Origin of the sequence: Corynebacterium evansiae (assembly GCF_027570065.1) — a bacterium.
GTDB lineage: Bacteria > Actinomycetota > Actinomycetes > Mycobacteriales > Mycobacteriaceae > Corynebacterium > Corynebacterium evansiae.
Map to the genome: position 1 here is coordinate 1 of NZ_JAKMUT010000001.1, position 230,686 is coordinate 230,686.

Consider the following 230,686-nt stretch of genomic DNA (forward strand, 5'->3'; position numbering starts at 1 on the left):
CCCCTCATTCGGGAGGCGCCTAGAAATTGGCTATTTGGCTGCCTGGCTAGGAGGGGAATGTCCCAAATCTTCCACTCTGTTTCTATAACTATCTATCTCCGCAGGTCAGAGCCTTGCAATTTTTTGCTGCAGATCTGCTTTTCTTTGAAAGTGGAAGATTTGGGACATTGGGTCTTTTTCAAGCGCTCCAGTGGCGGCGGGGAAGGCTCGGTGGGGCGGAAATCGGCCTGGCGAGCGAAGGGAAATGGTGTGGCGGGCAGGGGCAGTGGCCAGCCGAGGCGAGAAAACAGCTCGGCGGGGCGGGGAACTTAGAAGAAGCTTACAGGGGGCTTGCAAATGGGCAGCAGGAAATCTTAAGAATCGGGGATTAAAAAGACAATCGTTCCGCATAGCGGACGCACTTTGAACTCGAGTACAGAGTTTGAGAACTCAACAGCAGACTCAATTGGGGAACTGGACCCAAGTTGTCGACTCGAGAATTGAAACTGAGAACTGAAAAGGAGACAGCCGGGTGGTTAAAACACCTACTTCTAGGAGCTCCGCGACAACCCGCGGAGACCAAGCCCTCACCAGCGCAAACAGCGCTGAAACGGCAGCCGACGGAACGGCAAATGCAAAGCGCCCGCGCATCCTCGGGCTCGACATCGCCCGCGGACTCGCAATACTCGGGATGATCTACCTGCACCTCGGCCACCCGCTATGGCAAACGAAGGTGATCCTGTCGGGGCTCCCGGCTGCACTGTTCGCGGTGATCGCGGGCGTGACCATGATGCTCATCTGGACCAACGCCAGCGCACGCGCCGACGCGCACAAGGCGCCTACCACGCAGACCATCGCGAAGCTCGCAGCCCGCGGGGCGCTCATCACCCTCATCGGCCTGGTGCTCCTGCCCGCTGGCGGGGAGATCCAGGTCGTGCTGGTCGTCCTCGGCGCAACAATGCTCGCCACCGCCTGGGTACCTCCACTGCCAACGGCCGCGAAAGTCGCGCTCCTGCTGATTGCTACAGCCGCCGCCACGTGGCGCTACGCCCCGCTGGAACTCCCGCTCCCGTACCCACACCTCGCGTGGGTCGCGTACATCCTGGCTGGGATGATCCTCTTCGACGTGTACGTGGGAAAGGACGGCACGGGGGCTGGTGGCGTCATAAAGATAACAACCGCAATCGCCTGCCTCGCCGCAGCAATAGGCTTCTACCTGCGCTTTCAGACCGACCTGCCCGGCTGGGCGCGCGCGACCGGGCACACGGGTGTGCTGGGCGAGATCGTGCTCTCCATCGCCGTCGCCGCCATCGTGCTGCACCTGAGCCTGATCGTCGGGCGGCGTGTAAAGGCCACGAATCCGCTGGTCGCGCTGGGTTCGATGGCGCTGACGGTATACATCCTGCACGTGCTTACGGCTCTGTGGTGGCAGACACACGTGGCGCTGCACTCGGACCTGTGGGCGGCGGCGTTTATCGCGGCGTTCCTGGCGTTCGCGTGGGCGTGGAAGAAGCTGGCCGCCGGGCCGGCGCGGAAGTTGTTTGCAGGGCAGGGGCCGGCGGAGCGATGCGTCGCGCAGGTGGTCCGCCTGATCACGGGAGAACGAGGAGCACGAGCATGAAGAAACTGACACTACGAACGGCAGCCATCGCGGCTGCAGCAGCCCTGGCCGGCACGTGCGCGACCCCCGCCAGCGCGCTGGAATACGGCGAGCACGCGCCGGACAACGCGGAATCGCGGACGGTCGCATCCCTGCGCATCGGGCGCGTTGGCAACTTCGGCGACTGCACGGGCACGCTCGTCGCCCCGCAGTGGGTGTTGACGGCGCGCCACTGCCTGGAATCCGTCTCCAACGAGGGCACGCAGGCGCGCATCGCGGGTGCTGTCTACGACGCGGATTCGTGGTCGCTGTCGCCTGTTATGGACGCCGGGCTCTTGCGCCTCACCAAGCCCGTCGAGGGAGTTACTCCGGCGGAGCTGGCCGATAGCATGCCGGGCGTGGGCGACGAGGGGAATCTCTACGGCTGGAGCAGCAGCTCGCTGATGGCGCGCAAGGGTGAACTGCCGGTGGCGCGGATGCGAGTGCGGGAAGTTCTCGCTGGGCCGGGCGCTGGCGGCGGGGCCGGGGTGCCGGGCGCGCCGAGTGGCGGCGAGGCTCCGGGCGTCGACGGGCCGCAGTCTCCTGGAAACTCCGAGGCGCCAGCCGACTCGCAGGTGCCGGGCGCGCCGCATGTTGAGGGCGGCGTGGATTCTATCCCCGCGCCCGGCGCCGGCGCGCCGAAGTCCTCCGCTTCTGCGGAAGCCGCAAGCCCCGAAGGTGTGGAGTCCGTCCCCGCCGAGATCGCCATGGGCGGTGGGGAGGTTTCCGCAGGTGAGGCGGGTGACGTCATGCCAAAAATCGTCGGCGGCATCCTCGAGGCAGAGTCCCTCTCGCGCGCTGCGATGCAGGGCGGCGACTCGGGAGCGCCGTTCTTCGTCGGCGGCAAACTCGCAGGTCTCGCGACTGCGGGTACGGCCAACGGAGACCCGGACCTGCCCTCGCCGACGGCGGCCATCACCACGCTTTCGGACGCCGCGTCCTGGATCGAGGACGTCACCAGCGGGCGCGACACGTCCAGCGTGCTGACAGCGGACACCACTCCTGCTCCGCCGAAAACGCCGCAGACCAGCGGAGATTACGTCGGGCGGTATCTTGCGGTGGCTGCGGCCGGGCTGGTGCTGGCGCTCGCGCTGGGCTGGTTCGGCGGACGGAAGATGTCGAAGTAGGGGCAGCTGCCGGGCAGGGGTGCCCGGCCTAGCTGGCGGGTAGGAGGCGTTCGCGCCGGGCCTGACCGGCGCCTGACGCCGTGCCGAGCCTGACCCTGCGGGCGCACGCTTCGCGCCGGGTTTTGCCCGTGTTTACGTCCCACGGCACCTCTGGTGCGGGCAGTTTCGGAGGGCAATGTCCCAAATTCCACGTCTTAAAATATAACTATTTTGTTTCCGCAGGTCAGAGGCTTGCAAAATTTTGCTTCAAACCCGCTACTTTCAATAACTCGAAGATTTGGGACATTGCTTCTCCGGAGTCGTGCCCGCAGCGCGTTTGTGGCATGTCTGATGGTGCGTCTGCGTCAGGTCTGCAGGCAGATGCGGTGGGGGTTGGTTTCAGGTCGAAGCGCTGTAAGCGCCATAGACGGCCGAAACCGGGGCAGGGGATACCTGGGTAGGGGTGTGAAGTTGCGCCTCTCATTCGGGAATTGCCCAAAATCGGGCCTTTTGGAGGCCTGGCGCGAAGGGGGATGTCCCAAATCTTCCACTCTATTTTTATAACTATCTGTTTGTGCAGGTCAGGGGCGTGTAAAATTTTGCTGCAAATCTGCTTTTTGTCGAAAGTGGAAGATTTGGGACATCTGGGCTTTCGCAAGTACTCCCGACGGGGCTGAAGGAGGCCCAAGCGGGCTCAAATGACAGGGTGTGGGCGGCTTTGGGGCGAAGCTGGGGAGGTCTATGGCGAGTTTTGCCACTGGAGAAGTAAGCGTGTCGTCGTTGGGGGGGCTAAGAGTTCTGCCGCAGGGGGTTAAGAGTATTGCCGGAGGGAGTTAAGAGTCTCGGTAATGGGAGTGTGCGGGGCACGAGCGTGGGGATTCCTGGCTAGACTGAACGCGATCGCTCTCGGAATCGTCAAGCGGTGGAGGTTGCGCCGCTGAGGTGGAAGAGCACAAGGAAATGGCTGGTCAAGGAGGGAAGATGGCGAGCAATGAGCGCCCCGATGGCGCTCCGCGTCGCTCTCAGGGCTGGCGTGGGATGTACACGGGGGAGCCGGAATCGCAGGCGGGCGCGCAGCAGGGAGCTACCGCCGGAGCGCAAGCTGCTGATGAGCAGTGGCAGGGGACTGCTGCCACGCAAGCCGACGGGGCGCAAGCTGCCGGGAAGTTCGACTTGCCCGCCGGTCAGTACGACGAGCCCGAAGGGCAGCCGCGGAGCGGCGGTGCCGGCGGCCGCGGCGCCCGCGGCGGCGTCGTCGCAGGCCTCGCAGTGGGAGCCGCCGTCCTCGCCATCACGGTCGGTTTGGTGATGGGGTTAAGTGGCGGGGAAGGGGGCGTCGAGAAGAAGGGCGAAGAGAGCGCACCCGCCGCCAACACCGCCGCCGCACCCTACAACGACGGCACCGACGGCGCAGACGCCACCCCGCCGACCGACGAGGAACAGCAGGCGAAGCTGGACAAGCTGGCGGCGGACATCGCCAAGAAGAACAACGTGCAGGTCGGAGTGGCGATCCTCGGGGAGAATGGCCCTCTGCACGCGGGCAAGCTCAACGAGGAGGGCGCCTGGTCGACGATCAAGGTGCCGATCGCAGGCGCGGTCGAGGAAAAGCTGCGCCACGTGGAAGCTCACGGCCAGCCCGCCCCTCGCGCTGCGATGGAAGCCGACATGGACGCGGCGATCCACTATTCGGATAATGACGCCGCGTTTCGGCTCTGGATGTATGTCGGCGACGGCTCGGACCGTACCGCCGCCTACAAAGTGCGCGATTACATGCACCGCGTAGGCGACCCGACGAACGCGGCGAAGCAGTTTGAAGATGGGGTCTACATCGGGTTCGGCGCGATTAAGTGGAAGCTGACGAACCAGGTGAAATTCATGAACGGGTTCCGGTGCATGAATGGCTCCGACAAGGTGCTGACGCGCATGGAGCACATCATCCCGGAGCACAGCTATGGGCTGGCGAAGATCAAGGGCGCGCAGTTTAAGGGCGGCTGGGGGCCGGAGCCGGACGGGCGGTTTATCTACCGACAGCTGGGGTTGGTGCCTGGCCCGAACGGGGAAATGACGCCCGTGGCAATTATGGCGATTCCCAACGATGGGCTGGAACCTACTGCGTGGGCGGGCGCGGATTCCCTGGCGAAGAAGCTGCCCGACGTGCTGGAAGGCGCCCCGCCGGCGAAGACAAAGGACGACTGCTAGCGGGGCGCGGCGGCGGCAGCGCGCGGCACCCCCGGCGCTAGAAAATGCCGATCTGCGCGCCCATGGACTCCGCCGAGCGAAGCTGATCCAGCCACCCCGGCGCCCCCGGCCGCACGCGGATAATCGGCCGGTTGGAAGCATCGCCCTTGTTGCGGCCTGCCCGCGCTTCGAAGCGCCCGCGTGCGGCGTGGCCATCCTCGGCAAGGGTTTTCAGGGACCGATCCGGGTGGGAGATATCCTCCCGCGCGCTCTGCAGCAGTTCAATGGTCTGGTTCAGGGCCTCCAGCACGGCAGGGCGGTTGTTCTCCACCATCGCGCGCACCAGGTCCGGGTCCGTGCCAGCCACGCGCGTGCCGTCGCGGAAACTTGACGCCGCCAGGCTCAGCGCCAATGGACCTCCACTATCGCCCGCGACTGCCAGTGCCTCGGCGAGGATGTGCGGTAGGTGGCTGACACGCCCCACGGCGCTGTCATGTCGGCGCGCGATGGCGGGGATTACCGACGCGCCGACCTCCTCGGCCAGCCCAACCACGCGCACCCACGTATCCAGCCAGCGCTTGCTGATCGCGTCGGCGTCGGCGTTGGCAGCTGCGCCCGCTGCTCCCGCTGCGCTAGAACCTGCGCCCGCGTCGCTGCCTGCCACGCCCGCGGCTCTCGAAATCGCGCCGCTGCCGCCTGCCGCGCCCGCGCCGCTGGTGCCTGCCGCGCTCGCGTCCCCATCCCCCGCTAGCTCCCGCGCGTTGTCATACGTCACGACCCACACGGCACCCCGGAACAGCCCGTGCATCGTCGCCTGCCAGCCCGAGTTCGCGGTGCCAGCCATCGGATGTCCACCCACGAAGCGATCGGACATGCCCTTCGCCTCCACGAGGTCGTGCACCTCCTGCTTCACGCTGGTCACGTCAGTAAAGCCGCAGGTCGGGGCGTGCTGAGATATGGCGTCAAGAAGAAAAGATAGCGCGGGCATCGGCACGCCAAGGATCAAGAGCGCATCGGCCTCCTCGGCGCGGCGGAGCGTTGCCTCGAGGTCGGCCGAGACGTCGTAGCCATCGCGGCGCGCGCGGGTGACGGTTTTCTCCGACCGATTCCAGCCGAACACGGGCCAGCCGGCGGCCTGCGCATCGCGCATCAGCGAGCCGCCGATCAGCCCCAGCCCCAGGATGCACAGCGGACGGCGGTCCTCGGGGAGGGTGCTTAGGCGGTAGTCGGAAGAAATTTCGTAGCTCACGCTACCCAGTGTTCCACAAAGCCGACTAGCGTTGGAAGGCATGAGCACCGACAGCTTCGATAACGGCAGCAGCGACGGCGCCGGCCGTGACAGCAGCGACGGCGGCGACCTGACCTTCGCCGTCTCCGCCATCCGCACCGACGGCCACTGGCACCTGCGCGAACTCCCCACCCGCGCAACAGAAAGCCTGCCCGACCTCATCGCGGAGTTGCGAGCCTCGCGCGCGGAGGGCCCGGTCGTGGGGCTGCTGTGCATCGAGGACGACTGGTCCGTTGTGCTCCGCCCGGTGCCGAGCGGCGTGCGGATCTTACTTAGTGACGCCACCGCCGCGTTGGACTACGACATTGCCAGCGAGGTGCTGGACACCCTGGACATTGACGAGCCTTCGGAAGAGGAGGCCGACGCTTCGGACGATCCCTGGCCCGAGGGCGACTTCGACCTGCTGGAGGATCTAGGTGCCAGCGAGCAGATAATGTCCATCATCTTCTACGACGATGACCTGTACGGGGCGGAGCAGGTTCTGCGCGTGGCGGACGAGCTGGGCTTCGCCGACGAGCTGGCGGACCTGGTGGGCGTGGAGCTGGAGTTCTAGCCGGTGGGGGTGGAAGGTGCGCCGGGGGCGTGCAGCGGGGCTGGCGCGCGGGGCGTGCCGGGGGCGCGGGGCGCCGCCGAGCCAGCTGAGATGTGCGATGGGGCTGAAGTGCGTGACGCAGCTGAGTTGCGCGGCGGGTTGCCGGGCGCGTGCAGCGGGGCTGGCGTACGCGGTGATGCTGAGGTTCAGGCGTGCGTGGGCGGCGGGTTGCCGCAGGCCGGCGGGGATGCGCGCGCGGAAGCGCTGATGCGCCGCGCCCTGGACATCGCTGCGGAGACTCCCGCCGGGGACGTTCCCGTCGGAGCTGTGATTCTCGGCCCGGACGGGCGCGAACTGGGGCGGGGCGTGAACCGGCGCGAAGCCGACAATGATCCCACCGCACACGCGGAGATCCTCGCCATCCGGGAAGCCGTGCAGGAGCTCGGGGACGCCTGGCGGCTGGAAAACTGCACACTGGTCGTCACCCTGGAACCCTGCGCCATGTGTGCGGGGGCGCTGGTCGGGGCGCGAATTGGCAGTATCATCTTCGGAGCCTACGAGCCCCGGACCGGGGCGTGTGGCAGCGTCTGGGACGTGCCGCGGGAGTCTCCGCTGCACTGGGCGGAGGTCCGCGGAGGCGTGCTGGCCGGGCAGTGCGAAGAACTGCTGCGGCAGTTCTTCGCCCGCCTGCGCTAGGCGCGCGCGAGCCCGCGCTTGCCCGCCCGCGCCGGATACACTTGCCCGCCCGCACGTTCACGCCATCGCCGGCCGGTGGTGCTCGATCGCTGAAATGCACCGCGACCGGTACATCCCCCGGGCATCCCCGCCCACTCAAGCCGCGAGGCCCAAAAGAAGAGTGAGGATGCGGGGGATGAGGGGGCGTCAATAAGTGTTATAGAAAATTAATGAGCGGTGCTGAACAGTGCTTTTGCGAGTGGAATGGGCGTCTGAGGGCTGGGGAGGCGGCTCGGCGGTGGCGAGGAATCCAGAACGAACCTACGTTGGAAATTGAGCGTCCTGGTCGTGCGAATGCTGCGGCTGGGGCGCACAAGTTAGAACAAAGTTAGCGACTAGAAGACACAAGGAGAGATCAATGGATCTGAACAAGGCAAAGGATCTGGCAGGCGAGCACCGCGACAAGATTCAGGACGGTGCCGACAAGGCCATCGACAGCAAGCTGGACGGCGACAAGGCCGACAAGGCCAAGGACGGCCTGAACAAGGGCATGGACAAGGTCCTCGGCGACAAGTAAGTCCTCTGAGACTTCTGGCGCGCTGATGCGCTGAATTGTAAGCCCGCTGCGAACTGGTTGAGGTTCGTGGCGGGCTTTCGCGTGTGTAGGGCGGGGTTTTGTTGCGAAAATGTGGGGGTGTTACGCTAGTACGAGTCTGCAATCGCTGACTATGGTGGCGTGTCCGAGCGGCCGAAGGTGCTCGCCTCGAAAGCGAGTGTTGTTAGTAGCAACCGAGGGTTCAAATCCCTCCGCCACCGCCAAAATTTTTTACAGCGTGCTGTTTTCCGGTTGAACACTGGGAGGCGGCGCGCGGTTTTTGCGTGCGCGGGGGCTTGGGTTCTGGTGCGCGGGGTGGGCGGCCGGGTGCGTGGGGCTGGGAGTGCTTCCGCGGAGAGTGCGGCCGGGGTGCCTGGGGCTGGGAGTTGCGTGCGCGAGGTGCGCGACCGGGTGCGTAGGGCCGGGAATGAGGGCCGTTGGGGCGGGGATGTCCCAAATTCCACGTATTAGAATATAACTATTCTGTTTACGCAGGTCAGAGGGGCGCAAATTTTGGCTTCAGATATGCTACTTTCAATAACTCGAAGATTTGGGACATTGAGTCTCGGAGGCAAGGGGTTCGCGGCGAAAAATGGGCAGGTTTTGGCGAAATTAGGGCGCTCTATTGGGGAGGTAAGAGAGGGCGAAGCGCTGTAAGCGCCGTAGACGGCCTGAAAGTGGCTGGGGGATACCTCAATAAGGGTGCAAAACTGCGTCCCGCATTTGGGAAATGCACCGAAAAGGGCACTTGGGAGGTGTGGTGAGCGGTTGTGGACATGGGAAAGTGTCCCAAATCTTCCACTCTGTTTTTATAACTTTCTGTTTCCGCAGGTCAGAAGGTTGCGAAAATTTGCCGCAAACCTGCTACCCGCCGAAAGTGGAAGATTTGGGACATTTGCCCTTGGGGCCTGCGGTAGGGGAGCTGGAAGCGCGCCTAGAAGGAGGGGGCGAAAGGTCCGCCCGGAAGCTTTAGCAACACACGTCACACCTGTCACAACTCACCTGGGATTTTGGCTACTGTAGGATATATTTCGAGAACTGTCTGCGGCGTGGGAAGCCGCAACCACGAACGCAAACGCAAGGTCCTACACACACTCAAAAGCCGGCGGAAGGTCAACCAGTGGCGAAAATCCTGTTTAACCTCGGACGATGGTCCTACCTGCACAAGAAGCGGGTGATCGCCGCCTGGCTGCTGCTGTTCGTCGGCATCGCGGCGGCCGCGCTGGGATTCCAAAAGGGCTTCAACGACGTCTTCGAAATTAAAGACGTGCCCTCCACGCACGCCACGGAAATGCTCCAAGAGAAATTCCCGGGCACCAAAAACCCCGCCGAATCCACCGACGTCAACATAGTCTTCGGAGCCCCCGAGGGGAAGAAACTCGAAGACCCAGAGTTGATGGCGGCAATGGATGAGACGGTGGCGTCATTAAGAAATAACGTGCCCGACTTCAAAGAGGGCATGCAGTTCGGCAACCCCGTAGAGCTCAACGACAAGCTGGGCAAGATGCTCGTCGACCAGATGACGAAGCAGGGCATGCCCGAAGCCACCGCGAAATCCGACGCGGAGAACCTGCGGATGTACTCCGCCGACGGGCGCTACGGCACCATGACCTTCAGCTACGACGTGCCGCTGCCCGCCGACGTGACCGACGAGGATCGGCAGGCGGTGTACGACGCGATCCAGATCTCGCGCGACGCGGGCATGGACGTGGAGGTCGGCGGCCCCGGCTTCGGCGACCCCATCGCCGTCGAGCCGATCTCGGAGATCGCGGGCGTGGTGGTCGCGCTGATCATCCTGTTCTTCACGTTCGGTTCGCTGCTGGCGGCGGGGCTGCCGCTGGCTACCGCGATCGTGGGCGTGGGTATTGGCGCTCTGGTGACGGTGGGTGCGACGGCGGTGCTGCCGCTGAACTCCATCACGCCGACGCTGGGCCTAATGATCGGCCTGGCGGTCGGCATCGACTACGCGCTGTTCATCATGTCGCGCTACCGCGATGAGCTGCGGCAGGGGCGGTCGCGCCCGGATGCGATTGGCCTGGCCGCGGGAACTGCGGGTTCGGCGGTGGTGTTCGCGGGCCTGACGGTGACGATCGCGCTGGTCGGCCTGCGCCTGGCAGACATTCCGTTCCTGTCGTACATGGGTTACTTCGCGGCGATCAGCGTGATGGTCGCGGTGGCTGTGGCGCTGACGTTCTTGCCCGCGCTGCTGGGGGCGTGTGGCTCGCGGGTCTTTCGTAAGGACGCCACGTTTGGGCAGCAGTACGCCTCCGCCCTCGTGGGGGAGGATGCGGCGCACGGGTATTTCACGGGCGGTCCGGCGGGGCGCGGGCGTGCGGTTCGCGTTGGCGGGGATGACGGGGAGCGCCAGCGCGCGGGCGACGGCCAGCACAAGCAAGGCCTGGCGAGCCGCTGGATCAAGCTGGTGTACAGCTTCCCTGGAATTTCCATTGCAGTGGTGATGCTGGTGCTGGCCGCGCTGACTCTCCCGGCGCTGAACCTGCAGCTTTCGCTGCCGAATGATAAGACGGCGAACGTGGACTCCACGCAGCGGAAGGCCGCCGAGATGCTCGAGGAAGGCTTCGGCCCAGGCCGCAACGCTCCGTTCCTGGTGGTCGTCAACGGCGAGAACGCAAACCCGGATTCGCCGGCGCTCGCCACCTACATTCAGGGCCAGGCGGACGCGCAGGGCGGCGGCGGAGATACGCAGGGCGCTGAGGGCCAGGCGGACGCGCAGGGTGAAACTGCCCAGGGCGGAAATGCGCAGGGCGCTGGCGACAAGACCAAGGCCGCGGCGCAGGCGTCATTTATCTATGCGATGGAGAACCTCGGCAGCAACATTCATGTCAAGCACGCGCAGCTCATCGGCCAGAGCGAGGATGGGCTCGCCGCGCAGCTGCTGATCACGCCTGAAGGCGGGCCGACCGAAGAGGGCACCGCCACGCTCATCCACGCGCTGCGCGGACAGCAGAACGTGATCGAGAAGGAAACCGGCGTGGACATGGGCATCACCGGCCTGATCCCCATCCAGCAGGACGTTACCGACCAACTGTCGGACGCCATGCCGATATACCTCCTGCTGGTCGTCGGGCTGGCGCTCGTGCTGCTGCTGATGATCTTCCGCAGCATCACCGTGCCGATCATGGCGGCACTCGGATTCCTGCTCTCCGTCGGCGGTGCCTTCGGACTGACCGTGCTGGTCTGGCAGGAAGGCTGGGCCGGGCTGTGGAACTCGCCGGGGCCGCTGATCAGCTTCATGCCGATCTTCCTCATCGGCGTGACCTTCGGACTGGCGATGGATTACCAAATGTTCATCGTGTCGCGCATGCGAGAACGCTTCAAGCACGAATCCTTCGAGGCCGCGAAGACCTCCAAGTACACGCCCGTTGAAGACTCCGTGATCTTCGGCTTCGGCATGGGTGCGAAGGTCGTGACCGTGGCGGCGCTGATCATGATCGGCGTGTTCGCCAGCTTCATCTTCCAGCCTCTGCCGTTCGTGCAGATCTTCGGCTTCGCGCTAGGCGCCGCCGTGCTGTTCGACGCCTTCCTCGTGCGCATGACCTTCATCCCCGCCATGATGGTGCTACTTGGAAAGGCCACCTGGTACATGCCCAAGTGGCTGGACCGCATACTGCCGACCTTCGACGTGGAAGGCTCGCAGCTGGAGCGCGACTTCCGCTCCGGCGAAATTCAGCGCTTCGACGACGAAGGGCGTGCGCTGGAGCCGGCGGAGGCGCCGAGGCCGGCGCGCTAGAGGCGGCAGCCGCCGCCCGCCAGCCCACGGAACCCCCGCAAACGCTAGCCCAGCCGCTCCCGCCAGGCTGGGCCGTAGTAGCGCCCCATGAACTCCTCCCGGAACTCATAGAAACGCCCCTGCTCCATGGACTCGCGAATCCGGTCCACCAACCCCACCATGAAATGCAGATTATGCAGGGTGCACAACGTCCCGGCCAGATACTCCTTCGCCTTTAGCAGGTGGTGAATATAAGCGCGCGAATAATTCTCCGAGACATAACCGCCTACTGCGGCGTCAATAGGAGAGAAATCCCTCTTAAACCGCGCACCCATAAGATTCAGCCGACCGTCCAGCGTGTACACGCCACCGCGGCGGCCCAGGCGAGTCGGCGCGACGCAATCGAACGTATCCGCGCCGGCCTCAATCGCCGTGAACAGGTCATCCGGCTCCGAAATGCCGAGCAAGTGGCGGGGCTTATCCTCCGGCAGCTCCTCGGCGACCCAGCGGACGATCGTGCCGAGGTTCTCCTTCTCCAGCGCGCCGCCGATGCCGAAGCCGCCGAAACCGCGGTTGCCCTGCGCCTCCGCCTCCTCGGACAGCTGCACCAGCCCGCGGGCGGCCTGCCTGCGCAGATCCTCGTACTGCGCGCCCTGCACCACGCCCCACAGCGACTGCGGCGGGCGGTGCGTGCGCAAGTCCGTGAGCCGCTGGTGCTCCGCCAGGCAACGGCGCGCCCAGCGATGCGTGCGTGCGACGGATTGCTCCTGGTAGGGGCGGGTATTCACCAGCGTGGTGAGCTCGTCGAACGCGAACATAATGTCCGCGCCCAGTTGGTGCTGGATCTGCATCGACACCTCCGGCGTGAAGCGGTGCTTGCTGCCGTCGATGACGCTGCGGAAATCCACGCCGTCCTCGTCCACCACGGCCATGCGCTTCTTCTGCTGCTGGATGATGTCCGCCTCGCTGCGGCCTTTCGTGTCCATGGCCAGGACTTTCTTGTAGCCCACGCCGAGGCTCATGACTTGGAAGCCGCCGGAGTCCGTGTACGTCGGCCCGTGCCAGTTCTCGAAGGTCGCGAGCCCGCCGGCCTCGTCCACGATGTCCGGGCCCGGCTGCAGGTACAGGTGGTACGCGTTGGAGAGCATCGCCTGCGCGCCCGTCGACCGCACCTGCTCGGGCGTGAGGGTCTTGACCGTTGCTTTTGTCGCCACCGGGATGAACGCTGGGGTGTGGATGTTCCCATGCGGAGTCTTTATGACGCCCGTACGCCCCAGCCCGCCTGCGCCTCCGTTAAGGCGCGCGCTTGCGCCCGCGTCCGCGCTTGCGCCCGCGCTTCCAGCTGCGCCTGCGTTTCCGGCCGCGCCCGCGTCTGCACTGTCGCTATCGCGCAGCCGGGTGCGCACCTCGAAGGATAGGTCTGCGGCGCCCGCGCCCGCGTCCGCGCTGGTGTTTTCCTGATTGTCGGCCATAGCGCCCTATTTTATCCTCCGCTTCCACCGGCGCCCCTTTCCGCGCCGCCGATTCCCCATCCCACACCGCCGATTTCCCCTCCAACACCACCGATTCCCGCACTCCCGGATGCCGCGCCGTCACATGGGCCCCACTGGCCCCACCCTCCGTTCGGGCCCGCCAGCTAAGCGCTTCCCCCTCCTCGGTTGATGCCTAGCTGACGTCACATCAGCCCCACTGGCCCCACGGCTGCCTTGCGCCAGGGTGGGCTAAAACGCGAATGTCCCAAATCTTCGAGTTAACGAAAGTAGCACATCTGAAGTGCAAATCTGCAACGCTCTGACCTGCGCAAACAGAATAGTTATGTTTTAAGACGTGGAATTTGGGACATTTGGCCCCCGAAGTGTCGGAAATCTTGCAAAACGGCAATCGCTCGTCAGGCTGATCGGCGCACCCTGAACCCTCTCGGCGCGAAGAAAACCGCTTAAACGGGCTTAGAATCGCCCTGCCGGGTTTGGCATCTTCCAAGCCGACTCGATGTATTCCTTACCGGCGAACTTACTCCCGCGCCGACGCTATTCTTCCCTCATAGAAAGCCATTACCGCCAGCCGGGAGCTGCTATTCCCACGCCGGAACACCTCCCCGGTAGTTGGTGGCGGGGAACTCGAGCCCTTGTCGTGTCATTTGCTGATGGATTCTGCAGATGTCCGCCACGGCGCTTCCGTCACGGAAGTTATTGCGATCCACACGGTAGATGCGCAAGCCTAGGTTCTGCAGCTTCCGCTCGCGTTCGCGCTCGCTAAGGATCTGCCGAGCGGCGAAAACGTCTTCGTTGATCACGCTGCTCGTGCCCAGTGTAAAGCTGGCGCCCGCGTCAGTCAGGCTGGGCTGGTACTTGCCTTGACCGTCGTACTCGATCACCAGCCCGCAGGGATAGAAAAAGTCCACGCGACCTGCGAAGTAACCCTCGTAGTGCAGCTCCACCTGCTGAAGAGGTGCAGGCAGCCCAGTTTCCCACAGTTTCACTTTCAACTCGGATTCCCGCGGGCTCTCGGAGGCGCCGTTGATCAATCGCAGAGCCTCCCTCGCCTTCGCGATGCCTCGGAGCCTCCGCAGTTTGGCCGCATCAGCGCGCAGAGTTGTAATGAATTCCGAAATCTCCATGTCGTCGATACCGGCTCGTGCTGCGAACTCCGCAGCCACGACAGCATCAGCAACACTGTGCCACCGGGCAAGGTCGATGATTGTGTCCGTTACGCAGGTGAGTCGTACTTCGCGCACCCCATTCCCGGTTGCTATTCGTAGGATTTCTAGGCGGCGCGCGGCAGTCGCATGCAACGGTCTCGACGTTCGGAGGGGGAGCGGCACGTTAGTACCACCCGGCGGGTAGTACCCGATCTCCGCGTTCGGCTCGGCCCGCCCCGCGATCGGCAGCCCGTGCAGCAGCGCCGCAGAACGCCCGCACAGCACGCCGTTTGTGCAGCTCAGGCCGTGTGCGATCGCATGGAGACGCACCTTTTCGTCACGCGGCAGCGCATCCCAGTGCACCCGCTCGGCGTAGATCCCCGGCGCAACCTTATAGTGACGCCGCCCGCGCGCCAGCCCTCGCCGCGTACCGCTCGGAAGCTCTTTCGCCTCGATGAGCAGCGTTGTTGTTGTCTTTTCTTTCTGACGCCCCCACGCCAACGGATCCACATTTCCCCCACACATTGAGCTTTCCCCTTGGCTTCAAAGTATCGCAGAAAAGTATTGCAGAAAAGTAGTGCAGATCCACGGGTAGCCTTGCCAGGGATACCGGAAGTAGGAGGCGACGGCATGGTGCGAGCAGCGGAGCAGGCGGGGGAGACGGCGCAAGCGCAGAAAGCGGAGAGCCGAGGGGCGGGGCGGTACGCGCCCAGCCCCTCGGGGGATCTTCACCTGGGGAATTTCCGGACCGCCGTGCTGGCATGGCTGTTCGCTAAGCACGAAGGGCGCGAGTTCCGGATGCGGATCGACGACATTGATGCTCAACGCTCGTCAGAAGAAAGTGCAGAACAGCAACTACTGGATCTTGCGACTATGGGGATTGGGTACGAGGGGAGGCTGTGGCGTCAACAAGAGTGCTGGTCAGAGTATGAAAAAGCGCTACAGGACCTGCGAGAAAAGGGGCTTGTGTACGAGTGCTACTGCTCGCGGAAGGACATCGCCGAGGCGGTCCGCGCGCCGCACGCCGCGCCGGGAGCGTACCCGGGAACGTGCCGCGACCTGGGAGAATCGGAGCGGGCGGCCAAGCGCGCGGAGTTGGCGGCGCGGGGGCGAGTGCCGGCGTTGCGGCTGCGCGCGGGCGTGGACGAGTGGGAAGTGCGCGAGCGGTTCGCCGTGTCAGGCGGGGTGTACCGCGGGGCGGTGGATGACATGGTGCTGCGGCGCGGCGGAAACGCGCCGAAGGCGTCGGGAGCACCGGGCGGCGGAGGTGCGGAGGTGCCGAGCAGCGGAGATGCGGGGGTGCCGGGCGGCAGAGCTGCGGGTGCGGACGGAGGTGCGGGGGCCGGCGCGCCGGGCGGGCCGGTGAACAGGGATTATGCCTACAACCTGGCCGTGGTCGTCGACGACGCGCTGGCCGGGGTGGGGCAGGTTGTGCGCGGGGACGACCTGCTGAGTTCCGCTCCGAGGCAGGCGTATCTGGCTCACCTGCTGGGGTTGCCGCCGGTGGAGTACGTGCACGTTCCGCTGGTGCTGGGCCCCGACGGGAAGCGACTGGCGAAGCGGGACGGGGCCGTCACGCTGCGGGACTTCCCCGGCGGGGCGGAGGGGATGTTGCGGTGGATCGCGGAATCGCTCGGCGAGGCGGTCGACGTCTCGGCCGCAGAGGTGATGGCAGCGGAGGTGTTGACCGCGGAGACCGGCGTAGCCGATGCGAATGCGGTGGGTGCGAGCTCGGTAGAGATGGCAGGCACTGAGGCAGAATCGGCCGGAGCAGCCGGAGGCATCACGCCCGCCGCACTGCTGCCAACCTTCCGGCCCGAACTACTTCCTCGCGGGCCCGTCACCTGGCGCCCGGAGGACACTCCAGCAGACTAGCTCCTCTAGCGCACCGCGCGCGGGCGGAACTTCGGCGGGATCTTCTTCTGTGCTGCCTTCCGCGCGATCTCGGCGTTCTTGCTCACCAGCAGGCGCGCCTGGCGCAGGCGCTCGCGGGCGAAAGTCCGCCGCTCGCCGGACTCCCACGTCTCGTCAACCAGCTTCTTTGCCAGCGCCATCGAATCCGGCGAGCGTTCAATGATCTGCCGTGCCAGCTCCTCCGCGGCCGCCAACGGATCCTCCACGGCTCTGGCCAGGCCTAGCTCCGCGGCACGCTCCCCGGAGAAGATTTCCCCGGTCATGGCCAGCCGCTTCACCTCGTCAATCGGCAGCAACTGCTTTAGGGACATGATCCCCGACATGTCCGGCACCAGACCCCATTTCGCTTCCAACACTGACCAGTGGGCGTCATTGCTCGTAAACCTAAAGTCCGCCCCACAAGCGATCTGCACGCCACCGCCAAAGCAATAGCCTTCCACCGCGGCAATCACCGGGAAGGGGAGGCGACGCCACGTCCACGGCGCCTCTTGGAATGTGTTCGTGCCTCGCAGGGGACGTGGGATGAAATGCGAAAGCATGCGCGGTGGGCTTTTCAGGGTATCTGCGAAGTCGAGGCCGGCGGAGAAGTTGCCCTCCGTGCCGGAGAGGATGACCACGCGGACGGAGCGGTCGCGGCGGAGCGCGTGCGCCGTGGAGATCAGCTGTTGGAGCAGGTCGATCGTCAGCGAATTCAGCTTGCGGGGACGGTTCAGGCGGACGTGGACGAGGCCGGGGATGGACTCGGAGTATTCCGTGGTGACGAGCTGGTCGGTGCCGGGGGCACTCGAGGTGCTGGGCGCGGTGGGGGCGCTGGTATCAGTCATGCTCTTCAACCTAAAACACGTCGGACGATGAGGGGTGAGATTTGGGAAACCCAGCAGCGCCCGCGGGTTCGCCGGGGATAGGCAGGGAAAGCCGGGGATAGGCAGGGGAAAGCAGTGGAAACGCAAAACCGGCGCTGGGATCGTTTCCAGATCACCGAGCGCCGGTTTCTCATTATGTGAGATTTGGCGGAGGATGTGGGATTTGAACCCACGAGGGATGTGACTCCCGCACGCGTTCCAGGCGTGTGACATAGGCCGCTAGTCGAATCCTCCATGTCGAACGGCAAAACACACGGAAAAGCCGTGGCTTCGACGTACTCATGAAAGGGTACACAACGCTGCCTTTAGATTCCAAATCCGGTGCTGGGGGTTGGAAAGAGGGCGTCGATAGATAAGAAGGAACGAGCCTTTGGAACAACGAGCGCGCGTGGGCTAGTATGGGCAACGGATTCCGCGCGGCGTGTATCTTGTGAACTCCCCCAGGGCAGGAATGCAGCAAGGGTCAACGAGCTCTGACGGGTGCGCGGGGTCCCCTTTTTTATGCCCAAACGCGCGGGGCCGGGCGCCGGGCTACAGCCAGTTCTTGCGCTTAAACCACCACCACATCAGCAGGATCACCGCCAGGTTCAACAGTAGGCAGTAGTAATAGCCATACTCCCAGTGCAACTCCGGCATGTTGTCGAAGTTCATGCCGTACACGCCCGCGATCATCGTCGGCGGCGCGGCCATTCCGATGATGGACGAGATCGTGCGCATGTCCTGGTTCTGACGCAGCGAAATGATCGCCGAGCTGGCCTGAATAAGGGAGCTCAGGCGCTCGTCGAAAGAGTCGATCTTGTCCTTGGCCAGCATGGCGTGGTCCAAAACATCGCGGAAGAAAGCCCTGACGTGCTTGGTCGTCAGATCCTTGTGGTTATCGATCAGCGCGCGCAGCGCCGGGATCAGCGGGCCGATAGCGTGGCGCATCTCCAGGATCTCGCGCTTCAGGGTGTAGATATTCTCAATGTTCGTCTCGGCGCGGAGGGTGAAGACCTCCTCCTCCAGGCTGTCCACGCGGTCTTCCAGCGCCTCGGAGATGCGGGTGTACTCGTCGACCAGGTAGTCCGTGATGGCCCACGCGATGGACATCGGACCTGCACTGCGCAGCTCGGGCGCCTGGTGCAGGCGGGCTTCCGGGTCGGGCAGCTCCGTATCGTGGGCAATCACGATGATGAACTTCTGGCTGATGACCATCTGCACCTCGCCGGTTTGGATGAGGTCACGCCGGTCGATGAGGTCCTTATTGCCCGCGTACTGCACGGAGCGGACGACCTTGAACAGCTGGTTCTCGTAGCGCTCCAGCTTGGCGCGCTGGTGGGCGGTCACGGCATCCTCGACGATGAGCTCGTCGACGTCGTAGCACTGCGCCACCTTCAGCATCTGCTCTTCCGAGGGTTCCTCTAGGGTGACCAGCACAAAGCTGCCCCTGCTGGGCGTGGCTAGCTCCTCGATCTCTTTCAGCGCGGTGGCATAGTTCGCCTGGCCGGGGGTCTGCTTGCCCTCGACGTAAAGGCGGCACTCGCGGATGGCGCGTTCGACGGGGACCCGGACTCGGTTGGGTTCGGTTTTTGCCATAGTGGATCCTTTCCAACTATTTCAACTACATCCGGCGAGAACTGACGCACGGTAACTTTTTACAAGCTCTATGCACCTTAGCCCGTCGATATCCTATCGCCTGCAAGGTAGTCCCGCAGGCGCTGAATTTCGCCGGGGCTGTGGCGCCGGGCGGTGCCACGGTGCCGGGGTGCCGGGTGCAGCCGGGCGGCGCCGGGGCACGCTTTCCGGGGGCGGTGTCCGGCGCGTCCGTTAGACTGGCAAAGGTAAGCCACACCGAGGGTAAACCCCAGCACGCCACAAGCGGGAGAGAATTTACATGAAGATCGAAAACGTAAACGCAGAGCTCCTCCTCAGCATGAAGGAGGACGTCCGCCAGGCCTACGAAGAGCTGCACTCCAAGGGGCTCAACCTGGACCTCACGCGCGGCAAGCCCTCGGCAGAGCAGCTGGATTTCTCCGTGGATCTGCTGAGCCTTCCAGGCGAGAACTTCACCTCGCCCTCTGGAGTGGATGTACGCAACTACGGCGGTGGGGTCGGCCTGACGGAGATCCGTCAGCTGTGGGCGGACGTCCTGGGCCTGCCGGTGGATAACGTCATCGCCGGCGATGCCTCCAGCCTGAACATCATGTTCGACCTGATCAGCTGGGCCTACACTTTCGGCACCAACGATTCCGAGCGCCCCTGGTCGGCGGAGGAAAAGCTGAAGTGGATCTGCCCCGTGCCGGGCTACGACCGCCACCACTCCATCACCGAGCTATTCGGCTTCGAGATGCTGACCGTCGATATGACCGACGAAGGCCCGGACATGGACCAGGTGCGCGAGCTGGCGAAGGACCCGGCCGTGAAGGGCATGTGGGCCGTGCCGATGTTCGCCAACCCGACGGGCGTTACCTACTCGCAGCAGACCGCCGAGGCCCTGGCTGCCATGGAAACCGGCGCGCCGGACTTCCGCATTGTGTGGGATAACGCCTACGCCGTCCACACCCTGACCGACGAGTTCCCGGAGATCATCAACATCCTGGACGTTGCCGAGAAGGCGGGCAACCCGAACCGCTTCTGGGCGATGTCCTCTACCTCCAAGATCACTTTCGCGGGCGCTGGCCTGGCCTTCTTCGCCTCCTCCACGGAGAACCTGGAGTGGTACAAGAAGATCGCCAACGTGCGCGGCATTGGTCCGAATAAGGTCAACCAGCTGGCTCACCTGCAGTACCTGAAGGATGCCGAGGGTGTGCGCGACCTCATGCGCAAGCACGCGGGCTCCCTGGGTCCGAAGTTCACCCGCGTGGTGGAGATCCTGCAGCGCCGTCTGGGCGACCTCAACGTCGCCGAGTGGACCGTCCCGGAGGGCGGCTACTTCATCTCCGTGAACCTGCTGGACGGCACCGCTGGCCGCGTGGTGGAGCTGGCGAAGAAGGCCGGCGTGGCCCTGACCGCCGCGGGCTCGACCTACCCGCTGAAGCAGGATCCGAACGACCGCAACCTGCGCCTGGCGCCTTCCATGCCGACGATCGAGCAGCTGGAGGTCGCCATGGACGGCTTCGCCACCTGCGTGCTCTACGCCGCGATCGAGATGGTCGAGCACGACGCGGGCCAGCGCTAACCCACACCGCCAGACAGCAAGCAGGAGGCCACCATCAACACCGACGAAACACTGGTCTGGGTCCAGGGGCTCCTCCCCGGCGAGCCGACCGTCGCACACCGCAAGGTCGCCGATTCCTTCCCTGAGTTCGCTGTCGCCGAGGTGTTTCTTGGTGACGCCCCTTCGTCCCAGAACGGCACATCCCAGGAGGGCGACGAAGAGCCCGTGCTGGCCGAGACGGTTGCAATGACCATCGACGCGGGGCGCATGGAAACCGGCCTGGAGACGGAAGACGGCTCCGACCTGCGCGTGGAGCTGTTGACAGTAGTCAGTGGGCACGACGATACCGCCGCCGACCTGCTGGCCCACGCTGCGACGATGATCTCCCAGGACCCCGGTCACTGGCCCCCGCAGCCCGGCACGATGCTGCCGAACGTGGTGCAGCAGATGGATGCAGATTCGGAGCGGAAGATCACCGCCCGCAACGGCCTGCTGGTGGTTCCCTACGTGTGGGACGAAGGTGTACCGCACGTCCACGAGGTCACCTCCGGCGGTGCGGGCCGCCACTCGAAGGAAGGCGAGACCGACGTGGAATTCACCCACCCAGGCCGGCTGACCATCGTCGCGCAGCTGGTGATGCTGACGGACGAGGAGCTTGAGCTCGCGCAGACGGAAGGTGTGGCCGCGGTGCAGGAGCGGTTGGTGCGTGAGGGCGTCAATATCAACGACATATGGCGCTAGGCGACCGCAACGGGTCGTCTTAGGCGGAATGTAGGCTAGGTTCGTGGCACTTTATAGGAAATATCGTCCGGCGACGTTTGCCGAGGTCGTGGGGCAATCCCACGTGACCGAGCCGTTGTCGGTGGCGCTGGATAGCGGGCGGATCAACCACGCATACCTGTTTTCCGGGCCGCGCGGCTGCGGCAAGACGTCGTCGGCGCGCATCCTGGCTCGCTCGCTGAACTGCGTGGAAGGGCCAACGTCCACGCCCTGCGGAAAGTGCGAATCCTGTGTATCGCTGGCGCCCGGCGGGCCGGGGAACCTAGATGTGACGGAGCTGGACGCCGCCACGCACAACGGTGTGGACGACATGCGCGAGCTGCGCGAACGCGCCTTTTATGCGCCTGCGGAATCTCGCTACCGGGTGTTCATTATTGACGAGGCGCACATGATCTCCACGGCGGGTTTCAACGCCCTGCTGAAGATCGTGGAGGAGCCGCCGGAGCACCTGATCTTCATCTTCGCCACGACGGAGCCGGAGAAGCTGCTGCAGACGATTCGCTCCCGAACCCACAACTACCCGTTCCGCCTGCTGGCGCCGCCGGATATGCGCGGACTGTTGGAGTCGGTGGTGTCCGGCGAGGGCGTGCCTGTGGAGGATGCGGTGTATCCGCTGGTCATCCGCGCGGGTGGCGGTTCGCCGCGTGACTCGCTGTCGATTATGGACCAGCTGCTGGCCGGTGCCGGGCCGGAGGGCGTGACGTACAACCGCGCGCTGGCCCTGCTGGGCGTGACGGATTCCACCCTGATCGACCGTGCTGTGGATGCGCTGGCGGAGCACGATTCCGCCGCGCTGTTCGCAGTGGTCGACGATGTGATTGATGCGGGGTACGACCCGCGCCGATTCAGTGAGGATCTGCTGGACCGCTTCCGCGACCTGCTGGTGGTACAGGCCGTGCCGGATGCGTTCGAACGCGGACTGGTGAACGCGCCGGAGGAGTCCCGTGACGTGCTGCGCGAGCAGGCGGAGAAGATGGGGCAGGCGACGCTGACGCGCTGTGCATCCCTGGTGAACGAGGGGCTGGCGCAGATGCGCGGCGCCACGGCTCCGCGGCTGTTGCTGGAGATTCTGTGCGCCCGCATGGCGCTGCCCGCCGCCGGCATGACTGTGGAGGCGCTGGCGCAGCGCGTGGAGGCCCTGGAGAAGGGGCACGGCGGGACTGTCGGTAGCGGTGCCGGTGGCGGCGCGGGACGAAGTGGTGCTGGCGCGGGCCGGGCGGCAGGAATAGGCGCCGGTGCTGGCTCGAGCGCGGACACGGGCGCTGGTGCTGGAGCCGGTTCGGGTACTGGGACAGGAGCTGGTGCGGGAGCCGGCACGGGCGTGCGCGGCAGCCGGGCGGAGATGTTCGCCCGGCGCAGGAAGGCTGCGCAGGATGCAGCGCAGCAGTCTGCATCGGCGCAGCCTGAACCTGTGCAGCCTGAATCGGCTCAGTCGGAACCTGCGCAGCCTGCAGAGAAGGCACCGGAGCAAACGCCGCCAGCAGACCAGGTGTCAGCTGCGGAGCAGTCTCCGGTTCAGCCCGCCGAGTCCCCCGAGGCAGCGGAAGCTTCTCGAGCACCTGAGACCTCGCCAGCGACTGAGCCGGAAGCTGCGCAGGAGTCCCCGGCCATCGCCGAGGCGCGCCGGGCGCGCGACATCATGCAGCGCCATCGCCAGGCCAGCGCTGCGGAAGCCGAGTCCCCGACTCAGAACGCAGCAAATGCGGAGGCATCACCGGCACCGACAGATTCTGAACCGGCGGAGACTTCGGCAGAGGCCCCGGCGGAAGCTTCGGCGGACGCGGCCGCGCCTGCTGCGATCGATTCGGACTCCTGGGCGCGCATCATGGATGCCGTCCACGACCTGGACCTCAGCGCTTGGATCGCCCTCCGAGGCGCCGCACCGCGTGCATCCCAGCCGACTCCGGGCGAGGTCCACGTTGACCACCACACCGGCTCACTAGCAAGGCTGGTCAGCGGGGCGAAGAACGCGGAAGTGTACTCGCAGGCTATCCAGAGTGTCACGGGAAGTTCCGCCCGCATCGTCGTCTACGTCGGCGACGAAGTTGTCGGCGACGGAGCCGCCGGAAGTGACGGAGTTACTGGAACTGCCGAGCCTGCAGGAGGCGATGAGCAGGGAAAATCTGAACCGGCGGCGGCACAGCCCTCCGCCGGTGAGGGACAAACGCCAGCCTCCACACCGGTGAACCCTGTGCCAGCGGAAACCCCGATGGACGCAGCGGCCTCGCGCAGCGCAGCCAGCAGCGCCCTGGAGCGCGCCCGCGCGATGGAAGAAGCGATGCGCAAGGCCTCGCACTCCCACCGGAACGCAGGCGCAGCGGGTGCGGGCGCAGCTGGCGCCGCTACTGGCAGCCGGGGAGTGGCAGGCACAGGCGCTGGAACTGCAGCCAATTCGGGTGAAGCAGCCGCCGCGCAGGAAGACCCGAACTCCGGCTGGCGCGCCCGCGCCGAACGAGCCAAGGCCCGCAAGAAATACAACATGGAAAACGGCTTCAACGGCGTCCCACTGCCCGACGAGCCGCCAGTTGATGCCTACGGAGACGCCCCCGTCGACAACTGGGGCGGCGGGGCGGCCGCTAACGCTGCAGCCGACCCAGCCGCCGACGCGCCGCTGCCGCCCGAACCCTCGGGCCCCTCTGATCCGTCCGATTCTTCCGTTCTCTCCGGCCCGCCTGGATCTTCTGCGCCGTCGGGCCCATCTGCACAGTCAGCGTCATCTGGGCCTTCCGCACGGACGGCAGAACCCCCGTCCCGAGCCGCTAACCGCCAGCCCCACGCTGGGGTGGGCGGTGCTGGGGCCGAGGGGGCGTCACAAAGAACAGAACAAAAAGAACGCGACGAACTACTCGCCGACCTCGAGCGCGCACCCGGCCAGCGTGACCACCGCACGCCGCTGGAAATCGCAGGTGAACTGATCGAAAAGAGTCTCGGCGCGGAGAGAGTTCGCTAAGCGTGAACACAACCATCCGCACACGCGAAGGTGCCTGACACGCCTGTCCGGGCCGACCGGTACAGTTGTGGAAGAACTAAAACCCAAGCACGAAAAAACCGACGAAAGGTAAACAGAATGAGCCAGCCAGACATGAACCAGCTGATGCAGCAGGCCCAGCAGATGCAGGCACAGCTGCAGGAAGCACAGCGCGAAATCGCCGCCTCCACCGTCAAGGGCGAGGCAGGCAATGGCCTGGTCACCATTTCCGTCGCAGGCTCCGGCGAGGTCACCGACATGGAGATCGACCCGAAGATCGTCGACCCCGAGGACATCGACACCCTGAAGGACCTGCTGCTCGGCGCGTTCAAGGACGCAAACCAGAAGCTGCAGACCCTCGCCGAGGAGAAGATGGGCCCGCTGTCCCAGGGCATGAGCGGCCTGGGCTTCTAAGCCTTCTAAGACTCCAAAGCGAGATCTAGTTGTTCGAAGGACCACTACAGGACGTCATTGACGAATTCTCCCGGCTGCCCGGCATCGGGCCGAAAAGCGCGCAACGCATCGCGCTGCATCTGCTGAACGAAGAGCCGGAGGACATCGAACGCTTCCAAAGCGCACTCGGCCGCCTGCAGCGCGGCGTGACGTTCTGCCGTATCTGCCACAACATCTCCCAAGAAGATGTGTGCCGGATCTGCGCGGACTCCAACCGCGATAAAAGCATCATCTGCGTGGTTGAGGAATCCAAAGACATCCAGGTGATCGAACGCACCGCGGAATACCGCGGGCGCTACCACGTGCTCGGCGGGGCGCTCGACCCGCTGAACGGCATCGGGCCGAAGGAGCTGAACGTCACGCCCCTGGTGCAGCGCATCGGCGGGGCGCTCCCAGACGTCGCGCTCGGCGCGAAGGGCGGCGGGGCTTCTCTTGGTGACGCCGACACGCCAGCCGGTGGCGATCCCAACGGCGCGGACGCAGCTGAAACGGGCAATGCCGAAACGGCTGCCGTCGAGACCGACGTCAAGACCGACGTCGAGTACGACGAAGCCCCCGAGATCACCGAGGTCATCATCGCCACCGACCCGAACACGGAAGGCGAGGCGACGGCTTCCTACCTCGGCCGCCTGCTGCGCGACTTCCCCGGTCTGACGGTCACCCGCCTGGCCTCGGGGATCCCGATGGGCGGGGACCTGGAGTTCGTCGACGAGCTCACCCTGTCCCGCGCGTTTGCGGGGCGCACCGCGCTGTAGTTTCTGTAGCCGCTGGAGCCTCTTTAGCCGTGGTACCGACGGCGCGGGGCGCCGGTGTCGCACGGCAGGACTACAGTGGCGCCCATGAGTAAAAACCCTTTGCACAACGCTCTCCGTCCGCACCGCCTGTCCCGCGCGGCCGGAATTCGCTCCGCCGTATGGGGAACCGTCTTCGGCACCGCAGGCGTGCTGCACTTTGTTAAGCCGGAGGGCTTCGACAGAATCGTTCCGGAGGAACTCCCCGGCACCCCGCGCGCCTGGACGCTCGGCTCCGGAGCCATGGAAATCGCCCTGGGCACCAGCATCGCGGCATGCAGCCTGAAGCCCGAATGGCGCGGCGCGCTGCGAAGTACAATCGCCCCTGCCGCCGCGCTCTTCCTAGTCGGCGTGCTCCCTGGCAACATCAAGATGGCCTGGGACTGGCGTGCCAAACCTCAGCCCGCACGCGCCATCGCCTTTGCGCGCGTCCCACTTCAGCTGCCGATGATCCTTAGCGTGGCCAAGCTCGGCGCTTAGAGGCGTTCCTTTCTTAGCGACGCCACCTCGCGCTCCAACTGCTTCGCCAGCTCACCCTGGAACTCGGGGAGCTCATTCAAGCTAACCCCCATTGCGCGGGCGAGCAGCCAGTCCGCCAACTGGGGATTCCTGGCGAGCACGGGGCCGTGCATGTACGTCGCCACGACGGAGCCCTGCACGGCGCCTTCGGCGCGCGTCTGCCGGTGAGCATCCTCGCCGGAAAGCCCAGCGGCCTCCGCTCCGTGGCTATCGGTGTTGCCCGTGCCGCGGGTCAGGCGTCCCAGCGGCTCCGCATCCTCGCCCAGGATCGTCGCACCCATGTGGTTAGCGAATCCCGTCAGCGGTTCGGTCAGGCCTGCCCCGCCGGTCACAGCGGAGGCTGCCGGGGTGGAAGCGATCTCGCCGATCATGCGCTCGGCGAGTTGGGATGTGGTGGCGTCAATAAGACCCAACCCCTCGATCGTGCGACCATGGCTGGTGAAGGACCGGCCAAACACCTGCAGACCTGCGCAAATAGCCAGAACCGGGCGGCCGGCGGCGACCGCGCGGGAAATGCCGCCATCGCTGATCAGGTGCTCCGCCGCCAGAACCTGCGCGGTATCCTCGCCGCCGCCGACGGTGTAAACGTCCAGGGACTCCGGGACGGGCTCGCCCAGGTGGATAGGGTGAATCTCCGCGGAAATGCCGCGCATGCGGGCGCGCTGGCGCAGCACCAGGGCGTTGCCATCGTCGCCATACGTGCCCAGCACGTCTGGCAGAATCAGGCCGATGTTCAGCTCAGCGTTCATTTACGCTTCCCCTTCCTTGTCCAGCACCCGCTTCAGATCGCGGAACGCCGTGTAGTTCGCCAGGACCTCCACGCGGCCCGGCGGGCAGGAACGGATCGCCGCCACCGTATCCTTGATCAGATTGTGCTCGACCGCGGCGTAGCCCAGGCGGACGGCCAGATCCGTGCCGCGCTCGCCGGCGGCCACCACGTGCACACCCTCGAAGTTTTCGAAGCGCACATCCCACAGCCACGACAGGTCCTGGCCGTCGGCGACCTGCCCATTAACGCTGATCACGAGGCTATCGGCGGTGCGATCCACCATCGAGAGAGCCTCCTGCCAGCCGGCGGGATTCTTCGCTAGCATCAGGCGCACCTCGTGGTTGCCGAAGTGCACCACGGAGTAGCGGCCCGCGACGTTATCCACCTTCTCCGCGGCGGAGATCGCCTGTTCGGTGGAGATGCGCTCGGGGAGCAGCTCGCTCAAAGCCACGGCGGCAGCCACGGCCTGGGTAGCGTTTCCGCGGTTCGCATTGCCCGGGAGCGTGAGGTTCATCGGGTGGAGCTCGCCCTCGCGGTCGATCAGGCCATCTTCGGTGATGCGCCAATCGGGCTCGGGCCTGCGGAATTCGCGGCCGTCCGGGAGCTTCTTCGCTGCGAACCAGTCCACCACGCCATCCTCGCCAGTGCGGTGGATGATCGCGCCTTCCGTGCGCGGGCAGCTAGTGGAATCGCCCGTCCAGCCGAAACCAGCGCTGACCCACTGGACGTTCGGGGAATCCCAGGCGACGGAGGTGATGGAAACGTCGTCGCAGTTGGCGATGACCTGCATGTTCGGGCGCGCTTCCACGCACGCGCGCAGGGCACGCTCGATTTTGTTGATCTCGCCCACGCGGTCCAGCTGGTCGCGCGAGAGGTTCAGCAGCACCAGTACGTCCGCGTCGAGTTTCTCGGCGATCTTGGGGACGTGCAGCTCGTCGACTTCCAGCACGACTGTGTCTGCGTCGCGGCCGGCGAGCAGCGCGCTGATCACGCCTGCGTCCATGTTGTCGCCGCCCTCGTTGGTGCAGACGGTCGCGGCTGTGCGGACGGCGCCGGCCAGCATGCGGGTGGTTGTGGACTTGCCGTTTGTGCCTGTGACCAGCACCGTTGGACGCTTCTTGCCATCCTTGCCGGCGCCGAGGCTCGCCAGCAGCTGTGGGTCGATTGCCCCACCGACCAGGCCGCCGATCATGCCGCCGGCCCCTCGCCCTGCCTTTCTTGACGCCCACGTCGCCAGCTGCGCCATGCGAATCGCAACGGAACTGCGGAACCGCTGCAGCGCGGAGCGACGTGCGCCGGTTCGATCAGAGTTATCCATGGGGATTAAGTGTACCCGCCGGCATGTGTCGGAAATTGGAGGCTGGCGCGCCGAGCCTGATGAACATTAGTCCATCTGGAGGATCGTGCGGAGTTCGGCAAAAAGTTGGGGCTGTACCTGGTGCATGACTGTGCGACCGGTTCGTATCTTGCGGAGCAGGCCTGCCTGGGTAAGCCGTTTTAGATGGTGGGAGACCGTAGGCTGGCTAAGCCCAGTAATATCTGCCAGCCGGTTTACACTGATAGGCTCGCAGCCCTTGGCTGCCAAGTGAGAGAGTATTTGCAGGCGGGCCTGGTCGGCCAGGACTTTGAATAAAGCGGCATACCGGGTGGCCTCGAGGTCCGACAATGGCCCGCTACTTAGTGAACAGCATGTTGAGGGGTCAGAAAGCGGGAAAATCTCTGGATTGGCCATGTCAACAATCGTATATTGACAGGCATCAATACGACACTTAGTTTAATATTGATACTAGTCAATACTTAGAGAAGGTTACATGACAGCTCCTTCGCGCTCCGGTATGTCATTTTTGGATCGGTTCTTGCCCGTTTGGATTATCCTCGCAATGGTTGCAGGGCTGTTGGTGAACCGTGTGGCTCCGGGGGTTGGAGCAAAGCTTAGGGATCTGGAAGTCGGAAGCATTTCGCTTCCTATCGCACTCGGCTTATTGGTAATGATGTACCCGCCCCTGGCAAAGGTTCAGTATGACAAGACTCGCCGGATCGCTTCTGATAGACGCTTGATGGCGGTTTCCATTGTCTTGAACTGGATTGTGGGGCCGGCATTCATGTTTGCCTTGGCGTGGCTGTGTTTGCCTGATGAGCCTGAACTGCGCACCGGTTTGATTGTCGTTGGCCTAGCTCGGTGCATTGCAATGGTTCTGGTCTGGTCGGACCTCTCTTGCGGCGATAAAGAATTAACTGCGGTACTGGTGGCAGTTAATTCAGTATTCCAGGTGCTTATGTTTGGCGTGTTGGGGTGGTTCTATCTGCAAGTACTTCCCGGTTGGTTGGGGTTGCCTACAACCTCGGCAGACTTCTCGTTCTGGTCGATCGTGATTTCTGTCTTAGTATTCCTGGGTATCCCACTGGCAGCTGGTCTCGCCTCTCGGGTGTTTGGTGAAAAGATTAAGGGGCGGGAGTGGTACGAAACTAGGTTTTTGCCAGCAATTTCTCCACTTGCATTGGTGGGGCTGTTGTACACGATCGTGCTCTTGTTTTCACTGCAAGGGGAGCAGATCTCCGAGCACCCTTGGGCGGTGGCGCGTACGGCTGTTCCGCTGGTTGCATACTTCGCTGGCATGTTTGCGATTAGCTTGGTCGTTTCAAAGGCAACGGGATTGAACTACGCTCAGTCTGCATCGGTTTCTTTTACTGCTGCGGGAAATAACTTTGAGCTTGCTATCGCTGTGTCAATCGGGACTTTTGGAGCGACTTCTGCGCAGGCATTGGCCGGAACTATTGGCCCGCTTATTGAGATTCCGGTGCTCGTTGGACTGGTTTACGTCATGCTCTGGATAGGGCCAAAACTTTTCGCCGGGGATCCGACGCTGCCTACTCGGTCGGGTAGCCCCAAACGATTCGGTTAATGAGGGAGCGAATCAAAATGAGCACGAAACCTAAAGTTCTCTTTGTTTGTGTAGGTAACGGCGGGAAGTCGCAGATGGCTGCTGCTCTAGCCGAAAAGCATGCTGGTGAGATGATTGAGATATATTCCGCTGGCACCAAACCAGCCGAAAAGCTAAACGCTGAGTCGGTGGAAGCTATAAGTGAAGTCGGCGCTGATATGGCCGGCGGCCACCCGAAGGATGTTGATTCAACTTTGCTGCGGGATGTTGATCGCGTGATCATTCTCGGAAAGGATGCGCAGCTCGAGCTTCCAGATGAAGCGCGAGGCAATCTTCAGCGGTGGGTTACTGACGAGCCCTCCGCGCGTGGGGTAGAGGGCATGGAGCGCATGCGGCTGATCCGTGATGATATCGACGCCCGCGTGCAGTCGCTCGTTGCCGAGTTGCTTGACGATTGAGAGCGGACAGTCTCCGAGCCCGTTTGAGCGTTTTTATTGGCGCCCGCGGGCTCGGGTGGGTGCAAATCAGCCTGACGGACGTCGTAGGTTTGCCGCGAGTTTGCAACATTTCCGACACTAAAAGGGATCAATGTCCCAAATCTTCCACTCTGTTTTTATAGCTTTCTATTTGCGCAGGTCAGAGTGGGTGCATATTTTTGCTTCACACTTGCTAGCTGCTGAAAGTGGAAGATTTGGGACATCCGTAACTTTGCAAGCCAGCTGGGAGGTTCCGGCGTGGTATTGGTGGGGCTAGTGATCTCAATGGGGCTAGTGGGAATTGCTCTTGCCGCCACGGTTGCCGCCACCGTTATTCTTGCCACCGGATCCACCGGAGCCATTCTTGCCGCGGGAGCTATCCGATCCGCCGGACCCGCCGGATGCGCCGGAGCCCTTGCGGCGCCGACGCCTGCGACGATTTCGTTTGTTGCTAGGCCCGGGGATCTTCCCCTTCTGGCCTCCTGAGCTGTGGCTTCCTCGGCTTTTGCCCTGGTCGTGGCCTTGGGAGTTGCTTGAGTCGCCGGAGTTACCGGAGTGATTGGATTTGTTGGCGCCGGAACCGGAACCGCCGGGCCCGTTGGAGTTGGAGCCACCGGAGTTGGACCTGCCGCCCGAGCCGCCGGAACCGTCGCGCGGGCCGGCGAGCCCGCTGGTCCGCGGGCGCGCGTCCGCACCAGGCTTCGCCGGAACGTCCTCCCTCTCGCCGGGCTGCACGTTATCCAGCAGAGCCAGGAAGTCTTCGTCCCGGATCAGGGGAATGTTCTTCCGGTCGGCGTGCATCGCCTTGCCCCGCAGCTCGTAGTTTTCGTTGCAAACCACCAGCGAGCTGCGACGATTCAGCTTCTCGCTATACGACAGCCCCGCGGCAACACCCTGCCCGATCAGCACGTCCGGGTCGATCGCCACATCCGGGCTGACCACAAACTCCATACCTTCAACCAGCGGCTCCCCGCGCTTCCACGCCCCGGGGTTTACGTATGGGCGGGGAGAGTTGGCGGCGTCAATACGAAGGCCACTACGCCGCAGCCCAAATTGATCGGCCGCGAGGTCCTCAGGGTCCAGCACGGTCAGCTCGCCGTTGCGCTGCTGCGCGAGGGCGAGGGCGGCGGTGAGGCGCGCGTCCGCCTCGAGGAGCTCGTCGGGGTCGATGTCTTTTTTACTTAGTGACGCCACCGCGCCCACCTCTGGCAGTGCCGTCGCAGGGGCCAGCACGGCGGACCAGCTCGCGTTTGCAGGGGCATTTGCGCTGGTAGAGAGGTCGGCGGTGGAGTCAAGGTTGGTGGCGGAGCTTGGAGTGGGAGCCGTAGCGGTGGAGTCGGCGGTGGCGGCAGTGCCGGCGGCGCGGTTGTAGCTGGAGACGACGGCGCGCAGGCGGGGGTCAGTGGAGTCGATGGCCTGGCGGCGTGCGGTGGCGAGTGTGTCGATGATGGAGACCGGTGCGGGTGTTGGCTGACGCCGACCACCGCGACCGCGGCCGCGGCTGCGACGGCCGCGGTTCGCTGAGCGCTGCGACAGTTTGAACTCGTGGGTGATGAAGCCCCACACGTAGTCGGACTCATGCATGATGAGCGTACGCCCGTCCAACGCCTGGTGGATCAGCTGCGCGCTGGAGTTGAAGCCCAGCGCCTGGGAGAGCTCGTTGACCTGGTAGCCGTGGAGGTGCCAGGGGCCGGCGTCTTCGCCGGGGTTGAGGTGGCGCGTCAGCGCGCCGATTTCCTGGCCGATGTTAATGGTCGGCAGTTCGTCGGGGTGTGCAGCGTCGCCGGGGGCTTCCGCGCCGGGGCCGAAGAAGACCACGGAAAGTGCCACCAGCCGGGAGGTTTTCGGGTGAATGCCGGAGGTGGAGATGCTCACGGCCGCAAAGGGGGCCTCCTCCTTGGAGGGGAGGTCATGCAGAGCGGACTCGAGCTCCTCTCGGGGGCTCGAGTGGTCGTTGTCCTCGCTGGAGTTCCCGACGGAAGCGCTTGCGCTCCCGTCGCCGCCGTGGGAATCCGTGGCAGCTTGGAACTCGGGGGTTGCTACCGGCTCGGAGCGCCCCTCGGCTCCTGCGGGGGAGTGGTTCTGGGCGGGGGAGTGGGCGTCCGAAGTACTAGCGTCAGAAGTACTACCGTCAGAAAAAGAAACAGCGAGAGAACCTGCAGGGCGAGTTACCCTGCGGCGCGGGCGCCTTGGGCGGCGCGCGCCGGTGTGCTCGGGGCCGGGGGCGGCCGAGTGATCGTTCTCGTTCATGGACTACATACTACCCAGCGGGGAACCGTGCCCCGCTGGCAGGCTGCGTGGTTCCGGCCCCTAGACCCCCTGGGAAACCCCAGCGGCGGCATCCTGCGAACGGTTCACCGCGGAAGTAATGGCCTTCAGCGAAGCGTAGGTAATGGAGCTGGCGATGCCCACGCCCCAGAACTTCGCACCGTTGATCTCAGCCAGGACGTAGGCGGCGGCCTCAGCGTCGTCGCCCGAGGTGCGGGCGTGCTGACTGTACTCCTGCACCTCCACGTCGTAGCCCAGCTCCTCCAGCGCGTTGCAGTATGCGTTGATCGGACCATTGCCGCGACCCTGCACAGTCTTACCCTCGCCGTTGAACTCGATCTGGCCGGTGACCTTGGCTTCTTCGCCTTCGTTCTGGCCGCCGTCGACGGTCAGGGAGATGGTCTCGATCGGGGCGACGCGGTCCAGGTACTCGCCGGAGAAGATGTCCCACATGGCCTTCGGGTTCACCTCGCCGCCCTCGGCATCGGTGACGGCCTGCACAACGGAGGAGAACTCCACCTGCATCGGGCGCGGCAGCTGCAGGTTGTGGTCGGTCTTCATGATGTAGGCCACGCCGCCCTTGCCGGACTGGGAGTTCACGCGAATCACGGCCTCGTAGGAACGGCCGACGTCCTTCGGGTCGATCGGCAGGTAGGGGACCTCCCAAGTCTTCTCGACCATGGCCTCCTGGGTGACTTCCTCGGCGGTGGCGTCCGGATCGATCTTCTCCGCAATGGCGTCCAGGCCCTTGTTGATCGCATCCTGGTGGGAGCCGGAGAATGCGGTGAATACCAGGTCGCCGCCGTAGGGGTGGCGCTCCGGCACACGCAGCTGGTTGCAGTACTCCACGGTGCGGCGCACCTGGTCGATGTCGGAGAAATCGATCTGCGGGTCCACGCCCTGGGTCAGCATGTTCAGACCCAAGGTGACCAGGCAGACGTTGCCGGTGCGCTCGCCGTTGCCGAACAGGCAGCCTTCGATGCGGTCGGCGCCGGCCATGTAGCCCAGCTCGGCAGCGGCCACGCCGGTGCCGCGGTCGTTGTGCGGGTGCAGCGACAGGATGATGGAGTCGCGGCGGTTCAGGTTGCGGTGCATCCACTCGATGGAGTCCGCGTACACGTTCGGGGTGATCATCTCGACGGTGGAGGGCAGGTTCAGGATGATCGGGTTCTCCGGCGTCGGGTCCATTACTTCGACGACTGCGTCGCAGACTTCCTTGGCGTAGGCGACCTCGGTGCCGGTGAAGGACTCGGGGGAGTACTCCCAGCGCCAGTTGGTGTCCGGGTAGTCCTTGGCGATGGTCTTGATCAGCTCGGCTGCGTCGGTGGCCAGCTTCTTGATGGCTTCCTTGTCCTTGCGGAACACGACCTTGCGCTGCAGCTTCGAGGTGGAGTTGTAGAAGTGGACGATGACATTCTTCGCGCCCTCACAGGCTTCGAAGGTGCGGCGGATCAGGTGCTCGCGCGCCTGGACCAGCACCTGGATGGTGACGTCGTCGGGGATCTTGTTGTTCTCGATGATCTCGCGGACGAAGTTGAAGTCGGTCTGGGAGGCCGAGGGGAAGCCGACCTCGATCTCCTTGTAGCCCATGTCGACCAGCAGCTGGAACATGCGGCGCTTACGCTCTGGGCTCATCGGGTCGATCAGTGCCTGGTTGCCGTCGCGCAGATCCACGGCGCACCACTGCGGCGCGCGGTCGATGACCTTGTCCGGCCAGGTGCGGTCCGGCAGGGTGATTTCCTCTACCTCTTCGAAGAACGGCTGGTAGCGCGCGTGCGGCATGGTGGAGTTGCGCTGCTTGTTCCAGGTGGGCTGGCCTTCGGGGATTTCGCCGTTCGGGGTGTTGATGCGGGCGGGTGCGGAGATGAAAGTGTCGTTAGACATGGGTGGGGGCTCCTGAGAAGAATTGTTTGTTCTTGGTTGTTATTCCCGACCGGCAACGCCAAATTCCGCGACGGGGTGCCGGTCGGTCGTTGAGCTGTAAACTCAAATCTCTTAGAACCTTTGAGCCCCGCCGCGTCGCAGAAGCAGGTTGCGCGCTGGCGTAGTCATAGCCACCACTATAGCCCGAGTATTAGGTGCGTCACAGGGAGAGCTCCCAAAACCGCCCAAAAACGCACTAAATCCCACATTGTGGGAAATCTGTCCCTCAATGTGGGGTGCTTGTTGCGGTTTTTCTTTGTGGTTCTTTCTTTATGACGCCGCCGTCTCGGCACCCATTAGGGCGCTAGCGACCTGATAGGGCACTAGCGGCCCAAGGGGGACGCTAGCGATTGAAGAAGTGCATCGCGGCTGCGATGATCGCGCTGATGATTCCGAGGGAGCCAAGCGTGATCAGAATGGTGCGTAGGGTCGAATTCTCCGAAGAGCCCTGGGAAGATCCCTGGGAAGAGCCCTTACCAGGCTCGTTATCTCCGGGGTTTCCGTTATCCGGGTTTTCATTTCCGTTGCCGTCATTGCCACCGTCATTGCCTGTGCCCGTATCCTCGACCACAATTTCGTGAGCCTTTACCTCCACGGTCAGCTCCTCGGAGGTGGAGGGCTCCAGCAGCGCTGTGACTGCGCCATCGGCATTGACGACTTCCTGGCCGTTGAAGACTGCCCGCATCTGGTGTTCACCGCGGGTCGGGAAACGGTACTCGAAACGTGCCTCGCCGGTGTTGGGATCAACCGGTGCGGTACCGAGGAACTGCTCGCCGTTGAAGAAGGAAACGGTTGCTCCTTCTGTGATCTTCTCATCCCCTTGGACGGTCACCTTCGCAGTGAAGGCCACAGTATCGCCCGTAAGCGTCTGGGCGTCCAGATCGACATTCACCTCATCGCGGCTCAGGGTGGTTCCGGTCTCCACCTTCCCCGGGCTGAGCACTTCAAACTTCACCGGCTCGGCCACTGCCTTGGCGAACGTGCGTCCAGATACCTCACGCTCGCGAACCTCCGCGGTGATCGTTTGCAGACCAGCCTGGTCGAAGGTGTGCTCCACGCTCGCGTTGCCCTCGGCATCGGTCTGCGCGGTGCCGATACGGATGCCGTTGGCGCGGAAGATCACCTCGGCCCCTTCTGGGGAGCCGGGGGTTGCAGTGTACTGAGCGCTCAGCTTTCGCTTTTCGCCCACCAGCGCCGGTTCAACCTCGTCCAACTTCAGGGTGGTCTTCGCGACCGGAGCCACCTTCAGCTCAAGCGTGTCCTCGGCGCCGGAGACCTCCTGGGTGTCGTTCTCGAAGTCCTCGACGACGGCGCGCAGCTGCAGCGTGGCTGGCTCATCCGGCACGGTGGCCTGCAGTTCCGCCACGCCGTTCGCGGTCTTCGCGCGACCGATCTCCTCGTCGCCGTTGAAGAACACTACTTCCACGCCGTCCTCGAGGGCGGCATCAGCATCGGGATCTGCTTCCGGATTAGCCAGCTCAGCGCCAACCGTCGCCTGCAGAGTCAGCGGCAGCTTGCCCTCCGCGGGGGCTGTCGCGTCGACCTCGCCCTTGAGGTCAATGGTGGCCTTCAAGGCAGTGCGCGGCACGGGGTTGACCGTCACGGTCGTGGTTGCCTCGGAGGCGCTCGTGCGTCCCTCGACGCCCAGGTAGCGGGCCACAACCTTGTGCTTTACGGACTCGCGGTCCTCCAGCTCGGCGTAGGTGTAGCGCAGCTCCGCGACGCCATCGCGGACATCCACTGTGCGGCGCTCGCCATCGCCCAGGTCGAACTCGACCTTGCCTTCGGTGATGGGCTGGCCGTTCGTGTCCTTGACGAGGGCCTTCAGGGTGACATCGCCTGCGCCGCTGAAGACCTCAAGGTCGGTGGAGGTTTCGGCGAATTCGGTCTGTGTATCGCGCAGGGCCACCGTGGTGCTGGTGAGAGTCTTGCCGGCGGCATCCGCGGTGCAGTACACCGCATCTGTGGCGTTTGCCTTGGCAAGCATCGACAGGGTGTTATCCCTGTTCTCCTTGCTGGTGGGGCCAACACCGCTGCCGGCCGCGCGTAGGCCGGTTACGATCTTTGCACCCACCTCGGTCGGGGCGGTGACGTCGAAGGCGATGCGTGGCAGGCGGAAGGGCTTGTTCCTGTCCACCGCTAGGCCAGCGCGACCGGTCCGCCATCCCCAGTTGTCGTTTTCCTGGCCGCCGTTATTCACCGAGTGAGCGCCGTCCCAAATGCGAGCAAAAGCGCCGTTGGCATTCGGCTTGCCTGCAGCATCAACGCGCTGCACCACTGCAGCTGGGTTGGCATTGAGGCCGGACGCGCCACCGTCGAGGCGTAGGTTGCTGATCTTCACCCCCTGCGGCAGCGCGATGTCGTACTTCATCCGCCCCGTATCCTTTCCACCGGTGCGCATCTCGCCCGGCTGGATCTTCACGGTGAAAGTCTGCCCCGGAAGAACAGTTTCCGGGTATTCGACGGCGACATCGTCGGGCGAAAGCGTCAGGTCGGAGCCATTGGAGAGCCACCCCTTGTGCTCGACGCACAGGTGATTCACCAGCACCGACTTGCTCGTCGGAGCTGCAGCGGCAAGGGGGTTGGCAAAGCTGGAGGGAGCCGCTGAAATGAGTGTGAAGCTAAGGGATAGGGAAGTGATCGCGCCCAGAGCGATACGGCCCAAGCGGCGGGAGGGCATTAGGGTCATGGAACAGTCCTTGTGGGAGTAAGAGGTGGGAAGGAATTAGTTGCGGGGCGCGGTGGAGCTACCAGTAGAGGAGCCACCACCGGAGAACAGTGAAGTCAGCCACTCCCACAACATGCGGAAGAACTCGACCAGCGGAGCGAAGGGCTTAGTCGCCGTGGCGTTGGAGCCGCTCGGCGCAACACTGTTGGAGCTGCCGTTAGAGCTACCGCTGGAATTGCCAGTCTTGTCCGGAGTGTCCTCGTCAGGCTTGTCATTGTCGCCCGGCTTATCGGTCTCACCTGGCTTGTCGGCGCCGCCCGCCACAGTCACGGTTGTTGCGGTGCGGGAGACTTCCTTGCCTTCGGTGTTGTGGAACACCGCGGTGAGTTCTTGGGCGCCGGCGCGATTCCACAGCACGTCAAACTCTGCGATGCCTTCAACGACTGGGATACGGATCGGCTCGCCGTCCTTGGTGACCTTCTTGCCATCGATAAGGACCTCGAGGAAGCCCGTCACGCCGTGACGGTCACCTGCATCTGGAGTGAGAGTCGCAGTGTAGTTCGTCTTCTCGCCCTTTTCGGCGGTATTGGGGCCGGTGAGAGCGATATCGACGCTACTTACTGCAGGCGCAGCGACCTTGACGTTGATTGTGGTTTCCGCGCGCTGCGCGTCAGCCGGGTTCGCAGGGGCGAAGGTGACAGGGACTTCGAAGTCTCCCTCGCGGGGGAACACCAGTGGCAGAGTGACGGTTCCTGCGCCTTCCTGAACCTCTGCGGAAGTACGGCGTCCGTCAATCACGGCAGTCACGGTGCCAGCCGCAGCCGGGTCAACGGTTACGGTGGTTGGCACCTCAACCAGCGGCTGGACGTCCGTCGGCGCGTTGACCTCAAGCTGGGTCTCTGGGGCGCCCTGCACCTGTACAGTCAACACATCCTCGGCCGGGGTTTGGGTCTCATCCGCCGGAATGAACTTGGCCTCCACCCGGAACTCGCCAGCACGGTCTGGGGTGAACTCCACGGTCGCGCGGTGCTCTTCCAGCGTGCGGGTGATCCGCTCGCCATCGATGAGGAACTCAACCTTGCCTTCGGCCTGCTCCGTGTTCTCTGCAGGGGTGACGGTGGCGTTAATGCTTACCGGCTGCCCGGGGCGAACCGGGCCGGTGTGGTCCGCGCCAAGCTCGATCGTCGTGCCGGTGACGGCATCGATCGTGATCGGTGCGCTCGCCGTACCCGCTGCGAATGCACTGCGCGGGGCGGGGGTGAACTCCGCGGTGATCTGCTGTTCCCCAGGGGTCGAACCGGTGGGCAGCTCAGCGGTGGCGGCCCCAGCGTCTACCTTCGTCGTCGCCGTCGCATCACCCAAACGGAAGCGAACCGAACCCTCGGCGCTCTCCGCCACGGTGGCCTTCACCTCTACGCGCGAACGTGCCGGAGCATTTTCAGGAGCCTCGACGCTCAGGCCAGCGTCCTGGCCTTCGACTGTCACGGTAGTGGTGGCCGAAGCCTCCTTGAACTCGCCGGCATTCTTCGGCTGGAAGCGTGCCATGACCTCGTGCTCGCCCGTGGTTGGGAACGTCAGCTCTGCGGTGGCCTTGCCATCAACCACCGGAGCGCTTGCCTTCAGGCCGCCGGAGGTGAACTCCACGGTTCCCTCAGCGGCTGGCTCGAGGCTTGCGGTCAGTTCGGTGGGCTTACCAGCTACCGGAGTGCCGCTGGCCTCGAGGTTCAGAGCCACCTCGGAAGCCTCAGCGACGTTGACGCTCGCCAGCTTGGAGGCCCGAGGGTCCAGCGGAGCCTTACTGTTCGCGCGGGGCGAGCACTGCACCGGAGCCCAGATGGTGCCGACCAGCGGAGCGGATACCTTGCCCAGCATCGTCAGGAAGTTCTCGTCCCTAGCGAAGGTGCCCGCCGCGCCCTGGGCGCGCACTCCCAGCGACTTTTCCCCAGCGGTCTTCGCCTTGAGGCGAAGTGTGATCTCAGGGAAGCGTAGATCGATCTTGGAGCCATTCATCGTGTACTTGATTCCGCCCTCGCGGTTGCGGGCAGAGTTCGGGCCATTGCCGATGGTGGCATTGTCTGCACTGGTTACGCGGAGGAACTGGCCGGTGGCGCTGGGGCGACCCGCATCATCCACCTGGATGACCTTCATGCCCTTCAAGTTGGACTTCGAGTCGTCGATATCCGCGCCGAGGAACTCCACGCCTGCCGGCAGAGCGAGATCCAGCTTCAACCGGCTCGCGCTCTCCATCTTTGCGCCCATCGGAAGTGCCGGCAGTTCGACCTCTACCGGGTCGATGGAGAATGCGGTGCGGAACTCCTCGCCGATCCGGACACTCTTTGGGGCATCAATGTTGACGGTGACATTTTCTGTGCTGAATTCCTGTGGCCCCGCCAGGCTTGTGGAAGGGGTTGCTTGGCAGCTGAGTGAGATACCGGCGCTGGTGGTCTCGGCAGTGGATGCGGCAGAGGTTAAGAGCAGACCGCCCGTGACTAGTCCAAGCACGGCGGTCGTGGAGATGATCTTTTTCATCCCACTCCTTATGAGTTCTAGAAAGGTGAGTAGAGGCTTTCTGCAGGGTGCTGAAAACTTAGAGGGTAGTTAAGCAGAGCTAACTGAAAACTGTCAATAGGATGAGATTTGATCAGTTGATTTGATGCTTGGATACGCCCGCGCCTGCGGCTGGGGCTGTCTCAGTGGGTGCCTCAGCGCTGCCGCCTTCGTCGATCGACTTGCGGCTCAGAATCACCGTCGAGATCGTCATCACTGCAATGGCGGTTGCCATGTAGGCGTACTCCCAGCCGTCAATCTGGAACTTCTCGCCCAGTACGATGTAGCCCAGAACGAACGCCACAAGTGGCTCCACCACTGTCATCGCGGGCAAGGAGTTCTTCAGTGGCCCGGCGTTAAATGAGGCCTGCTGCACCGCCGTGCCGATCGCCGCGAAGGCGATCAAAGTCCACAGCTCCCAGGAGGCCAGCAGCGCGGCCATCCCGAAATCGCGGAAAATATCCACCACGGCTTTCGAAAGCACGGCGACATATCCCATGATCGCGCCGGTGATGGACCCCAGCACCAACGCGCGCAGCGCGGCTGCCTGCTCCAGCGCATACACAAAGAACGCCAGCAGGATCACTGCGCCGATGCTCAGGCACACTAGCCACACGCTCAGGTCTGGCTCGCGGTGCCCAGGCGCCGGATTGCCACGCACAACGAGGATGGCCACTGCGGCCGTCAAAAGCCCTGCCCATGCTGTTTCGGACGCCGATATTCGCCGCCCGTCGTATTTCGCCGACAGTGGCAGTGTGAACATCAGGGAGAGTACGAGGATCGGCTGCACCACCAGCAGCGTTCCGAATGCCAGTGCCACGATCTGCAGGAGGTATCCGAACAGGGCGCTGGCCACGCCGACCCACCACATTGGCTGCTTGATGGCATCCCAGATGGCGCCGCTGCGGTTCTCTCCGGAGGCGACGGCGATGCGGTGGCGCACCACCGTCCCCCAGGCGATGGTGAGCGCGGATCCTAGCGCGAAAACAACTGCGAGAGCGTTGTTTTCGAGCATCGTGCCCCCTCACCTCTTTGGCGTCTTGTTGGTTCGTCTACTTCTTGGCTAGTCACACTGTGCCGCGCCGGGTGGGCGCGCTGACCGCTTACGTTGATGCGTCATTTTGTGCGCTTCGTACCCTGGGTACTTTATCGGACGCCGGAGGCTGCACCGGGTATTAGTCCGCGACGCGCGTGTTACGTATGTGACGCATGTGGTTTGCTGAAGAGGTGGCGTCATAAAGTAAAAAAGAGTTACGCGAACCCTAGCCCCAGGGAAACAGACAAAGTAGTCTAAAGTTTGATTAAGACTAGACCCGGAAGGTGGCAACAACCAGTGGCGCTCATCGTTCAGAAATACGGCGGCTCCTCGCTGGAAAGCGCGGAGAGGATCCGGCGCGTAGCCGAGCGAATCGTGGAAACCAAAAAGCAGGGCAACGACGTGGTCGTCGTCTGCTCCGCAATGGGAGACACCACCGATGACCTGCTGGAACTCGCTGAGCAGGTAAACCCCGTGCCGCCCGCGCGCGAGATGGATATGCTGCTGACCGCCGGTGAGCGCATCTCCAACGCACTGGTGGCCATGGCTATCGCCTCCTTCGGCGCGGAGGCGCAGTCCTTCACCGGATCGCAGGCAGGCGTGCTGACTACCGAACGGCACGGCAATGCGCGCATCGTGGATGTCACCCCCGGCCGCGTGCAGGAAGCTCTGGACGAAGGGAAAATCTGCCTCGTCGCAGGCTTCCAAGGCGTGAACCGCGAAACGCGCGACGTGACCACACTTGGACGCGGCGGCTCAGATGCTACCGCAGTCGCCCTGGCTGCGGCGCTTAACGCCGACGTGTGCGAGATCTATTCTGACGTCGACGGCGTGTACACCGCGGACCCGCGCATCGTGCCGGACGCTCAAAAGCTCGACACGATCTCTTTCGAAGAAATGCTGGAGATGGCAGCCGTCGGCGCGAAGGTGCTGATGCTGCGCAGCGTGGAATACGCCCGCGCGTTCGACGTGCCCCTGCGTGTCCGCTCCTCGTATAGCACCGACATCGGCACCCTCGTCTCTGGATCAATGGAGGATATTCCCATGGAAGAAGCAGTACTCACCGGCGTGGCACACGACCGCTCCGAGGCCAAGATCGCCGTTCTCGGCATCCCGGACTCTCCCGGGGAGGCAGCGAAGGTCTTCCGCGCCGTCGCCGACGCTGAGATCAACATCGACATGGTTGTGCAGAACATCAGCAAGATCGACAACAACCGCACCGACATCACCTTCACCTGCCCGCGTACCGACGCCACCCGCGCAATGCAACTGCTGAAGGGGATTAAGGAACAGAACGACTGGCAGGACCTTATCTTCGACGACCACGTGGGCAAGGTCTCCCTGGTCGGCGCGGGCATGAAGTCCCACCCCGGCGTGACCGCCGACTTCTGCGAGGCGCTACGTGACGCGGGCGTGAACATCGAACTGATCAGTACCTCCGAGATCCGCATCTCCGTACTGATCCGCGACACCGACGTGGATAAGGCCGTGCGCGCCATCCACGACCGCTTCCAGCTGGGCGGCGACGAAGAAGCCACCGTGTACGCTGGGACGGGACGCTAAAACAGCAGCTTAAGCAGATAGAAGAGGTAGATCCCCGAATGACCACCATCGCTGTCGTCGGAGCCACCGGCCAAGTCGGTCGCGTTATGCGCGACATCCTCGTCGAGCGGAACTTCCCGGCGGACAAGGTACGATTCTTCGCCTCCTCCCGCTCCGCGGGTAAGGAGCTGGAATTCCGCGGCGAGCAGATCGTCATCGAGGACGTCGCAGCCACCGCCACCGAGGACCTACGCGGCATCGACATCGCGCTGTTCTCCGCAGGCGGCGGAACCTCCCGCGAGCACTCCCCGCGCTTCGCCGAGGCCGGCGCGATCGTCGTGGACAACTCCTCGGCCTTCCGTAAGGACCCGGAAGTCCCGCTGGTCGTCTCCGAGGTGAACCCGCAGGACGTCAAGAACCCGCCCAAGGGCATCATCGCCAACCCGAACTGCACCACCATGGCCGCCATGCCTGTCATGGGTGCACTGCACAAGGCGGCGGGCCTGAAGCAGATGCACGTCAGCTCCTACCAGGCCGTTTCCGGCTCCGGGCTGGCCGGCGTGGACGCGCTGGTGCGCCAGGTGCTGGACAACCTGGTCGCCACCGAGAACACCATTGACGACGAGGGGCTGCGCAAGCTGGTGCACGACGGCTCCGCCCTCAAGGCCGGAGACCTGGGTCCCTACGTGGAGCCCATCGCCTTCAACGCCCTGCCGCTGGCCGGCAACCTGGTGGACGACGGCTCCGAGGAGACCGACGAAGAGCAGAAGCTGCGCAACGAATCCCGCAAGATCCTGGGAATCCCCGAGCTGCGCGTTGCCGGCACCTGCGTGCGTGTGCCTGTCTTCACCGGCCACACCATGACCATCCACGCGGAATTCGACCGCGAAATCACCCCGGACACCGCCCGCAAGCTGCTGGCCGAAACCCCGGGCGTGAAGGTCGTGGACGTGCCCACCCCGCTGGCTGCCACGGGCATCGACGAGAGCCTGGTCGGCCGCATCCGCCAGGATCAGACCGTCGACGGAAACCGCGGCCTGGTGCTGGTCGTCGCGGGCGATAACCTGCGCAAGGGTGCCGCTCTGAACACCATCCAGATCGCGGAGCTGCTGGTCTAACCGCACCCTGCTGCACCGCGCCCGAGCCAAACGGCGGTCGCGGTGTCTAGCGCTGCGCCGCGGTACGCCAGCGCCCCGTGCGACCGACCGGGCCGCCAGCCCCAGCTCTCCGCCGCTAGGCCTCGCTACCGCAGCACCCCGGCGCACACGGCTTGCCGTTGAACGTGCGGCCGAAGTCCGGAACCGTCGCCAGCTCGCCGACCACCTTCGCCGCCAAATCGCGCGCGGCCTGCTGATCTTCAGAGAGGTTGGCGCTGGGGGCGTCACTACCAACAACAAGATCAACCACCATCCCCGCGAAACCGGCGGTCAAACCCGGGGTGGCAACGCGCACGAAGGGGATGCCCGCCTTTGCTGCGGCATCGCGGGCCTCCGTATCCAGATCCCACTTGACCTCCATGTGGTCGGTGATGAAGCCGACCGGGCACAGCACAATTGCGCGCTTATTGCCGGACTCCGCACGTGCCTCGATGTGGTCGCACACGTCCGGCTCCAGCCACGGCACATGCGGCGAACCCGAGCGCGACTGCCACACCAGCTCGACGTCCAGGTCGGTGCCGGTACCCACATCCACACCCACAGTCTCACCCGTGTGCGCAGGCCCATCCCCACGGCCTCCCACGTTTTCGTGGCGGGAAAGCCGGCCAGTCCAGCCGTAATCCGCGCCACTACCAGGGGTGTTAGCGAAGCTACTGGCCTGCTGGATCAAACGCGAGGCATCCAGCACCTGCTGGGAGTACAGATTCCCGCCGAACTTGTGCGGGCCCGCAGCCTTATCCGCCACCGTCGGCACCGAATGCGCCGTGAAAACCAGGTCGGCCTGCGCGGCGGTCTCCTCGCCGTGCGCGGCGCGCAGCTGCTCGCGTGCCGTATCCACGGCTCGGGCGAACTCCGCGATGAACGTTGGGTGGCGGTGGAACTGCGGCAGGCGCTCCACCTTCGGGGCCTCCAGGCCGGTCTCCTCGCAGGCAGCGATGGCACGGCGCAGATCCTCCTGATACTGCGAGCAACCCGAGTAACCGCCCCACGCGCTGGTGGCGAAGACGTACACATGGCGGATGCCGTCGCGGGACATCTGCTGCAGCGCATCCTCGACGTAGGGCTCCCAGTTGCGGTTGCCGAAGTACACGGGCAGGTCGATGTCGCGCCGGGCAAGCTCAGCCTCGATATTGCGGATCAGCTGCTTGTTTTGGTCGTTGATGGGGGAGCGGCCGCCGAGCGCAAAGTAATGCTCGCCGACCTTCTCCAAACGTTCGCGGGGGATACCGCGGCCGCGCGTGACGTTCTCCAGGAAGGGGACCACGTCCTCGGCCTTCTCCGGGCCGCCGAAAGACAGCAACAGGAGGGCGGAATCGGGGGCAATGGAGGGAGTGTTAGCGCTCGTGCTCATGTTTATCAGCCTAGCCCGTTGGCCCTGTGGTTCCTTAAACGCGCCGCGGCGCGTGGCTGTACCCGGGTTAGGCTACGCCGAAGCGGCGCTTGTTGTTCTTCTTTGTGACGCCACCTCGTCCCTCGCCAGCCATCTCAACCAGGTCGGCGCGGGCGCGGGCAACGCGGGAGCGGATCGTGCCCACGCGGACGTTGGCGATCTTCGCGGCCTCGGCGTAGGTGTAGCCCAGCACCTGCGTGAGGATCAGAGCCTCGCGGCGTTCCGCCTCCAGCTGGTCGATGAGAGCGCGAGTGTCCACCCACTCGGCCCAGCTCTGCCCGCCAGTGGTTTCGGCAGCGGGGGTGGCGCTGGTGGCGTCCTCAATCTCCGTGGCGGAACTGCGGGGGCGGGCCATATCGTGGCGTACGCTATCGACCCACACGCGGCGGGCGAGGGAGAGGATCCAAGTGCGGGCCGTGGAGCGGGCGGCGAAGCGCGGCAGGGCGCTCAAAACGCGCAGGTAGGTCTCCTGCGTGAGGTCGTCCGCGCGGTCAGTATCGGCCAGGTGAGCCAGCAGGCGCCACACGTCGTCGTGCGTGGCGGAAATGAATTCTGTCAACGCCTGGCGGTCGCCGCTGGCGGCGCGCAGGGCGAGGTCGGTCACAGCGGCATCGTGCGCCTGACTGCTGGTCACCTGGCTGGTCATGGACAAAGCCTAGCACGCGGGTGCGGAAATTCTGGCAAGGTGGATTGCATAGCCAAAGCTATTAGGTATCTGGAGGTACCCATGACTGCTACGAATAACGACGGCACCAATAACGACCCAATCACCACGGCCAAGGACGTCGCCTCCCGCGGCGTGTGCCCCTACTCCGGGGCGTCGACGAACGTGAACGGTTCCCCGGTCAGCACCGAGGAGCACTCCGCGACCGTGGGTCAGCAGGGGCCGCTGCTGCTTTCCGATGTGCACCTGGTGGAAAAGCACGCACACTTCAACCGCGAGCGCATCCCGGAGCGCAACGTGCACGCTAAGGGCTCCGGCGCCTTCGGTGAGCTGACCATCACCGAGGACGTTTCCAAGTACACCAAGGCGGATCTGTTCCAGCCGGGGCGCGTGACTCCGATGCTGGCCCGCTTCTCCACCGTCGCGGGCGAGCAGGGCTTCCCCGATGCGGTGCGCGACGTGCGCGGATTCTCGCTGAAGTTCTACACTCAGCAGGGCAACTACGACATCGTGGGCAACAACACCCCGGTGTTCTTCCTGCGCGACGGCATTAAGTTCCCGGACTTCATCCGTTCTCAGAAGCGCCTGGCGGATTCCGGCCTGCGTTCCGCGGACATGCAGTGGGATTTCTGGACCCGCTCCCCGGAGACCGCGCACCAGGTGACCTACCTGATGGGCGACCGCGGCATCCCGACGGACTTCCGCCACATGGACGGCTTCGGCTCCCACACCTACCAGTGGATCAACGCCGCCGGCGAGCGTTTCTGGGTGAAGTACCACTTCAAGACCCGCCAGGGCTGGGACTTCTACACCGACGAGGAAGCCGCCAAGGTCGTTGCTTCCGGCAACTTCGATTCCTCCCGCCAGGATCTTTATGACGCCATCGAACGCGGCGATTACCCGACGTGGGATGTGAAGGTGCAGATCATGCCTGTCGCCGAGGCGGAAGATTACCGCTGGAACCCGTTTGACCTGACGAAGACCTGGTCGCAGAAGGATTACCCGCTGATTCCGGTCGGCCACTTCACGCTGAACGAGAACCCGCAGAACTTCTTTGCCCAGATCGAGCAGGCCGCCTTCGCACCATCGAACCTGGTGCCGGGCATTGGGCTGTCTCCGGACAAGATGCTGTTGGCTCGTGCCTTCGCCTACGCCGATACGCAGCGTTACCGCCTGGGCGTGAATTTCCACCAGCTGCCTTCCAACCGTTCCGTCGTGGCGGAGAAAAACTACTACACCGCCAAGGACGGCGCGGGTAACCAGGAGTTCCCGCCGGCCGGCACCCCGGTGTACTCCCCGAATCGCTTCGAGCGCGGCGAGGGCACAAACGACGTCAACGACGGCTCCGGTGCCGTCGAGCAGGGCGTGGCCGCCGGTGAGTCCCAGTACGGCTTCGGCCGTGGCCAGGAATCCGCCGTGACCGCCGCTGAGGAGCTGGGTCTGTTCGACGATCTGCACGGCACCGACCTGACCCGTGGAGCTTATGTCCGCCACCCGGAGGACGACGACTTCATCCAGGCGGGTCAGCTGGTGCGCGAGGTTCTGGATGACGCCGCCCGGGAGCGCCTGGCAAACAACATCGCAGGCGCGATGGACGGTGTGTCTGACCAGGTGGCTGAGCAGTGCTGGACCTACTGGGGCAAGGTCGACGAGAACCTGCGCGACCGGGTGAAGGAAATCTTCACCGGCAAGTAGCCGCCACTGGCCGCAGCGCGGCGCCCACCGGTTCGCGTAGGCTGGGCGCCGCAACGAATCAAACAGCAACTAACGACGACCAACGACAGTTTTGGCGAAAGGATTGGTTCACTCATGAGCGACGCACTGTACACAGCAAAGGCACTTTCTACCGGTGGCGGCCGCGATGGCCACGTCGCCACCGACGACCGCCAGATCGACCTGGACGTTCGCCCGCCGCAGGCACTGGGAGGCTCCGGCGAGGGCACGAACCCGGAGCAGCTGGTCTCTGCAGGCTGGGCCGCCTGCTTCAACGGCGCCCTGCAGAAGACCATCAAGGAGGCTGGCGTGGACATGAGCCAGTCCCCGGAGGTCGCCGTCGAGACCACCCTGAACAAGGTTCCGGAGGGCTTCCACCTGTCCGCGAAGATCACCGCCACCGTCTTCGGCGTGGATCAGGCCAAGGCCGACGAGCTGGTTGCGGATGCTCACGCATTCTGCCCCTATTCCAAGGCAATGCGCGGCGAGATCGACGTTGAGGCCGTCGCCGTCGTCGGCTAGTTCCGCTGCTAAAGCAGAAACGAGTCCGCCCCCACCAAGGAAGTGGGGGCGGACTCGTTTTCTATTGGCGCTACTTGGGCTCCTTCGCCTTCTGACCACCGGACAACGGCACGGTGTGATCCCAGTGCGTCGCATGCAGCGCGCGGCCCATCACGTATGAACCGACGGCGCCGATCACCAGCAGCGCAGTGATGGCGACGATCGCGCGGATCAACTCGCCCAGCACAAACCCTTCCGTCGACCAGGAGTAAACCAGGTTGGCGCTGATCAGCAGGGGAAGCCCCACGCCGACAGCTGGACCGACCATGTTGACCTGACTGAGGGCGTCCGGAGCAAGGTACATCGCGCGGGCAGAAACAAAGATGAAGATCGCCCCGAGAATGGCGAGCACACCCGCGGTAATCGCGCCGAGCCAACCCGGCTCGCTGAACTCGACCATTTCGCCGGCGGCGGCGAGGATTGTTGTGGACATTTAGCGCCTCCCTCGAGAAATGATGCGGGCATAAGCGATCGTCGACAGCGCGCCGAACAGGCCGGCGAACAGTGCGACCTCATAGGTGATCGCCGTGCGGTGGAAGATCGAATAACACAAAAACAGGCCGGCCATCGCCATAAACACCATGTCGGAAAGGACGGCGCGGCGGGCGTCATTATGCGTAGAAACAGCGCGCCACAGCACCGTAAACAGCGCGACAACAACAATGGCGGCGGCGATGCCCACCAGGATATTTAGTAGGTCCCTGGGCTCCATCTACTTGCCTTCCTTCGGGTTGTTCTTCGGATACAACGGGTCGTACAAGGTCTCTCCCGGTTTGGTGCGGCCTTCCTGGTCGGGTTTGGACGCCCCCAGGTTGTCCCCGCGGAAAGTATCAATATCGGGGGTTGCATTGGAGATCCGAGCCTTGGCGCGCTCGGCGTTTCGGCGGGCGATCTCGTAGCGCTCCTTGCGATCCATGTCGCGCACGTCGGAGGGGTTCTTCTCCTCCTCGTCGGACTGCAGGATCGCGGCGACGAAAGCGGCGGCGTGCGGGGTGGAATCCACCTTCTCCACGTCGAAGACCGTCTCGTCGGATGCGCGGCCACCGCGCGAACCGCGGAAGCCACGCGGGCCTGGGCGGCCCTTCTCCACCAGGTACTGCACGTCGAAGTGCAGCGGCTTATCCTTCACCGACGGGGCGAGGTGCTCCTCCATGTCCGCCAGGCTGGCCAGGAGTTCTTCCGGGTCCGCGCCGTACATGGCGTGTACCGCGAGGAAGCGCTGGACGTGGTCCAGGCCGTGGGTGTTGAACTCCGAGCGGGCCACGGCGAAGGCATCCTTAGAGCTGCGCTCGCCGGCGGCTGCGTCGTAGTCGACCTCCTTCGGGCCGGTCACGCCCAGGGACAGCGTGCCGGGGGTCATGGTGATCGAGGCGATGAGGGCCGCGATGTCCCGCTCGCTGGTCACGCGCAGCGGGTAGTAGATCACCACCGGCGCGATGTTGCGGCCGGTGCCGAGGGTATCGGTCGCCATGACGACCGACTCCTTGATGATCTGCCCGACCAGCCAGGCGGCGTACTTCAGCGCGTGGCCGGTGGACTTCACTGCTTGGACAATACTGAACTTTGCCATGGCTTAGTGGCCCTTCCCGTCCTGAGCCTGCTGCTCCTTGTCGGTGTTTACGTTGGCTTTGGCGCTGGCGGCGGCGTTGGCTTCGGTGTCGACGTTATCCAATCCGCTCGGCCCGGGCGGCAGGACCGTGCCGACGGCCTCATCCGGATCGCCGAGGACTGCCTCGACATAAGCGGTCGTGTCGGTCAGGTTATCGGCGGCCTTGTTGACCTGCTGGAAGACCGGCCCGGCGCCGATGAACATGCCCACGGAAATCAGCATCATGACTGCGGACGGCCACACGTAGCGGCGCGGTACGCGCAGCTCCGGGTCGGCCTCGTTGGCGTTCATCTGACGGCCCCAGAACACCTCGCGCCACACGTAGATCATGGAGACCAGAGCGCCGATGGAAGAAACGATGATCGCGCCGATGGCCAACCAGGTCTTCCACGTGCCGTCCTGGGCCACGCCGAAGACCAGCGCCAGCTTGCCCCACAGGCCGGAGAACGGCGGCAGGCCAACGATCGCCAGCGCACCCGCCGCGAAGACGACAGCGACGAAGCGGTCGCGGCGCATCAGCCCGGAGAGCTTGCGCACGCGGCCCGAACCGTAGGTCTCCTCGATCGCGCCGGAGGCCATGATGAGGGATCCGGCGACGATCATGTGGTGCAGCATGTAGAACAGTGCTGCGCTGAGCATGAGACGGGCATCGTTGCTGAGGAAAGCCAGTCCAATCAGCATGAATGGGATGCCGTTGACCATCTGGTAGGCGATCACGCTGCGCATCGTGGTTTCGCCCAGGCCGGCGAAGCCGCCGATCAGCATGCCCAGCACTACGATCACCAGGATTGCCCAGGACCAGGCGGGGTCGCCCTCGAAGATGGTCAGGTACACACGGAAGATCGCGTAGATGCCGACCTTGGTGTGCAGGCCGGAGAACAGCGCCATCACGGCCGGGGAAGTAGACGGGTAGGCACGCGGCAGCCAGGTGTGGACCGGCGCCACGCCCGCCTTCACGGCCAGCGCCAGCAGAACCACGCCCAGCGGGACCACTAGCTGCCACTGGTTGCCGAAGACTCCTTCGGCAAACTCGGTGCCGCGGGGTCCGGCTGCACCCGCCAGGGCGGCGAGGTTGGTGGTGCCCACCACGCCGTAGACCAGCACCACGCCGCTCAGCAGCACCAGGGAGGTCACCAGGTTCACGATGATGAACATCCTGCCCGCCGCCAGGCGAGCCCACGTGCCGGTCATCGCCAGCAGGCCGAAGGAGGGCATCAGCATGACCTCGATGAACACGAACAGGTTGAACAAGTCCGCGGTCAGCAGCGCACCCCACACGCCGCCGATCAGCATGAGCGTGAGGGCGGGGTAGAAGCGGGTGCGCGTCTCGCCGACAACGTCGGCGAACCAGTTGGCGATCAGGGCGACGACGGAGGTCGTCAGGATCATAATGCCCGCCAGGTTGTCGGCGACCAGCGGGATGGAAATGCCGCCGACGAATCCACCGACGTTATCGACCAGCACAGTGTTCGGCTCGTTGACCTGCACCAGCACCCAGATGCCGCCGACGATGCCGAATGCCGGCACCAGCAGGCCCAGAGCGCGGCGGAGGCTCATCCACGGAGCCATCGCGGCAACGGCCGCAGCCAGCAGCGGGACGGCGATAAACAGACTGAGGAGGGAACCTTCGGTCATTACTTTTGCGCTCCCTTCTGATCGTTAGCACGTGCCTTGTTGGTGGGGCTGGCCGAGCCGGCAGACTTCGCTGCATCGGCTGACTGTGCGGTGGCTTCGTCCGGGCCGTCCTCGTCGGTGGTGGAGTGGACTTCCGTGTAGTCGTTCGCGCCGAGTTTCTTCTCCTCGTGCTCCTTGACCACACCGCCGTGGGCCTTGGCTTCTTCGTAGTTCTTCCAGCCCATCGTCTGCAGGGTGCGCAGGCGGCGGGAGGCGGTCTCCACGTCGTCGCTGCCGAATGTGTCGTCGTCGCGGCCCAGTGCGGCCATGGCCAGCATCACTGCGGTGGAGGCCATGGAGATCACGATTGCCGTCAGCACGAACGCCTGGGGTAGCGGGTCGGCTGCCTGCTCGGGGGTGGCGCGGTCCATCAGCGGATCCATGCGCCACGCGCCGATGCCAGCAGCGAGGATCAGGAGGTTAACCGCGTGGCTCATCAGCGTGATTCCCATGATGATGCGCAGCATTCCGCGCTGCATCACCAGGTACACGCCGCCGCCCATCAGGATGGCGATGATAGCTGCGATGATCACTGGTTCTCTCCCTTCTCCTCGTGCTGTTCTTGCTGTTCGGTGTTTTTCTTAGCGACGCCATCAGGCTCCGCAGCCTTAGCCTCAGCCCCATCCTTGACGTTCTTCACCGGCGCGCGGGCCGCTTCGCGCTCAGCTCGGTGGGCCTCTTCCTCCGCCTTCGCAGCAGCGGAGACCTGGGAGGGGTTGAGCGGGATGTTGCTGCCGCCGACAGTCACAGCCACAGGCGAGGGCTTCTTGGCGGGATCCGCCTTGCCCTCGATGGGCGTGGGGCGCTTGCCCTTGGAGTTCGGACCCATCTTCTGCGTGGCAGTCTGAGCGCGGAACTTAGACTTCAGCGTTGCCGGGTCAGTACCCGGGCGCTCGCGGCCGCCCATCTGGTTGATGACGATGACCACCAGGCCGAGCACTGCCAGGTACACGCCGCCGTCGAAGATCAGCGAGGTGGACACGTGCTGGCCCAAAATATCGGCGTGGATCGGCGCCAGGAAGCCGCCATGCAAGTAGCCGATCAGGCCAGTGATCAGCGCCATCGCTATGCCCGCGCCGACGAAGGTGTAGGCCACCTGGTCGGTGAACATCTTCTTGGCCCGGGCCTGAGCCAGGTAGTACATGAAGATGCCGCAGGCCGCGATCAGGGCGGCGACGAAGCCGCCGCCGGGGGACTGGTGGCCGCGCCAGAACGTGGCGGCGGACAGCAGCGCCAGAATCGGGATCAGCGGGTACATCGTCATCCGCGAGTTAATGGAGTTCAGGTGCGTGGAGCGCAGGTACTTGGAGTAGAACGGCGCCAGCTCCGGAACCTTGTGCACATCCGGGAAGCGGGTGGAACCCGGAGCGCGGAACAGCTCCGCGGTGGAACCCGGACCGTAACCCGGAACCGGGGAACGGGGGATGGACTTGATCAGTGCGGCGATGACGATGCCCGCCATGCCCAGCACCGTCAGCTCGCCCAAGGTATCGAAGGCACGGAACTCCACCAGGATGACGGCGACTACGTTATTGCCGCCGGAGATCTCCGGGGTGTTCTCCAAGTACCACTGCGCGATCGCAGGCTTCTCGTGGCGGCCGATGAGCAGCCACACGCCCAGGAAGGTAACCACGCCGACCAGCACCGCCAGAACTGTGGCGAAGCGGGTACGGTTTGCGCCCTCGCGCAGGTACAGGCGCGGCTGGTGGCGGATCACCAGCATCATGATGACGACCACGCAGAACTCGACCAACAACTGGGTGGTGGCCACGTCCGGTGCGCCTAGTGTCAGCATGACCCAGGAAACGCCCACGCCGACCACACCGACCAGCACCACGGAAGCCAGGCGCGAGCGAGTACCAATCATCACGAGCACACTCAAGCCGATAATCACCAGGCCAACGAGGTCCACGATGCTGTCGATCCCCTCGACACGCGGCGGCAGATCCGCCAGCCCCTCCAGGCGACCCGGCCCCAGCAGGGAGAAGCCCGCCAGCACAATCAGCGAGGCGAAGATCCACACCACGTGCCGGTTGGGGTTCACAGAGTTCGCCAGGCGGCCAAACGCACGGCCCACCTTGGTCGAGCGTTCGATGAATGCGGAGATCATCTCCGCGCCCGTTGCCACCCCGAGACGCTTGCCCTCGAGCGGCTGGAGCAGAGGGCGTCGATAAATAACAACAATGACGCCCGCGATCAGCACCGCGAGAGAGATCCAGAGCGCCACCGTCAGGCCGTGCCAGAGCGCCAGATGAGTGTGCGCGTCGCCCAGACCCGTGGCGTAAACCACGTGATCGAGAGTCTCGTCGAACACGCCCAGGAACGCGACACCCGGCAGGGAAAGCACGCCCGGCAGCACCGCCGGAATCCACAGGTTCGCCGGAGCCTCCTTGACGTGCGAGACATCCTTCGGTCCATCGACGAACGCACCCAGAACGTAGCGCGCGGAGTACACGAAAGTGGCCAGCGCGCCGATGCCAGCCGCGATCAGCAGGGCGATCACGCCGGTGTTGTTAAACGGCGCCTCCTCAAACGCGGTGAGCATGCCCTCCTTCGACACAAAGCCGAAGGTCGGGGGAATAGCAGCCATTGACGCCGCCGCGATCACAGCGGACACAAAAGTAAAGGGCATCTGGCGCCACAGCGGACCCAGGCGACGAATGTCACGCGACCCGGCCTGGTGATCCACCACGCCGGCGATCATGAACAGCGAGGACTTGAACAGCGCGTGGGCGGCCGTGTGAACCAGCGCGGCGCTGATGGCGAAAGGAGTACCCACGCCGATGGTGGCGACGATCCAGCCCAGCTGGGAGACCGTGGAGTAGGCCGTGAGCTTCTTCAGGTCCGTTTTCTGGATGGCGAACACGGCGCCCATGATGGCGGTGGTCATGCCGATGACGATCAGCAGGACGTGCCAGGCCATCACGCCCTCGAACAGGCCGGAGAAGCGTAGCAGCAAGTACACGCCAGCCTTGACCACGGCGGCGGCGTGCAGGAAGGCGGAAACCGGGGTGTCCGCGGCCATTGCCTCCGGCAGCCAGAAGTGGAAGGGGATCTGCGCAGCCTTCGAGAACGCCGCCAGGGCGATGAGGACTGCGACGATGGCCAGGCGGACATCTTGGCCCTCCCAGGCGGGGGAGTGCAGCATCGCCGTGAGGTTCGTCGTTCCCGTGGTGATTACGCCGATGGCCAGGGCCGCCAGCAGGAACAGGCCGCCGACGAAGGTTAGGAGGAGGGTGCGGATGGAACCGGCCTCGCCGCCGGAGCCCGAGCGGGCGATGAGGAAGAACGAGGCCAGGGAGACCAGCTCCCAGCCGATGAACAGCAGGGCAACGTCGTCGGCCAGAACCAGCAGGAGGACTGCCAGCATGAAGGAGGTCATGAGCACGTAGAAGCTCATGATCTTGTCGCCCTTGTGCAGGTAAGCGGCGGAGTAGATGAACACGACGGCGCCGATGAGCAGCGCCAGGAGGGTGAAGAACAGGCCCAGGGAGTCCATCTTCAGGGCCAGCTCTAGCCCTCCTTCGCCCGCAGCGCCCGTGCCTGCTGCACCGCCTGCCACACCTGCACCGCTGCCGGCTGCGCCCGCACCGCTGCCTGCCGTGCCCGCTGCTCCGCCGGCGCCGGTGAAGAAGCCTTTGATCCAGGTGATGGACCAGGTGGCTGTCTCGCCGTTGAGTATCGGGTCGGCGTGCTTGATCACATATCCTGCGAGTCCCAGGAAGGTCAGGCCTAAGGGCCAACCGGCGTTTCGATCAAGTGTTTTGACCAGCAAGGGAACGAGGATGAGCGCCACCGCGACGGTGACGGGGATGGCAAGGAGAGCCACGTTGGTTCAACACCCCAATGTTTCTATAGTTGTTCGATCACCTTGAATATTCACTGAATAACCACGTACGGCATCACGGTGCCGTCGCAAAGCGACGACCTCGCGGAGCCGTGCTGAGCTCCGACATCAGAAGGTCGTGCTGAGCCGAACTAGATCGCGGGCCCAATGAGGCCTGAAGGTGTCAAAGTTATTCAAGTGATCCACTGGGGTGCCGGCAAAATAATTCCGGTCCATCACGACGCGACGTGATCGGAATAGTTATACGACGGTCACAGTTTATCAGGCGCCCCTTAGGACTGTTCAGGGTGCTTGGCCTGGCGCCCGAATGAGCAGGGGATTTGTCGGGGAGGCGCCGGGTGGGGTGCTGGCTGCGATTCTGGCTGCAGTTCTGGGTGCGGTTCTGGGTGCGGTTCTGGGTGCGGCGCGCAAAACGAGGGGGCGCTAAATGAGGAGCGCGCTGGGTGGTGCTGGGTGGTGCTGGGTAGGGCGCTGGGTGGTACTGGGTGATGCTGGGTAGGGCGCTGGGTGAGACTCTGGAGCTCTGAGTGAGGTGAAATGTCGTTAGAACGGGAATACGTGGTCTGCGGTGGTTCAAATAGGGTCGCACCGGGCTCAAAAGGCTCTCGATGGCGGTGAAATGTCGTTAGAACGGGAATGCGCGCAAGAGGTTGATGGGCATCAAAAAATGAAAACGCTCTGACCTGTACTTTTGCAAACTTGCAAATCAATGTCATTAACGTATTCCCGTTCTAGCGACATTTAGGCCCAGCGGAGGGGTATGGGCGGCAGCGCCCAGCGGAAGGGGTTGGCTGAGGCGCGCTAAACGAGGCGCGCTAAATGAGGGGTGCGCGCTGGGCGGGGTGCTGGCTGCAGCCCGCCGGGGTTCCCAGGTTCCCGGCAACGACGAAACCCGCTAGCACCTTTCGGTGCCAGCGGGTTCTAGTTGGTCGGGATAACAGGATTTGAACCTGCGACCCCCTCGTCCCGAACGAGGTGCGCTACCAAGCTGCGCCATATCCCGGTCTGGAGCGGCACGTTAGTTTTGCAAACTGTGCAAAGCCAACGGCTGCAACTCGAATTACTATAGCCCGCACAGGGGGCATTTTTCAAAATGACAGCGTATCGAGCCTTTTGGGCTACTCCGCCGGCTTCTCCACGATGTGGATCAACGTCGCCGACGGGCGGCAGAAGATGCGGAAAGGCACGTACTTAGAGCTGCCTAGCCCGTTGGTCACGTGCAGCCACATGCGCTCGGTCCAGCGGGAAAGCCCGCGCGCCCGGCTCCTGTCGATGCCGCAGTTCGTCACAATGGCGCGCCCACCCGGCAGGCACAGCTGCCCGCCGTGCGTGTGACCGCTCAGCACCAGCTGGTATCCATCGGCGGCGAAGCGGTCCAGAACGTGCGGTTCGGGGGAGTGGCTCAGCCCGATGGTCAGGTCGGCGTCACTATTAGGGCGCCCCGCGATCCGCGAGTAATCGTCTAGATCGTGGTGAGGGTCGTCCACGCCCGCGATAGCCAGCTTGATCTTCGACGGGCTGGTCAGCGAACCAGTCGCGGCGGGGTCGATGGCGAACTCGACGGTGGCGTTCGAGGCGTCGTGCCAGCCGCGCTCGATGAAGGCCGCGCGCATGCCCTGCCATGGCAGCTGCACCTGGGAGGGCTTGCGCTTCTTGCCCAGCAGGTAGATGAAGGGGTTCACGGGGCGCGGCGCGAAGTAGTCGTTGCTGCCGAACACGAACACGCCGGGGCGTTCCAGCAGCGGCCCGAGCGCGCGGAGTACTCCCGGCACGCCGTCTTCTTCGCCGAGGTTGTCGCCCGTGTTGACCACCAGGTCCGGGTCCAGGCGGTCCAGCGCGGCGACCCATTCCTGCTTCTGCTTCTGCTTGTCCAGCATGTGCAGGTCGCTGACGTGCAGCAGCCGGAAGCTATCCCAATCGTCGGGTAGCGTGCCGGGCTCAAGCAGCGGCACGGTTACCTCGTGTAGTTGGAACTTTAGGGTTTCTTTATATGACGCCGCAGCGACCGCCGCGCCGGCCGCCCCAATTCCGAGCGCGCTTTTCAGCACGTTGGCGGGAGTGAGCAGACGTTTGCGGGCCTGGGCTGGGGAGTTCGCTGGGGAGTTCCGACGATTGTTCTTCACGTTCCCCAGGGTATCGCTTCGCCCGCGGGTTAGCGGAGCTGATTCAGGAAGTCATCGAGGTCGGCGAGGCCGCGGCGGATCTCCGGCGGGAGGTCCAGCTCTCCTTGGCCCTGTGGGGCCTGCGGGGCGGGCGCGGAGTTGCCGCCACTCGGGGCACCACCTCCCGATCCGCCGGTGGACGCGGGTGCGCCCCACTTGCCGGGGTTGGTGCCTGCGTCGTACTTCTTGTCGTAGGAGGGCAGCTTGCCGCCACCGTACTTCTTGATCATTGGCTTCGAGGCCTCGAAGAAAATCTGTGCGGGCTCATTACCGCCGTAGAGGTTGCCGTTGCCGCATTGGCGCACGGGCGCGGTGCACAGGTTCTTGGCGGTGCCACCGTCGTTAAAGATGTAGGAGGATCCGGCCCAGCCGGAGGTGAAGCCCAGGAACGCGGCGGAGAAGCTGGTTTCCGTCGTACCCGTCTTGGCGGACAGCGGTCCGCTCCAACCCGCCGCGCGGGCAGAAGCGGAGGCCGTGCCCTGCTGCACGTCGCTGCCCAGGCCGTTGGCCAGTGCGTCGGCGATCTTCTTGTCGATGGCCTGCTCGCAGTCCACCTTCTCCATCTCCACGTCCTCGCCGTTGCGGTCCTTCACGGACAGCACGGGCGTGGGTTCGCACCAGCGCCCGTGGTCGGCCAGGCTGGCGGCGACGTTGGAAAGCTCTAGCGGGTCGACGGCCGTGGGGCCCAGCACGAAGGAGCCGAGGTTGTTGTCCTTGACGTACTCCTCCACGGAGTTCTCGCCGTCGAAGCTGCCCTCGTTCTTGTAGGAACGCAGACCCAGCTTGATGGCAATGTCCGTGATGCGTTCCATGCCCAGCTTCTCCGCCATCTCGATGAAGGGAGTATTCGGGCTGGTCGCCAGCGCTTCCTTCAACGTCATGTTGGGCTTGTAGGAGCCCGCGTTTTCCACGCAGTACTTGTTCGGCGGGCAGCCGGGTGCGCCGCCTGCACCCATGCCTTCCACCTCGGCGCGGGTGGGCACGGCGAGGTTGGTGTTGAGCCCCATGCCGTCCTCCAGCGCCGCCGCAGCTGCAAAGATCTTGAACACGGAGCCGGCGCCGTGCCCCTGCAGCGAGTGGGGCAGCGGCAGCACGGATTCCCGCTCGTCCTGGCTCAGGCCGTACTTGCGCGAGGAGGCCATGGCCAACACCTGGTGCTTGCCCCCCTTGGGCGTGATGTAGTTCGTCGCGGCGGATACGCCCTCCTGGTCCGGGGAGACCTTGCTGCGGGCGGCCGTCTCCGCATGCTTCTGCGCCTGCGCATCCAGCGTGGTGCGGATGGTGTAGCCGCCCTTGGCCACCTCGTCCTTGGAGATTCCCTTCTTGTCTAGGTACTCCATCACGTAATCGCAGAAGAACCCGGAGCCACCGGCGCCGATGCAGCCGTTGGCGGGAACCTTCGGCTCCTCCAGCACGCCCAGCGGCTTGCTCGCCAGCTCATCCGCCTTGGCCTGCGAAAGGCTATCCGCGTTCACGCGCGCCTGCAGCACGGCATCGCGCCGCTGCTTCGCACCCTCCGGGTTGGTGTACGGGTCCAGCGCACTGGTGGATTGCACGATTCCGGCCAGGAAGGCCGCCTGATTGTCGTTCAGGTCCGCCGCGTTCACGCCGAAGTAGGTCTGCGCCGCGGCTTGCACGCCGAAGGCGCTATTGCCGAAGGAGACCAGGTTCAGGTAGCGCGTCAGTATCTCGTCCTTAGTCAGCTTTTCGTCCAGGTCGCCGGCCATCTTCATCTCGCGCAGCTTGCGGGGCAGTGAAGTTTCGATGGCCTGGGCGGCCTCGTCCTCGTTCTCCGCTTCGATCAGCCACAGGTAGTTCTTCACGTACTGCTGGTTGATCGTCGACGCGCCCTCCGAGACCCCGCCGCTAGAGACGTTCGCCGCCGCCGCGCGCAGGGTGCCGCGGATATCTACGCCTTTGTGCTGGTAGAAGCGCCGGTCCTCGATGGCGACGATGCTGTCCTTCATTGCCTGGGAGATCTTGTCCGAGGGCACTTCAGTGCGGTTCTGGTTGTACACCCAGGCGATTGTCTTGCCGTCCCGGTCGGTGATCCGCGAGCGCAGCGGCACCGAGTTGTTCTCGGAAATGTCCTGCACATTGGAGTTCATCGCGTCCGTGCTGGCGTTTACCACCCAACCGCCCGCGCCCGCGAAAGGCAGGATGGCGGCGGCCAGTAGCACGCCACCGGCCAGGATGGCGAGGAAAAGTTTCAGAAATGCCTTCGGTGCGTCCACGGCTATCACCATAACCCACGCCCCGGACAACCCTTTAGCCTTTTTGCCCTTTCTTTGTGACGCCCACACGCCAGCCAGCGGGGGTGATCACCCCCTTTGCAGACCTGTGCACCTTTAGTGGAAAAGATTTGCTCTGGCGTTGGTTTGGGAAAAGTTCCGGCTGTGACGCGCAACACGATTTGCTGATGGGCTGACCAGCGGGATCGTGAGGGCGTCAAAAAGAAAAGGTCGTGGGGCGGGTAGCAGATCTACAGTTTTCGCTGGTCAGTTGAATCCATACTTAATAAATGTCGCGTGGCTATCAGTTACCCCCAAAATGTGACCTATTCGACACTTCTAAAAACGTGTGAATAAAATTACTACTACAGCAAGCCTCTACGGCAGTTGGCGGTACCAAACGACAACCGACGCACAAGGCGCGAGGGCCGCCCCTGCTGGAGGCACGTTTCGGAGGAAGACAATGACTGCATCGCTTGCCCGCACGAAGGTGACCGGCGGCTCCAAGCCGACCTGCCAGCCTGCTGAACAGATCACGACCCGCGAGTCCTTTAGCAATCGTGGCGAGTGGATCACTCAGGCACACTGCCGCAACGTGGATCCGGACGAGCTCTTTGTAAAGGGTGCCGCCCAGCGCAAGGCCGTGGCCATTTGCCGCCACTGCCCCGTCGTGCTGCAGTGCCGCGCCGACGCCCTGGATAACAAGGTGGAGTTCGGCGTGTGGGGCGGCATGACCGAGCGCCAGCGCCGCGCGCTGCTGCGCAAGCACCCCGAGATCACCAGCTGGGCGGACTTCTTCGCTGGCCAGCTCGAGGCTGCCAGCGCGGCAAAGAAGTAACCATTACAGTAGTTCCCATGACTAACTGGGAATACGTAACCGTACCGCTGCTCACTCACGCTACTAAGCAGATCCTGGATAACTGGGGACAGGATGGCTGGGAGCTCGTCTCCGTGCTGCCCGGCCCGACTGGTGAGCAGCACGTTGCCTACATGAAGCGCCCGCTGGAGCAGTAGGGCAAAAGAGGCAACAGAAGTAATAAATATGGCACAGCAGAACTTTCGCCAAAAACTAGAAGAACTCGGCCTGCAGCTGCCGCCGGTAGCAGCACCCGTCGCCGCCTACGTGCCGGCCGTGCGCAGTGGCAACATCGTCTACACCTCCGGTCAGCTGCCCTTCGTGGACGGCAAGCTGCCCGTCACGGGGCTGGTCGGCGCTGAGGTGACCGAGGAGCAGGCTTATGACGCCGCCCGTACCGCCGCGCTGAACGCCATTGCCGCGATCGACGACCTGGTGGGGATCGATAACATCGAGCGGATCGTGAAGGTCAATGGATTCGTTGCCTCCACCGCAGACTTCGGTGGGCAGCCAGGCGTGATCAACGGCGCCTCCGAACTATTGGGAGAAATCTTCGGCGAAGCCGGGGTGCATGCCCGCGCCGCAGTCGGTGTGGCCGCGCTGCCGCTGAATGCCCCCGTAGAGGTAGAGATCGTCGCGCAGATCAGCGCATAATTTCGCGGTTCGATCTACACTGGGAGGCATGAAGCACCCCGCTTATAGTCAACTACGTCCAGTAACCCCGAACGTCGGCGTCGTTCTCGCGCCGAACCCCAGCTACGCTGCCCTTGAGGGCACGAACTCCTGGGTGATTAGGGGAGAAAACGACAAAGTATCCGTTGTGGTGGATCCGGGTCCGCAGGACGAGGGCCACCTGAATGTGCTGAACACCAAGGCTACCGAGGGTGGTGCGGAGATCGGCGTTGTGCTGCTGACCCACCGCCACGCTGACCACGCCAACGGTGCTCAGCGTTTCCGCCAGATCTCTGGCGCGCCGGTGCGCGCCTTCGATAAGCAGTACTGCATCGCAGCCGACGAGCTGGAGGACGGGGAGATCATCTCCTTCGAGGGGCTCACCCCCACCATCGAGGTCGTCCACTGCCCGGGCCACACCTCCGACTGTGTGTCCTTCTTTATCCACTCCAACGGCGGCACCGACGATTCCGACGTGGAAGGCATCATCACCGGCGATACTCTCGCCGGCCGCCACACCACCATGATCTCCGAGACAGATGGTGACCTGGGGGCTTACCTGGAGACCCTCGCCAAGCTGCGCGAGCGCGGGCAGGACAAGCCGCTGCTGCCCGGCCACGGCCCGGACCAGCCGAACCTGGCGGAGGTTGCACAGAAGTACATCGATCGCCGCGAGCAGCGCCTGGAGCAGGTTAAGGAAGCCCTGAAGAAGCTGGGCGATGACGCTTCGGTGAACGAGATCGTCGATGAGATCTACACGGATGTGGATCCGGTGCTGCGTAACGCCGCGGCACAGTCCACCCGCGTGACGCTGCGCTTCCTGCGCGGAGACAAGGATTAGTGCAGACTAGCGGAGAGGCTACAGCCGACTGAAAAAGCCCGCACCAGCTGGTGCGGGCTTTTTGTGTGCCCTCTATATCTCTACCCGGAGCGTGCAGTTCTAGCGCTGCCCAAAGTGGCGCGCCGCTCTAGCGGGCGCGCTTGGCCAGGCGCTCGGTATCGGAGATAAGCACGGACTTGCCCTCCAGGCGGATCCAGCCGCGGTGGGCGAACTCTGCCAACGCCTTGTTCACGGTCTCGCGGGAGGCGCCGACCAGCTGGGCGATTTCCTCCTGAGTCAGGTCGTGGTGCACGCGCAGAGCGGTGCCCTCCTGGGTGCCGAAACGGTTTGCCAGCTGCAGCAGGGCCTTGGCAACGCGGCCGGGAACGTCCGTGAAGATCAGGTCTGCCAGGGAATTATTGGTGCGGCGCAGGCGGCGGGCGAGCACGCGCAGCAGCTGCTCGGCGATCTCCGGGTGCTCGCTGATCCAGTTGTGCAGCATGGTGGAGTCCATCGTCGCCGCGTGCAGCTCCGTCACGCAGATGGCAGACGAGGTGCGCGGGCCCGGGTCGAAGATGGACAGCTCGCCGAACATATCGGAGGGGCCCATGACGGTCAGCAGGTTCTCGCGCCCATCCACCGAGTGGCGGGCGAGCTTCACCTTGCCGCTGATGATGATGTACAGCCGATCACCTGGCTCGCCCTCGTCGAAGATGGTGGTGCCACGAGGAAATTTAACGGTATCCAGTTGCTCAATGAGGGTGCGCACTGCGGTGGGTTCAACACCCTGGAAGATGCCTGCCCTCGATAGTATTTCGGATACTTCTGCCATCCTTAGTTTCACTTCCGTTTCTGGCATCGCGGTGGCGCGGGTGACCACCTCACCTGTGTAGCGTGCATCACGCTAAATATGTATGGTTCGTCTCTTTTGTTAGATCATACCCAACTATGTCACAGCACAATTCGGGGTGAAGGTACATTTGAAAATATTATTAGCTGCCGCTTTTGCTCGCAGAACTTCTTTTTCGTCGAAGTGGAAGGTTCTATGACTCGCCAACCAACCCTGCCGCGCATCGGCGCTCACATCGCCGCGAAGGGCAAAGAAACTCCGCTGGGCCGCAAACGCCGCGCCCGCAAGATCAATCGCATGCTCGCCGAGGCCTACCCAGACGCACACTGCGAGCTGGATTTTAACAATCCCCTCGAGCTGCTGGTGGCTACCGTCCTGTCCGCACAGTGCACCGATAAGCGCGTCAATGCCGTAACCCCGGCACTGTTTCGCCGCTATCCCACCGCCGCCGACTATGCGGAGGCGAACCTCGAGGACGTCGAGCAGCTCATCAAGTCCACCGGCTTCTACCGTTCGAAGGCCAAGAGCATCGTGGGCCTCGGCCAGGCCATCGTGGAGAAGCACGGTGGCGAGGTCCCCGGCACGCTCGAGGAGCTGGTGAAGCTCCCCGGCGTGGGGCGCAAGACCGCAAACGTGGTGCTGGGAAACGCTTTCGGCGTGCCGGGCATCACCGTGGATACGCACTTGGGCCGCCTGGCCCGCCGCTGGAAGCTCACGGAGCACGAAGACCCAGTACAGGTCGAGCGCGACCTCATGGAGCTCATCGAGCGCAAGGAATGGACCCTCTATTCCCACCGGGCGATCTTCCACGGTCGCCGAATCTGCCATTCGCGCCGGGCGGCCTGTGGAGCCTGTTTTTTGGCGCGGCAGTGCCCTAGCTTCGGGATGGCGGGGCCGGCTGACCCTGAGGTGGCGTCAACAATGATTAAGTCGGACGACCGCGACCACCTGTTAGATATGGCGGGGTTTGGGGAAGCAGGCCAGGTAGACTGATTTCCTGTTATGTCTGCACCTGTCGAACACTCCGCCCGCACGCGCGCGATCATCATCGCGGTCACGCTGGTTGTTGGCATTGCGATTCTGTGCGTGCCGCTGATTGCCGCGCTGCGCGATGATTCTGCGGACGATGTAGGTGCGCCTACTTCTTCTGTGGAGGATGGCACCCCTTCGGCCCCAGCGGACGACGGGCCTATCGAGGTAGCGAACGAGGTCCGCTGCCCAGAAGGTGCAGGCGCGGGCGCGAGTGAAGGTGAGGGCGAAGTCACTGTGAGCCCCGAGGCGGAGCTGAAAGACGTGCACCTTCCCTGCCTGACAGAGGGCGGTACAGGCAGTGCAGGCAGCGCAGGCGCGTCGCAGACCTCCCTGGCCGAACGCCTGGCGGGCAAGCCTGCGGTCGTGAACGTCTGGGCCTGGTGGTGCGCCCCCTGCCGTGAGGAACTGCCGGTGGTACAGCAACTCGCCGAGCAGAACCCCGAGTGGAATGTCGTGGGAGTGCACCTGGATGCCAAGGGCCAAGCCGGAGCGGACATGCTGCGCGACCTGGAGGTGGATAAACTGCCCAGCTTCCAGGATTCCAACCACACTTTCGACTCCGCGGCGAACCTGCCGAAGGTGGTGCCGCTGACCGTGGTCTACAACCCGGACGGCACCCGCGCGCACCTGTATGCGCAGACCTTCCACAGCGCCGAGGAAATGGAAAAGGCGGTGCAGGAGGTTCTATGACCAGCTCGAGTTCGCAGCCGAACACCCACCTAGACCGGTGGCTCGCACGCATGCAAAAGCAGCCAGAACTGCCTTCCAACCTGCCCGAATGGCTGCACGACTTCGCCCGCGACTGCCGTGAGGTGGACATCCACCAGTACCTCAACGACTCCGCCCGGATCGTGCCGGAGGTCGACGAGCACGGCCGCCCGCCCCGCTACTCGGCGGTGCTGATTCTTCTTTCTGGTGACGCCACCTTCTCCCGCCCCGCCGGAACCACAGGCAGGCAGTCCATCCCCACCGACGCAACCATGCTTCTAACCCACCGGGCGCCGACCATGCGCAACCACAGCGGACAGGTGGCCTTCCCCGGCGGGCGTTTGGAGGCAGCCGACGCTGGGCCGGTGGAGACCGCCCTGCGGGAGGCCGAGGAGGAAACGGGGCTGAACCCGGACACTGTGGAGCCGTTTGCAGTGCTGCAGCCGATCTACATTGATCGCTCAAATTTCGCAGTGGTGCCCGTGGTGGCGTGGTGGCGTCAACCCCATGCGGTAAGCTGCCCTACAACCGAAAACGACTGGGTCGAGCCCTACCCCCTGGGCGAGCTGGTAAACCCGGAACGGCGCTTTGAGGTGGGCTTCGCCGGCTGGCGCGGACCGGCCTGGAACCTGCACATCGGCGAGGAAAACCCGCTGGTTCTGTGGGGCTTCACCGGCGGGGTGATCAGCGCCCTGCTGCGCCGCGCGGGCTGGGAGGAACCGTGGTCCAGCGGCGGCGATAGCGGTGCCGAGGGGCCGTGGAACCTTTTCGAAACGCTGGCTGGCTCCGCCAATGGCGAGGCGCTCGGCGAGATGCGGGAAGGGTTCGACAGGGCCAACAAGATGGGCAGGAACGGAGGCGCACCATGAGCGGAGCTACGGGGTCGATGATCCTCGACATTGTGCTGGTGTTCATCTGCCTTGGCGCGGCGATCTCCGGATTCCGGCAGGGCGGGTTTAGCGCCACGCTGAGCTTCGTCGGGGTGGCTCTGGGCGGCTACTTGGGTCTGAAGCTAATTCCGCTCGCCGTGCACTTTGCCGAGGACAAAGTGCCTGATAGCGCCAGCGCACGCTTCTTCGCAGCACTGCTCACCGTGACGGTCGTCGTGGTGATCTGCTACGCCATCGGCTCCGGCTTTGGCGCGAAACTGCGGGATAATATCCGCACGCGGGAGGCTCTAAGGGCGGATTCCGTCGTCGGTTCCATTGTGCAGGTTTTTACAACGCTGCTGATCGTGTGGTTGATCCTCGTGCTGATCGCCACCGGGAACGTCGGCGGCTTCGGGAAGACGATCAAGGGAAGCAAGATCCTCGGTGCGGTGGGCAACGCCGCCCCGGTGTGGTTTAAGCAGCTGCCCGCGCAGACCTCGCAGCTGATCAACGACTCGGGTTTCCCGATGATCGCCGACCCGATGGAGAACCTGCCCACCGCGGAGGTCGATCCGCCGGACAACGCCCTGATGCGTTCCCCGGCGGTGCAGAACACCCGCGACAGCGTGCTGCGCGTGGTTGGCCAGGCGGAACAGTGCAGCCGCATGCTGCAGGGCACCGGCTGGGTGGTTGCCGAGGATACGGTGATGACCAACGCGCACGTGGTGGCCGGAACTAACGAGGTCACGCTGATGACGAAGGACGGCCCGCGCGAGGCACGGGTGGTGTACTACAACCCGCAGGTGGACATCGCCCTGCTCCGCAGCGAGAACCTGCCCTTTGTGCCGATGAAGTGGGCAGAAGGCGAGGGGCAGCAGGGCCAGGATGCGATCGTTATGGGCTATCCCAACGGCGGGCCGTTTAAGGCCACCCCTGCGCGCATCCGCGAGAAATTCGTGGTCAGCGGACCAAACATCTACGCGGATGAGCGGGTGGAGCGCGAGGCGTACTCGCTGCGCGGCTCCGTGGTGCAGGGCAACTCCGGCGGCCCGCTGATCGACAAGGACGGCCACGTGCTGGGAGTCGTGTTCGGTGCCGACATCAATGAGAAGGACACTGGCTACGCCCTAACCAGGGAAGAAGTCATGAAGCACGTCGGGGACATAACTTCGCACCAAGGCAGCCCGGCGACGGGCGCCTGCGTGGCGGAGTAGCGCTGCTTTAAGTGCGCAGGTGTTCGCGGAGCAGCTCCGCGACGCAGGGCGGATCTTCCACGTGCGGGTAGTGCCCCACGCCGAAAAGCACCTTGTGCTCGGCGGTATCGGCCTTCTGGGCGGACTTTTGCGCCAGGGATTCGTCGTAGATGGGATCCATGCTGCCATCCACCGCCAGCAGCGGCACCGGCGTGGTCGCAGGGAAGGTCCGCTCGAAGCGCATTGCCTCGGGTCGGAAGCGGCTGCGGAAAGGCCAGCGCAGGTACTCGCAGGAAAGATGCGCCACCTTATCTACCTGCATCGCTTCGCGACGGAGTGCGGCGCTGCGGAAGTAGGCGTCCGTATCCCTAAAACCCGGGGCCACGCCTGCCCTAAAGATCTTCTCTGCCGCCGCGGCGTTATCGGCCAATAGCTTGCGCTCCGGAAGGCGCGGCAGCTGAGCGGACAGCAGACGGTGAGCGAAGTGTGGCTGCGAGAACGGTTGGATCAGGATCCGGCGGAAACGCAGCAGCGGATTGATGGCGGAAAGGGTTACGAAGCTGCGGACGCGCTCCGGGTTGTGAGCCACCAAAGTCCAGGCGACCATGCCGCCGTAGCCGTGGCCAACGACGGTGGCGGTGGTGTGCCCCAGCCCGCGGATCACCCCAGCCATGTCGCTGGCGGCGGTGGTGAGGTCGTAGCCACGCGGGGTCTTATCCGAGCGGCCATAGCCGCGCAGATCCACGGCGGCCAGGCGCAGATGCTCACCCGCGAGTTGCTGCATCAGCGGGCGCCAGTCGAAAGCGCCGCCTCCGAAACCGTGGATCAGCAGCACCAATGGGGCGTTGCGGGGGCCTTGAACGTCGACGCGAAGACGCACACCCCGCGAATGCACGAAAGTGGCATGCGGGGTGTGCGGATCTACAGCGTGAGAATCTTCGGATGTCATCTCAGGCGCGCGAGGAATTTAGGTGTACATTCCCGGGCGACGCGCGGCGGAAGAGTTCTTACCCTTCTGCGGGATCACGGTCTTTAGCTCGCCGACGGACTCGATGGTCTTCTCCGGCTTCTTCGCACCCTTGACCTGCTTCAGGCCAACCAGAGCCAGAATGGCAACCAGAACCAGCATGAACAGGAAGACGACCAGGAAGGCCGCCCAACGCCACATGAAGGTATCCAGCGCCTCGGCGATGGTGAAGAAGAGGAAGAAGGAGCTGTAGGCCAGGATGATGGCGGCAGCGCCGAACAGGCCCACGCCGATGCCGGCCTTCTTTGCGGACGTAGCGATCTCGGTCTTTGCCAGCTCGACCTCGGAACGAACCAGAGAGGAAACCTGCGCAGAGGCATCCTTCACCAGATCACTAATGCTGGCCTGACCCTTGGCATGGGTATCTACATCCGACAGCGGGATAGCGTTAACCTTCGGGTTAAAGCTATCGCGATCGGTGAACATGCCATCGTGATCGTTCTTGCTCACTGTTAAAACTCCTGGGGGTTACACCTAATTGACTCCCCCTAGTTTGCCAGACCACGGGGAAGATTGCGCGCGCGGGTGCATTATTGTCTTAAATATGTCTGACAATTCTGTGCAAGACCCACTTGCTGGACTGGCCGAACTGCCCGGAGTGCCGGACGCTGTGGCCCAAGCCAACGACCACCTGGCGCGCCTGCACCGCCACCCCGCCAACCTGCGTGGCTGGGATGTCACGGGTGCGGAATCGGTGTTGCGCGGGGCGCGTGCCTCGGCGCAGCTGGACGGTGGTTCCCCGCGTTTGCCGGAGGACGGCCAGGTGGAGGATCCGATCCTAGCCGGTGCCCTGCGCGCCGCGGAGCTGCTGGCGCCGGACGGTGTGACGGAGACGGTGACTACCTGGCGGCGCGCCCCACTGCAGATCATGGCGCGCATCAACGCGGTTGCCAGCCCGCAGATGTCCGACCCTGCATTTCGCCAGAAGGCCGCGGGGGATGCGGAGTTCCTGGTGCCGGGTCGGCCGCGCCGCTCCACGGATGCGCGCCTGCAGCTGCTGGGCAAGTTCATCACCGGTGGCACCAAGGTGAACGCGACGGTGCTGTCTGCGGTGATCCACGGCGAGCTGCTGACGTTGCAGCCTTTTGCGGACGCCACCGGCGTGACCGCCCGCGCCTGCTCCCGCCTGGCCACTATCGCCACCGGCCTGGATCCGCGCGGCCTGGGTGTGCCGGAGGTCTGGTGGAACCGTCGGCGCGACGAGTACCAGGCAAAGGCTGAGGGATTCGCCAGCGGCACCCCGGAAGGCGTGGCCGAGTGGATTGTTTTCCACGCCACGGGCCTGTCCGAGGGCTCGCTGGAGGGCAAGTCGATCGCGGACGCGAAGTAGAAGTAGCCGCTAGGCCTCGTCTGAACCTTCCTCGCGCCCGCGCCACCACATCGCCAGACCAGTCGCGGCAATGCCGAGCAGCGCCAGGGTGGCGCCCGCCCCGGCGATCACCGCTGCCTGCGGGAACAGTGGTTCCGGGCGGACGAACTGGCGGATCGGCCACTCGGCCTCCGTCGCCTGCTTCTTCAGGGGACGGTCCGGGTTCACGGCAACCGGGTTGCCCACCAGCTTCAGCATGGGGATGTCTGTGGCGGCGTCAGAATAAGCGTAGCTTTTCCCTAGGTCATAGCCGTGTTTGCGGGCGAGCTCTAGGATGCGCTCGACCTTCGCATGCCCCTTGTTGAAGTGCGTGACGGCACCGGTGAAGCGCCCATCCTTTTCCTCCAGTTCGGTGGCGAACAGGTGGTCCACGCCGAGTTCCTTGGCGATGGGCTGCACCATGACGGAGGCCGAGGCGGTCACGATGGCGATACGGTGGCCCATTTTGCGGTGCCATTCGATCAGTTCGCGCGCCTCGGCGTAGATGAACGGGGTGATGACTTCCTGCAGGGCGTCTTGGGCGACCTGGCGCAGGGGCTCGGATTCGCGATCCTTGATGATCCTGGTCAGGGCCTCTTTTGTGGATTCCAGGCCCTCCTCAGAGTGGGTGGAGAGCATGTAGTTGCCCAGCATCGCCATCATCTTCAGCACCTCACCGGTGTTGAGCAGGCCGCGTTCGGCCATCGGGCGGCGGTAGGCCAGGGATGCCGACGTGTCGATGATGGTCTTATCGAGGTCGAAGATGGCCAAAACTCGCTCTGCGCCCGGTGTGCGCGGTGGGTCCTGGTGCTGAGTCACATGCGTCATTCTAGTCAAATTGCACCACTTATGTCACTCTAATCTTGTTGCGTTTCGGGTTATTCACAGGGTCTAGACCCTTTTTTATGACGCCAACCCGACTTTTCCACAGCCAAAAAATCAGGGGTACTTTTACCAGCGTGCAGCTGGGAGCCTTTGGTTCATGGGCGCAGGGAAGTCAGCGAAGCAGAGCAAAGCAGTAGCCAAGAAGGCAAAAGCGGCAGCACGGAAGAAGGGGCGGGAGCGAACTGAACAGCTTCGGCCGGTGATCGTGGACATCGCGGATCCGCTGTGGAACAACGAGGCGCGCATGGTCGTGGCGGTGACCCGCCGGCCGATGATCATTCACGATGGTACGGAGGAGTTTGAGGCGAACCTCCTCCGCGAGCTAGATCGGAAAGACGGGTTTACCTGCCAGAACTCGGCGATCGTGCTGAGTGATAGGGAGAGCGAGCTGACCCGCCACCGGCTGGTGCGGGCGATCCGCGTGGATCAGCTGGAGCCTACCTTGGATGCCGGCGGGGCGATGGTGTTGGCGGAGATGATTGGTTCGAACGACGCCGTGCGCATCGCGGTGAGCTCCGCCGTAGGTGGTGCGGGATCCAGCCTGTTTGCAGCGCAGCTGGCCTACTACATGTCCTGCGAGGGAAGGCCTGCGGTGTTGCTGGACGCCGACCCGCATTCCTGCGGCCTGGACCTGGTGCTGGGCAAAGAGCGGCGGCCGGGGCTGACCCGCAACCAGATCCCCGCCGACTGCGACTTCGACCAGCTGCGCAGCCACCTGCTGATGCTCGGCTTCGACAGCGCGGGCGGCAAGAAGATCAGCGCGGATGGCGGAGCCGTTCCCGTGATCTACGCCGACCGCTACCCGACTTTCGGGGCGCACAGCGGCGGTAGGGGATTGGACGTGGGCCAGCTAGCCGGGTTGATGCATGCGGATGACCTGGTGGTGGACTGTGGCCGCAGCCTGCCAGTGGCCGATAGCGCGAGCGCCGGATGGCAGGAGCAGTGGGGTGAAGGGGAGCCCGACGTGCACATCCTGGTGGCACCCCTAACCATCCAGGGAGCGACCGCCGCCAGCGCGCTGCGGAACAGAATGCTGGAAAACGACCGAACCAAGCCGCTGATCGTGTTGCGGGAAGTTCCCGGTGCTTCCACCTCTGTGGCTGTCGCCGCGATGATGATGGACGAGGTTCCGGTGGCAGTGATTCGCCACGACGACCAGTGCACTCCCGCCCTGGACCGGGGCGAGGCCGAGTATTGGATCGAAAGTTCGCTGAAGCACGACCGCGCTCGCGGGCCGGTGCGCGAGGTATGGGAGAAAATCCAGCACATCGTCGGCAACTGTGCGCTGTCAATCGCGAGCTAGGGGATAACAGGGACGGGGGGAGATGCAGGTGGCGTCACTAAGGAAAAAGAACAAGAACAGCCAGCCGGAACCGGAGCGCGGGCTGCTGGCGATCGTGCGCGACGACCTAGCTGAACAGGGGATTAGTAGGCCGGACGAGCGCGACCTTTCGCGCAGCCTGCACCTGATCGGGAAGGCGAGCGTGGAGAACGTGCGGACTCTGCAGCGAGAGTTCAGTGGGCTGGGGCCGCTGGCGGGGCCGCTGCAGGATGCGCAGGTGACGGACGTGGTGCTCAACGGCGATGGCAGCGTATGGGCCGATCGCGGCGAGGGTATGCAGCCTATAGACGGGGTGCAGATCGGCGTGGAAGCTGCACGCGACCTAGCGGTGCGGATGGCGACGATGTGCGGGGAGCGGTTGGACGAAGCCCGGCCCTTCGCCGATGGGGTGCTGCGCGAGCTGCCTCCGGACGTGCCGGCGCAGGCAATTCGAGTGCATACGTTGCTGGCTCCGCCGGCGGCGGGCGGCAGTTGTATTAGCTTGCGCGCGATTAAAGGGCAGCAGAACTCTCTGGATGCGCTGGTGCAAGGTGGCCTGGCAAGTCAAGAGATGGCGGGCGTGCTGCGGCGGATCGTTCGCGCGCGGCGGAACATCCTCATTAGCGGCGGAACGGGCGCAGGGAAGACCACCCTGCTGGCCGCACTGTTGGCGGAGGTGGCCTACGACCAGCGGCTGCTTGTAGTGGAGGACACCCCGGAGCTGCTGATTGACCATCCTCACGTGGTGGCGCTGGCGACCCGCGAGGGCAATGCGGAAGGGGCAGGCGCGATCTCCATGACTGTACTGGTGAAGCAGAGTCTGCGCATGCGCCCTGACCGCATCGTCGTGGGAGAGATCCGCGGCCCTGAAGTGGCGGACCTGCTGGTTGCCCTGAACACCGGGCATGCGGGCAGTGCGGGGACTATCCATGCGAATGATCCCGCAAGCGTGCCTGGGCGGCTCGAGGCGCTGGGAGCGATGGCCGGGCTGGATCGGATCGCGCTGACCCGCCAGGTGATTGACGGCATAGACGTGGTGTTGCACGTCTCCCGCACGGAGCAGGGGCGACGGCTGACGCACATCGGGCGGCTGGTCGGCGACGAGCGGGCGCGCATCGAGGTGCTGTGGCACTGGCGCGATGGTGCCCGCGGGGGATTCGAGGAGTTCTGCGATGAGCTGGGCTGAAGGGAGGAGAGAAATATGATTCCGGTACTGGCGGTGGTGGCGGCCGCGTTGATGGTGGCCTTCACCCTCAAGATCGTGGTGGGGCGGATGATGAAAACCCGTCGGCAGATGAAAACCCTGGCCGAGGTGCGCGATGTAGTGGATGCCATCTCCCGCGAAGTGGCCGCAGGTGCCCGACCATTGGAGGCTGTCGAACACGCGGCTGAGGGGTTGAAATCCGAGGCGCTGCGTCACGAGCTGGACGTCGCCTGCGTGAAGGTGCGTCTGGGCGCAGCGCCGGGTGCAGGGTCTGCTGGCGCCGCGCCGGGTGCAGGGTCTGCTGGCGCCGCGCCGGGCAGTGGCACCCCTAGCTTCCTTGCCCACCTATTCCACATCTGGGGCATTTCCCACCGCCACGGCGTGGGGTTGGCGGCGCTGGCCCGGGCGCACGTGACGGACATTGATGCGCAGCTGGCGCACATCTCGAAGTCCACCTCCGCGACGGCGGGCGCGCGGCTGACGGTCACGGTGCTGCTGGCACTGCCGATCGGCGCGGTGGCGTTGGGGCAGAGCAGCGGGCTGGGCACGCTGACTTTCCTGCTGACGAATGTGCTGGGAGTGCTGCTTTTCTTGGCCGGGGTGGGGCTGGTGTGCGCAGGCACCCTGTGGACGGAGCATCTGAGCGAATCGCTGACCACATCACCGCTGGGCGGAGTGGGTGTGCGGGCCGGACCCGCCGGCTCCACACCCTTGGGTCCGCTGGACGCGGCCCGCGCCCTCGACGTTTCCGCGGCTGCGCTGCGTGCCGGAAAGGCATTGTTGCCAGCCTGGGACGTGGGGGTGGGGCAGTTAATCCACGATGGTGAACACGATGGGGAAGGGGAACTCGGCCGCGCCATGGCGCTGCTGAACCTCGGTGGGGGAAAAGACGCCTGGCTTACGCTAGCCGAGCATGCCCTCTTTGGCCCTATCGCCCGCCAAGCGGCGCAGCAAACCCGCGCCGGAACATCGCTCGCCGATGGAATGCATCAACAGGCCGAACACCTTCGCCGCGTTGCCGCCGACAAGGCAACCGCCGGAGCTGAGAAGGTCTTGATCGCCTTGGCGGCACCACTGACCCTTTGCTTCCTCCCGGCCTTCGTCTTCGTCGGCTTGATACCGCTGGCCATCGGGATGGCCTCGCTCTAGGAGCTATGGGCACCGACGTGAGGTGAGGGCCACTCCCGGGGGAAAGCAGCCCACACCGACATCCGACGTCTACCAAACACAACTCACTCAACACGGCGGCGCGCCTCTCGTGCCGCCGGGGAAGGACACTGACCATGACCACTCCAACCATCACCGCTCCAACCACTCTCACTCCAGCTACACCCACCTCAACCGCTTTCACACCGACTGCGGCGCCAGAGCAATTCCAGGCTGCGCCGATCAAGACGGACCCGAGCACTGGAATCGCGGAAGAAACATATTCTGACCTGCACCCAATCACTCGTTGGTGGAACCAGATTATCGGCGCTGTCTATAGTCGTTACGCAGATGATAAGGGAATGTCCACAGTGGAATACGCTTTGGGTTGCGTGGCGGCAGCCGCCCTCGGGGCGCTGCTGTACACCGTCGTTACCTCGGACACCGTGGAGCAGGCACTCAGCGGAATCTTCGATAGGGCACTGAACACAAAGTAGCCCGGAAGGCTCCTGGTTAGCCGCCGGGGCCACACCACGCCCCGCGCTCCTGAGCTCTTCAAGGCTCGGGCGCGTGGGGGCGTCAATAAAAACACACACCACGAAACACACATCACGAATTACGCACAAGAATCTTTAACCAGGAACGAACATGAACACAGTCGAAGGCGCCATCGTCCTGTCCGCCATAACGCTCGTCGCCGGTGGATCCGCCGCGGGATTGGTCACCATGTCGCAGGCAGCCTCGGCGCAATCGCTGGCGCGGACCGTCGCCCGGGTCGAAGCGCGTGGCGGCGATGGGGTTGCGCTCGCCAGGCAGATTGACGCCACCGCTGAAGTCGCCACATCCCGCGAAGGCGGTGCGGAATCGCCACTTGTGCGGGTGAAAGTCACCAAGGACGGGGCGCTGTTCGACGTTCACGGCGAGGCTGTCACGTTGGTGGAGCCGGACGGGGAATAGAGGGGATCGAGTTAGATGACGAGGGGTGAAAGATGAGCACCGTCTATGGGGCGATGATCACGCTCGGCGTCCTGTCGGTGGTTTCCCTGTTGGCTATCGGCAGCGCCATGCTGGGTCACAAGGAGCAGGCCAGCACGGCCGCGGACCTGGCCGCGCTCTCGGCGGCGATGGTGGTGCAGACGGGCGAGGGTGAGCCGTGCAATACGGCGCGAAGCATCGCCGGCGCCAACGGCGCCGACGTGGAAAGCTGCGAGGTCAAAGGCGAGTTCGTGACGGTGGACGTCACCACCCGCATGGGATCGAACTCCCGCATCCTCCCGCAGAAAGCGCAGGCCATCGCCGGGCCTGCAGAGTAGCCGGGCGCACTGCTAAGGGGGTGCGAAACGTGGGCGCGAAGGCGTGCTTGCGCGGGCTAAGCGTTGCGGAACAAGTTCGCCAGGAACGGGGTGGAGTGTACCTGCGAAGCGGGGACAGTCCCGCCGTGGTCGGTGGGATACCAGTGCACCTCCACCCGCTGGTTACGGCTGCGCATATCCCCGACGAATTGGTTGATCCACATGTCCGTGTTCAAGATGATGCCGATAGGAGTGGGTACGTCCATATCCTTCAAGCCGTGGCCCAGGAAAACCGGCTTGTCGTAGCCCGTCGCAGGAGTTTGCATGAACTCTCGCAGCGCCGGTTCCAGCCCCGGCACCTCGCGGAGCGGCTTGGAAAACGCCCGTGCGACATTGGTGCCCTTCAGGGCTTCGGAAAGCTCCGGATAACAAGAATCCTCGGCAGCCTTCACCATGCGCTTGCCCTCGTCGGTCAAAGCGGAATCAACATCCACGTTCGGGTTCGCCTCCCGGAACGCCGCGACAATATACATCGCGTAGGTGTTCAAACCAGCTGGCAGGGGCACCGGCGGGAAGGTCGGGCTGCCCGCCAACACGATTTCCTCCACATAGGCCGGGGCGCCCGTGGCCACCGTGCCCAGGAAGTTCAGGTTCGCCTGCTGGCTCCGCTCCGTTGCTCGCAGCCCGACGTGCAGGGCAGCGCCGCCACCCTGGGACTGGCCAATCACCGCCCAGTTGCGGGAAATCTTCTGGCCACCCTGCTTCACCGCAGGCAGATCCTGCGCGGCGATCACGGAATCCACCACGTTAGCGGCAGTGGACTTGCCGTTGAGGTAGCTCATCAGTCCCTCGGTGCCCATCCCCGCATAGTCGCTGGCGACGATCGCATAGCCCTGGTTGAGCCAATGGTTTAGATAGTCCTGGTCACGCTGCGAACGCGGATTCATCGACGGAGTGCACTGATCCGCCAAGCCCACCGTTCCATGTGCCCACGCCAGCACCGGCCAGCCCCCAGCCGGAGGTTTGCCCTTCGGGAAGAACACCGCACCGGTGGAAGGCGAGACCGTCCCGTGCTGGTTGGTCGTCGAGTAGCTAAAGCGGAACTGCTGGCCAGCCGCAGACAAACCGACCGCCGGATCAAGCGGAACAGTGTTCATCAGCGCCCCCGCCTTAGCTGGAACCGCGCCGATCTTCAGCCCACTATCCACCGGGCTGCCCGCGAAGGGAGCTGGGGTGCGCATCGGCTCGCCCTTGTTGACCAGCGCGGAAGCGCTCGACTGCGGCCCAGACGGCGCTGGTGCAGAGGAAGCTACGCCAGATGGCGCCGACCCAGACGGCGCCGCGGACTGCGCGGTGGCCACCCCGCCCATCCCGGACAACGCAACCAAGGACATCGTGGCGGCGATACTCGCCTTAAAACCTCGTCGGAAACCAGTGTGATTTTTCCCAGAAAAAGACTTCATGCAGGAAAGTATATTCTCGGGCGGGTTGAGATGTGGGCGTCCTCAAGAAAAAGCAGTGAACTAACCCGCCGCCCCGGCCAGTGCCCGCAACAACAACACCGCACCCGCCTTGAACAGCGGATCGTTGCCGTTGCCGCACTTCGGCGACTGCACACAAGACGGGCAGCCGGACTCGCACTCGCAGGTCTCCACGGTCTCGGCGGTGGCGGCCATCCACTCGGCAAAGCGCGCAAAGCCCTGTTCGGCGAAGCCCGCGCCACCCGCATAGCCGTCGTACACGAACACCGTCGGCAGACCCGTATCCGAATGCAAAGCGGTAGAAACGCCACCAATATCCCAGCGGTCGCACGTCGCAATCAGCGGCAACAGGCCAATCGCCGCATGCTCCGCGGCATGCAACGTCCCCGGCCACGTCGGCTCCGGCAGCCCCAGATCCAGCAGCACATCCGGATCCACGGTGTAAGCCACCGCGCGGGTGCGCAGCGATTCCGGCGGCACGTCTAGCGGCACGGTCTCCAAGATCTCACCACCCGGCAGGCGCTTCCGATAACCGTTGACGGCGTGCGAAACCTCCACGTCCACATCCGCCAGCCACACCCCGTCGCAGACCTTGCGCGTCCCCCGGGTGCGGCGCACCGCAATGTCGGTATCGCGGATCACCTGGGTGGTGTACTCCGGGAACTCCGGCCGCACCCACGCCACGGATTCCTCCAGGTCCAGCAGCTGCACCACGAACGTCTCGCCCTGGTGCATGTACACCGCCCCGGTGTGCACGTCCGACGTCGCGCGCGACTGATCCACCGTGCCCAGCAACCGGCCGGAGTCGGCCTCCACGATCGCCACCTGAGCCGCCGCCCCGCCGCGGATCGACACCCGCGAATGCACCTGCTCCGCCACCTTCAGGTCTGCGAAAATACCCCGCGGCCTGCGCTTCAGCGCTCCTTGGCGCAGCAGGTGCTCCACCACCCGCTCCGCACCCCAGTGCGCCACCTCCGCATCGGACAGGGGCTTCTCCGCCGCCGCGCACACCACATGGTCGGCCAGTACGTAGGGGTTCGTCGGGTCGAAAACAGTGTTCTCCACCGGCCGGTCCAGCAAAGCCTCCGGGTGGTGCAGCAGGTACGTATCCATCGGATCGTCAGCGCCGACCAGCACCACCAGCGCACCCTGCCCGCGCCTGCCCGCGCGCCCGGCCTGCTGCCGGAAGCTGGCGATAGTGCCGGGGAAGCCGCTGGTTACCACTACGTCCAGCCCGCCGACGTCGATGCCCAGCTCCAGCGCGTTCGTCGAGGAAATACCCAGCAGCTCGCCATTGTCGAAGCGACGCTCGAGCTCGCGGCGATCCTCCGGGGTGTAGCCCGCGCGATATGCCGCCACCCGCACCGCATCCGCGCTGCGCCCCAGCGCCGACAGCTTCTCCGCGGCGGCGACGGACACCACCTCCGCGCCGCGCCGGGAGCGCACGAAGGTCAGCGTCCGCGCGCCCTGGGCGATCGCCAACCCCATCACGTCCGCGGCCTCGGAGTTCGCCGCCCGCCGCACCGGCGCGCCATTTTCGCCCTCCACGTCCGGCAGGAACCCGGGCTCCCACAGCGCGACGGTCCGCTCGCCCGCGGGCGCCCCGTCGTGGGTCACCGCCACCACTTCAGGCCGTCCCGTCAGCCGACGCGCGTGCGCGGCCGGATCCACGCTGGTCGCGGATGCGAGCACGATCGTCGGAGCTGTCCCGCACAGCCGCAGCAGCCGCCGCAGCACCATCGCCACGTGCGCGCCGAACACCCCGCGGTACACGTGGCACTCGTCGATCACCACATAGCGCAGCGTGCGCAGCAGCCGACTCCACGACTGCGGATTCCCCAGGATCGAGGCGTGCAGCATGTCCGGGTTCGTCACAATCACCCGCGCCTGGTCGCGGATCACCCGCCGCGTCTCGGGCGGAGTGTCGCCATCGTAGGTGGCCACCATGATGTCATTCAGGTTCGCCGCGCCCGCGCACATTCGCGCCAGCGCCGCCCGCTGGTCCTGCGCCAGGGCCTTCGTCGGCGCAATATAAAGGGCCGTCGCGGTGCTCGCCGTAGCCAGGTCGCTTAAGGCCGCGAGTTGGTAGCCGAGGCTCTTTCCGGACGCCGTGCCGGTGGCAACCACCACATCCCGCCCCGCGTGCGCGTGGTTCGCGGTCTCCACCTGATGCGACCACGGGGTAGAAATCCCCTGCTCGTGCAGGTATTCCACCAGAGTCTCGTCCGCCCAGTCCGGCCACTGCGCCGTCTGCGATGGGCGGGCGGGGATGGTGCGCGTATGGGTGACGGTGGAGCGCGGAAACTCGGGCGTCAGATCGGCCAGAAGTTCCTCGCCGAACGACGGCGCCGCGCTACTCGCCGCGCTGCTCGCTGGGCTGCTTGCCGGGCTGCCTGCCGTGCCGCTTGCGGGATCGTCGGGCGCTGAGTCTGGGGTAGGGGGCGTGGGGTCGGACATTAACAGTAGTTCTAGACCCATTAGGGGGTGGATACAAGTTATTGTCCTGCGGAATCCAAACTCGCCCGAATGTTTAACCCGCAACGTGGCAGACTGTCGTGTGGTTATTAAAATCCTCGGAACTTTTCCGCTCGCCTCGGCGTGAGGTGGGGTCTCGTTGGGTTTTGGGCCGATTGGGTTGGAAACGAAGTATCTTCCGACCTCGGCGTTTGGTGGTCGCAGAAGACTTGCGCCGGACAGATTCAACAAGATAGGTAGAAATTCATGGCACAGGGAACCGTCAAGTGGTTCAACGCGGAGAAGGGCTTTGGCTTCATCGCCCCGGACGACGGATCTTCCGACGTCTTCGTCCACTACTCTGAGATCCAGGGCAGCGGCTTCCGCACCCTCGAGGAGAACCAGAAGGTCGAGTTCGAGATCGGCGAGGGCGCCAAGGGCCCGCAGGCTCAGAACGTCACGGCTCTTTAAAACCCGTAGGGTTTTAGCAAGCCCCCTCCGCGGTGCACCTCGCGCCCCGGCGGGGGCTTCGCCGGTTAAGGCCGCGCCCACCCCGGTTGCAAATAAATTGCGTAAACCGCGTACTGTCGCTTAGAAATGCGTAAGTGGCCCCCGGAAAGAACCATTGCAAAAAACCTGTATAAACAATGGCACCCGGCAAACTTTAAATTTTGAAGGATGTGTGAAATCAACCGATGGCAAACGATGACGTCAAGCGTCTAGTGATCGTTGAGTCGGCGACGAAGGCCAAGAAGATCGCCCCGATCCTGGGGCCGAACTACATCGTCGAGGCTTCCGTCGGGCACATCCGTGACCTTCCCCGGGGCGCGGCGGACGTACCGGCCAAGTATAAGAAGGAGCCGTGGGCGCGTCTGGGCGTCAACGTCGATAAAGATTTCGAGGCGCTCTACGTCGTCAGCCCGGACAAGAAAAAGAAGGTCTCCGACTTAAAGGCCAAGCTCAAGCAGGTCGACGAGCTGTACCTGGCGACGGACCCCGACCGTGAGGGTGAGGCTATCGCGTGGCACCTGCTCGAGGTGCTGAAGCCGAAGGTGCCGGTGCGCCGTATGGTGTTCCACGAGATCACGAAGAACGCCATCCTCGAGGCCGCGCAGAACACTCGCGAGCTCGATTACGACCTGGTCGATGCGCAGGAATCCCGCCGCGTGCTGGATCGCCTGTACGGCTACGAGGTTTCCCCGGTGCTGTGGAAGAAGGTCATGCCGCGCCTGTCCGCCGGTCGCGTGCAGTCCGTCGCTACCCGCGTGATCGTGGAGCGCGAGCGCGAGCGAATGAAGTTCGTCGCCGCGGAGTACTGGGACCTGAGCGCCACGTTCGGCGTGGTAGATGCTGTTTCTTCTTCTCTTGATGACGCCGCCCCGGACTCCTTTGAAGCACGGCTGGCAACGGTCGCTGGCAAGCGCGTGGCCCAGGGCCGTGACTTTGGCGACGACGGCAAGCTGAAAGCCGGTGCCAAGGAAACATTTGTGCTGGATGGGGCGAAGGCGAAGTCCCTGGCCGACGGGCTGCAGGGCCAGGAGTTCGCCGTGACGGCGGTGGAGGAAAAGCCCTACACCCGCCGCCCGTACCCGCCGTTTATGACCTCCACCCTGCAGCAGGAGGCTGGCCGCAAGCTCCGCTTCACCTCGGAACGCACGATGCGCATTGCGCAGCGGCTGTACGAAAACGGCCACATTACTTATATGCGTACCGACTCGACCACCCTGTCGACCGCCGGTATCGAGGCCGCCCGCAGGCAGGCCAAGGAGCTTTATGGTGCGAAGTTCGTGGCCGATGGCCCGCGCCAGTACTCCCGTAAGGTGAAGAACTCGCAGGAGGCTCACGAGGCGATCCGCCCGGCGGGCGAGACCTTCCAGACCCCCGGCCAGCTGAGCAATCAGCTGGATGCCGAGGAGTTCAAGCTCTACGAGCTGATCTGGCAGCGCACCGTGGCCTCCCAGATGGCCGACGCGAAGGGCCAGTCCATGAAGGTCACCGTCGCCGGCGACGCGAAGTCGGGCGAGACCTGCGAGTTCACCGCAACCGGCCGCACCCTGACCTTCCCGGGCTTCCTGAAGGCCTACGTGGAGGTCAGCCGCACCGCCGATGGCCGCGACGTGGCCGATAACGCGGAGAAGCGTCTGCCGCAGCTGACCAAGGGCGACGAGCTGAACGCGCGCGACGTGGCCGCCGACGGCCACTCGACGAACCCGCCGGCCCGCTACACGGAGGCCTCGCTGGTGAAGAAGATGGAGGAGATGGGCATTGGCCGCCCGTCGACCTACGCTTCCATCATCCGCACCATCCAGGACCGCGGCTATGTGCTGCCGCGCGGCAACGCACTGGTGCCCTCGTGGGTGGCCTTCGCCGTCGTCGGCCTGCTGGAGCAGAACTTCGGCGCGCTGGTGGACTACGACTTCACCTCCGCGATGGAGGACGAGCTGGACGCCATCGCGGCGGGCGATCAGGACCGTGTGAACTGGCTGAAGGGCTTCTACTTCGGCGATAGCTCCCGCCCGGATGCCCCGGGTGCGGTCGTGCCCCGACTGGGTGGCTTGAAGCACATCGTGGGCGACAACCTGGAGCAGATCGACGCCCGCCGGGTGAACTCCCTGCACATCTTCGATGATGAGAACGGCGTGCCGATCGTCGTCCGCGTGGGCCGCTACGGCCCCTACCTGGAGCGCATCAAGCCGGTGCCGGAAGGGGCACCGGAGGGCACCGAGCCGGAGGTACAGCGCGCCAACCTGCCGGAATCCATGACCCCGGACGGGCTGACCCTGGAGGTTGCCGAGAAGCTTTTCGCCACCCCGCAGGGCGGCCGAGAGCTGGGCACCAACCCGGCCAACGGGCGCACCATCGTCGCCCGCGAGGGACGCTACGGCCCTTACGTCACCGAGGTGCTCGGCGAGGACGAGGAATCCCGCGTGGCCGAGGAGGCCGTAAAGGTCTGGGAGGCCGAGCGCGATGAGCAGGATCGCGAGCGCGAGGCAGAGGGCAAGAAGCCGCTGAGCCGCGAGACCAAGACCGCGCAGGCGCAGAAGGAAAAGCGCGTCAAGCAGATCGTCGAGGAGACGCTGAAGCCCAAGACCGCCAGCCTGTTCAGCGGCATGGAGCCAGCCAGCGTGACGCTGGAAGAGGCCCTGAAGCTCATGAGCCTGCCGCGTGAGGTGGGCGTCGACCCGAGCGACAACGAAGTGATCACCGCCCAGAACGGCCGCTACGGCCCCTACCTCAAGAAGGGCAAGGACTCCCGTTCGCTGGCCAACGAGGAGCAGATTTTCACGATCACCCTCGACGAGGCCCGGCGCATCTACGCCGAGCCGAAGCGCCGTGGTCGCGCGGCCGCGCAGCCGCCACTGAAGCAGCTGGGTGATAACGACGTGTCCGGCAAGCCGATGTCCGTCAAGGACGGTCGCTTCGGTGCTTATGTCACGGATGGCACCACCAATGCCTCCCTGCGCAAGGGCGATACCCCGGAGACGATGACGGACGCCCGCGCGAATGAGCTGCTGTCGGAGCGGCGCGCCAAGCAGGCAGCCGAAGGCTCGGCACCTGCGAAGTCGAGCCGCAAGGCCGCGAAGAAGTCGGCCAAGAAAACGACGAAGAAGACGACCAAGAAGTCGGCGAAGAAGACCGCCAAGAAGCCGCCGACACTCACCAAGCGCACGGTGAAGAAGTCTCGCTAAATCGCCCTTACTTTTGGGCGGGAACTGATACGTTCATAAGTATGAACCAGCTCCCGAACTTCACCGTCGTCACCCTGGCCCCGAACCTGCCGGGCCCCGTCGCCGCCAAGCGTCTGCACGAGCTCGGAGGCACCGTCATCAAGGTCGAAGGCCCCGGCAAGGCCGCCGACCCTATGCGCCTGTACTGCGAGCCCTACTACCAGCACCTGGTGGAGGGGCAGGAGGTGCGCAGCATCGACCTGAAGCAGGAATCTGGCCTGCAGGAACTACACGAACTGCTGGCAGAGGCGGACCTGCTGCTCACCAGCTCCCGCCCCGCCTCGCTGCAGCGACTGGGGCTCGGCTGGGAAGACCTCCACGCACGCTACCCGTCCCTGGCGCAGGTGGCGATCGTCGGCCACTCCGGCGAGCACGTCGACGTTGCCGGCCACGACCTGACCTATGAAGCTCACGCAGGCACCCTCTCCTTCAACGGCGATGAGCCCGTCATGCCCGTAGTTCCCATCGCCGACCTGGCGGGCGCGGAACGCGCCGTCTCGCAGGCGCTGGCAGCCCTGTGGCAGGCTAGCGCCACCGGCCAGGGCAGCTACCACGAGGTCGCCCTGGCGGACATGGCCACGGAGTTCGCCACGCCCGCCCGCTTCCGCCTGACCGGCCCGGACACCCTGCTGGGTGGCCTGCTGCCGGGCTACGGCCTCTACCAGGCCGAGTGTGGGGGCTGGGTGGCTATCGCCGCGCTGGAACCGCACTTCTTCGTCGGCCTCATCGAGGCGCTGCACGCCGAAGGCCTGCTGCCGGAGGGCACCACGGCCGAGCAGCTGCAATCCAAGGGGATCACCGCCGAGCAGCTGGCCGCGGCAGTGGGGCAGAAGACGGCGGCGTGGTGGGACGAGGTGGCGTCGAAAAGAAACCTCCCCATCGCCGCAGTACGGCGCGGGGCCTAAGCCTCCGAACGGTCGGCCAAGGTCGCGCGGATGGGGCGGGCGATCTGCGTCATCTCGCGGCGGCCGCGCAGCTCCACAGACTTCATCATGGTCCAGCGGGCCTGCTCAGCCTCGTTGGCCGCGCGCAGGGTCGCGGCACTGGTCAGTACCTGCCCGGGGGTCTTCTTCGCCAGATCCGTCAGGCGAGCGGCCTGGTTTACGGCGTCACCGATGACGGTGTACTCGAAGCGATCCTTCGCGCCGATGTGGCCCGCGACGACGGACCCGGCGGCCACGCCGACTCCCGCGGCGAACTCCAGCCCCTGCAGCTTCGCCTTCAGCTCGCGGGCGGCGGCCAGGGCGTGGCCGGCCACATCGTCCAGTGGCAGAGGCGCACCGAACACGGCCAGCGCGGCATCGCCCTCGAACTTGTTGATGATGCCCTTGTTGGCGTGCACGACCTCCACCACGCGGTCGAAGAATTCGTTGAGGGCCTTCACCACGTGCTGCGGTTCCTTCTCCGTGGCGAACCCGGTGGAGCCGATCACGTCCACGAAGAGCACGGCCACGTGCCGAGTTTCGCCGCCTAGCTCTGGCTTTTCCTCCAGCGCACGGCGGGCGACCTCGGTGCCGACGTAACGGCCGAAGAGGTCCGAGACCCGCTGGCGCTCCTGCAAACCGCGCATCATCTCGTTGAAGCCGGCCTGCAGCACTCCGATCTCCGAGGAGTCGTAGATCCGCACGTCCGTGTTCACCTTGCCGCGGCGCACGCGGTTGATGGCGTATTGCAGTTCGCGGATCGGGTCAGCCACGGCCATGGAGAACAGTGTGGTGCCCATGAACCCGGTCAGCAGGGTGGTCAGCGCCAGCGCCAGCATTGCCGGGATGATGCCGCCGGAGTCTTCTGGATAGAACTCGGTGGCCGCAGCGAAGAGCAGCAGCACCATGCCCAGCACGGGCACGGCGGAGGTCAGCGCCCACGTAGTCATCAGGCGATGCGACAGCGGGGAGAGCCGCGAGTGATCCGGCGCGCCCTTGGCCAGCGCCTTCGCGGCGACCGGGCGCACCAGGCGCTCGGCCTCCATGTACGTCATCAGGCTCACCATCATTCCGCCGAGCGTGGCCGTCACTCCGACGGTTATGCCCCACTCGGTGCTATGCCGCCAGGCCACGACGGTGAACAGCACCACCCCGATGCCCCACAGCACAATGCCCGTGACGGTCTGCAGCAACGGAATGCGCAGTACCAGGTCGCGCACCATGTTTGGGTCGTAGGCCTGGGGCGTGCGCTGCCAGCGCAGCACGGGGGCGAAGAAGTACAACGTCATCGCGATGCCGGCGACCACGGCCACCCCGAAGTAGATCAGGTACAGCGAGGCGATGGTGGTATCCGGGCTCGTCAATTCGCGCGCGGCGGGCAGGGGGATGAAGAAGCGCAGGAATGTCGCCACGGCGGTCGCGCCGATGACGTTCGTGGCCAGAACGGTTGCTGCGTACAAGGGCCAGGAGGTTCCCCAGGCCCACGAGAGGTAGCGCAGCAGTTGTTTCATGCCCTTCAGATTAACGCACGTCGTCCCGCGCCGGGTGCGTCTGCCCTGTCCTTGTCTGTCCTTGTCGGTAGCTACACTGAGTAACCATGACGGAAACCACGCCGGCCACTACCGCGGCCACTACCCGGGCCACCGCCGCCGAAGAGGCGCCGGGGGTTTTCGGGCGCATCACCGCGGAGTCCGTCCGCCGCCCGCTGCAGAGGGCCGTGGAGGATCCGCAGGCGATGACCCACTCGTGGCTGTTTACCGGCCCGCCCGGCTCGGGGCGATCCATCGCGGCGAAGGTCTTCGCCACCGCGTTGGTGTGCCCGCACGGTGGCTGCGGCGAGTGCGACCAGTGCCGGAGCGCGGCCGCGGGCACGCACCCGGACATCCTGTGGGTCTCCACCACGGGAGTGGTGCTGACGGTCGACGAGATCCGCGGCGCCATCCACGAGGCCGCAAACATGCCCACCGTCGCCCGCTGGCGCGTGGTGGTTGTGGAAGATGCCGACCGCCTGAACGATGCCGCCGCCAACGCTTTGCTGAAGTCCGTCGAGGAGCCGCCCGCCCGCACCGTCTTCCTGCTGTGCGCGCCCTCGACCGACCCTTCGGATATTGCGATCACCCTACGGTCGCGCTGCCGCCACGTGTACGTGCCCACTCCCTCGCCGGCGGCGGTCAAGGGGGTTTTGCTTAGTGACGCCACCTTAGGCCTCAATGAAACCCAAGCCCAATGGGCCGCCGACGTCTCGGCCGGACACATTGGAAGGGCTCGCCACCTGGCCAGCGACGAGGCCGCCCGCACCAAACGCGCCACCGCGCTGAAGCTGCCGCAGCTGGTGTACGAACCCAACGCGCTGTACCGCTTCACCTCCGAGCTGGTGAAGAAAGCCGAGGAAGAGGCCGCCAGCGAGCTGGAAAAGCTGGATCAGCGGGAGCGTGAGGAACTGGAGAGCAGCCTCGGCGTGGGCGCGAAAGGCAAGGGTGCTGCAAAGGCTCAGCGGGGGGCGTCCGGAAGAATGAAAGAGCTAGAAAAAGAACAGAAGAACCGGCGCACCAGAAGAACCCGCGACTCGCTTGACCTGGCGCTGATCGACATTGCCGGGCTGTACCGCGATGCGATGCTGCAGGCCGCGGGCGCGGTGGAAGGCGATGGCGTGCCGGTGGGCGGCCACCAGCACCCGGACATGGCGGCGACGTCGAAGGAACTGGCGCGGCGTAATAGTGCGTCGGCGCTGGTGAGCTGCATCGATGCGGTGATGGAATGCCGCGAGGTGCTGGGGTACAACGTGCGGCCTGAGGTGGCGCTGGATGCGATGGCGGGGCGCCTGCAGCAGTGCTGTGGGGTGGCCTAGCGGGTATCCGGGCTAACCCCAGGTGGCGTTTTGGTGCTCAGGGTTTGCGTCGGCTAGGATAACGCTTCGTACTTAATGTACGCGCCGCTTTAGCTCAGTCGGCAGAGCGTTTCACTCGTAATGAAAAGGTCGCGAGTTCGATTCTCGCAAGCGGCTCCATGTGATGTCCCATAGCATTATTGACAGTTTGCTGTGGGACATTTTGATTGCTAGCGACTGCTAACGTTTCGCCGCTTATAAGCGTTTGGGTAGACAAAGCACTTCCAAGCTCACGAGTCTGCGTCCAATAATTCATAGAGCCGCACTCCGGGGCAAAGAAGGTTTTTGCACATCTCTACCCGAACTCCTTCAGAAAGGATTCTTCCCCAATGAAGATTCGCAAGTCGCTCATCGCCGGCGTTACCGCTGTAACTGTCACCGCAGGTCTCGCCGCACCTGCCCAGGCCGAAAACCACACCCCCACCACCCAAGTACAGGCTGCAGAAACTCCGAACACCAAGTCCCCGATTGGCTCACTGAACACAATCTTCGAAAACACCCCGGCGTGGCTGCGCTTCCCCCTCTTTGCACCGCTGGGACTTATCTGGGCCGTTATTTACAACCTAGTTGGCCTTCAGAACTCCGAAGGGCCATCCGGCAGTCTTTCTTAACCCGGTGTCGGAAGTTCGATTCTCGTAAGCCACTCCACTAAAAACCGTCCAACCTGCGGGAATGCCAGCAGGCGGAGGTCGGGTTTTGTGTTGGATGCTACAGCTTCTTGGCTACCAGGTCGTCCAGAGGCTCCGCAGAAAGCAGGTAAGGTGCTACCTCGAAGACCGTGCGGGCGCCCGTCTCGCCAGCCTGGCGCATGCGCCAGGCGGCGCGGCCGTAGGCCACCTGCACCGCAGCGGTGAAGTCGGGATTGCGCTCCAGCTTTAAGCCGAACTCAATCACGTGACCGGAAGTGCCCGCCTGGCCGCGGGTAATCACTTGCCCGCCGTGTGGCATGCCCTGGTGGTCGCGCTCGAAATCAGCTTCGGAGATGAACTCCACGATCGTCTCGTAGGGCGCGAAGTAGTCCGGCATCGTCACGATTGCCTCGCGGATCTGCTCCTTCAACTTCTCATCCGCCGCCGCATCGCCGGTCTCCTCAGCCACCACGAAGCAGTGGCGCAGGTGGCACTCGTTGGCTTTCAGATCCGCGCCCTCGCCTCGCTTCACGGCCTCGATAGCCTCCGGATTTGGCTTGGTGTACTGCACACCTTTGGCCACGCCGGTTACGCGACGCACTGCATCGGAGTGCCCCTGCGAGAGTCCAGGCCCCCAGAACGTCATCTGGTCGGCTCCCGGCAGCACCGCTCCGCCGAGTACACGGTTCAAGGAAAAGATGCCCGGATCCCAACCGGTGGAAATCATCGCAATGTTCTCGCCTTCTTGCGCGGACTTATCCATTACCGTCCGGTAGTTCGGGATCTCGCCGTGGTTGTCGTAAGTATCGACTGTGGTGAAGTGCTTGGCCAATTCGGGGGCCTGCGCTGGTACATCGGTGGCGCTGCCCAGGCAGACGAAGAGCACGTCCACCTCATCCTTGTGCTTTTCCACGTCCGCAGCTGGCAGAACACGGACCTGCGTATCGAGGGAATCGCGGCGGGAGAACACACCGACGAGTTCCATGTCGGGCTGGTCGGCAATAACCTTCTCAACGCTGCGACCCAGGTTTCCATAGCCAATGATGGCGGTGCGAATCATGCGGGGGAGTCCTTTCTAGATGTCCCTGTGCGGGCGCGACGCTCGTCCGACAGGAAGACGGGGAACCGTAATTGGATACCGTATTTAGATCCAGCCTATCCTCCTTTCGCTACCTGTCACTACCTGCCCCTTTAGCCGTGCTGTTGGTGCATCCGCGGCGAGCTCTATTGGAAGGAGGAGGGCAGGGCCAGTTTCTCGAAGGGGCTCAACCCACGGATGGCGGAGTTGGCGAAGCTGGCCACGACCAAGATCGCAAACATCGTCGCTGCAGAAAACAGCTGCACCCGGGAACCCGGGTCCGTTAGCATTAGAACCGCCAGCCCCGCCAGCACAACCAGCGTGGCGATGGTCAGCCAGGGGAAGCCCCACATGCGGATCGGCAATGCGCCGCCCGCGTGCTGTTCCAGGCGGTGGCGCAGACGCAGCTGGGAGACGACGATGAACGTCCAAACGATCAGCAGGGAGGCACCCGCGGAGTTCAGCATAAACGTCAGTAGCCAACCGGTATCCAGGTAGTTCAGAACCACCATCACGATGGACAAACACACCGAGAGAATGATCGCGGCGACGGGAACGCCTCGACGGTCTACACGGGTGAAAATTTGGGGTGCCTCATGACGATTGGCCAGGGAGAACATCATGCGGCTGGAGGCATAGATCTGCGCATTGAAGGCAGACAGTAGCGCCAGAACAATAATGGCTTCCATGAAGCCGACCACGCCCGGAATCCCGGCCAGATTCAGCACCCTAGTGAAGGGGCTATCGGCTGCGCTTTCCGCCTGTCCTAGGGAGGAGTGGGGGAGCAGGAAGGTAATCACCAGCACCGAACCCAAGTAAAACAGCGAGATTCGAGTGATGGTGGAGCGCACCGCGTTGATCAGCGAGCGCTGGGGATTCTCGGATTCCGCAGAGGCGATGGCCACCACCTCGATGCCCCCGAAGGCAAATGCCACAGCCAGAATTGCCGTGGCCACACCGCCCACACCATTGGGCATAAAGCCATCGGCGGTAAACACCTCAGTGCCGATGAAGGTATGCCCGGGCAGGAGACCAAAGACCAGGAGGAACCCAATGACCAGGAAAGCTACTAGCACCGCCACCTTGATGAACGCGAACCAGAACTCGAACTCGCCGAAGGCACGGATCTGCAGGAGGTTCACCACTCCGAAGAAAATTACGCATACGGCGGCGGGGATCCAGGCGTCAATACCGAACCATGCCCCCATAAAACTCGCCGCACCAGTGATTTCGGCGCCGAGCACCGCCACCGTGGCGAGCCAGTAAATCCACCCCTGAGTGAAGCCAGCCCAGCGTCCGATGCCGTGTTCTGCATATTCGGAGAACGAGCCGGAGGCGGGGATGACGGTGCCCATCTCGCCCAGCATTTGCATCACGAGGATCGCGATGAAACCCGCCACAATGTAGGCCAGCAGCACGGCTGGTCCGGCGGCTTCGATGCCTACTCCGGTGCCTAGGAACAACCCAGCGCCGATGGTGGAGCCCAGGCCCATCATCGTGAGGTGGCGGACCTTCAGCCCATTGCTTAGCTTGTCATCGCCTAGCTTGTCACTGCCTAGCTTGTCATCGCCGGTGCGCGAGTTCGCGTGTGAACTGGCGGTATCTGAGGAGGTGGAGGGGGTAGAGCTCATTCCTTAAGAATACGGTGTGGCCAAATGCGCCTCCGCCTTGGACTAGTCTTGGACCGGCCTTGAACCAGACTCGGATCAGACTAGGCGCCACGGAACACCGGTCTTCATACCCCGCGTAAGAGTTTTAGGCTAGTACCCCGCGCGGATTGCGCTGATCGCGAGCCGCAGGCGCGAGTCCACCCCGAAGCGCTTCATCAGCGAAGACACGTGCTTCTTCACGGTCGATTCCGCGTAGAGCGCCTCCTTCGCGATCTCCGCGTTGGAGTGCCCTTGGACTAGAAGCTGGAGGGTGGTGCGCTCGCCTTCCGGGATGCTTTCCGGGTCTGGCGCCGCGCCGGGTTGCTCTTGTTTATTTGGTGACGCCGACTTCCCCGCCTGCACAGCTGCCCCGCCAACAGAGCGTTCGGGGATGAAGTCCACGAGGCGTGAAAGGCACTCGGGAGAGACGGCGGTGCCGCCGTTCATCGCGTCCCGGACGGCTTGGATGAATTGCACGGGGCGGGCGCTTTTGATGATGTATCCCGCGCCGCCGCTGGTGAGGATCTCCAGCATCGTTTCGTCGGTGTCCATGGAAGTCATGGCGACGAACACAGGGGGATTGTCCTGAGATTGCAGGGTGCGGAGTAGCTCGATTCCGCCGACCTCTGGCATGTGGATGTCCGCCAACACGAGGTCGAGGTCTCCCCCTAGTCGCTCGATCTGTTCGAGGGCGACGGCGCCGTTCTCGGCTTCGGCTACGATCTCGATGTCTTTGGCGACAGAGAAGTAGTGCTTTAATGCCGTGAGTACACATGCGTCGTCATCGACTACGAGGATTCGTGTGGGGGAGCTACTTTCCATGATGGGTTATTTGCACCAAACCATTTCTGGGCTCTTGTCGCAGTTAAAGACGTCATACAGCGCGTAGGGGGTAGTCACAGGAGCTTCAATCCTTGGCGCTGGGATGCTCGCAGTGGCATTTGCAGAGGGGGCAAAGGCTGCGACACTTCCACTTACGGCAGTGATGAGAGCGAGTTTAAGGGCCTTGTTCTTACGCATATCTCTTCCAGTGGTGTTTCGTGGTTGGTTGTGGTGATCAGGGTGTCGCGAGTGTTGCGCGACTGTTTCCGACTTTAGGGAAAAAACTCACTGGGTGCGTTGAGAACGGCTGGGTGGCCAGAGAAAGTAGACTTTCGTACCTCCTTTGCTTAGCGAAAGCTAGCGCTTAGGCACCACACGCTATGGGAACCACATTTCTTCTGCCCTGTTTCGATTGTTCCTCGCGCTCTAGACGCCCAACGGCGAAGACTGACAAGGCCGAGCCTTGAGGACATTAGGGATGATTGACCTTCGGATTCTCCGGTGCCTTCCTTGGCCAGGTTCCAAATTCCAACAGTGTGAGGCTTCGTTTCCTTATCGATGGAGACAATGATGGGGGAACCTGGCTCAGCGTATTTGATGATGTTGGTTGCCCCCTCCAGGAGCAGCCGGTGGATGAGCATGCGCTGGCGCGTTCCCTGGGGAAGGTTTTCTGCGCATTCTTTCTGAGAGATTCCATTGGGAATGCCGTCAGCGTCTGCTGGTGAAAGTGCCAGTGAGGGTGAAGTAGAGGGGGCATGTAGGTGGGAAAGTAATGCATCCGAAGGGGCGCCCAGAGTAAAGAACACCCGAAAGCCGTGCTGAACGACTCTCTCGCGGAACTCCTCCAAGGAATCGGCAACAGCGGGTGCTTCACCGCTGGAGAGCGCCCAGTCTGTCGACCGGAGCAGATCGAGTAGCTTTCGGCTCTGCACCATGGCTTCTCGGCTGCTGTCCGCAATCGTTTCGAGATTATTGCGGAGTGATTCTTTGTCCAGGAGTTCGTTGCTTGTGTCTTCGTCTGCCTCCACGTCGAGTTGGAGACGCATGGTTTCGGAGCGCAATACAACGGAAGTTAGGGGGCCAGTCACAGAATCGTGGAGAGTGGTAGCGAGCTCCTGGCGGCGTTGCTTTAGTTCTCTCTGCCAGTCCGCGGCCAATTGGTGCCGCCTGCGTTCCTGGAATCCGAAAGCCCAACCAGAAAAGGAGCCAATGAGAAGGAGGATAGACCACATCAGAAGCGCAGAGGGGTCGATGTTGGTAATCAATTCTCCCGGTGATTCGACGTCTGGATCAAGTAGCCCCAGAGCCAATGTTCCAAGAGTCACTGCAATGGTGAGCAGGAGTTCACCCGCAAAGGCGATGACGCCACAGAATACGGGTGCCAAGAAGATAAAGGCGGGGAAGTCATCCACTCCAGAGAGGATCGCCAGAGTAAAGGTAACCAGGAAGAGCAGAGTCGCTAGACGTGGAAAACGTAGGCCGAGGGCAACGAACACGCAGAGGCTAAGCGAGATCAGAATTAGCTCGGTGGAGTAGGCATCAGGGGCGAGAGCAAGGTTCAGCCCGATAGCTACTGCGCATAAGAGAAACACCAGCAAGGGAGCTCTGACGTCGCGGTTGCGGGGCCCTTGTCGAGTAGAAGAAGCCGCAGGGCCAGTGGCCGTGCGGCTAGAAAAAGGGGATTTTCCAGGTGTTTTTCCGTTTTTAAGCACAGGTACCTTCGGGTGCCAAGAACTGGACTTCGCAATCTACTTTGGGCTACATCAAGTCTACTTTCGTACCGGAACCCCCGTTTGGCCTTTTCTGGAATTGCCTGCGATGCAACTATGGGAATCGAGGAACAACGGCATGGGAAACATGACGTTAGTGAGAATTCGAAGCTTGTTAAGTACGTCGAAAACCGCGGATACTTCGGCTTTCTTGAGGAGACAGAAAACTCGCATCCTCAGCACCACCGATGCGTGGCCAACCGGTTACGCAAGAACACAACACTCTCGGAGGAGAAACACCAATGGCTCTTGGAACGCATGAGCGCACCACTGCAATTGTCGAGGACCGAGCCCTGCTGGAGCTGGACCTGGAGCTCGATGCTCAGATCCTGACTGACCGCTCCCTGCAGATGGGCATCAGCGACGCTCTGGGCAATGAGGGCAAGTACTGCACCCTGTCCGTCGAGTGCCTGCCTTCCTGCAACTAGGTCTTCCTTCCTAACCTCACCCAAATTCCACTGTTCAGCGCTACAGCGTCAACACAACCATTGAGAGAATACCACCTAGCTGTAGCTACACCAATCTCAGTAAAGGAGAAACACCATGTCCAACTTCGTCAACCACTACAACAACGACGAGATCCGCAACATGATCAACGATGACCAGGACGTTGACGGCGGTATCGCACCGGCGATCATCGCAGCAACGATCGGCGCTTCTGTTGCACTGTGCCCCACCACTAAGTGCTCCAGCGCTTGCTAAAGCTCACTAAACCGACGAGAAAAGCTAGCTGGCCTTGGATCGGATAAGCACCCTTCTTGAGGCTAGTGGAAAGGATTCGAAGAATGTCTAAATACACTACTGAAGAATGGGCTTACCCGTTTGTCGGGATGGTGTTCGGTATCGCTGCCGGAGTCACTATGGACAACATGCTCGTTGGAGCCGCGCTTGCCATAATCTTCTCCTTCGTTGGTTATGCGATCGCCCACCGGTCTAAGGACGATTAGTAAAAACTCTCTGGGCATCGTGGTTGTTAGCGAACTATAGCTTCAACCATGATGTCTTTTTTAATACTCATTAGTTTTATTTATTCGCCTTCTGCTGACGCCATAATTCACCACTTTTACTGAACTTTCATATTCACCACATTTACTGCACTGCAAAGGTAGGGGACTAATGTCTGAATCTCCATGTTCGCAATCTGACTTTTCTACTTATCTGAACCCCTTTATAAAAAACTTCCGTGCTCAGCTCTTAGAAGACACTGTCGGAGGTGATGCGCCCCTTTTTAAGAGTTATGCGAACGCAGCCCCGGTTGTTGATTCCGCCTGCGAGTGGTTGGACAAACGAGTGCGCTGGGCCAGCCAGCGCTGCCTTATCGCGGCGTTTCATATGTGGCGCGAGGGCACTGATTATGTTGCGACCCCAGACTCTTCCGAAGCGCTGGAGAAGTTCTGCAGCCTTCTGCGCGCCCCCCGGCAACGTAAGGCACTTGTGGATGCTCAGTTTCCACTGCTCGCAGAGCGTCTGGAGCATATTGTCCGTTCCGCTCTGCGCTCGATCCTAGAATGCCTGCACCGCTTTGAACAGGATCGTAACCGCATCCCAGAGTATTTGAATCTGGAAGTGGATTCGTCGGTAGTGGGCATAGAACTGCACGATGAAGAGACCCATAACGAAGGGCGTTCGGTCACGTTCCTCACGCTGGCGGGAAGGAACTCGTCTGAATACGCAGACACCAGAAAGCTTGTATACAAACCCCGCAGTGGACAGGGGGAATTAGCCATCGACCGTGTGTGCCAGATGCTTGGCGCAGGCCGGTTCGAACATGTCCCACCCACCTGGGATCGCGGTGATTACTGCTGGCAGGAGTTTGTAGATGAGTGCGATGCCGATCAGTTCGACCCGCAGCACTTCTTTAAGAGTGCTGGGAGGCTGGTAACTGCCACTCACATCCTGGGAACGACGGATCTACATAATGACAACGTGCGGTGCAGCGCCAGCAGCACGCCAATGATCATCGACGGGGAAACCGCAGTGCAGTTGCGCGCCCCGGAGGGCGTGGAGGTTGATGCAACCGACATCCTTTCTTCCGGACTGATCCCAAGCGCACAGCAAGGGCTAACGGGGTGGAGGAACTTCGCCGGGCTGGGATTGAGCACAGATGAGAAGCCAACCCACATCGTTTTCGAGACTGTCAATGCTGGAACGGATGCAATTGCCTTTGAACGCAGTGAAGAGCTCTTGCCGGAGTCGACGGTTCTGCCGCGCAAGATCGTGACTGCTGAAGAGAAGACGCAGGCGTTCGAGTTCCTCATCGCCGAAGTGGAAAGCATACGAGATCGGTTGCTGTACACAGAGGGGCGCGAAGCTGTGGAGCTGCACCAGGTACTAGAGGAGATTCAGAAAACCTTGAGGTGGCGTCAGGTCATCCGTGCGACCAGTGGGTATCAGGCGATCTTAGATGCCACGCTGATGCCTGAGGCGACTACCGGGAAGGACGATCCGGCGGAGATGCTCAGGTCGGGGCCCAGTCGTTTTAACAGCCCGCGCTTGATTGGGGGAGTAGAGGTTCAGCAGATTGCTGATCTAGACATTCCATATTTCCAAGCGGACATCGAAGGGCGGCTGTGGGCGCGCAAATCCAGTGCCAACTTCGCTGACAATGCCGACGGCACGGTGACTCCCGACGATCCATGGGTGTACATTGCCGACCAAGGTTTTTCGAAAAGGCTTTCCCGCCCGACCGATAGGCTCGCTGACTTCCTGTCGGCGGACGGAGAAAGACAGATCGACGTGCTACGGACCAATGCAGAGATGATCGTCGGGCAGGTGTGGAGTGATCATCAGGCACTCGCCAGCAGTTGGTTTACTTCTTCCACATTTTCTACGACAAACGCCTGGGGAGACCCGGAAGAAAGGACATGCCGACCCGAGCAAAAGCTCCTCGCGTATCTGCAGAGTCAGGAAACCGGGATGCTGGAAACACGGCGCTGGCTATGCCACACCATCGGCGATAACGGTGTGCGGTACATGCTGGAAAGCCCTTCCATGTTCTACTCTGACGGAACCGCATGGGCACTGGGCCTTGAACGATGCTACGGACAGCCTTTAGAGCACACCCTGCTGGAGATGCTTACGAAGCATCAGGCTAACCCCCACGTGTGGGCCGCCTTCGGGCAAGGAACCACCCTCTTGGCTACTGGGCTCATCGAAAAGCTCAACCACGATGAGAAACGCCAGGTTTTTGACTCCCTAGGGGCGTCACTAGAAAAGACGCTGGAGGATAGCAACGAAGACCAACTGGGTGACTTCTTCGGCGGCTGGCTCGCTCCATTGGTGTTTCTTTCGAAGCAGTCCTCGAGTACCCGCAATATTGCGTTGCGTGACCTTCGGCTCGTACGCACTCTGGACGAGACAGAGTTGCGCTTGCTGCATCGAATTGAGACGGAAAGCGATTCGGCGGAACTAGGACTCGCTCACGGCTTGGCCGGCACGCTCCTCGCAGTTAGTAGCATGCGACGCCTCACGGGATCCGCAGCGGACAGTGCCGCAACTGTGCGCGTGCAAACGGAACACGAGCTCGCCCGGCGTATTGCTTCCCAAGCCGCTTTGATTTTGGGCGATGGTGGCGTCGATAAGCCCTTGGCGTTGTGCAATGGGGCCAGCGGAATGATGCTGAGCCTCCTGCACGGCGGATTCGGAGACATTGGGGAAGATCTCTGGCCTGAATACCAGAAAAGTATGGAGCAGCGCATCGCTCAGCTCGGTACCAGCGAAACCAAAGCACACGATATCTCCCTGTGCCACGGACTTGCTGGCGAGCTATTCACCCTGCGCCACGCTGAGCGCTACTTGGGCGATGCGGGGAACAGGGGTGCCGCGCGCGAATTGCTCGAAGAGCTGTCACGCCTCACTGAGAACGTTGTTTTCACAGGTCGAGGATATTGCGGTTACCCCAATAACACGCGGGACATGGGATTTCTCAACGGTTACGGTGGCCTATTCCATGCCCTGTACCCCGGGTACACGCCAGAACGTTTACACCACACAGAAACACCACCGGTTCCGGCATTCGTCGGGGGGAGGACCTCATGAGGTACAGGATCTATCAGCAATCTCGAAGCGCAGAATGCGGGTTGGCTTGCTGTGCCATGCTGCTTCGCCGCTGTGGGGTTGACGCGACACTCAACGAGTTGCGCGAAAAGTATGTTGTTTCCCGCGATGGCCTTAGCAGCAAGGAAGTCCGCCTTATCCTGATGGATTTCGAGGTGCCCAGCATCCAGTGCACCGGCGGCATCGAGGAGATGCGGGAGAACCTAAACTCCGGAGCGCAAATACTAACCCACCTCGACGGGGATCATTTTTGCCTCGTAGAGAAGATCACCCAGGGCACAGTTCGGTTGGCCGACCCGGGCGCAGGGCGCCATGACATTCCGCTTAGCGAGTTCTTGGAAAGGCAGGGTGCGTTCTACTGGACTATCCCAGACGCGACTGGGATCAAGGCTTCACTGACACGTGCTCGCCTCGGTGTCAGCGAATTGCGGCGTTCCCCCTCGCTCGGCGTGATCGGGAAGGCCGTGAGTGCCAATAAAGCACTCCTCGGTGCAGCTCTGCTGCTCAGTGCTGTCCTCATGGGGATGGCTTCGAGCGCACCTATGATCACCAGCAAGATCATCGATTCGTTGAGTGGTAACGATGGCGGGATCTCTCCGGGAACAGAGGCCTTTCTGCTCGTCGGTGTAGTAGCTACTGCCTACCTCGCAGTGTCCATTGCTCGCACCTGGATGGAATCCCGCCTGGTCAAGGCAATCGATTCCAGGTTGTCAGCCGAGTCGTATCAGAAGCTTCTTACGGCTCGGCTTGAGTACCTCAGTTCTCACTCACCCGGAGAAATGCTCTATAGCCTTAACTCGGCGCCGATCATCACCATGACTCTGGCCTCGCATGGCACCACGGTGGTTTTTAATGGCCTGCTCGTCGTGACGATGCTAGTGATCGTGACCTACATGTGGATGGTCATTGGCTTGATGTTCATGGCGGTTGCAGCTGTCTTGCTGGCCATCTTCGCAGTGACATTCTCGCGAACTTCGCAGTACAGCCGGGACGCTGTGCTGACGGGAGCGAAGGGTTCGGCCAAGCAATTGGAATCTATCGTTTCTATGACGCCCATCCGTATCAGCGCCGCTGAGGGGCACTTCTATGACGAGTGGAGTACAACCAACGGGCAGCGCCTTGAAGCGAGCTATCGCCGCAGCCTTTGGTCGGGATATACCACAGCGCTCACTGGCGCTTTGACCGTGTTTGGACCGCTGCTGCCGATTGTTATCGCGCTATCGGTGGGATCGGAGGCGACGACCATCGGTACCGTAGTTGCCTCCAGCGGACTGTTCTCCATTCTCATCAGTAACCTCACGCAGGCATTCACTGCGCTATCCGGGCTATCGGAACTGCGGGCGTCTATCACTCGAGTCGACGATGTGCTTTCCGCACCTCAGGAGACCTTCGGCGATCAAGAGGCGACGGACGGGAATACGATCGCCGCACGCGACTTGAGCTACCGTTACCCCGGTGCTCGGGAAGATGTATTCACCGGCCTCAACTTTGAGATTCGCTCCGGCGCAAACACTGCCTTGGTCGGCCCTTCCGGTTGCGGCAAGTCCACCCTGGCCAGGATGCTGTGTGGCTTGACCTCACCGTCGACGGGATCACTCACGATCGGCGGAGTGCCGGCGAACGAGATGGAGCCGAAGCAACGCGCCCGCATCATCGGCTTCGTACCGCAAGAGACGCATATGGTCTCCGGGTCGATTAGGGAAAACGTGGCCTTTGGCCGGGACATTGCTGATGACACTATCGTCGAAGCACTCCGCGATACGGAGATGCTGGAGACCGTCCGCGCCCTACCCCTGGGGCTGAGCACCCCGGTAGGGGAGATGGGCTCCGCCTTTTCGGGTGGCCAGCGCCAGCGGTTGGCCCTCGCCCGTGCACTCGCTGCAGCACCGCGAATTCTCATTCTTGACGAAGCGACGAGCGCCATCGACGTGCAAACCGAAAAGAAAGTCATGGGCGCCATCCGTCGCAGAGGCATCACCGTCATCAGTATCGCGCACCGGCCGACTGCCATGGAGGAATCCGATCAGGTCTTCAGGCTTCATCCGAACCGGCTAGAGGTCGAAAAGATCACCCCTCAAGACACACTCCACACAACGAGGAGCTTGGTTAATTCATGACCACCAACGCAGTAATCCAGAATCCCTCCACCACCAACCACAACGAAGACTCAGCTTGCCCAGCAGATGCGGTTATCGAGGTATCAAACCTCAGCCTCAAATTGGGTTCCAAGCGGGTGCTGAATAACCTCACCTTCCACGTGCCGCGGGGCAGAGTTACCCTCCTGGCCGGCCCTAACGGCGCCGGCAAATCCAGCGCCCTACAGACCATCTGCGGCTTGTACCAACCCACCAGCGGCGAGGCTGAAATTAACGGCCGTGTTTACGCCGAATTACCGGAACCCTCTCAAACGGTAGGGGCGTTGTTGGACGCAGAGTGGCTGGACCCGGCCTTGAGCGCCCGGGCGAACCTCCGCATTCTCAGCCAGCTTGCGGGGTTGCCGGACTCGAGGGTCGACGAGAGCCTTAGTAAGTGCGGAATCTTCAGTGTCGCTGACCAAAAGGTCGGGGAGTTCTCTCTCGGCATGCGTCAACGTTGCGGCATCGCCGCAGCAATGCTTCACGATCCTGAGGTGTTGATTCTCGACGAGCCGGTAAACGGCCTGGATCCGAACGGAATGACATGGTTGCGCGGATTTATCCGCGAGCACACCGAAAACGGTGGCACCACCCTGCTGTCCAGCCACTTCCTTTCTGATTCTGAGCGACTCGCAGAGCACCTCGTCATCATGGGTAAAGGGGAAACCCTCTGGGAGGGGGAGCTCGATGAACTAACGCATCGGGGTACAGCGTGCACGCTGTTTCGCTCCACCGATGATGAGGCGGTTGTCGCTGAGCTGTGGCGTCACCATCAAGAACAAAAAAACAAACAATCGCAGCAGTGGCGAGACCCCGTCACCGTCTACCGCGCCATTCGTGTAGCGGCGACACCGCTGGAGGTATCGGCCGCAGCCCGCTCGGTAGGAGTCGACCTGCTGCATCTCGAGGAAAACAGTGGTTCTCTCGAAGAAGAGTTCCACCGCATCACAGAAGGAGCTGTGGAATTCAAATGAGCACCCCAACGATTGATCGCACAAAACAGCAAACCAGTGGAACGAAGGCGGGAGCACCGCGCCAAACCCAACAACCAAGCCTCGTTACACGCTTTAAGCGGGCACTGCGCGCCGAACTTACCCAACTCAAGGAAGGGCGAACTGGCCATACGATCATGGCGCTCGTGGCCGTTGCTTCCGTAGCCTGGTCGTGTTTCTTTACTTTCCTGATTCTGAAGTACGGCGATGGCGGGCAAACGGTGCCTTCCGCTCGGATGCCCGTAGCAGGAATTTTCCAGGTGGGTGTCTACGGACTCCTGGTGTGGACCTGCTGGCAGTTTCTGCGGGAGGAATCCACTCGACAGTCCAAACTCAAGGCTCTGATGATGCCCACGAGGGGCTTGACCTGGGGTGCGAAGCTGTGTTGGACGATGCTCACAGCCGTGGTCGCTTTCCTAGTTACCGGAGTTTTATCGACTGTCGTCACCCTGGCCGTAACAAAGCTGATGGGGCTTGAGATTTCCGAAGTCATCGGTACGCCCGTCGAATATGTAGCGTTGGCCGCTCAGATTGTTTTGCTGGCTGTAGGGACAGTCTTCTTCGCCGCAGCGCTGTCCATTGCGATCCGCGCCATGGGCTACGCCATTGCCGTCACCCTGGGATGGCTCATGCTTTTCGAGGGAATGATTGATGGCTCTGATCCCGCCCAGCGCGTGATGCACTCGCTGCTTCCCTTCGCCAATGGCACCCGTTCCTACGAACAGGTCGACCCCAGCCAGTTCCTATGGAGCCCTGCGTTTAGCGTGGTGTACTTCCTCGGGGTAACAGCAGGGTTGTTTATCCTGACGCTCGCTTATGCCGCCCGGAGGCCGGGTGCAGGTGCGCATTCTAAGGAGGCGACCGCATGAGTATCGCCTTAACCAAGTCCGTAGCTATTCGGGACAAGCTCCGCAAACGCATTGTCGAGCACAGTTGGATTAGCGAAGGCGAAGTGAACGCGGCTGTGCAGGCGGCGCACCGCTCGCTTCTTAATCGCTACCCGCGGGAGCTGGTGCTGGAGCTCTCGCAGAATATCTGTGATGCTGTTGCTGACCTGCAGGATCTTCGATCTTCCGGGGAGGCCGTAGACGTCACTCAATTCTCGCAGTACATCTTCCCGGCGCTCCGCCGACTGGTTGTGCCGTCCTCCGAAAACAGCTGGCCGCGCGTAGAACCTTTCCAAGACGCGGTAGTCGAACAATGGACCCAGGAGGCTGCACGGATCGCTGGCCGCTGGTTGCAGGAACAGCTCATCAGCGGTGAACGGTTGAAAGCCAACCCTGAATCCGCCGTGGCGATTCGCCTAGCCTGGGCGCTTGAGCGCTCCGCGATTGCATTCGCTGAGGCGGAGCAACACCTGCTTGAAGACGAACTTAAGCTTCTGGATGCTGGAGTTGTGCGTGCAAGTCAGACCATAAACCCCAGCACCGAGCGGTTGTCGGAAGCAGTGACACAGGTGATAGGTGGCCTTGGCGATCCCCACTGCGGGCACCACACGGTGTTGCGCATCGACTTCACAGAAGGCCGCAGCGTAATCTACCGACCTCGCGCCATGGATAGCGATGCTGCGATGATGCAGATCACTGACCTGCTGGGGTTCCCTCGTGCGCCACGGTGCATAACCTCTGCAGATCACGGCTGGTCGGAGTACATCACGGACGCGGAAGAAAGCGAACGTCCGGCAGTAGCGTACTGGCACGCGGCTGGCCAGTGGCTAGCCCTTGGGCATGTCCTGGCCGGTACGGACTTCCATTTCGGTAACTTCCTGGCTGCTGAAGGGCTGCCCACTCTGATCGATATGGAAACGCTGTTTCAGCCTGAATTTGGTCTGTGGGAAACGGAGAACGAACAGCGCTTCAACCAGACAGTCCTGCGCGTCGGGCTCCTGCCGCACCGCATCGGAAAGGGGGCGGACTCGGTTGAGACCGGGTTGATCCGCCAACGCACGGCTGAAGGAGCGAAGTTCCCCTTCCCGGTTCCCCGCGTAACCGTGGGAGAGGACGGCGAGCGACGCTTTGAAATGATCTCCACGATGCCTGAAGAGGATCCGGCGGGGGTGTACATGGATCGCGATGATGCCACGGTCGACGAGGTGAGGTTGGCTGTTCGCCAGGGTTTTGACGCCGGCATTCGAGCCCTCGCAGACTCCAGCGACACTGTGGAGAGGATTGTGGCCGAGCACTCCCAAATCCGGAGCCGTGTGATTCTCACTCCGACTTACCGTTACGCACACGTGCGTAACGTGGCAGTGAACCCGCACATTGTTGATGATCCGGAACTGGTTGCGTGGGCGAATGCCCAAATCCTTCTATGGGGAGATAAGCAGCTGTGGGAAGCAGAGATGAGCGCATTGGCGGAAGACGATTACCCAGCCTTTAGCGTTGCCCGCGATTCCAGGGAGATCAGGAGCCTGGATGGCAGAGCCCTGGAGAGTGGCCCCCCGGGCGTCGGGGACAAGGCGGAAGACGATTCGGCGCATGCCAAAATCGTGCGCAGTCCTGCTGCGGTGGTCCAGTGCAACCTGCGAGCTTTGCGAGCCAAGAGCGAAGGAGAACTAGAGCAGGCCGTGGCCGACCAGCTGAAGTGGATCGATGCTAGCTTTATCGGCCGTTACCAGCAGAATCGTTTCAACGCACCGGAGGAATACGCAACCACAATCGGAACTCCACTCGAGTTGCTTGAGCAGGTCACCGATTTCCTTGTGCAGCGGGCAGGTCACAATCCGGAGTCGATTTTCGGCACCGACTTTCTCGCTTCGACAGTTGGGGAGGACTTCGACCGCAATTGGCAGCCAGGTGCCAGCTCTGACCAGTTTTATGGCGGGACAGCGGGCAGCCTTTACTTCCTTGCTTGCCTGGTCAGCGCTGCGGATCAGGGAAGAATTCCTGCCGAGACGAGCGACGTTACAGCGGTTCGAGAACTTCTGGAGCGCGCTGTGTCCAGCCTTGGTGACCAACTTGGTGGAACCGGAGGCATGCCTTTGGTCGTACCCTGGGAGCACACGCCTTCCGGATGGAGCTCAGGGACTATGGGGCAGTTGCTGGCTCTGGCGCAGTGCCGTGCCAGTGCCACGCCGCCCAGCGACGAAGCTATTCCCAATCTCATCTCCCAAGCAACAAGAGACCTGCGAGTCTACTGGGCGGGGTTGAGTGAAGAGGAGATCGCCGGGCTTGCTGTGAGCGACCTGGAAGTTATCAACGGGCTGGCAGGCAACATTCGCGTCCTCAGTTATCTTGGTGAGGTGGAAGGCAAAGAGGCCTACCTCAACATCAGTTCGGGAGTAGCCGCTGGCGCGCAAGTGCTGGAAACGTGGTTGAGCCTCCAACCTTGGAATGACGAGGACTTCTGTGGCTATGCTCACGGGCTCGCAGGGATCGTGGATACTTACCTGGGAATCGGCGGTAACCCCCATACCGCCCGCCTCGCTGTACAGCACATCGTGGATTTCTTGCAGCGGAGCGAACCCGATAGCATCGCCGCCGGTTGGTGCCATGGAGCGGCGGGTTATGGGCTGCTCGCCGTAACTCTCATGCGCTCCGTGGATGCTGACTTGCGCGACCGCGCCCAACAGGTGTTGCAGCTTATTGCCCCGCAGTTGTTGAAGGAGCGCGACCACGTGGGGCTATCCGCATGCCACGGCAGCATTGGTGTGCTCGAAGTAGTTGCAGTGCTGGAGGAAGCCTCAGCAGGCACCAGAGTGGAATTACCCTGGGAGCCCGGCTGGCTAACGGCTGCGCAGCGGGACCTGGTGGAGAGAACTATGCCTGCAGACATGGCAGGCGCCAACACCAAGGAGACGTTCTCCGGCTCTTTAATGTGCGGAATGGCCGGGATCGGCCAATACCTCTTGGGGCTGAGCACGGACGGCTTTGCTGAGGCGCACGGCGAAGAGGCAACTAGTGGCGTCACAAATGTCCTGGGCAGGGCACCGCGCCTCGTCGCCGCACCGTGGCACGGGTAGCCGAACCCAGCTAACCCGCCTGCCCCGCGGCCGGGTCCGACTCGTACTTGGGAACCATCGCCTCGTAGCCCTCCATCAGCTTCAGGTCCGTGATGTGGTCCGGAATGCCGAAAGCGTCCACCAGCGTCTGCGACCAGGGCCCCAGGGAATCCACCAGGTCGTTCAGCGCTGCGCGGGCGGCCTTGGTGCGGGTACCCGTCAGCAGGTTTTGCTCCAGGTACCAGCTGGCGTTGTCCACAATGCAGCTGAGGAAGTACACCAGGCGCACCTGCTCCAGCACGCGCTGCGCGTCTTCCGAATCCAACTTGGACTCCGCCTCCACGAAGGCCTCGAAGATAATGCGATCCACGTGCGCCCAGCCGACGGCCAGCAGGTGATCCTGCGCGCCATCGACTACCTTCGCCGCTTCGTCCACATCCATCTTGCGGGCGGGGCGCAGGCGGCGGGCGAGGGAGCGCATCAGGCGATCCTCCCGCTCGCTCAGCAGGTTGATCTGGTAGGCCGGGTCGAACAGCGAAGTCTCTTCGGAGTCGCTGAAAGTATCCACCAGGTTCTGGATCAGCGCGTCTGCGGCGGTGCGGCGGCGCAGCAGGTTGCCGAAGCTATCCAGGCCGAAGCGCACCATCTCCATCGGGTTCAGGCCGCCGAGCTCCTTGGCGAAGCCTGTCATCAGTTCCTTCCCTGCCAGCTGCATCATCACTACGTTGTCGCCCTCGAAAGTGGTGAATACATCCGAGTCGGCCTTCAGCGTGGTCAGCAGGTTCTCCGCCATGTAGCCTGCGCCGCCGCAGGCCTCGCGGGCCTCCTGGATCGTGTCGGTGGCGTGCGCGGTGTTGGCGGCCTTCAGCGCTGCGGCGTGTGCCTCAACTTCTCGCTGGTCGGCCTGCTGTTCCTTGGTGTATTCGGTCGGTTCCACGCCCCGCTGGTCCAGCTCGTGCACGCGCGCGATCAGCTTGTTCGTGGCGAACTGCAGGCCGTAGGCGCGGGCCACGCGCGGGATGAGGCGCAGGCGGTGCCAACGGTGCTCGATCAGGCGGTTTTCGGGTAGCGAATCGTCGGGAGCGAATTGACGCCGCAGGTTCGCGTACGTCACAGCAATGTCTAGCGCGGTGCGGGCGGCCGCGCCTGCGGCAGCTCCCACGGTCACGCGCCCGCGCACCAGGGCTCCGAGCATCGTGAAGAAGCGGCGGTTCGGGTTTTCAATGGGGGAGGTGTAGTTGCCGGCCTCGTCCACGTCGGCGAAGCGGTTCAGCAGCGCCTCGCGGGGTACGCGGTGATTATCGAAGCTGATGGTGCCGTTGTCCACGCCCTTCAGTCCGCCCTTGTGGCCGTGGTCGCCAATGCGCACGCCGTCGATGGGGGAGCCGTCGTCTTCGCGGATGCGCACCAGCAGGCAGTGCACGCCCTGCGATTCAGCCTGTGCGTCGTCGCCTGCCTCGGTCGCGTTCTTAGCGTCGGGGACAATGAGCTGCGCAAACACTGCCGCCCAGCGGCCATCGCGCGCCGCATTGCCGATAAACCACTTCTCGGCAGAGGCGGTGGGGGAGTTGATGATGAACTCCTGCGTCTCCGCGTCATAGGTCGCCGTGGTCTCCAGCTGCTGTACGTCGGAGCCGTGGCCGCGTTCGGTCATGGCGAAGCAGCCGAGGGCCTCGAGGTTCATCAGCTTCCCCACCATCTCCTGGTGGCGCTCGGTTCCCAGGTTGCCGACGGCGCCGCCGAACAGGCCCCACTGCACTCCGGACTTCACCATGAGCGACAGGTCGGCATGCCCCAGCATCTCGATGGAGGTCAGGCAGCGGCCGGTTTCTCCCGTGCCGCCCTGGTCGGCGCGAAAGGCGTGGTTCGGCATGCCGGATTCGAGCACACGCTGCAGGTGCTCGGTGGTGCGGGCACGAGACTGCTCGAGGTCCAGGTCGGTGCGCGGCAGGATGTCCGGATCCGCCAGCAGACTACGGGTTTCCTCGCGTGCTTCCGGGAAGTCGCCGTCGAGGACGGTCTGCAGAGCCTTTGCTATTGACGCCTGCGTCTCAGCGGTTGGAGCTGTGGACAAGGTCTTGGGCGCCGAGGTGGAGCGGTGGAGTTTGTTTCCAGACTTGTCAGCAATTCCATCGGCTGGGCTCGATGTGACCGAGCTATCAGTCGTTGCGGTGTTTTCGGTCGTGTTTTCGGAATTGTTTGGTGACATGAAATTAAGGATACGCAAGAGTGTGATCCGCAACTCGAAAATTTGCTAATAAATCTATGACTAAATCATCGGACAAAGCGTGGTAGCTGCAGCGTTGCGTTGGTGGTCTCCTATCGGGTGACTAGGCTTGCCCTTATGGCCGAGGACACATTTGACGAGAATCACCGGGAAGTGGATACGCCCGAGCGGAGCAAGCAGAGCAACGCCGTACGCAGCCGCAAGGTAGCGCCTTCCACTCGCGGGGCGAAGGCTCGCGCGGAGAAGAAGTACTGGATGTTGGTTGCTTTCGCCGTGTTGGCGGTTGCCTACGCGGGCAACGAGTTCACCCCAATGATGGTCTTCTACCGGGGTGAAAACGTCTTTGGGTCTGTCTTCGTCGATGCCCTCCTGGCCTGCTACGCCGCCGGCATCGCAGCGGGCCTGCTGCTGTGCGGCCCGCTTTCGGACCGCTACGGTCGCCGCGTCGTCATGCTTCCCGCCCCGATCATCAGCCTTGTCGGCAGTGTCCTCATCGCCGCCGGTGAAATGAACGAGCCACTGATCTTCACCGGTCGTCTGCTCAGCGGCTTTGCTGTCGGCATTGTGATGACCGCAGGCGGCGCGTGGATCAAGGAGCTTTCCACCCCGACGTTTGACCCCAGCGCGCAGGAGGGTTCCGGTGCCCGCCGCGCAACCATGTCCCTGACCTTGGGATTCGCCGTCGGTGCTGCCCTGGCGGGCGTGCTGGCGGAGTGGGGTCCCGCACCGGGCCAGACCCCCTACATCCTCAGCATCCTGCTGTGCGCCGTGTCCATGATCGGCATCCTCGGCGTGCCGGAGACCCGCCAGAACGCGCACCTCAAGATGGAGGGCTCCTTCTGGTCGGACCTCAAGGTGCCCTCCCTGCGGCACCCGCGCTTCCTCACCGCAGTGATTCCGATCGCCCCGTGGGTCTTCGGTTGCGCGGGCGTGGCCTATGCGATCATGCCGAGCCTGGCGCAGGATCAGGTTCCCTATCCCATCGCCTTCTCGGCTGGCATCACCGCCATCGCGCTGGCCTGTGGCTTTGGCATCCAGCAGGTTTCCGCCAAATACATCAACCCGAATAACTCGCAGGCCCAGCAGATCGGCCTGGTGCTGGTGATTATCGGCATGGTCGTTGCTGCCTGGACCGCTCACGTCGGCTCGCTGGCCGGAACGGTCGCCGTCGGCCTCATCCTGGGCACCGGCTATGGTGTATGCCTGATCACCGGCCTGACGGAGGTGCAGCGCATCGCCAGCGCCGACGACCTCGGCGGGCTCACTGCCTTCTTCTACACGATCACCTACATCGGATTCTTCTTCCCGATGATCTTGTCGCGCCTGAAGGATTGGTTCACCTACACCGAGATGTTGGGCTTCGGTGCGGTGGTTGCCTTCATCGGTCTTATTGTGGTGACGCTGACTTCCAAGAAGTTCATTCCCACCCCGGAGCAGCAGCGGAACTAGGCTTCGGTTTTCTTTGCTCGGCCGGGAGCTCGGGTAGTGCTCTGGGCGGCAAGCGCGAGCACGCCCAGCTGCACTGCAGCACCCACACTCGGGCCGACTGCCAGCGCCCAGATGGCGCGCGTATCGGGGGAGTAGTCCAGCATGAGCACCGCCGTCGACAGGGCAATCGCAATCAGCCACCCGGCGGTGTAGAGGTTGTGTCGATCCGCCGCGAGCGCTGCCGAGCCGCTAATCATCAGGATGGCCGTAGCCCCGGATACGAGTGTGAGCCAGCCGAGGGTGGCGGGGGAGGAGATCACGGCGGCGTCAAAAAATAGCCCCATCAGTGGCGCGGCGAGGAAGTAGGCGGCAATACCTCCGATGGCCGCGACGGCTCCCACCGCGGCGATGGGCAGCGCGGCGGCGCGCAGGACGCGCTCGCGGTGTTTCGTGAAGTGCACGATCAGCGCAGGCTGGAAGCGCTGGAGGGGCACCAGGATCGGCGCGCGCGTGAGCGTGATGGCGGTGATGGTGGCGGCGAGCGCACCGGGGCCGACGTCTGCACCCGAGGTGTAGCGCAGCAGCACGCTGAAGCCGGTGATCATCACGGCGTTCGCACCCGAGGCGACCATCGCTTTGACCGTGCGCGAGAGGAATGGGCGGGTGGGCACGTCCGCCCGGTCGCGCAGGGTGGCTCTAGCAGCGGGGGAGCAGGCGAGGATCAGTAGCCAGGTGGCCGCGCCGATCACCGTGACGAAAAGAAAGGCCAGCAGCTGCCAGCCCAGAGCCCACGCGACGACGGCCAGCGCCAGCCTCACTCCGGAATCGATGGCCATCAACCAGGCGAAAATCGGCCACGAGTGGTTGGCAGACAGCAGGCCGCAGACCGTCGCTTGGAACGCATAGCAGGCCAGGCCGACGGCTATGAGAACCAGCCCCCACCCGGTCAGGTCGGGCACGAGCTGGCCGATCCACAGCGGTCCAGTGACGAGCGCTATCAGACCGATAGCCAGGGCGATGTAGCTCGTCAGGGCGAACGGGCGCGGGGTGCCTGCCCGCGCAGTGTTCGCCAGCGCAGTGTCAGCCCGCAACGTGCCAGCCTGCGCAGTGTCAGTCTGCGGGGCGCCCACCACTGCGCGCCGGGTGGAGACGGCCCGGGCTGTCTCCTGCATCAGCCCGTCCAGCACTCCCGTCATCGCGAAGAACAGCGACCAGTAGACCATGAAGTCTTCGTACCCGGCGGTGGTCAGCCCCTTGCTGGCAACCCAAATCACCAGGTAACCGGCGATGGCCACGAAGATTGTGGCGAGCGATATGGCGCGCATTAGTTAACCCGTCCGACGGCCCAGGAAGGGCTAGTCTTGCAGCCTCTCGCCGAGCTCGCCGAGCCGCTGCCCAACGCGCTTCAGCGCATCCACGGCACGCGCCGGCCCGGAAGCATCGACCATTTCCGCAGCGGGGCCCGCGGGAAGATCGCGTAGCTGCTCCTCGCTGAGCTCGATGCCCTCGTCGCCTGGGAAGTCGGGCAGTTCTTGGTGACGCAACCAGCGGTCGAACAGCCCCTGCACCTCACTTCGGGCCACACCGTTTTCCTCGGCGACGGTGCTTGCTAGGTTCTCCAGGTCGCGCGTTTCCACCAACCCCATGCGGTGCTGCGTGGTCCAGCGCTTAACCATGTCGAAGAACGCCTCGTCACCCAGTAGCACGCGCAGGGCGTGGACGGTCACACCTCCGCGCTTGTACAGCCGGTCGTCGAACATATCTTCCGCACCGGGGTCGATCAGCAGGATGTCCTGTGGCTTCTCCGCGAGCGCCTGATGGTGCGCCCATGCATGGTGGGAGGCGGGGATGCCTTGTGACTTTTCGAACCACAGCCACTCGGAATAGCAGGCGAAGCCCTCGTTGAGCCAAATATCCCGCCACTCGACCAGGCCGACGGAGTTGCCGAACCACTGGTGGGATAGCTCGTGGGCGATCAGGCGCTCCCAGGTGTGCTTGCCATCGGCATGATTGCAGCCAAACATGCTCATGCCCTGGGCTTCCAGGGGAATCTCCATCTCCTCGTCCGTGACCACCACGGAGTATTCCGGAAAGGGGTAAGAGCCGAAGAGCTCCGAGTAGACTTCGACCATCTCCGTCTGCTGGCCGAAATCCTCGTTGACCAGCTCACGGACCCGCTTGGCGTGCTCCGTGCCTTCGGGGAGCCAGCCGAATACCGGGACGGTCTTGCGGCCGAGCTCAGCGCTGCGGAAATCGACCCGCCTAAAGGGACCGACGTACACTGCGGCCAGGTAGGTGGCCATCGGATAGTTGGTTTCAAACACCCGGGTGGTGTTGTTGCCCTTGCTGTACTGCTCCACCAGGGTGCCGTGGGCGATGGCGGTGACGTCCCGGTGGGCGGTGATGGCCACGCGGAACATCGCCTTTTCGTCCGGCGTATCGTCGCAGGGGAACCAGCTGGGGGCGCCATTGGGCTGGCCTGCCACCAGGGCTCCGTCATCGGTTTCCTCCCAGCCGACCTCGCCCCACTTGGAGCGCAGCGGGCGCGGGTAGCCGCCGTATTTGATGGTCAGGTCGAAGGACTGATCCTCGGCAATCTCCTCTGCGAAAGTGATCGAAAGCTTGTTGCCGTTGTGCCGGAAGCGACGGATCTTCATCGCGTCGTTGTTGGCAGCCGCCCCGTGGCCGGTGACCTCCACGCGGTTGACAGCGAGATTGTTGGCCAGGTCTAACGTCATGGTTTTCAACGGACGGTAGTTCTCGACCGCCAGGCGGGCCACGCCGCGCAGGTGGTTGGGTTCAACGTCGTAGTCCAGCTGCAGGTCGTAGCGCAGTACGTGGAACCCGAGGTTGAAGTCCACGCCCGTGTAGGCATCCCGAGCTCCGGCGATGGGGGAGCTGCGAAAAGGACGAGGCTGCTGTTGGGATTGCTTCATGTAAGGCACACTACTATCTGCATAGGACAACCCCCGCCACGGAGGTGGTCTGTGGCGGGGGAAGTGTTGTTTTATCTGGTTGTGTTGTTATCTGGCGCTGCGTGAGAGCGCCTGAGAACTAGCGGGAGCCCGCGGTGGAACCCTCCCAGAAGTCCTCCGGGGAGATCGGCTTGGTTGGCTCCAGCGGCGGGCGCTTGACGTCGGTGCCCAGACCGGCAACCAGGTCGCCCCAGTAGCCGCGCAGGTCATCCTGCCAGTAGCCCCACTGGTGGGTGCCTGCCGGGCGGAAGTTGTAGTTCACCGGGATGTTCAGCGCCCTGGTCTTGCGCTCCAGGTCGCGGGTGCAGGCGTTAGTGGCGCCCTCGATGACAGCGCCCTCGAAGATCACCTGAGCTGCGGAGGACAGCTGGCCGTTCACTCGCTCGGACCACGGCATATCGTGCTCGCCGGGGAACCCGGAGCTGGTGGAGACGTAGATGTTCTTCTGTCCACGCAGCTTCTCAGCGTTGATCAGAGCATCGTTGTTGCGAGCAACCTCACCGTTGACAGGACCCCACATCTCCTTGAAGTCCGAGCCGCCGCGGTTCAGAACCAGGTTGATGAACTGCGGGGTCAGGCCCGTGGTGGTTGCGGCACAGCCGGAGAAGGAACCGACGGAGTCGTAGAAGCCCGGGTGGTGCTGCGCGTACAGCAGGGAGGTGGTGCCGGTCATGGACATGCCAGCGATGGCACGCTTGTCGTTAGCCTTCAGAGCGGGCTCGATGGCCTGCGGCAGCTCGCGAGTCAGGAAGGTCTCCCACTTCTGCGGCCCCTTAATCGCTGGAGTGTTCGGCTCGGTGATCCAGTCGGTGTAGTAGGAGTATGCACCGCTCATGGGGATCACGATGTTGGCGCCGATGCCGGGGCTGACGGTGCCGAGGTTAGCGTCATCGTTGCCGCCGTAGTAGGTAATGATGTCGGTCTGGCGAATCCAGTTGGCAATGCCCTCGCCACCATCCGCTCCGTTCAGCATGTACAGGGTCGGAGCGTTGTCGCGCTTTGCCTTATCCTTCGGCTGGATGACGATCAGCGGGATGTGGCGCTTCATCGACGGGGAGTACGCGGAGACTTCCTGCACGTTGTCGAAGCCCTGGTTGTTCCAGTACTTGATGTTCTTACGCCACGTGGTGGAATCCTCCGGCTGGTTCGGAGTCGTGGAGTTCATTTTCAGCGTTGCCGGCGCGATGCCGTCTGCCTTCTCGGCGGCGGAGACGCTAGCGGCCTGGGTGGCCGGTGCGGTGACCGCGACGGTTGCGAAAGGGGCGATCGCAGCCGTGACAGCGGCGAGAGTGCGGACGATGCTTCGCTTCATAGAGTTGATCCTTCTGTGGTGCCACGATGCGGAAACGTCAGTATTCCTTGCCCGGGGCGTGGGGTCAGTCGAATGAGTGAGGATTTGAGGCCTGCAGGGCTTTCTCGGCGGATATTCGGAGAATATTCAAGAAATCCACAGCAAACCTCTAAGGACATAGGGGACTTTACCCAATCTGCGGGATTTTTGGGAACCCAAAGGAGGAAAAACTTTCTCCATTAAACCCAAAAGCGGGTACAAAGTGGGGACGTGCGCCTAAGGGGAGGCGGGTGGCGTCAATAAGAAAGAGAAAGGGCGGGACCAAGAGCAAGGCGAGCCCGACAAACACGAGAGACAAACATTAAGTACCCTTGGGACTTGTGGCTAAAGAACATTTTGACGTAGTAGTACTCGGAGCAGGCCCTGGCGGATACGTGGCGGCGATTCGTGCCGCTCAGTTGGGTCTGAAGACCGCCGTTATCGAAAAGCAGTACTGGGGCGGCGTATGCCTCAACGTGGGCTGCATCCCCTCGAAGGCGCTGATCCGCAACGCCGAACTTGCGCACACCATCACCAAGGAAGCCAAGACCTACGGCATTACCGGCGACAACATCTCGATGGACTTCAAGGTCGCGCACCAGCGCTCCCGCAAGGTCTCGGGCAACATCGTCAAGGGCGTGCACTACCTGATGAAGAAGAACAAGATTCAGGAGATCCACGGCCGCGGCAACTTTGTTGACGACAAGACCATCGAGGTCTCCGACGGCGACGACGCAGGCAAGACCATCACCTTCGACAACTGCATCATCGCCACCGGTTCCGTTGTGAAGTCCCTGCCGGGCGTAGAGCTGGGCGGCAACATCGTCTCCTACGAAGAGCAGATCCTGGACGAGAACAAGCCGGACTCCATGGTCATCATCGGCGCTGGCGCCATCGGCATGGAATTCGCTTACGTACTGTCCAACTTCGGCGTTGACATCACCGTCGTTGAGTTCATGGACCGCGTCCTGCCGAACGAGGACAAGGACGTTTCCAAGGAAATCGCCAAGCAGTACAAGAAGCTGGGCGTGACCCTGAAGACCGGTCACAAGACCACCGCCGTCCGCGACCTGGGCGAAGGCAAGGGCGTGGAGGTGGACATCGAGTCCGCCGACGGCTCTAAGAACGAAACGCTGAAGGCAGACCGCGTGATGGTCTCCATCGGCTTCGCACCCCGCGTGGAGGGCTTCGGCCTGGAGAACACCGGCGTGAAGCTGACCGAGCGCGGTGCAATCGACATCGACGACGAGATGCGCACCAGCGTTCCGCACATTTACGCCATCGGTGACGTCACCGCCAAGCTGCAGCTGGCACACGTTGCCGAAGCACAGGGCGTGGTTGCCGCCGAGGTTATCGCGGGCGAAGAGACCGAGCTGCTCGGCGATTACCAGATGATGCCGCGCGCTACCTTCTGCTCTCCGCAGGTCGCATCCTTCGGCTACACCGAGGAAGCAGCCAAGAAGCAGGCAGAGGAGGAAGGCCGCGAGGTAAAGGTCGCCACCTTCCCCTACACCGCCAACGGCAAGGCACAGGGCCTGGGCCACGCGGTGGGCTTTGTGAAGCTGGTGGCAGACGCTGAATACGGCGAGCTGCTGGGCGCCCACATGGTCGGCCCGGATGTCTCCGAACTGCTGCCGGAGCTGACCCTGGCGCAGCGCTTCGACCTGACGGCCGAGGAGATCTCCCGCAACGTTCACACGCACCCGACCCTGTCGGAGGCCATGAAGGAGGCCGCCCACGGCATCGCCGGCGGCCACATGATCAACCTCTAAGAAGGTTTATCGGCTTACTGGCCGGCCCGCGCCTGTACCGGAAGCTTCCCCGGAAGCTCCCCCTGGAAGGCGCGGGCCGGTCTTGCGTTTAACGGCCAGCATTTCCCTGTTAAGGCGCAGGTAGAGTAGGATTTCGAGCAAATCCCTCCGAATCCCTCCCCCTGCCACGATTGGTGCCCAGACTTGCCAGAGAAGATTGGCTTGCTGGCAGACCGAGGACTGCCAGCGGTGCGCGTACGCGCCATGCTCCAACATCTAGCTAAGGCCTCGGAGAATCACGTCTCCGGGACCAAACCCATCCTCGAATTCCGCACCGGAACGCTGCCGATGGACGAGTTCGGCAACGTCCGCCTCGCCGACACTGCCCCCGGAATCCTGCGCGACTACGGCTGGGATCGGTTGGTGTACGTCACTGACCTGCCGCTGACTACCCGCAGGCCGGTAATCAGCCAGACCGTCGAGCAGGGCAAGGCCACCATGTTGTGCCTGCCCGCCTTCGGCCTGCTGCGCGCCAAGGAGGGGCTGCGGCAGGAGCTGTCGCGCTTGGTCTGCGGCAAGCACGCCGGAGCCGGCCAGCGCGAAAAGGGCGTAGACGAGATCGAGGGCGGCGACGTAGAGGCCGATACCACCCGCGTGCTTGAAGGCCGCGGACGAACCCTGCGCTTGCTGCTGGGGATGATCCGCGGCAACCGCCCCGGCCAGTTGATCAAGGTGCTCTCTAGCTGCCTGGCCACAGGAGTGGCCACCGGCGGCTTCGGCATCTTCTACGGTTCGGTGTGGGAGATGTCCTACCTGATCAGCTCGTGGCGGCAGATTATGATTACCGTCTTGTCCATCACCCTGCTGACCTTCTGGTTGATCTACAAAAACGGCCTGTGGAACGGGGGCTATAGCCGCAAGCCGGAACCGTCCGTGTTGAGCGTCGGCGCCGATGCGACCTCCACACAGGCTTCCTCCGACAGCGTGGAGTGGTGGCGCGCCCGGATGGATAACCTGGCCACCACCGGCACGGTACTGATCTCCGCGACAGGCGTGTATGCCCTGATCTACCTAACGATGCTGCTGGTCAGCGCTGCGGTTGTGCCGGTGCCCTTCTTTGAAAACAAGGTGAACTCCACTATCACGCCGCTGGATTATTTGACGCTGGCATGGTTTGCGGCGTCACTAGGTACCCTCGGCGGAGCACTCGGCTCGAGCTTCGATACCGACGAATCGGTGCGCGAGGCCACATACAACCGCCGCGAACTGCAGCGCAGGCAGATCGTCGGGCTTTTCGACGGCGACTAGCGCTAGTAGGGCGAACTAGTAGGGCGACACACTCGAACGGTGCGGGTCGATCTCCAACGAGCGGTGGATCGGCGGGAACGCACGCTGCGGGCAGTTATCGCGCGGGCACAGTCGGCATCCGGAGCCGATCGGCACTGCCGCGGACGTGTCCTCTAAGTCCAGACCGTCCGAATACACCGTCCGGTCGGCGTGCCGCAGCTCGCAGCCCAAACCGATGGCGAACATCTTCCCCGGCTGGCCCCATGCCGCGCGGTGGTGGTTCACGGTGCGCGCGATCCACAGGTAGGTTCTCCCGTCTGGCATTTGCGCGATCTGCCGCATGATCTTGCCGGGATAGCTAAACGTTTCGTACACATTCCACAGCGGGCACGTGCCGCCGGAGTTGGAAAGGTGCAGCCCCGTCGCCGACTGGCGCTTGGACATGTTGCCCGCACGGTCCACGCGCACGAAGGTCCAGGGAACGCCGCGCAGGCTGGGGCGCTGCAGACTGGAGAGGCGGTGGCAGACCGTCTCGTAGCCCACGCCGTATTCGCGCATGAGGAACTCCAGGTCGTAGCGCGATTCCTCCGCGGAGCTGTGGAACTGTTGGTAGGGCAGTAGCAGCGCGGCGGCATAGTAGCTGGCCAGGCCGCGCCGGGCGAGCGCGCGGGATTCTTCGGACTGGAAGTGCCCCAGCTCCACCAGCGAGTCGATGGTCGTTCCGGCCTCTAGGAATGCCAGTTCGGTGGCCAGCCGGAATGCGATCTGCCCGGGGCGCATCTTCGACGACACGTGGAGCGTCTTTCGCTTTGGGTCGAACTTGTGCTGTGTATCACCCAGGTCGCGCGAGTAGATCACCTGCACTTGGTGCACCTGTTGTAGCCGTTCGGCGATGATTTGTTCTGTGTGGTGTATTTGGTTCGCCCCGATGTTTATTTTGGACGCCAACTTCTCCGCCGCTACATCCAGAACATCGATGTAGTTCTGTCGTGCGTAGAAGAAGTCGCGGACTTCATCGTGTGGCATTGAGAACGCCTCTGGCCCGGAGGCCCGGCCGAAGAGCTCACCCTTGGGCGTGATGGAGAGGATGGCGGAGCCCTGCACGCGCTCCTCGGTGAGCAGCGAGAGGGTATCCGAGACGTTCCGGTAGCGGGAGTGGAGGTCCACGAAGGCGCGGGCCAGGTCCGGGTGGTTCTTCACCAGTGCTGCGAGCTCGGTGACGTCCGCCGGGGTGGGGCTGATCTCCGGGTCCAGGGTGACGTCCTGGACTTCCGCCAGCAGGCGAGTGGAGTCTTGGTCGGCGAAGAAGGTTGGGTCGACGCCGAAGGCGGCGGTAATGCGCTCCAACACGGCGGCGGTCAGCGGGCGCCCGTCGTGCTCGATCTGGTTCACGTAGCTGGCGGAGAGGTCCAGGATCTCGGCGAGGCGGGCTTGGGAGATTCCGCGTTCCTTGCGTAGCTGGCGAAGGCGGGAGCCGACGAAGGGGCGCTCGGTATCGCGCTCTGGGTCGCGTGCAGGGGTGCGTGCAGATCTGCGTTCAGTCGGTTTTCCCATGGTGTTCACCAGTATATTCGGAGGCTTTGGGGCATGAGTGAAGTTGCCATCGGCTCCATTCGTAGTAACTGCTTGTTAGAAAAGAGAAAGAGCCCGGCCAGCACTTTCGTGCTGACCGGGTTCTAGCAGTGTGCAGGCTATAAAGCCCGCGCAGCTAGCTCCTAGCGCTTGGAATCAAGCGGCTTAGTGGAACTGGCCCTCCTCGGTGGAGCCCTTCAGGGCGGTGGTGGAGGAGTTCGGGTCAACGGTGGTGGCGATCTGGTCGAAGTAGCCAGCACCGACCTCACGCTGGTGCTTCACAGCGGTGAAGCCGCGCTCCTTGGCGGAAGCGAACTCGCGGTTCTGCAGCTCCACGAAAGCGGTCATCTGGTTGCGGGCGTAGCCGTAAGCCAGGTCGAACATGGAGTGGTTCAGAGCGTGGAAGCCTGCCAGGGTGATGAACTGGAACTTGAAGCCCATTGCGCCCAGCTCGTTCTGGAACTTGGCGATGGTGTCGTCGTCCAGGTGTGCGGACCAGTTGAAGGACGGGGAGCAGTTGTAAGCCAGCAGCTGGTCCGGGTACTCTTCGCGGACTGCCTCAGCGAACTTCTTAGCCAGCTCCAGGTCCGGGGTGCCGGTCTCCATCCAGATCAGGTCAGCGTACGGAGCGTAAGCCTTGGCACGGGCGATGCAGGGCTCGATGCCGTTCTGCACGTTGTAGAAGCCCTCAGCGGTGCGGCCGCCGGTCAGGAACGGCTTGTCGCGGTCGTCAACGTCGGAGGTTAGCAGGGTAGCAGCCTCAGCGTCAGTACGAGCAACAACCAGGGTCGGGGTGTTGGCAACGTCAGCTGCCAGACGTGCGGAGTTCAGGGTACGGATGTGCTGCTGGGTCGGGATCAGAACCTTGCCGCCCAGGTGGCCACACTTCTTCTCGGAGGCCAGCTGGTCCTCCCAGTGGGTACCTGCAGCGCCGGCCTTGATCATGGCCTTCTGCAGCTCGTAAACGTTCAGTGCGCCACCGAAGCCAGCCTCGCCGTCGGCAACGATCGGAACCAGCCAGTTGTCAACGGAGTCGTCGCCCTCAACGCGAGCGATCTCGTCTGCGCGGGACAGCGCGTTGTTGATGCGCTGAACGACGGACGGAACGGAGTTCGCCGGGTACAGGGACTGGTCGGGGTAGGTGTGGCCGGACAGGTTAGCGTCACCAGCGACCTGCCAACCGGACAGGTAAACAGCCTTCAGGCCTGCGCGGACCTGCTGAACGGCCTGGTTACCGGTCAGGGCGCCCAGAGCGTTGATGTAGGAGTCGTCGTCCTTGTTGACTGCTTCCCACAGGATCTCAGCGCCGCGGCGTGCCAGGGTGTGCTCTTCAACAACGGTGCCCTGCAGCTCAGCGACCTGTTCTGCGGTGTAATCGCGCTCGACGTTAGCCCAGCGGGGGTTCTCGTCCCAGTCCTTCTGGATTTCTTCAGCGGTACGTGCCTTGCCGACGTTCGACATGTAGGGGTCACTTCCTTACTAATTAAGGGGAGAGTTATGTCTTGGTCCCTGCCCGGGGGTTCCTGGCGGGGGGACACTGAGTCGCATATTCGAATCCCTGACAGCGCTTTCCAGTGCAGCCAGGTGAAGTCTGCGTTCTGTGTCTCTACCTATGAGAGTACCAACCGAAATAACCACGTCAATGCCGGTCAGGGGGATATTTCTGTGTGGGGGTGGCTCCTCTTTTTGTGAATCTTGTAAAGATTTTCTCCACACTATTTCTAAGTGAGGCCTTAACGTGTGAACGTGATGTGGCTCTCTTGCTGCGCTTATAGGTGTGGTGCGCCACGGGATCGTTCGTGGTGTCACAAAGAAAAAGAGGAACAACCTTGCCCGATATTCCCCGTCGGTGGGGGTGGGAAAAATGCGATCTATGACCAACTTCATACCGATCGTGAGGGAACTCACCTAGTCTTTGAGGATAGAGACCTTTAAATAGGTAAATCGATTGATATGTGAGGAGCCACGTCACTATGACCCAGACCGAGCGCGTAACTGCCGGCGGCCTTCAGGTTGCCAAGACTCTCTACGACTTTGTTAACACTGAGGTACTTCCCGCCATCGGCAAGGATTCCGCCGAGGAGCAGGAGAAGTTCTGGGATGGCTTCGGCAAGATCGTCGAGGAGTACACCCCGCGCAACCGCGAGCTGCTGAACACTCGCGACGAGCTGCAGAAGAAGATGGATGCCTGGTACGAAGACCACAAGGGTGCTCAGGATCCGGAGGAGTACAAGGCTTTCCTGAAGGAGATCGGCTACCTGGTCGACGAGCCAGGCGACTTCGAGATTACGACCCAGAACATCGACCCGGAGGTCGGCACGACCGGCGGCCCGCAGCTGGTGGTGCCGATCCTGAACGCCCGCTTCGCGCTGAACGCGGCGAACGCCCGCTGGGGTTCCCTGTACGATGCCCTCTACGGCACCGACGCCATCTCTGAGGACAACGGCCAGGAGAAGGGCACCGGCTACAACAAGGTTCGCGGCGACAAGGTCATCGAGTGGGGTCGCGAGTTCCTGGACCGCGTTGTACCGCTGGAGTCCGGCTCCCACAAGGACGTCACCAAGTACGCCGTTGAGTCCGGCCAGCTGACCGCCACCATCGACGGCAACGACGTGCACCTGCGCAACCCGGAGGTCTACGCAGGCTTCGGCGGCGACAAGGCCAACCCGACCGACATTCTGCTGTACAACAATGGGCTGTACATCGACATTCAGATCGACCCGGAGTCCCCGATCGGCAAGACCGACAAGGCTGGCGTGAAGGACCTGAACCTCGAGTCCGCAATCTCCACCATCATGGACTTCGAGGACTCCGTCGCCGCTGTCGACGCAACCGACAAGACCCTGGGCTACCGCAACTGGCTGGGTCTGAACACCGGCAACCTCACCGAGGAAGTGGAGAAGGGCGGCAAGACCTTCACTCGTAAGCTCAACGAGGATCGTGTGTTTACCTCCCGTGATGGTCAGGAGCTGCGTTTGCACGGCCGTTCTCTGCTGTTCGTGCGTAACGTTGGCCACCTGATGCAGAACCCGGCGATCCTGGATCAGAATGGTGAGGAGATCTTCGAGGGCATCATGGATGCCGTTATTACTTCGGCTGCTGCGATCCCGGGTCTGGATGAGAACAACCCGCTGCGTAACTCCCGTAATGGTTCGATCTACATTGTGAAGCCGAAGCAGCACGGCCCGGAGGAGGTTGCGTTCACCAACGATCTGTTCGGTGCTGTGGAGGATCTGCTGGGTCTGGAGCGTTTCACCCTGAAGGTTGGTGTGATGGACGAGGAGCGTCGCACCACCGCCAACCTGGATGCTTGCATCGCGCAGGTTAAGGAGCGTCTGGCGTTTATTAACACTGGCTTCCTGGACCGTACTGGTGATGAGATCCACACCTCCATGCTGGCTGGTCCGATGGTGCGTAAGGCGGATTTGCAGACCGCGCCGTGGAAGCTGGCTTACGAGGACAACAATGTGGATGCTGGTCTGGCACACGGTCTGCCGGGTAAGTCGCAGATCGGTAAGGGCATGTGGGCCAAGACTGAGCTGATGGCGGACATGCTGGAGCAGAAGATTGGCCAGCCGAAGGAGGGTGCGTCTACCGCGTGGGTTCCGTCGCCGACGGGTGCGACGCTGCACGCAACCCACTACCACGAGGTGGATGTTTTCGAGGTGCAGGACAAGCTGCGTACTGAGGGTCGTCGTGAGACGCTGGGTGACATTCTGACCGTTCCGGTGGCGGAGTCTGCTGATTGGTCTGCTGAGGAGATCGCCGAGGAGATTGATAACAACTCCCAGTCCATCCTGGGTTATGTGGTCCGCTGGGTGGAGCAGGGTGTTGGTTGCTCCAAGATCCCGGATATCCACGACATTGACCTGATGGAGGATCGCGCTACCTGCCGTATTAACTCCCAGCACCTGGCTAACTGGTTGAAGCACGGTGTGGTGACCGAGGAGCAGGTTCTGGAGTCTCTGCAGCGTATGGCTGCGAAGGTGGATGAGCAGAACGCTGGTGATGCGAACTACCGCAACATGGCGCCGAACTTTGATGAGTCTGTGGCTTTCCAGGCTGCGAAGGATCTGGTGTTTAAGGGTCTGGAGCAGCCGGCTGGTTACACTGAGCCGATTCTGCACGCCCGTCGTTTGGAGTTCAAGGCTAAGAACGGTATTGCCTAAGGCCTTGCGTACAGCTAGCGCCGCTTAGCGCGATACGGATCTAACCGCCGGTGTGAGCCCGCCTCACCCGGCGGTTTTCCTATGCCCAATTCCGCGCAACTTCCTTGCACGGACAGTTGTCCGACCCCCTGGTTAGACTGGTGGACGCACATGTATATGCACCTAGGCGCCCCGGAAGGAGCCCGATTTGTCCGTCACCACCTTTGGCAACCCGCCCGCTCGCTCTCTTTTTGATTTTGACGCCGTACTTTTCGACCTCGACGGTGTGATCACCCCGACCGCAGAGCTCCACCGCCAGGCGTGGGCACGGATGTTCAGTGCGTTCCTGGAGGCCAAGGATGCTAAGCCCTACACCGAACAGGATTACTTCGACTACCTGGACGGCCGCCGCCGCGACGAGGGCGTGGCTGCCCTGCTGGCCAGCCGTGACATTGAGGTTCCAGAGGGCAACGCGGACGATAACGCGGATCAGGATACGATCCACGGCCTGGGAGCCCGCAAGAACGCGGACTTCCTGAAGCTGGTGGAAGAAGGCGTGCAGGCCTATGAGGGCTCCGTGCAGCTGCTGGATTCCATCCGGGATCGCGCCGCGGCGGGGGAGAAGGCTCCGCAGATCGCGATCGTCTCCTCCTCGAAGAACGCCCGCCCGGTGCTTAAGGCGGCGGGGCTGCTCGATCGGTTTGAGGTTGTTGTGGATGGGAAGGTGGCGTCCGAAAAGAACCTGCCAGGTAAGCCCGCACCAGATACGTACCTGTATGGCGCAAAGAAGCTCGGCGCCAGTGCGGAAAACGCAGTGGTGGTGGAGGATGCCACTAGTGGCGTGGCCAGCGGTAAGGCGGGCAAGTTCGGGCTGGTCATCGGCGTGGATCGTGGGGCGGGTGCGGAGGCGTTGCACGAACACGGTGCGGACATCGTGGTCAACGACCTGGCGGACCTGCTGGGTTAGAGCACGTGGTCGGGGGCTAGCGCGCAGAACTTTTACACGCTGAGCCTTTAGACGAACAACCGGCACAGAACTGCAAAGACTTACGCAGGCCTATAAAGAAGTAGACGGAACTAGACAGAACTAGACGGAGAAACCAGAAGCACTATGGGAATCAACGCGCAACGACAGACCAAGCGCAGCCCGGAAGACCAGCGGCTGAAGGACTTCCTAGCAACCCGCCGAGAGGGAGCGGAGCCGGGGTACAAGCGCCCGGTTGACGGCGGTGACTTGCGTGCGGAGGGATTCCGTGCCGACATGAAGCACACCGCGGTGAATCCGCTGGAGTCCGTGGATCGTGACAACAACCCGGTCGATGAGTGGGCGCTGATTGAGACCCGCCCGAACTACATGGATCTGGGCGTTTCCGAAACTCTCTTCGCGCTGTCCAATGGCTATCTGGGGCTGCGTGGCAACCCGGAAGAGGGGCGCGATTCCAAGACTCACGGAACGTTTATCAATGGCGTGCACGAGACCTGGGACATCGAGCACGCAGAGGATGCCTATGGCCTGGCGCGGACCGGCCAAAGTATCGTCTCGGTACCAGATGCGAAGGCCATGCGACTGTACATCGACGACGAGCCGCTACGCCTGGGCAATGCAGAGGTCATGGAATACAACCGCAGCCTGGACTTCCGCGAGGGCGTGCTGCGCCGCAGCCTGGTCTGGCGCACTCCGGGCGGCAAGCACGTGCGCGTGACCTCCGAGCGCATGGTGAGCTTCCAGGAACGCCACCTGGCGCTGCAGTCCCTAGAGGTCGAGCTGCTGGACGCGCCGGCGGCCGTCGTGGTCTCCTCCCAGCTACTGAACCGCGAGGACGGCCAGGGAGAGTTCCCAGATAACAACGCCCGCGTGGCCGGCGAGGAGGGTTTCGACCCGCGCAAGGGCGAGCAGTTCCAGGATCGCGTGTTCATCCCGAAGTATCAGTCCAGCACGGAGCCGGAGCGCGCCACGCTGGGCTACCAGATCAATCACTCGGGCATGACCGTGACGGTCTCCATGGACCACATCCTGGACATCGACAACCCCTCGGATGAGACGGACACGGGCGTGGATACCGGTGTGGAGGTCTCCACGGAGGTGGAGGAGGACGTCGCCCGCGTGACGTACCACCTGAACGGTAAGAAGGGGATGAAGATGCGCCTGGAGAAGTTCACGGCGTATCACTCCTCCCGCCACGTGGCCCCGCAGGAGCTCGCATTCCGCTGCGCCCGCACCATCAACCGCGCGAAGTCGGTGGGCTTTAGCAATCTGATGGATAACCAGGCCGAGTGGCTGGCCCGCTTCTGGGAGCGTTCCGACGTGCGCATTGCCGGCCAGCCCGCGCTGCAGCAGGCGGTGCGCTGGAACATCTTCCAGTTGATCCAGGCCTCCGCCCGCGCGGAGACCAACGGCGTGCCAGCAAAGGGTATGACCGGCTCCGGCTACGGCGGCCACTACTTCTGGGACACGGAAATCTACGTGATGCCGTTCCTCTGCTACACCAACCCCAACCTGGCGCGCAACGCCCTGCGCTTCCGCTACGACATGCTGCCTGCGGCCAAGAAGCGCGCACTGGAGCTATCCCACGATGGCGCCCTGTTCCCGTGGCGCACTATCAACGGCCAGGAATCCTCGGCCTACTACGCGGCGGGTACAGCGCAGTATCATATCGATGCCGACATCGCGTTTGCGCTGATGAAGTACGTTTATGCCACCGGTGACACGGAGTTTTTGCTGCAGCAGGGCATTAGCCTGCTGGTGGAGACCGCCCGGTTCTGGATGTCCATCGGCTTCTTCAACAGCAAGCAGGACAAGTTCGAGATCCACTCTGTGACCGGCCCGGACGAGTACACGACCGTGGTGAACAACAACCTGTACACAAACGTGATGGCTCAGTACAACCTGGAGGTCGCGGCTGCGGTGGTAAGCCAGACGGAAAAGGAGCGTCCGGAGGAATACCGCAACCTGCAGGACCTCAAGCACATCACGCAGGCCGAGGTTGAACTCTGGCGCAAGGCCGCCGAGTGCATGTACATCCCGTACAACGAGGAGCTGAAGGTCAACCCCCAGGACGACCAGTTCCTGCACCGCCGCATCTGGGACCTGGACGATCCGGAGGTCGGCCCGAAGCGCCCGCTGCTACTGCACTACCACCCGCTGACGATCTACCGCTATCAGATCTTGAAGCAGGCCGACGTCGTGCTGGCTCTGTTCCTGCAAGGGCAGCGCTTTTCCACCGAGGTCAAGCGCGCGGACTACGACTACTACGACATCCTGACCACGGGAGACTCCACCCTGTCAGCCGTCGTGCAGTCCATCATCGCCGCGGAGCTGGGCTACAAGGAGAAGGCCGAGGAGTTCTTCTACCGCGGTCTGTTCGTGGACATGGGCGACCTGCACCACAACGCCTCCGACGGTGTGCACATCGCCTCGTGCGGTGGTGCGTGGACGGCGCTGACCAATGGCTTCGGCGGTTTCCGCGATTTCTATGGGCAGTTCACCATCGACCCGCGACTGCCGGACGAGTGGGAGTCCCTGACCTACCACATCACCCTGCACGGCGAGCGCCTGCGCGTGGAGGTTCGCCCCGGCGAGGTCGAGCTGGTGCTGGAGGAAGGCGACCGCAAGGTCGGCCCAATCTGGGTTATGGGCGAGGAGGTCGTCGTCGGCCACGAGCCCATCGTTGTGAAGGGAGCGACGCTGCTCAGCGAACATCGCGCCGACGGAGCCGATGGGGTCGAAGCTGCCCGGGATGCAGATGGCGTTTCTAAGCATGGTTCCCCAGATCACTGGGTAAAGCTATAAAAATATATATTTTCTGACGCCCACCGCCAGCGCGCGCCGACACCCCCGCATTCTCTGTGAGGTGGGTGGTGGGCGTGAAGGGGTTGGGGCGTGGCGTCAATAAGAAAGAAACAGGGTAACCCCCGAAAGCCGTGTGACCAGTGTGACGCCGCGCGGCGACGACCTCTTAGGGGGAATCTAACAGTACAGTCGTACCGTTACGGGCATTTTTGCAAGGTTTGTATTGCGGAAATGCGATACCCCATAACGGGGTGTAAGACCGGGAATATGCAGGTACACAAGTAGTCCGACGGGGGCTTAAGCACATACAGTGTCTATGACACTGGAGGTGCCATGACTGTTAAATATGACGACCGTGAGGCAATCGCTCACGGAAAACTGAGAACTTCGAGCCTGCGCGAGAAGCCAGGCTTCCCTTCGTGGGCGATGAAGCTGACGATGGCCATCACGGGCATCATCTTCGCACTGTTCGTCCTGGTTCACATGGTTGGAAACCTGAAGGTTTACATGGGGGCCGAATCCTTCAACACCTACGCCGACTTCCTTCGTGAGTTCGGTTACCCGCTGCTGCCGCACGAGTCCTTCCTGTGGGTTGCTCGTATCGTGCTGCTGGTGTCCCTGATCCTGCACGTATGGTGCGCCTTTGCGCTGACCGGCCGTGCCCACCAGTCCCGCGGCCGCTACCGCCGCAAGGGCATGGTTAGCAGCTGGAACACCTTTACCGCCCGCAGCATGATCGTCACCGGCATCGTGCTGCTGCTGTTCATCATCTTCCACATCCTGGACCTGACGATGGGTGTAAAGCCGGTCGCCTCCGAGGACTTCCAGGGCCCGACCGACGGCGCACACGCTGCCTACCAGAACCTGATTGCATCCTTCGACCGCCCGGCTGTAGCCATCTTCTACATCCTGGCGATGCTGATCCTGTTCATGCACCTGTCCCACGGCATCTGGACTGCCACCTCGGACCTGGGCATCACCGGCCACCGCACCCGCAAGGTCATGCTGTGGATCGCTTACCTGCTGCCCGCGATCGTGATGATCGGCAACATCTCCATCCCGCTGGCTGTGATGTTTGGGCTGGTTGATCAGGTCCCGTTCGTCCCGGCTGGGCAATAACGGCGAGTCTGGTTACAAGGAGAAGAGAGTTAAATGAGCGAAGTAACTAACCACCCGCACAATCAGACCGCGGACTTCGACTACGACAAGGCCGTCGCCGCGTTCACAGCGCCGGAATCCGTCGTTGAGGGCGTGACCGTCGGAAAGGTTCTGAAGGACAACGCACCCCACGTAGTCGGCCAGGACAAGCAGTGGCAGTACGCCAAGGAGCACTTCGGAATGGTGTCTCCGCTGAACCGCAACAAGTTCCGCATCCTCATCGTCGGCACCGGCCTGGCCGGTGGCGCTGCAGCCGCCGCACTTGGCGAGCTGGGATACGACGTCAAGGTGTTCACATACCACGACTCCCCGCGCCGCGCGCACTCCATTGCTGCGCAGGGTGGTGTGAACTCCTCCCGCGGTAAGAAGCTGGATAACGACTCCACCTACCTGCACGCCAAGGACACGGTCAAGGGTGGCGACTACCGCTGCCGCGAGAACGACTGCTGGCGCCTGGCTATGGAGTCCCCGAAGGTCATCGACCACATGAACGCTGTCGGCGCACCGTTCTCCCGCGAGTACGGTGGCACCCTGGCAACCCGTTCCTTCGGTGGCGTTCAGGTCTCCCGTACCTACTACACCCGTGGTCAAACGGGCCAGCAGCTGCAGCTGGCCACCACCTCTGCGCTGTACCGCCAGATCGGTGCCGGCCACGTGGAGATCTTCACCCACAACGACCTAGTTGACCTGATCGTCAACGACGGTCGCTGTGAGGGCGTGATCATGCGCAACCTGCTGACCGGCGAGCTAAAGGCTCACACTGGCCACGCAACCGTGCTGGCCACCGGCGGTTACGGCAACGTGTACCACATGTCCACGCTGGCCAAGAACTCCAACGCCTCGGCCATCATGCGTGCCTACGAGCTGGGTGCATACATGGCGTCCCCGTCCTTCGTGCAGTTCCACCCGACGGGCCTGCCGGTGAACTCCACCTGGCAGTCCAAGACGATCCTGATGTCCGAGTCGCTGCGTAACGACGGCCGCATCTGGACCCCGAAGAAGAAGGGCGACGACCGCAAGCCGAACGACATCCCGGAGGACGAGCGCGACTACTTCCTGGAGCGCCGCTACCCGGCCTTCGGCAACCTGGTTCCGCGTGATATCGCTTCCCGTGCCAACGCTCAGCAGATTAACGCTGGCTACGGCGTGGGCCCGATGAAGAACTCCGTGTACCTGGATCTGGGCGACGCTATCCAGCGCCTGGGCAAGGACACGATCCGCGAGCGCTACTCCAACCTGATCCAGATGTACGAAGAGGCCATCGGCGAGTCCGCTTACGAGACTCCGATGCGCATCGCCCCAACCTGCCACTACACCATGGGTGGCCTGTGGACCGACTTCAACGAGATGACGTCCATCGACGGTCTGTTCTGCTCCGGTGAGTCCTCCTGGATGTACCACGGCGCGAACCGCTTGGGTGCTAACTCCCTGCTGTCCTCCTCCGTGGAGGGCTGGTTCACTCTGCCGTTCACCATCCCGAACTACCTGGCGCCGCACCTGGGCGAGGAAATCCCGGCCGCCGATTCTCCGGCTGCTCAGGAAGCCCTGCAGCGCGCCAAGGATCGCATCGAGCGTCTGACCACCATCAAGGGCGACAACCCGCACGGCCCGGAGTACTACCACCGCCAGCTGGGCGAGATCCTGTACTTCTCCTGTGGCGTGTCCCGCAACGTGAAGGATATGAAGGACGGCATCGAGAAGATCCGCGCCCTGCGCAAGGACTTCTGGGCCAACGTCCACATCCCGGGCGGTACCGAGGAAATGAACCAGACCCTGGAGTACGCAACCCGCGTTGCCGACTACCTGGATCTGGGCGAGCTGATGTGCGTGGACGCACTGGACCGCGACGAGTCCTGTGGTGCCCACTACCGCGATGACCACCTGTCCGAAGACGGCGAGGCAGAGCGTGACGATGACAACTGGTGCTTCGTCTCCGCCTGGGAGCCGAATGGCGAGAACAAGTTCATCCGCCACTCTGAGCCCCTGTACTTCGACCGTATCCCGCTGATGACAAGGAATTACAAGTAATGAAACTGCATCTTGAAATCTGGCGTCAGGCGGGCCCGAATGCCGAAGGCCACTTCGAGTCTGTTGACGTTGACGACGCTGCAGAGCAGATGTCCATCTTGGAGCTGCTCGACCACGTAAACAACAAGTTCGTTGAAGAGGGCAAGGAGCCCTTTGCCTTCGCCTCGGACTGCCGCGAGGGTATTTGCGGTACCTGTGGCCTGATGGTTAACGACCGTCCCCACGGACCGGATCAGAACAAGCCGGCCTGCCAGCAGCGCTTGGTCTCCTTCAACGATGGCGACACCATCAAGCTGGAGCCGCTGCGTTCCGCTGCTTACCCGGTTATCAAGGACATGGTCGTCGACCGTTCCGCACTGGACCGCGTGATGGAAAAGGGTGGCTTCGTGTCCGTCATGGCCGGCACCGCCCCGGATGCCGACTCCCTGCTGGTGAACCACTCCGACGCCGAGAAGGCACTGGACCACGCAGCCTGCATCGGCTGTGGCGCCTGTGTCGCGGCTTGCCCGAACGGTGCAGCTCACCTGTTCACCGGCGCAAAGCTGGTGCACCTGACGCTGTCCCCGCTGGGGCGTGAGGAGCGCGGCAAGCGCGCCCGCAAGATGGTTGATGAGGTCGAGGGTACTTTCGGTCCTTGCTCGCTGTACGGCGAGTGTGCTGACGTTTGCCCGGCGGGTATCCCGCTGACGGCTGTGGCAGCTATCACAAAGGAACGCACCCGTGCCGCTTTCCGCGGCAAGGATGACTAAGATCAACTCCAAGACAAGTATCAGAAAGTAGGAGAGAACCATGGCACTCAGTGAGAACCTGCACATGGAGCGTTACTACGTTGATGGCTACCAGCCGTCCAGCTTTGATGCGCCGCACTCTTCGCTGCAGCGCTCCCTCACTTGGATCGGCATGGGCTTTTGGCTGCTGCTGATGCCGGGTCTGGGTACCATCGTGTTCGGTCTGGCTACCAACATGTCCGGCACTCAGGAAAACGGCATGACGTACCTGATTATCGGCGTTGTAATGGCCGTTGTTGCAGTTGTAGCTGGCTCTGCGTGCATCCACGCAGGTCGCAAGAACTACCGCGACTACAAGAGCCGTTCCGGCCGCATCATCTAGCTAGCGGTTAGTCATAGCTTCAGCTGAGGCTAGGGCTAACGGCAGGGCTTGAGCTTGAGTCAGAGCTTGGGCTTGAGCCGAAGCTGAAGCCAGAGCTAAAGCACCTCCAATTGCGCAGACCGCGCCACCACTTCCGGTGGCGCGGTTTGCTTTGTCTGCACGTGCTTTGTCTGCACGTGGTTTGCCTGCATAGTGCTTTGTCTGCACAGTAAAGCGCCGAAGATTCCTCTTGGAGAGTGGGGATGGGGGCAAAATGTCGGAAAAGTTGCATTTCTTTCTACTCGACTGTTTGCGGCTAGGGTTGAAAACCTCCTGACCAGCGCTTTTATGTTAGTGCAAATAATCCCCAATAACGTTTTGCAACTTTTCCGACATTTAGCTTGTTGGATAGCTGTTGGACAGCTTGTTGGACTTAGTTGAACGCTCGCTCACCCCAATCGAACCCCGCAAGCGCCTGATCGAAACTCTCTTGATGCCTCACCGGTGCCATAATTGAATAATGACTGCTAATGAGACCTCCGCCGCACGAGGCCGCTCTGCACACCAGCAGACCGGGCGACCCCAGCAGCACCACCAGGCTCCGGAGGCCGCCCCGGCACCGCTGTCCCAGGTCCCGGGGCCCGACCCGGCCACCGAGGCCACCCGCCGGGCGGAACTGCGCAAACACAAGGCCATAGCCACCGGCCTGCTGGTCATCGCGACCCTCATCTACGTGGCCATGCGCTGGCTCGAATACCAGGGCAACCCAGGCGCCTGGATCGGCTACATCCGCGCGGCCAGCGAAGCCGGCATGGTCGGCGCCCTCGCCGACTGGTTCGCCGTCACCGCCCTGTTCCGCCATCCGCTGCACATTCCCATCCCGCACACGGCCATCATCAAGCGGAAGAAGGACCAGGTCGGCCACGCGCTCAGCGAGTTCGTGGGAGAGAACTTCCTCAATGCCGCCCTCATCAGCGACAAGCTCCGCAAGGCGCGAATCCCGGAGCGCGCCAGCGATTGGGTCGTCAACGACGGCGGCGCCAACCGAGTCTCGCAAGAGGTCGGCAAGATCATCGACCTCACAGTCAACGGCATCAACCCCCAGGAAGCAGAGCAAGTCCTCCGCGCCCTGGTCATCGACAAGCTCAGTGAACCCACCTGGGGCCCGCCACTGGGCCGCGGCCTGGAGCAACTCATCGAGGAAGGCCGCACTGAACCCGCAGTCGACGCAATCGTCATCTGGATGGACGACAAGGCCCGTACTTCCGAAGACTTCGTCGTCCGACTCATCGACGAGCGCACCCCGGCCTGGGCGCCCCGCTTTGTCCGCGAGCTCGTGGGCTCCCGCGTGTACCGCGAGCTGGTGGAATTCACAGGCGACGTTCGCCGCGACCCCAACCACGATGCCCGCCGCCAGCTGCGCTCGTTCATCTACCAGCTTTCGCAGGACCTCCAGCACGATGAAAAGATGATCACCCGGGTGGAGGGCTTCAAGAACGACGTGATGACCTCCGGGCCTGTCACCGCGATGCCCGGCCGCTTGTGGGAGTCCACCCGCGCAACACTCACCTCCTGGTCCCGTGACCCAGATTCCCTGCTGCGCCGACAGATTGCGCAATGGGTGGAGGCGTATGGGCGTCGTATCCAAGAAGAGCCAGAACTGCGCGAAGAGCTTGAACGGCGCATCGTCGGGGCGGCCAGCTACCTTGCCGATAACTATGCGGGCGAGGTCACCGGCATCATCGGCGAGACAGTCGAGCGGTGGGACGCGCAGGAGGCTTCCGACAAGATCGAGCTGATGGTGGGCAAGGACCTGCAGTTCATCCGCGTGAATGGCACGATTGTGGGCGCGTTGGCTGGCCTGGCGATTTACTCCCTGACTGAGCTGATCTTTGCGTTAGGCTGAGTGGCATGTACATGGTCTTTACGACGTTGGCTAACGTATATATGGGTATCAATTTGGCGCTGGCGGTCGCTATTTTCGTGCTGGCGGCCGTCGGCCTGGCACAGCTGGCTAGTACGCGCGACGACGCTTTTATGGTGATCGATCGTGAAAAGCAGAATTGGTTGATGCTGATGGGCGGTGCGGTGGCGCTGTCCATCCTGAGTTTCTTCATCGCCATCGAATTGCTGTGGATCATCGCGGCGGTCATCGTCGGTATTTACTGGCAGGACGTGCGCCCCGCGATCCGCGACGTGCTGGATAACTCGGGTGGTTCCTGGTGACTTCCTTCGACCGTTCTAAGGTCTCCCGCGAGGCCGTTGCCGCCATCCTGGATGCCACACTGCTGAAGCCCGAAGCGTCGCGCGATGACGTGGCGGCTCTGGTTCGCGAGGCCACCCAGTTGGGGTGCGGCGCGGTGTGCGTGTCGCCCTCGATGCTGCCTTTGGGTTCGGTGCCGCCTTCGGGTTCTTTGGGTACTGACGCCACGCTGCGCATCGCCACCGTCGCCGGGTTCCCTAGCGGCAAGCACGCCTCCTTGGTGAAGGCCACCGAGGCGCGTTATGCCGCGCAGTTGGGCGCCGAAGAGATCGATGTGGTGATCGACGTGGCGGCGGCCCTGGCGAAGGATCAGAATGCGCTTCTGGCGGAGCTGATCACCGTGCGGGAGGCCGTGCCGCACCCGCTGGTGCTGAAGGTGATCGTGGAGTCCGCACTGCTGGACGAGGAGCAGCTGCGCACTGCCGTGCGCGCATGTGTGCAGGCGGGGGCCGACTACGTAAAAACCTCCACGGGCTTCCACCCGGCGGGTGGGGCGAGCGTGGAGGCTGTGAGCATCATGGCCGACGAGCTGCGCAAGCTGGGGAAGCTGGCGCCGTTCGGCATGGGGGAGGATGAGCGCATTGCCGCGGGCCTGGTGGGGATCAAGGCCTCGGGTGGCATCCGCGATTGGGAGGCGGCCCTGGCGATGATTGAGGCGGGAGCTACCCGCCTGGGGGTTTCCGCGGCAGCGAAGGTGCTGGGCGCCTAGAGCCGGTTTGCGGCCTGCGCCCTGCGGCCCGCGTCGAGCCGCCGTACTGGCGGGCTAGGTGGCCGGAGCCGGGGGAGCGGCTAGGCGGCCATTTCGGAGGAACCGACCGGGCCGTCTTCCTTCCAGGGGCGGGTGAGGTCCGCGTCCTCGGTATTGCCCGACCCACTACCGCCGGAACCACCGGATCCGCTGCCACCGTCAGAGCCACTGCCGCCGCTGGAGCTGCCGGTGGCGGAGCCCGTGTCCAGCTCGGCGAAGTTAACGTCCGTGCCGTGCATGTTTACTTCCAGCCCCTCGTCGGTGACGTTGATGGATTCGAAGTCCATGCCGCCCTGAACATCAGCGGGGATGGAATCCTCCAACTGCGACTCCATCTCCTGGGTGAAGGACTCCGGAAGATCCATACCCAGCAGGGAGACGTTCTCCATCTCCATCTTCATTTGCCCGTCCTGGATAACTGGCTTGACCTCGAAGGTCGCCAGACCGCCAGTGAGGTCGAAGCTTAGGGTCTGCTTGTCCGGGTTGGGGCGGACGTCAGTAATCTGCAGTAACCCAGCCAGCGGGTTGTCCTCATCCCCACCGCCGTCGCTGGCGCTTTCGGAGGCCTGAGCCAGCAGCATCTCCTTGGTAATGACCGTCCGTAGTCGCAGGTCGCCCACCACTGAGTCATCAGGATTGTCGGTATCCATCTTCATGTCACGAAGCTCCAGGTGAACCGCGGGCTCGCCGGAGATTTTGGGCTTGGACTTGTCCTGCCCCTCGTAGGTGATGTCCAACGTGGAGGGAATATCGACGGTCATTTGGGGGATCTTGCCTTGCACAATTCCCAGCAGCACTGGGGAAGCGCCCAGGGAAATATCCGGATCCACGGGTTCGGACACGCCGGATTCCTGCTGTTGCTCCCTAAACGCGCTCTGAATCTGGTCCTTCATGAACCAGCGGAGGCCGAACTCGGCGAGGAGCAGCAGCAAAACAATGACAAGCAGAAATCCGATAAGGACCTTCAGCCAAAGCTTGCTCTTCTTTGGCTGCTGCTGGAACATGTTCTGGTTCGGCTGACCATACGCGCCCGCCTGGCCGTAGGCGCTCTGCTGCCCCGGCTGACCGAACTGCAGCTGCTGGTTCGGCTGGCCCAGCTGCCCCTGCGGAGCGCCGTACCCAGAGCCGTACTGGTTCGGGCTGTTGTTGCCGCCATTGTTGCCGCTGGTGTTCCAGACAGCCGTCTGATCCTCGTTGCCGCCGGCATTCGAGGACGGGTTCTGTGATGGGTTTTGTGGGTTAGTCACCCGTATCAGTGTTCCTTATCGTCGGAGCTGTGCCAACCCGTATCTTAGCCCCAGCCCACTTTAGAGCCCATAGTTGAGCCAAGACTTGGCAGCGAACAGATAGCTAATGCACAGGCTCGCACACCAATGACCATGGCAAGGTGATTGAATTATCCGCCAAGCGGCGGCGCGGGTTGAGCCGCGCCGCGGGAGCGTGGGCGTCACCAAGAGAACCCAAGAATTCCTGCTTCGCCGAGCGCCACCGTACCCGTGGCCCAAAGACGGCCAGGGGTGCGGCGCGTTCCCAGCAGCGGTCGAGCTCCGCGAGGACGTCGTAGATGAGGTGGCCGGGGGTGTTGCGGTGAATCAGGATCTTCGGCAGCCGTTCGGCCAGGTCGGAGGGTTTTTCGATGTCCTGCGGGTCCCACGCGAGCGTCAGTGACTGCGGGCCAGCCTCATCCAGGAGTACCCAGCAGGAGCGGCGGCCGACCTCGTCGCAGGTGCCCTCGATGATCACGCCACCGGGGCGCAGGTTCGCACGCATCGTGTCCCACGCGGCCTGCACCTGATCCACGTCGTATTGGCGCAGCACGTTAAAGGCGCGCACAACGTCCGCCTGCAGCCCCGCCAGCTCGAAGCCGCCGAGGGCGAAGTGCACACCCTCGCGGTCGGGGAGCACGCGGGAAGGCTCGATCTCCAGGCCGGTGACCTCCACCGTGGGAGCAATAGTTCGCAGCCACCGAGCCCACTCGCAGGTGGTGGTGTGGGAGGCTCCGTAGCCGACGTCGACGGCCACGGGGTTGCGGTGTTCGTGCAGCACGGCTCCTCGTAGCTGCGCTTGCACCCGCGGCTGCGCCACCAGCCAGCGGTCGGACTTGCGCAGACGGTTGTAGCCAGTCGTTCCGCGGGTAGGGACGCCAACAGGCCCGTCCGTATTCCACGAACGGGCCTTGAGATTGTGGGCGTGGTCAGCCACGCGGGTTAACCGAGCCTTTCAGGTGAGTGAGTTTGTTTTCGTTAAAGGTCCAGGCGGAGCCTATGCCGGGCTTTAGGCGTTGTCGCTGATCCACTTCTGGATCAGGGCGGCCTCGCGGGTCAGGAACTCCTCCACCCACTCGGCAACCTTCGGCTCCAGGACGGCGCCCATCATCGGGATCTTCACGTCCACGGCGCAGTCGGCCTTCAGCTCGGTGGAGTCACCGGAGCCGGTCAGGGTGACATCCGCGGAGAAGGAAACCGGTGCGCCCTTGACCTCTGCGTTGACCTTACCGGTGGTGGTGCCGTCAGCCAGCGGGCCGAACTCGACGACACGCTTGAGCTTCAGGTCCTGGGAAACCATGCCACGCACGGCCTCCGGCAGAGCGGACTTCGGCAGCAGCTCGAATAGGACGGCCTCGATGGGCTCGGGGGTGAAAGAGTTTACCTCGCCAGGCTCGTCGCCGATGTTCTCGACCTCGTAGGCCCAGTAATTTGCGGAGGAGAGTGCCTCGTAGACCTTTTCAATGGGGAAGTTAATCGTTGCAGTGTTCTCGCTGTGAGTAGTCATGCCAACAGACTACCTTTAGTGATGTGACTGATTCGACTAATAACGCACATTTCACGTCCGAGGAACGCGCACACCACCTTCTGGAGCGCCTCAGCGGCACTGGCGCCGACCCAGTTTCTATCCCCGACACCCGTGTGACCAGCCGTTCCTTCGCCGAAATGACCACCCTGCGCATCGGCGCCGCACCCGCCGGGGTTGTCGAATGCTCTTCGGCGGAGGCTGTTGCCCAGGTCGTTTCTTTTTTGGACGCCCACACGCAGCCACTGCTTGTCGTCGGCGGCGGGTCGAACCTCGTGGTGGGCGAGGGGGATGAGGTATCCCAGCTGGTTGTGGTGCTGTTGCGCACGGGCGAAGGTGACGTAGGCGATAGCGAAGACGTTGACGGTGACGCGACAGGCGAGACAGGGATGACGATCGACCGCGAGACTGGCGTGGTGCGGGCCTTTGCCGGGGTCGAGTGGGACCAGCTGGTGGCCGCGACGGTGGAGGCCGGGCTCGGCGGGCTAGAGTGCCTGAGCGGGATCCCTGGCTCCGTGGGTGCCACGCCTGTGCAGAACGTTGGCGCGTATGGCGCGGAGGTTGCGCAGGTGCTGCGGCGGGTGCAGTTGTACGACCGCGCAAGCGGGGAGCTCGAGTGGGTTGAACCTTCCGCCCTGGACCTGGGGTATCGCTACTCGAACCTGAAATTCACCTCGCGGGCTGTGGTGACGGCAGTGGAGTTCCAGCTGACCACCGACGGGTTGAGCGTGCCGCTGCGCTTCGGCGAGCTGGCGCGACGCTTGGGCGTGGATGCGGACGAGGCTGCCGCCGGGGAGATCCGCCGACCCGCTGCAGACGTGCGCCAGGCCGTGCTGGAGCTGCGCGCGGGCAAGGGCATGGTTCTGGATGCGGCGGACCACGATACGTGGTCGGCGGGATCCTTCTTCACGAATCCGATTGTCACCGGCGAAGAGGCGCGCGACGCAGTGGTGGCCGCCGTGCGGGAGAAGTGCGGCGATGCCGAGGCGGAGTCGATGCCCCTGTACCCGGTGAAGGCCAATGGTGGCGCCGCTGCGGGCGCGGCTGCTGGCACGGATGCCGGTACGGGCGTGGGCGAGCCACAGTTCAAGTTCTCTGCAGCGTGGCTGATCGAGCGCGCCGGGTTTGCAAAGGGCTGGCACGTACCGGGGAACGACCGCGCCTCCCTGTCCACCAAGCACACCCTGGCCCTGACCAATCGCGGTTCCGCGACCAGTGCGGATGTGGTGGAACTGGCACGCGCCGTGCGGGCCGGCGTGCAGGAAGCGTTCGGAGTAGTGCTGGAGCCGGAGCCGATCTGGGTCGGCGTGAGCATCGACTAGCTCGAGGTAGTTGAGACCAGCCGACCGGCTGAGGCTAGGCGACCGGCTCGAAATCCACTTTGTCGCGGACGCCGCAGTCCGGGCAGAACCAGTCATCCGGCACCTCGGACCACGGGGTGCCGGGGTTGAAGCCCTCGGCGGGATCGCCTACGGCCTCATCGAATCGATAGTCACAGACAGGGCATTGGAAAACGGACATGGGGGACTCCTTCGCTTGGACTGAAGTGGTTGGGGTTGGGGCTAGGGGCGTCACTTAGAAGCAGCCTTGGCCGCGCGGTTCTTGTCGGTGAACTTGCGCTGCTTCGGACGGGGGATCTCATACGTCGAGGGCTGGCCGGGGCCGCGCCACAAGCCGGCGATCCCGGGGATCAGGAAGAAAAGGCTGATCAACAGAGGCCATGGAACGACGTTGCTCAAAGCGGGAACGCCGAACAAGCCCAAGACCGCGAGCAGTAGGAAGAAAGCACCGACCGCCGTGCCAGCGCCACTGAGCAGGTAGTGAGTGGTTGGGTTGGGTGGGTTGATGGTGCTTCCGGTTGGGGCGGTCGTGCTCATCGCTGCCACCTCGCAGCCAGCTTCTCTTCCTTGCCAGGCAGGACGTTCGCCTTGGAGACGTCGTAGTTGTAGTGCTTCATCAGGCGGCTATCCATGACCTTGAACCACAGCGGCGGAATCGAAGCCATGGCGATCATCGTCGCGTAGCCGGCTGGCAGCTCCGGAGCTTTCACGTCCGAGCGCAGCGACTGGTAGCGGCGCGTCGGATTCGCGTGGTGATCCGAGTGGCGCTGAAGCTGGTAGAGGAAAATATTGGTGGTCAGATTGTCGGAGTTCCAGGAGTGCTCCGGGGTGCAGCGCTCGTAGCGGCCATCCGGCTGCATCTGCCGCAACAGGCCGTAGTGCTCTAGGTAGTTCACGAACTCCAGCAAGGCGATGCCCAGCACGGCCTGGATTAGCATCCACGGCAGAATGTAGATGCCGAAGGCGATGAACAGCCCGCCCCAGACCAGCACGGTGACCAGCCAAGCGTTCAGCACCTCATTGCTGAGGTGGAATTGGGACTTGCCCTTGCGCGCCAGACGCTTCTTCTCGATGTTCCAGGCGCGTGGGATCTGGTGAGGGATGGATCGGACCAGGTAGGTGTAGACGTTCTCGCCCATGCGGGAGCTCACCGGATCCTCCGGGGTGGCGACCTTAACGTGGTGACCCTTGTTGTGCTCGATGTAGAAGTGCCCGTAGGCGGGGACAGCCAGGGTGATCTTGCCCATCCAACGCTCGAAGCTGCCCTTCTTGTGGCCTAGTTCGTGGGCAGCGACGATACCGATGCCGGAGCTCATGCCCATAGACCAGGCAAGGCCCAGGCGGTCGATCATCAACAGGTCCGAGCTGGTCCATAGGTAGCAGCAGGCAATGAGGCTGGCCAGCATGATGGGGAAGTAGAGGTACGTCACCACTCGGTAGTACTTGGTTTCTTCCAGCCAGGGGACGAACTCTTCCGGCACGTTCTCGCCATCGCGGCCGAGGATCACGTCCGCCAGTGGGATCAGGATAAACACGGCAATGGGGCCGGCCCACCAGGTGACATGGATCAGCAGGTCGGGGCCGTTGATGGCTTTGAGCCAGGAGGCAACGCCCCACACGATCAGTGGAATGGCCGCCGGAACGAGGCTGAAAGTCCAGGCGTACTTCTTGGAGTCTTTCCAACCGGGTGGGCGCTTGGCTGGAGCCGTACCGGGAGAGGTGCTAGCGCCGTTGGCTGTGTGCGCTGGGTTTTGCGTGGTTGTCATCGTCGACTCACCTGCATTCCTGTGCATATCGATGGTGTGGGGTTGGTATTCAGTTGGTATCTAGTTGGCGTGCGAGTCGTGCACGTATGGCCCACGAATGGTGCGTGGATGGGCCCGGATGGCGCCCGGATGGCGGAGCGCTCTGCCTCGCACATGTGACACAGAATACCATATGGTTTTCACAACAATATGAAATTAGGGCTTTGGAGGTAGTTGGAGGAGGGGTTCCGGGAGGGGTGGAATGTGGAAATGTCGTTAGAACGGGAATCTGTATTTGGAAACGCAGGATTCCAAAAGTGCGCAACGCTCTGACCTGCACTTTTGTGTAGGTGGAAATAATTTCCCTTAACGTATTCCCGTTCTAGCGACATTCGGCGCTTAGGGAGCTAAGAAAGCCGAAACCCGAGCCCGGCGCATTCGCCGAACTCGGGAAGGGCTAGAAGAAAGAGTTAGAAGATTAGAAGAGGGGAAATCTTCGCCTACAGCATCGTCATGATCAGATCCTTAACCTCACGGCGGCGGATCTTGCCGATCAGGTCAGCCGGCATCTCGTCGATGACGAAGTAGCGGCGCGGCACCTTGTAACGGGTCAGGCCCTCGCGAGCCCACTCACGGATGGCCTCCTTGTCGAAGTCGGCCTCGCTCACGCCGTCCGCCAGAACAACTGCGGCGACAACCTCTTCAGAGCCGTCGTCCTGCGGCAGGCCGACCACGCCGGCCTTCTGGATCTGCTCGTGCTCCTCCAGGAACTCCTCGACCTCGGCGGGGTAAACGTTAAACCCGCCGGTGATGATCATTTCCTTAATGCGGGAGACGATCTTGATGAAGCCGTCCGGCTCCATCACAGCCATGTCACCAGTGCAGAACCAGTCTTCGTAGAACGGCTGATCCTCGTCCGGGATGTTGATGTAGCCGTGGAACACCTGGCGGCCGCGGGCCAGCAGCTCGCCCGGTTCGCCGTCCGGCATGGTCTTGCTGAAGTCGTCCGGGTCGGCCACGCGAAGTTCGGTATCCGGGAACGGGATGCCGATGTAGCCCGCGCGGCGCTCCGGGGTGACGGGGTTGGCCGTGAGGATCGGGCCGGACTCGGTTAGGCCGTAGCCCTCCACGATCTTGCCGCCGGTCTTCTTCTCCCACTCCAGGGTGGTGTGTACCGGCAGCGGTGCTGCGCCGGATAGGGCGTTGGCAATTCCGCGCAGGTCAAGGTTGTGCTCATCCGCGGCAGCCAGAATCTTGTCGTACAGGGTCGGCACGCCCGGCATGTAGGTGGGGGTCTCGCGCTTCAGCTGATCCACAATCAGCGGAATCTCCGGCTTCGGCAGTAGCAGCAGCTTGCCGCCGGTGGATACGGCTAGTGCGGCGGTCAGTGTCAGGCCGTAGATGTGGAACAAGGGGAGGGCAGCGAGGAACTTCTCCTGGCCACGCTCGCCGATGCCACTGATCCAGGACTGGCCCTGGGCAACGTTGGACATGACGTTGCCGTGCGTTAGCTGCGCGCCCTTCGGCTTGCCGGTGGTGCCGGAGGTGAACAGGATGAACGCAGGGGAGTCCTGGTTCGTCTCCGGGCAGTTTTCGATGTCGGATCCATCGCCGCCGAACTTGGCACTCAGCAGCTGAGAAAACGGGATGGTGCCCGGCGCCTCGCCGTGTAGCTGGTCGCGCTTCTCCTTGATGGACTTGATCGGCAGCTTCAGAGCCAGGCGCTTCACCAGCGGCATCGCGTCGATCATGTTCACGCTCACGATCTTCTCCAGCGGCGTGGTGCGCGAAAGCTCCTGGAACATGGGGGCGATCTTGTCCCAGACCACCGCCACCTTCGCGCCGTGGTCCTTGCAGGGGCCTTGCAGCTCGCGGGCGGTGTACAGCGGGTTGTGCTCTGCTACCACGCCGCCCAGCTTGTGGACTGCGAAAATCGTGATCAGGTGCTGCGGGCAGTTCGGTAGGGTTACGGCCACGCGGTCGCCCGGGCGCACGCCCAGCTCGCGCAAGCCGGCGGCCACGCTCTTGACCTGCTTGAGGAAATCTCCGTAGGTCATCGTCTGACCAAAGAAGTCCAGGATGTCGGCGCTCGAGTGTTCGGCGACAGTACGGTCGAGAAGCTTAGCCATGGTGTCGTCTTGGTACTCCAGGCTGTGCGGGGTCCACTCCGCGTAGTACTTCAGGTAAGGCTTGTCCTTCCAGGCCGTTCCCTCTGGGCGCTCGGTGTCAGTCATGTAGATCCCTTAGGTCTTTAGAAACAGTCTTCAAAACGTGATGCACGTTACTTTGGCACCCTATCTAATTTTGTCGTTTTCTTTGGTGGAATTAAGCAAATTTCTGTGGACGCCACCTACCCCCAGCCCCGCTCTAATCTGGCTAAGCTTGGGCGGTATGCGCGTCGCTATGATCTCCATGCACACTTCTCCCCTCGAGCAGCCCGGCACGGGGGATGCCGGCGGGATGAACGTGTACGTGAAAAATATCGCTGAGCAGCTGGAACGTAAGGGCGTCACCGTCGATGTATTTACCCGAGCGACCCGGCCTTTACAGGGCGAGGTAGTCAACGTTCGCCCGGGGCTAAGGGTGATCAACTGCGTGGCTGGGCCGTACGAGGGGCTGTCGAAGGAGGAACTGCCCACGCAGCTGGCGGCGTTTACGGGCTCGATCCTGGCTTTTTGCCGCGAGGAGGGGGTGAGCTACGACCTGATCCACTCGCACTATTGGCTCTCTGGGCAGGTCGGGTGGCTGTTGCGCGACCTCTGGCAGGTTCCTTGGGTGCACACGGCGCACACGCTGGCGGCGGTGAAGAACAACTCCCTGGCCGATGGCGATTCGCGCGAGCCGGAATCGCGCCGCATCTGTGAACAGCAGATCGTGGACAATGCGGATCTGCTGATCGTAAACACGGACCAGGAGGTGCAGGATCTTATTGAGGGTTATGACGCCACCACGTGCGCGATCAGAGTCGTCCCACCGGGGGCAGACGTCGATCGCTTCACGCCTGGATCGGATCGTGCGACCGAGCGTTCGCGCCGCGAACTGGGCATTCCCTTCCGTACGAAGGTCATTGGTTTCGTCGGCCGGTTGCAGCGATTGAAGGGGCCACAGGTGCTGCTGCGAGCAGTGGCGGAGCTTTTGGGCCGGCACCCTCAGCAGCAGCTGGCCGTGGTGATCTGCGGTGGATCCTCCGGGGCGGGCGGCAACGAGCTGGAGCGACTACAGCTGCTGGCCGAGGAGCTGGGGATTAGCCGCTGCGTGCGCTTCTTGGCTCCGCGCCCGCCCGAGGAGCTGGTGGGCGTGTACCGGGCGGCGGACATCGTGGCCGTGCCCAGTTACAACGAGTCCTTTGGGTTAGTGGCGCTGGAGGCACAGGCGTGTGGCACGCCTGTCGTGGCTACGCGCACCGGCGGCCTGCCGATCGCGGTGGAGGATGAGAAATCCGGCCTGCTGGTGGACGGCCACGATGCGGGCGACTGGGCCGATGCACTGGGCAAGCTGGTGTTGGACGACGATCTGCGCATCTCGATGGGAGAGTATGCCCCCAGCCACGCCGCTAAGTTCTCCTGGCAGGCATCCGCGGAAGCTCTGTACAAGCTGTACGAAGAGTTGCCGCCCGCCGGCCACCGTGGGGAGCGTCAGCCCGCCGGGTAGAACCGGGGAAAATCCAAGGTGACTGCGCCGGGGCAGGCGGAAATGTAGTTTGGGGCTTATGGATCGCACACGGATTTGTGAACTTCTGGACGAAGCGGAAGTCGAGTACACCCTTCCCGAGGGGCCGGCCGGGAAAGACGGCAACGTCGTAGTCGTGCTGCCGGGCGAGAAGCGCCTGAAGACGAACTGCATTTTCATCCCGCAGGACGGCATGTTCCGCGTGGAGGCCTTTGTCTGCCGCGCGGTGGAGGAGGGCCAGGAAGAGGTCTACAAGCTGCTGCTGCACGCCAACCGCCGTAGCTTTGGAGTGCACTACACGCTGGACCGGAACAACGACATCTACCTGGTGGGCCAGTTCTCGGATAACACCAGCAGCGAGGACATTCAACGGATCCTGGGGCAGGTCTTGGAGCGGGCGGATGCGGACTTCAACCGCATCCTGGAGCGCGGCTTTGCCTCCTCCATCCGCCACGAGTGGGCATGGCGCCTGTCTCGTGGCGAGCCGACTATGAACCTCGCGGCCTTCGCACACCTCAAGCCCTCCGAGCAGGAGGTCCAGTTGCTGGCGCCGCCACCGGGTTCCAAGTTGGCGTCCGAAGCAAAGAGCCCGAGCACCCCCGACCTAGACGGCAACAGCGACGGCACGGAGCGCGGTGGTGCTGACGACAGTGAGCAAGGCGAAGCGGCAGAATAAGCGGCGCCGCCGAATCCAGGGGCGCGCGGGCGCACATCATGGCAGAATTGGGAGTATGAGCGAGCAAAACAACACCCACGGAAATCTGATCCTGCTGCGTCACGGCCAGAGTGAATGGAACGCCTCCAACCAGTTCACCGGCTGGGTAGACGTGCGCCTGACCGACAAGGGCCGCGAGGAGGCAGTTCGCGGCGGTGAGATGATCAAGGAGGCCGGTCTGGAGCCGACCATCCTGTACACCTCCCTGCTGCGCCGCGCCATCACCACCGCCAACATCGCCCTCGACGCGGCGGACCGTCACTGGATCCCCGTCGTACGCGACTGGCGCCTGAACGAGCGCCACTACGGCGCGCTGCAGGGCCTGAACAAGGCGGAGACTAAGGACAAGTACGGCGAAGAGCAGTTCATGGCTTGGCGCCGTTCCTACGACACCCCGCCGCCGGCCATCGACGCTGACAACGAGTACGCCCAGACCAACGACCCGCGCTACGCTGACCTGCCCGAGATTCCGGCCACCGAGTGCCTGCTGGATGTCGTCAAGCGCTTCATCCCGTACTACGAGGAAGAGATCGAGCCGCGCGTGAAGAACGGCGAGACCGTCCTGGTTGCCGCGCACGGCAACTCCCTGCGTGCGCTGGTTAAGCACCTGGATAAGATCTCCGACGAGGACATCGCTGGACTGAACATCCCGACCGGCATCCCGCTGGTTTACAACATTGACGCGGATGGCAAGGTTCTGAACCCGGGTGGCGACTACCTGGATCCGGAGGCAGCTGCCGCTGGCGCCGCAGCCGTCGCCGCACAGGGCCAGGCTAAGTAAGAGCCGGGCTAAGTTATAGCCTTGGATTTTTGGCCTTGGGATTTCTAACCTCAGGGGTTGCCCTTGGGCTGCTCTTTGGGCTGATCGTCGGCGTGTGCCTGGGCGCACTCGGCATGTGGGGATACCGCAAGCGAGTGAAGGCTCAGCGCAATACCCACACCCAAAGGGAGCTCGAGGGCAATCGTGTTTCCACGGTGGCGCAGGTTTTGCACTTCGCCATCCAGTCCTCGCCCGACGCGGTGGCGGTGGTGGATCGCAAGCGCAACGTTGTGCTTTCCAACCCGCGTGCCCACGAGCTGGGCCTGGTGCATGAGCGGAACCTGAACGCCGAAGCGTGGAAGATGGTGGAGCGGGTCTTCGCCGACCAGGAGCCCCGCGAGCTAAACTTCCTACCCCCACCGCGCCGCAGCAACCGACCCGTCATTGCCGTGGCCGGGCAGGTTCAGCTGCTTTCCCTCGTGGATGACCGCTTCGCGGTGGTGTACGCCACCGACGATTCCGAATCCGTGCGCATGGAATCCGCCCGCCGCGACTTCGTGGCCAACGTCTCCCACGAGCTCAAGACTCCGGTGGGGGCGATCTCGCTGTTGGTGGAGACCCTCATGTCGGTGCGCGACGACGAAGAGGCCGTGGAGTACTTCGGCTCAAAGCTGATCGTCGAAGTGCGCCGCATGAACCAGATGATCACCGAGCTGATCAGCCTGTCGAAGCTGCAGGGTGCGGAATCGTTGCCAGACCTGGAGGTCTTAAGCATCGACAAGATCGTCGAGGACGCGATTGATCGCTGCCGACTGGCAGCCGAAGCACGCAACATCGACCTGGTCAAGGATGGGCGCTCCGGAGCGATGGTGAAGGGCGACAAGGGGCTCCTCGTTACGAGCGTCGCCAACCTTCTGACCAACGCCATCAACTATTCGCCGGAGGGCTCGCCCGTTTCTATTTCCCGCGAAGCACAGGGCGATACCGTGACCATCCGCGTGACGGACCGGGGCATCGGCATTTCCAAGGACGACCAGAAGCGAGTGTTCGAGAGGTTCTTCCGCGTGGACAAGGCGCGCTCGCGCGACACGGGCGGCACGGGGCTGGGGTTGGCCATCGTAAAGCACGTGATGGCCAACCACGGCGGCAGCGTTTCCCTGTGGTCCCGGCTGGGGACGGGCTCGACGTTCACCTTGGAGCTCCCGCGTTTCCAGGAGGGCAAGGCCAAGGAGCTGCCGAGCGGAGAGATTCCGGTCATTCCGGACGCGCGGCGCCTGGACGATGCGAAGGGCACGGGCGCGGATCCAGAAACACCAGAAACAGAGGACAAAGAATGACCTTCGGGTTATCTTTTGGTGATCCCTTAGTGAACTGGGTGTCTTGAGGGTTGCTACTCCCTAAAGCCTGTGGGCACGTTACGATAGTTATGGATAGTTTCTGTAGCTTTAAAAATTTTTCTTTGAAAGGTTATTGAGCGGCTGTGACGAGCGTTTTGATTGTCGAAGACGAGGAGTCTTTGGCGGAACCTCTTGCGTTTTTGCTGAAAAAGGAAGGTTTCGAGGTCTTCATGGCCCCGGACGGTCCCACTGCGCTGGATACCTTCGCTGCGGAAGACATCGACATCATTCTGTTGGATCTGATGCTGCCCGGCATGTCCGGCACCGAGGTGTGCCGCCAGCTGCGCCAGACCTCCAGCGTGCCGGTGATTATGGTGACGGCTCGCGACAGTGAGATCGATAAGGTCGTGGGGCTCGAGCTCGGCGCCGACGATTACGTGACCAAGCCCTACTTCGCCCGCGAGCTGATCGCCCGCATCCGCGCTGTTCTACGCCGCGGCGGCGAGGTCGAGGTCGAGGCTCCCGCCGACGACGGCCTGGTACTGCAGGAGGATCGCGTGATGATGGATGTGGAGCGCCACATCGTCACCGTCGACGGGCAGAAGGTTCCTATGCCGCTGAAGGAGTTCGATCTGCTCGAGTACCTCATGCGCAACAGCGGCCGCGTGCTGACCCGTGGCCAGCTGATCGACCGCGTATGGGGTGCCGATTACGTCGGCGATACCAAGACCCTGGACGTGCACATCAAGCGCCTGCGCTCCAAGATCGAGCGCAACCCCTCCCGCCCGGAGATTCTGGTGACCGTCCGCGGCCTGGGCTACAAGTTCGAGGCCTAACCCGCCTGGGGTGTGCTTAACCCCGGCTAAATCCCGCGCCGCCGTGCCTCGGCCGTCGCCGGGTGAATCGACAGCAACGGAAACCCGCTAGGCGATACCTGCGCCAGCTTTTCCCGCTCCTCGCAGTGCGCGGCCAGCACCTCGTAGGCCTCCTCGCCGATCAGCTCGGTCAGCTCTTCACGCCCGGTGCGCCACAACGCTTCGCCACCTGCGTGGCAGTTCGGGTCTGAGGAGCAGTACCAGTCAAAGTCCTCGCCGCCGTCGCCCCATCCGCGGCGGTTGTATTCGGTGACGGTTGTCCGCAGCATCTCTACCCCGTCGGGGCGGGTTTCCCAGTCCTCAAGTCGCCGCAGCGGCACCTGCCAGCACACTTCGGGCTTCGCTGCGGTCAGCTCGACGTCGTTGCGCAACGCCCAGGCGTGCAGCGCGCAGCCGCGGCCTCCGGGGAACCCTTCGCGGTTGGCGAAGATGCACGCTCCGTTGCTGGTCACGGTCTTCAACGCGGGTTTCATCTCGCCCTCGTCGTTTTCTAGCTCGTCCCATTCGAGCCATGGTTCGATGTCGTCGCCGCTTTTTTCTTGTGGACGCCCCTTCGCCTCCCATTCATCCATCTCCGCGGGGCGGTTCTGCCACTCTTCCGCTGTGAGCTTTTCCGCGACATTTCGCAGGGTCGCGCGGTCGTCTTCGTCTGTGAGAAATGCACCGTGGGTGCAACAGCCGACGTCCGGATTTTCGGCGTCAATACCTAAACAGGCTTCGGTACCAAACCGGCAACGGTACGTGGACAGCAACCACGTGAGATCCACCTGGATGATGTGCTCGGAATCGGCGGGGTCAATGAACTCCAACCATTCGCGAGGGTGGTCAGCGGGCATTTCGCGGCCCGCGCGGATGGATAGGTCAGCGGGTGTGCCCTCCGGATAGCCGGTGGCTAGCTCGTTGTTCGAGGTGCCCGATTCAATCTCCGCAGACGTTTCATTCACGTGTTCCACCGTAGACCCATTAGGCTGGGGTGCGTGCGATTAGGTGTGCTTGACGTAGGAAGCAATACGGTTCATCTGGTGGTCGTCGATGCACAGCGCGGCGGGCCGCCGACTCCAATGAGCAATTGGAAGACTCCCATGCGCTTGGTGGAATACCTGGACAAGAAGGGTGCCATCAACGAAAAGGGGCAGGAGAAGCTGCTCAACGGGGTGGCGCTGGCCAAGGAGATGTCAGACCAGTTCCGCTGTGAGGAAATGCTGCCTTTTGCCACCTCCGCAATCCGTTCGGCTGAGAATGCCGAGGAAGTGCTGGACAGGGTAGAGAATGAAACCGGCGTGCGCCTGCGGATTCTGTCGGGGGACGAGGAAGCGCGGCTGACGTTCCTGGCGGTGCGGCGCTGGTACGGCTGGTCTGCAGGGCGTATCTGCGACCTGGACATCGGTGGCGGCTCCCTGGAGATGTCCATTGGCATGGACGAGGACCCGGACGTCGCCTGCAGTGTGAATCTGGGTGCGGGGCGCTTGACCCGCGAATGGTTCGACACCGACCCGCCATCTAAAAAGAAAGTCGCGGAGCTGGGGGAGTTCATCGATGAAGAGTTGAATGATCCGGTGGAAAAGCTGCTGGATTCCGGCGATATTGACCTGGCGGTGGGTACTTCCAAGACCTTTAGGATGCTGGCGCGCCTGACGGGTGCGGCGCCATCTTCGGCAGGTCCGCGAGTCAAGCGCACCTTGACCCAGGCCGGCCTGCGCCAGCTGATCGCCTTTATTTCCCGCATGACCGCCGCCGACCGAGCGGAATTGGAAGGCGTGAGCGCGGAGCGTTCGCACCAGGTCGTTGCCGGTGCGCTGGTGGCCGAGGCGGCGATGCGCAAGCTGGACATCGAGGTTTTGCACATGTGTCCGTGGGCGCTGCGCGAGGGCGTGATCTTCCGTCAGCTCGACCATAATCCGGATCTGACGTAAATAACGCCAGTTGCTTCCGCCTATATGTAGGCGAGTAAAGTAGTGTGTTTGAAGACATATGTTTAAAGTGACGCTTGAGGGCAGTTGAGACTGCGCTGTAAGTGATCAAGTGATGGGATCAATGGATGAGTGAGAAGCTGACAGTCGCCGAACTTCTCGCCCGTAACGGGCGCGAACCAAGTTCTGCTGACACTGGCCGGCGTCGACGCCGTCACCGCAACTTGGAGAAGGGCGGCGTTTCCGTTGCCGAGCTGACGGGTTCCATTCCAGTAGTCCAGACCGAGGACGATGCCGCTGCGGATAAGTCTGCAGTCAAGCCTGCTGATAAGGCCGCTCCGAAGGATGCCGCTAAGGACGCTGCGACGGCGCAGCCCGAGAAGCGGGAGAAGCAGGAGAAGCAGGACCAGAAGTCCCAGCCGGATCAGCGTTCCGTAAGTCGTACCCCGGAGCGCCCGGAGGAGAAGACTGGCCAGCTTGCAGCTGCCAAGGACGCAAAGGAAGGCAAGGACTCCAAGGATGCCCAGGGCTCCCAGGGTGTAGAGGCTGAAAAGCCGACCTTCGGCGAGGTCGCGCGTGGCAAGGTGGCCGAAAAGCCGGAGGCTGAGAAACCCGAGGTCGAGAAGCCTGAAGTAAAGAAGCCGGAGGCCAAGAAGGCAACCAAGGAAGTTAAGCCGATCAAGCCTGCCGAAACGGGCAAGGCTGACAAGCCCGGCGCCGCCGACAAACCTGGTGACGCCGACAAGTCTGGTAAGACTGACAAGTCTCACAAGTCTGACAAGCCCGGCAAGTCTGGCAAGGCCGGAGTCGCAGCGGCAGCGGCAGCGGGCGGAGCTGGAGCAGTCGGCGCCGCTGGGGTTGCTAAGTCGACTGAGGCGGACGCTGCTGACAAGGTGGGCGTCAAGTCGGGGGTGCAGGCCACCAGTGACGAGCAGGCACAGTTCGCGCAGCTCGAAGAATCCCTCGAGGACGGCGAGGTCGTCGAGTACGAAGACGACACGATCTCCTGGCCCATGATGATCCTGCAGGCGATCCTGGCGATCGCCGTGGGTGTGGGCGTGTTCTTCGGCTTTAGCCTGATCTGGGCCAAGGCTCCGGCGGTTCTGGCGTTGGTGCTGGCCATCGCCGTGACGCTGCTGTTGGTCGGGTTGGTGCACGCGCTGCTGCGCCACCGCGACAAGCTGCTGATGATTCTCGCCGCCGTCGTCGGTTTGGTGCTGACGATCGGGCCGCGACTGATCCAGGGGCTGTAAGAAGTCTCCTGTGATGTGAGCGGGGCGCTGGTTGGGGAACCAGCGCCCTTTTTGGGTTTTGTGGGGAACTAGCGAACATTGGGGGAACTAGAACCTGGGGGCTAAGAATGGGCGGGTAGCAGGAAGCCGCCAATCCTGGCACGCTGGTTTATATGACTCAAATTGGAATTATTGGCGGAGGAAACATCGGCGAAGCCCTGCTCGCCGGAATCGTTGCGGACACCGAAGGTGCCGCAGACGCAAAGAAGATTATCGTCGCGGATCCGTCGCAGGAGCGGCTGGACGAGCTGAAGGATAAGTACGGCATGGTCACCGCCCGCGAGGGACGCGAGGCCGCCGAAGGCACCGACATCCTGTTCATCTGCGTGAAGCCCAACATCGTCCCCATCGTGCTGGACGAGGTGGCCGAGGTGCTGGACAGCAACTCTCAGGACACGATCGTGGTTTCCCTGGCGGCGGGCGTGACCATCAACACCATGGAGTCCGCGCTGCCCGCAGGCACCACCGTCGTCCGCACCATGCCGAACACCCCGATGCTGGTTGGCAAGGGTGCAATCGGCATCGCTGGTGGCCGCTTTGCCGAAGAGGATCAGCTGAACACGGTGCAGGACATCATGTCCAAGGTCGGCGAGGCCGTCATCGTTAAGGAAAAGGAGCTGGACGCAGTCACGGCCGTTTCCGGTTCCGGCCCGGCATACATCTTCCTGGTCGTGGAAGCCATGATCGAGTCTGCCGTACAGCTGGGGCTCGCCCGTCCGCTGGCGGAGAAGCTGGCCATCGCCAACGTGCAAGGCGCGGCCACCATGATGTCCCGAAACCTAGCAGAGGGCGGGGATACGCCGTCCGTTCTGCGTACCAAGGTGACCAGTCCCGGAGGAACCACTGCGGCGGCTCTGCGCGAACTGGAGGAGTCCGGCATTCGCGGAGCGTTCTTCCGTGCCATGGAGGCATGTAAGGACCGCTCCGAGGAACTGGGTGCGCCGAAGCCTGGTGCGAACGGAGCTAACGGCGATAACTAAGCGCGCCTGCGCCCGGCACGTGGGCGCGCGCTCCGCCCAAATGGGGTTAATTTCTGCCCCTCTCTGAGCGACCACAGTGATCTTTTTAGACACAACGGTTTAACACAAATCACGCCTGTTCAATCCGGTCACGCTCGGTAACGGGCGTGGGCTTGTGGCACCTCGAGTTGCGTAGGCCACAAGTAGCAATCTGCCCTCAATGGTCACCCTTGTTGCACATTATTCACATGGTTCACGTTATGATGGTTCGCGAGCGATCACGTGTGAAGTCCTGCAGGAGGGGAAGCCTGCAGCGCATGAGAGCGCAAAGAAAGTGATGATCTATGGCTAACACCGAAAATGGAACATTTCTGACCGTCGCAGAGGTCGCCGATCTGATGCGCGTGTCGAAGATGACTGTTTACCGTCTCATCCACTCGGAGGAGCTGCCCGCCGTACAGGTCGGCCGCAACTTCCGCGTTCGTGGATCCGCTGTTGAGGCGTACCTCGGAGCTTCCGAGTACAACCCCGGCCAGACCGGCTAATCAGCGAGACGCAACAGTCCCCCATTTTCGGAGTCAGGTGGCCTGAGCCACCCGCCCGGTGATGGGGGATTTTTGTTTCTGCAGGGTGCTGGGGGCTAAACTGTGGAACATTCGTGTCTACGGATGTGAAGCAACTCTTGCGCGGCAGCCCATAACGGCAGCCCCTTGTGGCAGGCAGCGTGCATCCGAGGACACATCTTCTCTACCGCCGTATAAGGTCCGGCGGTGGGGGAGCAGACCTTTAACCTGAAGAGATAACTAACCGAGAGAAACGAGGCTTACCCCATGGGTTCTGTCATCAAGAAGCGCCGCAAGCGCATGTCCAAGAAGAAGCACCGCAAGATGCTGCGCCGGACCCGCGTTCAGCGTAGGAAGCTCGGTAAGTAGCCTTCCGCTGCCGCATATAGAAAGAAACCCACCGCAGGCGCCCTTCAAAAAGGGGCGTGGCCACGGTGGGTTTTTGCGTTCCCGGGTGAGCTTTAGCGCCGCTTCCGCGCCCACATTCCCGCGCCGCCGGCCAGGCCCAGCAGGGCAGCCCCTGCTGCCAGCCGCGCCCCGCCGATGCGCCGGAGCGCGCGGCGCACCCGCCGGTAATCGCGGATCTCCCAGCCGCGTTCCAGTGCCGCCTTGCGCAGCTTGGAATCCGGGTTGATCGCCACGGCCGTGCCCACGGTGGAAAGCATCGGTAGGTCGTTCACGGAATCCGAGTATGCGGTGCAGCGCTGCAGATCCAGTCCCTCGTAGTTGGCCAGGGCGATAACGGCGTGCTTCTTCTCCTCACCGTGCAGCATGTGGCCGACCATCCGCCCGGTGAAGCGCCCATCCTTCACCTCCGCCACGGTGCCGAGCGCGCCGGTGAAACCCAGCTCCTTGGCGATGATCTGCGCCAGCTGCACCGGCGAGGCAGTCACCAGCCACACCTGCTGGCCCGCCTGAATGTGCATGTCGGCCAGCTCCTTGGTGTCCGGGAAGATGCGCTCCGCGATCGTCGCCGCCCAGATCTCCTGGGCCATGTCGATAACCTCGGATTCCTTGCGGCCCTTCACCAGCGCCAGCGCCTGCTCCCGGCCGCTGGAAATGTCGTCCGCGCTTTCTTTGCCCAGCACCCGGAACTTCATCTGCACCCAAATGAAGCCCAGCAGCTGTCGGGCTGTGAAGAAGCGCCGCTTCGCTAGCCCGCGGGCGAAGAGCAGGATCGAGGCGCCCTTGATCAGCGTGTTGTCCACGTCGAAGAACGCGCCGACTCCGGCATCCTGCGGGATCGAGGGGTCGGGGTGATCCAGATGCCGCGGCTTTTCCGCCGACAGCCCCGCGCCCTCCAGGTTGGCCAGCCCGGTGCGCAGCTGGTCGCCCTCGATCTCGTAGCTGTGCGCCAGCTGATCCAGCTGCGCCTCGCTGAGCTCCCAGAGCGCCTGTGGGGCGCCGGTGCCGTACCCGACCTGCAGGTTCTGTGTCGTTGGGGTGGAGTGTTCGTGTTTCTTGGGTTGGGACGCCACCTTCTCCGCCGCCAGACGTTCAGCATCGCTTGAGTGCTTCTCGCGGCGGGATTTTCCTAAACGTTCCTCCCGGAACTCGCGGAGGAATGACTGCGCAGTCAGGGACAGCGCGCGCAGGTATCCCCGCCATTCGCTGCCAATGTCGCGCAATTGCGCCAACAGGGCCGCGCGCTCACCCGCATTCCGGCCTGGGGCCGGGGTGGGGCGGTTCGACGGTTCTAGATCAGGCGCTGCATTCACACACAATAAGTTACCCCGAAAGTGCGACCAGGGCGCTGCCGAGAGCTATTAGTCCGAAGTTGTGCGGCGGGTAGCATGGAAGGCCGTGAACTCTGACAATAATTCCCCAGCCCAGCCCGCACGAGTGCAGCTGATCAGCCGCTCGACGTGCGGCTCCTGTGCCCGCGTGCACCAGCAAATCCTGCCCATCGCACACCGCTTCGGCACGACGGTGGAAGTGATTGAGCTGGACCGTGGTGGCGTCACCAAAGAAAAAGAGGAATTGGCACAAGAGTTCGGCGACCGCGTGCCCGTAGTGCTCGTCGACGACGAGGAGGTCGCGTGCTGGGAAATCGACGATGACGAGCTGATCGCGGCGCTGGAGCAGGGCTAGGGCGCTGTTTTGCCGCTATATAGCAGCCTCGCGAACTCGTTTTGGCAACGGGGTGGGTTAAGGGCTACCGTAGACACTCGTAACTACTTGGGGGTTTAGCCCCGCGCGCGGCCGTCCCCCAAGTGATCCCCGCAGGAGGCATGAAGACATATGAGTAGTAGCACCCGGACTGGTTCCGCGTCGGTGTTGCTGGTCGGACTGTCTTTTCGTTCGGCTCCGGTGACCATGCTGGAGCAGGCGACGGTCGCCGATGCGGACCTGCCGAAGATGCAGCTATCGCTGGTGGATAACGACGTGATCTCCGAATCGCTGGTGCTTTCCACCTGCAACCGCATGGAGTTCTACACGGTCGCCAACGCTTTCCACTCCGGGCTAGATCACGTGGTGGACACGATCGCGCAGTTCTCTGGGCTGGAGACCACCGAGCTGGAGCCGCACTTGTACGTTCATTACGCGGACTCCGCGGCCGAGCACATGCTGAAGGTCGCCTCCGGGCTGGATTCGATGGTCATCGGCGAACAGCAGATCATCGGCCAGATGCGCAGCGCCTACCAGTCTGCCAACGAGACCGGCACGGTCGGGCGCACCCTCCACGACCTGACGCAGCGCGCACTGCGGACGGGCAAGCGCGTGCACTCCGAGACCGCCATCGATTCGGCGGGTGCCTCCATGGTGTCTTTCGCCGTGGACCAGGCGCTGCGCTTCATCGAACCCGCACGTGCTCTTTCTTCTGTTGTGGATGACGCCCCCTCGTCCCAACCCCTCGCCGGCCACCGCGCGCTGATTATCGGTGCGGGGGCTATGGCATCCCTGGCTTCCACCCACCTGGGCAGGCTGGGTATCGACCACGTGACCGTGGCCAACCGCACGCTGTCGCGCGCGGAGAACCTGGTGAACCACGCGCGTGAGGCGGGGGTGGATGCCTCCGCCGTGCCGCTGGACGGGGTGGCAGACTGCCTGAGTGCCGTGGACATTGTGGTTTCCGCAACCGGTGCGGTGGGCAATGTGGTCACCGAGCGGGACGTACGCGCGGCCATGGGGGCAGCTGGCACGAAGGTGCTGATTGATCTGTCCATGCCTGCGGACATCGAGCGTTCCGTGGCTGACATCGACGGCGTGAAGCTGCTGAACATCGAGGAGCTCACGACGATGGCCGGCGACCGGGTGCAGGACGAGGATCCGGCGCGCGAAATCGTGGCCGACGAGCTGCAGAGCTTCCTGGAGCAGCAGCGTGCGCAGTCCGTGGTGCCCACCGTGAAGGCCCTGCGGCAGAAGGCCGGGGAGGTCATGGCCGAAGAGCTGATGACGCTGGAGCGGCTGACCCCCGACATGTCAGAGGCCGACCGCGCGGCTGTGGTCAAGTCGATGAAGCGCGTGGTGGATAAGCTGCTGCACACCCCAACGGTGCAGGCCAAGAAGCTTTCCGCCGGTGGCCAGCAGGTCAGCTACCCGGATGCATTGGCTGCCTTGTTCAACCTGCCCAACGGGATGGTGGATTCGGTGACCCAGCCGGGGCAGACCGACACCAGGCCGGCCCAGACCGCGGGAACCTCTGCCCGTGCCGATCAAATTCCAAGCGCTGCCCGCATTAGCCAGGTAGCGAAGGAGGCTTAAGACTTTCCATGTCCGCAACGTCGAATAGCGCTAATCCCGCTAACGCCACCAACGCCGCTAACTCAGCTAAGTCAGTGGCCGGTGGCGACCGCACTTTCCTGATCGGCACCCGCAGGTCCGCACTGGCTACAACGCAGACCAGCCACGTCCGCGCCGGGATGCAATCCGCTGGCTACGCCGCAGAGCTGCACTTGGTGCAGACCCCGGGCGATGCCTCCCAGGCGGCGCAGACCCCGGTCGCGCAGATTGGCGTGGGAGTGTTCACCGAGACGCTGCGCAAGGCCTTGGAAGCCGGTGAGTGCGACGTGGCCGTGCATTCCTTCAAGGATCTGCCGACTGCTCCGGACCCGCGTTTCCGCACAGTCGTCCCGCGTCGGGTGGACCCGCGCGAGGTGCTGGTCAGCCGAAGCAACCAGCCCCTGCTGGAGCTGCCCCAGGGCGCCAAGGTGGGCACGTCCGCCCCGCGCCGCGTTTCCCAGATCCGCGCGGTGCGCCCGGACCTGGAGCTTATGCCGCTGCGCGGAAACATTGATACCCGCATGGGGCGGACGGAAAAGGATCTGGACGCGGTGGTTCTGGCACGCGCGGGCCTGGAGCGCGTCGGCCAGCTGGACCGCGCCGCCGAGTCGATCGACCCGTCCACGATCATGCCCGCGCCCGCTCAGGGCGCGCTGAGCGTGGAGGTTCGCGCGGATGACGAGGCCGCCTGGCAGGCCGTTCGCCACCTGGATCACCTGCCCAGCCACATGGCTGCCGTGGCCGAGCGCGCCGTGCTGTCCACCCTGGAGGCCGGCTGCACCGCGCCGGTTGCCGCATACTCTGAGTGGGTGGAGCAGGAAGGCACAGAAGGCACAGAAGGCACAGACAAGGGCTACGTCCTGCGCGTATTTGGTGGCGTGTTCGCCATGGATGGTTCCCGCAAGCTGGTGCGCAGCGGCGAGGCTGCCTTCGACATTCCGGATCCGACCGCGGACGAGGGATTCCCAGCCGCCCAGGAGCCCCGCTGGCGCGAGTGCATAGACGCCGCCAGGGCTATAGGCACCGACATAGGTAGAGCGTTACTCGAGGACGGTGCCGCCGAGTTAGTGGCCGAGGCTGAATAGCTTTTTCTTCGGCGCGGCCCCCTGCGGCGCCCCGCCCCCTCAAACTTCACCGGCACCGTGCACGTAGCCACCGGGCTACATGCGCACGGCTGCCCCAAGCAGATTTTTCAAGACACAATTACAGACCCGACAAGTTAGAAAGTTCCACTATGACCGATTCCGGAAATGCCCAGGTAGGAGGCGCTGATTCCGCCGCAGTGGCGGCAGCTGCCGACCTGGCACCCACTGGATGCGGCCGGATCCTCTTCGTGGGCGCGGGCCCCGGAAACCCGGAGCTGCTGACCATCCGCGCGCGCGACATTCTGGAGACCACCGCCCATGCGTGGGTGGATCCGTCGGTATTGGAATCCGTGCAGAATATCATCGCCACCCGCCTGCCGGTGCCGCAGGAGAAGTTGGATGCCGCCGAGGCAGAGTGGGAGGCGAAGGTAAAGGCCGCCAAGGAGGCCGGCGCGCGTCGCCGACCGCCGCGCCCCGCACCGCCGACCGCTGCGGAGATCGTGCTGGCCGCCCCGGCGGACACCGACCCTGAGATTGACGCAGAGGCAAGTGCAGGGGCCAACGCAGGTGCCGGCACAGATACTGGTGCAGATGCTGGCGCAGAGACCTACGGCGAGCCGGTGCCGGATGCCGTCGCCCCGGACGTTCTGGCCGAGCAGATGGTCGCCTGCGCCAAGGCAGGCAACGACGTTGTTCGCCTCGTCGCCGGTAACCCACTGAGCAACCCGGCGGTCATGCACGAGCTGCAGCACGTCGCGGCAAGCCCCGTGGAATTCCAGGTCATCCCCGGCATGACCGGATCCGTGGCCGTTCCCGCCTTCACCGGTATTGGCCTTGGCCCGGACGTCACCGAGGCTGATGTTCGCGGTGGGGCCGACTGGGATCAGCTGGCTGCCTCCGGGCTGCCGTTGATCCTCACCGCCGCCCCGGGTGACCTGGCGACCATCGCGCAGGAGCTGAAGGCCCGCGGCATCGCCGGGACCACTCCAGCGACCGTTACGCTACATGGCACCACCCGCCGCCAGCGCAGCTACGATGCGACTCTGGATACGCTGAAATCCATCACCACCCAGTCCGGCCCCGCCGCCAAGGATGGCGAGCTGCCCGCCGAGCTGATCGTCACGCTGGGTTCCCAGGTGGGCAACCGCTCCAAGTACTCCTGGTGGGAAAACCGCGCCCTGTATGGCTGGACCGTGCTGGTGCCGCGCGCCAAGAACCAGGCCGGCCCCATGAGCGCCCGCCTGGCCTCGCACGGCGCTATCCCCGTGGAGGTGCCCACCATCTCCGTCGAGCCACCTCGTAGCCCCGTGCAGATGGAGCGCGCCATCAAGGGGCTGGTCGATGGCCGCTACCACTGGATCGTCTTCACCAGCGTCAACGCAGTGAAGGCCGTGTGGGAGAAGCTGCGCGAGTTCGGACTCGACGCCCGCGCCCTGGCGGGCGTGCGCGTGGCCGCAGTGGGGCCGAAGACCTCCCAGGCAGTGAAGGACCTGGGAATCACCCCGGAACTGCTGCCGAAGGACGATGCGCGCAACGCAGCCGGCCTGGTGGATGTCTTCCCGCCGCACGACCCAGACCTGGACCTGGTGGATCGCGTGCTGCTGCCGCGCGCCGACATTGCCACCGACGTGCTGGTCGACGGCCTGATCGACCTGGGCTGGGACGTAGAGGACGTCGTGGCCTACCGCACCGTCCGCGCCGCCCCGCCCAGCCCGGAGATCCGCGACATGATCAAGACCGGCGGCTTCGACGCAGTCTGCTTCACCAGCTCCTCGACCGTGAAGAACCTGGTAGGCATCGCGGGCAAGCCGCACACGCGCACCATCATCGCCTGCATCGGGCCGATGGCTGCACAGACCGCTCGCGAGCACGGCCTGCGCGTCGACGTCATGCCCGAGGCCGCTGGCGTGCCGGAGCTTGTGGACGCCCTCGCTGACCACGTGGCTGACCTGCGCGCCAAGGGACAGCTTCCGCCTCCGCGGAAGCGGAGGCGGCGTCGTAAAAAGACGAGCGAGAAGAAGGACACCGGGGCCTAACAAGCCCGTCCGGACGCGGGAGTAGCATCGTTGGCATGACTTCGAACTACACCCCGTTCCGCCGCCCCCGCCGACTCCGCACGACCCCGCAGATGCGCAACTTCACTGCGGAGACGGACCTGAACCCCAACCGGCTGGTGCTGCCGATGTTCATCGCCGATGGGCTGGACGCCCCACGGGACATCACCAGCCTGCCCGGCGTGCAGCAGCACACCGAGGATTCGCTGCTACGCGCGGTGGAGGAAGCCGCGAACGCAGGCGTGGGATCCATCGACCTGTTCGGAGTGCCGCTGGATGAGGACAAGGATGCGACCGGCAGCCAGTCAGTAGCCGAGGACGGCATTCTCAACCGCGGCCTGCGCGCCGTCCGCGAGCGCTTCGGCGACGACATCCTGGTGATGGCCGATACGTGCCTGGACGAGTTCACCGACCACGGCCACTGTGGCGTGCTCTCCACCGACCGCTACGGCCACCAGATCGTGGACAATGACGCAACCCTGCCGCAGTACGCGAAGATGGCAGTTGCGCAGGCCGAGGCCGGCGCGCACATCGTGAGCCCCTCCGGAATGATGGACGGGCAGATCCGCCACATCCGCGAGGCGCTGGACGAGGCCGGCCACCAGGACGTATCGATCATGGCCTACTCCGCGAAGTACGCCTCCGCGTTCTTCGGCCCCTTCCGCGAGGCCGTGGGCTCCTCCCTGCAGGGCGACCGCCGCACCTACCAGCAGGACCCCCGCAACCTGCGGGAATCCATCCTGGAAACCCAGCTGGACATCGACGAGGGGGCGGACATGGTGATGGTCAAGCCCGCGATGCCCTACCTGGACGTACTGCGCGAAGTGGCGAACATGTCCCCGGTGCCCGTGGCTGCTTACCAGGTCTCCGGTGAGTACGCGATGATCTCCGCAGCTGCCCAGAACGGTTGGATCGACGAGGAAGCTGCGATCATGGAATCCATCTATGGCATCCGCCGCGCCGGGGCGGACATCATCCTGACCTACTGGGCAACCCGCGTGGCGCAGATGCTGCAGGGCTAAGATGCTTAACCACCAGTAATCACAGTAGGCTAGATGGCTGTATGAACAGCACCGACAGCAGCGCACATATGAGCACACAGCAACACGACCCCCGCCTCCAGGGTGGTTCCCAGGGCGGCCCCCAGCAGGGATCGCACGGCCAGCAGCCGGGGCCACAGCGGGGCCAGCAGAACCTGCAGGGGCAGCCGGGGCCGCACGGCCCGCAGGGGCCGTATGGTTCACACGGCCCGCAGCAACCCCCGAAGCCGCCGAAGCCTCCGAAGGTGGGGCGGAAGGACGGCCTCGCGCCGAACCTCAAGGAGGCGCCGGAAGACGTCCGCTACGGCGTATGGGCCTGGCTGGCGGTAGCCGTGCTGCAGCTGCTGGCAAGTGTGGTGCAGTTCGTGGCCAACATTGTCGACCCGCGTGCACTGACCCAGAGCAGCCAGGGCATCCTCGATAGCCAAAGCGGCATGTTCGCCAGCGTTCTTGCAGATCAGGATGCCTCCGAGATCGCCACGCAGGTAAACATCAGCTCACTGATGTGGGGCATTATCGCCTCGGCAGCCTGTGCCTACTTGGCCTGGCGCGCAGGCCGCGGAGCTCCGTACTCCCGCCTGTTCTTGAACGTCGCCTCCGTGTTCATGATCTTCAACGCGGTGCTCATCACGTTCGCTAGCGGGCCGGACTTCATGCCCGTAGGCTTCGTGCTGCTCATCGGCATCCTGACCATTCTGTCCGGCGTATGCGCTGCGCTGGGCCTGTGGTTTATGTCCCGCCCGGAGAACCACGACTGGCTGGGTATGCCCAGCGTCAAGGAGATGGAGAAGTACTCCAAGGAGATGGAGGAGTACAAGGCGGAAACGCGGCGTCAGAAAGAAGAGCGAAAAGAACAAAAGAACAGCGACGATAAAGACCGCACCGATCACACCGACCACACCTGGGGAGGGCGCTGACCATGCCCGCGATGTTTCCTTCGATGGTTCCGGGTGGCCAGGATCCTAACCGCGACGTTAAGTACTGGCAGCCCGGGGACCCCACGCCGCGCCTTGTGATCGTCAGCTTCGCCATGCTGGTGGTTGTGGGGCTGCTGATGATCTTCTTCGGCGTGCTGGCCCTGACGGCCTCGTGGGATCGCGAGCCGATGAACGCAGAGGAAGCCGAGAACATGGACTTCGTGCGCAACAACGTGCGCATTCTCGGCGGCATCAACGTCGTAGTCGGCGCGGTGCTGGTCTACTTCTCCCGCGGCGTGCGCGACGGCTACCGCGGCAAGCGCCGCCTGGTGCTGTGGTTCGGCGCGCTGGGCATCCTGTTCATGCTGGCGGGCTGGGTTTTCGGGTTCACCGGCCCCGGCCAGGCCATCATGGCCTTGCTGTTGGCAGTCGCGCTGCTGCTGGCCTACCGCCCTGCGGTTAACCCGTTTTTTGACGCCGGGCATCGGCTCGACGGCCCACCCATCGAAGGCGACGGCACCCTGCCGGGCGACAGCCTGCGGAGCTAGCGAAGATGACTGAGCAGGACTCAAAGATCGTCCCGGCCAGCAGCCGGGCGGCGCGAAAAGCTGCCGTGGGTGTCGACGACGTCGACGAAGCGATCCTGCAGGCCCGCGAGGCGGCGGCGAAGGCCGGCTTCGACATGGACCGCACGCCGTCCACCGAAGAAGAGGCCGACCGGGTGGCACGCGAACACTGGGGGCTTGCCAGTTTCGCCTACCGCCTGGAAGGACTGGAATCCGCGGTGGCCGCCACCACCGTGGAGGAGGAACTCAACGACATTCCGGGCGTGCAGGCCGCGGTGGTGTACTCCACCGGCATGGCGTGGATCTCCGCTGAAGATCACGTGCTGCCCGCCCAGATCCAGGAGGTGCTGGAAAAGCACAACCTGGATAGCTGGCTGACGGATTCCTCCCTGCGCCGCCGCGCCTCGCGGCTGGAGATCGAGGAAACGCGCCGGCGCATGCGGCGCCATGCCAGCGACCACAGAAGGGCATGGGCTGCGGCGGAGAGCCGCAAACGGCGCGACCGGAACAAGGTGGAGATGGATAGGTTCCGCCGCCAGAACCCCTTCGACTCCACCGAGGGTCTGCACACCGCCCGGCAGCTGATTACGCGCATGCGGTTGATCGTCGCCGTGGTGCTGGGGCTGCCGGTGGTGGTTCTGCAGCTGGTTTCCGCCTGGCAGTTCGACTATTGGCAGTGGGTCTGCTTGGCGCTGGCCACCCCAGTGGCGACGTGGTGCGCGTGGCCCTTCCACCGGGCCTTTTTCGGCGGTTTAAGGCGGGGGCAATCCGCCCTGGATGGCGCCAGCTCCGTGGCGATCCTTCTGGCCTACTTGTACTCGGCGTGCACCCTGATTTTCACTTCCGCCGGCAACGTGGGTTGGCACAGCCATCAGGTGCTGTTCGCCGGAGTGTGGTCTGCGCAGGACATTAAGGGAGCAGTTTTCTTCGACGTCGCCTGTGGCGGCACTATCCTGCTGCTTTTCGGCAGGCTACTTTCCCGGCGCACGGCGCTGCGCTCGAAGTCGATCCTATCCGTGCTGACTGTGCCCGCCGCCAAGGAAGTCACGGTGGTGCGCAAGACTCGTAAGTCGAAGACGGAAAAGAAGGACATTCCGATCGCGGAGATCCGCACGGGCGATGACATCATCATTCATACCGGCATGATGGTGCCCAGCGACGGCGAGATCATCAGTGGTAAGTCCCTTGTGGACATGGGGCCCGTCGGCGGTATGCACCGTACTTTCGAGGTCTCAGTCGGCGACCGCATCTTTGCCGGTGCCCGCAATCACGGCGGCACGTTGAAGATGCGCGTGCACGCCACGGGTTCCTCTACGCGCCTGGCCGCCATGCACCGTTGGGTGCGCGGGTCCGCGTTGGACGAGACTCGTCTTACCCAGCTGACAAACCGTACCGCCAGCCTGCTTGTGCCGTGGGCTTTCGTGCTGGCTGCAGTGGACTTCATCGCCTGGCTGGCCATTACTAAGTCCGTCGATGCGGCGATGGCTACCGCCCTCTCCCTGTTGGCAGTCGTCGCGCCGGTTGCCCTGGCTCTGTCTGCGCCGTTGGCGCTGCGTTTGGGGCTGTGGCGTGCTGCCACTGCGGGTGCTCTACTGCGCGATACGAGTACCATTCACAAGCTCGCTGAGGTGGACGCCATCGTCTTCAACCGCGTGGGCACCCTCACCGATGGGCCGATGCATGTCATCGGCGTGACGCCTGTCAAGGGGGAGAACCCGGACCTGATCCTCCGTGTGGCTGGCGCTCTGTCCCTGGAGTCGAATCACGCGGTCTCTCAGGCGCTGGTGCGCGCCGACCGCGAGGCACGCGACAGTGGTGCTGGCGGGGAAGGGATTCCCCACTGGCTGGATGTGGGCGAGGTGAAGATCACCAAGGACGGCACCTTCGAGGGAATGGCGGAGTTGCCGATTGAAGGGGAAATGCGCCACGTCAAGGCACGCCTGTGGCGCCCGCACGACCTGGGCGAGATCCGTGATCCGCGCCTGGCGACGGCAGCTTTGAACGGCGGCTCGCCCGTGATCGTCAGCTGGAAGGGCAAGGACCGCGGCGTCATTAACCTGGCAGATAGTTTCAAGGACGATGCCCCGGCTGCGATCGACCAGCTGGAGGATATGCAGATGGAGACGTACATGCTCTCCCGAGACATCTATCCTGTGGCACGCCGTACGGCGAACGCACTCGGCATCTCCACCGTGTTGGCCGGCATCGCACCGAATCGCAAGGCGGCCACTGTGCGCGGTGTCCACGCCATGGGCGTGCGCGTGGCGATGGTGGGCGATAGTGACGTGCTGGGTGCGCTGCGAGTTGCGGATGTGGGCATCCTCATGACTTCTTCCAACCGCATCGATCCCTCTGCCGCCGAGGTAGCGGACGTGGTGATGCAGCGCGAGGATGTTTCCGCGCTGCCGGAGCTGGTGAACCTGGTTCGACACATCCGCAACACCACTGACTGGAACGTGTGGTTGTCCTGGACCTATAACGCGGTCGGCGCGACTCTAGCAGTCGTCGGCGTGCTCAACCCCCTGCTGGCCACGGTGTTTATGCTGCTCAGTTCCACTTTGATCGAGAGCCGGAGCGCCCGCATTTTGCACCGCAACTACGCGCGCGGCACGCTCCGCCAGACCCACTCGTGGCAGGGCTGGGTGGAGCGCCGGCGGGAGATCCGCGAGTTGCGCAAGCAGGAGAAGCAGCGCGCCGAGGCGATCTCCCTGGCCCGTGCGGAGGCCGCGGACGAGGAGTATGAGCAGTCCCAGCGTTAGCCGCGCTAGGCTGGTGGGGATTGCAAGCTAACCACTAGTGAAGTGGCAGGAAGGATCCTTTTCGTGTCTGTTAATGCCGACCCTCAGCACTCGAATAACTCTCATAACCAGGCCAGCGAGAAGGCCTTCGACCGGGCTCGCACGCTGATCCCGGGCGGGGTGAACTCTCCGGTTCGCGCGTTCGGATCTGTGGGCGGCACCCCGCCGTTTATCACCTCCGCGAAGGGCTCCACGCTGCACGACGTCGACGGCAACTCCTACGTGGACCTGTTTTGCTCCTGGGGCCCGATGATCCACGGGCACGCACACCCGCAGATCGTGGAGGCAGTTCGGGAGGCCGCGGGCCACGGCCTTTCCTTCGGTGCGCCGACCACGATGGAGGTTGACCTGGTAGAGGAGATCGTCCGCCGCACTTCCGTGGAGAAGGCCCGCCTGGTGAACTCCGGCACCGAGGCCACGATGTCCGCCATCCGCCTGGCCCGCGGCTACACGGGCCGCGACAAGATCTTGAAGTTCGAGGGCTGCTACCACGGTCACGTCGATTCGCTGCTGGTGGCGGCCGGTTCCGGAGTGGCTACGTTTGGTCTGCCGGATTCCCCGGGCATCACCAAGGCCGCCGCGGGCGATACCGTCGTGGTGCCTTACCGTGACGTGCAGGCCGTAGAAGATGCGTTTGCCTCCCACGCGGGCGAGATCGCCGCGATCATCGTGGAGGGTGCCGCCGGCAACATGGGCACCGTTAACCCGCATGGCTTCAACGCGGAACTGCAGCGAATTGCCCACGAAAACGGGGCCCTGCTGATCGTCGATGAGGTCATGACGGGCTTCCGCGTCAGCGAGTCCGGCTGGTACGGCAAGGACGGCGTGGCCGGCGACCTGACCACCTTCGGCAAGGTCGTCTCCGGTGGCCTGCCCGCCGCCGCTTTCGGTGGCAAGGCGGAGATCATGGATCACCTCGCGCCGGTGGGGCCGGTCTATCAGGCCGGTACTCTGTCGGGCAATCCAGTTGCAGTCGCCTCGGGCTTGGCCTCTTTGAAGTTGGCTGACGCCGCCGCGTACCAGAAGCTCGATGCGAATGCTGACGCGCTGGCAGGCATCCTGTCCGACGCTTTGACGAAGGCCTCCGTGGCCCACCACATTCAGCGCGCGGGCAGCATGGTGAGCGTGCGCTTCGCCGAGGGGGAGGGTGCGAACTTCGCAGACATGAAGGCCGCGGATACCTTCCGCTACCCGGCCTTCTTCCACGCTTTCTTGGACGGCGGAGTATTCCCGCCGCCAAGCGTGTTTGAGACCTGGTTCGTCTCCACGGCACTGACCGATGCCGACTTCGAGAAGATCGCGGCGGCCGCCACCCCGGCTGCGGAGGCTGCAGCGGCGGCCACCCCTGCGGTTTAAGTTTCGTGCTGGGGTCTAATTCAAGGAATCTAAAACCCCAGTAAGAAGCACTTAAAGCAGGGTTTGCCTTACTTGGGTTGGGGTGCCGGGCACGCTAAGCTAGGTGACCATGGCAACGATCGTTCACCTTGTACGGCACGGAGAAGTGCATAACCCGGATCGCATTCTCTATGGCCGTTTGCCCGGCTATCACCTCTCCGAGCGGGGGCGGAACATGGCGCATGCCACCGCAGCCGACCTCGCTGACCACGACGTGGTGTACCTGGCTGCCTCCCCGCTGCAGCGGGCGCAGGAAACCGCCCGGCCGTTCTCCGAAAAACTGGGCCTGGAGGTCCACACGGACGAGCGCATTATCGAGGCGGGTAACGATTTGCAGGGTCTGCACATCAAGGGCGTACGCAGCGCGCTGTGGAATCCGAAGCGTTGGCCCATGCTGAAGAACCCCACCATCCCCAGCTGGGGCGAGCCCTACCAGGAGATCGCCGACCGGATGTGGGAGGCCGTCGACGCGGCGCGTGAAAAAGCCCGCGGGCACGAGGCAGTGCTAGTCACCCACCAGCTGCCGATCGTGATGATCCAGCGCGACGTGCAGGGCTTGCCCCTGGCGCACAACCCGGCGGATCGCCAATGCGAGTTGGCCTCCGTTACCTCGCTGGTATTCGACGGTGGACAGCTGACGGACATCTACTATTCCGAACCGGCGCAGGAGATTTAAGGTGCGTAAAAAGCTAACGGCAGCGCTCACGGCAACTCTGCTCGCCAGTGGGGCGGCGCTTACCGCCTGCGGTGAGGAAAGCACCGCGGGTAAGGACGCGGTGGCCAGTGGTGGAACGTTTGAATTCGTCGCCCCCGGCGGGCAGACCAGCATCCACTACGAACCAGAGGAGCGCAAGGAAGTCGCCGACTTCACTGGCACCAACCTGGACGGCGGCGATGACATTAACCTTTCGGACTTCGAGGGGCAGGTCGTAGTGCTGAACGCCTGGGGCCAGTGGTGTGGGCCGTGCCGAAGCGAATCCGACGACCTGCAGCGTGTCCAGGAGAAACTGGAGAAGGACGGCGGTGGCACCATCCTGGGCATCAACGTGCGCGACAACGTCAAGGAAAAACCGCAGGATTTTGTGAAGGACAACGGGATCACTTACCCGTCGATCTACGATCCACCGTTTAAGACCGCCCTGGCGCTTGGCGGCGTGCCGGCCTCCGTGATTCCCACCACCATCGTGTTGGATAAGCAGCACCGCCCGGCTCACATCTTCCTGAAGGAGATCACGGACAAGGAACTCTGGGAACAGGTCGAGCCGCTGTTGGACGAGGAAGCGTAAATGATCCTCGCGGAGTCCATCGGAGAGACTTTCGCGGATACGGCCGCAGCCGGTCCGCTACTGCTTGCGTTGCTGGTATCTGCCGCCGCTGGCCTGGTTTCCTTCGCCTCCCCGTGCGTGATTCCGCTGGTACCGGGGTATATTTCCTACCTCGCCGGAGTAGTGGGTGCGGAGACCGAGTACACGGAGCAAGGCACGGTGGTCAAAGCCAGACGCGGCCGGGTAGCCACCGCAGCGCTGCTGTTCGTGCTGGGCTTCACGGTGGTGTTCGTGCTGGCCACAGTCACGGTCTTCGGGGTGATCAGCGCACTGAGGCTGAACCAGGACCTGCTGATGCGCATCGGTGGCGTGGTCACCATAGCCATGGGCGTGGTGTTCATGGGCTTCATTTCCCCTCTGCAGCGCGACACGCGCCTCAGCCCAAAGCGCTGGACCACCATCGCCGGGGCACCGCTGCTGGGCGGAGTGTTCGCTCTGGGCTGGACACCCTGCCTGGGTCCCACATTGGCCTCCATCATTTCGGTATCCGCCGGCACCCAGGGGATGACGGCCGCCCGAGGTGTGATCTTGATCGTCGCTTATTGTCTGGGCCTCGGGCTACCATTCATTGTCGTGGCGCTGGGGTCCTCGAAGGCGCTGACGGGCGTCGGCTGGCTGCGCAAGCACTCCCGCACCATCCAGATGATCGGTGGGGCGCTGCTGGTCATCGTCGGCCTGTTGCTGGTCACCGGGCAGTGGGCGGTGTTCGTGGACTATATCCGGGAGGTATTCATCTCGGATAAGACCCTGCCGATCTAAGCCGATTCGCTGCCGTCGGCTTAAGGGAAAAGGTCGCGGCCGAGAAGTGGGCGTCAATAATAACGAGAGAGCGAAAGTACGAAAGAGCAACCATGCTGAAAACGATCCTGAGCTTGCCGAAGAAGGGCTGGCAGTGGCTCACGAAGATGAAGACTGCCCTGGTGCTGCTTTTCCTGCTGGCGCTGGCTGCGATCCCAGGTGCGCTGCTGCCACAACGGTCGCTCAATGAGGGCAAGGTTGCCGAGTATATTGACGCCAACGGCAAGACCGCCGAGGTCTTCGACAAGCTACAGCTTTTCGACGTCTTTGGGTCCACCTGGTTTGTGGCGATCTACGTACTGCTGTTTATCTCCCTGGTCGGCTGCATTTTGCCGCGCAGCATCGACCACTACAAGGCCCTGCGTTCCTCCCCGCCGCCGGCGCCGAAGCGCCTGGACCGCATGCCCTACCACTACTCCGGAACCGTCGATGAATCGGTGGAGGACGTGCAGAAATCCCTGCGCGAGGAGTTTAAGGGCTGGAACGTCAACGAGGTCGATAAGGAAAACGACCGCGCCGGGGCATGGTCCATGTCCGCAGAGAAGGGCTATCTGCGCGAGGCTGCGAACCTGATCTTCCACCTGTCTCTGGTGGGCATTCTCATCGCGGTGGCTATGGGCAAAATGGTGTACTACGAAGGCCAGGTCATCGTGGTGGCCGGGACGGATACCGAGCAGTCGCAGTTCTGCAACTCCGCAGTTTCCAACTTCGATTCCTTCCGCAACGGCCCGGTGTTCGACGGCACTGGGCTGACTCCTTTCTGTGTAAACGTCAAGGACTTCAAGGCCGACTACCTGCAGAACGGTCAGGCGGTGGGCTTCGAGTCCAACATCGACTACGCCGGCAAGGAGGATGCCTTCAAGCCGACCGAGGAGTGGGAGCACGAGACGCTGAAGGTGAACCACCCTCTGCGTATCGAGGGCAACCGCGTGTACCTGCAGGGCCACGGCTATGCCCCGACGTTCACGATTAAGTGGCCGAACGGGGAGAAGCGCACCGAGACCGTGCAGTTCCGCCCGGACGACATGACGTACTTCCTGTCCTCCGGTGCAGTGCGCTGGGATCCGCCCGCGGGCATGTACCCGGATCTGCAGGAGCGCCGCCAAAACCAGATCTCCCTGCAGGGACTGTTCGCGCCATCGGCGGAGTGGACGGGGCCGAATGGAAAGGTGCTTTCCTCCAACTTCCCGGCGATGCGCGATCCCGCGGTGGCCATCGACATCTACCGTGGCGATACCGGCCTGGATGGCGGGCGCAGCCAGAACATCTTTGCGCTGGATTCGGAGGCCCTGCACTCCGGCCAGATGCAGATGCTGGACCGGGTGAACCTGGAGAAGGGCGAGTCCGTCACCCTGGACGATGGCACAGAGATCACCTTCGACGGTGCCAAGGAGTTTGTGAACCTGCAGGTCTCCAAGGACCCGACGACCACCTGGGTGCTGGTGTTTGCCGTGCTGATGCTGGCCTCGCTGGTCGCCTCCCTGGCAGTGAAGCGCCGCCGCTTCTGGGTGCGCATTACTCCGGAGGGCGAGGGCACCCGCATCCAGATCGCCGGCCTTTCCCGCACTGACTCCGCCGGCTGGGGCCGCGAGTTCAACCGCTGTGCCGAGCGCCTGCTGGGGCTGGAGGAAGAGGCCCTTGACGAGGAATACGATGTGGATTCCGACGACTGGGAGGACCACGTCGACGACCACCTGGAGCCACGGGGCTGAAATACCCCGAACGGGTGATTGTGGAAGCGCGTGAACAGGCGCTAAGCTGATAATTTGTAGCGATTTAAGACTTTTCTTTAGAAGGATTTTCGATGCAGATCGATCCGCAGCTATCCGAATTCTCCGACTTGGCCTTCCGCTCCGCAGAGTCCCTGTACCTGCTGGCACTCGCCATTTCCCTGGTCTTCTACGGGATGGTCCGCGTGGGCGCAGATCGCCGCCGCCAGCGCGCCGAGGAGCTGAAGAAGCTGCAGGCGGGGCACTCCGCGCGCGCTGCCTCCACCACCAAGGTGACCGTAGGCGCAGGTGCTACGGGCAATGCGGCCGACTCGGATGTTGCCGATGCCGGTGAGATTACGGGCGAGGACATCGAGCCCGACTTCGCCTCCTTCGAGGCACAGCTGCCGGAGCGCCTGCGCTCCGAGAGTATCTCCAAGACCCTGGATCGCTCCAACAAGCTCGGCGGCATCACCCAGTCCCTGGTCTGGCTGGCCATCGCAATCCACGCGGTGTTCGTGATCCTGCGCGGCCTGGCTGCCAACCGCTTCCCGTGGGGCAACCTGTTCGAGTACGTCGGCGTGGTCACCTTGTTCGCCATGATCGTTGCCGCGCTCATGATCCGCCGCAAGGCAATGCGTGTGATGTGGCCCTGGATCCTGACCCCGGTCGCCGGCCTGCTGTTTTACGCTGGCACCAAGCTGTACGCGGAGACCGCTCCGGTGGTACCGGCGCTGCAGTCTTACTGGTTCGTCATCCACGTATCCGTGGTGTCTATTGGCGCCGGCATCGGCTTGATCTCCGGCATGGCTTCCCTGATGTACTTGCTGCGCCGTAAGTACCCGAAGGGTGAGGAAAAGGGCTGGTTGGGCACTGTAGCCGCCCCGCTGCCGGATGTCACCAAGCTGGATGCACTGGCCTACCGCACCGCCGTGTGGGCACTGCCGATCTTCGGTTTGGGTATCATCTTCGGCGCCATCTGGGCGGATGCCGCATGGGGTCGCTTCTGGGGCTGGGACCCGAAGGAGACCGTCTCCTTCATCACCTGGATCCTCTACGCCGCCTACCTGCACGCCCGTGCCACCCCGGGTTGGCGCGGCCCGAAGTCTGCGTGGATCAACGTCTTCGCCTTCGCCACGATGGTCTTCAACCTCTTCTTCATCAACATGGTGGTCTCCGGCCTGCACTCCTACGCCGGCCTGAACTAGCCTGGCGTTAGATTCTTTGTCTTGCCCTAACTGAGGAAGGATCTTCCCGTGACCGAGCACAATGCCGCTCAGCACACCTTCATTTCGGACCTCACTGCCCCGAAGGACGTCGAAGGTGGTCGTGCTGTTCCACAGGTCAAGGTTGAAGCCAATGTCGATGGTGCCCGCGTGGTGCGCCTCGCCTTCCAGTCAGGAGATGTGTTTGCAGATCACAAGGCGCCGAAGCCGATTCTGGTGATGGGGCAGCAGGGTCGCATCGAATTCACTGTCTGGCCTGGTGCTGAAGCTGAAGGTACGCCTGAGATCGTGGAGCTAACCCCAGGTACCGCAATCCATGTACCTGCCCACCAGCTGCACGCTCTGCGTAGCCTCGGCGATGCTCCGGCAATAGCTACGCTGATCCTGCTAACAGGGGAGTAATGTGAGCAGTTTTTCCACCGTCCTCGTCACCGGCGGGGCTGGCTTCATCGGCGCGAACTTCGTTCATCGCACGCTGGAGACCAGGCCGGACGTCAAGGTTCTTATTTTTGACGCCCTCACGTATGCTGCGAATCCACTGAATCTGCGCACTGACGACGGCATCCCGCTGGAGGTTGCCTATCCGGGACGGGTGGAGTTCATCGAAGGCGACGTGGCGGATGCCTCGGCGTTCCGGGAGGCTCTCGAGCGGGCGATTACGCTTACCGAACAGCCCGCCTCACCGCAGGGGGCGCAGCAGAGCGTCAACAAGTCCCAGCAGTCTGCCACCGACCGGGTGGCGATCGTGCACTTCGCGGCGGAGAGCCACAACGATAACTCCCTGGCTACCCCCGCGATCTTCGCCCGCAGCAACGTGGAGGGCACCCTGAACGTCGCCCAGGCGGCCGCGGACCTCGGGGTGCGCCTGCACCACATTTCCACCGATGAGGTCTTCGGTGACCTCGCCCTGGACGATCCGAATCGCTTCACGGTGGATACCCCGTACAACCCCTCCTCGCCCTACTCTGCATCCAAGGCGGCGGCGGATCACTTCGTCCGCGCTTTTGTGCGTTCGCGGGGGTTGAAGGCCACTATCTCCAACTGCTCGAACAACTACGGCCCGCGCCAGCATCCGGAGAAGTTCATTCCCCGGCAGATCACCGGCCTCATCGAGGGGCATCGTCCCCGCCTATACGGCACGGGTGAGAACGTCCGCGACTGGATTCACGTGGACGACCACAACGATGCGGTGTGGAGGATTCTGGATTCCGGAAAACTGGGGGAGACCTACCTCATCGGCGCAGAGGGGGAGCGCTCCAACCTGCAGGTCGTGCGCGACCTGCTGGAGCTGTTCGGCCACCCGGCGGATGACTTTGTGCACGTCACCGACCGTCCGGGACACGACCGCCGCTATGCGATCGATCCCAGCAGCATTGCCGAGCTGGGGTGGCAGCCGCGCTTCACGGACTTCGCTTCCGGGCTTGCCGAGACGGTGGAATGGTACCGCCGCAATGAGAAGTGGTGGGTTGAGTCCAGGGCGGCGTCCGAAAAGAAATACCGCGCCACCGAACAAGAGATAACCGAAGAAGAGATCGATCCCGTGTAGCGTCACCCGCGCGGGGGTGGCCGCCCTTTTAAGCAAGGCTTGACTAACTTAGTGGGCCCTATGTAAGGTTCGGCTAACCGTATGTTCAGTTAGTTTGAATTTTGTAAGGGAAAAATGGCAAAGAATCGCATCAAGCTGCTGGCCGCACTCGTGGCAGCGGGAATGTCCCTGGCCGCCTGTGGCTCCGCCGACGAGAGCACCTCGACCAACCAATCCAGCGGAGATTCGATCTCCATCGAGGACAACAGCGGCGAACTGCAGGTTCCGAAGAACCCAAAGTCCGTGGTTGCACTGGATAACCGCAGCTTCGAGATCCTCAACGAGTGGGGAGTGGAACTTTCCGCTGCTCCGAAGAAGCTGGTTCCGGCGACCGTTACCGACTACAAGGACAACGAGGAGATCAAGGACCTCGGCAACCACAAGGAGCCCGACTTCGAGGCTCTGGTGGCAGCCCAGCCGGACCTGGTGATCAGCGGCCAGCGCTTCAAGGACCGCGACGAGGAGATCAAGGAACTGGTCCCGGATGCGGCCGTCGTGGAGCTGGAGCCCCGCGAGGATAAGCCGATGGACGAGGAGCTGATCCGCCAGATCACCACCCTGGGTGAAATCTTCGATAAGAAGGACGAAGCCGACAAGATGGTGCAGGACTTCAACGATGCGAAGGATCGCGCGAAGAAGGCCTACGACAAGCTGGATGGCGACAAGAAGGTCATGGCCGTCAACGTTTCCGGCGGCGAAATCGGCTACGTTGCGCCGCACATCGGCCGCGTATGGGGTCCTGTGTTCGACTGGCTGGGCATGGACCCGGCACTGGAGGTCGACAACGCCTCCAGCAACCACGAGGGCGATGACATTTCTGTCGAGGCCATCGCAGATGCGAAGCCGGACTGGATGCTGGTGATGGACCGCGACGGTGCCATCAACGCGGACAAGCCGGATTACTCCCCGGCGGCAGACGTGATCAAGCGCGCCGATGCGCTGAAGGGTGTGCCGGCGCTGAAGGAGGATCGCGTGCTCGTGGCACCGCAGGATACGTACATCAACGAGTCGATCACGACCTACACCGAGATCCTGAACTCCCTGGCAGACGCCTTCGAAGGGAAGTAAAAAGCGCGAATACTGCGCACCGCCGTGCAGCACCGCGCATTGCCGCGGTACAGCACCGCACAACGCTATAGAAAGTGAATTGACCAGCTGGAATGACTGCTCAGAGCACTACGTCACCCGAGGTTCGCAATGAACCTCGGGTTGCGCGTACCCGGGGAAAACTCGTCGACTGGAAGTTCCTGGTCGCCGCAGCGGTTGTAGGGGCGCTTCTCGTCGGCAGTCTGTTGATCGGCGAATACGATGTTTTCAACGCGCAAGATGGCATCGACATGTTCTCCATCACCCGCGTCCCGCGCACCATCGCATTGGTTTTGGCGGGCGCGGCGATGGCTATGTGCGGGCTGGTGATGCAGATGCTCACGCAGAACCGCTTCGTCTCACCGACCACCACCGGCACTACCGAGTGGGCAGGTCTGGGGCTGCTTTTCGTGATGATCGTCTTTCCCGGTGCGTCCGTGATGGGACGGATGGTCGGTGCCGTCGTGTTTTCCTTTGTCGGCGCGATGGTGTTCTTCTTCTTCCTGCAGCGGGTATCGCTGCGCTCCTCGCTGATCGTGCCGATTGTGGGCATCATGCTGGGTGCGGTCGTCTCTGCGGTTTCCACCTTTGTGGCTCTGCAGACGGACATGCTGCAGCAGCTGGGTGTGTGGTTCGCTGGTAGCTTCACCTCAGTCTACAAGGGCCAGTACGAGGTGCTGTGGGTGGTGCTGCTGGTCGTGGTAGGCGTGTTCCTGCTGGCCGACCGGCTGACCCTGGCTGGACTCGGCGAAGACTTCGCCACGAGTGTGGGCATGAACTACCGCCGGATCGTGCTGGTCGGCACCATCATGGTCGCCATCGCCGTGGGCGTGGTGACGGTCGTGGTCGGCAACCTGCCTTTCCTGGGGCTGATCGTGCCGAACATCGTCTCGATGATCCGCGGTGATGACCTGCGCAGCAACCTGCCGTGGGTGTGCCTTGTGGGCATCGCTACCGTCGCCGCCTGTGACCTGCTGGCCCGCACGCTGATCTCGCCTTTCGAAATCCCTGTTTCCGTGGTGCTGGGCATCGTCGGCGCTGTGGTCTTTGTCGTGCTGATTGTGAGGAACCGCTAATGACGAACCAAACCCTTGAGCGGCTGGTGCCGCAGCGTTTGCTCTCGAGCACGCCCGGCCGCTCCTCAGGCGCGTTCCCCACGCAGTCGATGGCGGCGAAGTACTGGCTAGCCCTCGGCATCATCGTTGTCCTGGGCGCGGCTTCCGCGGTGGGGCTGCTGGCCTATGGCAACCCGATGCCATTCGGCACGCGCGGCTTCTGGCTGCTGGCAGAGCGCCGCATGAACGCGGTGATCGCCATCGCCATCGTCGCGGTTGCCCAGGCCGTGGCCACGGTGGCGTTCCAGACGGTGACGAATAACCGCATCATCACCCCGTCGATCATGGGGTTCGAGTCGCTGTACGTGGCCATCCACACCTCCACTGTGTTCTTCCTGGGCGGCAGCGGTCTGGTGGAGGCCCGCACCATGACCACCTACATCATCCAGCTGGTGCTCATGGTCGGCTTCGCGCTGCTGCTGTATTCCTGGCTGCTCACCGGCAAGAACGCGAACATGCACGCGATGTTGCTGGTCGGCATTGTTATCGGGGCAGGTTTGGGGTCGGTGTCTACCTTTATGCAGCGCCTATTGACGCCCAGCGATTTCGACCTGCTGACCGCCCGCCTGTTCGGGTCGGTGAATAACGCGGAGCCGGAGTATTTTCCGATTTCTATCGTGCTGGTTGCCGTGGCCGCGGGCGCGCTGCTGTTGATGTCCCGCACTCTCAACGTGCTGGCCTTGGGGCCAGATGCGACAACGAACCTGGGCATTAATCACCGGGGCAAGGCGATCGTGGTGCTCATCCTGGTCGCGGTCCTCATGGCCGTCTCCACCGCGTTGGTTGGCCCGATGGCCTTCCTGGGATTCTTGGTAGCCACGCTGGCCTATCAGTTCGCGGGCACCTCCGATCACCGCTATGTCTTCCCGATGGCCATCGCCACGGCCTTCCTGGTACTGGCGGGCGCGTACTTCGTGATGAATCACATCTTCTACGCGCAAGGCGTGGTCTCGATCATCATTGAGCTGGTCGGCGGTACGGTGTTCCTCTACGTCATTCTTAGAAAGGGGCGACTGTGATCAAGCTGTCCGAAGTCGCTAAGAAATATAGTGACGCCTCCGGTTCCGGAGCCAGCATCGGTCCGGTGAACCTGGAGATCCCCGCCGGGGGAGTGACCTCCCTGGTCGGCCCCAACGGCGCGGGCAAGTCCACCCTGCTCACCATGATGGGCAGGCTGCTGGACCTGGACGAGGGAACCATCGAGGTCGCCGGCTTTGATGTGAGCACCACGAAGTCCAAGGACCTGGCGAAGGTGCTGTCGATCCTGCGCCAGGAGAATCACTTCGTCACCCGCCTGACGGTCCGACAGCTGGTGGGCTTCGGCCGCTTCCCGTACTCGAAGGGAAGGTTGACGCGGAAGGACGAGGAGATCATTTCCACCTATATCGACTTCTTCAACCTCCGCGAGCTGGAGAACCGCTATCTGGATCAGCTCTCCGGCGGGCAGCGGCAGCGCGCTTATGTGGCGATGGTGCTGTGCCAGGAGACCGACTATGTGCTGCTGGACGAGCCGCTGAACAACCTGGACATCGCCCACGCGGTGCAGATGATGAAGCACCTGCGCCGAGCGGCCTCGGAGTTTGGCCGCACCATCATTGTGGTGCTGCACGACATTAACTTCGCGGCGAAGTACTCGGACAACATCTGTGCCGTCAAGGACGGACAGATCGTGCGCTTCGGCACCCCGGAGGAGCTCATGACCGACGAGATCCTGACCGACATCTTCGACACCCCCGTGACAGTCGTCGACGGCCCCGATGGGCCGATGGCCTGCTACTTCTAAGCCCGCCGCATAACCTTTCCGTTGGCTGTCCGGCAGCGCCGCTAAAGTAGAAACCATGAGTGAAACCACCCCGCGCATCGACGAGCTACTGGCAACCGCTGAACCCGGCAGCATTGTGGATCTTCCCATCCCCGGCGCCTGGGCTTATGTGCCGAAGGTGTATGGCGACGAGCGCGGCAGTTTCCACGAAAGCTTCAAGGCGGAGGCTTTCGGCGAGAAGCTGGGCTACCCCTTCGAGGTAGCCCAGGGGAACCTCTCGCGCTCCTCCCGCAACGTGGTCCGGGGCATTCACTTGGCGGATGTGCCGCCGGGGCAGGCGAAGTTCGTCAGCTGCCTTTCCGGTGCGATTACGGATGTGTTGGTGGATGTGCGCGTGGGCTCGCCGACGTTCGGCCAGCACATCACCGTGGAGCTGTCTGCGGAGAATAACTTCAGCGTCTACGTGCCCCTGGGTGTGGGCCACGGGTTCCGCGCACACACCGACCAGACGACCGTGAACTACCTGGTCACCGAGGCATACAACCCGCAGAGGGAATACGGTATCGACCCGTTTGATGCGGAACTGGCTGTAGCTTGGGGCGTCACTAAGGAACAAGCCGTACTATCCACCAAGGACGATTCGGCGCCGAGCTTGAGCGAGGTGCGCGACCGCCTGCCCGAATACCGCGAGGTGCGGGCATGGGAGGCACAACTACGCGCCGACTGGGCCGAGGCGCTGCAGGCCGCCGACGAGTGGGAGCAGGCCGACTGATGAAGGGCATCATTCTGGCCGGGGGAACCGGCTCGCGGCTGTGGCCGATTACGCAGGGCATTTCCAAGCAACTGGTGCCCGTGTACGACAAGCCGATGATCTACTACCCGCTGACGACTCTGATGCTGGCGGGCATTCGCGACATCCTGGTGATCACCACGGGAGCGGATGCGCAGCAGTTCCGCGGGCTGCTGGGCGACGGCTCGCAGTTCGGCGTGCAGATCAGCTACGCGGTGCAGGACCAACCGAATGGCCTGGCGGAAGCCTTCATCGTGGGCGAGGACTTTATCGGCGACGACGCGGTGGCCCTCGTGCTGGGCGATAACATCTTCTACGGCACTGGCCTGGGCACTCAGCTGCGGCGCTTCCACAACCCGGACGGCGGGGCGATCTTCGCCTATTGGGTGGCCGAACCCGAGGCATACGGAGTGGTGGAGTTCGACCGCGAAGGCACGGCCCTGAGCTTGGCGGAAAAGCCCGCGGAACCCAAGTCCAACTATGCAGTTCCCGGCCTGTACTTCTACTCCAACGACGTGGTGCGGATCGCCAAGTCGCTGGAACCTAGTGAGCGTGGGGAGCTGGAGATCACAGACATCAACCGCCGCTACCTAGCGGAGGGGCGCCTGCACGTAGAGGTGTTGCCACGCGGTACTGCCTGGCTGGACACGGGAACGGTGGACGACCTGGCCGCCGCCGGGGACTTCGTCCGCGCAGTCGAGCAGCGGCAGGGCCTGAAGATCAGCTGCCCGGAGGAAGTCGCGTGGCGCCTGGGCTACATTGACGATGCGGAGCTGCAGGCATCTGCGTCAAAGTTGGGCAAAAGCGCCTACGGGCAGTACCTCAGCGGGCTGCTGAAGCGTGGGAAAGAGCGGTAGACAAGTGGCTATTTCGATCGAGAACATCCCGGAGATGGTCGCACGCACCTGGCGCGACCTGGAATGGACGGGCCAGCGCGTGCCGAAGCAGGGCATCGACCACGCAGTGGTGATTCTGGACGGGCTGCGCTCGAAGGAGTATGAACTCAACGACATGCTGCCTGAGTCCGTCGTGGTGCGCGTACCCTTCGAGAAGGAATACCGGGAACAGGCGATGCTGGAATCCTCACTGATCGCGCAGCTGTTCCGCCGCACCAAAGTGCGGGTGCCCGGGACGGTGCGGCAGGCCTACGCGCGGGGGACCTTCAACACCGCAGAGCCCGTGATGTTGACCATGCAGACCGAGCTGCTGGGCGAACCGCTGACCGCCGAGCTTTGGCAGACGCTGTCCACCAGCCAGCGCGCGTGGGTGGCCGAGCAGCTGGGCAGCCTACTTGCCACGATGCACGCCTTCGACCCGGACGTGCTGCCGATGAGCCGCGTGGATTCCTGGTGGACCGACGGCGAGGCGACCAGTGAGTTGAACCACGCGCCACGCACCCTACCGGGCAAGCTGGAACTGATGAAGTCCCGCACGGAAACGATTCTTGCCCCGCACCTAAGTGCTGCGGAAGCGGAGTTCGTGGAGCGCGTGTTTGCACAGGTAGATGAGATGCTTTCCCGGTCTGAACAGCAGCGCGCCCTGACCCACGGGGAGCTGCACGAGGACCACATGCTGTGGAACGCCGAAGGCGGCGTGGGCGTGATCGACTTTTCCGACATGACCGTCGGCGACCCCGCCTTGGACTATGCGCACTTTGCGGGCATCGCCCCGGAGCTGCCGAAGATGGTCTACGAACAGGCGATTATCCAGCACGAGCAGCGCCGCCAAGCCCCCGTTGTGCCGGGTGTGCCGCAGCCGATGCCGGGGCCGCTGTACCGGGCGCCGGATGGAGGCCGCACTTCCGAGAGCGCCGAGGACACGGGTGTGCTGCGCCGCGCGGAGGTCTACAAGGACTGGGACAACATCTTCCTGCTGATCGACCACTACCGCACGGGCCGTTCGCCGCGCATGGAGCTGCTTTAGTTACCCCCCCGTCTTTCGGGGTGTCCGGGCCGCCCGTGTTTTCCGGGCCATTCGGCCTCTGCTCGTCGCGGGTGTTCTCGCTGCGCTTGTCGCCGCGTGCCTCGCGTTGCTGCTGTTCGCGGAGCTCCTGGCGGCGCTTCCGCTCGGCCTCTTCCGCGTCCTTGGCCTCCTGCGCGCGGCGTTTCTTGAAGCGCTCTTTTTCGATGTTCCACAGGAAGTCCGGGTCGTCGTCCGGCCCCTTGTGGCTTAGCCCTTCTTGTTTATTATTGACGCCCTTTCGCCTCAACGGCGACCCATTTCCCCAGGTCTGTGGACCGAATGCCTTCCACAGCAGCACGATGGTGACGATGATCAAGATGAGCAAAACAAGGCGACCCATGGCTTCCAGCATAGAGGATTCACCCGCGTTTACTTCCAGCCGGTGATTACCGGTTATCCAGGGGGTGAACGTAGTGTTGGGGGCGTGACTAATGATGATGTGAAGGCAAAGGACACGACGGAGGGTCAGAGCCCGTCGGTCGACAAGGGCAAGGCTGTACGTGACATTGCACTGTACGGCTTCTTACGCCTGGTTTTGTTCCTGGTGCTGACGTTCATCATCCACATGGTCGTGGTGTTGCTGGGAATGGCGAACTACTTCCCGCTGCTGATTAGCATGACGTTGGCGCTGATCCTGGCTCTGCCGCTGTCGATGTTCATGTTCAAGGGCCTGCGGTTGCGGGTGACCCGACAGGTGGCGGCGTGGGATGCCGATAGGCAGGCCCACAAGCAGGAGCTGCGTAACCAATTGCGCGAGCGCCTGGACGACTAAGGCGATTAAACTGACTGCCATGTATGGCAGACCCCAGGACGTTGTGGTGTGGGTAAACCCGCGAACACAGCGGGGCAAGCAGCTCGGCGGGCTGGCTATTGGGCTAGTGTTCGCCGCCCTCGCTGTGGGGTGTGTAGCCATGATGGTGGTCGAGAAGACTCTGATTCCGCTGGTAGCCCTCGCCCTGGTGGGGCTTGCGATGTTTGGCTGGTACACCAGCCAGCGACAGGTCAATGCGCGGGCTACTTCCAGTACGACGATCAACCCGGCGCTTGTCGTGGACGATTCGGGGGTGGGGGATGCAGCCATAAGAATCCCATGGAGCGACATTGCGCGGGTGAACGTGATCAGCACTCGTTACCAAAGTGCGGGGCCGGAGTCGGTGGGGCTCGGCCCCGAGCTTGCCGATCAGTGGACGCGCAGTGCCGGGGTCTTGGATGGGGAGTTTGCACTTCAGGTGGTGCTCCGCCCCGGTAGCCCCGGTCGCCCTGGCGTACCGACGCAGTCTGCGTTGGATGTGTACCGCATCCAATCGGTGCAGGTGGAGGCAGCAGTGCCGAGCTTGCCGCGAGGAATCTACGAGGTCGATGCGATCGGGGTGACCTTCAAGTTGGGCTCCGCCGTTCCCATGGCTTGGCGGGATGGCCTGACCCAGCAGATCGCGGACAATGTCCGATTCCACGGGGTGGACTTCGGCCCGGCTCCCGCGTAGCCCAAAGCTAGCTCTGCCTGGATCAGCAGGGCTGCTCAGGCTAGGCCAGCAGGGCGGCGGCAAACTCCAGTACCGACCACAGCAGCATTCCGCGGCCCAGCATGCCCAGCACGGGAATCAGCGCCCGGCCCTCCGCGCCGCCGGTCACCGGGCGGGCTGCCACCACGAATAGTGGAACCGCCAGCAGGGCGATAAGCCCCCACCAGTGGCCGATGCTGATGCCGATAGTGACGATCACGGCCAGGGAAACCAGCCCCACCCACAGGCGGCGGGTATTCGCGTCCCCCAGGCGAACGGCCAGGGTGATCTTGCCGGTGGCGGCGTCAGTAGGAATGTCCCGCAGGTTGTTGGCTAGGTTCACGGCGCTGGAGAGGCTGCCGACGGCGATGGCCAGCAGCAGGCCGCGCCAGCTCACGCTGCCGGTCTGGGTGAATTCCGTCCCTAGCACCGCGACCAGGCCGAAGAACACGAACACCGCGACTTCACCCAGCCCTCGGTAGCCGTAGGGGTTCTTGCCGCCGGTGTAGAACCATGCGCCGGCGATGCAAGCCGCGCCGACGAGGACCAGCCACCAGGCGCTCAGCAGGCTCAACGCGATGCCGGCGACCGCTCCCACGCCGAAGGAAGCAAACGCCGCGTACTTGACCTTCTTCGGCTCCACGAGTCCACTGCCGGTTAGGCGCAGTGGGCCGGAGCGGTCATCGTCCGTCCCCTTGATGCCATCGGAGTAGTCGTTGGCGTAGTTCACGCCGACGATCATCGCCAGGGCTACAACCCCGGCCAGTACGGCCCGCAGGGGGTTTGCCTCGCCCGCCAGGGTGGCCGCCGCGGTGCCAGCCAGCACCGGGGCAACGGCGTTTGCCCAGGTGTGCGGGCGCGCTCCCTCCAGCCACTGGGCCGGGGTCGCGCCGGGATACTGCCTGGGGGTGGAAGTCATGGTCCGCCTTTCTTGGGGCTCGCACTGGGGAGCGGCGCCCGCGAGTATGGGGTGCCGCAAACCTCTTCAGTCTAGTCCGTAGGCGCCGGGACCCAAGCTCGTAGGTGCTGGGGTGTGTAGGTGCCGGGGCGTTTACGAGTGCGGCTGCCCGTAGAGCTCGTCCAGCATCGCGGCGGCTTGCTGCCGGTCGGTCTTGCCCGGCCCAGTGGTCGGCATCTCGCGGATAGCCCAGGCACGCCTGGGAATCAGACTTGGCCCCGCCTGCCCGCGCATTGCCTCGCGCACCAGGTCGGTCACTTCGCGGGGGTGCTCGGCCGCGCCGTTGCCAGCCTCTCGCAGTACCACCAGCGCCCCGATTGACTCGCCGAACTCCGCGTACTTGGGATCCTCCACGCCTGCTGCGAACGCGGCCTTGGCATCTGGAACCAGCTGGCAGATGGCCTTTTCAACCTCTTCGGGGAGCACCTTATATCCGCCGGTGTTGATGGCCCCATCAGCGCGTCCGAGGATCCGCAGCGTGCCGACTGACTCTTCGCCGTTGCCTTCCGGAACGCCGCCTTCCAGAAGCCCGATGTCGGAAGTCACGAACTCACCTGCCACCGGAAACGCCTCCGCCGAATCCACGTTGCGATACCCGTCCGCCACCATCGGCCCGCTGATCCGCACGCGCCCGGCCCCGCGCTCGTCCGCGCCGTCGACCCGCACCTGCGCGCCCGGCAGGGGTTGGCCGTTGTACACCATCCCGCCCGCCGTCTCGCTGGAGCCGTAGGTCAGCGCGATCTGGGCTCCTTCCTCGGCCATCTTTTTTATGACGCCCTCACGCGCCGCCGCGCCACCCACCAGCACGCAGACGTAGCGCTTCAGTGCCTTAACGGCGGCGGGGTCTTCAGCGATTCTTTCCAGCTGTGCGGGTACGAGGGAGGTGTAGAGGTCCACGTCGGGGTAGGTTTCCGCTAATGATTCTGTGTCTGCGATGAAGCCGGTTGCGGTGAAACGCACGCCGGCGTGCGGGCGCTGAGCTTGTAGGTGTTGGGCTTGCAAGTGCGCAGCGGCCAGGGGAGTGTAGCCCGCCCGCAGACTGCGTAGCATCACTTGCAGTCCTGCGATGTGATGGGCCGGAAGTGTGAGCAGCCACGCCCCCGGCTGCGCTTGATAATGGCGCTCAATGAAGGAGGCGGTGGCGTCCGCACTTGTGGTGAGTTGCCGCGACCCGAGCACCGCACCCTTCGGCGTGCCTGTGGAGCCAGAGGTGCAGGCGATGAGTGTGCCGGGCGCAACCAAATCGTCTTTAAGGGAACTCCCTGCGCGCATTTGTTTCGGCAGTTCGGGGCAGGTTTGCTCCCAATCCGCGGGGAGGGGGAGGATGGAGATTTCCCCCGCGAGCAGCCGCTTTAGAGCCTCCAGGGAGGTGGCGAAAAGCTCGGGCGAGGCCGCGCTGATGACGGTCGGCTGCAGGGGGACGAGGGAAGAGTTTCCGGTCATGCTGACCAATGTACAAGCCGGCTCGGGCAGCATTCTCCGAACAGTGGGGCTGTGCGGTTAGCTGGCCTCTAGGCCGAACTCCTGGACTCGCTTCACGGTGGATTCCAGCTCCGCCGGGCCGGGAAGGCGCTTATGAATGGCGAGGAAGCTGGCCTGCACGTCCTGGCGCGTAGCGGGAGTCTTTCCGGTGTCGATGAGGTAGGCGATGATGTCGAGGTAAGAGGGGCTGCGAGTATCCAAAGCGTTCAAAAAGGGGGTAGGGAGGTCACGGTTGGCTTCGAGGTAGATGCGGTACTCCTCGGGGAGGGGGAGCGCATCGGCGACATCGGGGGCATTGGTCTCGTCGGGGGCTGCCGGGTCGGGCCCCTCGGTGGTGTCGGTCGTCCAGAGCTTTGCTCGGAGCTGACTAAATGGGTTGAACATGATGCGCTCTCTCCTTCCTCAATATCCGTGGATTTGCAATATTAAAACATAGGGTAATCAACAATTGTTGGAAAAGTCAAGCATTTTTTCTACCCACCTTATTTGGGTTTAGAGAACTTAAAAACAAAACCCCGCGGAGGAGGGTTTCTGCCCTCCTGCGGGGTAGTGTGTGCTGCTCAGATGCAGGGCGTGGGTGGCCTGTGGCCTTTAGTCGCCACCGCCGCCATCTCCGCCGCCGTCTCCACCGCTGGAGCCGCTGTCCGAGCCGGAATCTGAACCGGAGCTGGAGAAGCCGCCAAAACTGTTGTTGCTGGAGGGGCCACCGCTCTGGTCGCTGTTCCACTGGGTGGTAGGGGCATCAGCGTCGCTGCCGTTCGTCATGCCCGCCGCACCGGCGCCACCGGCAACGCCAGCGGCGCCAGCACTGCCAGCGTTGTCCGTGCCACCGATGGTGTAGCCAGCGTAGCCGTCGTTTCCTCGATTGTTCCAGGGTTTACTGTTCTGGGACTTATTGCCCTGGTTGTTGCCCCAGAAGTTGGAACTCTGGTTGTTGGGGGCCTGCGCGGGCGAGCCCTGGAAATTAGAACCCTGGTAATTGGAGCCCTGGAAGTTAGAGCCCTGGTTGGCGGACCCATAGCTGCCGTACGGGCTCTGGCCAGTATTCGGAGCTGCATTCGGAGTTGCGTTCGGGGCTCCAGCCGCTCCGGCAGGCGCGGCTGCGGGAGTATAGCTACCGTTGGCCTCCTGCGCTGCCTTCTCCTTACGTTCCTTGCGGGCACGTACGGGCGTCATAAAGAGATAGTCCAAGCTAAAGCGACCCGAGCCGGATGCGGCCAGGGCGAGGCCCGCCGCGCCCAGAACCCCGACGAGCTCCCAGCCGCCATCGGCGACGAAGACACCCTTGCCCCAGTGAGCGAAGCCAAAAGCGAAGGCCATTTGGATAAACAGCAGTGGGCCGACGATCCGGACCAGCAGGCCGAGGATCAGCAGCACGCCCGCGGCGAGCTCGAAGTAGGTGGCGATCTGCGCGGAAGCGTTTGGCCACGGCACGCTCATGGACTCGAAGGATTGTGCCGTGCCGTCGATAGTCCAGGAATCGTACTTCTGCCAACCGTGGGCGATCAGCACGATGCCCACGAGGATGCGGGAAATCGTGATGCAAACATCTTTAAAAATATTCATGTCGCTAACGCTACCAACTTAGCGGTGGCATGGCCGGGCTTGTGGCAGGTCAATCTGCTACAGATAGAGGCCAGAGCCACCATGAATCATTCCGAACCTCAGACCCTGATCGTGAGCGACTCACAGGCGGATCGTCGCCTGGATAAGTACATCCGCTCGCAGGTCAAGGGCGTACCCGCCACGGTGCTGTTCCGCCTGATGCGCACCAAGCAGATCACCGTCAACGGCGCCAAGTGCAAACCCGACCAGCGCACCGTTGCCGGCGACAAGGTTCGCTTGCCCGCCCTGGAAGTCGCCGCGGAGAAACCGGCGCCAACGGGGGATCGCAAGGCGGCGGAACAACTGGCCCGCAGGCTGTCCCGGCACATCGTGTTTGAAGATGACGCCCTGCTCGTTGTGAATAAGCCCGCCAACATCGCCGTGCACGTGGGCAGCGGGGTCAAGGCTGGGGTGATCGAGGCGCTGCGCGTGCTACGGCCGAAGGAAAAGGAACTAGAGCTGGCGCACCGGCTTGATAAGGAAACCTCCGGGCTACTGATAGTGGCCAAGAAATCGAAGATGCTGCGGCACCTGCAGGAGCTCCTACGTACCGGCGGGGAGGACATCCAGCGCTACTACCTGGCGGTGGTTTCCGGCGGGGTGAAAAGGACCGGTAGGCAAACGCAACGGATAGAGGTGCCACTGCGCAAAACCGGGGCGGCCACGGTAGTGGACCGTCGCGCCGGGCAGCGGGCGGAAACGAAGATGTGGGTGAAGAAACCGTGGGGAACTGCGGGCACCCTTGTGGAGGTGCAGCTGCTGACAGGGCGCAAGCACCAGATCCGCGTTCACCTGCAGCACCTGGGCCACCCGATCATCGGGGACTCTCGCTACGGGAACCCCGCCGCTAACCGGGCGGCCGGGGAGAAGGGGGTGCGGATGCTGATGCTGCACGCCTGCAGGCTGGTGGTGCCGCTGCCGGATGGCGAGGTGCTGGATGTGCACGCCCCGATGCCCCCGGCGTGGAATAAGCTGCGCGGCTAGTGGAGGGGTGTTCATACCCAATCAATTTTGCCCCCAAAAGTGGCTAGGTTTACTTATCTTATTGATGCCTCAGCCTTGTTGGGATTTAATGCCTTTGAGGGTGGAGTTGCTGCCCCGATGTTGATAAGAGGCAAGGAGATCGCGGTGTGCGTTGCTAACTTTCCTATGAGGTTGAGTTCCGACGCATGAAACTGTCAATAGAAGAACTGAGCTTCTCGTATAGGAAGATCTTTGGTAAGAAGCCAGTGTTGCGCTCCATTACTGGAACTTTTAATGAAGGTGTTACGGGTATCTTGGGGCCGAATGGTTCCGGTAAGAGTACCTTGCTGAATATTGTCACTGGTCGGTTGAAATCCCCGAAGGGTTCAGCCTACCTGGTGACAGAGCATGGGCGGAAAACGATGGATGAGTATCAGAGAAACTCTTCTATTGGCTACTTACCGCAGCGTTTCACGTTTGTTCCCGGGATGTGTGTCAAAGACACTGTTGAATATGTTGGATGGGTTAATGGTCTAACGGGGAAGCAACTTAATCGTGCTGTGGAAAATTCGCTTGATGTTGTTCGTCTGAATGAGCAGCAAGTGCTGAAGGCTGGTGCGCTCTCGGGTGGACAACGGCAACGGCTTGGACTCGCGTGCGTCCTTGTACACGAGCCGGAGGTAATGATTCTCGACGAGCCCACTACGGGGTTGGATCCGGAATCGAGAATGCTAATGCGGAAATGCATTGCCGACGCTGCTAGCGATGACAGGCTCGTCCTTATTTCTACCCACCATATGGAAGATCTTCGGTATCTGGCTGATGATGTATGGGTCATAGCAGAGGGGCAGCTCCTGTACTCCGGGTCGCTCGAGGGTATGGGAGAGGGTCTTGCTACCAGCGATGACCTTCGATATGGAACTGAGTTTGAAGCTGGATACTCGGACTTGGTTCAGAGCCTGCGATCCCAGAATGGGGAGGATCCGAAGCATGATTAGATTGTATGCTCGGTCTTCCCTCGGTTGGATCATGCTTGCGGGTGCCGGTGTAATTACCTTAACGGAAGTCCTCTTTCAACTTGAGTTGTTGAAGGCTCCCTATCAGCAGTGGGGTCTTATTGAGTCGAACTTGTCGAACTCACTTGTCGTCGTGATGCCACTCGTAGGCGGGATAGCTGCGGTGCTGCAGGTCCTCGGGCACTCTCCGGGGCGGATAAGCACTATGGCTGGAACTCGAGTTAGCCCTTACGGGCAGTCTATCTGGACAACACTAACGTGGTTAGCGGTGTCTATAGTTAGCGTTGTTGCCGTACTGCTTATCTGCTTCGGCTTTGCTATTGCAACAGCTGGGGGTGGAACACCGGAGTTTAAACTTTACCTGGCCATCTTAGGATCGATTGTTTTTTCGGTGTTTCTTGGTCATGTCATTGGCTACCTGGCTGCTGATCTGAAAGTATCCCTGATTGCGGTTGCCCTTCTCGCCGTGCTTCCCATGTCTGCAGTTAATGGATTTTCGACCTTGCGGTTTATTCCGATACTTCCGGCTGAGAAGCTACCTAGTTTCATTTATTCAGATAGTTGGCTGAACCGGCAATTACTGTTGGGTCTTGTCTTTATAGTGATTTTGGTTCTTGTTCTCTATAGTGCTGGCGCAACGAGGTCTCGGGGTGTCATTTCTAGAGTGATTATGTCCTCGGCTGCCCCCATTGCCGTGTTTATCATCGCTTTGGTTTCGCCTGCCGGTCCCGTGGAGGTTTTTGAGTATTCTGCCTCTGCCAGAGAAAAACAGGTCTGTGAAGTAGTTGGTGAGCGCACAGTGTGTGTACACGAGGAGAACCAGCCCGAATTAGCAAAAATTAGAACCTCGCTCAATGCAGTCGATGATGTTGTAGGGAGGTCGAGGGCGGGTTTCTATGAAATGAAAGATTCGTCCCTGGTCGATACAGCCAAGCCTTTGCCTTATGGCGTTGGAATTGTAGGGCTTAAGCCTGGTCAAGGATCTCGTTTTGGTGCTTTATTGATCGAAGCTATTTCCGGGGTTCTAGTGTGTGGACCGGAATCCTCCGAGTCTGCTGTCAACACTTCTTTCGAAGTTAACGACTGGCTGTTGTCTAGGGTTCCCGTCACGGCCCGTGAAACTTTTAGTAGCGAACCAGACCATCCTAAAGAGCGACAGTTTAATGACGTTCAGATGGAAACGATCGTGCAGGAACACAGTGAAGAACTGAGTACCTGCAGTTATTCTGGCGGTACTAATGCAGGTTCTTAAGTACGGTTGGCAGACCCGAAGACTGAGTTGGGTTGTGGGCGCCTCCCTCCTGGCAATGTTTGCAGTTGTCTTGGTTGGCGATGGTGGATTTCAAGTGAACTGGGACACGGTATATGAGCCTAAATACGTGCTCTACATGGAGTTGGTCTTCCTACTTTTGAGTACTGTGGCGGCAGTTTTGATTGAACCTCTAAGTGCTCAATGGGAAGGCAGTTCTTCACGTGCACGAGGGGTTGCATTGTTTTCCCTGTGCGTCACCTTCGTGGGTATATGGCTTGTGGCGGCGGTGGCAATGGGGCAGCTATTGAGAATTTACCCTGCCAACACCGTAGTGTTGATGGTTCTGACGAGCAGCACCCTTGTAGCATCGGTGACTCTCGGGTTATCACCGTGGATTGGTCCCTACTGGGCGGGAGTTAGCTCCCTGGGCTTCTATGCGGCTTGTATCGCAATCCAGGGGTTTATGCCTGCCTACCGTTCTTTAGTCCCTTTAGGGGACTCTCGGCTGATACCCGCGCCCACGGAGCCGCATGTCGTACTCACTTCAGTTCTTGCTCTGGCGCTGTGCGTCCTGAGTCATTGGACGACAGGCGGGCTTCGCCAAGGGCGCAGAATCGTCAAAGAAGACTTGTCTTAGAGAGCCCCGGACTGCCTTAGTTAGTAGTAGTACGGGAAGTCGTCCCAGTTCGGCTCGCGCTTCTCTAAGAAGGCATCCTTGCCTTCTACGGCCTCGTCGGTCATGTAGGCCAGGCGCGTAGCTTCACCTGCGAAGACCTGCTGCCCCATCAACCCATCGTCGCTTAGGTTGAAGGCGAACTTCAGCATGCGCTGCGCCGTGGGGGATTTGGTGTTGATCTTGCGGCCCCATTCGATGGCGGTGTCCTCCAGATCCGCGTGATCCACCACCCGGTTGACGGCTCCCATCTGGTGCATCGTTTCAGCGTCGATGGCCTCGCCGAGGAAGAAGATTTCGCGGGCAAACTTCTGGCCCACCTGCTTGGCCAGGTAGGCGGAGCCATAGCCTGCGTCGAAGGAGCCGACGTCGGCGTCCGTCTGCTTGAACTTAGCGTGCTCGCGGGAGGCCAGGGTCAGGTCGCACACTACGTGCAGGCTGTGCCCGCCACCGGCGGCCCAGCCGTTGACCAGGCAGATCACAACTTTCGGCATCGTGCGGATCAGGCGCTGCACCTCCAGGATGTGCAGGCGGCCGCCCTCCACCTTCGCGCGGGCCTCGTCCACCCCATCGGCGCCAGCGGCGGCGACGTCCGAATCGTGGCTGGTGGCGTACTGATAACCGGAACGGCCACGGATGCGCTGGTCGCCGCCGGAGCAAAACGCCCAGCCGCCGTCCTTCGGGGAAGGCCCGTTACCGGTCAGCAAAATCGTGCCAACGTCCGGGGTGCGGCGCGCGTGATCCAGCGCCCGGTACAACTCGTCGACGGTGTGCGGGCGGAAGGCGTTGCGCACCTCGGGGCGGTCAAAGGCGATGCGCACGATGCCGTTGGCGCGGCCTTCGCCAACATGGCGGTGGTAGGTGATGTCCGTGAAGTTATTTACACCCGGCGCATCTACCGGGCGCCACAGCTCGGGTTTGAAGGGGTTGTTGCTGGAATCAGTCATGCCCGCCATTCTATCGGCCAGCCGCTTTTGGCAAGGTAGGAAGTATGAACAGTTCCGCCGCATCTTCTAACCTGTCCTTCCCGCTGCCGTCGCTCGCCGAGTTACTCGAGCGCGCCGACGTGGTTGCCCTGCCGATGCGGGTGCCCTTCCGTGGCGTGACTGTACGCGAGGCCCTTCTTATTGACGCCCCGTCCCAGTGGGCCGAGTTCGCCCCTTTTCCGGAATACGAACCGGCCGAGGCCTCCCTGTGGCTGCGTTCGGCGATCCAGTACGGCTATGGAACTAGCCGTTCAGCCCCCGCCGACGAATGGGTTGCCGTCAACGCGACCATCCCCGCAGTGGACGTAGACGACCAGCCGGGGATCATCGGCGAGCTTATGGCACGCTACCCGGGCTGCACCACTGTGAAGGTCAAGGTCGCAGAGAAGAACGCCCTGGCCAACGACCCGGCCGCCAGCATGCGCCAAGATGTTCAGCGCGTCCGTGCAGTTCGGCAGTGGTATGCGGACCAGGGGGTTCGTGCCCCGAGGATCCGCATGGACGCCAATGGTGGCTGGACCGTCCAGCAAGCTCTGGAGGTCGTGGAAACCCTCGTCGCCGACGGTCCGCTGGATTATGTGGAGCAGCCCTGCCGCACCGTCGCCGAGCTGGCGGAGGTGCGCCAGAGCCTCATGCGGCGGGGAGTGTTTGTGCGCGTTGCTGCCGACGAGGCCATCCGTAAGAGCGCGGATCCGATCACAGCGGTCAAGGAGGTTACCGACGCGGGGGCGTGCGACGTGGCCGTGCTCAAGGTGCCGCCGCTCGGGGGCGTGGATCAGCTCCGCCGGGTGGCCAGCGAGGTCGCGCAACGCGGCGTATCCATCACGGTGAGTTCGGCCCTGGATACCGCGGTTGGCCTCGGCGCGGGTTTGCAGGCCGCCGCCAGCCTGGTGCACATCGATGACGATGGCATGGTCGCCGAACCCAACGCCGCCGGGCTGGCTACCGGCACGCTCTTTGAACGCGACCTCGCAGAACGGCGGATTGTCGATGGTCGCATGCACACCGGCGCTGTAACCCCCGATGCCGACCGGCTGGCGGAGTTCCGCCTTACCGGCGAGCGGCGTGATTGGTGGCTGAACCGCTTGCGTGCGGCTTATGGCTACGTAGCAGGCGGAAGGTAGATTGTGGAACTGTGACTAACGCTGATAGTTCTTCCCAGGATTCTGGTACACACTCCGCCGCGCTGACTAGCCCCATTGCAGTGCGTGCGGGGTTGGTGCTGGTTGACCAGCTGATTCGCAGCGGTGTGCGCGAGGCAGTGCTGTGCCCCGGCTCGCGGAACTCGCCGCTGAACCTGGCGTTCGTGGAAGCGGAAAGGGTCGGGAGGGTGCGCTTGCACGTCCGCACCGACGAGCGTTCGGCGGCCTTTTTGGCGCTGGGGCTGGCGAAGGTATCGCGCCGCCCGGTGCCGGTCGTCATGACTTCCGGGACGGCCGTGGCCAACTGCCTGCCGGCCATGGTGGAGGCCACGCTTTCCGGCGTGCCGCTGGTTGTGCTCTCGGCGAACCGGCCGCTTTCCATGCTGGGCTCGGGGGCGAACCAGACCATCGACCAGGCGGAGATCTTCGGCACCCATTCCGTATGCACCCTGAACGCGGGCGAGCTGGCGCTGGAAGGCGCCGTTGCCGACGCTGGCACGGGTCAAGCCCCCAAGCGCACCGATGCCGCAGCGGAGCTCCGCGACTTGGTGCGCAAGCTAATTGCTGCAGCAACAGATCCCATCGACGGCGGTGGAGCCCACCTGGACGTGCCGCTGCGGGAACCGCTCGTGCCGCCGACGCTGGACGAGCTATCGCTGTGGGCGGGCGAAATCGCCGCTGCTGAAGACGCTGCTGAAGATGCGGCAACGACCGAGGGGGCGCACGACTCGCACGCGCCAGGTCAGCCCGCCCGTGGCTCCCGGAAGCTGCCCTATGGCCAGGTCGAGGTGGACCTCTCCCGCCGCACGCTCGTCATCGCGGGCTCCGTCAGCGACGTCGCCTGGGCGCGCTCGATCATGGACGAGCTAGCGGACGTGCCGACGATCGCGGAACCCGTCGCGCCCGCACCCGACTTCCCCGTGCACAGCGCGGCCGTAGACATGTTCAGTGCCCAGGTCGTCAGCGACGGTGAACACTCGGCGGTCACCACCCCGGAACAGATCGTGGTGATCGGTCGGCCAACCCTCCACCGTGGCGTCACAAAGCTTCTGGCCAACAAGGACATCAACGTCATCGCCCTCAGCGACACCCGTAACGTCACCGATGTTTTCGACAATGTTGATGAGGTCGGCAGCACCGTCTGGCCGCGCGGCGAGCAGCCGGAAAGTTGGCTGCAGGTCGCCCGCGCCATCAGCGACATGGGCGTGAATCAGGTCCGCGACGGGTTGGCCGAGCGCGAACCGTTCACCGCGGTGCATGCTGTGGCCGTTGTTGCGGACGCCCTGCGCGACGGGGACCTCCTGGTACTAGGGGCGTCTACGGCGGTGCGGGATGCCTCCCGCGCCGGGCTGCCTTTTGACGGTGTGCAGGCGATCGCCAACCGTGGGGCGGCGGGGATCGACGGGACTATCTCCACCGCCGTGGGCGCGGCGATGGCGCACGCCCACGCCGACCCGACCGCGATCCGCGCGCCGCGCACCATCGCCGTGATGGGGGATCTGACATTCGCCCACGACCTCGGCGGGCTGAACATCGGGCCGCTCGAACCGCGCCCCGACAACCTGCTGATCGTGCTGACCAACGATAGCGGCGGCGGGATCTTCGAAACCCTCGAGCCCGGTGCCGAGAACTTGCGCACCTTCGCCGACGGCACCGCTGCCTTCGAGCGGGTCTTCGGCACGCCACTGGACCTGGACTTCGCGGAGCTCTGCGCCGGGTTCGGAGTGGAACACAAGCTGGCTACCAGCGTGGAAGAGCTCGCCGCAGCCATCGACGAGCACGCCGAGATCGGCGGAAGCGGGATCACGGTGCTGGAAGTAAAGGTGAGCAGGCGTGGGCGTCAAGAAATAGAAAAAAGAATTGCGGGCACACGATGAACCGCACAATAGATCGCGCGAGGAACGACACGCTCACCCCGAAACAAATCCGCACGGCGCGCAGACTGCGGCGCGCGAAGCAAGCCGTTATTGCCCTGGCAGGGCTAGTGATGCTGGTGTGCGGCGGGATGATCGTGACCTCTGCGATGGATGACTTTGCGATCTCGCGGGATAAAGCCGAAGCGACGGCGGAGGTGGTCTCGGTGCAGACGCTGCGGACCACCGTGCGCTTCCGCGACGCAGACGGCAACTTCCAGCAGCCCGAGGAGGGGCTAAAGTACCCTTCTGGCCTGGTGGAGGGGCAGAACGTGCGCGTCGAATACCAAGTCAGCGACCCCGAGAATGTAAAGGTGCAGGGGAGGGGATGGACGTTGGCTTTCCTGCCGACACTATCGTCCATGGCCGTAGGGCTGGGCGTGTGTGCCATGCTGATGCTGCTGCTCCGACGCTGGCAGAAGAAAAACAAACTTTGAGTAGCGAAAGTAACCTTCCGTTTGCCTAGACTTGTTAATGTTTTTACCCAGACGAAACGCGGGCGTGAACTACAAAAGGGAAGCTGAAGGGTATGCGAGTTGCAATTGTTGCCGAGAGCTTTCTGCCGAACGTAAATGGCGTGGTCAATTCCGTGCTCCGAGTTTTGGAGCACCTGCGTGCCAACGGGCACGAAGCGCTAGTGATCGCCCCGGGGGCAACGAATGGGCAAGAGGAAATTGCGACCTACGAGGGCTACCGCATCGCCCGCGTGCCCGCCGTGGACGTGCCGGGCATTAACTCCCTGCCGATCGGCGTGCCGATGCCGAGCGTGTATACGGAGCTGAAGAAGTTCCAGCCCGACGTGGTTCACCTGGCCAGCCCCTTCGTGCTCGGCGGCGCGGGTGCCGTGGCAGCGCGGGCACTGAAGCTGCCTTGCGTGGCAATTTTCCAGACCGACGTCGCGGGCTTCGCCAACAACTACAAGATGAAGTTCCTGTCCAAGATGGCGTGGCGCTGGGTGCGCGTGATGCACAACATGTGCGCCATGACGCTGGCCCCGAGCTCCGTGACGATGCGTGAGTTGGAAGAGAACGGGGTGCGGGGCGTGGCGCACTGGGGCCGCGGCGTGGATACGGAACGCTTCCACCCCTCCAAGCGTTCTGACGAGCTGCGTCGCGAGTGGCTGCTGGAAGGCGAGAAGAAGCGTGGCAACGCTGGCGACGCCACCGACCTGGAGGGCCGCCGTACCATCGTTGGCTTTGTCGGCCGCCTGGCTGCCGAGAAGTCCGTGGAGCGCATGGCTGCCCTGAACGGTCGGGACGACGTGCAGCTGGTGATCGTCGGCGACGGCCCGGAGATGGATGACCTCAAGTCCCGGATGCCCACCGCAGTATTTACCGGCGGGCTGTACGGCGAGGACCTGGCTCACGCCTTCGCCAGCCTGGACATTTTCGTTCACACCGGCCAGTACGAGACCTTCTGCCAGGCGATCCAGGAGGCCCAGGCTTCCCGCGTGGCGACCATCGGCCCGGCGGCCGGTGGCCCCATCGACCTCATCAAGCCGGGCCACAACGGCTACCTGCTAAACGTCGAGAACTTCGAGGCCGAGCTGGTCGAGGCAGTGGACACCATCCTCGCCGGGGACGTGGATACCTACCGCGACAACGCCTTTGAGGGCGTGCAGAACAAGAGCTGGTCCAGCCTGTGCGACCAGCTGCTCGGCTACTACCGCCAGGCCATCGCACAGGGTGGCAAGGCGGCCCCGCGCAAGGGTTCGCAGCGCGACTTCACGGGGGTGCGCGAAGTGCCCCGTCCCGCAGCTGAGGAGACCACCGAGGAGACCACCGCCCAGGCCACCGTTGAGACTTCGGCCGAGTCTGCCCCGCAGGTCAGCGCCGAGCCCGCCGCGAAGTAGGCGAAGCGCCCGCGCTAAGATGTGAGTCGTGTCTCGGGCAAGTTTGGAAAAGAAGCCGCATGAAGTCGCGTCGATGTTCGACGCGGTAGGCAAGAATTACGACCTCACCAACACGGTGTTGAGCTTCGGCCAGGATCGCTATTGGCGTATCCGCACCCGCAAGCGCCTCGACTTAAAGTCCGGCGACCTGGTGCTCGACCTCGCCGCGGGCACGGGCGTATCCACAGAAGAGTTCGCCCGCACGGGTGCCACTTGCATCGCCTGCGACTTCTCTTTCGGCATGCTCGCCGCTGGCTCCCACCGCAATGTGCCGATGGTGTGCGCGGACGGAACGAACCTGCCCTTCGCCGACGCGACCTTCGACGCGGTGACGATCAACTACGGCCTGCGGAACATCGTGGATTTCCGCGCCGGCCTACGCGAAATGGCGCGCGTGACGAAGCCCGGCGGCAAGCTCGCCGTGGCGGAGTTCTCCACCCCCGTCATCCCGATCTTCAAGACGGTGTACAAGGAATACCTGATGCGAGCCCTGCCGAAGGTCGCGAAGGTGGTTAGCTCCAACGCGGACGCCTACGAGTACCTTGCCGAATCCATCCGCGCCTGGCCTGACCAGGAGGAACTCGCTGCGGAGATCCGTGACTGCGGTTGGCGAGAGGTCGGCTGGCAGAATCTCACCGGCGGGATCGTGGCGCTTCACAGCGCGATCCGCGACTAACTGGAACTCATCCGCACGCGGCCAGTAGCGGCGGTTACTTCCGCGCCGCGAACGGTTCGTCGATCGGTGCGAGGTTCACAACCCTTCCTGCACCCCGCCACAGCCTGGCAGCCACGTCGCGGTCGGCTGGGCTCACGAGGTTCCCCATCAGTCGCGTCGCCACGCCCATCACGCGGTTCGCCAGCGGCCCGCGCATGCCCAACGGCCCGAGCGCGCTCATCAGCCCCGGCATCGTCAGAACCACCGCCAGGCGCCGCGCCAGCCCGAACGCTTCGCCATAGTGTTTCTGCAGCTGGTCCGTCCATTCTGGCTCCATGCCGGCACCATTGTGGCTCTTTATTTTGGACGCCCACTTCTCCGGCCCGCCCCACTCATCAACTAACAACCGGATCAACAGCTCGGCGGATTCCAGGGCATAGTCGATGCCTTCGCCGTTCAGGGGATTGACCAAGGCGGCGGTGTCTCCGATGGCAGCCCAGTTGGGGCCAGCCACCCGGCTGACGGCTCCGCCCATCGGCAGGAGGGCGGAGGTGATGGATTCCGGCTCTCCCTCGATGGCCCATTCGCCGCTGACTTGGCGCGCGTAGTCGCGCAGCAGCTTCTTGGTGTTTACCTTGGCGGGGCGCTTGGTGGTGGCCAGCACTCCGCAGCCGAGGTTCGCTTTGCCGATGCCTTCGGCCGGGCCGCGATCCGCTCCTTCGGCCGGATTGCCCAGGGGGAACACCCACCCGTAGCCCGGCTGTGCGGTTCCGGAAGCGTCGTTGAGTTCCAGGTGCGAGTGGATCCACGGCTCATCGCCGAAGGGGGTGTTGATGTAACTGCGGGCCGCAATGCCGTGGACCAGCCCCTTATCCCACTGCACGCCCAGCTTGCGGGCAATGCCGCTGCGAACGCCCTCGGCCAGGACGAAGAAGCGCGCACGGATCTTCACAGGCGCGGATGAACCTTGCTCGCCCTCACCGGTGCGAGTGCCCGCGACCTCGCTGAGTTGCTGGGTTACTGGGTCCGAGGTGGCGTCATTAATCTTCGCTTGAATAAAACGCGCACCTGCAGCGATAGCGATCCCCGCGAGGGCAGCATCCAGGCGCGTGCGAGGGATGGCCGAGCCGCGTTGCGGGAAGTTTCCTGAAGGCCATGGCGCGGTGATGGAGCCGCCGAAGCCGTGCAGCTTGAGGCCCCGGATGAAAGGGGCTCCGTCGAAGAGGTGTAGCGCGCCCATCGATTCCAGGGCGGCGACGGCACGCGGAGTGAGGCCATCGCCGCAGGTCTTATCGCGGCCGACCGGGAGGAGGCTGGGTGCAGTGCCCGGCACAGAACCCGGCACGTCGGCCATGTCCACCATCACCACGTCCAGGCCGGCGCGGGCGGCGTGAAAAGCAGCGGCGGAACCAGCCGGGCCTGCTCCGATGACGGCGAGATCGCACTCGATGCCGAGGGGGCCAGCGTTGAAAGTTTCAGAAGCGGGGGGATTCATCGACACCCATTGTTCCACGGGGTGGGGAAGGGCTGGCGGGGAGGTCGAGGCGTAGATCGCACGTGCGTTAAACACTGCCACGTTAATCGACTAAAGTGTCGGTAGACATGTAAAAGACCGCATGTGAAACACCACATGCGCAGTTCAAGAGGAAAAGTCGAGGCTGACCACGGACATGCCAAGTGCCACACCCCGTAAACCGGCGCTCCCTGACGTGGGGGACGCGCAATTAAACGAGGCCTTGGGCCAGTCGATGCAGCAAGTTGAACAGCTGCTGAAGGATCGGCTGTCGGTTGGCGAATCCTTCCTCACCGACAAGATCAGCCACCTTTTCGAGGCAGGCGGCAAGCGCTTCCGCGTGATGTTTGCCCTGCTGGCGGCTCATTACGGTGAGAAGCCAACCGCGCAGGAAGTACACGAGGCCGCTGCCGTGGTGGAACTGACCCACCTCGCAACGCTGTACCACGACGACGTGATGGACGAGTCCGACCAGCGCCGCGGTGCGGAATCCGCGAACAAGCGCTGGAACAACTCCGTGGCGATTCTGGCGGGCGACTACCTATTCGCCATCGCCAGCGAAATAATGGCAACGCTCGGCGCCCAGACGGTGCAGCACTTCGCGGAGACCTTCCAGGAGCTGGTGACCGGCCAGATGCGGGAGACCATTGGCGCCCGCGATGGGGAGGACGAGATCGAGCACTACCTGACCGTCATTCAGGAGAAGACGGGTGTGCTCATCGCCTCTGCTGGCTGGCTCGGCGCGCTGCACAGTGGCGCATCCGAGGAGCACCGCGAGGCACTGTTCCGCTTCGGCCGCAACGTCGGCCAGATCTTCCAGATCGTTGACGACATCATCGACATTTGGGCCGACCCGGAGGTTTCCGGCAAGCAGCCTGGAACGGACTTGCGCGAGGGTGTGTTCACCCTCCCGGTCCTTTATGCAATGCAGCAGGATGACGCCACAGGGGCGCGACTGCGCGAGATCCTCACCGGACCGGTCACGGATGATGCCTTGGTGGACGAGGCGCTGGAGCTTATCCGTGGTTCCGAAGGCCGTGAGAAGTCCTTTGAGGTTGTGCGCCGTTACCGCCAGTACGGCGAAGAGGAGCTGGCCAAGCTGCCCGAGAATCAGGTGACTCAGGCGCTGCGCCACTTGATGGACTTCGCCTTGGAGCGCCTGGGGTAGCTGTCGGAGTGGCCTCGGAGCTTGCGGGGCGCGCAGAGTCGCTTCCGGTGGGCTGCTTGAACTGGCGATTTGCATAAGTTGGGGCTACTCGTAGTAGAGTTACCAGCGCACCGAATGGTGCATGCCAGATTGCCCGAGCGGCCAAAGGGAGCGGACTGTAAATCCGCCGGCTCTGCCTTCGTTGGTTCGAATCCATCATCTGGCACAGCGCCAAATGGCAAAACAACAACCCGGTGGTTGCTTCCCGATGCGGGAGGTGGCCACCGGGTTTTGCTGTTCGCAGTGCGAGAGTTGGGCATGAGGCAGTGGGGAGGCTGCACGGTGGGATGTCGTTAGATCGGGAAAACGTCACCAAGTCTTGCAAGACCGGGCATAGGTCAACTCTCTGACCTGTGTGTATGTGAAGGTGAGAACGATGTGCACTAACGAATTCCCGTTCTAGCGACACTCAACCCAACGGATAGCGACATTCAGTGGGCTGTTGAGGGGCTGGAGGCTAAGTTGGCGAGAGGCTGGCCTAAGCGCATTGAAGACGTTGGGATGCAGAGTGTTTGGAAGGTATAAAACCCGCCCCTGAACTGCCGATTTGTGTAAAGTATCGCCGGGTGGTTAAGCTAACTCAGGCTTCAAGCGATGCGGTTAAATTAAATCCGCAGCGTTAATGGAGTGATGCCCCCTTAGCTCAGTCGGCAGAGCGTTTCCATGGTAAGGAAAAGGTCGACGGTTCGATTCCGTCAGGGGGCTCTGTCATTTTATGCGCCCCGTCACGCGACGTTAGACACAGACCGTTGGCGGTCCGTAGCAAAGTGGCGACGATGGCGGTGTAGCTCAGCTGGTTAGAGCGCACGACTCATAATCGTGAGGTCGAGGGATCGAGTCCCTCCACCGCTACAAATTAAGACCAAGACCACCCGGTGATGTAAATCGCCGGGTGGTTTTGCTTTTGCTGTCGCTACGCTCTGTGTCTCGCCTTAAACCGCCTGCCCTAAACCTGCGTGTCCCAACTCCGCAAGCCCCAGCACCCGCGCCCTATTTGGTCGCGCGGTCGTTATCCTGCTATTGTTTTTGAACGTTGCACTGAATGTGTGGCATGGAAGCTACGAGCCCTGCAAATGGGCACTGTGTTTCCTCGCTATCAGGATGTTGCTTCACCTATGTTGATCTGGTCGCGTACACTCGTGAACCAGAACTTCGATTAGGGGCGTGGCTCAATTGGCAGAGCAGCGGTCTCCAAAACCGCAGGTTGCAGGTTCAAGTCCTGTCGCCCCTGCACGATCTTCCTTGCAGGTACCTTTAAGGAGAACTTAGACGTGAGCGACGAGAGCAAAAAGACCGCAGCCGGTAAATCCGGCAATGGCGGCAGCCTTCGTCCGTCCGGCAAGCGTCAGGTGGCCGGTCAGGCCACCACGTCCCGCGCGGTCGCGAACTCCAATTCCAAGGCTCCGGAAGTTGTAAAGACCCGCAAGAACCCCTTCAGCGCCATCGTGGATTACATCCGCGGCGTGATTGCCGAAATGGGCAAGGTTATCTGGCCCACGGGTCGCGAGATGGTGAACTACACCATCATCGTCCTACTGTTCCTGATCTTCGTCTGCGCCCTCGTGGCCGGCACCGATTGGGCTGCCAGCTGGGGTCTGCGTCAGATCATGCGCTAACTTGTGTTAAGCTAGCGAACATCAACTTATATACCGCCTTCGCCGCCCGGCGATAGGCGGATTTTTAATGATGGAGGGTGCTTCCATGACCGAAGAGAACCAGAACAACAACCAGAACAGCGAGGCTGTCAGCGCAGAGAGCCTGGCTGCGGCCGCTCAAGAAGACGTACAGCAGGCTGTTGCTGAGGCACACCAGGACGCTGCGGGTGCTGAGGCTGAGGGCGTCACTAATGAGGACGCCGCAGCACCAACCACCGAAGGGGCCGAAGAAACGGCAAGCGCCGACGGAGCTGAGGCCTCCGAGGCTTCAGCAGCAGCCGAGGGCGGCGAGAGCGCTGAAGGTGAGGCCGAGCAGTCCGCAGAGGACGCTGCGATGGCCGCCTACAAGGCTCGCCTGCGCCAGTTCATGCGTGCGCTGAAGAAGCTGCCGGGCGAGTGGTACATCATCCAGTGCTACTCCGGCTACGAGAACAAGGTGAAGACCAACCTGGAGATGCGCGCCCAGACCCTGGGCGTGGACGAGCAGATCCACGAGGTTGTCGTGCCCATCGAGGAGGTTGTGGAGCTACGCGACGGCAAGCGCAAGCTGGTGAAGCGCAAGCTGCTGCCGGGCTACGTGCTGGTGCGTATGTCTCTGGATGACGCCTCCTGGTCCGTTGTCCGCGATACCCCTGGCGTGACCAGCTTCGTTGGCAACGAGGGCAAGCCCACCCCGGTGAAGATCCGTGAGGTCGCGAAGTTCCTGCTGCCGCCGGAGACCGCGAAGCCACAGGAATCCGAGGATGGCGAAGAGGCAGCAACCGGTGTGGACGTATCCGCAACGGGTGTGGCCACCCCGCCGAAGCCGGCCAGCGAGCAGGTTGTGGTGGATTACGAGGAGGGCGAGTCCGTCACCATCCTGTCTGGCCCGTTCGCTTCCGTTTCTGCAACCATCAGCGAGATCGATGCCGAGAACAACCGCCTGAAGGCCATGGTCTCCATCTTCGGCCGTGAGACCCCGGTTGAGCTGGAATTTGATCAGGTAGAGAAGCTGAACTAGAGTTATGCAGGTTGTCCGTGGGCTTATGTTCACGGCGCGACACGCAAATTTTTCCATTTCCGGTGGCTGGTGAAATCCCGGCATCCGGTCGATGCGATTATCCCGTGCTTACCTGTGCTACGGGATCGCGTTGATAACAGAAAGTAGGTTTTAAGATGGCTAAGAAGAAGGTTACTGGCCTTATTAAGCTGCAGATCCAGGCCGGTCAGGCTACTCCGGCACCGCCGGTTGGCCCGGCTCTGGGTGCGCACGGCGTGAACATTGTTGAGTTCACCAAGGCGTACAACGCTGCTACCGAGGCGCAGCGCGGCAACATCGTTCCGGTTGAGATCACCGTCTACGAAGACCGTTCCTTCGACTTCAAGCTGAAGACCCCGCCGGCAGCGAAGCTGCTGCTGAAGGCTGCGGGCATTCAGAAGGGCTCCGGCGTTCCGCACACCGACAAGGTCGGCTCCGTTACTTGGGATCAGTGCAAGGAGATTGCAACCACCAAGAAGGAAGACCTGAACGCTAACGACGTTGAGGCTGGCGCTGCCATCATCGCCGGCACTGCTCGCTCCATGGGCATCACCGTCAAGGACGCTCCGCAGAAGTAATTCCCTAACCGTGGTAAGGCTGCTTGCTTGGCCTGCACCACAACTCCAACGGAACTAAAGATTGGATTCACTATGAGCAAGACCTCTAAGGCATACCGCGCGGCAGCGGAAAAGATCGACGCTGGCCGCCTGTACACCCCGCTGGCAGCTGCTAAGGCTGTAAAGGAGACCTCCTCCAAGAACTTCGACGCTACCGTCGACGTTGCTATCCGCCTGGGCGTTGACCCGCGCAAGGCCGACCAGCTGGTTCGCGGCACTGTTTCCCTGCCGAACGGCACGGGTAAGGAAGTTCGCGTTGTCGTCTTCGCCGAGGGCCCGAACGCTACCGCCGCTGAAGAGGCTGGCGCTGACGTTGTTGGCACCGCCGAGCTGATCGAGAAGATCCAGGGCGGCTGGACCGACTTCGACGCTGCGATCGCTACCCCGGATCAGATGGCCAAGGTTGGTCGTGTGGCTCGCGTCCTGGGTCCCCGTGGCCTGATGCCGAACCCGAAGACCGGCACCGTCACCACCGACGTTGCTAAGGCTGTCGCCGAGATCAAGGGCGGCAAGATCTCCTTCCGCGTGGACAAGGCTGCTAACCTGCACGCCATCCTGGGCAAGGCTTCCTTCACTGAGAAGCAGCTGGCTGAGAACTACGGCGCTCTGATCGACGAGCTGCTGCGTCTGAAGCCTTCCTCCTCCAAGGGGCGCTACTTCAAGAAGGTCACCATGTCCTCCACCAACGGCCCGGGCGTTCCGGTGGACAACACGATCGTGAAGGACTTCACCGAAGAGGCTTAAGTCTCGTTTCCTAGGTTCCTTCTAGGTTTTCCGCACCCTCGTTGCCTTCGGGCGGCGAGGGTGTTTTTTACTTAATAGAGTATATGTTCTATTTTTGACGCCAGAAGATGTTGAGTTTCTTCCGTTTTCGCAGGTCAACTATAGAAACAGCCGGTTTTGAGGATTCTAGTTGTGTCATCGGGGCGTGGTATGTTCAAGCCATGCAAACACCGCTTACTTCGGTTGAGATCTGCGCTGGGGCTGGAGGCCAGGCGCTCGGGTTGGAGGCTGCCGGTTTTATTCACCGTGCGGTAGTCGAGCTCGATGGTCATGCTGTCAGTACTCTTCGTGCGAACCGGCCAGCTTGGAATATTGTTCATGGTGATGTACTAGATTTCGACATTTCCCCTTTTGCGGATGACCTCGATCTGCTGGCAGGGGGAGTTCCATGTCCGCCCTTCTCGATTGCTGGTAAACAGCTTGGGCAAGATGACGAGAGAGATTTGTTCCCGAGGGCGCTCGAGCTGACCGCGCAGTCGCGTCCAAAGGCGCTCATGCTGGAGAATGTCCGCGGGTTAGCGCAGCCTAGATTTGCGCGATATAGAAATGAGCTGGTCGCTGAGCTGGAAGAGCTGGGTTACCGCACCTTCTGGGAGGTTGTTACCGCAGCAGATTTTGGAGTCCCCCAACTGCGGCCTCGCTTCGTTCTGGTTGCTTTGAGGGAACCATATGCGGACTACTTTGCCTGGCCTGAACCTCTAGACACGCGAGTAACCGTTGGTGAGGCGCTTCATTCGCTTATGGCTGAGAATGGGTGGCCGGGTGCCGATGCATGGGCAAAGCGGGCAAACGATATTGGACCGACGCTCGTTGGTGGCTCGAAGAAACATGGTGGTCCAGATGTGGGTCCATCACGCGCCCGTGAAGGGTGGAAGAGGCTCGGTGTGAGGGGTACAAGCATTGCGCATGAGGCGCCAGGGCCGGATTTCCCGGTTGGGCATGGTGCGGAAATGCCACGGCTAACTGTACGTATGGGCGCTGTGATTCAAGGATTCCCTTCTGAGTGGAAATGGGAAGGTGGCAAGACCGCAGCGTGGAAGCAAGTAGGCAATGCCTTTCCGCCGCCAGTGGCACATGCGATTGGTGATCGCATTGTGGCGGCTTTGCGGCAGGATCCGTTGAGCGGAATGGTTCCGGCGGAGCCGGTGGTTCCAGAAATGAGTCTCTTGGAGGGAGCAGGGCTGTGAGTCACTCTGAATCGCTAATAACTCGGGCTCGTAAAGAGCTGCATCGAGAGTTAATTGATGAAGGCGTTTTGACCATTGCTGACGCAGCAAAAGGGAGGATTGCTTCAAATGCGGACAGTAGTAGTAATGCGTCTCGAGAAACTGCGCTTCATCTAGCTGATCAGCTAGGTGCGAGCGTTGCCCGTAAGAAGGCGGGACAGTCTATGGGTGCAGACTTCGAACGTGCGGTGGCTAAGTTTATCAAGAAGACTTTTACGCACATGCAGTCGGTGCGTCCGGGAACATGGGAGGTTCAGAATGTTGGAAGCTCTCGACGGCGCGAACATCTGTTCCTCTGTGAGCCGTACTCTCACTTGGCAGATCTAGCCGAATTGGTGCGCAGGTATCCGGAATTGGGGGCTGCCCTCGGAAATAGCTATTCGATCTCTCCTGACATCTTGGTTCTGCGTGAGCCCGTGACAGATGACGAGTTTAATGAGGGAGAGTTTCTGGTAGACGGTAATTCTGGTTTGGGTTCTCCTGTGAGGGCAAGTAATCGGGAGAATCCTGCCAAGATTGTCCATGCTGTTGTGTCGTGCAAGTGGACGATGCGGAGCGATCGAGCGCAGAACACCCGTGCGGAAGCTCTGAACCTGATTGAGCACAGGAAGGCGCGTGCTCCGCATATTGTTGCGGTGACGGGGGAGCCGTTGGTAACAAGAATCGCCAGCCTGGCTTTAGGTACTGGGGATATTGATATGACCTACCACTTCGCGCTACCAGAGCTCAAGAAAGCAGTGGAAGCTGTTGGTAATGACGACACTTGCGAGCTGTTGCATACGCTAATTGCAGGAGACCGTCTTCGGGACATCTCTGATCTTCCATTGGATATGTCTGTCTAACCATTCGAGTGCTTACCTCTTCTTTTTAGGGGTGGGGTAGTGGGGAAGGGGCTACCACACCCATTGTTTGAAAATGGTTGCCACTTCACTATAGTCCTTAATGAAAACTAGACTCATTGTGTTTTAAAGGACTTAATCTGGTGCGCACATCACCCCTCGCGGCTCTCTCAGCCGCCCTCCTCGTAGGCTTCGCAGCCTTCCTCGGCATCGGCAACCTCAGCTCGCAAACCCTACCTGAGGCAAAGGCCGATTCTGTCACCCTGAATCAAGGGCATATTGACGCCTTCCACGTCACCTCCTCGGGCAAAGGTAACCTCAAACTGGATCTGACCGAGGATGCCACCGGTTCCCACGTGGCCCACGATCCGAACAACGTCACCTTGGAAGTTGGGGCGCACGCCTACGAACCTCGCACCAAAGATGTGGCGGAGGTCGGTGTGCCGACCTACTTCCTGCCTCAGACCCAAGAGGAGGATCTGATTTGGCCGGGCTGGGACACTCAGGGCGTCGCACCGCACTACCAGGGCGTAAAGATCAACTTCAATCGCGTGTGCGGTCCGGGCCGAGTGTTCATGTGGGGCCAGGCCTTCAACGGCGGCGCCACCCCGTTGCTCTCCGACGGGGTAGAAGTCAAGTCCGGCAACAGCATCAACCAGGCTAACCCCAGCCACGTCCACGCCAACTGGGGCTTCGAGCGCCCCGGCCGCTACTCCATGCAGGTGCAGGCCACCGCTGACGGTGCTGAATCGGAAGTGAAGACCTACACCTGGGTCGTCGGTAAGTCCGACCAGGATTCCAACGCCGACGAACCCGCCGAGGGTGCCACCCCGTGCGGAAGCGAGGATGCAGGCGCCGGGGCATCGGACAACTCGAACAGCGGTGGTAACGCAAGCGGCGGCGCTACCGGCGGTGGTTCCGCCGGCGCCGGCACTGGGAACAAGGCCGGTTCCGCGAGCGCCGGTGCTACAGGCAAGTCGAGCCCGGCAGGAAAGTCCAGCTCTTCCAGCAGCACTGCCAGCTCCACCGGCTCCGCGGGCACGCAAGGCTCGGCCACCTGCAAGAAGGGCGAGCCCGCCCTCCGCCCGCAGATCAAGGACGACCGCCAGCAGCCACCGAAGTGGACCAACCCCAGCGCGCTGAACTTCGGCCTCGGCTCCGCGGCGAAGACCAACCTTCCGCAGGCATTGGGCCCTGTTGGAGCCGGCACCGCCTGGATGATTGGTGCGACCCAGTCCAACGGAGTGCCGTGGGTGGGCGTAAACACCATGCACCCTGACCTGCTGGCAAATACTCAGGGGGATGTCACCTTCAAGCTGACGTCCTTCAGCGGACCGGGCAGCATGTACGTCTTCGAACAAGGCAACCTGGGCCAGGTTGTGGGCAAGGAATGGTTCAAGGCCAGCGGCGGGAATGCATCCGGTGCCCACGTGGTGCCGCGCAACTCGCACGTGCACCCGAACTGGGTGTTCTCTAAGCCCGGCACGTACAAGGTTGGCATCACCCAGATCGCCACCACCAAGCAGGGCAAGAAGATCAGCGCGCCCGCCACGCTGACGTTCACCGTCGGTGGCAGCGGCAACGCTAACAGTGGCCACTTCGATTTCGGTGCGAGTGTCACCACTGACGGCGACTGTGCCTCCGGTGCAGCTGACGGTTCCGGCGCAGCAGGTGCGGGCGGAAGCGCGGCCGGTGGGGATGCCGGCGCTGCATCCGGCGCCGACGGCTCTCTCGCTGATACCGGATCGACCTCTGCGATGCTGGCTCTGGCCATTGCGGGCGCGGGTCTGATCGCGCTCGGCGCAGGCGTGGTCTACATGCTGCGCACGAACTCTCTGTCCGCCGATTCGGTGGCGTCTCTTCGTTCGATGACGCCCCCTCGGTCCCCGGGCGCAAAGTCTTAGGGATGGGCCACGCAGCTTCAACGCGGCGGAGGTTTACCAAGTCCCTGTGCGCGAATATCAGCACGATGCTGCTCGCAGTGAGCCTAGCCGGCTGTGCTGCAGCTGGCGGCGCGAGCTTGCCCAGCAGGGATGACGGCATCACGGATGTCGTAGCCTCCACGCCCATCATTGCCGACCTCGCCCGCCACGTCGCGGGCGACGCCGCCCGCGTGACCGCCCTGATCCCGAACACCGCTGACCCGCACACCTACGAGCTCACCCTGCGGGATGTTCGCAACCTCGCAAACGCGGACATCGCGTTCAACAACGGGCTTCTGCTGGAGCAGCAGTCGGTGCTGCGCACCATGGATAACGGAGTGCTGCCCGGCACGGAGGTCGTGGCCCTGGCCGATGTGGCCGCCAACCAAGGCGCCACCGTCATCCCGTTGGTGGAGAACATGGCGCTCGATACCGTCTGGTTGGGCCTGCGCGCCCAGGGGATCGGCGCCCGGCACGGCGGCTCCGCGCACTCCGAAGTCCACCTCAGCGTGACTGACGTGGAAGGGCCAGGTGATGCGGCGGCATACATCACCGGCACCTTCGGCCAGCCGGAGATCTTCTTCAACTCCCGCGATGGCTTCGATGCCTCCCGCGGGTACGAGGGTGATACGGCTACGCTGCCGGTCGACGCACACACCCACATGAGCTGGTCCTTTTCCAAGCCCGGCACGTACACCCTGCACTTGAGCGCATCCCTGGTGCCGGACGAGGGAAAACCTCCAGAGCACATCGCGGACCAGACCGTGCGTTTCAATGTGGGCACGGAAGACGGGGCGTCAAAAAAGATAGACAGTGGGCACTACGACATTGCGGTAAACGCCGACGACAACAGCATCAACCTCGTCGGCGACGGTGGCACCTTCGACCCCAAGAATGCCGTGGTCAGCGTGCCTAACCAGACGCTGCAGCCGATCCCGGGCGACCCGAACTTCCGCTTCCTCGGCTCGGCGGGCGACGAGACCTACCTTTTGCCCCAAGCAGTGCTAGGCAAGCACGTCCACGGCGAGCTCGACCCGCACCTGTGGCACAACGCGAAGAACGCGATGGCGTATGTGAAGGTCATTCGCGACAAGCTCATCGCCGTAGATCCCGAGCACGCCGCTGATTACCAGCAGAACGCGCGAACCTACCTGGACGAGCTCGACCGCCTTGACCGGGAGATCAAGCGCCAGGTCCGCAGTATTCCCGAGGCTCGCCGGCACTTGGTGACGGCTCATGACGGCTACGCCTATTTTGCTGACGCCTACGGCCTGGATGTCGCCGGTTTCGTCACCCCGAACCCAGAGATCGAGCCGAGCACACGGGACCTCGTCAGCCTGACCCGCACCCTGGAAAACCTGCAGGTTCCGGCGGTCTTCATCGAGCCGACGATGGCGGGGCGTACGCGCGAGTTACAACAGATCGCCGACCGGCTGGGCGTGAGTGTGTGCCAGATCCGCAGCGACACCCTGGACGAGACAGCGCCGACATATGTGGACCTGATGCGGACAAATGCCGAATCGATGGCGGACTGCCTAAGTGGCGCATAGAACTCTGGCGCGCAGGGGAACGACGTTTTCAGGAACAAGAGAAGAACAGAACAACCGAAGAACAAAAGTAAAGGATCAAACAGAACATGCGAAACACACGGATCAGGAAGTCCTGTCTAGCTCCCGCGGCCGCCGCACTGCTGGCCGGGGGAGTAGTAGTGGCGGGAGTGCCGGTGGCCCCGCCGGTCGCAGTGGCGCAGGCACAGGAGCCAGCACAAGGCCAGGCACAAGACCCGGCGCTACAGCAGACCGTGACGGACAAAGAGCAGCACGCTCCCGCGGGAACCTCGCACGTGTTTACCCGCGGCCACGCGGACCTCGGCATGCGCCTGGACGGCGGCGAGCTGGACGTGCAGCTGCGCGACGATGCGGAGGAAAAGCCCATCTGGCGCGTGCTGGACGATGTGGTCTTCGATGTCTCCGACAAGGCCAAGCAGCAACTCCCCGCCGATGGTGGATACGAGTTCACCGGTGCGCAGCCCGGCCAGGAGGTATGGGTCCTGCCACAGACCGAGGTGCAGGGCGTGCCGTGGCTGGGCTGGAACACGCAGTCTCCGGCACTGATCGCCCAAGCCAACCGTGGCGTGACCATGGAGTACCTGGGCCACCAGGGCCCTGGCCAGATGAGCATGTTCTTGCAGGCCGGCGGCTTTGAACAGCCCCAGGAGCTGTGGAACTCCGCGCAGCCCACCCCTCAGGACCTGTGGGTGGATCTGAACACGCACACCCACGCCAACTGGGTATTCACTGAGCCAGGAGTGCACCGAGTGGCCATGGGTGTGCGGGTGAAGTTGAAGGACGGTTCCGAGAAGACCACCACGAAGGTGCTGAACTTTGCCGTGGGAGTGGATCCTTCCGAGGCGCAGAACTCCAGCTGGGAGGGTGAGCTGCCGAAGGCAGGTGCTGCCGGTTCTTCTGGTGACGCCAACAGTTCCAACCCCAACAATTCCGCCAACGCCGCAGATGCGAATGCCAACAGCTCCGGCGAAGGCTCCGATGGAGGCAACTCCGCGCTGCCGTGGATCCTGGGCGGAATTGGCGTGGTGGTCGTTGCACTGCTGGCCTTCGGTTTCCTCTCCCTGCGCAAGGGCGCCAAGGAGCGCAAGCGGATCGAGGATGAACTGTGGGGTCAGCTGAAGTGACCGCACTGCAGATCGCGGATCTGAGTGTCCGGCTGTCCGGGCGCCAGATCCTGACCGATGTGAACCTCGAGGCGCACCCCGGTGAGCTAATAGGGCTACTCGGCCCCAACGGAGCAGGCAAGACCACCCTGATGCGCAGCATCTTGGGGCTCATCCCGCGGACCAAGGGAAGTGTCAAGGCCGCGAGCGTGGGCTATGTTCCCCAGCGCCACGAGTTCGCGTGGGACTATCCCATCGACGTTCGCCACACCGTGCTGAACGGTCGCGCGGGGCTGATTGGTCCGTTCCGTCGGTCGCGCCGGGCAGACTTTGCGGCCACTGCGCATGCGTTAAAGCGCGTGAACCTGCAGCACTTGGCGGACCGTCCCATCGGTCAGCTCTCCGGTGGGCAGCGCCAGCGCGTGCTGGTGGCGCGCGCCCTGGCAGTGGAGCCCACGCTGCTGTTGCTGGACGAGCCTTTCACTGGCATGGATTTCCCCAGTATCGAGTCTCTGGTGGAGATCCTGCAGTCCCTGGCAGCCGATGGCATGAGCATCCTGATGGTGACCCACGATCTGGCGCAGGCGGTGCACGTCTGTGATCGTGTGGTGCTGCTGAACGGTCGCGTGGTCGCCGACGGCGCCCCGGACCAGCTGCAGAACCCCGAACCGTGGATGGAGACTTTCGACGTTCGCCCGGATTCGCCGCTGTTGCGGGGAGTGGGGTTGGTATCGTGATTTCCTTTTCCCAGTTCCTCGCCGACCTGACGAACCCCGCCCTGGCCTTCCTGCCGAAGGCACTGCTGGTGGCTGTTCTCTCCGCCCTGGTATGCGGTGTGATCGGCACCCACGTGGTATTGCGCGGCATGGCGTTCATCGGCGATGCGGTCGCGCATGCCGTGTTCCCGGGCCTGGCCATTGCCTTCGCCTTGCAGTTCTCCGTGATCGCCGGTGGGGCGTTGGCCGGCGCCGTGGTGGCCCTTCTGATCGCCCTATTTTCTCAGCGTAGGCGTGTGAAGGAAGACACGATCATCGGCATTTTCTTCGCCGCCGCCTTCGCCTTGGGCTTGGTGGTGATCTCGAAGGTTCAGGGCTATACAGCCAGCCTGAATAGCTTCCTTTTCGGCTCGATCACGGGCGTATCCAATTCCGACATCATCTTCAGCGCTGTCGTCGGCGCGGTCGTGATCCTGGCCGTGGCGGCGCTGCACAAGGAGATCGTGGCGGTTTCCGTCGACCGCGAAACCGCCGCTGCCATGGGCATCCGTGTACTGCTGATCGACGTGGTCCTTTACCTCGCCGTCACCGCCGCCGTGGTGATGTCTGTTCGCACCGTCGGCAACATTCTGGTGCTCGCGCTGCTGATCACTCCGGCCGCCGCCGCGCGACTCTGGACCGACCGACTGGTCGTGATGATGGCTCTGAGCGCCGTGATCGGCATGGTCGGTTCCTTCCTCGGCGTGTACGTGTCTTGGGCGATCGATGTGCCTACGGGCGCCACGATCGTCCTGGTCCTCACCGTTGTTTTCCTCTTTTCTTTCTTTGTGGCGACGCCCATTCGCGCCGCCCGGCAATCCAACAACCCCTCACAGGTGGTAGCTACTGATGCATAAAAAAGATGAACTCTTTCAGCAGCTGGCCAAGCGGCAGTTGGCTGAGCTTAAACTGCTTAAGCAGCTCAAACACAGCCAGAATAGGGCCGATCGGATGATGTGGGCTGCCAAGTCCACCCTGGCGGTATTGGGTGTGCTGGTGCTAACGGTGGTGGCGGGCGCCTGGAATGCGGCGTCACCACTTAGCAGCGACCACCGCTCCGCCGAGGTGTTGCAGCGAGCGCAAGCAACGCCGACAGGGCATCAGCCCGGAACGACTAGCGACGGACCGACCGTCGGCAAGGACGTTAAGGATCCGGCAACCGGGAAAGCTCACGTGTGTGCGGGCAGAAAACTGCTGTACAACGCGCACGTGGATGCGGTGTACGGCACCTATAACAAGGGCAAGCCCGACGTGATGGTCGTCGATGGGCAGCAGCCCGTGCCCGCCGATGACGTCTGTCTGCGACTGGCGCCCGACGCGATTGATGGCAAGGAAGCCTCCCGCATCAAGGTGCCGAACAAGAAGGCGCTGTCCTTCCTAGGCAAGCCCGGCACGGTGCTGTGGCATGCCCCGCAGAACGCGGACTTCACTAACCAATGGCGCCCGATCTGGGCGGGCCTGGGTGCTTTTGACCCGGCACACGAGATCGAGGTGCCAAAGGATTTCGCCGAGCCAAATCTCCATTTCCATATGAAGAAGTTCTCCGGCCCCGGCGACATGGAGGTTTTCTTCCACAACTCCGGTACGCCTACCCCGGAGCGTGTGCTGTCCACCAAGGACGGTTTGAAGGACTACGACTATGAGGTCGGCGGTCACGGACACTTCGGTTGGACCTTCTCTAAGCCGGGGCTGTATCAGCTGACGATGCAGTGGGACGTCAAGAAGAAGGACGGCTCTACCGTCAAGTCCGCAGCGCGCACCATCAACTGGCTGGTCGGTAGCGATAAGCAGGTGGGGCTGCCGGAGGGCACGACCACTGGGTTGAACGAGATCAAGAGTCCGATCGCGCCGCTGGAGCCGGGCAATCCTGGTGATCAAGATCAACCTGAAGAGCCCGAGCAACCCGAGCAACCCGAGCAACCTGGAGACCCTGAGCAGCCCGAAGACCCCGAGCAGCCAGGCGAGAATGAAACGCCAGGCGAAAACGAGACGCCGGGTGACGAGGAAGATCCGAGCGATGGCACCGACAAGCCAGCGCCGACGTGCGAAGCCCCTGAGGAAATCTCCGACGACGTGGTCCGTAGCGAGGTCAACGATGCCTTCGGTGAAGGGCAGGGGACAGAGCGCGCCGTGATTCCCAAGGGCCACATGGACATGGGCGTGGGAACCTTGGACGAATCTGACGCGGATCCGCACACCTTTCTGAAGGACGGATCCGATCCCGCGAATGTGCAGGAGCGCGAGTCCGGCAGCTTCATTTTCCTGGTCAACAGCCCGAAGGCCAAGGTTGGAGTCCCGCAGGATTACCAGGAGGAACTGGGGGAGACCGCATACGCACTTCCGCAGGCACAGCGGGAGAACCCGAACGTCCCGTGGCTGGGCTTTTCCACCGAGCACCTGAACTCGGCTAAGCAGGGCGTGGACGTGACCATCAAGGACTTTGAAGGTCCCGGTCGCATGGTGACTCTGTCGGACAATGGGTTGGGTAGTGTCAGCCTGCGTCTGGATTCCGAGCACCGTGAGCACAAGGTCAGCTATGCGGTTGGGGCGCACGACCATCAGCAGTTCCTCTTCACCAAGCCGGGCGCGTACCGCGTAGTCTTCCGCTACCAGGGCACTGCTGTGGACGGCAAGAAGTTCGATAAGGAGCTGGAGACCTTCTTCGTCATCAAGGATTCGTGCGGGGCCGATACGGGCAGTGGGAAGTCTGGCCTGGAGGAACTCCAGGAGTTTCAGAAGCACCTAGACAGCGAAAACGCGAAGCTTGGCAAGTACATGGACGAGATCGTCGGTGGCATCGAGGCGCTGCGCGGAAACCGCAAGGCACAGCAGAATCCTTCCACCGGGGCGGCTGGTGGTGCCGGCACCGGAGATTCCTCGGCGGCCGGCGCCGCTAGCAACAACTCTGCCGGCAAGAGTTCTGGTGCAGCACCCTCCGGTACCAGCGCCGCATCGGATAACCACGGCACGGCTAGTGGAGCCGAATCCACGGGGGCTGGTTCCAGTGGTTCTGCCGGCTCGAGTAGCTCCGACAGTTCATCTGGGTCTGCCGGCGGCGCTGCGTTAGCAAATGGTGGCGCTTCTGCTGGCGCCGCGGATGCAGGTTCTGCTGGCACAGCGGACGGAGCTTCTGCTGGTGCTGCGGTCGCAGACGGTGGCGAAGTAGAAGCCGAGGCCGAGGCTGTGGAAGGCGAAGCAGGCGGTGCCGGTGGCATCCATCGCATCAACGCCGCCCAAGGGCAGCAGAATGCAGACGGGGCCGCAAACACGAATGATGCGCAGAACGTAGACACCGAGAAAACTGCCGTAGAATCCTTCGTGGATTCCCTCACTGGCGGTGGCTGGACGACCGGCTTCCTACTGGGGCTCGGCCTGATGGGGCTACTCGGCGGAGCCTTGCTCTTCTTTGTTGCGGCCCGCAACATGCAGCGTGCCCATACCCTGCAACTGCTGCAGGCCTACCGGGAAATCAGTCGCGACCGTGCTGAGCAAGCCTATGCAGAGGGCATCGCAGACGAAGAGGTTTGGGACGGTGAGGAGTCTCGCTAAGCTCGCCGCCCCGGCAGCCGGAACTCGCCCATCATAGGAAGCACCACTCCGCGCTTCAGCGGATGGGCGGCGCGGTAAGTAGCCGGGCCGTCTTCTCCCGGTTCCAGGGCCTCCAGAATCAGATCGACCACACGCGGCGAGTACAGCATCGCCAGGTGGCCGGATAGATCCAGCGGGTTGTTGTCCTGCACGCTCAAGTTGCGCACCCGCGCGCCCTCCCCGGCGACCATCACCTGCTTCAAACGAGGAGTGGCAATACCGTCGTACTTCGCGGTGATCATCGTGTAGTCCACGCCCGGGGTGGTATCCCCATCGCGGTTCAGGTGTTCACCAAACTCGCTGCCGAAGCGCTGGTCGATCGCTGCGCCACCCAGGAACTTCTCCAGGAACCCCGCGAGCTTGTTATTCGGGTCGATTTTGTCGCCCAGGGTCGAGATGCCGGACAGGGTGGTGCCGTGGTGCGCAGGGCCCACGCCCACCAGGCGATCCACCTTGTTGCGCGCCACATCCGCCCGGTCGGCGCCGCCGGAATCGGAAAGGTACAGCCGCGCCTGCGCCACGCCCTGCGAGTGGCCGACCAGGTTCACCTTCTTCGCGCCCGTGCGCTCGATCACCTCGTCGATGAAGGCCGCAACCTCCTTCTGGGAGGTGCGCAGGAAGTTGTTGGCGTACACGCCCGGGGCCTTGCCCGTGAAGGCGGAGCGATCCTTGCCGTAGTTCACGGCGAACACCGGGTGACCTGCCGCAATGAGGTGCTTGGCCACGTAGTCCCACGTGTTATATGCGTTGAGCCACGTACCGTGGATCAGCACCGTCGGTGTCTTGCCTTCTAGCGGTGTGTCGAACTTATTGACGCCCTCCGGCAGTGGATTGTCGCGTCGCAGGCTGGATAGGAACTTCGGGATGAATGCGTCCATGAACCCCAAGGCTAATCAAATCCGCAGCCCCAGTTTTGGAAACGAAATAATTTCTCGCGCAGGGTGGCGTCAGAAAGAAAAACAGCGATTTGGAGGAAGGGGAGGCAGGGGTGTAACCTCCTTCGAGGAAGTTTGACTAGATCAACAACGAGATCAGCAACGTCAAGTTTTCACCGAAGACCGTCGGTCATCACCGTCCGCGCGAACCTTAACAGGGGAGAGTGGGCAGGAGATTGAAGGATCATCGTCATAGATGACGGCCCACGCAGGTAACACGATTAGACGTTCGGATCGGATTCCAGCCCTAGAAAGCCGGGGATCCTACGAATGCGCCTTGTGCTTCTTGCGTAAAACGCCGGAAACGCGAGGCGCTTTGTCGTTTATGTACAGTGTTGCCCTTCAACAATGATCGTCGGTGGACGTACTGCAAAAACGTACACCGTAAACATCAGGAAGGAGGCGAGAGTATGGCTAATCCGAAGAACACCGCTTCGCTGGAAGAGCTCAAGGCACGCTTCGAGCAGGCACAGTCCACTCTGTTGACCGAGTACCGTGGCCTGTCCGTGGCTGAGACCACCGAGCTGCGTCGCGCACTGGGTTCGGACGTTACCTACTCCGTCGCCAAGAACACCATGATCAAGCTGGCTGCACGCGAAGCTGGCATTGAGCTTGATGAGTCCCTGCTGACCGGTCCTACCGCAATCGCATTCGTCAACGGCGAGGCCGTGGACGCTGCGAAGGCCATGAAGGACTTCGGCAAGGATCACAAGAACTTCGTGATCAAGGGTGGCTACATGGACGGTGCCACGATTGATGCCGCTCAGGTTGAGGCAATCGCCGAGCTGGACAATCGCGAAACCACGCTGGCCAAGCTGGCCGGTGCCATGCAGGGTTCCTTGGCAAAGGCCGCAGGCCTGTTCAACGCACCAGCATCCCAGGTGGCACGCCTGGCCGCTGCACTGCAGGAGAAGAAGGAACAGTAAGTTCCCTCCGCTCATACATAAGACATAAAACACTTTGCCGGCCGGGTCGCCAACACTTTCCGGCCCACCGGCGCAACTACGAAAGGATGCCATCATGGCTAAGCTCACCAAGGACGAGCTCATCGAGGCTTTCAAGGAAATGACCCTCATCGAACTGTCTGAGTTCGTTAAGGAATTCGAAGAGGTCTTCGACGTCACCGCTGCTGCTCCGGTTGCTGCCGTTGCTGCTGCTCCGGGCGCTGAGGGCGGCGCTGCTGCTGAGGAGAAGGACGAGTTCGACGTCGTTCTGGAGGACGCAGGCGCTAAGAAGATCGGCGTTATTAAGGTTGTCCGCGAGATCGTCTCCGGCCTGGGCCTGAAGGAGGCTAAGGAGCTGGTTGAGGGTGCTCCGAAGGCTATCCTGGAGGGTGCTTCCAAGGATGACGCTGAGGCTGCTAAGACCAAGCTGGAAGAGGCTGGCGCAAAGGTCTCCCTCAAGTAAGCTCGCCTTACTTTCCGCGCTTCGGCCTGGCGCCGAATGCGCAGCCAAATCAAAGCCGCTGGGAATCACGTTCCGTGATTTCCGGCGGTTTTTTGTTGTCTTGCTACGCTTAAGTGACCAATATCGAATCGTGTGCCCAGCCCTCCGGGCGTACGGGTAGCTAAAACTGATCTAAATGCAGATGGTGGCAGAGAAGTGACGAATAATAAGGGCTCCGGCAAAGGCCTCTACATCCTGGGTGCGCTCGGTGCACTGATTGGCGTAGCGCTGATCACTGTGGGCGTCATGCTCCCAAAGGTTGTATCGAACGACAAGGCCGTGCCTCTAGACCTGGCCGCGACAACGCTTACATTGAACGACCCCGCCGCGGTGATCGGTCCGAACTACCAAGGGCTTGACGGTAAAGAGGATGTGAAGGCGCCGGTCAACCGCCAGTTCAAGATCACGCTCGAGGAGCCCGCCACCGACGATGAAGCCAGCGCGCGCGTCGGTGTGACCACCGCTCGCACGGACGTGGAGGACGACCTGGAATCGCTGCTGGACGCACAGGTCTGGAGCTTTACCGTGGATCGCCGAACAGGCGAGGCGAAGGGGGATGCGAAGGTCTCGGACACTCCCGCTACCCCGGCCACCGACGGCGAGATCGCCGGTTATTGGGCCAAGTTCCCTCAGGGCACTGAGCAGCGCTCTTATGACTATTTCGATATGACGCTACGTCGCGCACTGCCTGCGGAGTTCACCGGTACTCGCAATGTCACCACCGCTGACGGGCGCGAGCACGAGCTGTACGTCTTCCGTCAGGAGATCCCGGCAACCTCCGTGGCCAAGGAGTACGCGGGAGTGCGCAACACCATCACCGTTGAAGGGGAGGACGGCAAGCCGCAGCGCGCCCAGTTGTTCCACGAAGGTTGGCGCGAGCTGACGGTAGAGCCGAAGTCCGGCCTTCTGGTGAGTGTGGAAGAGAACGTGAAGGACACGTACCGGGATGGCTCCGGTAAGGACGTGCAGAACCTGCTGCAGTTCCACGGCAAGACTCCGCAGCGGGTGACGCAGTCCATGCTGGATCAGGCCATGGAAGTTAGCGGGCAGCGCCACACCGATAAATGGGGGGTTGCATTGATTGTCGCGGGTGTTATTGTGGCAGCAGCATCCGTGGTGTTGGTTCTGTGGCGGCGCGCTAAGCGTAGGGCGGAGCGCCGGAATGAACGCCGGGCAGAGAAGCAGCCTGAGAGACCGGCAGAGGAAGCCTAGACATTCGCGCAGCGATGCTATAGGATAGTTCGTTGCGCTGGATTTGATTTGTTGAGCTATCGGCTACAACGAAACGACTACAAAGCTACGCAGAAGTGATGTGAAGACATTACACATGAAGCAGACTTTGCCAAACGAGCCAAAAAGGCCATTTGACAAGGTCGTTTAGTCGTTTCTGCGTGGGGATAGTTTGGCAGGGAAAATCCAACTAAATCGACCATCACGAGACCGTACACACACAATCACGATCGCACACTACAGCTCCACCACGTAGTGTCGACCGATGTTGTGCTGGAAGGACCCATCTTGGCAGTCTCCCGCCAGACCAGCTCAGTGGCCGGAATTCCCGGAGCTCCGCAGCGACACAGCTTTGCGAAGATCGACTCTCCGATCGAGGTTCCAGGCCTTCTTGACCTCCAACGAGAGTCCTTCGCTTGGCTCGTTGGCACGCCTGAGTGGCGTGCCCGCGCCCAAGCAGAGGCAGGGGAGGATGTCCGCATCATGAGCGGACTCGAGGAGATTCTCGAGGAGCTCTCTCCGATCGAGGACTACTCCGAGAACATGTCCCTCACCCTGTCCGAGCCCCGCTTCGATGACGTGAAGTCCACCATCGACGAGGCGAAGGATAAGGACATCAACTACGCGGCACCGCTGTACGTGACCGCGGAATTCACCAACTCCATGTCTGGTGAGATCAAGTCCCAGACGGTCTTCATCGGTGACTTCCCGATGATGACCGACAAGGGCACGTTCATCATCAACGGCACCGAGCGTGTCGTTGTTTCCCAGCTCGTCCGTTCCCCGGGCGTGTACTTCGATGCTTCCATCGACGCATCTACCGAACGCCCCCTGCACTCCGTGAAGGTGATCCCTTCCCGCGGTGCATGGCTGGAGTTCGACGTGGATAAGCGCGACACCGTCGGCGTGCGCATCGACCGCAAGCGCCGCCAGCCGGTCACCGTGCTGCTGAAGGCCCTGGGCCTGACCACGCAGGAGATCACCGACCGTTTCGGCTTCTCCGAGCTGATGATGTCCACCCTCGAAAAGGACGGCGTGGACAACACCGATGAGGCTCTGCTGGAGATCTACCGCAAGCAGCGCCCGGGCGAGTCCCCGACGCGCGACTCCGCGCAGGCTCTGCTGGAGAACTCCTTCTTCAAGGCGAAGCGCTACGACCTGGCTAAGGTCGGCCGCTACAAGGTCAACCGCAAGCTGGGCCTGGGTGGCGATACCGATGGCGTGATGACCCTCACGGAAGAGGACATCCTGACCACCATCGAGTACCTGGTGCGCCTGCACGCCGGTGAGAAGTCCATGACCTCCCCGGACGGCACCGAAGTCCCGATCGATACCGACGACATCGACCACTTCGGCAACCGTCGTCTGCGTACCGTCGGCGAGCTGATCCAGAACCAGGTTCGCGTGGGTCTGTCCCGCATGGAGCGTGTTGTGCGTGAGCGCATGACCACCCAGGATGCGGAGTCCATCACCCCGACCTCCCTGATCAACGTTCGCCCGGTCTCCGCGGCTATCCGCGAGTTCTTCGGCACCTCCCAGCTGTCGCAGTTCCTGGACCAGAACAACTCCCTGTCCGGTCTGACCCACAAGCGCCGCCTGTCCGCGCTGGGTCCGGGCGGTCTGTCCCGTGAGCGCGCCGGCCTGGAGGTCCGCGACGTTCACCCGTCTCACTACGGCCGCATGTGCCCGATTGAGACTCCTGAGGGTCCGAACATTGGTCTGATCGGCTCCCTTTCCTCCTATGCTCGCGTGAACCCGTTCGGCTTCATCGAGACCCCGTACCGCAAGGTTGTGGACGGACAGATCACCGACGAGGTCTACTACTTCACCGCGGACGAAGAGGATCGCCACGTGATTGCTCAGGCGAACACCCCGTTCGATGAGAATCACCGGTTCACCGAGGAGCGCATTGAGGTTCGCCTGCGCGGCGGCGACGTGGAGGTCGTCCCGTACACCGAGGTGGACTACATGGACGTGTCGCCGCGACAGATGGTTTCCGTGGCAACCGCTATGATTCCGTTCCTCGAGCACGACGATGCTAACCGTGCACTGATGGGTGCCAACATGCAGCGTCAGGCTGTGCCGCTGCTGCGCTCCGAGGCTCCTTTCGTGGGCACCGGTATGGAGCTGCGCGCTGCTTATGACGCCGGCGACATGATCATCGCGCCGAAGGCAGGCGTGGTCGAGTACGTCTCCGCCGACTACATCACCGTCATGGACGACGAGGGTGTGCGCGATACCTTCATGCTGCGCAAGTTCGAGCGCACCAACCAGGGCACCTGCTACAACCAGACGCCGCTGGTGGACGAAGGCGACCGCGTTGAGGCTGGCCAGGTTCTCGCCGACGGCCCGGGTACCGACAACGGTGAGATGGCACTGGGTAAGAACCTGCTGGTTGCCTTCATGCCGTGGGAAGGCCACAACTACGAGGACGCCATCATCCTGAACCAGCGCATGGTTGAGGAGGACGTTCTGACCTCGATCCACATCGAGGAGTACGAGATTGACGCCCGCGACACCAAGCTGGGCCCGGAGGAGATCACCCGCGACATTCCTAACGTGGGCGAGGACGTCCTGGCTGACCTGGACGAACGCGGTATCGTCCGCATCGGCGCGGACGTCCGCGACGGCGACATCCTGGTCGGTAAGGTCACCCCGAAGGGTGAAACCGAGCTGACTCCGGAAGAGCGCCTGCTGCGCGCCATCTTCGGTGAGAAGGCCCGCGAGGTTCGCGATACCTCCATGAAGGTGCCGCACGGCGAGACCGGTAAGGTCATCGGCGTTCGCGTGTTCTCCCGTGAGGATGACGACGACCTGGCCGCAGGTGTGAACGAGATGGTTCGCGTCTACGTTGCCCAGAAGCGCAAGATCCAGGACGGCGATAAGCTCGCCGGCCGTCACGGCAACAAGGGTGTTGTCGGCAAGATCCTGCCGCAGGAGGACATGCCGTTCCTGCCGGACGGTACTCCGATCGACATCATCCTGAACACCCACGGCGTGCCGCGCCGTATGAACATTGGTCAGGTTCTTGAGGTGCACCTGGGCTGGCTGGCTAAGGCCGGCTGGAAGGTCGACCCGGACTCCCAGGATCCGAAGATCCAGAAGATGCTGGAGACCTTGCCGGAGGAGCTGTACGAGATTCCGGCGGACTCCCTGACCGCCACCCCAGTGTTCGACGGTGCTTCCAACGCGGAGCTGTCCGGCCTGCTGCGTTCCTCGCTGCCGAACCGCGACGGCGAGCGCCAGGTCGACGACTTCGGTAAGTCCAACCTGATCGACGGCCGCTCCGGCGAGCCCTTCCCGTACCCGGTTGCAGTGGGCTACATGTACATGCTGAAGCTGCACCACCTGGTCGACGAGAAGATCCACGCTCGTTCCACTGGTCCTTACTCCATGATTACCCAGCAGCCGCTGGGTGGTAAGGCACAGTTCGGTGGCCAGCGCTTCGGTGAGATGGAGGTGTGGGCAATGCAGGCATACGGTGCCGCCTACACCCTGCAGGAGCTCCTGACCATCAAGTCCGACGACGTGGTTGGTCGTGTGAAGGTGTACGAGGCGATCGTGAAGGGCGAGAACATTCCGGATCCTGGTATCCCAGAGTCCTTCAAGGTCCTTCTGAAGGAGCTGCAGTCGCTGTGCCTGAACGTTGAGGTTCTGGCCGCCGACGGCACCCCGATGGAGCTGTCCTCCGACGATGACGATGAACTGGAGAACGCTAACGCGGCTCTGGGCATCAACCTGTCCCGTGACGAGCGTCCGGATGCTGACATGGATGTCAGCTAGGGCGTTGACGACCCTAAACATCTGACTTTCGTACATTCGCCGTATTTTCGGCGTCTGAGCCCGACAAACAACACAGCTTCAGGCGCCGTAACTACCCAAAGCCCTCCGGAAAGAGGAGGGGAAAGGAAGTCCACGTGCTGGACGTCAACTTTTTCGATGAGCTTCGCATCGGCCTAGCGACTGCGGACGACATTCGTCGCTGGTCCCGTGGCGAGGTCAAGAAGCCTGAAACCATTAACTACCGCACCCTGAAGCCGGAGAAGGACGGCCTGTTCTGCGAGCGCATTTTCGGCCCCACCCGCGACTGGGAGTGTGGCTGTGGCAAGTACAAGCGCGTGCGCTACAAGGGCATCATCTGTGAGCGCTGTGGCGTTGAGGTGACCAAGTCCAAGGTTCGCCGTGAGCGCATGGGCCACATCGAGCTGGCCGCGCCTGTTACCCACATCTGGTACTTCAAGGGCGTGCCCTCTCGCCTGGGCTACCTGCTGGACCTGGCTCCGAAGGATCTGGAAAAGATCATCTACTTCGCCGCCAACATCATCACCTCTGTGGACGAGGAGGGTCGCCACAACGACCAGTCCACCCTCGAGGCAGAGATGCTGCTGGAGAAGAAGGAAGTCGAGCAGGAGCGCGACGCGGAGCTGGCTGACCGTGCCAAGACTCTCGAGGACGACCTGGCGGAGCTCGAGGCAGCTGGTGCCAAGAACGACGCCAAGAAGAAGGTCCAGAACGCAGCCGATCGCGAGATGCGCCACATCCGCGAGCGCGCCGAGCGCGAGATTGACCGCCTGGACGAGATCTGGAACACCTTCGTCAAGCTGGCTCCGAAGCAGATGATCGTGGATGAGAACATCTACAACGAGCTGGTCGACCGTTACGAGGATTACTTCACCGGCGGCATGGGCGCAGAGGCTATCCAGACCCTGATCCGTAGCTTCGACCTCGAGGCCGAGGCCGAGTCCCTGCGCGAGGTCATCCGCGACGGCAAGGGCCAGAAGAAGCTGCGCGCTCTGAAGCGCCTGAAGGTCGTCGCCGCATTCCTGCGTTCCGGCAACGACCCGGCAGGCATGGTTCTGGACTGCATCCCGGTTATCCCGCCGGAGCTGCGTCCGATGGTGCAGCTGGACGGTGGCCGCTTTGCTACCTCCGACCTGAACGACCTGTACCGCCGCGTAATCAACCGCAACAACCGCCTGAAGCGCATGCTGGATCTCGGCGCGCCTGAGATCATCGTGAACAACGAGAAGCGCATGCTGCAGGAGTCCGTCGACGCACTGTTCGACAACGGTCGTCGCGGTCGTCCGGTTACCGGCCCGGGCAACCGTCCGCTGAAGTCCCTGTCTGATCTGCTGAAGGGTAAGCAGGGCCGCTTCCGCCAGAACCTGCTGGGTAAGCGTGTGGACTACTCCGGCCGTTCCGTGATTATCGTCGGTCCGCAGCTGAAGCTGCACCAGTGTGGTCTGCCGAAGCTGATGGCTCTGGAGCTGTTCAAGCCGTTCGTGATGAAGCGCCTGGTGGAGAAGTCCTACGCGCAGAACATCAAGTCCGCCAAGCGCATGGTGGAACGCCAGCGCCCCGAGGTGTGGGACGTGCTGGAAGAGGCCATCGCCGAGCACCCGGTGATGCTGAACCGTGCACCGACCCTGCACCGCCTGGGTATTCAGGCCTTCGAGCCGATCCTGGTTGAGGGTAAGGCCATCCAGCTGCACCCGCTGGCCTGTGAGGCCTTCAACGCGGACTTCGACGGTGACCAGATGGCTGTTCACCTACCGCTGTCCGCAGAGGCACAGGCCGAGGCTCGCATCCTGATGCTGGCCTCCAACAACATTCTGTCCCCGGCATCCGGTAAGCCGCTGGCTATGCCGCGTCTGGACATGGTGACCGGCCTGTACTACCTGACTCTGCTGAAGAAGCCGGAGGAGTTCGGCGGCCAGGGCGCCTACGCACCGGCCACCGAGGACGGTCCGGCACAGGGCGTGTACTCCTCCCTGGCCGAGGCGATCATGGCTTACGACCGTGGCGTGCTGGGCCTGCAGGCTCCGATCCACGTGCGTATCAGCCACCTGCGCCCGACCGCGGAGATCGAGGCCGAACTGTTCCCGGATGGTTGGCAGCGAGGCCAGACCTGGCTGGCGGAAACCACCCTGGGTCGCGTGCTGTTCAACGAGCTGCTGCCGTGGAACTACCCATACGTAGAGGGCGTCATGGCGAAGAAGCCACAGGCTTCCGTCATTAACGACCTCGCGGCGAAGTACCCGATGATCACCGTGGCGCAGACGGTGGACAAGCTGAAGGACGCCGGCTTCTACTGGGCAACCCGCTCCGGTGTGACCATCACCATGCATGACGTGCTGGTTCTGCCGAATAAGCAGGAAGTCCTGGATAACTACGAGGCCAAGGCCCGCGTTATCGAGAAGAAGATGGCACGCGGCAAGATCAACGAGGCAGAGCGTTACCAGTCCTTGGTTGACCTGTGGAAGGAAGCTACCGACTACGTTGGTCAGTCCGTCGAGGACCTGTACCCGGATGACAACCCGATTCCGATGATCGTGAAGTCGGGTGCTGCCGGTAACATGCGTCAGATCTGGACCCTGGCCGGCATGAAGGGCATGGTTACGAACTCGCGCGGTGAGTACATCACCCGTCCGATTAAGACCTCCTTCCGCGAGGGCCTGTCCGTGCTCGAGTACTTCAACAACTCCCACGGTTCCCGTAAGGGTCTGGCTGATACGGCACTGCGTACCGCCGACTCGGGTTACCTGACCCGTCGTCTGGTGGACGTGGCGCAGGACGTCATCGTGCGCGAGGACGACTGTGGCACCAAGCAGGGCGCTGTTGTGCCGGTGGCCGTTCCAGTTCTGGACGCCGAGGGTAAGCCGACCGGTAACTACACCGCTGCGGACTTCGTCGAAACGTCTGTTCTGGGTCGTTACCTAGCTAGTGACGCCACCGCCTCCGACGGCACCGTTATCGTCGCCGAGGGCAATGTCGTTGGCGAGGGCGAGCTGCAGGCTCTCCTCGAGGCCGGCGTGGAGGAAGTAAAGGTCCGCTCCGTGATGACCTGTGCTACCAACACCGGCGTGTGCTCCACCTGCTACGGCCGTTCCATGGCGACCGGCAAGAAGGTGGAGATCGGCGAGGCCGTTGGTATCGTCGCCGCCCAGTCCATTGGTGAGCCGGGTACCCAGCTGACGATGCGTACGTTCCACCTGGGTGGTGTCGGTGGCGACATTACTGGTGGTCTGCCGCGTGTTCAGGAGCTGTTCGAAGCTCGCGTGCCGAAGGCGAAGTCCCCGATTGCGTCGGTGGACGGCAAGGTGCGCATCGAGGACGACGACAACTTCTTCACCCTGACTATCGAGCCGGACGACGGCTCCGACGATGTGGTGTACGAGAAGCTGTCCAAGCGTCAGGGCCTGGCGACGCTGGGCACCGGTGGCGTGGAGCGCCCGATCCGCGACGGCGACCACGTGAAGATGGGCCAGCAGCTGCTGAAGGGTGCTGCGGACCCGCACGAGGTTCTGCGCGTGATGGGCCGCCGTGGCGTGCAGCAGCACCTGATCAACGAGGTCCAGAAGGTCTACCGCGATCAGGGTGTGGCCATCCACGACAAGCACATCGAGATCATCGTGCGCCAGATGCTGCGCCGCGTGACCGTCATCGACTCCGGTTCGACCGAGTTCCTGCCGGGCTCCCTGGTGGATCACGGAGACGCCGTGGCTGCTTCCAAGGAGGCCGTCAAGACCGGCGGTCGCCCGGTGGAGGTACGTGCGGAGATCATGGGTATCACGAAGGCCTCCCTGGCCACCGAGTCCTGGCTGTCCGCCGCCTCGTTCCAGGAGACCACTCGCGTGCTCACGGACGCTGCTATCAACAAGCGTTCTGACAAGCTGATCGGCCTGAAGGAGAACGTGATCATCGGTAAGCTGATCCCGGCCGGTACGGGTATTTCCCGCTACCGCAACATCAGTGTGGAGCCGACGGAGGAGGCCCGCGCAGCGGCTTACTCCCTGCCGTCCTCCTTCGGTGATGGCTTCTACGCCGACGACACTTACGGCGAGTTCACCGGCGCTGCCGTGCCGTTGGACGACATTGATCTGATGTAGTTCGGATCTGCTGCATGGTTGCCCGTAACTGGCGGGCGGCCAGCAGCCTTTAGCGGGCGCTTCCTCTTGTACAAAGGGGAGGCGTCCGCTTTTGCATGTCTACGGCATGCGGTGCTCTATGATGTGCTGCATGGGTATGATGTTTCGCAATTCCAAGAACTTCGGTCCGTTCCGCATTAACACCTCTTCCGGTGGCGTGGGCGGATCCACCCGTGTGGGACCGATGCGGATTACGCAGCGTGCTGATGGCCGTCAGTCCGTCACGATCCGCACCCCGATCCGCGGCCTGAACTTCACTAAGACCTTCGGCAGCAAGCGCCGTTAATTACGCAGCGCCCGCTTCGTCTTCTTCGTTGCCGTTGCCGACCACGGATCCTCGGGCCACGGGTGTTTCGGATAGCGCCCGCGCATGTCCTTACGCACGCCCTGGTAGGGGCCATCCCAGAAGCTCTTCAGATCGTCGGTGACGGCCAGCTCGCGGCCCGCTGGCGATAGTAGGTGGAACAGAACTTTTTGCCCTGCGATGGTGGGGGAGTCCGCCAGGCCAAAGCATTCCTGCAGCTTGACGCGCACAATCGGTCGGCCGGTTTCGTAGTGAACCTTCGGAGCTGATCCGCTGGGTACTTCCAGCCGTTCCGGTGCGAGCTCGTCCATCTGCCCTGCCTCGGGCCACGGCAGTTGCCGCATGATCGCCTGGTAAGCGCTGATGTCGGCGATCCTTTCGCCCGCCACAACCCGTTCGGCCTCGGGCGTGTAGTCGCCTGCCGCTAGGTCCGGCCACGGTTCGCCGAGCTGCGCGCGGAGGTAGTCGACTCTTTCTTTTATTCTTGACGCCCCCTCCGTCATCTGTAGCCACCCAAGCCCCTTGGTAGCCAAGGCCGCGATGGCCTGGGTTCTCTCTTCTGCACCCAGCTGGTTTACGGAGACTGGGGTGCTGGATAGCTCGATGGCTCCGAGGTGGCGGGTGCGCCGCGCACGGAGCTTACCGTCGGCGATGCGCGCAGTGACGTCCTCCCGTACTTGCGCTAGGTCCGGTTCGTCTAGCCGGGCGGCCGCGCGGATCAGGGGAGTGCGGCCCAGCTGGACCTCCGCAACCGCCAGCCATTCGGAGCCGCCGAGCGGGCGGCGCAGCTCCGGTGCGAGGGTGGCACGGGTGCCGGAGGCCAGCAGATACTCGGCATCCTCGCCGCTACCGCCGCTACCTCTGACGCTGCCAGCGCTGCGGCTGCCGCTATCCACTAGCTTCGCAACACGGTCGGGGTATGCGGAGGCTACAACCTCGCCGGCAGTGGCCGGGCCGCGGTTGCCCACCATCCGCGCGAAGCGGCGCACCTCGGAGGCCTGAGGTTTCGCCTCGGCGAGGTCCCCCTGCAGGCCGGTCGACAGCGCGGCCACAACCTCGGCGGCACCTGAGCCGTGGGCCAGTAGTGCCGCCCCCAGGCGCGGGTCGGCGGGAATGCGCGCTAGCTTCTGACCCGTCTCGGTAATCGTGCCGTTCCCGTCCAGCGCGCCCAAAGCGTGCAGCTCCCGGTTGGCGTCGGTGAGGGTGGCGGCCGGAGGGGCGTCCAGAAGAGAAATATCGGGCGACCCCCAAGCGGCGAGGGTCAGTGCGGCGGCGACGAGGTCCGACGAGAGGACCTCCGGGGTGATGTCCGGTGCGAAGTGGGAATAGTCCGCTGCGGAGTAGGCGCGATAGACCTGGCCGGGGCCGAGGCGACCGGCACGGCCGGCACGCTGATCGGCGCTGGCTTTGGAGGTGGAGGTGGTGACCAGACCCGTCATCCCGCGGGCTTGATCACGGCGGGGAGTGCGGGAAAGACCGGCATCAACGACCGCATGTACGCCGGGGACGGTCAGCGAGGATTCGGCGATGGAGGTGGCGACAACGATGGGGGAGCGGCCGGTCAGGGCGGCATCTTGTTCGCGTGAGTTCAGGCCGCCGTGGAGTGGGGCACTATCGGGCAGGTGGGAGGTCACCCAGTCGATCTCCTTGCGGCCGGGCACGAAGACCAGCGTGCGGTGGTCAGGATGGCCGGAGTCGCGGTGGTGCGAGTGAGCCTGCAGGGCGAGGTCCGCGACGTGGCGGTAGAACGCGGGTGAGCCCTGGGCACGCTCGGGATCCGGGTGGTATGTGACCTCGAGGGGATGGGTGACCGCTGGGGTGGAGACGACCTGCGCGCCCATGTAGTCGGCGAGCTTCTGCGTGTCGACGGTAGCGGACATTGCGCAGAGGTAGAGCTCCCCGGCGGGGTCGCCTTCGCGCAGCAGGGCGACTTCCTGGCACATGGCGAGCACGAGGTCAGAATCCAGTTGGCGCTCGTGAACTTCGTCGATGAGGACCGCGCCCACGCCTTCGAGGGCGGGGTCGGCGAGGAGGCGGTTGAGGAGGACTCCTGGGGTGACGAATTCCACGAGGCTGCCGGGGTGGTGTTCTCCACGGATGCTGTAGCCGACGCGGTCGCCTACGCGGGAGCCGTCGAGGTGGGCGAGGCGCCGAGCGGCGGCGCGGACGGCTACGCGGCGAGGTGCGGTGACCAGAACTTTCGGCGGGGTGGCCGAGGTGGTCGTGGAGGCTTTTGACGGCGCCGCGACTTCGTCGGCTGTACTTGACAGAATATTGGACAGTGCGGGCGGCAGGAGGGTTGTCTTACCGGTTCCAGGGGGAGCCTCCACCACCAGCGGGCCGCGCTGTGGGATGCGCGGCAGAAGCTCGGCGGCAGGCAGGCCGTCGCCGATGATTGCTAAATCGAAAAGGGGAGGAAACATCGGGATGATTGTAGGCCATCCCGATGCTTACGCTCTGGTTCTAACGGAAGAACTTCAGCACGCAAGAAATCAGCACTCCCAGGACTCCGGCTCCGAAGAGGGAGAGCCAGAAGGTCTTCTGGGTTTCCTTTGCCTCATCCGACTTGTCGATGCCGAAGATCTTCTGGAAGAAGGAGAGGATGCCTTCCTTGGACGAGCCACTAGTCGAGGACTCCGGATCCTTCGGGTTCGGGTCAGGGTCTTCTGGCTTGCCTGGTTCCTTTGGCTCAGGGTCTGGGTTCGGTTCAGGCTCAGGGTTCGGCTCCGGCAGATCCGGATTCGGCTCTGGATTCGGTTCAGGATCTGGTTGCGGCTCCGGATTCGGCTCCGGATTCGGCTCCGGATTCGGGTCTGGATTCGGGTCTGGATCTGGGGCTGGCTGATCCGGATCGGGCTGTGGCTCCGGTTCCGGGGCGGGCGCAGCCTTGACTATGGTCTCGTTCAGCTGCGCGGGAGTGGTGGTGCATTTCGTAGGAACGTCACCGAGTGGTGTGCCCATAGTCACATCAATGATGTCGCCTGGCGCACCGATGGTGACTTTATGTCCGTCCTTGGAGCGGAGAGAGAACTCGATTGGCTTCGCAGAGACCGTAATGTCCCTGCTGCTGGTCTTCGACGCCAAGAGCACGTTGTCGACAGACAGGATGCCGTTAGACAGGGTTACACCGGCCGGGCTGCCAACCAGCTCTGCGTTGGGGGATACCTGCAGACGCGCAGTACTAGACTTCGCCGAGACGGAACTAACCGCGCTAAACGACAAGGAGGAGATCTTGGATTCGCCAATCGCCACCTTTACCGGGATAGCTGCACCAGCTTCGGCCTCACTGGGCATGTCAACCGTGACCGTGCCGGTGGTCCCAGCTGTCTTAGTACCTATTAAAGGTGCAGTGTAGGAGCAGTTTAGGTCGAGGTTACGACTCTTGGTATCTGCGGCAGCCTGCGATAGCAGAGAAGGAGCGGCTACACCGGTAGCCGAGAGTAGAAGGGAAATTGCGGCTGCACCAGCGACAACACCGCGGTTAATGCGAAGGCTCTTCATCGGGCCATCCTTAAAGTTAGAAGGAACGCCATACAGAGGTTTCTGTGGCAAAACTAAATCTAACATGAACGGCGGTCGCCGGATCCTTAATTTCGAAATCCAACCTCATTTTGGTTTCTCGCGCACCGTGCTGTAACCTGACCGGCGTAGATTGTATTGTCTCCGCTGGTGCAGTGACGGCCACTAGCTAACCGAGTTAGCGCAGGCCGGTTGTGCAGCTGGGGTGCGATGCAGGGATCTCCACGTTATTGCGTGGGGTGATACACCACGGAAGAGGCCCCGTAAGGAAGAGCCCCTTATTTTTCGTGTGTGCAGATCCTTTTGAGATCCTCAAGCTACAGATGCTCAACCCGCAGGGCGGCCACTTCCGAAGTGGCGGTACTGCGCAACTGCACCGAAAAGAACCGAAAGAAAGTTCATCTATGCCAACTATTCAGCAGCTGGTCCGCAAGGGCCGCCACAGCAAGAAGTCCGAGGTTGCCACGGCAGCCCTGAAGGGCTCCCCGCAGCGCCGTGGCGTGTGCACCCGCGTGTACACCACCACCCCGAAGAAGCCGAACTCCGCACTGCGTAAGGTTGCCCGTGTTCGCCTGACCTCCGGTATCGAGGTTTCCGCCTACATTCCGGGCGAGGGCCACAACCTGCAGGAGCACTCCATGGTGCTCGTCCGCGGTGGTCGTGTGAAGGACCTCCCGGGTGTTCGTTACAAGATCGTGCGTGGTTCCCTCGACACCCAGGGTGTCAAGGACCGCAAGCAGGCACGTTCCCGCTACGGCGCTAAGAAGGAGAAGTAAACAATGCCACGTAAGGGTCCAGCACCTTCCCGACAGCTAGTCAAGGATCCAGTTTACGGCGACGTTCTCGTCTCCCAGCTGGTGAACAAGGTTCTCCTTGACGGTAAGAAGTCCACCGCAGAGCGCATCGTCTACGGCGCACTGGAGCAGTGCCGCGAGAAGACCGGCACCGATCCGATCCTCACCCTGAAGAAGGCTCTCGACAACGTCAAGCCGGCTCTTGAGGTTCGCTCCCGCCGTGTTGGTGGCGCTACCTACCAGGTTCCGGTTGAGGTTCGCCCCGGCCGTTCCACCACTCTGGCACTGCGTTGGCTGGTGACCTTCACCCGTCAGCGTCGTGAGAACACTATGACCGAGCGTCTCGCCAACGAGATCCTGGACGCATCCAACGGCCTGGGTGCATCCGTGAAGCGTCGCGAAGACACTCACAAGATGGCAGAGGCCAACCGCGCCTTCGCCCACTACCGCTGGTAGCAGCGGCTCTATAGCCTCACCGCCCAAACTTCATATCGGGGTAGTGGGGCTATAGTTTTTATTGACCGCGTGAGGGCGTCAATAAACCCTCGACGCGACGTGACGGCACAAAGCTGGCACAATAGAACGAGTACATAATCGCCTGCGGCTTGCGGGGCTTTTTAAAGCACTTGAAGAACAACAATGTGAACAACATGGAAGTTCCGGCCAAGTCGCTCAACAACGAAATGAGCGGGGTAACCCAGTGGCACTTGAAGCGTTGACCGACCTGAACAAGGTCCGCAACATCGGCATCATGGCGCACATCGATGCTGGTAAGACCACCACCACGGAGCGCATCCTTTTCTACACCGGCATCAACCGTAAGGTCGGTGAGACCCACGATGGCGCCTCCACGATGGACTGGATGGAGCAGGAGAAGGAGCGCGGAATTACGATTACTTCCGCCGCCACCACCTGTTTCTGGGAAGGCAACCAGATCAACATCATCGACACCCCAGGTCACGTGGACTTCACCATTGAGGTGGAGCGTTCCCTCCGTGTCCTCGACGGTGCGGTTGCTGTGTTCGACGCCAAGGAAGGCGTGGAGCCGCAGTCCGAGCAGGTCTGGCGCCAGGCAACCAAGTACGACGTTCCGCGTATCTGCTTCGTCAACAAGATGGACAAGCTGGGTGCGGACTTTTACTACACCGTGCAGACCATCGTTGACCGCCTGGGCGCAAAGCCGCTGGTGATGGCTTTGCCGATCGGCGCTGAGGATGACTTCGACGGCATCGTCGACCTGCTGAACATGCGCGCCGTGACCTGGCGCGGCAAGGTCGAGATCGGTGCCGAGGCGACCTACGAGGAGATCCCGGAGGATCTGAAGGAAAAGGCTGAGGAGTACCGCGAAAAGCTCGTCGAGACCATTGCTGAGTCCGACGAAGAGCTGATGGAGCGTTACTTCGCCGGTGAGGAAATCACCGTCGACGAGCTGAAGGCACAGATCCGTAAGCTGACCATCAGCTCTGAGGTCTACCCGGTCTACTGTGGCTCCGCCTACAAGAACAAGGGCATCCAGCCGATGCTGGACGCTGTGATCGACTTCCTGCCGAACCCGATGGACGTTGGCTCCATCGTCGGCCACGATCCGAAGGAGCCGGAGGCCGAGAAGCTGCGCAAGCCGTCCAAGGACGAGCCGTTCTCCGCTCTGGCGTTCAAGGTTGCCGTTCACCCGTTCTTCGGCAAGCTGACCTACGTTCGCGTGTACTCCGGCTCTGTCGAAACTGGTGGTCAGGTCATGAACTCCACCAAGGAGAAGAAGGAGCGCATCGGTAAGCTGTTCCAGATGCACTCCAACAAGGAGCAGCCGGTGGATCGTGCATCCGCTGGTCACATCTACGCCTTCATCGGCCTGAAGGACACCACCACCGGTGACACCCTGTGTGACGCTCAGGATCCGGTCATCCTGGAGTCCATGGACTTCCCGGATCCGGTTATCGAGGTGGCCATCGAGCCAAAGACCAAGTCCGACCAGGAGAAGCTGGGTACCGCTATCCAGAAGCTGGCCGAAGAGGACCCAACCTTCACCGTGAAGCTGGACGAAGAGACCGGCCAGACGGTGTTGGGCGGCATGGGCGAGCTCCACCTGGACGTGATGGTCGACCGCATGAAGCGTGAGTTCAAGGTCGAAGCAAACATCGGTAACCCGCAGGTTGCGTACCGCGAGACCATCCGCAAGCCGGTCGAGAAGCTGGAGTACACCCACAAGAAGCAGACTGGTGGTTCCGGTCAGTTCGCGCGCGTCATCATCGCGCTCGAGCCTTACGAGCCAGAAGAGGGCTCCGAGGAGAACTACGAGTTCGTCAACGAGGTCACCGGTGGCCGCGTGCCGAAGGAGTACATCCCGTCCGTCGACGCTGGTATCCAGGACGCTATGCAGTACGGCTACCTGGCCGGCTTCCCGCTGGTGAATATCAAGGCCACCCTGCTGGATGGTGCTTACCACGAGGTCGACTCCTCCGAAATGGCCTTCAAGCTGGCTGGTTCTCAGGCTCTGAAGGAAGCAGTTGCCAAGGCAAAGCCGGTCCTGCTGGAGCCGCTGATGGCCGTTGAGGTCATCACCCCTGAGGAGTACATGGGCGACGTCATCGGCGACATCAACTCCCGCCGTGGCCAGGTTTCCTCCATGGACGACCGCGCCGGCGCCAAGCTTGTCAAGGCCAAGGTGCCGCTGTCCGAGATGTTTGGCTACATCGGCGACCTGCGTTCCCGCACCGCTGGCCGTGCAAACTTCTCCATGATCTTCGACTCTTACGGCGAGGTTCCGACCAACGTCGCATCCGAGATCATCGCGGAGCGCACTGGCGGCAACGCTTAACCCTTAAAACAAGACCCCAAGCAAGGTTTCTTTAGCTTTATGACGCCCCCTCGGGCGCCCACCACCCCGGGCGCCTGTCGCGGGAACATCACGGGCTCAAGGGCCTTGCGGGGTAGGGGTCAGCACGGCGTAGCCCTGCGTCAATAAATAACCACATAGAAAACTTGATTACCCCAATGTTCGTGGGCTTTTAGGTTTGCTCGTGGGGGCAAATTTTTCTAGATGGCAAAAGTGACGTAGGATGCGGTGTGCTGGCCGTTACCCAGTTCGCGTGTAGCGCGACTGGCCTCGAAACACAAAGTCGAGGCGAAGATGTTCGTTACACGGATAATCTGATATTCGGCAAGAAGTAAGAAAACTAGCCAGTGGGCGACCCGTAAACTGCGGGGAAGCAACTGGTTGGCAATAAAAGTTAATGTGGCTGCGAGAGTCGTAGCCACCGAGCAGTCCAGGAGGACACAAAGTGGCGAAGGCTAAGTTCGAGCGTTCCAAGCCGCACGTAAACATCGGCACCATTGGTCACGTCGACCACGGCAAGACCACCACCACTGCCGCGATCACCAAGGTTCTGGCTGACGCATTCCCCGAGGCCAACAAGTCCTTCGCTTTCGACGCCATCGATAAGGCGCCGGAGGAGAAGGAGCGTGGCATCACGATCAACATCTCCCACGTTGAGTACGAGACCGAGAAGCGCCACTACGCTCACGTTGACGCTCCGGGCCACGCTGACTACATCAAGAACATGATCACCGGTGCTGCTCAGATGGACGGCGCCATCCTGGTTGTTGCTGCAACCGATGGCCCGATGCCGCAGACCCGTGAGCACGTTCTGTTGGCTCGCCAGGTTGGCGTTCCGTACATCCTGGTTGCACTGAACAAGTGCGACATGGTTGACGATGAGGAGCTGCTGGAGCTCGTCGAGATGGAGGTCCGCGAGCTGCTGGCTGAGCAGGACTTCGACGAGGAAGCACCTGTTGTTCACATCTCCGCACTGAAGGCCCTGGAGGGCGACGAGAAGTGGGCTAAGCAGATCCTGGAGCTCATGGAGGCTTGCGACAACTCCATCCCGGATCCGGAGCGCGAGACCGACAAGCCGTTCCTGATGCCGGTTGAGGACATCTTCACCATTACCGGCCGCGGTACCGTTGTTACCGGCCGTGTTGAGCGTGGCGTCCTGAACCTGAACGACGAGGTCGAGATCCTGGGCATCCGCGAGAAGTCCACCAAGACCACCGTTACCTCCATCGAGATGTTCAACAAGCTGCTGGACACCGCAGAGGCTGGCGACAACGCCGCACTGCTGCTGCGTGGCCTGAAGCGCGAAGATGTTGAGCGTGGTCAGATCGTTGCTAAGCCGGGCGCTTACACCCCGCACACCGAGTTCGAGGGCTCCGTCTACGTTCTGTCCAAGGACGAGGGCGGCCGCCACACCCCGTTCTTCGACAACTACCGTCCGCAGTTCTACTTCCGCACCACCGACGTTACCGGTGTTGTGAAGCTGCCGGAGGGCACCGAGATGGTTATGCCGGGCGACAACGTTGACATGTCCGTCACCCTGATCCAGCCGGTTGCTATGGACGAGGGCCTGCGCTTCGCTATCCGTGAGGGTGGCCGCACCGTTGGCGCTGGTCGCGTTACCAAGATCAACAAGTAGTTTTAACTACTCACATGATCACCGCTTAGCGCTTTAGGCGCTAAACGGTTCAAGGCCCCGGGCTCCTTCAAGGAGTCCGGGGCCTTCTGCATGTCCTGGAGAGCTAGCCCCCGGACCGGTCCTGGAACTATCCCCAGGGGAAGCGATTCAAGGTAGTCCAGCTGAGCACGTTGTTCTTGCCAGACGTGGGCACGGCGATACTGAGGGCGTCCGCAATATAGCGATCCTCACTCATCTCCAACGGCGTACCCTTCGCATCGCGCGACAGGCGCCGGTGTACCAGAACAGGATCGCCAGCCTCGAGGGGCAGCCACCGCGCATCAACTTCCCCGGCCTTAGCGGCGGAGAACACGTTGTCGGCGGCGAAGAAATGAATGTTGTGGCGGGAGGCCAGCTCGTTGGTCACGGACGGGCAGGTGGGATCCATCGGCTCGACTTTGGCGCCGACCCAGGCGGGGTAGCGGGTGCGCTCCAGCATGATGGGGGAGCCGTCGATGGTGCGCACTCGCAGCACCTTCAGCACTTTCTCGCCGGCGGGCACGCGCAGCAACTCGGCATCCTTATCGGTCTGCTCGACCCATTCCTGGTGGATCACGTGACCGCCAGGGGTGCGCCCGCGCCCGTAGGCCCACTGGGCGAAACTGCGGAACTTCGAGATCTCGGGGAAGCGGGCGGGCATGCGCAGCACGACCTTTCGCGCACCCCGCTTAGAGCTGAGGGTGCCTTCGTCAACTAGCTGATTCAGCGCCTGGCGCATGGTGCCGGGAGCGACGTCGAAACGGTCGGCCAGGGTTCTTTCGCTGGGGATGGGCTCGCCTACCTGGAAGCGCCCGTTGCGGATGTCTTCGCGCAGTTCCCGGGCGATCTGTTCGTAT

The 230,686-nt window shown here is 62.9% G+C and carries 187 protein-coding genes, 8 tRNA genes and 1 other RNA gene (1 of these 196 cut by a window edge); 135 read left to right on the top strand and 61 right to left on the bottom strand.

Going from position 1 to position 230,686, the window contains the following annotated elements:
- Nucleotides 1–511 precede the first annotated feature (511 nt).
- The 3 genes from L8V00_RS00005 (at nt 512) to L8V00_RS00015 (ending at nt 4,923) form a co-directional block, all read left to right on the top strand.
- Nucleotides 512–1,600: an acyltransferase family protein gene (locus L8V00_RS00005; RefSeq protein WP_269943864.1), complete on the top strand. Its 1,089-nt coding sequence runs from the start codon at nt 512–514 to the stop codon at nt 1,598–1,600.
- Nucleotides 1,597–2,745 (top strand): trypsin-like serine protease, encoded by a 1,149-nt coding sequence (locus tag L8V00_RS00010; protein ID WP_269943865.1) that lies wholly within the window; start codon nt 1,597–1,599, stop codon nt 2,743–2,745. Before L8V00_RS00005 ends, L8V00_RS00010 begins: the two co-directional genes overlap by 4 nt.
- Before the next feature lie 960 nt (nt 2,746–3,705).
- Nucleotides 3,706–4,923, top strand: coding sequence for a hypothetical protein (locus tag L8V00_RS00015; RefSeq protein WP_269943866.1), 1,218 nt, complete (start codon nt 3,706–3,708; stop codon nt 4,921–4,923).
- Between the two features lie 37 nt (nt 4,924–4,960).
- On the opposite strand, the gene L8V00_RS00020 is transcribed toward L8V00_RS00015, so the two are convergent.
- On the bottom strand, nt 4,961–6,151 hold the full coding sequence (locus L8V00_RS00020) for a prephenate dehydrogenase (RefSeq protein ID WP_269943867.1): 1,191 nt from the start codon (nt 6,149–6,151) through the stop codon (nt 4,961–4,963).
- 40 nt (nt 6,152–6,191) lie between these two features.
- Here L8V00_RS00020 and L8V00_RS00025 point away from each other — a divergent pair, with 40 nt between their 5' ends.
- The 5 genes from L8V00_RS00025 (at nt 6,192) to L8V00_RS00045 (ending at nt 11,743) form a co-directional block, all read left to right on the top strand.
- Nucleotides 6,192–6,743, top strand: coding sequence for a tRNA adenosine deaminase-associated protein (locus L8V00_RS00025; protein WP_269943868.1), 552 nt, complete (start codon nt 6,192–6,194; stop codon nt 6,741–6,743).
- A 246-nt stretch (nt 6,744–6,989) separates the two neighbouring features.
- Nucleotides 6,990–7,418: a nucleoside deaminase gene (locus tag L8V00_RS00030; RefSeq protein ID WP_269944063.1), complete on the top strand. Its 429-nt coding sequence runs from the start codon at nt 6,990–6,992 to the stop codon at nt 7,416–7,418.
- Between the two features lie 397 nt (nt 7,419–7,815).
- Nucleotides 7,816–7,974 (top strand): hypothetical protein, encoded by a 159-nt coding sequence (locus L8V00_RS00035; protein ID WP_193393353.1) that lies wholly within the window; start codon nt 7,816–7,818, stop codon nt 7,972–7,974.
- 153 nt (nt 7,975–8,127) lie between these two features.
- Nucleotides 8,128–8,216: transfer RNA gene (locus tag L8V00_RS00040), tRNA-Ser, on the top strand.
- Between the two features lie 896 nt (nt 8,217–9,112).
- Nucleotides 9,113–11,743 carry an MMPL family transporter gene (locus L8V00_RS00045; RefSeq protein WP_269943869.1) on the top strand — a complete coding sequence of 877 codons (2,631 nt, stop codon included), beginning with the start codon at nt 9,113–9,115 and terminating at the stop codon, nt 11,741–11,743.
- A 44-nt stretch (nt 11,744–11,787) separates the two neighbouring features.
- Here the strand turns inward: L8V00_RS00045 and tgt are convergent, their stop codons facing one another.
- On the bottom strand, nt 11,788–13,194 hold the full coding sequence (tgt, locus tag L8V00_RS00050; protein ID WP_269943870.1) for a tRNA guanosine(34) transglycosylase Tgt: 1,407 nt from the start codon (nt 13,192–13,194) through the stop codon (nt 11,788–11,790).
- A gap of 599 nt (nt 13,195–13,793) precedes the next feature.
- A complete protein-coding gene (locus tag L8V00_RS00055; RefSeq protein ID WP_269943871.1) occupies nt 13,794–14,885 on the bottom strand; it encodes a hypothetical protein in 1,092 nt (363 codons plus the stop codon).
- 105 nt (nt 14,886–14,990) lie between these two features.
- Here L8V00_RS00055 and L8V00_RS00060 point away from each other — a divergent pair, with 105 nt between their 5' ends.
- Nucleotides 14,991–16,235, top strand: a complete 1,245-nt coding sequence (locus L8V00_RS00060; protein WP_269943872.1) for a glutamate--tRNA ligase family protein — start codon at nt 14,991–14,993, stop codon at nt 16,233–16,235.
- 5 nt (nt 16,236–16,240) lie between these two features.
- Here the strand turns inward: L8V00_RS00060 and L8V00_RS00065 are convergent, their stop codons facing one another.
- Together L8V00_RS00065 and L8V00_RS00070 are read right to left on the bottom strand one after the other, a co-directional pair.
- Complete coding sequence (locus L8V00_RS00065) at nt 16,241–17,098, bottom strand: crotonase/enoyl-CoA hydratase family protein (protein WP_269943873.1); 858 nt, start codon at nt 17,096–17,098, stop codon at nt 16,241–16,243.
- Between the two features lie 184 nt (nt 17,099–17,282).
- Nucleotides 17,283–17,371 (bottom strand) — tRNA-Ser (locus L8V00_RS00070).
- 170 nt (nt 17,372–17,541) lie between these two features.
- Here L8V00_RS00070 and ffs point away from each other — a divergent pair.
- Nucleotides 17,542–17,636, top strand: an RNA gene (ffs, locus tag L8V00_RS00075) — signal recognition particle sRNA small type.
- A gap of 32 nt (nt 17,637–17,668) precedes the next feature.
- Here ffs and L8V00_RS00080 read toward each other — a convergent pair.
- Nucleotides 17,669–18,712 (bottom strand): magnesium and cobalt transport protein CorA, encoded by a 1,044-nt coding sequence (locus L8V00_RS00080; RefSeq protein WP_269943874.1) that lies wholly within the window; start codon nt 18,710–18,712, stop codon nt 17,669–17,671.
- 298 nt (nt 18,713–19,010) lie between these two features.
- On the opposite strand from L8V00_RS00080, the gene L8V00_RS00085 reads away from it, so the two are divergent.
- The 6 genes from L8V00_RS00085 to L8V00_RS00110 all read left to right on the top strand — a co-directional run bounded on the left by L8V00_RS00085 (nt 19,011) and on the right by L8V00_RS00110 (nt 25,745).
- Nucleotides 19,011–20,294: an aspartate aminotransferase type Ic gene (locus L8V00_RS00085; protein WP_269943875.1), complete on the top strand. Its 1,284-nt coding sequence runs from the start codon at nt 19,011–19,013 to the stop codon at nt 20,292–20,294.
- A 141-nt stretch (nt 20,295–20,435) separates the two neighbouring features.
- The gene (locus L8V00_RS00090) at nt 20,436–21,014 is read left to right on the top strand and encodes a suppressor of fused domain protein (protein ID WP_269943876.1); all 579 of its coding nucleotides are present in this window, start codon (nt 20,436–20,438) and stop codon (nt 21,012–21,014) included.
- A 43-nt stretch (nt 21,015–21,057) separates the two neighbouring features.
- Nucleotides 21,058–24,003 (top strand): DNA polymerase III subunit gamma and tau, encoded by a 2,946-nt coding sequence (locus tag L8V00_RS00095; RefSeq protein WP_269943877.1) that lies wholly within the window; start codon nt 21,058–21,060, stop codon nt 24,001–24,003.
- 117 nt (nt 24,004–24,120) lie between these two features.
- Nucleotides 24,121–24,435: a YbaB/EbfC family nucleoid-associated protein gene (locus L8V00_RS00100; protein ID WP_005292353.1), complete on the top strand. Its 315-nt coding sequence runs from the start codon at nt 24,121–24,123 to the stop codon at nt 24,433–24,435.
- 29 nt (nt 24,436–24,464) lie between these two features.
- Nucleotides 24,465–25,229 carry a recombination mediator RecR gene (gene recR / locus L8V00_RS00105; protein ID WP_269943878.1) on the top strand — a complete coding sequence of 255 codons (765 nt, stop codon included), beginning with the start codon at nt 24,465–24,467 and terminating at the stop codon, nt 25,227–25,229.
- Between the two features lie 84 nt (nt 25,230–25,313).
- Entirely contained in the window at nt 25,314–25,745 is a 432-nt protein-coding gene (locus tag L8V00_RS00110) for a DoxX family protein (RefSeq protein WP_049050130.1), read from the top strand.
- On the opposite strand, the gene L8V00_RS00115 is transcribed toward L8V00_RS00110, so the two are convergent.
- The 3 genes from L8V00_RS00115 to L8V00_RS00125 form a co-directional block, all read right to left on the bottom strand.
- The gene (locus tag L8V00_RS00115; RefSeq protein ID WP_269943879.1) at nt 25,742–26,533 is read right to left on the bottom strand and encodes a type 1 glutamine amidotransferase; all 792 of its coding nucleotides are present in this window, start codon (nt 26,531–26,533) and stop codon (nt 25,742–25,744) included. The genes L8V00_RS00110 and L8V00_RS00115 overlap by 4 nt on opposite strands.
- Nucleotides 26,534–27,871 (bottom strand): MurT ligase domain-containing protein, encoded by a 1,338-nt coding sequence (locus L8V00_RS00120; protein ID WP_269943880.1) that lies wholly within the window; start codon nt 27,869–27,871, stop codon nt 26,534–26,536.
- 66 nt (nt 27,872–27,937) lie between these two features.
- Nucleotides 27,938–28,285, bottom strand: a complete 348-nt coding sequence (locus L8V00_RS00125; RefSeq protein ID WP_035002869.1) for an ArsR/SmtB family transcription factor — start codon at nt 28,283–28,285, stop codon at nt 27,938–27,940.
- 79 nt (nt 28,286–28,364) lie between these two features.
- Between L8V00_RS00125 and arsB the strand changes: the two genes are divergently transcribed.
- Both arsB and L8V00_RS00135 read left to right on the top strand, forming a co-directional pair.
- Nucleotides 28,365–29,456, top strand: coding sequence for an ACR3 family arsenite efflux transporter (gene arsB / locus L8V00_RS00130; protein ID WP_035002871.1), 1,092 nt, complete (start codon nt 28,365–28,367; stop codon nt 29,454–29,456).
- 17 nt (nt 29,457–29,473) lie between these two features.
- Nucleotides 29,474–29,893, top strand: a complete 420-nt coding sequence (locus L8V00_RS00135) for an arsenate-mycothiol transferase ArsC (protein WP_034984582.1) — start codon at nt 29,474–29,476, stop codon at nt 29,891–29,893.
- Between the two features lie 309 nt (nt 29,894–30,202).
- Here L8V00_RS00135 and L8V00_RS00140 read toward each other — a convergent pair whose 3' ends face one another.
- The 5 genes from L8V00_RS00140 to L8V00_RS00160 all read right to left on the bottom strand — a co-directional run bounded on the left by L8V00_RS00140 (nt 30,203) and on the right by L8V00_RS00160 (nt 40,332).
- Nucleotides 30,203–32,161, bottom strand: coding sequence for a DNA polymerase III subunit epsilon (locus L8V00_RS00140; protein ID WP_269943881.1), 1,959 nt, complete (start codon nt 32,159–32,161; stop codon nt 30,203–30,205).
- A 60-nt stretch (nt 32,162–32,221) separates the two neighbouring features.
- Nucleotides 32,222–34,063 carry a 2-isopropylmalate synthase gene (leuA, locus tag L8V00_RS00145; protein ID WP_269943882.1) on the bottom strand — a complete coding sequence of 614 codons (1,842 nt, stop codon included), beginning with the start codon at nt 34,061–34,063 and terminating at the stop codon, nt 32,222–32,224.
- Nucleotides 34,064–34,445: 382 nt separating this feature from the next.
- On the bottom strand, nt 34,446–36,791 hold the full coding sequence (locus tag L8V00_RS00150) for an Ig-like domain-containing protein (protein ID WP_269943883.1): 2,346 nt from the start codon (nt 36,789–36,791) through the stop codon (nt 34,446–34,448).
- Between the two features lie 36 nt (nt 36,792–36,827).
- Complete coding sequence (locus L8V00_RS00155; protein WP_269943884.1) at nt 36,828–39,299, bottom strand: Ig-like domain-containing protein; 2,472 nt, start codon at nt 39,297–39,299, stop codon at nt 36,828–36,830.
- Nucleotides 39,300–39,411: 112 nt separating this feature from the next.
- Complete coding sequence (locus L8V00_RS00160) at nt 39,412–40,332, bottom strand: DMT family transporter (RefSeq protein WP_269943885.1); 921 nt, start codon at nt 40,330–40,332, stop codon at nt 39,412–39,414.
- Between the two features lie 318 nt (nt 40,333–40,650).
- Between L8V00_RS00160 and L8V00_RS00165 the strand changes: the two genes are divergently transcribed.
- Both L8V00_RS00165 and L8V00_RS00170 read left to right on the top strand, forming a co-directional pair.
- The gene (locus L8V00_RS00165) at nt 40,651–41,916 is read left to right on the top strand and encodes an aspartate kinase (RefSeq protein WP_035002878.1); all 1,266 of its coding nucleotides are present in this window, start codon (nt 40,651–40,653) and stop codon (nt 41,914–41,916) included.
- 38 nt (nt 41,917–41,954) lie between these two features.
- Nucleotides 41,955–43,013 (top strand): aspartate-semialdehyde dehydrogenase, encoded by a 1,059-nt coding sequence (locus L8V00_RS00170; protein WP_070487767.1) that lies wholly within the window; start codon nt 41,955–41,957, stop codon nt 43,011–43,013.
- 115 nt (nt 43,014–43,128) lie between these two features.
- On the opposite strand, the gene L8V00_RS00175 is transcribed toward L8V00_RS00170, so the two are convergent.
- Together L8V00_RS00175 and L8V00_RS00180 are read right to left on the bottom strand one after the other, a co-directional pair.
- Nucleotides 43,129–44,403: a ferrochelatase gene (locus L8V00_RS00175; RefSeq protein ID WP_269943886.1), complete on the bottom strand. Its 1,275-nt coding sequence runs from the start codon at nt 44,401–44,403 to the stop codon at nt 43,129–43,131.
- Between the two features lie 67 nt (nt 44,404–44,470).
- Complete coding sequence (locus L8V00_RS00180) at nt 44,471–45,088, bottom strand: RNA polymerase sigma factor (RefSeq protein WP_269943887.1); 618 nt, start codon at nt 45,086–45,088, stop codon at nt 44,471–44,473.
- 81 nt (nt 45,089–45,169) lie between these two features.
- Here L8V00_RS00180 and L8V00_RS00185 point away from each other — a divergent pair, with 81 nt between their 5' ends.
- Both L8V00_RS00185 and L8V00_RS00190 read left to right on the top strand, forming a co-directional pair.
- Nucleotides 45,170–46,801, top strand: a complete 1,632-nt coding sequence (locus L8V00_RS00185) for a catalase (protein ID WP_269943888.1) — start codon at nt 45,170–45,172, stop codon at nt 46,799–46,801.
- 114 nt (nt 46,802–46,915) lie between these two features.
- A complete protein-coding gene (locus tag L8V00_RS00190; RefSeq protein WP_269943889.1) occupies nt 46,916–47,341 on the top strand; it encodes an organic hydroperoxide resistance protein in 426 nt (141 codons plus the stop codon).
- A gap of 70 nt (nt 47,342–47,411) precedes the next feature.
- Here the strand turns inward: L8V00_RS00190 and L8V00_RS00195 are convergent, their stop codons facing one another.
- From L8V00_RS00195 to L8V00_RS00235, 9 genes are all read right to left on the bottom strand, one after another.
- Entirely contained in the window at nt 47,412–47,813 is a 402-nt protein-coding gene (locus L8V00_RS00195) for a Na+/H+ antiporter subunit G (protein WP_011274271.1), read from the bottom strand.
- The gene (locus L8V00_RS00200) at nt 47,814–48,092 is read right to left on the bottom strand and encodes a monovalent cation/H+ antiporter complex subunit F (RefSeq protein WP_011274270.1); all 279 of its coding nucleotides are present in this window, start codon (nt 48,090–48,092) and stop codon (nt 47,814–47,816) included.
- A complete protein-coding gene (locus tag L8V00_RS00205) occupies nt 48,093–48,950 on the bottom strand; it encodes a Na+/H+ antiporter subunit E (protein ID WP_269943890.1) in 858 nt (285 codons plus the stop codon).
- 3 nt (nt 48,951–48,953) lie between these two features.
- Nucleotides 48,954–50,624 carry a monovalent cation/H+ antiporter subunit D family protein gene (locus L8V00_RS00210; protein ID WP_269943891.1) on the bottom strand — a complete coding sequence of 557 codons (1,671 nt, stop codon included), beginning with the start codon at nt 50,622–50,624 and terminating at the stop codon, nt 48,954–48,956.
- Entirely contained in the window at nt 50,624–51,196 is a 573-nt protein-coding gene (locus L8V00_RS00215; protein WP_269943892.1) for a cation:proton antiporter subunit C, read from the bottom strand. The genes L8V00_RS00210 and L8V00_RS00215 overlap by 1 nt, the downstream gene beginning before the upstream one ends.
- Nucleotides 51,193–54,492: a DUF4040 family protein gene (locus tag L8V00_RS00220; RefSeq protein ID WP_269943893.1), complete on the bottom strand. Its 3,300-nt coding sequence runs from the start codon at nt 54,490–54,492 to the stop codon at nt 51,193–51,195. The genes L8V00_RS00215 and L8V00_RS00220 overlap by 4 nt, the downstream gene beginning before the upstream one ends.
- Before the next feature lie 944 nt (nt 54,493–55,436).
- Nucleotides 55,437–55,513 (bottom strand) — tRNA-Pro (locus L8V00_RS00225).
- 115 nt (nt 55,514–55,628) lie between these two features.
- Nucleotides 55,629–56,576, bottom strand: coding sequence for a metallophosphoesterase (locus L8V00_RS00230; protein WP_274707007.1), 948 nt, complete (start codon nt 56,574–56,576; stop codon nt 55,629–55,631).
- 86 nt (nt 56,577–56,662) lie between these two features.
- Entirely contained in the window at nt 56,663–58,918 is a 2,256-nt protein-coding gene (locus tag L8V00_RS00235) for a transglycosylase domain-containing protein (RefSeq protein ID WP_269943894.1), read from the bottom strand.
- 448 nt (nt 58,919–59,366) lie between these two features.
- Here L8V00_RS00235 and L8V00_RS00240 point away from each other — a divergent pair, with 448 nt between their 5' ends.
- Genes L8V00_RS00240 through L8V00_RS00255 form a run of 4 tightly spaced genes read left to right on the top strand, consistent with a single transcriptional unit; the run spans nt 59,367 to nt 61,272 of the window.
- Entirely contained in the window at nt 59,367–59,741 is a 375-nt protein-coding gene (locus L8V00_RS00240) for a WhiB family transcriptional regulator (protein WP_034984517.1), read from the top strand.
- Nucleotides 59,742–59,758: 17 nt separating this feature from the next.
- Nucleotides 59,759–59,917, top strand: coding sequence for a Sp36 family protein (locus L8V00_RS00245; protein WP_011274258.1), 159 nt, complete (start codon nt 59,759–59,761; stop codon nt 59,915–59,917).
- A gap of 28 nt (nt 59,918–59,945) precedes the next feature.
- Nucleotides 59,946–60,413, top strand: a complete 468-nt coding sequence (locus L8V00_RS00250; RefSeq protein WP_034984519.1) for a RidA family protein — start codon at nt 59,946–59,948, stop codon at nt 60,411–60,413.
- A 28-nt stretch (nt 60,414–60,441) separates the two neighbouring features.
- Nucleotides 60,442–61,272: an MBL fold metallo-hydrolase gene (locus L8V00_RS00255; protein WP_035002890.1), complete on the top strand. Its 831-nt coding sequence runs from the start codon at nt 60,442–60,444 to the stop codon at nt 61,270–61,272.
- 127 nt (nt 61,273–61,399) lie between these two features.
- On the opposite strand, the gene glxR is transcribed toward L8V00_RS00255, so the two are convergent.
- Entirely contained in the window at nt 61,400–62,083 is a 684-nt protein-coding gene (glxR, locus tag L8V00_RS00260; RefSeq protein ID WP_034984522.1) for a CRP-like cAMP-activated global transcriptional regulator GlxR, read from the bottom strand.
- A 213-nt stretch (nt 62,084–62,296) separates the two neighbouring features.
- Between glxR and nth the strand changes: the two genes are divergently transcribed.
- From nth to L8V00_RS00280, 4 genes are read left to right on the top strand one after another with little or no spacing between them, the layout of a single operon-like run.
- Entirely contained in the window at nt 62,297–63,094 is a 798-nt protein-coding gene (gene nth, locus L8V00_RS00265; protein ID WP_034984524.1) for an endonuclease III, read from the top strand.
- Nucleotides 63,095–63,103: 9 nt separating this feature from the next.
- Nucleotides 63,104–63,823, top strand: a complete 720-nt coding sequence (locus L8V00_RS00270; protein ID WP_269943895.1) for a TlpA family protein disulfide reductase — start codon at nt 63,104–63,106, stop codon at nt 63,821–63,823.
- Nucleotides 63,820–64,710: an NUDIX hydrolase gene (locus L8V00_RS00275; protein WP_269943896.1), complete on the top strand. Its 891-nt coding sequence runs from the start codon at nt 63,820–63,822 to the stop codon at nt 64,708–64,710. Before L8V00_RS00270 ends, L8V00_RS00275 begins: the two co-directional genes overlap by 4 nt.
- Nucleotides 64,707–65,924, top strand: coding sequence for a MarP family serine protease (locus L8V00_RS00280; protein WP_269943897.1), 1,218 nt, complete (start codon nt 64,707–64,709; stop codon nt 65,922–65,924). Before L8V00_RS00275 ends, L8V00_RS00280 begins: the two co-directional genes overlap by 4 nt.
- A gap of 7 nt (nt 65,925–65,931) precedes the next feature.
- On the opposite strand, the gene L8V00_RS00285 is transcribed toward L8V00_RS00280, so the two are convergent.
- Entirely contained in the window at nt 65,932–66,852 is a 921-nt protein-coding gene (locus L8V00_RS00285; protein ID WP_269943898.1) for an alpha/beta fold hydrolase, read from the bottom strand.
- Nucleotides 66,853–66,870: 18 nt separating this feature from the next.
- Entirely contained in the window at nt 66,871–67,356 is a 486-nt protein-coding gene (locus L8V00_RS00290) for a phage holin family protein (protein ID WP_269944065.1), read from the bottom strand.
- Nucleotides 67,357–67,474: 118 nt separating this feature from the next.
- Between L8V00_RS00290 and L8V00_RS00295 the strand changes: the two genes are divergently transcribed.
- Nucleotides 67,475–68,260 carry a Fic family protein gene (locus tag L8V00_RS00295; protein WP_269943899.1) on the top strand — a complete coding sequence of 262 codons (786 nt, stop codon included), beginning with the start codon at nt 67,475–67,477 and terminating at the stop codon, nt 68,258–68,260.
- A 9-nt stretch (nt 68,261–68,269) separates the two neighbouring features.
- Here the strand turns inward: L8V00_RS00295 and L8V00_RS00300 are convergent, their stop codons facing one another.
- Nucleotides 68,270–69,106, bottom strand: coding sequence for an HAD family hydrolase (locus L8V00_RS00300; protein ID WP_049050295.1), 837 nt, complete (start codon nt 69,104–69,106; stop codon nt 68,270–68,272).
- Between the two features lie 154 nt (nt 69,107–69,260).
- Between L8V00_RS00300 and L8V00_RS00305 the strand changes: the two genes are divergently transcribed.
- The 6 genes from L8V00_RS00305 (at nt 69,261) to L8V00_RS00330 (ending at nt 74,147) form a co-directional block, all read left to right on the top strand.
- Nucleotides 69,261–70,466 (top strand): CpaE-like family protein, encoded by a 1,206-nt coding sequence (locus tag L8V00_RS00305; protein ID WP_269943900.1) that lies wholly within the window; start codon nt 69,261–69,263, stop codon nt 70,464–70,466.
- A 22-nt stretch (nt 70,467–70,488) separates the two neighbouring features.
- Nucleotides 70,489–71,670, top strand: coding sequence for a TadA family conjugal transfer-associated ATPase (locus tag L8V00_RS00310; RefSeq protein WP_269943901.1), 1,182 nt, complete (start codon nt 70,489–70,491; stop codon nt 71,668–71,670).
- 15 nt (nt 71,671–71,685) lie between these two features.
- Nucleotides 71,686–72,837, top strand: coding sequence for a type II secretion system F family protein (locus L8V00_RS00315; RefSeq protein WP_269943902.1), 1,152 nt, complete (start codon nt 71,686–71,688; stop codon nt 72,835–72,837).
- A 134-nt stretch (nt 72,838–72,971) separates the two neighbouring features.
- Nucleotides 72,972–73,331, top strand: coding sequence for a DUF4244 domain-containing protein (locus L8V00_RS10080; protein ID WP_420840013.1), 360 nt, complete (start codon nt 72,972–72,974; stop codon nt 73,329–73,331).
- A 151-nt stretch (nt 73,332–73,482) separates the two neighbouring features.
- Nucleotides 73,483–73,791 (top strand): Asp23/Gls24 family envelope stress response protein, encoded by a 309-nt coding sequence (locus L8V00_RS00325; protein WP_035002898.1) that lies wholly within the window; start codon nt 73,483–73,485, stop codon nt 73,789–73,791.
- Between the two features lie 32 nt (nt 73,792–73,823).
- Entirely contained in the window at nt 73,824–74,147 is a 324-nt protein-coding gene (locus tag L8V00_RS00330; protein ID WP_035002899.1) for an Rv3654c family TadE-like protein, read from the top strand.
- 56 nt (nt 74,148–74,203) lie between these two features.
- On the opposite strand, the gene L8V00_RS00335 is transcribed toward L8V00_RS00330, so the two are convergent.
- Together L8V00_RS00335 and L8V00_RS00340 are read right to left on the bottom strand one after the other, a co-directional pair.
- A complete protein-coding gene (locus tag L8V00_RS00335) occupies nt 74,204–75,589 on the bottom strand; it encodes a lipase family protein (RefSeq protein WP_269943903.1) in 1,386 nt (461 codons plus the stop codon).
- 60 nt (nt 75,590–75,649) lie between these two features.
- Nucleotides 75,650–78,064 (bottom strand): DEAD/DEAH box helicase, encoded by a 2,415-nt coding sequence (locus tag L8V00_RS00340; protein ID WP_269943904.1) that lies wholly within the window; start codon nt 78,062–78,064, stop codon nt 75,650–75,652.
- A gap of 264 nt (nt 78,065–78,328) precedes the next feature.
- On the opposite strand from L8V00_RS00340, the gene cspE reads away from it, so the two are divergent.
- The 3 genes from cspE (at nt 78,329) to L8V00_RS00355 (ending at nt 82,694) form a co-directional block, all read left to right on the top strand.
- Nucleotides 78,329–78,532, top strand: a complete 204-nt coding sequence (gene cspE / locus L8V00_RS00345; protein WP_005292238.1) for a transcription antiterminator/RNA stability regulator CspE — start codon at nt 78,329–78,331, stop codon at nt 78,530–78,532.
- A gap of 224 nt (nt 78,533–78,756) precedes the next feature.
- Nucleotides 78,757–81,750: a type I DNA topoisomerase gene (gene topA / locus L8V00_RS00350; RefSeq protein ID WP_239316540.1), complete on the top strand. Its 2,994-nt coding sequence runs from the start codon at nt 78,757–78,759 to the stop codon at nt 81,748–81,750.
- A gap of 41 nt (nt 81,751–81,791) precedes the next feature.
- A complete protein-coding gene (locus tag L8V00_RS00355; RefSeq protein ID WP_239316538.1) occupies nt 81,792–82,694 on the top strand; it encodes a CoA transferase in 903 nt (300 codons plus the stop codon).
- On the opposite strand, the gene L8V00_RS00360 is transcribed toward L8V00_RS00355, so the two are convergent.
- Nucleotides 82,691–84,223 (bottom strand): adenylate/guanylate cyclase domain-containing protein, encoded by a 1,533-nt coding sequence (locus tag L8V00_RS00360; RefSeq protein ID WP_269943905.1) that lies wholly within the window; start codon nt 84,221–84,223, stop codon nt 82,691–82,693. The two genes, L8V00_RS00355 and L8V00_RS00360, sit on opposite strands and share 4 nt — an antisense overlap.
- 86 nt (nt 84,224–84,309) lie before the next feature.
- Between L8V00_RS00360 and L8V00_RS00365 the strand changes: the two genes are divergently transcribed.
- The 3 genes from L8V00_RS00365 to L8V00_RS00375 all read left to right on the top strand — a co-directional run bounded on the left by L8V00_RS00365 (nt 84,310) and on the right by L8V00_RS00375 (nt 86,210).
- Nucleotides 84,310–85,560 (top strand): DNA polymerase III subunit delta', encoded by a 1,251-nt coding sequence (locus tag L8V00_RS00365; RefSeq protein ID WP_035002904.1) that lies wholly within the window; start codon nt 84,310–84,312, stop codon nt 85,558–85,560.
- Between the two features lie 83 nt (nt 85,561–85,643).
- A tRNA-Thr gene (locus tag L8V00_RS00370) sits at nt 85,644–85,719 on the top strand.
- 209 nt (nt 85,720–85,928) lie between these two features.
- Complete coding sequence (locus tag L8V00_RS00375) at nt 85,929–86,210, top strand: hypothetical protein (RefSeq protein ID WP_049048828.1); 282 nt, start codon at nt 85,929–85,931, stop codon at nt 86,208–86,210.
- Nucleotides 86,211–86,307: 97 nt separating this feature from the next.
- On the opposite strand, the gene L8V00_RS00380 is transcribed toward L8V00_RS00375, so the two are convergent.
- The 4 genes from L8V00_RS00380 to L8V00_RS10040 all read right to left on the bottom strand — a co-directional run bounded on the left by L8V00_RS00380 (nt 86,308) and on the right by L8V00_RS10040 (nt 91,489).
- Complete coding sequence (locus tag L8V00_RS00380) at nt 86,308–87,288, bottom strand: diaminopimelate dehydrogenase (RefSeq protein ID WP_269943906.1); 981 nt, start codon at nt 87,286–87,288, stop codon at nt 86,308–86,310.
- A gap of 164 nt (nt 87,289–87,452) precedes the next feature.
- Nucleotides 87,453–88,802 carry an amino acid permease gene (locus L8V00_RS00385; protein WP_338027522.1) on the bottom strand — a complete coding sequence of 450 codons (1,350 nt, stop codon included), beginning with the start codon at nt 88,800–88,802 and terminating at the stop codon, nt 87,453–87,455.
- A gap of 264 nt (nt 88,803–89,066) precedes the next feature.
- Complete coding sequence (locus L8V00_RS00390) at nt 89,067–89,777, bottom strand: response regulator (protein ID WP_035002908.1); 711 nt, start codon at nt 89,775–89,777, stop codon at nt 89,067–89,069.
- 347 nt (nt 89,778–90,124) lie between these two features.
- Nucleotides 90,125–91,489: a sensor histidine kinase gene (locus L8V00_RS10040; protein WP_153245958.1), complete on the bottom strand. Its 1,365-nt coding sequence runs from the start codon at nt 91,487–91,489 to the stop codon at nt 90,125–90,127.
- A gap of 299 nt (nt 91,490–91,788) precedes the next feature.
- Here L8V00_RS10040 and L8V00_RS00400 point away from each other — a divergent pair, with 299 nt between their 5' ends.
- From L8V00_RS00400 to L8V00_RS00435, 8 genes are all read left to right on the top strand, one after another.
- Nucleotides 91,789–91,974 (top strand): lichenicidin alpha family lanthipeptide, encoded by a 186-nt coding sequence (locus L8V00_RS00400; RefSeq protein WP_035002911.1) that lies wholly within the window; start codon nt 91,789–91,791, stop codon nt 91,972–91,974.
- Between the two features lie 115 nt (nt 91,975–92,089).
- Nucleotides 92,090–92,248, top strand: coding sequence for a class II lanthipeptide, LchA2/BrtA2 family (locus L8V00_RS00405; protein ID WP_192816624.1), 159 nt, complete (start codon nt 92,090–92,092; stop codon nt 92,246–92,248).
- An 83-nt stretch (nt 92,249–92,331) separates the two neighbouring features.
- Entirely contained in the window at nt 92,332–92,493 is a 162-nt protein-coding gene (locus tag L8V00_RS00410) for a hypothetical protein (protein ID WP_153245959.1), read from the top strand.
- Nucleotides 92,494–92,662: 169 nt separating this feature from the next.
- Nucleotides 92,663–95,584 carry a DUF4135 domain-containing protein gene (locus L8V00_RS00415; protein ID WP_269943908.1) on the top strand — a complete coding sequence of 974 codons (2,922 nt, stop codon included), beginning with the start codon at nt 92,663–92,665 and terminating at the stop codon, nt 95,582–95,584.
- Complete coding sequence (locus L8V00_RS00420) at nt 95,581–97,719, top strand: peptidase domain-containing ABC transporter (protein WP_080722654.1); 2,139 nt, start codon at nt 95,581–95,583, stop codon at nt 97,717–97,719. The genes L8V00_RS00415 and L8V00_RS00420 overlap by 4 nt, the downstream gene beginning before the upstream one ends.
- Nucleotides 97,716–98,711, top strand: a complete 996-nt coding sequence (locus L8V00_RS00425; RefSeq protein WP_269943909.1) for an ATP-binding cassette domain-containing protein — start codon at nt 97,716–97,718, stop codon at nt 98,709–98,711. The genes L8V00_RS00420 and L8V00_RS00425 overlap by 4 nt, the downstream gene beginning before the upstream one ends.
- On the top strand, nt 98,708–99,598 hold the full coding sequence (locus L8V00_RS00430) for a hypothetical protein (protein ID WP_269943910.1): 891 nt from the start codon (nt 98,708–98,710) through the stop codon (nt 99,596–99,598). The genes L8V00_RS00425 and L8V00_RS00430 overlap by 4 nt, the downstream gene beginning before the upstream one ends.
- The gene (locus L8V00_RS00435; protein ID WP_269943911.1) at nt 99,595–102,690 is read left to right on the top strand and encodes a DUF4135 domain-containing protein; all 3,096 of its coding nucleotides are present in this window, start codon (nt 99,595–99,597) and stop codon (nt 102,688–102,690) included. Before L8V00_RS00430 ends, L8V00_RS00435 begins: the two co-directional genes overlap by 4 nt.
- A gap of 10 nt (nt 102,691–102,700) precedes the next feature.
- Here the strand turns inward: L8V00_RS00435 and L8V00_RS00440 are convergent, their stop codons facing one another.
- Complete coding sequence (locus L8V00_RS00440) at nt 102,701–104,878, bottom strand: acyl-CoA dehydrogenase family protein (protein WP_269943912.1); 2,178 nt, start codon at nt 104,876–104,878, stop codon at nt 102,701–102,703.
- Between the two features lie 135 nt (nt 104,879–105,013).
- Here L8V00_RS00440 and L8V00_RS00445 point away from each other — a divergent pair, with 135 nt between their 5' ends.
- Entirely contained in the window at nt 105,014–106,345 is a 1,332-nt protein-coding gene (locus L8V00_RS00445) for an MFS transporter (protein ID WP_049048843.1), read from the top strand.
- On the opposite strand, the gene L8V00_RS00450 is transcribed toward L8V00_RS00445, so the two are convergent.
- The 3 genes from L8V00_RS00450 to L8V00_RS00460 all read right to left on the bottom strand — a co-directional run bounded on the left by L8V00_RS00450 (nt 106,342) and on the right by L8V00_RS00460 (nt 110,611).
- Nucleotides 106,342–107,649, bottom strand: coding sequence for a hypothetical protein (locus L8V00_RS00450; RefSeq protein ID WP_269943913.1), 1,308 nt, complete (start codon nt 107,647–107,649; stop codon nt 106,342–106,344). The two genes, L8V00_RS00445 and L8V00_RS00450, sit on opposite strands and share 4 nt — an antisense overlap.
- 30 nt (nt 107,650–107,679) lie before the next feature.
- Complete coding sequence (locus L8V00_RS00455) at nt 107,680–109,260, bottom strand: M1 family metallopeptidase (RefSeq protein ID WP_269943914.1); 1,581 nt, start codon at nt 109,258–109,260, stop codon at nt 107,680–107,682.
- Nucleotides 109,261–109,378: 118 nt separating this feature from the next.
- Entirely contained in the window at nt 109,379–110,611 is a 1,233-nt protein-coding gene (locus tag L8V00_RS00460; protein ID WP_269943915.1) for an alpha/beta hydrolase, read from the bottom strand.
- Nucleotides 110,612–110,970: 359 nt separating this feature from the next.
- Between L8V00_RS00460 and lpdA the strand changes: the two genes are divergently transcribed.
- Both lpdA and L8V00_RS00470 read left to right on the top strand, forming a co-directional pair.
- Nucleotides 110,971–112,401, top strand: a complete 1,431-nt coding sequence (lpdA, locus tag L8V00_RS00465; protein ID WP_269943916.1) for a dihydrolipoyl dehydrogenase — start codon at nt 110,971–110,973, stop codon at nt 112,399–112,401.
- Between the two features lie 183 nt (nt 112,402–112,584).
- Entirely contained in the window at nt 112,585–113,688 is a 1,104-nt protein-coding gene (locus L8V00_RS00470; protein ID WP_269943917.1) for a hypothetical protein, read from the top strand.
- A 15-nt stretch (nt 113,689–113,703) separates the two neighbouring features.
- Here L8V00_RS00470 and ramB read toward each other — a convergent pair whose 3' ends face one another.
- Nucleotides 113,704–115,221, bottom strand: coding sequence for an acetate metabolism transcriptional regulator RamB (gene ramB, locus L8V00_RS00475; RefSeq protein ID WP_269943918.1), 1,518 nt, complete (start codon nt 115,219–115,221; stop codon nt 113,704–113,706).
- 183 nt (nt 115,222–115,404) lie between these two features.
- Nucleotides 115,405–116,700 carry an isocitrate lyase gene (aceA, locus tag L8V00_RS00480; RefSeq protein ID WP_035008826.1) on the bottom strand — a complete coding sequence of 432 codons (1,296 nt, stop codon included), beginning with the start codon at nt 116,698–116,700 and terminating at the stop codon, nt 115,405–115,407.
- 512 nt (nt 116,701–117,212) lie between these two features.
- On the opposite strand from aceA, the gene L8V00_RS00485 reads away from it, so the two are divergent.
- The 10 genes from L8V00_RS00485 to deoC all read left to right on the top strand — a co-directional run bounded on the left by L8V00_RS00485 (nt 117,213) and on the right by deoC (nt 130,424).
- A complete protein-coding gene (locus L8V00_RS00485; RefSeq protein WP_269943919.1) occupies nt 117,213–119,408 on the top strand; it encodes a malate synthase G in 2,196 nt (731 codons plus the stop codon).
- A gap of 187 nt (nt 119,409–119,595) precedes the next feature.
- Nucleotides 119,596–120,354, top strand: coding sequence for an HAD family hydrolase (locus L8V00_RS00490; RefSeq protein ID WP_269943920.1), 759 nt, complete (start codon nt 119,596–119,598; stop codon nt 120,352–120,354).
- Nucleotides 120,355–120,498: 144 nt separating this feature from the next.
- Nucleotides 120,499–123,177, top strand: a complete 2,679-nt coding sequence (locus L8V00_RS00495) for a glycoside hydrolase family 65 protein (RefSeq protein ID WP_269943921.1) — start codon at nt 120,499–120,501, stop codon at nt 123,175–123,177.
- 333 nt (nt 123,178–123,510) lie between these two features.
- Nucleotides 123,511–124,296 (top strand): succinate dehydrogenase cytochrome b subunit, encoded by a 786-nt coding sequence (locus tag L8V00_RS00500; RefSeq protein WP_269943922.1) that lies wholly within the window; start codon nt 123,511–123,513, stop codon nt 124,294–124,296.
- Between the two features lie 33 nt (nt 124,297–124,329).
- Complete coding sequence (locus tag L8V00_RS00505) at nt 124,330–126,363, top strand: fumarate reductase/succinate dehydrogenase flavoprotein subunit (RefSeq protein WP_035002939.1); 2,034 nt, start codon at nt 124,330–124,332, stop codon at nt 126,361–126,363.
- Nucleotides 126,363–127,112 carry a succinate dehydrogenase/fumarate reductase iron-sulfur subunit gene (locus L8V00_RS00510; protein ID WP_034985210.1) on the top strand — a complete coding sequence of 250 codons (750 nt, stop codon included), beginning with the start codon at nt 126,363–126,365 and terminating at the stop codon, nt 127,110–127,112. The genes L8V00_RS00505 and L8V00_RS00510 overlap by 1 nt, the downstream gene beginning before the upstream one ends.
- A gap of 40 nt (nt 127,113–127,152) precedes the next feature.
- The gene (locus tag L8V00_RS00515) at nt 127,153–127,473 is read left to right on the top strand and encodes a hypothetical protein (protein WP_035002940.1); all 321 of its coding nucleotides are present in this window, start codon (nt 127,153–127,155) and stop codon (nt 127,471–127,473) included.
- A gap of 499 nt (nt 127,474–127,972) precedes the next feature.
- Nucleotides 127,973–129,358, top strand: a complete 1,386-nt coding sequence (locus L8V00_RS00520; RefSeq protein ID WP_269943923.1) for a DUF445 domain-containing protein — start codon at nt 127,973–127,975, stop codon at nt 129,356–129,358.
- Nucleotides 129,359–129,363: 5 nt separating this feature from the next.
- The gene (locus L8V00_RS00525) at nt 129,364–129,678 is read left to right on the top strand and encodes a DUF2516 family protein (protein WP_035002941.1); all 315 of its coding nucleotides are present in this window, start codon (nt 129,364–129,366) and stop codon (nt 129,676–129,678) included.
- On the top strand, nt 129,675–130,424 hold the full coding sequence (deoC, locus tag L8V00_RS00530; protein WP_035002942.1) for a deoxyribose-phosphate aldolase: 750 nt from the start codon (nt 129,675–129,677) through the stop codon (nt 130,422–130,424). Before L8V00_RS00525 ends, deoC begins: the two co-directional genes overlap by 4 nt.
- An 80-nt stretch (nt 130,425–130,504) precedes the next feature.
- On the opposite strand, the gene L8V00_RS00535 is transcribed toward deoC, so the two are convergent.
- The 3 genes from L8V00_RS00535 to L8V00_RS00545 all read right to left on the bottom strand — a co-directional run bounded on the left by L8V00_RS00535 (nt 130,505) and on the right by L8V00_RS00545 (nt 133,235).
- Nucleotides 130,505–131,710: an LmeA family phospholipid-binding protein gene (locus L8V00_RS00535; RefSeq protein ID WP_269943924.1), complete on the bottom strand. Its 1,206-nt coding sequence runs from the start codon at nt 131,708–131,710 to the stop codon at nt 130,505–130,507.
- Nucleotides 131,711–131,813: 103 nt separating this feature from the next.
- Nucleotides 131,814–132,665 (bottom strand): class I SAM-dependent methyltransferase, encoded by an 852-nt coding sequence (locus L8V00_RS00540; protein WP_269943925.1) that lies wholly within the window; start codon nt 132,663–132,665, stop codon nt 131,814–131,816.
- Between the two features lie 72 nt (nt 132,666–132,737).
- Nucleotides 132,738–133,235 carry a DUF2505 domain-containing protein gene (locus L8V00_RS00545; protein WP_034985223.1) on the bottom strand — a complete coding sequence of 166 codons (498 nt, stop codon included), beginning with the start codon at nt 133,233–133,235 and terminating at the stop codon, nt 132,738–132,740.
- A 23-nt stretch (nt 133,236–133,258) separates the two neighbouring features.
- Here L8V00_RS00545 and L8V00_RS00550 point away from each other — a divergent pair, with 23 nt between their 5' ends.
- Nucleotides 133,259–134,575: a UDP-N-acetylmuramate dehydrogenase gene (locus tag L8V00_RS00550; RefSeq protein ID WP_269943926.1), complete on the top strand. Its 1,317-nt coding sequence runs from the start codon at nt 133,259–133,261 to the stop codon at nt 134,573–134,575.
- 34 nt (nt 134,576–134,609) lie between these two features.
- On the opposite strand, the gene L8V00_RS00555 is transcribed toward L8V00_RS00550, so the two are convergent.
- From L8V00_RS00555 to L8V00_RS00570, 4 genes are all read right to left on the bottom strand, one after another.
- Nucleotides 134,610–134,774, bottom strand: coding sequence for a rubredoxin (locus L8V00_RS00555; RefSeq protein ID WP_034985227.1), 165 nt, complete (start codon nt 134,772–134,774; stop codon nt 134,610–134,612).
- A 50-nt stretch (nt 134,775–134,824) separates the two neighbouring features.
- Nucleotides 134,825–135,130, bottom strand: coding sequence for a hypothetical protein (locus L8V00_RS00560; RefSeq protein ID WP_005292164.1), 306 nt, complete (start codon nt 135,128–135,130; stop codon nt 134,825–134,827).
- Complete coding sequence (locus L8V00_RS00565; RefSeq protein ID WP_011274219.1) at nt 135,127–136,359, bottom strand: alkane 1-monooxygenase; 1,233 nt, start codon at nt 136,357–136,359, stop codon at nt 135,127–135,129. Before L8V00_RS00565 ends, L8V00_RS00560 begins: the two co-directional genes overlap by 4 nt.
- A gap of 479 nt (nt 136,360–136,838) precedes the next feature.
- The gene (locus L8V00_RS00570; protein ID WP_269943927.1) at nt 136,839–138,572 is read right to left on the bottom strand and encodes a long-chain-fatty-acid--CoA ligase; all 1,734 of its coding nucleotides are present in this window, start codon (nt 138,570–138,572) and stop codon (nt 136,839–136,841) included.
- A gap of 157 nt (nt 138,573–138,729) precedes the next feature.
- On the opposite strand from L8V00_RS00570, the gene mshA reads away from it, so the two are divergent.
- The 5 genes from mshA to L8V00_RS00595 all read left to right on the top strand — a co-directional run bounded on the left by mshA (nt 138,730) and on the right by L8V00_RS00595 (nt 143,655).
- Nucleotides 138,730–139,989 carry a D-inositol-3-phosphate glycosyltransferase gene (mshA, locus tag L8V00_RS00575; RefSeq protein WP_269943928.1) on the top strand — a complete coding sequence of 420 codons (1,260 nt, stop codon included), beginning with the start codon at nt 138,730–138,732 and terminating at the stop codon, nt 139,987–139,989.
- 58 nt (nt 139,990–140,047) lie between these two features.
- Nucleotides 140,048–140,683 (top strand): type III secretion system chaperone family protein, encoded by a 636-nt coding sequence (locus tag L8V00_RS00580; RefSeq protein WP_049048879.1) that lies wholly within the window; start codon nt 140,048–140,050, stop codon nt 140,681–140,683.
- Nucleotides 140,684–140,738: 55 nt separating this feature from the next.
- Nucleotides 140,739–141,503: a phosphoglyceromutase gene (locus tag L8V00_RS00585; RefSeq protein ID WP_269943929.1), complete on the top strand. Its 765-nt coding sequence runs from the start codon at nt 140,739–140,741 to the stop codon at nt 141,501–141,503.
- Between the two features lie 35 nt (nt 141,504–141,538).
- Nucleotides 141,539–142,819 (top strand): sensor histidine kinase, encoded by a 1,281-nt coding sequence (locus L8V00_RS00590; protein ID WP_269944066.1) that lies wholly within the window; start codon nt 141,539–141,541, stop codon nt 142,817–142,819.
- 143 nt (nt 142,820–142,962) lie between these two features.
- On the top strand, nt 142,963–143,655 hold the full coding sequence (locus L8V00_RS00595) for a response regulator transcription factor (protein ID WP_035002955.1): 693 nt from the start codon (nt 142,963–142,965) through the stop codon (nt 143,653–143,655).
- 26 nt (nt 143,656–143,681) lie between these two features.
- Here L8V00_RS00595 and L8V00_RS00600 read toward each other — a convergent pair whose 3' ends face one another.
- Entirely contained in the window at nt 143,682–144,638 is a 957-nt protein-coding gene (locus tag L8V00_RS00600; RefSeq protein ID WP_269943930.1) for a DUF3109 family protein, read from the bottom strand.
- 33 nt (nt 144,639–144,671) lie between these two features.
- On the opposite strand from L8V00_RS00600, the gene L8V00_RS00605 reads away from it, so the two are divergent.
- From L8V00_RS00605 to L8V00_RS00625, 5 genes are all read left to right on the top strand, one after another.
- Nucleotides 144,672–145,607 (top strand): Ppx/GppA family phosphatase, encoded by a 936-nt coding sequence (locus L8V00_RS00605; RefSeq protein WP_269943931.1) that lies wholly within the window; start codon nt 144,672–144,674, stop codon nt 145,605–145,607.
- Between the two features lie 125 nt (nt 145,608–145,732).
- Complete coding sequence (locus tag L8V00_RS00610; protein WP_269943932.1) at nt 145,733–146,857, top strand: AI-2E family transporter; 1,125 nt, start codon at nt 145,733–145,735, stop codon at nt 146,855–146,857.
- 152 nt (nt 146,858–147,009) lie between these two features.
- A complete protein-coding gene (gene proC, locus L8V00_RS00615) occupies nt 147,010–147,876 on the top strand; it encodes a pyrroline-5-carboxylate reductase (RefSeq protein ID WP_035002958.1) in 867 nt (288 codons plus the stop codon).
- A 323-nt stretch (nt 147,877–148,199) separates the two neighbouring features.
- The gene (locus L8V00_RS00620; RefSeq protein ID WP_005292138.1) at nt 148,200–148,400 is read left to right on the top strand and encodes a helix-turn-helix domain-containing protein; all 201 of its coding nucleotides are present in this window, start codon (nt 148,200–148,202) and stop codon (nt 148,398–148,400) included.
- Between the two features lie 285 nt (nt 148,401–148,685).
- Nucleotides 148,686–148,787, top strand: a complete 102-nt coding sequence (locus tag L8V00_RS00625; RefSeq protein WP_003855542.1) for a 30S ribosomal protein bS22 — start codon at nt 148,686–148,688, stop codon at nt 148,785–148,787.
- A gap of 92 nt (nt 148,788–148,879) precedes the next feature.
- Here the strand turns inward: L8V00_RS00625 and L8V00_RS00630 are convergent, their stop codons facing one another.
- Entirely contained in the window at nt 148,880–150,136 is a 1,257-nt protein-coding gene (locus L8V00_RS00630) for an HAD family hydrolase (RefSeq protein ID WP_239316501.1), read from the bottom strand.
- Nucleotides 150,137–150,221: 85 nt separating this feature from the next.
- Here L8V00_RS00630 and L8V00_RS00635 point away from each other — a divergent pair, with 85 nt between their 5' ends.
- From L8V00_RS00635 to L8V00_RS00755, 25 genes are all read left to right on the top strand, one after another.
- Nucleotides 150,222–150,509 (top strand): glutaredoxin family protein, encoded by a 288-nt coding sequence (locus L8V00_RS00635; RefSeq protein ID WP_049048888.1) that lies wholly within the window; start codon nt 150,222–150,224, stop codon nt 150,507–150,509.
- Between the two features lie 150 nt (nt 150,510–150,659).
- On the top strand, nt 150,660–152,123 hold the full coding sequence (locus L8V00_RS00640; RefSeq protein WP_239316499.1) for a glutamyl-tRNA reductase: 1,464 nt from the start codon (nt 150,660–150,662) through the stop codon (nt 152,121–152,123).
- A gap of 8 nt (nt 152,124–152,131) precedes the next feature.
- Nucleotides 152,132–153,226, top strand: coding sequence for a hydroxymethylbilane synthase (gene hemC, locus L8V00_RS00645; protein WP_269943933.1), 1,095 nt, complete (start codon nt 152,132–152,134; stop codon nt 153,224–153,226).
- Nucleotides 153,227–153,375: 149 nt separating this feature from the next.
- Nucleotides 153,376–155,262: a uroporphyrinogen-III synthase gene (locus L8V00_RS00650; RefSeq protein WP_269943934.1), complete on the top strand. Its 1,887-nt coding sequence runs from the start codon at nt 153,376–153,378 to the stop codon at nt 155,260–155,262.
- 35 nt (nt 155,263–155,297) lie between these two features.
- A complete protein-coding gene (hemB, locus tag L8V00_RS00655) occupies nt 155,298–156,302 on the top strand; it encodes a porphobilinogen synthase (RefSeq protein ID WP_239316497.1) in 1,005 nt (334 codons plus the stop codon).
- A 68-nt stretch (nt 156,303–156,370) separates the two neighbouring features.
- On the top strand, nt 156,371–157,237 hold the full coding sequence (locus tag L8V00_RS00660; protein WP_269943935.1) for a hypothetical protein: 867 nt from the start codon (nt 156,371–156,373) through the stop codon (nt 157,235–157,237).
- A 2-nt stretch (nt 157,238–157,239) separates the two neighbouring features.
- A complete protein-coding gene (locus L8V00_RS00665) occupies nt 157,240–157,785 on the top strand; it encodes a hypothetical protein (RefSeq protein WP_239316495.1) in 546 nt (181 codons plus the stop codon).
- Between the two features lie 5 nt (nt 157,786–157,790).
- A complete protein-coding gene (locus L8V00_RS00670; protein ID WP_269943936.1) occupies nt 157,791–160,562 on the top strand; it encodes a heavy metal translocating P-type ATPase in 2,772 nt (923 codons plus the stop codon).
- Between the two features lie 63 nt (nt 160,563–160,625).
- Entirely contained in the window at nt 160,626–161,957 is a 1,332-nt protein-coding gene (gene hemL / locus L8V00_RS00675) for a glutamate-1-semialdehyde 2,1-aminomutase (RefSeq protein ID WP_269943937.1), read from the top strand.
- A gap of 109 nt (nt 161,958–162,066) precedes the next feature.
- On the top strand, nt 162,067–162,672 hold the full coding sequence (locus L8V00_RS00680) for a histidine phosphatase family protein (protein WP_269943938.1): 606 nt from the start codon (nt 162,067–162,069) through the stop codon (nt 162,670–162,672).
- Between the two features lies 1 nt (nt 162,673).
- Entirely contained in the window at nt 162,674–163,282 is a 609-nt protein-coding gene (locus L8V00_RS00685; protein WP_269943939.1) for a TlpA disulfide reductase family protein, read from the top strand.
- Nucleotides 163,283–164,080 carry a cytochrome c biogenesis CcdA family protein gene (locus L8V00_RS00690; RefSeq protein WP_269943940.1) on the top strand — a complete coding sequence of 266 codons (798 nt, stop codon included), beginning with the start codon at nt 163,283–163,285 and terminating at the stop codon, nt 164,078–164,080.
- Between the two features lie 92 nt (nt 164,081–164,172).
- Nucleotides 164,173–165,831: a cytochrome c biogenesis protein ResB gene (locus tag L8V00_RS00695; RefSeq protein ID WP_269943941.1), complete on the top strand. Its 1,659-nt coding sequence runs from the start codon at nt 164,173–164,175 to the stop codon at nt 165,829–165,831.
- Between the two features lie 92 nt (nt 165,832–165,923).
- A complete protein-coding gene (ccsB, locus tag L8V00_RS00700; protein ID WP_269943942.1) occupies nt 165,924–167,036 on the top strand; it encodes a c-type cytochrome biogenesis protein CcsB in 1,113 nt (370 codons plus the stop codon).
- A 48-nt stretch (nt 167,037–167,084) separates the two neighbouring features.
- Nucleotides 167,085–167,456, top strand: coding sequence for a cupin domain-containing protein (locus tag L8V00_RS00705; RefSeq protein WP_035002972.1), 372 nt, complete (start codon nt 167,085–167,087; stop codon nt 167,454–167,456).
- Between the two features lies 1 nt (nt 167,457).
- On the top strand, nt 167,458–168,600 hold the full coding sequence (locus L8V00_RS00710; RefSeq protein WP_269943943.1) for a dTDP-glucose 4,6-dehydratase: 1,143 nt from the start codon (nt 167,458–167,460) through the stop codon (nt 168,598–168,600).
- 114 nt (nt 168,601–168,714) lie between these two features.
- On the top strand, nt 168,715–169,707 hold the full coding sequence (locus L8V00_RS00715; RefSeq protein ID WP_269943944.1) for a siderophore ABC transporter substrate-binding protein: 993 nt from the start codon (nt 168,715–168,717) through the stop codon (nt 169,705–169,707).
- A 92-nt stretch (nt 169,708–169,799) separates the two neighbouring features.
- Entirely contained in the window at nt 169,800–170,801 is a 1,002-nt protein-coding gene (locus tag L8V00_RS00720; protein WP_269943945.1) for an ABC transporter permease, read from the top strand.
- Nucleotides 170,801–171,859 carry an iron chelate uptake ABC transporter family permease subunit gene (locus L8V00_RS00725; protein WP_269943946.1) on the top strand — a complete coding sequence of 353 codons (1,059 nt, stop codon included), beginning with the start codon at nt 170,801–170,803 and terminating at the stop codon, nt 171,857–171,859. The genes L8V00_RS00720 and L8V00_RS00725 overlap by 1 nt, the downstream gene beginning before the upstream one ends.
- On the top strand, nt 171,856–172,623 hold the full coding sequence (locus tag L8V00_RS00730) for an iron ABC transporter ATP-binding protein (protein WP_269943947.1): 768 nt from the start codon (nt 171,856–171,858) through the stop codon (nt 172,621–172,623). The genes L8V00_RS00725 and L8V00_RS00730 overlap by 4 nt, the downstream gene beginning before the upstream one ends.
- Nucleotides 172,624–172,678: 55 nt before the next feature.
- Nucleotides 172,679–173,374: a dTDP-4-dehydrorhamnose 3,5-epimerase gene (gene rfbC / locus L8V00_RS00735; protein WP_269943948.1), complete on the top strand. Its 696-nt coding sequence runs from the start codon at nt 172,679–172,681 to the stop codon at nt 173,372–173,374.
- Nucleotides 173,374–174,249: a glucose-1-phosphate thymidylyltransferase RfbA gene (rfbA, locus tag L8V00_RS00740; RefSeq protein ID WP_269944067.1), complete on the top strand. Its 876-nt coding sequence runs from the start codon at nt 173,374–173,376 to the stop codon at nt 174,247–174,249. The genes rfbC and rfbA overlap by 1 nt, the downstream gene beginning before the upstream one ends.
- 4 nt (nt 174,250–174,253) lie before the next feature.
- Complete coding sequence (locus tag L8V00_RS00745) at nt 174,254–175,315, top strand: phosphotransferase family protein (RefSeq protein ID WP_269943949.1); 1,062 nt, start codon at nt 174,254–174,256, stop codon at nt 175,313–175,315.
- 463 nt (nt 175,316–175,778) lie between these two features.
- Nucleotides 175,779–176,126, top strand: coding sequence for a DUF4229 domain-containing protein (locus L8V00_RS00750; RefSeq protein WP_049048917.1), 348 nt, complete (start codon nt 175,779–175,781; stop codon nt 176,124–176,126).
- A gap of 19 nt (nt 176,127–176,145) precedes the next feature.
- The gene (locus L8V00_RS00755; RefSeq protein ID WP_269943950.1) at nt 176,146–176,838 is read left to right on the top strand and encodes a hypothetical protein; all 693 of its coding nucleotides are present in this window, start codon (nt 176,146–176,148) and stop codon (nt 176,836–176,838) included.
- A gap of 40 nt (nt 176,839–176,878) precedes the next feature.
- Here L8V00_RS00755 and L8V00_RS00760 read toward each other — a convergent pair whose 3' ends face one another.
- The 4 genes from L8V00_RS00760 to L8V00_RS00775 form a co-directional block, all read right to left on the bottom strand.
- Nucleotides 176,879–177,775, bottom strand: a complete 897-nt coding sequence (locus tag L8V00_RS00760) for a 1,4-dihydroxy-2-naphthoate polyprenyltransferase (protein ID WP_269943951.1) — start codon at nt 177,773–177,775, stop codon at nt 176,879–176,881.
- A 132-nt stretch (nt 177,776–177,907) separates the two neighbouring features.
- Nucleotides 177,908–179,257: an AMP-binding protein gene (locus L8V00_RS00765; protein WP_269943952.1), complete on the bottom strand. Its 1,350-nt coding sequence runs from the start codon at nt 179,255–179,257 to the stop codon at nt 177,908–177,910.
- Between the two features lie 57 nt (nt 179,258–179,314).
- Entirely contained in the window at nt 179,315–179,680 is a 366-nt protein-coding gene (locus L8V00_RS00770; protein ID WP_005292083.1) for a hypothetical protein, read from the bottom strand.
- Between the two features lie 207 nt (nt 179,681–179,887).
- Nucleotides 179,888–180,862, bottom strand: coding sequence for a DoxX family protein (locus tag L8V00_RS00775; RefSeq protein WP_035002996.1), 975 nt, complete (start codon nt 180,860–180,862; stop codon nt 179,888–179,890).
- A 111-nt stretch (nt 180,863–180,973) separates the two neighbouring features.
- Here L8V00_RS00775 and L8V00_RS00780 point away from each other — a divergent pair, with 111 nt between their 5' ends.
- The 3 genes from L8V00_RS00780 (at nt 180,974) to L8V00_RS00790 (ending at nt 184,132) form a co-directional block, all read left to right on the top strand.
- Entirely contained in the window at nt 180,974–181,885 is a 912-nt protein-coding gene (locus tag L8V00_RS00780; protein ID WP_269943953.1) for an RluA family pseudouridine synthase, read from the top strand.
- A gap of 185 nt (nt 181,886–182,070) precedes the next feature.
- A complete protein-coding gene (locus L8V00_RS00785; protein ID WP_269943954.1) occupies nt 182,071–182,862 on the top strand; it encodes an ABC transporter ATP-binding protein in 792 nt (263 codons plus the stop codon).
- Complete coding sequence (locus L8V00_RS00790) at nt 182,855–184,132, top strand: ABC transporter permease (protein ID WP_269943955.1); 1,278 nt, start codon at nt 182,855–182,857, stop codon at nt 184,130–184,132. The genes L8V00_RS00785 and L8V00_RS00790 overlap by 8 nt, the downstream gene beginning before the upstream one ends.
- Before the next feature lie 657 nt (nt 184,133–184,789).
- On the opposite strand, the gene L8V00_RS00795 is transcribed toward L8V00_RS00790, so the two are convergent.
- On the bottom strand, nt 184,790–185,752 hold the full coding sequence (locus L8V00_RS00795; protein ID WP_049048933.1) for a 1,4-dihydroxy-2-naphthoyl-CoA synthase: 963 nt from the start codon (nt 185,750–185,752) through the stop codon (nt 184,790–184,792).
- Nucleotides 185,753–185,796: 44 nt separating this feature from the next.
- Here L8V00_RS00795 and L8V00_RS00800 point away from each other — a divergent pair, with 44 nt between their 5' ends.
- The 5 genes from L8V00_RS00800 to L8V00_RS00820 all read left to right on the top strand — a co-directional run bounded on the left by L8V00_RS00800 (nt 185,797) and on the right by L8V00_RS00820 (nt 191,413).
- Nucleotides 185,797–186,915 (top strand): o-succinylbenzoate synthase, encoded by a 1,119-nt coding sequence (locus L8V00_RS00800; RefSeq protein WP_269943956.1) that lies wholly within the window; start codon nt 185,797–185,799, stop codon nt 186,913–186,915.
- A gap of 80 nt (nt 186,916–186,995) precedes the next feature.
- Nucleotides 186,996–188,810 carry a 2-succinyl-5-enolpyruvyl-6-hydroxy-3-cyclohexene-1-carboxylic-acid synthase gene (gene menD / locus L8V00_RS00805; protein WP_420840017.1) on the top strand — a complete coding sequence of 605 codons (1,815 nt, stop codon included), beginning with the start codon at nt 186,996–186,998 and terminating at the stop codon, nt 188,808–188,810.
- The gene (locus L8V00_RS00810; protein WP_269943958.1) at nt 188,807–189,283 is read left to right on the top strand and encodes a DUF3592 domain-containing protein; all 477 of its coding nucleotides are present in this window, start codon (nt 188,807–188,809) and stop codon (nt 189,281–189,283) included. Before menD ends, L8V00_RS00810 begins: the two co-directional genes overlap by 4 nt.
- Nucleotides 189,284–189,375: 92 nt before the next feature.
- Nucleotides 189,376–190,698 carry a glycosyltransferase family 4 protein gene (locus tag L8V00_RS00815; protein ID WP_239316460.1) on the top strand — a complete coding sequence of 441 codons (1,323 nt, stop codon included), beginning with the start codon at nt 189,376–189,378 and terminating at the stop codon, nt 190,696–190,698.
- 28 nt (nt 190,699–190,726) lie between these two features.
- On the top strand, nt 190,727–191,413 hold the full coding sequence (locus L8V00_RS00820; RefSeq protein ID WP_269943959.1) for a demethylmenaquinone methyltransferase: 687 nt from the start codon (nt 190,727–190,729) through the stop codon (nt 191,411–191,413).
- A 34-nt stretch (nt 191,414–191,447) separates the two neighbouring features.
- On the opposite strand, the gene L8V00_RS00825 is transcribed toward L8V00_RS00820, so the two are convergent.
- Entirely contained in the window at nt 191,448–192,887 is a 1,440-nt protein-coding gene (locus L8V00_RS00825; RefSeq protein WP_269943960.1) for a geranylgeranyl reductase family protein, read from the bottom strand.
- Between the two features lie 175 nt (nt 192,888–193,062).
- Here L8V00_RS00825 and L8V00_RS00830 point away from each other — a divergent pair, with 175 nt between their 5' ends.
- The 17 genes from L8V00_RS00830 to L8V00_RS00910 all read left to right on the top strand — a co-directional run bounded on the left by L8V00_RS00830 (nt 193,063) and on the right by L8V00_RS00910 (nt 209,147).
- Nucleotides 193,063–194,073, top strand: a complete 1,011-nt coding sequence (locus L8V00_RS00830) for a polyprenyl synthetase family protein (RefSeq protein ID WP_269943961.1) — start codon at nt 193,063–193,065, stop codon at nt 194,071–194,073.
- A gap of 123 nt (nt 194,074–194,196) precedes the next feature.
- Nucleotides 194,197–194,278, top strand: a tRNA-Tyr gene (locus tag L8V00_RS00835).
- Between the two features lie 466 nt (nt 194,279–194,744).
- Nucleotides 194,745–194,817 (top strand) — tRNA-Thr (locus tag L8V00_RS00840).
- A 73-nt stretch (nt 194,818–194,890) separates the two neighbouring features.
- Nucleotides 194,891–194,964: transfer RNA gene (locus tag L8V00_RS00845), tRNA-Met, on the top strand.
- Between the two features lie 306 nt (nt 194,965–195,270).
- Nucleotides 195,271–195,343: transfer RNA gene (locus L8V00_RS00850), tRNA-Trp, on the top strand.
- A gap of 40 nt (nt 195,344–195,383) precedes the next feature.
- Nucleotides 195,384–195,728, top strand: coding sequence for a preprotein translocase subunit SecE (gene secE, locus L8V00_RS00855; protein WP_034986243.1), 345 nt, complete (start codon nt 195,384–195,386; stop codon nt 195,726–195,728).
- Between the two features lie 85 nt (nt 195,729–195,813).
- On the top strand, nt 195,814–196,767 hold the full coding sequence (gene nusG, locus L8V00_RS00860) for a transcription termination/antitermination protein NusG (RefSeq protein ID WP_269943962.1): 954 nt from the start codon (nt 195,814–195,816) through the stop codon (nt 196,765–196,767).
- A gap of 155 nt (nt 196,768–196,922) precedes the next feature.
- On the top strand, nt 196,923–197,363 hold the full coding sequence (rplK, locus tag L8V00_RS00865; protein ID WP_034986238.1) for a 50S ribosomal protein L11: 441 nt from the start codon (nt 196,923–196,925) through the stop codon (nt 197,361–197,363).
- A 72-nt stretch (nt 197,364–197,435) separates the two neighbouring features.
- On the top strand, nt 197,436–198,146 hold the full coding sequence (rplA, locus tag L8V00_RS00870) for a 50S ribosomal protein L1 (protein WP_005292043.1): 711 nt from the start codon (nt 197,436–197,438) through the stop codon (nt 198,144–198,146).
- Nucleotides 198,147–198,346: 200 nt separating this feature from the next.
- Nucleotides 198,347–199,372 carry a DNA cytosine methyltransferase gene (locus tag L8V00_RS00875; protein WP_011274188.1) on the top strand — a complete coding sequence of 342 codons (1,026 nt, stop codon included), beginning with the start codon at nt 198,347–198,349 and terminating at the stop codon, nt 199,370–199,372.
- Entirely contained in the window at nt 199,369–200,253 is an 885-nt protein-coding gene (locus L8V00_RS00880; RefSeq protein ID WP_011274187.1) for an NgoMIV family type II restriction endonuclease, read from the top strand. The genes L8V00_RS00875 and L8V00_RS00880 overlap by 4 nt, the downstream gene beginning before the upstream one ends.
- 140 nt (nt 200,254–200,393) lie before the next feature.
- Nucleotides 200,394–202,154, top strand: coding sequence for a TIGR03773 family transporter-associated surface protein (locus tag L8V00_RS00885; RefSeq protein WP_269943963.1), 1,761 nt, complete (start codon nt 200,394–200,396; stop codon nt 202,152–202,154).
- A 65-nt stretch (nt 202,155–202,219) separates the two neighbouring features.
- Nucleotides 202,220–203,722, top strand: a complete 1,503-nt coding sequence (locus L8V00_RS00890) for an anchored repeat ABC transporter, substrate-binding protein (RefSeq protein ID WP_269943964.1) — start codon at nt 202,220–202,222, stop codon at nt 203,720–203,722.
- An 86-nt stretch (nt 203,723–203,808) separates the two neighbouring features.
- Nucleotides 203,809–204,864 carry a choice-of-anchor M domain-containing protein gene (locus L8V00_RS00895; RefSeq protein ID WP_269943965.1) on the top strand — a complete coding sequence of 352 codons (1,056 nt, stop codon included), beginning with the start codon at nt 203,809–203,811 and terminating at the stop codon, nt 204,862–204,864.
- Nucleotides 204,861–205,580, top strand: coding sequence for an anchored repeat-type ABC transporter ATP-binding subunit (locus L8V00_RS00900; RefSeq protein WP_005292031.1), 720 nt, complete (start codon nt 204,861–204,863; stop codon nt 205,578–205,580). The genes L8V00_RS00895 and L8V00_RS00900 overlap by 4 nt, the downstream gene beginning before the upstream one ends.
- Complete coding sequence (locus tag L8V00_RS00905; RefSeq protein WP_269943966.1) at nt 205,577–206,455, top strand: anchored repeat-type ABC transporter permease subunit; 879 nt, start codon at nt 205,577–205,579, stop codon at nt 206,453–206,455. Before L8V00_RS00900 ends, L8V00_RS00905 begins: the two co-directional genes overlap by 4 nt.
- Nucleotides 206,448–209,147, top strand: coding sequence for a choice-of-anchor M domain-containing protein (locus L8V00_RS00910; RefSeq protein WP_269943967.1), 2,700 nt, complete (start codon nt 206,448–206,450; stop codon nt 209,145–209,147). Before L8V00_RS00905 ends, L8V00_RS00910 begins: the two co-directional genes overlap by 8 nt.
- On the opposite strand, the gene L8V00_RS00915 is transcribed toward L8V00_RS00910, so the two are convergent.
- Complete coding sequence (locus L8V00_RS00915) at nt 209,144–210,064, bottom strand: esterase/lipase family protein (protein WP_035003010.1); 921 nt, start codon at nt 210,062–210,064, stop codon at nt 209,144–209,146. The genes L8V00_RS00910 and L8V00_RS00915 overlap by 4 nt on opposite strands.
- Nucleotides 210,065–210,531: 467 nt before the next feature.
- Here L8V00_RS00915 and rplJ point away from each other — a divergent pair, with 467 nt between their 5' ends.
- The 6 genes from rplJ to L8V00_RS00945 all read left to right on the top strand — a co-directional run bounded on the left by rplJ (nt 210,532) and on the right by L8V00_RS00945 (nt 221,011).
- Entirely contained in the window at nt 210,532–211,047 is a 516-nt protein-coding gene (gene rplJ / locus L8V00_RS00920; protein ID WP_005292022.1) for a 50S ribosomal protein L10, read from the top strand.
- A gap of 94 nt (nt 211,048–211,141) precedes the next feature.
- Entirely contained in the window at nt 211,142–211,528 is a 387-nt protein-coding gene (rplL, locus tag L8V00_RS00925; RefSeq protein WP_011274179.1) for a 50S ribosomal protein L7/L12, read from the top strand.
- A 195-nt stretch (nt 211,529–211,723) separates the two neighbouring features.
- Nucleotides 211,724–212,779: a cell envelope lipid trafficking protein PgfA gene (gene pgfA, locus L8V00_RS00930; RefSeq protein ID WP_269943968.1), complete on the top strand. Its 1,056-nt coding sequence runs from the start codon at nt 211,724–211,726 to the stop codon at nt 212,777–212,779.
- A 288-nt stretch (nt 212,780–213,067) separates the two neighbouring features.
- Nucleotides 213,068–216,580, top strand: coding sequence for a DNA-directed RNA polymerase subunit beta (rpoB, locus tag L8V00_RS00935; RefSeq protein WP_269944068.1), 3,513 nt, complete (start codon nt 213,068–213,070; stop codon nt 216,578–216,580).
- Nucleotides 216,581–216,714: 134 nt separating this feature from the next.
- A complete protein-coding gene (locus L8V00_RS00940; RefSeq protein WP_269943969.1) occupies nt 216,715–220,686 on the top strand; it encodes a DNA-directed RNA polymerase subunit beta' in 3,972 nt (1,323 codons plus the stop codon).
- Between the two features lie 130 nt (nt 220,687–220,816).
- Nucleotides 220,817–221,011, top strand: coding sequence for a DUF4236 domain-containing protein (locus L8V00_RS00945; protein ID WP_034986220.1), 195 nt, complete (start codon nt 220,817–220,819; stop codon nt 221,009–221,011).
- On the opposite strand, the gene L8V00_RS00950 is transcribed toward L8V00_RS00945, so the two are convergent.
- Both L8V00_RS00950 and L8V00_RS00955 read right to left on the bottom strand, forming a co-directional pair.
- On the bottom strand, nt 221,008–223,452 hold the full coding sequence (locus L8V00_RS00950; protein WP_269943970.1) for an ATP-dependent RNA helicase: 2,445 nt from the start codon (nt 223,450–223,452) through the stop codon (nt 221,008–221,010). The genes L8V00_RS00945 and L8V00_RS00950 overlap by 4 nt on opposite strands.
- A gap of 40 nt (nt 223,453–223,492) precedes the next feature.
- Nucleotides 223,493–224,530, bottom strand: coding sequence for a hypothetical protein (locus L8V00_RS00955; RefSeq protein ID WP_269943971.1), 1,038 nt, complete (start codon nt 224,528–224,530; stop codon nt 223,493–223,495).
- 422 nt (nt 224,531–224,952) lie between these two features.
- Between L8V00_RS00955 and rpsL the strand changes: the two genes are divergently transcribed.
- From rpsL to tuf, 4 genes are all read left to right on the top strand, one after another.
- A complete protein-coding gene (gene rpsL / locus L8V00_RS00960; RefSeq protein ID WP_034986217.1) occupies nt 224,953–225,324 on the top strand; it encodes a 30S ribosomal protein S12 in 372 nt (123 codons plus the stop codon).
- A gap of 3 nt (nt 225,325–225,327) precedes the next feature.
- Nucleotides 225,328–225,798, top strand: a complete 471-nt coding sequence (gene rpsG, locus L8V00_RS00965; protein ID WP_005291999.1) for a 30S ribosomal protein S7 — start codon at nt 225,328–225,330, stop codon at nt 225,796–225,798.
- A gap of 244 nt (nt 225,799–226,042) precedes the next feature.
- A complete protein-coding gene (fusA, locus tag L8V00_RS00970) occupies nt 226,043–228,157 on the top strand; it encodes an elongation factor G (RefSeq protein WP_269943972.1) in 2,115 nt (704 codons plus the stop codon).
- A gap of 463 nt (nt 228,158–228,620) precedes the next feature.
- A complete protein-coding gene (gene tuf, locus L8V00_RS00975; protein ID WP_035003019.1) occupies nt 228,621–229,811 on the top strand; it encodes an elongation factor Tu in 1,191 nt (396 codons plus the stop codon).
- A 127-nt stretch (nt 229,812–229,938) separates the two neighbouring features.
- Here the strand turns inward: tuf and L8V00_RS00980 are convergent, their stop codons facing one another.
- On the bottom strand, nt 229,939–230,686 hold the 3' portion of the coding sequence (locus L8V00_RS00980; RefSeq protein ID WP_070488748.1) for a GntR family transcriptional regulator. It continues 11 nt past the right edge of the window; the window shows 748 of its 759 coding nt (coding positions 12–759); its start codon lies off the right edge, out of view; its stop codon occupies nt 229,939–229,941.

Coding starts and splice junctions, on each gene's coding strand:
- L8V00_RS00010 (WP_269943865.1), top strand. CDS start 1,597: ATGAAGAAACTGACACTACGAACGGCAGCCATCGCGGCTGCAGCAGCC.
- L8V00_RS00015 (WP_269943866.1), top strand. CDS start 3,706: ATGGCGAGCAATGAGCGCCCCGATGGCGCTCCGCGTCGCTCTCAGGGC.
- L8V00_RS00025 (WP_269943868.1), top strand. CDS start 6,192: ATGAGCACCGACAGCTTCGATAACGGCAGCAGCGACGGCGCCGGCCGT.
- L8V00_RS00030 (WP_269944063.1), top strand. CDS start 6,990: ATGCGCCGCGCCCTGGACATCGCTGCGGAGACTCCCGCCGGGGACGTT.
- L8V00_RS00035 (WP_193393353.1), top strand. CDS start 7,816: ATGGATCTGAACAAGGCAAAGGATCTGGCAGGCGAGCACCGCGACAAG.
- tgt (WP_269943870.1), bottom strand. CDS start 13,194: ATGGCCGACAATCAGGAAAACACCAGCGCGGACGCGGGCGCGGGCGCC.
- L8V00_RS00055 (WP_269943871.1), bottom strand. CDS start 14,885: ATGTGTGGGGGAAATGTGGATCCGTTGGCGTGGGGGCGTCAGAAAGAA.
- L8V00_RS00060 (WP_269943872.1), top strand. CDS start 14,991: ATGGTGCGAGCAGCGGAGCAGGCGGGGGAGACGGCGCAAGCGCAGAAA.
- L8V00_RS00065 (WP_269943873.1), bottom strand. CDS start 17,098: ATGACTGATACCAGCGCCCCCACCGCGCCCAGCACCTCGAGTGCCCCC.
- L8V00_RS00080 (WP_269943874.1), bottom strand. CDS start 18,712: ATGGCAAAAACCGAACCCAACCGAGTCCGGGTCCCCGTCGAACGCGCC.
- L8V00_RS00085 (WP_269943875.1), top strand. CDS start 19,011: ATGAAGATCGAAAACGTAAACGCAGAGCTCCTCCTCAGCATGAAGGAG.
- L8V00_RS00100 (WP_005292353.1), top strand. CDS start 24,121: ATGAGCCAGCCAGACATGAACCAGCTGATGCAGCAGGCCCAGCAGATG.
- L8V00_RS00110 (WP_049050130.1), top strand. CDS start 25,314: ATGAGTAAAAACCCTTTGCACAACGCTCTCCGTCCGCACCGCCTGTCC.
- L8V00_RS00115 (WP_269943879.1), bottom strand. CDS start 26,533: ATGAACGCTGAGCTGAACATCGGCCTGATTCTGCCAGACGTGCTGGGC.
- L8V00_RS00120 (WP_269943880.1), bottom strand. CDS start 27,871: ATGGATAACTCTGATCGAACCGGCGCACGTCGCTCCGCGCTGCAGCGG.
- L8V00_RS00125 (WP_035002869.1), bottom strand. CDS start 28,285: ATGGCCAATCCAGAGATTTTCCCGCTTTCTGACCCCTCAACATGCTGT.
- arsB (WP_035002871.1), top strand. CDS start 28,365: ATGACAGCTCCTTCGCGCTCCGGTATGTCATTTTTGGATCGGTTCTTG.
- L8V00_RS00135 (WP_034984582.1), top strand. CDS start 29,474: ATGAGCACGAAACCTAAAGTTCTCTTTGTTTGTGTAGGTAACGGCGGG.
- L8V00_RS00140 (WP_269943881.1), bottom strand. CDS start 32,161: ATGAACGAGAACGATCACTCGGCCGCCCCCGGCCCCGAGCACACCGGC.
- leuA (WP_269943882.1), bottom strand. CDS start 34,063: ATGTCTAACGACACTTTCATCTCCGCACCCGCCCGCATCAACACCCCG.
- L8V00_RS00150 (WP_269943883.1), bottom strand. CDS start 36,791: ATGACCCTAATGCCCTCCCGCCGCTTGGGCCGTATCGCTCTGGGCGCG.
- L8V00_RS00155 (WP_269943884.1), bottom strand. CDS start 39,299: ATGAAAAAGATCATCTCCACGACCGCCGTGCTTGGACTAGTCACGGGC.
- L8V00_RS00160 (WP_269943885.1), bottom strand. CDS start 40,332: ATGCTCGAAAACAACGCTCTCGCAGTTGTTTTCGCGCTAGGATCCGCG.
- L8V00_RS00170 (WP_070487767.1), top strand. CDS start 41,955: ATGACCACCATCGCTGTCGTCGGAGCCACCGGCCAAGTCGGTCGCGTT.
- L8V00_RS00175 (WP_269943886.1), bottom strand. CDS start 44,403: ATGAGCACGAGCGCTAACACTCCCTCCATTGCCCCCGATTCCGCCCTC.
- L8V00_RS00180 (WP_269943887.1), bottom strand. CDS start 45,088: ATGACCAGCCAGGTGACCAGCAGTCAGGCGCACGATGCCGCTGTGACC.
- L8V00_RS00185 (WP_269943888.1), top strand. CDS start 45,170: ATGACTGCTACGAATAACGACGGCACCAATAACGACCCAATCACCACG.
- L8V00_RS00190 (WP_269943889.1), top strand. CDS start 46,916: ATGAGCGACGCACTGTACACAGCAAAGGCACTTTCTACCGGTGGCGGC.
- L8V00_RS00195 (WP_011274271.1), bottom strand. CDS start 47,813: ATGTCCACAACAATCCTCGCCGCCGCCGGCGAAATGGTCGAGTTCAGC.
- L8V00_RS00200 (WP_011274270.1), bottom strand. CDS start 48,092: ATGGAGCCCAGGGACCTACTAAATATCCTGGTGGGCATCGCCGCCGCC.
- L8V00_RS00205 (WP_269943890.1), bottom strand. CDS start 48,950: ATGGCAAAGTTCAGTATTGTCCAAGCAGTGAAGTCCACCGGCCACGCG.
- L8V00_RS00210 (WP_269943891.1), bottom strand. CDS start 50,624: ATGACCGAAGGTTCCCTCCTCAGTCTGTTTATCGCCGTCCCGCTGCTG.
- L8V00_RS00235 (WP_269943894.1), bottom strand. CDS start 58,918: ATGGTGATAGCCGTGGACGCACCGAAGGCATTTCTGAAACTTTTCCTC.
- L8V00_RS00240 (WP_034984517.1), top strand. CDS start 59,367: ATGACTGCATCGCTTGCCCGCACGAAGGTGACCGGCGGCTCCAAGCCG.
- L8V00_RS00245 (WP_011274258.1), top strand. CDS start 59,759: ATGACTAACTGGGAATACGTAACCGTACCGCTGCTCACTCACGCTACT.
- L8V00_RS00250 (WP_034984519.1), top strand. CDS start 59,946: ATGGCACAGCAGAACTTTCGCCAAAAACTAGAAGAACTCGGCCTGCAG.
- L8V00_RS00255 (WP_035002890.1), top strand. CDS start 60,442: ATGAAGCACCCCGCTTATAGTCAACTACGTCCAGTAACCCCGAACGTC.
- glxR (WP_034984522.1), bottom strand. CDS start 62,083: ATGGCAGAAGTATCCGAAATACTATCGAGGGCAGGCATCTTCCAGGGT.
- nth (WP_034984524.1), top strand. CDS start 62,297: ATGACTCGCCAACCAACCCTGCCGCGCATCGGCGCTCACATCGCCGCG.
- L8V00_RS00270 (WP_269943895.1), top strand. CDS start 63,104: ATGTCTGCACCTGTCGAACACTCCGCCCGCACGCGCGCGATCATCATC.
- L8V00_RS00275 (WP_269943896.1), top strand. CDS start 63,820: ATGACCAGCTCGAGTTCGCAGCCGAACACCCACCTAGACCGGTGGCTC.
- L8V00_RS00280 (WP_269943897.1), top strand. CDS start 64,707: ATGAGCGGAGCTACGGGGTCGATGATCCTCGACATTGTGCTGGTGTTC.
- L8V00_RS00285 (WP_269943898.1), bottom strand. CDS start 66,852: ATGACATCCGAAGATTCTCACGCTGTAGATCCGCACACCCCGCATGCC.
- L8V00_RS00290 (WP_269944065.1), bottom strand. CDS start 67,356: ATGTTCACCGATCGCGATAGCTTTAACCCGAAGGTTAACGCTATCCCG.
- L8V00_RS00295 (WP_269943899.1), top strand. CDS start 67,475: ATGTCTGACAATTCTGTGCAAGACCCACTTGCTGGACTGGCCGAACTG.
- L8V00_RS00300 (WP_049050295.1), bottom strand. CDS start 69,106: ATGACGCATGTGACTCAGCACCAGGACCCACCGCGCACACCGGGCGCA.
- L8V00_RS00305 (WP_269943900.1), top strand. CDS start 69,261: ATGGGCGCAGGGAAGTCAGCGAAGCAGAGCAAAGCAGTAGCCAAGAAG.
- L8V00_RS00310 (WP_269943901.1), top strand. CDS start 70,489: ATGCAGGTGGCGTCACTAAGGAAAAAGAACAAGAACAGCCAGCCGGAA.
- L8V00_RS00315 (WP_269943902.1), top strand. CDS start 71,686: ATGATTCCGGTACTGGCGGTGGTGGCGGCCGCGTTGATGGTGGCCTTC.
- L8V00_RS10080 (WP_420840013.1), top strand. CDS start 72,972: ATGACCACTCCAACCATCACCGCTCCAACCACTCTCACTCCAGCTACA.
- L8V00_RS00325 (WP_035002898.1), top strand. CDS start 73,483: ATGAACACAGTCGAAGGCGCCATCGTCCTGTCCGCCATAACGCTCGTC.
- L8V00_RS00330 (WP_035002899.1), top strand. CDS start 73,824: ATGAGCACCGTCTATGGGGCGATGATCACGCTCGGCGTCCTGTCGGTG.
- L8V00_RS00335 (WP_269943903.1), bottom strand. CDS start 75,589: ATGAAGTCTTTTTCTGGGAAAAATCACACTGGTTTCCGACGAGGTTTT.
- L8V00_RS00340 (WP_269943904.1), bottom strand. CDS start 78,064: ATGTCCGACCCCACGCCCCCTACCCCAGACTCAGCGCCCGACGATCCC.
- cspE (WP_005292238.1), top strand. CDS start 78,329: ATGGCACAGGGAACCGTCAAGTGGTTCAACGCGGAGAAGGGCTTTGGC.
- topA (WP_239316540.1), top strand. CDS start 78,757: ATGGCAAACGATGACGTCAAGCGTCTAGTGATCGTTGAGTCGGCGACG.
- L8V00_RS00355 (WP_239316538.1), top strand. CDS start 81,792: ATGAACCAGCTCCCGAACTTCACCGTCGTCACCCTGGCCCCGAACCTG.
- L8V00_RS00360 (WP_269943905.1), bottom strand. CDS start 84,223: ATGAAACAACTGCTGCGCTACCTCTCGTGGGCCTGGGGAACCTCCTGG.
- L8V00_RS00365 (WP_035002904.1), top strand. CDS start 84,310: ATGACGGAAACCACGCCGGCCACTACCGCGGCCACTACCCGGGCCACC.
- L8V00_RS00375 (WP_049048828.1), top strand. CDS start 85,929: ATGAAGATTCGCAAGTCGCTCATCGCCGGCGTTACCGCTGTAACTGTC.
- L8V00_RS00380 (WP_269943906.1), bottom strand. CDS start 87,288: ATGATTCGCACCGCCATCATTGGCTATGGAAACCTGGGTCGCAGCGTT.
- L8V00_RS00385 (WP_338027522.1), bottom strand. CDS start 88,802: ATGATGGGCCTGGGCTCCACCATCGGCGCTGGGTTGTTCCTAGGCACC.
- L8V00_RS00390 (WP_035002908.1), bottom strand. CDS start 89,777: ATGGAAAGTAGCTCCCCCACACGAATCCTCGTAGTCGATGACGACGCA.
- L8V00_RS00400 (WP_035002911.1), top strand. CDS start 91,789: ATGGCTCTTGGAACGCATGAGCGCACCACTGCAATTGTCGAGGACCGA.
- L8V00_RS00405 (WP_192816624.1), top strand. CDS start 92,090: ATGTCCAACTTCGTCAACCACTACAACAACGACGAGATCCGCAACATG.
- L8V00_RS00410 (WP_153245959.1), top strand. CDS start 92,332: ATGTCTAAATACACTACTGAAGAATGGGCTTACCCGTTTGTCGGGATG.
- L8V00_RS00415 (WP_269943908.1), top strand. CDS start 92,663: ATGTCTGAATCTCCATGTTCGCAATCTGACTTTTCTACTTATCTGAAC.
- L8V00_RS00420 (WP_080722654.1), top strand. CDS start 95,581: ATGAGGTACAGGATCTATCAGCAATCTCGAAGCGCAGAATGCGGGTTG.
- L8V00_RS00425 (WP_269943909.1), top strand. CDS start 97,716: ATGACCACCAACGCAGTAATCCAGAATCCCTCCACCACCAACCACAAC.
- L8V00_RS00430 (WP_269943910.1), top strand. CDS start 98,708: ATGAGCACCCCAACGATTGATCGCACAAAACAGCAAACCAGTGGAACG.
- L8V00_RS00435 (WP_269943911.1), top strand. CDS start 99,595: ATGAGTATCGCCTTAACCAAGTCCGTAGCTATTCGGGACAAGCTCCGC.
- L8V00_RS00440 (WP_269943912.1), bottom strand. CDS start 104,878: ATGTCACCAAACAATTCCGAAAACACGACCGAAAACACCGCAACGACT.
- L8V00_RS00445 (WP_049048843.1), top strand. CDS start 105,014: ATGGCCGAGGACACATTTGACGAGAATCACCGGGAAGTGGATACGCCC.
- L8V00_RS00450 (WP_269943913.1), bottom strand. CDS start 107,649: ATGCGCGCCATATCGCTCGCCACAATCTTCGTGGCCATCGCCGGTTAC.
- L8V00_RS00455 (WP_269943914.1), bottom strand. CDS start 109,260: ATGAAGCAATCCCAACAGCAGCCTCGTCCTTTTCGCAGCTCCCCCATC.
- L8V00_RS00460 (WP_269943915.1), bottom strand. CDS start 110,611: ATGAAGCGAAGCATCGTCCGCACTCTCGCCGCTGTCACGGCTGCGATC.
- ramB (WP_269943918.1), bottom strand. CDS start 115,221: ATGGGAAAACCGACTGAACGCAGATCTGCACGCACCCCTGCACGCGAC.
- aceA (WP_035008826.1), bottom strand. CDS start 116,700: ATGTCGAACGTCGGCAAGGCACGTACCGCTGAAGAAATCCAGAAGGAC.
- L8V00_RS00485 (WP_269943919.1), top strand. CDS start 117,213: ATGACCCAGACCGAGCGCGTAACTGCCGGCGGCCTTCAGGTTGCCAAG.
- L8V00_RS00495 (WP_269943921.1), top strand. CDS start 120,499: ATGGGAATCAACGCGCAACGACAGACCAAGCGCAGCCCGGAAGACCAG.
- L8V00_RS00500 (WP_269943922.1), top strand. CDS start 123,511: ATGACTGTTAAATATGACGACCGTGAGGCAATCGCTCACGGAAAACTG.
- L8V00_RS00505 (WP_035002939.1), top strand. CDS start 124,330: ATGAGCGAAGTAACTAACCACCCGCACAATCAGACCGCGGACTTCGAC.
- L8V00_RS00510 (WP_034985210.1), top strand. CDS start 126,363: ATGAAACTGCATCTTGAAATCTGGCGTCAGGCGGGCCCGAATGCCGAA.
- L8V00_RS00515 (WP_035002940.1), top strand. CDS start 127,153: ATGGCACTCAGTGAGAACCTGCACATGGAGCGTTACTACGTTGATGGC.
- L8V00_RS00520 (WP_269943923.1), top strand. CDS start 127,973: ATGACTGCTAATGAGACCTCCGCCGCACGAGGCCGCTCTGCACACCAG.
- L8V00_RS00525 (WP_035002941.1), top strand. CDS start 129,364: ATGTACATGGTCTTTACGACGTTGGCTAACGTATATATGGGTATCAAT.
- L8V00_RS00545 (WP_034985223.1), bottom strand. CDS start 133,235: ATGACTACTCACAGCGAGAACACTGCAACGATTAACTTCCCCATTGAA.
- L8V00_RS00555 (WP_034985227.1), bottom strand. CDS start 134,774: ATGTCCGTTTTCCAATGCCCTGTCTGTGACTATCGATTCGATGAGGCC.
- L8V00_RS00560 (WP_005292164.1), bottom strand. CDS start 135,130: ATGAGCACGACCGCCCCAACCGGAAGCACCATCAACCCACCCAACCCA.
- L8V00_RS00565 (WP_011274219.1), bottom strand. CDS start 136,359: ATGACAACCACGCAAAACCCAGCGCACACAGCCAACGGCGCTAGCACC.
- L8V00_RS00570 (WP_269943927.1), bottom strand. CDS start 138,572: ATGACTGACACCGAGCGCCCAGAGGGAACGGCCTGGAAGGACAAGCCT.
- mshA (WP_269943928.1), top strand. CDS start 138,730: ATGCGCGTCGCTATGATCTCCATGCACACTTCTCCCCTCGAGCAGCCC.
- L8V00_RS00580 (WP_049048879.1), top strand. CDS start 140,048: ATGGATCGCACACGGATTTGTGAACTTCTGGACGAAGCGGAAGTCGAG.
- L8V00_RS00585 (WP_269943929.1), top strand. CDS start 140,739: ATGAGCGAGCAAAACAACACCCACGGAAATCTGATCCTGCTGCGTCAC.
- L8V00_RS00610 (WP_269943932.1), top strand. CDS start 145,733: ATGAGTGAGAAGCTGACAGTCGCCGAACTTCTCGCCCGTAACGGGCGC.
- proC (WP_035002958.1), top strand. CDS start 147,010: ATGACTCAAATTGGAATTATTGGCGGAGGAAACATCGGCGAAGCCCTG.
- L8V00_RS00620 (WP_005292138.1), top strand. CDS start 148,200: ATGGCTAACACCGAAAATGGAACATTTCTGACCGTCGCAGAGGTCGCC.
- L8V00_RS00625 (WP_003855542.1), top strand. CDS start 148,686: ATGGGTTCTGTCATCAAGAAGCGCCGCAAGCGCATGTCCAAGAAGAAG.
- L8V00_RS00640 (WP_239316499.1), top strand. CDS start 150,660: ATGAGTAGTAGCACCCGGACTGGTTCCGCGTCGGTGTTGCTGGTCGGA.
- hemC (WP_269943933.1), top strand. CDS start 152,132: ATGTCCGCAACGTCGAATAGCGCTAATCCCGCTAACGCCACCAACGCC.
- L8V00_RS00650 (WP_269943934.1), top strand. CDS start 153,376: ATGACCGATTCCGGAAATGCCCAGGTAGGAGGCGCTGATTCCGCCGCA.
- hemB (WP_239316497.1), top strand. CDS start 155,298: ATGACTTCGAACTACACCCCGTTCCGCCGCCCCCGCCGACTCCGCACG.
- L8V00_RS00660 (WP_269943935.1), top strand. CDS start 156,371: ATGAGCACACAGCAACACGACCCCCGCCTCCAGGGTGGTTCCCAGGGC.
- L8V00_RS00665 (WP_239316495.1), top strand. CDS start 157,240: ATGCCCGCGATGTTTCCTTCGATGGTTCCGGGTGGCCAGGATCCTAAC.
- L8V00_RS00670 (WP_269943936.1), top strand. CDS start 157,791: ATGACTGAGCAGGACTCAAAGATCGTCCCGGCCAGCAGCCGGGCGGCG.
- L8V00_RS00680 (WP_269943938.1), top strand. CDS start 162,067: ATGGCAACGATCGTTCACCTTGTACGGCACGGAGAAGTGCATAACCCG.
- L8V00_RS00690 (WP_269943940.1), top strand. CDS start 163,283: ATGATCCTCGCGGAGTCCATCGGAGAGACTTTCGCGGATACGGCCGCA.
- L8V00_RS00695 (WP_269943941.1), top strand. CDS start 164,173: ATGCTGAAAACGATCCTGAGCTTGCCGAAGAAGGGCTGGCAGTGGCTC.
- ccsB (WP_269943942.1), top strand. CDS start 165,924: ATGCAGATCGATCCGCAGCTATCCGAATTCTCCGACTTGGCCTTCCGC.
- L8V00_RS00715 (WP_269943944.1), top strand. CDS start 168,715: ATGGCAAAGAATCGCATCAAGCTGCTGGCCGCACTCGTGGCAGCGGGA.
- L8V00_RS00720 (WP_269943945.1), top strand. CDS start 169,800: ATGACTGCTCAGAGCACTACGTCACCCGAGGTTCGCAATGAACCTCGG.
- L8V00_RS00725 (WP_269943946.1), top strand. CDS start 170,801: ATGACGAACCAAACCCTTGAGCGGCTGGTGCCGCAGCGTTTGCTCTCG.
- rfbC (WP_269943948.1), top strand. CDS start 172,679: ATGAGTGAAACCACCCCGCGCATCGACGAGCTACTGGCAACCGCTGAA.
- rfbA (WP_269944067.1), top strand. CDS start 173,374: ATGAAGGGCATCATTCTGGCCGGGGGAACCGGCTCGCGGCTGTGGCCG.
- L8V00_RS00755 (WP_269943950.1), top strand. CDS start 176,146: ATGTATGGCAGACCCCAGGACGTTGTGGTGTGGGTAAACCCGCGAACA.
- L8V00_RS00760 (WP_269943951.1), bottom strand. CDS start 177,775: ATGACTTCCACCCCCAGGCAGTATCCCGGCGCGACCCCGGCCCAGTGG.
- L8V00_RS00765 (WP_269943952.1), bottom strand. CDS start 179,257: ATGACCGGAAACTCTTCCCTCGTCCCCCTGCAGCCGACCGTCATCAGC.
- L8V00_RS00770 (WP_005292083.1), bottom strand. CDS start 179,680: ATGTTCAACCCATTTAGTCAGCTCCGAGCAAAGCTCTGGACGACCGAC.
- L8V00_RS00775 (WP_035002996.1), bottom strand. CDS start 180,862: ATGAATATTTTTAAAGATGTTTGCATCACGATTTCCCGCATCCTCGTG.
- L8V00_RS00785 (WP_269943954.1), top strand. CDS start 182,071: ATGAAACTGTCAATAGAAGAACTGAGCTTCTCGTATAGGAAGATCTTT.
- L8V00_RS00790 (WP_269943955.1), top strand. CDS start 182,855: ATGATTAGATTGTATGCTCGGTCTTCCCTCGGTTGGATCATGCTTGCG.
- L8V00_RS00795 (WP_049048933.1), bottom strand. CDS start 185,752: ATGACTGATTCCAGCAACAACCCCTTCAAACCCGAGCTGTGGCGCCCG.
- L8V00_RS00800 (WP_269943956.1), top strand. CDS start 185,797: ATGAACAGTTCCGCCGCATCTTCTAACCTGTCCTTCCCGCTGCCGTCG.
- L8V00_RS00810 (WP_269943958.1), top strand. CDS start 188,807: ATGAACCGCACAATAGATCGCGCGAGGAACGACACGCTCACCCCGAAA.
- L8V00_RS00815 (WP_239316460.1), top strand. CDS start 189,376: ATGCGAGTTGCAATTGTTGCCGAGAGCTTTCTGCCGAACGTAAATGGC.
- L8V00_RS00825 (WP_269943960.1), bottom strand. CDS start 192,887: ATGAATCCCCCCGCTTCTGAAACTTTCAACGCTGGCCCCCTCGGCATC.
- L8V00_RS00830 (WP_269943961.1), top strand. CDS start 193,063: ATGCCAAGTGCCACACCCCGTAAACCGGCGCTCCCTGACGTGGGGGAC.
- nusG (WP_269943962.1), top strand. CDS start 195,814: ATGACCGAAGAGAACCAGAACAACAACCAGAACAGCGAGGCTGTCAGC.
- rplK (WP_034986238.1), top strand. CDS start 196,923: ATGGCTAAGAAGAAGGTTACTGGCCTTATTAAGCTGCAGATCCAGGCC.
- rplA (WP_005292043.1), top strand. CDS start 197,436: ATGAGCAAGACCTCTAAGGCATACCGCGCGGCAGCGGAAAAGATCGAC.
- L8V00_RS00875 (WP_011274188.1), top strand. CDS start 198,347: ATGCAAACACCGCTTACTTCGGTTGAGATCTGCGCTGGGGCTGGAGGC.
- L8V00_RS00890 (WP_269943964.1), top strand. CDS start 202,220: ATGCTGCTCGCAGTGAGCCTAGCCGGCTGTGCTGCAGCTGGCGGCGCG.
- L8V00_RS00895 (WP_269943965.1), top strand. CDS start 203,809: ATGCGAAACACACGGATCAGGAAGTCCTGTCTAGCTCCCGCGGCCGCC.
- L8V00_RS00910 (WP_269943967.1), top strand. CDS start 206,448: ATGCATAAAAAAGATGAACTCTTTCAGCAGCTGGCCAAGCGGCAGTTG.
- L8V00_RS00915 (WP_035003010.1), bottom strand. CDS start 210,064: ATGGACGCATTCATCCCGAAGTTCCTATCCAGCCTGCGACGCGACAAT.
- rplJ (WP_005292022.1), top strand. CDS start 210,532: ATGGCTAATCCGAAGAACACCGCTTCGCTGGAAGAGCTCAAGGCACGC.
- rplL (WP_011274179.1), top strand. CDS start 211,142: ATGGCTAAGCTCACCAAGGACGAGCTCATCGAGGCTTTCAAGGAAATG.
- L8V00_RS00945 (WP_034986220.1), top strand. CDS start 220,817: ATGGGTATGATGTTTCGCAATTCCAAGAACTTCGGTCCGTTCCGCATT.
- L8V00_RS00950 (WP_269943970.1), bottom strand. CDS start 223,452: ATGTTTCCTCCCCTTTTCGATTTAGCAATCATCGGCGACGGCCTGCCT.
- L8V00_RS00955 (WP_269943971.1), bottom strand. CDS start 224,530: ATGAAGAGCCTTCGCATTAACCGCGGTGTTGTCGCTGGTGCAGCCGCA.
- rpsL (WP_034986217.1), top strand. CDS start 224,953: ATGCCAACTATTCAGCAGCTGGTCCGCAAGGGCCGCCACAGCAAGAAG.
- rpsG (WP_005291999.1), top strand. CDS start 225,328: ATGCCACGTAAGGGTCCAGCACCTTCCCGACAGCTAGTCAAGGATCCA.